231 protein-coding genes, 2 tRNA genes, 5 pseudogenes, 1 riboswitch and 5 other annotated features (2 of these 244 running past the window's edge) are annotated in these 230,686 nt (G+C 47.1%); of the genes and pseudogenes, 42 read left to right on the top strand and 196 right to left on the bottom strand.

What is annotated here, in order from left to right:
• The 9 genes from ruvB to nadB all read right to left on the bottom strand — a co-directional run.
• Positions 1–299: the beginning of a Holliday junction branch migration DNA helicase RuvB gene (gene ruvB / locus CXL14_RS10340; protein WP_003152685.1), read on the bottom strand. The gene continues 706 nt to the left of window position 1, outside the view; only the first 299 of its 1,005 coding nucleotides appear in the window; it begins with the start codon at positions 297–299; the stop codon falls past the left edge of the window.
• A gap of 10 nt (positions 300–309) precedes the next feature.
• Entirely contained in the window at positions 310–915 is a 606-nt protein-coding gene (gene ruvA, locus CXL14_RS10335) for a Holliday junction branch migration protein RuvA (protein WP_003152683.1), read from the bottom strand.
• Between the two features lie 134 nt (positions 916–1,049).
• On the bottom strand, positions 1,050–1,559 hold the full coding sequence (locus tag CXL14_RS10330; protein WP_014418534.1) for an intercompartmental signaling factor BofC: 510 nt from the start codon (positions 1,557–1,559) through the stop codon (positions 1,050–1,052).
• 130 nt (positions 1,560–1,689) lie between these two features.
• Positions 1,690–1,809, bottom strand: coding sequence for a hypothetical protein (locus tag CXL14_RS20655; RefSeq protein WP_373925908.1), 120 nt, complete (start codon positions 1,807–1,809; stop codon positions 1,690–1,692).
• Positions 1,810–1,941: 132 nt separating this feature from the next.
• A complete protein-coding gene (locus CXL14_RS10320) occupies positions 1,942–2,535 on the bottom strand; it encodes a YhcN/YlaJ family sporulation lipoprotein (protein ID WP_014721606.1) in 594 nt (197 codons plus the stop codon).
• Between the two features lie 147 nt (positions 2,536–2,682).
• A complete protein-coding gene (safA, locus tag CXL14_RS10315) occupies positions 2,683–3,873 on the bottom strand; it encodes a SafA/ExsA family spore coat assembly protein (protein ID WP_014418537.1) in 1,191 nt (396 codons plus the stop codon).
• A gap of 126 nt (positions 3,874–3,999) precedes the next feature.
• Positions 4,000–5,103: a quinolinate synthase NadA gene (gene nadA, locus CXL14_RS10310; protein WP_014418538.1), complete on the bottom strand. Its 1,104-nt coding sequence runs from the start codon at positions 5,101–5,103 to the stop codon at positions 4,000–4,002.
• A 1-nt stretch (position 5,104) separates the two neighbouring features.
• Positions 5,105–5,953, bottom strand: a complete 849-nt coding sequence (gene nadC / locus CXL14_RS10305; RefSeq protein ID WP_014721607.1) for a carboxylating nicotinate-nucleotide diphosphorylase — start codon at positions 5,951–5,953, stop codon at positions 5,105–5,107.
• Entirely contained in the window at positions 5,935–7,500 is a 1,566-nt protein-coding gene (gene nadB / locus CXL14_RS10300) for an L-aspartate oxidase (RefSeq protein ID WP_014418540.1), read from the bottom strand. The genes nadC and nadB overlap by 19 nt, the downstream gene beginning before the upstream one ends.
• Positions 7,501–7,606: 106 nt before the next feature.
• Between nadB and CXL14_RS10295 the strand changes: the two genes are divergently transcribed.
• Entirely contained in the window at positions 7,607–8,758 is a 1,152-nt protein-coding gene (locus CXL14_RS10295) for an IscS subfamily cysteine desulfurase (protein ID WP_101287785.1), read from the top strand.
• Positions 8,755–9,297, top strand: coding sequence for a transcription repressor NadR (locus tag CXL14_RS10290; RefSeq protein ID WP_014418541.1), 543 nt, complete (start codon positions 8,755–8,757; stop codon positions 9,295–9,297). The genes CXL14_RS10295 and CXL14_RS10290 overlap by 4 nt, the downstream gene beginning before the upstream one ends.
• Positions 9,298–9,322: 25 nt before the next feature.
• On the opposite strand, the gene pheA is transcribed toward CXL14_RS10290, so the two are convergent.
• The 20 genes from pheA to CXL14_RS10190 form a co-directional block, all read right to left on the bottom strand.
• Complete coding sequence (pheA, locus tag CXL14_RS10285) at positions 9,323–10,180, bottom strand: prephenate dehydratase (protein WP_014418542.1); 858 nt, start codon at positions 10,178–10,180, stop codon at positions 9,323–9,325.
• A 13-nt stretch (positions 10,181–10,193) separates the two neighbouring features.
• On the bottom strand, positions 10,194–10,637 hold the full coding sequence (gene thrR, locus CXL14_RS10280) for a transcriptional regulator ThrR (RefSeq protein ID WP_007408173.1): 444 nt from the start codon (positions 10,635–10,637) through the stop codon (positions 10,194–10,196).
• 53 nt (positions 10,638–10,690) lie between these two features.
• Positions 10,691–11,977 (bottom strand): GTPase ObgE, encoded by a 1,287-nt coding sequence (gene obgE / locus CXL14_RS10275; protein ID WP_007408172.1) that lies wholly within the window; start codon positions 11,975–11,977, stop codon positions 10,691–10,693.
• A 31-nt stretch (positions 11,978–12,008) separates the two neighbouring features.
• On the bottom strand, positions 12,009–12,587 hold the full coding sequence (locus CXL14_RS10270) for a sporulation initiation phosphotransferase B (RefSeq protein ID WP_014418543.1): 579 nt from the start codon (positions 12,585–12,587) through the stop codon (positions 12,009–12,011).
• 317 nt (positions 12,588–12,904) lie between these two features.
• Entirely contained in the window at positions 12,905–13,189 is a 285-nt protein-coding gene (gene rpmA / locus CXL14_RS10265) for a 50S ribosomal protein L27 (protein WP_003152662.1), read from the bottom strand.
• Between the two features lie 12 nt (positions 13,190–13,201).
• A complete protein-coding gene (locus CXL14_RS10260; protein ID WP_012118103.1) occupies positions 13,202–13,543 on the bottom strand; it encodes a ribosomal-processing cysteine protease Prp in 342 nt (113 codons plus the stop codon).
• A gap of 2 nt (positions 13,544–13,545) precedes the next feature.
• Complete coding sequence (rplU, locus tag CXL14_RS10255) at positions 13,546–13,854, bottom strand: 50S ribosomal protein L21 (RefSeq protein ID WP_003152660.1); 309 nt, start codon at positions 13,852–13,854, stop codon at positions 13,546–13,548.
• Positions 13,855–13,867: 13 nt separating this feature from the next.
• Positions 13,868–13,941, bottom strand: a sequence feature (ribosomal protein L21 leader region).
• 58 nt (positions 13,942–13,999) lie between these two features.
• Positions 14,000–14,866 (bottom strand): M50 family metallopeptidase, encoded by an 867-nt coding sequence (locus CXL14_RS10250; RefSeq protein ID WP_014418544.1) that lies wholly within the window; start codon positions 14,864–14,866, stop codon positions 14,000–14,002.
• A complete protein-coding gene (locus tag CXL14_RS10245) occupies positions 14,859–15,662 on the bottom strand; it encodes a M23 family metallopeptidase (protein ID WP_014418545.1) in 804 nt (267 codons plus the stop codon). Before CXL14_RS10245 ends, CXL14_RS10250 begins: the two co-directional genes overlap by 8 nt.
• Before the next feature lie 127 nt (positions 15,663–15,789).
• A complete protein-coding gene (gene minD / locus CXL14_RS10240) occupies positions 15,790–16,593 on the bottom strand; it encodes a septum site-determining protein MinD (protein ID WP_003152655.1) in 804 nt (267 codons plus the stop codon).
• A 2-nt stretch (positions 16,594–16,595) separates the two neighbouring features.
• Positions 16,596–17,276, bottom strand: a complete 681-nt coding sequence (minC, locus tag CXL14_RS10235) for a septum site-determining protein MinC (protein ID WP_003152653.1) — start codon at positions 17,274–17,276, stop codon at positions 16,596–16,598.
• Positions 17,277–17,329: 53 nt separating this feature from the next.
• Positions 17,330–17,848: a rod shape-determining protein MreD gene (mreD, locus tag CXL14_RS10230; protein WP_007408167.1), complete on the bottom strand. Its 519-nt coding sequence runs from the start codon at positions 17,846–17,848 to the stop codon at positions 17,330–17,332.
• The gene (gene mreC, locus CXL14_RS10225) at positions 17,845–18,708 is read right to left on the bottom strand and encodes a rod shape-determining protein MreC (RefSeq protein ID WP_007408166.1); all 864 of its coding nucleotides are present in this window, start codon (positions 18,706–18,708) and stop codon (positions 17,845–17,847) included. Before mreC ends, mreD begins: the two co-directional genes overlap by 4 nt.
• Before the next feature lie 30 nt (positions 18,709–18,738).
• Positions 18,739–19,752 (bottom strand): cell shape-determining protein MreB, encoded by a 1,014-nt coding sequence (mreB, locus tag CXL14_RS10220; protein WP_003152647.1) that lies wholly within the window; start codon positions 19,750–19,752, stop codon positions 18,739–18,741.
• 91 nt (positions 19,753–19,843) lie between these two features.
• Entirely contained in the window at positions 19,844–20,539 is a 696-nt protein-coding gene (radC, locus tag CXL14_RS10215; RefSeq protein WP_007408165.1) for a RadC family protein, read from the bottom strand.
• 31 nt (positions 20,540–20,570) lie between these two features.
• Positions 20,571–21,140 (bottom strand): Maf family protein, encoded by a 570-nt coding sequence (locus CXL14_RS10210; protein WP_012118105.1) that lies wholly within the window; start codon positions 21,138–21,140, stop codon positions 20,571–20,573.
• 140 nt (positions 21,141–21,280) lie between these two features.
• Complete coding sequence (locus tag CXL14_RS10205) at positions 21,281–22,282, bottom strand: SPOR domain-containing protein (RefSeq protein WP_014418547.1); 1,002 nt, start codon at positions 22,280–22,282, stop codon at positions 21,281–21,283.
• Positions 22,283–22,408: 126 nt separating this feature from the next.
• Positions 22,409–23,161, bottom strand: a complete 753-nt coding sequence (locus CXL14_RS10200) for a prepilin peptidase (protein WP_014418548.1) — start codon at positions 23,159–23,161, stop codon at positions 22,409–22,411.
• 139 nt (positions 23,162–23,300) lie between these two features.
• Positions 23,301–24,593, bottom strand: a complete 1,293-nt coding sequence (locus tag CXL14_RS10195; protein ID WP_014418549.1) for a bifunctional folylpolyglutamate synthase/dihydrofolate synthase — start codon at positions 24,591–24,593, stop codon at positions 23,301–23,303.
• Between the two features lie 58 nt (positions 24,594–24,651).
• Positions 24,652–27,294 (bottom strand): valine--tRNA ligase, encoded by a 2,643-nt coding sequence (locus tag CXL14_RS10190; RefSeq protein WP_014418550.1) that lies wholly within the window; start codon positions 27,292–27,294, stop codon positions 24,652–24,654.
• Between the two features lie 58 nt (positions 27,295–27,352).
• Positions 27,353–27,574 (bottom strand) — a binding site (T-box leader).
• Positions 27,575–27,746: 172 nt separating this feature from the next.
• On the opposite strand from CXL14_RS10190, the gene CXL14_RS10185 reads away from it, so the two are divergent.
• Positions 27,747–27,938 (top strand): hypothetical protein, encoded by a 192-nt coding sequence (locus tag CXL14_RS10185; RefSeq protein ID WP_003152639.1) that lies wholly within the window; start codon positions 27,747–27,749, stop codon positions 27,936–27,938.
• Between the two features lie 14 nt (positions 27,939–27,952).
• Here CXL14_RS10185 and ysxE read toward each other — a convergent pair whose 3' ends face one another.
• The 8 genes from ysxE to hemA form a co-directional block, all read right to left on the bottom strand.
• Positions 27,953–28,975 (bottom strand): spore coat protein YsxE, encoded by a 1,023-nt coding sequence (ysxE, locus tag CXL14_RS10180; protein WP_014418551.1) that lies wholly within the window; start codon positions 28,973–28,975, stop codon positions 27,953–27,955.
• A gap of 33 nt (positions 28,976–29,008) precedes the next feature.
• Entirely contained in the window at positions 29,009–30,934 is a 1,926-nt protein-coding gene (locus CXL14_RS10175) for a LysM peptidoglycan-binding domain-containing protein (RefSeq protein ID WP_032863550.1), read from the bottom strand.
• A gap of 132 nt (positions 30,935–31,066) precedes the next feature.
• A complete protein-coding gene (gene hemL, locus CXL14_RS10170; RefSeq protein WP_014418553.1) occupies positions 31,067–32,356 on the bottom strand; it encodes a glutamate-1-semialdehyde 2,1-aminomutase in 1,290 nt (429 codons plus the stop codon).
• Between the two features lie 28 nt (positions 32,357–32,384).
• The gene (hemB, locus tag CXL14_RS10165) at positions 32,385–33,359 is read right to left on the bottom strand and encodes a porphobilinogen synthase (RefSeq protein ID WP_015240312.1); all 975 of its coding nucleotides are present in this window, start codon (positions 33,357–33,359) and stop codon (positions 32,385–32,387) included.
• Positions 33,360–33,364: 5 nt separating this feature from the next.
• Entirely contained in the window at positions 33,365–34,144 is a 780-nt protein-coding gene (locus CXL14_RS10160; RefSeq protein WP_014418554.1) for a uroporphyrinogen-III synthase, read from the bottom strand.
• A complete protein-coding gene (gene hemC, locus CXL14_RS10155; protein ID WP_012118114.1) occupies positions 34,134–35,075 on the bottom strand; it encodes a hydroxymethylbilane synthase in 942 nt (313 codons plus the stop codon). Before hemC ends, CXL14_RS10160 begins: the two co-directional genes overlap by 11 nt.
• A 34-nt stretch (positions 35,076–35,109) precedes the next feature.
• On the bottom strand, positions 35,110–35,940 hold the full coding sequence (locus CXL14_RS10150) for a cytochrome c biogenesis protein (RefSeq protein ID WP_007408154.1): 831 nt from the start codon (positions 35,938–35,940) through the stop codon (positions 35,110–35,112).
• Positions 35,941–35,947: 7 nt separating this feature from the next.
• The gene (hemA, locus tag CXL14_RS10145) at positions 35,948–37,315 is read right to left on the bottom strand and encodes a glutamyl-tRNA reductase (protein ID WP_003152628.1); all 1,368 of its coding nucleotides are present in this window, start codon (positions 37,313–37,315) and stop codon (positions 35,948–35,950) included.
• 193 nt (positions 37,316–37,508) lie between these two features.
• Here hemA and CXL14_RS10140 point away from each other — a divergent pair, with 193 nt between their 5' ends.
• Complete coding sequence (locus CXL14_RS10140; protein WP_014418555.1) at positions 37,509–38,000, top strand: hypothetical protein; 492 nt, start codon at positions 37,509–37,511, stop codon at positions 37,998–38,000.
• A gap of 32 nt (positions 38,001–38,032) precedes the next feature.
• On the opposite strand, the gene yihA is transcribed toward CXL14_RS10140, so the two are convergent.
• The 13 genes from yihA to ilvB all read right to left on the bottom strand — a co-directional run bounded on the left by yihA (position 38,033) and on the right by ilvB (position 55,129).
• Positions 38,033–38,620, bottom strand: coding sequence for a ribosome biogenesis GTP-binding protein YihA/YsxC (gene yihA, locus CXL14_RS10135; protein WP_003152626.1), 588 nt, complete (start codon positions 38,618–38,620; stop codon positions 38,033–38,035).
• Complete coding sequence (lon, locus tag CXL14_RS10130) at positions 38,617–40,941, bottom strand: endopeptidase La (protein WP_014418556.1); 2,325 nt, start codon at positions 40,939–40,941, stop codon at positions 38,617–38,619. The genes yihA and lon overlap by 4 nt, the downstream gene beginning before the upstream one ends.
• 198 nt (positions 40,942–41,139) lie before the next feature.
• Complete coding sequence (lonB, locus tag CXL14_RS10125) at positions 41,140–42,798, bottom strand: ATP-dependent protease LonB (protein ID WP_014418557.1); 1,659 nt, start codon at positions 42,796–42,798, stop codon at positions 41,140–41,142.
• Positions 42,799–42,947: 149 nt separating this feature from the next.
• The gene (gene clpX, locus CXL14_RS10120) at positions 42,948–44,210 is read right to left on the bottom strand and encodes an ATP-dependent protease ATP-binding subunit ClpX (RefSeq protein ID WP_007408149.1); all 1,263 of its coding nucleotides are present in this window, start codon (positions 44,208–44,210) and stop codon (positions 42,948–42,950) included.
• Positions 44,211–44,481: 271 nt separating this feature from the next.
• Positions 44,482–45,756, bottom strand: a complete 1,275-nt coding sequence (gene tig, locus CXL14_RS10115; protein ID WP_003152618.1) for a trigger factor — start codon at positions 45,754–45,756, stop codon at positions 44,482–44,484.
• A gap of 216 nt (positions 45,757–45,972) precedes the next feature.
• On the bottom strand, positions 45,973–46,977 hold the full coding sequence (ddcA, locus tag CXL14_RS10110; protein ID WP_014418558.1) for a DNA damage checkpoint antagonist DdcA: 1,005 nt from the start codon (positions 46,975–46,977) through the stop codon (positions 45,973–45,975).
• Positions 46,978–47,094: 117 nt separating this feature from the next.
• Positions 47,095–47,694 carry a 3-isopropylmalate dehydratase small subunit gene (leuD, locus tag CXL14_RS10105; RefSeq protein ID WP_007408146.1) on the bottom strand — a complete coding sequence of 200 codons (600 nt, stop codon included), beginning with the start codon at positions 47,692–47,694 and terminating at the stop codon, positions 47,095–47,097.
• A gap of 15 nt (positions 47,695–47,709) precedes the next feature.
• Positions 47,710–49,128, bottom strand: coding sequence for a 3-isopropylmalate dehydratase large subunit (leuC, locus tag CXL14_RS10100; RefSeq protein WP_014418559.1), 1,419 nt, complete (start codon positions 49,126–49,128; stop codon positions 47,710–47,712).
• A gap of 49 nt (positions 49,129–49,177) precedes the next feature.
• Positions 49,178–50,275, bottom strand: a complete 1,098-nt coding sequence (leuB, locus tag CXL14_RS10095; protein ID WP_014418560.1) for a 3-isopropylmalate dehydrogenase — start codon at positions 50,273–50,275, stop codon at positions 49,178–49,180.
• A 20-nt stretch (positions 50,276–50,295) separates the two neighbouring features.
• Positions 50,296–51,852, bottom strand: a complete 1,557-nt coding sequence (locus tag CXL14_RS10090) for a 2-isopropylmalate synthase (RefSeq protein WP_021494398.1) — start codon at positions 51,850–51,852, stop codon at positions 50,296–50,298.
• Positions 51,839–52,867: a ketol-acid reductoisomerase gene (gene ilvC, locus CXL14_RS10085; RefSeq protein ID WP_014418562.1), complete on the bottom strand. Its 1,029-nt coding sequence runs from the start codon at positions 52,865–52,867 to the stop codon at positions 51,839–51,841. Before ilvC ends, CXL14_RS10090 begins: the two co-directional genes overlap by 14 nt.
• 22 nt (positions 52,868–52,889) lie before the next feature.
• Complete coding sequence (ilvN, locus tag CXL14_RS10080; protein ID WP_003152598.1) at positions 52,890–53,408, bottom strand: acetolactate synthase small subunit; 519 nt, start codon at positions 53,406–53,408, stop codon at positions 52,890–52,892.
• A complete protein-coding gene (gene ilvB, locus CXL14_RS10075; RefSeq protein ID WP_029973362.1) occupies positions 53,405–55,129 on the bottom strand; it encodes an acetolactate synthase large subunit in 1,725 nt (574 codons plus the stop codon). The genes ilvN and ilvB overlap by 4 nt, the downstream gene beginning before the upstream one ends.
• Before the next feature lie 119 nt (positions 55,130–55,248).
• Positions 55,249–55,500: a binding site (T-box leader), on the bottom strand.
• Between the two features lie 422 nt (positions 55,501–55,922).
• Between ilvB and CXL14_RS10070 the strand changes: the two genes are divergently transcribed.
• Positions 55,923–56,273: a hypothetical protein gene (locus CXL14_RS10070; protein WP_029973361.1), complete on the top strand. Its 351-nt coding sequence runs from the start codon at positions 55,923–55,925 to the stop codon at positions 56,271–56,273.
• Between the two features lie 39 nt (positions 56,274–56,312).
• Here CXL14_RS10070 and CXL14_RS10065 read toward each other — a convergent pair whose 3' ends face one another.
• The 14 genes from CXL14_RS10065 to sdhC all read right to left on the bottom strand — a co-directional run bounded on the left by CXL14_RS10065 (position 56,313) and on the right by sdhC (position 65,763).
• The gene (locus CXL14_RS10065; protein WP_007408136.1) at positions 56,313–56,498 is read right to left on the bottom strand and encodes a hypothetical protein; all 186 of its coding nucleotides are present in this window, start codon (positions 56,496–56,498) and stop codon (positions 56,313–56,315) included.
• 250 nt (positions 56,499–56,748) lie between these two features.
• Positions 56,749–56,822 (bottom strand) — tRNA-Arg (locus tag CXL14_RS10060).
• A gap of 124 nt (positions 56,823–56,946) precedes the next feature.
• A tRNA-Arg gene (locus CXL14_RS10055) sits at positions 56,947–57,020 on the bottom strand.
• A 113-nt stretch (positions 57,021–57,133) separates the two neighbouring features.
• Positions 57,134–57,643, bottom strand: a complete 510-nt coding sequence (locus CXL14_RS10050; RefSeq protein WP_095061331.1) for a YfcE family phosphodiesterase — start codon at positions 57,641–57,643, stop codon at positions 57,134–57,136.
• Positions 57,644–57,658: 15 nt separating this feature from the next.
• Complete coding sequence (locus CXL14_RS10045) at positions 57,659–58,255, bottom strand: XTP/dITP diphosphatase (protein ID WP_087920775.1); 597 nt, start codon at positions 58,253–58,255, stop codon at positions 57,659–57,661.
• A gap of 11 nt (positions 58,256–58,266) precedes the next feature.
• Entirely contained in the window at positions 58,267–59,004 is a 738-nt protein-coding gene (gene rph / locus CXL14_RS10040; protein WP_007612934.1) for a ribonuclease PH, read from the bottom strand.
• Between the two features lie 109 nt (positions 59,005–59,113).
• Entirely contained in the window at positions 59,114–60,199 is a 1,086-nt protein-coding gene (locus CXL14_RS10035) for a GerMN domain-containing protein (RefSeq protein ID WP_014418573.1), read from the bottom strand.
• Between the two features lie 105 nt (positions 60,200–60,304).
• On the bottom strand, positions 60,305–61,123 hold the full coding sequence (gene racE / locus CXL14_RS10030; protein ID WP_012118125.1) for a glutamate racemase: 819 nt from the start codon (positions 61,121–61,123) through the stop codon (positions 60,305–60,307).
• A gap of 7 nt (positions 61,124–61,130) precedes the next feature.
• Positions 61,131–61,571: a MarR family winged helix-turn-helix transcriptional regulator gene (locus CXL14_RS10025; RefSeq protein WP_014418574.1), complete on the bottom strand. Its 441-nt coding sequence runs from the start codon at positions 61,569–61,571 to the stop codon at positions 61,131–61,133.
• Positions 61,572–61,757: 186 nt separating this feature from the next.
• The gene (gene gerE, locus CXL14_RS10020; protein WP_003152579.1) at positions 61,758–61,982 is read right to left on the bottom strand and encodes a spore germination transcription factor GerE; all 225 of its coding nucleotides are present in this window, start codon (positions 61,980–61,982) and stop codon (positions 61,758–61,760) included.
• A gap of 120 nt (positions 61,983–62,102) precedes the next feature.
• A complete protein-coding gene (locus tag CXL14_RS10015) occupies positions 62,103–62,540 on the bottom strand; it encodes an acyl-CoA thioesterase (RefSeq protein ID WP_012118126.1) in 438 nt (145 codons plus the stop codon).
• Between the two features lie 59 nt (positions 62,541–62,599).
• Positions 62,600–63,358 carry a succinate dehydrogenase iron-sulfur subunit gene (sdhB, locus tag CXL14_RS10010; RefSeq protein ID WP_003152575.1) on the bottom strand — a complete coding sequence of 253 codons (759 nt, stop codon included), beginning with the start codon at positions 63,356–63,358 and terminating at the stop codon, positions 62,600–62,602.
• A 2-nt stretch (positions 63,359–63,360) separates the two neighbouring features.
• On the bottom strand, positions 63,361–65,121 hold the full coding sequence (gene sdhA, locus CXL14_RS10005; protein WP_003152573.1) for a succinate dehydrogenase flavoprotein subunit: 1,761 nt from the start codon (positions 65,119–65,121) through the stop codon (positions 63,361–63,363).
• 33 nt (positions 65,122–65,154) lie between these two features.
• The gene (gene sdhC / locus CXL14_RS10000) at positions 65,155–65,763 is read right to left on the bottom strand and encodes a succinate dehydrogenase cytochrome B558 (protein ID WP_003152571.1); all 609 of its coding nucleotides are present in this window, start codon (positions 65,761–65,763) and stop codon (positions 65,155–65,157) included.
• 296 nt (positions 65,764–66,059) lie between these two features.
• Between sdhC and CXL14_RS09995 the strand changes: the two genes are divergently transcribed.
• Positions 66,060–66,506 carry a YslB family protein gene (locus CXL14_RS09995; protein WP_007612940.1) on the top strand — a complete coding sequence of 149 codons (447 nt, stop codon included), beginning with the start codon at positions 66,060–66,062 and terminating at the stop codon, positions 66,504–66,506.
• Between the two features lie 46 nt (positions 66,507–66,552).
• Here CXL14_RS09995 and CXL14_RS09990 read toward each other — a convergent pair whose 3' ends face one another.
• From CXL14_RS09990 to CXL14_RS09945, 9 genes are all read right to left on the bottom strand, one after another.
• Entirely contained in the window at positions 66,553–67,782 is a 1,230-nt protein-coding gene (locus tag CXL14_RS09990; RefSeq protein ID WP_014418576.1) for an aspartate kinase, read from the bottom strand.
• Positions 67,783–67,907: 125 nt separating this feature from the next.
• Positions 67,908–68,087, bottom strand: a riboswitch (Lysine riboswitch).
• Between the two features lie 61 nt (positions 68,088–68,148).
• Entirely contained in the window at positions 68,149–69,921 is a 1,773-nt protein-coding gene (gene uvrC / locus CXL14_RS09980; RefSeq protein WP_017418307.1) for an excinuclease ABC subunit UvrC, read from the bottom strand.
• A 142-nt stretch (positions 69,922–70,063) separates the two neighbouring features.
• Complete coding sequence (gene trxA / locus CXL14_RS09975; RefSeq protein ID WP_003152560.1) at positions 70,064–70,378, bottom strand: thioredoxin; 315 nt, start codon at positions 70,376–70,378, stop codon at positions 70,064–70,066.
• Positions 70,379–70,531: 153 nt separating this feature from the next.
• Positions 70,532–72,022: an alpha-N-arabinofuranosidase gene (locus CXL14_RS09970; protein WP_014418579.1), complete on the bottom strand. Its 1,491-nt coding sequence runs from the start codon at positions 72,020–72,022 to the stop codon at positions 70,532–70,534.
• 213 nt (positions 72,023–72,235) lie between these two features.
• Positions 72,236–73,213, bottom strand: a complete 978-nt coding sequence (locus tag CXL14_RS09965; protein WP_014418580.1) for an electron transfer flavoprotein subunit alpha/FixB family protein — start codon at positions 73,211–73,213, stop codon at positions 72,236–72,238.
• Between the two features lie 31 nt (positions 73,214–73,244).
• Complete coding sequence (locus CXL14_RS09960; protein WP_007408121.1) at positions 73,245–74,018, bottom strand: electron transfer flavoprotein subunit beta/FixA family protein; 774 nt, start codon at positions 74,016–74,018, stop codon at positions 73,245–73,247.
• A gap of 13 nt (positions 74,019–74,031) precedes the next feature.
• Positions 74,032–74,811, bottom strand: coding sequence for an enoyl-CoA hydratase (locus tag CXL14_RS09955; RefSeq protein WP_014418582.1), 780 nt, complete (start codon positions 74,809–74,811; stop codon positions 74,032–74,034).
• A gap of 13 nt (positions 74,812–74,824) precedes the next feature.
• On the bottom strand, positions 74,825–75,409 hold the full coding sequence (locus tag CXL14_RS09950) for a fatty acid metabolism transcriptional regulator FadR (protein WP_007408119.1): 585 nt from the start codon (positions 75,407–75,409) through the stop codon (positions 74,825–74,827).
• Between the two features lie 88 nt (positions 75,410–75,497).
• Positions 75,498–77,186, bottom strand: coding sequence for an AMP-binding protein (locus CXL14_RS09945; RefSeq protein ID WP_014721631.1), 1,689 nt, complete (start codon positions 77,184–77,186; stop codon positions 75,498–75,500).
• A 105-nt stretch (positions 77,187–77,291) separates the two neighbouring features.
• Here CXL14_RS09945 and CXL14_RS09940 point away from each other — a divergent pair, with 105 nt between their 5' ends.
• Positions 77,292–77,726: a DUF2711 family protein gene (locus tag CXL14_RS09940; protein ID WP_014418584.1), complete on the top strand. Its 435-nt coding sequence runs from the start codon at positions 77,292–77,294 to the stop codon at positions 77,724–77,726.
• 138 nt (positions 77,727–77,864) lie between these two features.
• Here CXL14_RS09940 and CXL14_RS09935 read toward each other — a convergent pair whose 3' ends face one another.
• The 5 genes from CXL14_RS09935 to zapA all read right to left on the bottom strand — a co-directional run bounded on the left by CXL14_RS09935 (position 77,865) and on the right by zapA (position 83,280).
• On the bottom strand, positions 77,865–78,269 hold the full coding sequence (locus CXL14_RS09935) for a DUF350 domain-containing protein (RefSeq protein ID WP_003152541.1): 405 nt from the start codon (positions 78,267–78,269) through the stop codon (positions 77,865–77,867).
• A gap of 16 nt (positions 78,270–78,285) precedes the next feature.
• Complete coding sequence (locus tag CXL14_RS09930) at positions 78,286–80,643, bottom strand: endonuclease MutS2 (protein ID WP_014418585.1); 2,358 nt, start codon at positions 80,641–80,643, stop codon at positions 78,286–78,288.
• 20 nt (positions 80,644–80,663) lie between these two features.
• Positions 80,664–82,376 carry a DNA polymerase/3'-5' exonuclease PolX gene (gene polX, locus CXL14_RS09925; protein WP_007408115.1) on the bottom strand — a complete coding sequence of 571 codons (1,713 nt, stop codon included), beginning with the start codon at positions 82,374–82,376 and terminating at the stop codon, positions 80,664–80,666.
• A gap of 105 nt (positions 82,377–82,481) precedes the next feature.
• Positions 82,482–83,015 carry a CvpA family protein gene (locus tag CXL14_RS09920; protein WP_014418586.1) on the bottom strand — a complete coding sequence of 178 codons (534 nt, stop codon included), beginning with the start codon at positions 83,013–83,015 and terminating at the stop codon, positions 82,482–82,484.
• A gap of 7 nt (positions 83,016–83,022) precedes the next feature.
• Positions 83,023–83,280, bottom strand: a complete 258-nt coding sequence (zapA, locus tag CXL14_RS09915; protein ID WP_007408114.1) for a cell division protein ZapA — start codon at positions 83,278–83,280, stop codon at positions 83,023–83,025.
• A 133-nt stretch (positions 83,281–83,413) separates the two neighbouring features.
• On the opposite strand from zapA, the gene rnhC reads away from it, so the two are divergent.
• Complete coding sequence (gene rnhC / locus CXL14_RS09910) at positions 83,414–84,355, top strand: ribonuclease HIII (protein WP_014418587.1); 942 nt, start codon at positions 83,414–83,416, stop codon at positions 84,353–84,355.
• Positions 84,356–84,391: 36 nt separating this feature from the next.
• On the opposite strand, the gene pheT is transcribed toward rnhC, so the two are convergent.
• From pheT to CXL14_RS09895, 3 genes are all read right to left on the bottom strand, one after another.
• Complete coding sequence (pheT, locus tag CXL14_RS09905) at positions 84,392–86,806, bottom strand: phenylalanine--tRNA ligase subunit beta (RefSeq protein ID WP_012118137.1); 2,415 nt, start codon at positions 86,804–86,806, stop codon at positions 84,392–84,394.
• A 13-nt stretch (positions 86,807–86,819) separates the two neighbouring features.
• The gene (pheS, locus tag CXL14_RS09900; protein WP_003152530.1) at positions 86,820–87,854 is read right to left on the bottom strand and encodes a phenylalanine--tRNA ligase subunit alpha; all 1,035 of its coding nucleotides are present in this window, start codon (positions 87,852–87,854) and stop codon (positions 86,820–86,822) included.
• Positions 87,855–88,215: 361 nt separating this feature from the next.
• Positions 88,216–88,962, bottom strand: coding sequence for a TrmH family RNA methyltransferase (locus CXL14_RS09895; protein ID WP_007408111.1), 747 nt, complete (start codon positions 88,960–88,962; stop codon positions 88,216–88,218).
• A 120-nt stretch (positions 88,963–89,082) separates the two neighbouring features.
• On the opposite strand from CXL14_RS09895, the gene sspI reads away from it, so the two are divergent.
• From sspI to CXL14_RS09875, 4 genes are all read left to right on the top strand, one after another.
• Positions 89,083–89,298: a small acid-soluble spore protein SspI gene (gene sspI / locus CXL14_RS09890; protein WP_003152527.1), complete on the top strand. Its 216-nt coding sequence runs from the start codon at positions 89,083–89,085 to the stop codon at positions 89,296–89,298.
• A gap of 61 nt (positions 89,299–89,359) precedes the next feature.
• Positions 89,360–90,445, top strand: coding sequence for a CdaR family transcriptional regulator (locus tag CXL14_RS09885; RefSeq protein WP_014418589.1), 1,086 nt, complete (start codon positions 89,360–89,362; stop codon positions 90,443–90,445).
• A 99-nt stretch (positions 90,446–90,544) separates the two neighbouring features.
• The gene (gene glcD / locus CXL14_RS09880) at positions 90,545–91,957 is read left to right on the top strand and encodes a glycolate oxidase subunit GlcD (protein ID WP_014418590.1); all 1,413 of its coding nucleotides are present in this window, start codon (positions 90,545–90,547) and stop codon (positions 91,955–91,957) included.
• Positions 91,954–93,282, top strand: coding sequence for a (Fe-S)-binding protein (locus CXL14_RS09875; protein WP_014418591.1), 1,329 nt, complete (start codon positions 91,954–91,956; stop codon positions 93,280–93,282). Before glcD ends, CXL14_RS09875 begins: the two co-directional genes overlap by 4 nt.
• Positions 93,283–93,351: 69 nt before the next feature.
• Here the strand turns inward: CXL14_RS09875 and cstA are convergent, their stop codons facing one another.
• The 12 genes from cstA to CXL14_RS09815 all read right to left on the bottom strand — a co-directional run bounded on the left by cstA (position 93,352) and on the right by CXL14_RS09815 (position 108,136).
• Positions 93,352–95,148, bottom strand: coding sequence for a carbon starvation protein CstA (gene cstA / locus CXL14_RS09870; protein WP_014418592.1), 1,797 nt, complete (start codon positions 95,146–95,148; stop codon positions 93,352–93,354).
• A 110-nt stretch (positions 95,149–95,258) separates the two neighbouring features.
• Entirely contained in the window at positions 95,259–96,758 is a 1,500-nt protein-coding gene (gene arfA, locus CXL14_RS09865; protein ID WP_014418593.1) for an arabinosylfuranosidase ArfA, read from the bottom strand.
• 18 nt (positions 96,759–96,776) lie between these two features.
• Positions 96,777–97,604 carry an arabinooligosaccharides ABC transporter permease AraQ gene (locus CXL14_RS09860; RefSeq protein WP_007612991.1) on the bottom strand — a complete coding sequence of 276 codons (828 nt, stop codon included), beginning with the start codon at positions 97,602–97,604 and terminating at the stop codon, positions 96,777–96,779.
• Positions 97,605–97,622: 18 nt separating this feature from the next.
• On the bottom strand, positions 97,623–98,564 hold the full coding sequence (locus tag CXL14_RS09855; RefSeq protein WP_007408105.1) for an arabinooligosaccharides ABC transporter permease AraP: 942 nt from the start codon (positions 98,562–98,564) through the stop codon (positions 97,623–97,625).
• Between the two features lie 41 nt (positions 98,565–98,605).
• Positions 98,606–99,901 carry an arabinooligosaccharides ABC transporter substrate-binding protein AraN gene (locus tag CXL14_RS09850; protein WP_014418595.1) on the bottom strand — a complete coding sequence of 432 codons (1,296 nt, stop codon included), beginning with the start codon at positions 99,899–99,901 and terminating at the stop codon, positions 98,606–98,608.
• Between the two features lie 31 nt (positions 99,902–99,932).
• Complete coding sequence (locus tag CXL14_RS09845) at positions 99,933–101,117, bottom strand: sn-glycerol-1-phosphate dehydrogenase (RefSeq protein ID WP_014418596.1); 1,185 nt, start codon at positions 101,115–101,117, stop codon at positions 99,933–99,935.
• Positions 101,114–101,920 carry a sugar-phosphatase AraL gene (locus CXL14_RS09840; RefSeq protein WP_370530869.1) on the bottom strand — a complete coding sequence of 269 codons (807 nt, stop codon included), beginning with the start codon at positions 101,918–101,920 and terminating at the stop codon, positions 101,114–101,116. The genes CXL14_RS09845 and CXL14_RS09840 overlap by 4 nt, the downstream gene beginning before the upstream one ends.
• On the bottom strand, positions 101,898–102,587 hold the full coding sequence (gene araD / locus CXL14_RS09835) for an L-ribulose-5-phosphate 4-epimerase (protein WP_003152509.1): 690 nt from the start codon (positions 102,585–102,587) through the stop codon (positions 101,898–101,900). The genes CXL14_RS09840 and araD overlap by 23 nt, the downstream gene beginning before the upstream one ends.
• Positions 102,580–104,265: a ribulokinase gene (gene araB / locus CXL14_RS09830; protein WP_014418598.1), complete on the bottom strand. Its 1,686-nt coding sequence runs from the start codon at positions 104,263–104,265 to the stop codon at positions 102,580–102,582. Before araB ends, araD begins: the two co-directional genes overlap by 8 nt.
• A 1-nt stretch (position 104,266) precedes the next feature.
• Positions 104,267–105,760: an L-arabinose isomerase gene (araA, locus tag CXL14_RS09825; protein ID WP_022552845.1), complete on the bottom strand. Its 1,494-nt coding sequence runs from the start codon at positions 105,758–105,760 to the stop codon at positions 104,267–104,269.
• Positions 105,761–105,942: 182 nt separating this feature from the next.
• Positions 105,943–106,908 carry an arabinan endo-1,5-alpha-L-arabinosidase AbnA gene (locus tag CXL14_RS09820; protein WP_014418600.1) on the bottom strand — a complete coding sequence of 322 codons (966 nt, stop codon included), beginning with the start codon at positions 106,906–106,908 and terminating at the stop codon, positions 105,943–105,945.
• A 142-nt stretch (positions 106,909–107,050) separates the two neighbouring features.
• A complete protein-coding gene (locus tag CXL14_RS09815) occupies positions 107,051–108,136 on the bottom strand; it encodes a M42 family metallopeptidase (protein ID WP_007408096.1) in 1,086 nt (361 codons plus the stop codon).
• A gap of 183 nt (positions 108,137–108,319) precedes the next feature.
• Between CXL14_RS09815 and CXL14_RS09810 the strand changes: the two genes are divergently transcribed.
• Entirely contained in the window at positions 108,320–108,712 is a 393-nt protein-coding gene (locus CXL14_RS09810) for a hypothetical protein (protein WP_003152498.1), read from the top strand.
• Between the two features lie 13 nt (positions 108,713–108,725).
• On the opposite strand, the gene CXL14_RS09805 is transcribed toward CXL14_RS09810, so the two are convergent.
• From CXL14_RS09805 to CXL14_RS09770, 8 genes are all read right to left on the bottom strand, one after another.
• A complete protein-coding gene (locus CXL14_RS09805; protein ID WP_014418601.1) occupies positions 108,726–108,992 on the bottom strand; it encodes a DUF1294 domain-containing protein in 267 nt (88 codons plus the stop codon).
• Positions 108,993–109,049: 57 nt separating this feature from the next.
• On the bottom strand, positions 109,050–109,409 hold the full coding sequence (gene rplT, locus CXL14_RS09800) for a 50S ribosomal protein L20 (RefSeq protein ID WP_007613019.1): 360 nt from the start codon (positions 109,407–109,409) through the stop codon (positions 109,050–109,052).
• 31 nt (positions 109,410–109,440) lie between these two features.
• A complete protein-coding gene (gene rpmI, locus CXL14_RS09795; RefSeq protein WP_003152493.1) occupies positions 109,441–109,641 on the bottom strand; it encodes a 50S ribosomal protein L35 in 201 nt (66 codons plus the stop codon).
• A 12-nt stretch (positions 109,642–109,653) separates the two neighbouring features.
• Positions 109,654–110,175: a translation initiation factor IF-3 gene (infC, locus tag CXL14_RS09790; protein WP_071543361.1), complete on the bottom strand. Its 522-nt coding sequence runs from the start codon at positions 110,173–110,175 to the stop codon at positions 109,654–109,656.
• A gap of 58 nt (positions 110,176–110,233) precedes the next feature.
• Positions 110,234–110,364, bottom strand: a sequence feature (ribosomal protein L20 leader region).
• Between the two features lie 181 nt (positions 110,365–110,545).
• Entirely contained in the window at positions 110,546–111,229 is a 684-nt protein-coding gene (gene lrgB, locus CXL14_RS09785; RefSeq protein WP_003152487.1) for an antiholin-like protein LrgB, read from the bottom strand.
• A 12-nt stretch (positions 111,230–111,241) separates the two neighbouring features.
• The gene (gene lrgA, locus CXL14_RS09780; protein ID WP_007613022.1) at positions 111,242–111,679 is read right to left on the bottom strand and encodes an antiholin-like murein hydrolase modulator LrgA; all 438 of its coding nucleotides are present in this window, start codon (positions 111,677–111,679) and stop codon (positions 111,242–111,244) included.
• A 129-nt stretch (positions 111,680–111,808) separates the two neighbouring features.
• Positions 111,809–112,543, bottom strand: a complete 735-nt coding sequence (locus CXL14_RS09775) for a LytR/AlgR family response regulator transcription factor (protein WP_014418602.1) — start codon at positions 112,541–112,543, stop codon at positions 111,809–111,811.
• The gene (locus tag CXL14_RS09770) at positions 112,521–114,302 is read right to left on the bottom strand and encodes a sensor histidine kinase (protein WP_014418603.1); all 1,782 of its coding nucleotides are present in this window, start codon (positions 114,300–114,302) and stop codon (positions 112,521–112,523) included. The genes CXL14_RS09775 and CXL14_RS09770 overlap by 23 nt, the downstream gene beginning before the upstream one ends.
• A 186-nt stretch (positions 114,303–114,488) precedes the next feature.
• Between CXL14_RS09770 and CXL14_RS09765 the strand changes: the two genes are divergently transcribed.
• Positions 114,489–115,283: an HAD family hydrolase gene (locus CXL14_RS09765; RefSeq protein ID WP_014418604.1), complete on the top strand. Its 795-nt coding sequence runs from the start codon at positions 114,489–114,491 to the stop codon at positions 115,281–115,283.
• Between the two features lie 53 nt (positions 115,284–115,336).
• Here the strand turns inward: CXL14_RS09765 and thrS are convergent, their stop codons facing one another.
• The 9 genes from thrS to CXL14_RS09720 form a co-directional block, all read right to left on the bottom strand.
• Entirely contained in the window at positions 115,337–117,268 is a 1,932-nt protein-coding gene (gene thrS, locus CXL14_RS09760) for a threonine--tRNA ligase (RefSeq protein ID WP_014418605.1), read from the bottom strand.
• Between the two features lie 409 nt (positions 117,269–117,677).
• On the bottom strand, positions 117,678–118,508 hold the full coding sequence (gene ytxC, locus CXL14_RS09755) for a putative sporulation protein YtxC (RefSeq protein WP_014418606.1): 831 nt from the start codon (positions 118,506–118,508) through the stop codon (positions 117,678–117,680).
• Between the two features lie 65 nt (positions 118,509–118,573).
• Positions 118,574–119,215, bottom strand: a complete 642-nt coding sequence (locus CXL14_RS09750) for a TVP38/TMEM64 family protein (protein ID WP_014418607.1) — start codon at positions 119,213–119,215, stop codon at positions 118,574–118,576.
• A 31-nt stretch (positions 119,216–119,246) separates the two neighbouring features.
• Positions 119,247–120,182 carry a primosomal protein DnaI gene (dnaI, locus tag CXL14_RS09745; protein ID WP_012118157.1) on the bottom strand — a complete coding sequence of 312 codons (936 nt, stop codon included), beginning with the start codon at positions 120,180–120,182 and terminating at the stop codon, positions 119,247–119,249.
• 24 nt (positions 120,183–120,206) lie between these two features.
• On the bottom strand, positions 120,207–121,616 hold the full coding sequence (locus tag CXL14_RS09740) for a replicative helicase loading/DNA remodeling protein DnaB (protein WP_014418608.1): 1,410 nt from the start codon (positions 121,614–121,616) through the stop codon (positions 120,207–120,209).
• A gap of 111 nt (positions 121,617–121,727) precedes the next feature.
• Positions 121,728–122,186 (bottom strand): transcriptional regulator NrdR, encoded by a 459-nt coding sequence (nrdR, locus tag CXL14_RS09735; RefSeq protein ID WP_003152473.1) that lies wholly within the window; start codon positions 122,184–122,186, stop codon positions 121,728–121,730.
• A 248-nt stretch (positions 122,187–122,434) separates the two neighbouring features.
• Positions 122,435–122,815 (bottom strand): adenosylmethionine decarboxylase, encoded by a 381-nt coding sequence (speD, locus tag CXL14_RS09730; RefSeq protein ID WP_003152471.1) that lies wholly within the window; start codon positions 122,813–122,815, stop codon positions 122,435–122,437.
• A gap of 238 nt (positions 122,816–123,053) precedes the next feature.
• A complete protein-coding gene (locus CXL14_RS09725; RefSeq protein ID WP_014418609.1) occupies positions 123,054–124,076 on the bottom strand; it encodes a glyceraldehyde-3-phosphate dehydrogenase in 1,023 nt (340 codons plus the stop codon).
• 207 nt (positions 124,077–124,283) lie between these two features.
• Complete coding sequence (locus CXL14_RS09720) at positions 124,284–124,670, bottom strand: winged helix-turn-helix transcriptional regulator (protein WP_003152469.1); 387 nt, start codon at positions 124,668–124,670, stop codon at positions 124,284–124,286.
• 184 nt (positions 124,671–124,854) lie between these two features.
• On the opposite strand from CXL14_RS09720, the gene CXL14_RS09715 reads away from it, so the two are divergent.
• Together CXL14_RS09715 and CXL14_RS09710 are read left to right on the top strand one after the other, a co-directional pair.
• Complete coding sequence (locus tag CXL14_RS09715) at positions 124,855–126,054, top strand: MFS transporter (RefSeq protein ID WP_014305559.1); 1,200 nt, start codon at positions 124,855–124,857, stop codon at positions 126,052–126,054.
• A 58-nt stretch (positions 126,055–126,112) separates the two neighbouring features.
• Entirely contained in the window at positions 126,113–126,955 is an 843-nt protein-coding gene (locus tag CXL14_RS09710) for an aldo/keto reductase (RefSeq protein ID WP_014418610.1), read from the top strand.
• Between the two features lie 38 nt (positions 126,956–126,993).
• Here the strand turns inward: CXL14_RS09710 and coaE are convergent, their stop codons facing one another.
• The 16 genes and pseudogenes from coaE to CXL14_RS09635 all read right to left on the bottom strand — a co-directional run bounded on the left by coaE (position 126,994) and on the right by CXL14_RS09635 (position 142,790).
• Positions 126,994–127,587, bottom strand: coding sequence for a dephospho-CoA kinase (coaE, locus tag CXL14_RS09705; RefSeq protein ID WP_014418611.1), 594 nt, complete (start codon positions 127,585–127,587; stop codon positions 126,994–126,996).
• A gap of 15 nt (positions 127,588–127,602) precedes the next feature.
• The gene (gene ytaF / locus CXL14_RS09700) at positions 127,603–128,235 is read right to left on the bottom strand and encodes a sporulation membrane protein YtaF (protein ID WP_003152461.1); all 633 of its coding nucleotides are present in this window, start codon (positions 128,233–128,235) and stop codon (positions 127,603–127,605) included.
• A gap of 136 nt (positions 128,236–128,371) precedes the next feature.
• Complete coding sequence (gene mutM / locus CXL14_RS09695; protein WP_101287783.1) at positions 128,372–129,202, bottom strand: DNA-formamidopyrimidine glycosylase; 831 nt, start codon at positions 129,200–129,202, stop codon at positions 128,372–128,374.
• Positions 129,203–129,226: 24 nt separating this feature from the next.
• The gene (gene polA / locus CXL14_RS09690) at positions 129,227–131,866 is read right to left on the bottom strand and encodes a DNA polymerase I (RefSeq protein WP_014418613.1); all 2,640 of its coding nucleotides are present in this window, start codon (positions 131,864–131,866) and stop codon (positions 129,227–129,229) included.
• Between the two features lie 246 nt (positions 131,867–132,112).
• Positions 132,113–133,852: a two-component system histidine kinase PnpS gene (gene pnpS / locus CXL14_RS09685; RefSeq protein WP_014418614.1), complete on the bottom strand. Its 1,740-nt coding sequence runs from the start codon at positions 133,850–133,852 to the stop codon at positions 132,113–132,115.
• Entirely contained in the window at positions 133,845–134,564 is a 720-nt protein-coding gene (locus CXL14_RS09680) for a response regulator transcription factor (protein WP_014418615.1), read from the bottom strand. The genes pnpS and CXL14_RS09680 overlap by 8 nt, the downstream gene beginning before the upstream one ends.
• 215 nt (positions 134,565–134,779) lie before the next feature.
• Positions 134,780–135,718, bottom strand: coding sequence for a malate dehydrogenase (mdh, locus tag CXL14_RS09675; RefSeq protein ID WP_003152455.1), 939 nt, complete (start codon positions 135,716–135,718; stop codon positions 134,780–134,782).
• Between the two features lie 45 nt (positions 135,719–135,763).
• Positions 135,764–137,035: an NADP-dependent isocitrate dehydrogenase gene (gene icd / locus CXL14_RS09670; protein WP_014418616.1), complete on the bottom strand. Its 1,272-nt coding sequence runs from the start codon at positions 137,033–137,035 to the stop codon at positions 135,764–135,766.
• A gap of 160 nt (positions 137,036–137,195) precedes the next feature.
• Positions 137,196–138,314, bottom strand: coding sequence for a citrate synthase (gene citZ, locus CXL14_RS09665; RefSeq protein WP_003152453.1), 1,119 nt, complete (start codon positions 138,312–138,314; stop codon positions 137,196–137,198).
• 717 nt (positions 138,315–139,031) lie between these two features.
• Complete coding sequence (locus CXL14_RS20175; protein WP_017418344.1) at positions 139,032–139,184, bottom strand: hypothetical protein; 153 nt, start codon at positions 139,182–139,184, stop codon at positions 139,032–139,034.
• Positions 139,174–140,307 carry a Rap family tetratricopeptide repeat protein gene (locus CXL14_RS09660; RefSeq protein WP_014418617.1) on the bottom strand — a complete coding sequence of 378 codons (1,134 nt, stop codon included), beginning with the start codon at positions 140,305–140,307 and terminating at the stop codon, positions 139,174–139,176. The genes CXL14_RS20175 and CXL14_RS09660 overlap by 11 nt, the downstream gene beginning before the upstream one ends.
• A 292-nt stretch (positions 140,308–140,599) precedes the next feature.
• On the bottom strand, positions 140,600–141,037 hold the full coding sequence (locus CXL14_RS09655) for a hypothetical protein (protein ID WP_053284942.1): 438 nt from the start codon (positions 141,035–141,037) through the stop codon (positions 140,600–140,602).
• 156 nt (positions 141,038–141,193) lie between these two features.
• Positions 141,194–141,328 (bottom strand): annotated as a pseudogene (locus CXL14_RS09650) (peptidoglycan-binding domain-containing protein); the annotation flags it as partial.
• A 183-nt stretch (positions 141,329–141,511) separates the two neighbouring features.
• Complete coding sequence (locus CXL14_RS09645; protein ID WP_014418619.1) at positions 141,512–141,922, bottom strand: YjdF family protein; 411 nt, start codon at positions 141,920–141,922, stop codon at positions 141,512–141,514.
• 118 nt (positions 141,923–142,040) lie between these two features.
• Positions 142,041–142,207 (bottom strand): annotated as a pseudogene (locus tag CXL14_RS20650) (peptidoglycan-binding domain-containing protein); the annotation flags it as partial.
• A 118-nt stretch (positions 142,208–142,325) separates the two neighbouring features.
• Positions 142,326–142,790: a DUF441 domain-containing protein gene (locus tag CXL14_RS09635; protein ID WP_003152447.1), complete on the bottom strand. Its 465-nt coding sequence runs from the start codon at positions 142,788–142,790 to the stop codon at positions 142,326–142,328.
• A 97-nt stretch (positions 142,791–142,887) separates the two neighbouring features.
• Between CXL14_RS09635 and ytvI the strand changes: the two genes are divergently transcribed.
• The gene (gene ytvI, locus CXL14_RS09630) at positions 142,888–144,003 is read left to right on the top strand and encodes a sporulation integral membrane protein YtvI (RefSeq protein ID WP_022552837.1); all 1,116 of its coding nucleotides are present in this window, start codon (positions 142,888–142,890) and stop codon (positions 144,001–144,003) included.
• Positions 144,004–144,034: 31 nt separating this feature from the next.
• Here the strand turns inward: ytvI and CXL14_RS09625 are convergent, their stop codons facing one another.
• The 7 genes from CXL14_RS09625 to dnaE all read right to left on the bottom strand — a co-directional run bounded on the left by CXL14_RS09625 (position 144,035) and on the right by dnaE (position 154,351).
• Positions 144,035–144,418 (bottom strand): FxsA family protein, encoded by a 384-nt coding sequence (locus tag CXL14_RS09625; protein ID WP_012118168.1) that lies wholly within the window; start codon positions 144,416–144,418, stop codon positions 144,035–144,037.
• 111 nt (positions 144,419–144,529) lie between these two features.
• Entirely contained in the window at positions 144,530–146,287 is a 1,758-nt protein-coding gene (pyk, locus tag CXL14_RS09620) for a pyruvate kinase (RefSeq protein WP_007408069.1), read from the bottom strand.
• A gap of 39 nt (positions 146,288–146,326) precedes the next feature.
• Positions 146,327–147,286 carry a 6-phosphofructokinase gene (pfkA, locus tag CXL14_RS09615; RefSeq protein ID WP_007408068.1) on the bottom strand — a complete coding sequence of 320 codons (960 nt, stop codon included), beginning with the start codon at positions 147,284–147,286 and terminating at the stop codon, positions 146,327–146,329.
• Positions 147,287–147,477: 191 nt separating this feature from the next.
• A complete protein-coding gene (accA, locus tag CXL14_RS09610) occupies positions 147,478–148,455 on the bottom strand; it encodes an acetyl-CoA carboxylase carboxyl transferase subunit alpha (protein WP_014418621.1) in 978 nt (325 codons plus the stop codon).
• Entirely contained in the window at positions 148,440–149,312 is an 873-nt protein-coding gene (gene accD / locus CXL14_RS09605) for an acetyl-CoA carboxylase, carboxyltransferase subunit beta (RefSeq protein WP_014418622.1), read from the bottom strand. Before accD ends, accA begins: the two co-directional genes overlap by 16 nt.
• Before the next feature lie 328 nt (positions 149,313–149,640).
• Entirely contained in the window at positions 149,641–150,873 is a 1,233-nt protein-coding gene (locus CXL14_RS09600; protein ID WP_007613079.1) for an NADP-dependent malic enzyme, read from the bottom strand.
• A 139-nt stretch (positions 150,874–151,012) separates the two neighbouring features.
• Positions 151,013–154,351 carry a DNA polymerase III subunit alpha gene (gene dnaE, locus CXL14_RS09595; RefSeq protein ID WP_089072456.1) on the bottom strand — a complete coding sequence of 1,113 codons (3,339 nt, stop codon included), beginning with the start codon at positions 154,349–154,351 and terminating at the stop codon, positions 151,013–151,015.
• Positions 154,352–154,493: 142 nt separating this feature from the next.
• On the opposite strand from dnaE, the gene CXL14_RS09590 reads away from it, so the two are divergent.
• The 3 genes from CXL14_RS09590 to CXL14_RS09580 all read left to right on the top strand — a co-directional run bounded on the left by CXL14_RS09590 (position 154,494) and on the right by CXL14_RS09580 (position 155,632).
• Positions 154,494–154,835 carry a sporulation membrane protein YtrH gene (locus tag CXL14_RS09590; protein WP_003152438.1) on the top strand — a complete coding sequence of 114 codons (342 nt, stop codon included), beginning with the start codon at positions 154,494–154,496 and terminating at the stop codon, positions 154,833–154,835.
• A complete protein-coding gene (gene ytrI / locus CXL14_RS09585; RefSeq protein ID WP_007408062.1) occupies positions 154,832–155,335 on the top strand; it encodes a sporulation membrane protein YtrI in 504 nt (167 codons plus the stop codon). Before CXL14_RS09590 ends, ytrI begins: the two co-directional genes overlap by 4 nt.
• Positions 155,336–155,440: 105 nt before the next feature.
• Entirely contained in the window at positions 155,441–155,632 is a 192-nt protein-coding gene (locus tag CXL14_RS09580) for a YtzJ family protein (RefSeq protein WP_003152436.1), read from the top strand.
• A gap of 17 nt (positions 155,633–155,649) precedes the next feature.
• On the opposite strand, the gene CXL14_RS09575 is transcribed toward CXL14_RS09580, so the two are convergent.
• Positions 155,650–156,591, bottom strand: a complete 942-nt coding sequence (locus CXL14_RS09575; RefSeq protein WP_014418624.1) for a DHH family phosphoesterase — start codon at positions 156,589–156,591, stop codon at positions 155,650–155,652.
• Between the two features lie 116 nt (positions 156,592–156,707).
• On the opposite strand from CXL14_RS09575, the gene CXL14_RS09570 reads away from it, so the two are divergent.
• The gene (locus CXL14_RS09570; RefSeq protein ID WP_014418625.1) at positions 156,708–157,010 is read left to right on the top strand and encodes a YtpI family protein; all 303 of its coding nucleotides are present in this window, start codon (positions 156,708–156,710) and stop codon (positions 157,008–157,010) included.
• 28 nt (positions 157,011–157,038) lie between these two features.
• On the opposite strand, the gene CXL14_RS09565 is transcribed toward CXL14_RS09570, so the two are convergent.
• The 14 genes from CXL14_RS09565 to sppA form a co-directional block, all read right to left on the bottom strand.
• On the bottom strand, positions 157,039–158,355 hold the full coding sequence (locus tag CXL14_RS09565; RefSeq protein ID WP_007408058.1) for a CBS domain-containing protein: 1,317 nt from the start codon (positions 158,353–158,355) through the stop codon (positions 157,039–157,041).
• 138 nt (positions 158,356–158,493) lie between these two features.
• Entirely contained in the window at positions 158,494–159,180 is a 687-nt protein-coding gene (locus tag CXL14_RS09560; RefSeq protein WP_007408057.1) for a metal-dependent hydrolase, read from the bottom strand.
• 60 nt (positions 159,181–159,240) lie between these two features.
• Complete coding sequence (locus CXL14_RS09555) at positions 159,241–160,008, bottom strand: SDR family oxidoreductase (RefSeq protein WP_014418627.1); 768 nt, start codon at positions 160,006–160,008, stop codon at positions 159,241–159,243.
• Positions 160,009–160,144: 136 nt separating this feature from the next.
• Entirely contained in the window at positions 160,145–160,273 is a 129-nt protein-coding gene (locus tag CXL14_RS20535) for a hypothetical protein (RefSeq protein ID WP_007408056.1), read from the bottom strand.
• A gap of 73 nt (positions 160,274–160,346) precedes the next feature.
• The gene (gene argH, locus CXL14_RS09550; protein WP_007613085.1) at positions 160,347–161,723 is read right to left on the bottom strand and encodes an argininosuccinate lyase; all 1,377 of its coding nucleotides are present in this window, start codon (positions 161,721–161,723) and stop codon (positions 160,347–160,349) included.
• Entirely contained in the window at positions 161,720–162,931 is a 1,212-nt protein-coding gene (locus tag CXL14_RS09545) for an argininosuccinate synthase (protein WP_003152428.1), read from the bottom strand. The genes argH and CXL14_RS09545 overlap by 4 nt, the downstream gene beginning before the upstream one ends.
• A gap of 151 nt (positions 162,932–163,082) precedes the next feature.
• On the bottom strand, positions 163,083–163,595 hold the full coding sequence (locus CXL14_RS09540) for a MogA/MoaB family molybdenum cofactor biosynthesis protein (RefSeq protein ID WP_007408054.1): 513 nt from the start codon (positions 163,593–163,595) through the stop codon (positions 163,083–163,085).
• 99 nt (positions 163,596–163,694) lie between these two features.
• A complete protein-coding gene (locus CXL14_RS09535; RefSeq protein WP_007408053.1) occupies positions 163,695–164,882 on the bottom strand; it encodes an acetate kinase in 1,188 nt (395 codons plus the stop codon).
• Between the two features lie 310 nt (positions 164,883–165,192).
• On the bottom strand, positions 165,193–166,179 hold the full coding sequence (locus CXL14_RS09530) for a class I SAM-dependent methyltransferase (protein WP_101287781.1): 987 nt from the start codon (positions 166,177–166,179) through the stop codon (positions 165,193–165,195).
• Positions 166,180–166,240: 61 nt separating this feature from the next.
• Positions 166,241–166,744, bottom strand: coding sequence for a thiol peroxidase (gene tpx / locus CXL14_RS09525; RefSeq protein WP_007408050.1), 504 nt, complete (start codon positions 166,742–166,744; stop codon positions 166,241–166,243).
• Positions 166,745–166,859: 115 nt separating this feature from the next.
• The gene (gene ytfJ, locus CXL14_RS09520) at positions 166,860–167,300 is read right to left on the bottom strand and encodes a GerW family sporulation protein (RefSeq protein WP_003152423.1); all 441 of its coding nucleotides are present in this window, start codon (positions 167,298–167,300) and stop codon (positions 166,860–166,862) included.
• A 12-nt stretch (positions 167,301–167,312) separates the two neighbouring features.
• On the bottom strand, positions 167,313–168,002 hold the full coding sequence (locus CXL14_RS09515) for a DUF2953 domain-containing protein (RefSeq protein WP_032863542.1): 690 nt from the start codon (positions 168,000–168,002) through the stop codon (positions 167,313–167,315).
• Between the two features lie 77 nt (positions 168,003–168,079).
• Positions 168,080–168,571, bottom strand: a complete 492-nt coding sequence (locus tag CXL14_RS09510; protein WP_007408048.1) for an RDD family protein — start codon at positions 168,569–168,571, stop codon at positions 168,080–168,082.
• A 13-nt stretch (positions 168,572–168,584) separates the two neighbouring features.
• Positions 168,585–169,592 (bottom strand): signal peptide peptidase SppA, encoded by a 1,008-nt coding sequence (gene sppA, locus CXL14_RS09505; protein ID WP_003152419.1) that lies wholly within the window; start codon positions 169,590–169,592, stop codon positions 168,585–168,587.
• Between the two features lie 181 nt (positions 169,593–169,773).
• Here sppA and CXL14_RS09500 point away from each other — a divergent pair, with 181 nt between their 5' ends.
• On the top strand, positions 169,774–170,580 hold the full coding sequence (locus tag CXL14_RS09500; RefSeq protein ID WP_017418362.1) for an NAD kinase: 807 nt from the start codon (positions 169,774–169,776) through the stop codon (positions 170,578–170,580).
• 16 nt (positions 170,581–170,596) lie between these two features.
• Here CXL14_RS09500 and CXL14_RS09495 read toward each other — a convergent pair whose 3' ends face one another.
• The 5 genes from CXL14_RS09495 to CXL14_RS09475 form a co-directional block, all read right to left on the bottom strand.
• Entirely contained in the window at positions 170,597–172,192 is a 1,596-nt protein-coding gene (locus CXL14_RS09495) for an amidohydrolase (RefSeq protein WP_101287779.1), read from the bottom strand.
• 23 nt (positions 172,193–172,215) lie between these two features.
• Positions 172,216–173,802: an acyl-CoA synthetase MbcS gene (mbcS, locus tag CXL14_RS09490; protein WP_014418632.1), complete on the bottom strand. Its 1,587-nt coding sequence runs from the start codon at positions 173,800–173,802 to the stop codon at positions 172,216–172,218.
• A gap of 148 nt (positions 173,803–173,950) precedes the next feature.
• The gene (locus CXL14_RS09485) at positions 173,951–174,172 is read right to left on the bottom strand and encodes an alpha/beta-type small acid-soluble spore protein (protein ID WP_007408043.1); all 222 of its coding nucleotides are present in this window, start codon (positions 174,170–174,172) and stop codon (positions 173,951–173,953) included.
• Positions 174,173–174,252: 80 nt separating this feature from the next.
• Positions 174,253–175,458, bottom strand: coding sequence for a tRNA uracil 4-sulfurtransferase ThiI (gene thiI / locus CXL14_RS09480; protein ID WP_007408042.1), 1,206 nt, complete (start codon positions 175,456–175,458; stop codon positions 174,253–174,255).
• A 3-nt stretch (positions 175,459–175,461) separates the two neighbouring features.
• Positions 175,462–176,607: a cysteine desulfurase family protein gene (locus CXL14_RS09475; protein WP_032863539.1), complete on the bottom strand. Its 1,146-nt coding sequence runs from the start codon at positions 176,605–176,607 to the stop codon at positions 175,462–175,464.
• Positions 176,608–176,800: 193 nt separating this feature from the next.
• Here CXL14_RS09475 and brnQ point away from each other — a divergent pair, with 193 nt between their 5' ends.
• Complete coding sequence (brnQ, locus tag CXL14_RS09470) at positions 176,801–178,141, top strand: branched-chain amino acid transport system II carrier protein (RefSeq protein ID WP_012118184.1); 1,341 nt, start codon at positions 176,801–176,803, stop codon at positions 178,139–178,141.
• Between the two features lie 113 nt (positions 178,142–178,254).
• Here brnQ and ezrA read toward each other — a convergent pair whose 3' ends face one another.
• Entirely contained in the window at positions 178,255–179,946 is a 1,692-nt protein-coding gene (gene ezrA / locus CXL14_RS09465; RefSeq protein ID WP_014418634.1) for a septation ring formation regulator EzrA, read from the bottom strand.
• 195 nt (positions 179,947–180,141) lie between these two features.
• Here ezrA and hisJ point away from each other — a divergent pair, with 195 nt between their 5' ends.
• Positions 180,142–180,954 (top strand): histidinol-phosphatase HisJ, encoded by an 813-nt coding sequence (hisJ, locus tag CXL14_RS09460; protein ID WP_101287777.1) that lies wholly within the window; start codon positions 180,142–180,144, stop codon positions 180,952–180,954.
• Here hisJ and refZ read toward each other — a convergent pair.
• On the bottom strand, positions 180,944–181,567 hold the full coding sequence (gene refZ, locus CXL14_RS09455) for a forespore capture DNA-binding protein RefZ (protein ID WP_007408038.1): 624 nt from the start codon (positions 181,565–181,567) through the stop codon (positions 180,944–180,946). The genes hisJ and refZ overlap by 11 nt on opposite strands.
• Positions 181,568–181,692: 125 nt before the next feature.
• Between refZ and CXL14_RS09450 the strand changes: the two genes are divergently transcribed.
• A complete protein-coding gene (locus CXL14_RS09450; RefSeq protein WP_007408037.1) occupies positions 181,693–182,175 on the top strand; it encodes a GAF domain-containing protein in 483 nt (160 codons plus the stop codon).
• Between the two features lie 34 nt (positions 182,176–182,209).
• On the opposite strand, the gene CXL14_RS09445 is transcribed toward CXL14_RS09450, so the two are convergent.
• The gene (locus CXL14_RS09445; protein WP_014418636.1) at positions 182,210–183,958 is read right to left on the bottom strand and encodes a sensor domain-containing diguanylate cyclase; all 1,749 of its coding nucleotides are present in this window, start codon (positions 183,956–183,958) and stop codon (positions 182,210–182,212) included.
• Positions 183,959–184,248: 290 nt separating this feature from the next.
• On the opposite strand from CXL14_RS09445, the gene rpsD reads away from it, so the two are divergent.
• Positions 184,249–184,851 (top strand): 30S ribosomal protein S4, encoded by a 603-nt coding sequence (gene rpsD / locus CXL14_RS09435; RefSeq protein ID WP_003152406.1) that lies wholly within the window; start codon positions 184,249–184,251, stop codon positions 184,849–184,851.
• Positions 184,852–185,105: 254 nt separating this feature from the next.
• Positions 185,106–186,476 (top strand): aldehyde dehydrogenase, encoded by a 1,371-nt coding sequence (locus CXL14_RS09430; protein ID WP_101287775.1) that lies wholly within the window; start codon positions 185,106–185,108, stop codon positions 186,474–186,476.
• A 137-nt stretch (positions 186,477–186,613) separates the two neighbouring features.
• On the opposite strand, the gene CXL14_RS09425 is transcribed toward CXL14_RS09430, so the two are convergent.
• The 5 genes from CXL14_RS09425 to CXL14_RS09405 all read right to left on the bottom strand — a co-directional run bounded on the left by CXL14_RS09425 (position 186,614) and on the right by CXL14_RS09405 (position 190,115).
• Entirely contained in the window at positions 186,614–187,171 is a 558-nt protein-coding gene (locus tag CXL14_RS09425; RefSeq protein ID WP_014418638.1) for an SMI1/KNR4 family protein, read from the bottom strand.
• A gap of 18 nt (positions 187,172–187,189) precedes the next feature.
• Positions 187,190–187,735, bottom strand: a complete 546-nt coding sequence (locus CXL14_RS09420; protein WP_014721671.1) for an HNH endonuclease signature motif containing protein — start codon at positions 187,733–187,735, stop codon at positions 187,190–187,192.
• Between the two features lie 612 nt (positions 187,736–188,347).
• Positions 188,348–189,028: a hypothetical protein gene (locus tag CXL14_RS09410; protein WP_014418639.1), complete on the bottom strand. Its 681-nt coding sequence runs from the start codon at positions 189,026–189,028 to the stop codon at positions 188,348–188,350.
• Positions 189,029–189,051: 23 nt separating this feature from the next.
• Positions 189,052–189,228: a hypothetical protein gene (locus CXL14_RS20580; protein ID WP_017418372.1), complete on the bottom strand. Its 177-nt coding sequence runs from the start codon at positions 189,226–189,228 to the stop codon at positions 189,052–189,054.
• A 314-nt stretch (positions 189,229–189,542) separates the two neighbouring features.
• A complete protein-coding gene (locus CXL14_RS09405) occupies positions 189,543–190,115 on the bottom strand; it encodes a hypothetical protein (protein ID WP_017418373.1) in 573 nt (190 codons plus the stop codon).
• Positions 190,116–190,296: 181 nt separating this feature from the next.
• Here CXL14_RS09405 and CXL14_RS20645 point away from each other — a divergent pair, with 181 nt between their 5' ends.
• Both CXL14_RS20645 and CXL14_RS09395 read left to right on the top strand, forming a co-directional pair.
• Positions 190,297–190,407: a type II toxin-antitoxin system HicA family toxin gene (locus tag CXL14_RS20645; protein ID WP_101287773.1), complete on the top strand. Its 111-nt coding sequence runs from the start codon at positions 190,297–190,299 to the stop codon at positions 190,405–190,407.
• A gap of 84 nt (positions 190,408–190,491) precedes the next feature.
• Entirely contained in the window at positions 190,492–190,908 is a 417-nt protein-coding gene (locus CXL14_RS09395; RefSeq protein ID WP_014418641.1) for a type II toxin-antitoxin system HicB family antitoxin, read from the top strand.
• Between the two features lie 18 nt (positions 190,909–190,926).
• On the opposite strand, the pseudogene CXL14_RS09390 reads toward CXL14_RS09395, so the two are convergent.
• The 5 genes and pseudogenes from CXL14_RS09390 to hmpA all read right to left on the bottom strand — a co-directional run bounded on the left by CXL14_RS09390 (position 190,927) and on the right by hmpA (position 193,541).
• Positions 190,927–191,408 (bottom strand): annotated as a pseudogene (locus CXL14_RS09390) (sigma-70 family RNA polymerase sigma factor).
• Entirely contained in the window at positions 191,401–191,643 is a 243-nt protein-coding gene (locus CXL14_RS20640; protein ID WP_014418643.1) for an XtrA/YqaO family protein, read from the bottom strand. Before CXL14_RS20640 ends, CXL14_RS09390 begins: the two are co-directional and overlap by 8 nt.
• Before the next feature lie 159 nt (positions 191,644–191,802).
• Positions 191,803–191,973 (bottom strand): hypothetical protein, encoded by a 171-nt coding sequence (locus CXL14_RS20165; protein WP_014418644.1) that lies wholly within the window; start codon positions 191,971–191,973, stop codon positions 191,803–191,805.
• Positions 191,942–192,247, bottom strand: a pseudogene (locus CXL14_RS09380) (DnaB-like helicase C-terminal domain-containing protein); the annotation flags it as partial. The pseudogene CXL14_RS09380 and the gene CXL14_RS20165, both read right to left, overlap by 32 nt.
• A gap of 103 nt (positions 192,248–192,350) precedes the next feature.
• Positions 192,351–193,541 (bottom strand): NO-inducible flavohemoprotein, encoded by a 1,191-nt coding sequence (gene hmpA, locus CXL14_RS09375; RefSeq protein WP_014418645.1) that lies wholly within the window; start codon positions 193,539–193,541, stop codon positions 192,351–192,353.
• Between the two features lie 236 nt (positions 193,542–193,777).
• Between hmpA and CXL14_RS09370 the strand changes: the two genes are divergently transcribed.
• From CXL14_RS09370 to CXL14_RS20530, 3 genes are all read left to right on the top strand, one after another.
• Positions 193,778–194,005, top strand: coding sequence for a hypothetical protein (locus CXL14_RS09370; protein WP_007613133.1), 228 nt, complete (start codon positions 193,778–193,780; stop codon positions 194,003–194,005).
• Positions 194,006–194,175: 170 nt separating this feature from the next.
• Positions 194,176–194,685, top strand: a complete 510-nt coding sequence (locus tag CXL14_RS09365; RefSeq protein ID WP_014418646.1) for a type 1 glutamine amidotransferase domain-containing protein — start codon at positions 194,176–194,178, stop codon at positions 194,683–194,685.
• A 141-nt stretch (positions 194,686–194,826) separates the two neighbouring features.
• Positions 194,827–194,955: a hypothetical protein gene (locus CXL14_RS20530; protein WP_014721673.1), complete on the top strand. Its 129-nt coding sequence runs from the start codon at positions 194,827–194,829 to the stop codon at positions 194,953–194,955.
• A 15-nt stretch (positions 194,956–194,970) separates the two neighbouring features.
• Here the strand turns inward: CXL14_RS20530 and CXL14_RS09360 are convergent, their stop codons facing one another.
• From CXL14_RS09360 to CXL14_RS09350, 4 genes and pseudogenes are all read right to left on the bottom strand, one after another.
• On the bottom strand, positions 194,971–195,723 hold the full coding sequence (locus tag CXL14_RS09360) for an SGNH/GDSL hydrolase family protein (RefSeq protein ID WP_014418647.1): 753 nt from the start codon (positions 195,721–195,723) through the stop codon (positions 194,971–194,973).
• Positions 195,724–195,902: 179 nt separating this feature from the next.
• The gene (locus tag CXL14_RS20055; RefSeq protein WP_032863536.1) at positions 195,903–196,148 is read right to left on the bottom strand and encodes a hypothetical protein; all 246 of its coding nucleotides are present in this window, start codon (positions 196,146–196,148) and stop codon (positions 195,903–195,905) included.
• Positions 196,149–196,195: 47 nt separating this feature from the next.
• A pseudogene (locus CXL14_RS20635) lies at positions 196,196–196,246 on the bottom strand (hypothetical protein); the annotation flags it as partial.
• A gap of 160 nt (positions 196,247–196,406) precedes the next feature.
• The gene (locus CXL14_RS09350) at positions 196,407–197,276 is read right to left on the bottom strand and encodes a cation diffusion facilitator family transporter (RefSeq protein ID WP_014418648.1); all 870 of its coding nucleotides are present in this window, start codon (positions 197,274–197,276) and stop codon (positions 196,407–196,409) included.
• A 222-nt stretch (positions 197,277–197,498) separates the two neighbouring features.
• On the opposite strand from CXL14_RS09350, the gene CXL14_RS09345 reads away from it, so the two are divergent.
• The 3 genes from CXL14_RS09345 to CXL14_RS09335 all read left to right on the top strand — a co-directional run bounded on the left by CXL14_RS09345 (position 197,499) and on the right by CXL14_RS09335 (position 199,429).
• Positions 197,499–198,305, top strand: coding sequence for a TrmB family transcriptional regulator (locus tag CXL14_RS09345; protein ID WP_007408765.1), 807 nt, complete (start codon positions 197,499–197,501; stop codon positions 198,303–198,305).
• A 72-nt stretch (positions 198,306–198,377) separates the two neighbouring features.
• Entirely contained in the window at positions 198,378–199,109 is a 732-nt protein-coding gene (locus CXL14_RS09340) for an AzlC family ABC transporter permease (protein ID WP_014418649.1), read from the top strand.
• Positions 199,106–199,429 carry an AzlD domain-containing protein gene (locus CXL14_RS09335; protein ID WP_007408767.1) on the top strand — a complete coding sequence of 108 codons (324 nt, stop codon included), beginning with the start codon at positions 199,106–199,108 and terminating at the stop codon, positions 199,427–199,429. The genes CXL14_RS09340 and CXL14_RS09335 overlap by 4 nt, the downstream gene beginning before the upstream one ends.
• Before the next feature lie 40 nt (positions 199,430–199,469).
• On the opposite strand, the gene sr7p is transcribed toward CXL14_RS09335, so the two are convergent.
• The 3 genes from sr7p to acsA all read right to left on the bottom strand — a co-directional run bounded on the left by sr7p (position 199,470) and on the right by acsA (position 203,036).
• Positions 199,470–199,595, bottom strand: a complete 126-nt coding sequence (sr7p, locus tag CXL14_RS20525; protein WP_007408768.1) for a small protein SR7P — start codon at positions 199,593–199,595, stop codon at positions 199,470–199,472.
• Between the two features lie 119 nt (positions 199,596–199,714).
• The gene (gene tyrS / locus CXL14_RS09330) at positions 199,715–200,980 is read right to left on the bottom strand and encodes a tyrosine--tRNA ligase (protein ID WP_007613147.1); all 1,266 of its coding nucleotides are present in this window, start codon (positions 200,978–200,980) and stop codon (positions 199,715–199,717) included.
• 50 nt (positions 200,981–201,030) lie between these two features.
• Positions 201,031–201,264 (bottom strand) — a binding site (T-box leader).
• Positions 201,265–201,317: 53 nt separating this feature from the next.
• The gene (gene acsA / locus CXL14_RS09320) at positions 201,318–203,036 is read right to left on the bottom strand and encodes an acetate--CoA ligase (RefSeq protein ID WP_014418650.1); all 1,719 of its coding nucleotides are present in this window, start codon (positions 203,034–203,036) and stop codon (positions 201,318–201,320) included.
• Between the two features lie 158 nt (positions 203,037–203,194).
• Here acsA and CXL14_RS09315 point away from each other — a divergent pair, with 158 nt between their 5' ends.
• The 3 genes from CXL14_RS09315 to CXL14_RS09305 are packed head-to-tail and all read left to right on the top strand — an operon-like array spanning position 203,195 to position 205,659.
• Positions 203,195–203,827 (top strand): GNAT family N-acetyltransferase, encoded by a 633-nt coding sequence (locus CXL14_RS09315; protein WP_014418651.1) that lies wholly within the window; start codon positions 203,195–203,197, stop codon positions 203,825–203,827.
• Positions 203,828–203,851: 24 nt separating this feature from the next.
• Positions 203,852–204,496 (top strand): acetoin utilization AcuB family protein, encoded by a 645-nt coding sequence (locus tag CXL14_RS09310; RefSeq protein WP_014418652.1) that lies wholly within the window; start codon positions 203,852–203,854, stop codon positions 204,494–204,496.
• Positions 204,493–205,659, top strand: a complete 1,167-nt coding sequence (locus tag CXL14_RS09305) for an acetoin utilization protein AcuC (protein ID WP_014418653.1) — start codon at positions 204,493–204,495, stop codon at positions 205,657–205,659. Before CXL14_RS09310 ends, CXL14_RS09305 begins: the two co-directional genes overlap by 4 nt.
• Positions 205,660–205,668: 9 nt before the next feature.
• On the opposite strand, the gene motS is transcribed toward CXL14_RS09305, so the two are convergent.
• The 12 genes from motS to CXL14_RS09245 all read right to left on the bottom strand — a co-directional run bounded on the left by motS (position 205,669) and on the right by CXL14_RS09245 (position 217,282).
• Positions 205,669–206,358, bottom strand: a complete 690-nt coding sequence (gene motS, locus CXL14_RS09300) for a flagellar motor protein MotS (protein ID WP_003152387.1) — start codon at positions 206,356–206,358, stop codon at positions 205,669–205,671.
• On the bottom strand, positions 206,348–207,163 hold the full coding sequence (gene motP, locus CXL14_RS09295; RefSeq protein WP_007408775.1) for a flagellar motor protein MotP: 816 nt from the start codon (positions 207,161–207,163) through the stop codon (positions 206,348–206,350). Before motP ends, motS begins: the two co-directional genes overlap by 11 nt.
• A gap of 68 nt (positions 207,164–207,231) precedes the next feature.
• Entirely contained in the window at positions 207,232–208,236 is a 1,005-nt protein-coding gene (gene ccpA / locus CXL14_RS09290) for a catabolite control protein A (protein WP_003152385.1), read from the bottom strand.
• Between the two features lie 279 nt (positions 208,237–208,515).
• Positions 208,516–209,592: a bifunctional 3-deoxy-7-phosphoheptulonate synthase/chorismate mutase gene (locus CXL14_RS09285; protein ID WP_003152383.1), complete on the bottom strand. Its 1,077-nt coding sequence runs from the start codon at positions 209,590–209,592 to the stop codon at positions 208,516–208,518.
• Positions 209,593–209,827: 235 nt separating this feature from the next.
• Positions 209,828–210,154, bottom strand: coding sequence for a bacillithiol system redox-active protein YtxJ (ytxJ, locus tag CXL14_RS09280; protein ID WP_014418654.1), 327 nt, complete (start codon positions 210,152–210,154; stop codon positions 209,828–209,830).
• A 25-nt stretch (positions 210,155–210,179) separates the two neighbouring features.
• Positions 210,180–210,593, bottom strand: a complete 414-nt coding sequence (locus CXL14_RS09275) for a YtxH domain-containing protein (protein WP_003152380.1) — start codon at positions 210,591–210,593, stop codon at positions 210,180–210,182.
• A 32-nt stretch (positions 210,594–210,625) separates the two neighbouring features.
• Positions 210,626–211,048, bottom strand: coding sequence for a DUF948 domain-containing protein (locus tag CXL14_RS09270; RefSeq protein WP_014418655.1), 423 nt, complete (start codon positions 211,046–211,048; stop codon positions 210,626–210,628).
• Between the two features lie 155 nt (positions 211,049–211,203).
• Complete coding sequence (gene murC, locus CXL14_RS09265) at positions 211,204–212,502, bottom strand: UDP-N-acetylmuramate--L-alanine ligase (protein WP_014418656.1); 1,299 nt, start codon at positions 212,500–212,502, stop codon at positions 211,204–211,206.
• A gap of 240 nt (positions 212,503–212,742) precedes the next feature.
• Complete coding sequence (locus CXL14_RS09260; RefSeq protein WP_014418657.1) at positions 212,743–215,346, bottom strand: DNA translocase FtsK; 2,604 nt, start codon at positions 215,344–215,346, stop codon at positions 212,743–212,745.
• Between the two features lie 167 nt (positions 215,347–215,513).
• Positions 215,514–216,119 (bottom strand): YtpR family tRNA-binding protein, encoded by a 606-nt coding sequence (ytpR, locus tag CXL14_RS09255; protein WP_003152375.1) that lies wholly within the window; start codon positions 216,117–216,119, stop codon positions 215,514–215,516.
• A 14-nt stretch (positions 216,120–216,133) separates the two neighbouring features.
• The gene (locus CXL14_RS09250) at positions 216,134–216,943 is read right to left on the bottom strand and encodes a DUF1444 domain-containing protein (RefSeq protein ID WP_012118213.1); all 810 of its coding nucleotides are present in this window, start codon (positions 216,941–216,943) and stop codon (positions 216,134–216,136) included.
• A gap of 15 nt (positions 216,944–216,958) precedes the next feature.
• Positions 216,959–217,282 carry a thioredoxin family protein gene (locus tag CXL14_RS09245; protein ID WP_014418658.1) on the bottom strand — a complete coding sequence of 108 codons (324 nt, stop codon included), beginning with the start codon at positions 217,280–217,282 and terminating at the stop codon, positions 216,959–216,961.
• A gap of 197 nt (positions 217,283–217,479) precedes the next feature.
• Between CXL14_RS09245 and CXL14_RS09240 the strand changes: the two genes are divergently transcribed.
• Entirely contained in the window at positions 217,480–217,926 is a 447-nt protein-coding gene (locus CXL14_RS09240) for a YtoQ family protein (protein WP_014418659.1), read from the top strand.
• A gap of 230 nt (positions 217,927–218,156) precedes the next feature.
• Here the strand turns inward: CXL14_RS09240 and CXL14_RS09235 are convergent, their stop codons facing one another.
• The 3 genes from CXL14_RS09235 to CXL14_RS09225 all read right to left on the bottom strand — a co-directional run bounded on the left by CXL14_RS09235 (position 218,157) and on the right by CXL14_RS09225 (position 220,890).
• The gene (locus CXL14_RS09235) at positions 218,157–218,645 is read right to left on the bottom strand and encodes an HPP family protein (protein WP_026092269.1); all 489 of its coding nucleotides are present in this window, start codon (positions 218,643–218,645) and stop codon (positions 218,157–218,159) included.
• Between the two features lie 401 nt (positions 218,646–219,046).
• A complete protein-coding gene (locus CXL14_RS09230) occupies positions 219,047–219,628 on the bottom strand; it encodes a CGNR zinc finger domain-containing protein (protein ID WP_014418661.1) in 582 nt (193 codons plus the stop codon).
• Positions 219,629–219,816: 188 nt separating this feature from the next.
• Entirely contained in the window at positions 219,817–220,890 is a 1,074-nt protein-coding gene (locus CXL14_RS09225) for a M42 family metallopeptidase (protein ID WP_014418662.1), read from the bottom strand.
• 158 nt (positions 220,891–221,048) lie between these two features.
• Here CXL14_RS09225 and CXL14_RS09220 point away from each other — a divergent pair, with 158 nt between their 5' ends.
• Positions 221,049–221,366 carry a PepSY domain-containing protein gene (locus CXL14_RS09220; protein ID WP_003152366.1) on the top strand — a complete coding sequence of 106 codons (318 nt, stop codon included), beginning with the start codon at positions 221,049–221,051 and terminating at the stop codon, positions 221,364–221,366.
• A gap of 55 nt (positions 221,367–221,421) precedes the next feature.
• On the opposite strand, the gene CXL14_RS09215 is transcribed toward CXL14_RS09220, so the two are convergent.
• The 3 genes from CXL14_RS09215 to trmB form a co-directional block, all read right to left on the bottom strand.
• On the bottom strand, positions 221,422–223,119 hold the full coding sequence (locus tag CXL14_RS09215; protein ID WP_007408782.1) for an NAD-dependent malic enzyme: 1,698 nt from the start codon (positions 223,117–223,119) through the stop codon (positions 221,422–221,424).
• A gap of 78 nt (positions 223,120–223,197) precedes the next feature.
• Positions 223,198–224,043: a YtnP family quorum-quenching lactonase gene (locus CXL14_RS09210; RefSeq protein WP_032863531.1), complete on the bottom strand. Its 846-nt coding sequence runs from the start codon at positions 224,041–224,043 to the stop codon at positions 223,198–223,200.
• A gap of 58 nt (positions 224,044–224,101) precedes the next feature.
• On the bottom strand, positions 224,102–224,755 hold the full coding sequence (gene trmB / locus CXL14_RS09205; RefSeq protein WP_003152359.1) for a tRNA (guanosine(46)-N7)-methyltransferase TrmB: 654 nt from the start codon (positions 224,753–224,755) through the stop codon (positions 224,102–224,104).
• Between the two features lie 185 nt (positions 224,756–224,940).
• Between trmB and CXL14_RS09200 the strand changes: the two genes are divergently transcribed.
• Complete coding sequence (locus CXL14_RS09200; protein WP_003152357.1) at positions 224,941–225,219, top strand: YtzH-like family protein; 279 nt, start codon at positions 224,941–224,943, stop codon at positions 225,217–225,219.
• Here CXL14_RS09200 and CXL14_RS09195 read toward each other — a convergent pair whose 3' ends face one another.
• The 4 genes from CXL14_RS09195 to thpR form a co-directional block, all read right to left on the bottom strand.
• Positions 225,220–226,017, bottom strand: coding sequence for a phosphotransferase family protein (locus tag CXL14_RS09195; RefSeq protein ID WP_003152355.1), 798 nt, complete (start codon positions 226,015–226,017; stop codon positions 225,220–225,222). It lies immediately after the preceding gene.
• Between the two features lie 270 nt (positions 226,018–226,287).
• On the bottom strand, positions 226,288–227,217 hold the full coding sequence (locus tag CXL14_RS09190; protein ID WP_007408786.1) for a YegS/Rv2252/BmrU family lipid kinase: 930 nt from the start codon (positions 227,215–227,217) through the stop codon (positions 226,288–226,290).
• Positions 227,218–227,269: 52 nt separating this feature from the next.
• The gene (locus CXL14_RS09185; protein WP_101287771.1) at positions 227,270–228,202 is read right to left on the bottom strand and encodes a hypothetical protein; all 933 of its coding nucleotides are present in this window, start codon (positions 228,200–228,202) and stop codon (positions 227,270–227,272) included.
• Positions 228,203–228,228: 26 nt separating this feature from the next.
• On the bottom strand, positions 228,229–228,780 hold the full coding sequence (gene thpR, locus CXL14_RS09180; RefSeq protein ID WP_012118221.1) for an RNA 2',3'-cyclic phosphodiesterase: 552 nt from the start codon (positions 228,778–228,780) through the stop codon (positions 228,229–228,231).
• 128 nt (positions 228,781–228,908) lie between these two features.
• On the opposite strand from thpR, the gene cysK reads away from it, so the two are divergent.
• On the top strand, positions 228,909–229,841 hold the full coding sequence (gene cysK, locus CXL14_RS09175; protein ID WP_007408789.1) for a cysteine synthase A: 933 nt from the start codon (positions 228,909–228,911) through the stop codon (positions 229,839–229,841).
• A gap of 37 nt (positions 229,842–229,878) precedes the next feature.
• Here cysK and pepV read toward each other — a convergent pair whose 3' ends face one another.
• A protein-coding gene (pepV, locus tag CXL14_RS09170) for a dipeptidase PepV (RefSeq protein ID WP_014418667.1) crosses the window boundary here: on the bottom strand, positions 229,879–230,686 show its 3' portion. Its footprint extends 584 nt past the window's final position; 808 of the gene's 1,392 nt are visible here — the last part of the coding sequence; the start codon falls outside the window, past its right edge — the gene reads right to left on this strand; the stop codon is at positions 229,879–229,881.

Genomic DNA, 230,686 nt, shown 5'->3' with positions numbered 1-230,686 from the left:
GTCAAAATGGCTGCCAAATCTCCCGGTCTTTCGATGGCGGGACCTGACGTCGTCCGCATCTCCACACCCATCTCATTGGCCACGATAGACGCAAGCGTTGTTTTCCCGAGACCCGGAGGCCCGTATAAAAGAACATGGTCCAGCGTTTCCTGCCTCATTTTCGCCGCATCGATAAACACGCGCAGATTTTCTTTCACCTTCTTTTGGCCGATATACTGGGCGAGATTCTGCGGCCTGAGGCTTTGCTCGATTATTGATTCATGGCTGTCTGCTTCACTTGAAACGAGCCGTTCATCCATGAACATCACCTTACTTTAATAATTTTTGCAATGCTTTTTTCACATATTGATCTGTTGAAAGCGCCGTTTCCTCTTTTAAGTGAGGAAGCACTTTTTTAATTTCTTTTTCGGCGTAGCCGAGAACCCGGAGCGCTTCAAGCGCCTCGTCAAGCGCCGTTTCAGCCTCTTGTTTTTCAATGCGCGCTTCATGATTGAACAGGTTGTCAATCATTTCAGGCACGACGTCGGCCAGTTTGCCTTTCAAATCAAGAATAATCTGCCGCGCCGTTTTTTTGCCCACACCCGGAAATTTCACCAAAAAGGCTTCGTCTTCCTGTTCGATCGCTTCGATGACGGCTCCGGGATCACCGGAACCGAGGATGGCGAGCGCCCCTTTAGGCCCGATGCCGGTGACGTTCAGCAGCTTTGTGAAAAGCGCTTTTTCTTCCCGGGTTGAAAAACCGTACAAAGAAAAGGCGTCTTCTTTTATATGATGATACGTAAAAATGGTCTCTTGATTGCTTACCTTATAAATAAACGGATTCGGAGTGAAGACCTGATAGCCGATTCCGCCGTTTTCAATCACGATGTATTGGGGAGATACGTAATCAATCGTCCCCTTCACGAATTCAATCACACCTATTCACCTCTTTGACTGCTTATCATTGTAACACAAAAACAGCCAAAGTCTTATAGAAAAGTTAACGTATGTTCGCTTTGACACCTTCCATTCAGAAAAAAAAGACATGTGTCACATGTCTTGCGTCAAAGTCAGCCGCTGTAAGTCTTAATATGATCGATCACGCTCTCAAACTCCGCTTTTGTTCTGTACGGTATGCCGTGTTCCAAGTGCTTTTGCAATCGGCTTTCCAGCCTTTCTATATCAATCTGGAAGAAAGACTGAATCGGCTCGGCCAGCGATCCGGGACGGCCGTGAAAAGTGGAGATGACGCCTCCGTCCGTGACGCCGATATAACCGTTAATCTTACTGAGCGGAGAAATATCATCAACATGCTTACGGAAAAGGACGAAGCCTTTTTTCTGCTCAACGAGCGTCCAGCCGGCATATGCGGCCCAAAAATCCTCCATCGCTAAAACGGTTTCATCCGTATGTTCAATGCCGACATCACCGTCAAGATAGACCTTTTCCAGCTGGACATGCACCCGAAGCGGCCCGTAATGCTCGACCTCCGCCCCGTATGCGCCTTTTCCTCCGCAAATCAGGACTGCAGCTGATAAGATAAGCATAAACAATAGACGAGCACCGCAAATTCGTTTCACCAATAACACCTCTTTATTCAATCAAACTCTTGATGCTAGTTTGACCAAAGATGCCGGTGCTTAACCGTTTTCTTTCATTGTCTGTTTCAGCCGAAAAAAGCAGCTCTCTAAATGAGGGCTGCCCCGATGATTATGCCCGGCCGTCTGAAATCAGTTTCATTTGTCCGGGCGTCAGTTTGAGCCGGTATCCCCTTACGGTCAGATACACAGTTTTTGTTCCGCGGCTTTTGTCATGCTCCGTTTTTTTCATCCCGGCCCCTCCGTTACGTTTTATTACTTTTATGTTAACACCGCAATATAAAGAGCGTTTTAAGAATATGTAAAGAAATGATGAAGCTTTATCCATAAAAATACTGCCGGATGAAATCATCCGGCAGTCCGTTTAACGGCTGTTTCTGTTCATGTCTTGCAGCTTTGTAAAAGTAGCGTTGTCGGTAAACACTTGAATTGTACGGCCGTCCGCGAATTTTTTGGCCGCATGTTTGACATGTTTATCATCATTTTTCGTAAAAGGATGATTTGTTCTGACGGCAATGACGACTCTCGTGTCAGTCACGATGACCTGACTATCCTGTACGCCTTTTACTTTTTTCACGCGGTTTGCAACTTTTGCCGCCAACCTGATGTTTTCGGCGTTGTCATACCCATTATAAGACATTGCTGCCGGCGGCGTATTGACATTTCGGCCGTTATATGTGCCGTCCGTCGTTAACGGAACCCCGTCATTAGGGGCGTACTGGTCGGACACGTTTGTCGTATTATGACGGCCGTTTCGGTTTTCCATCATTTCAGAAACGGGTCCTTGATGGTCCATTCCGTACTGGCCTCTGCCGTTACCATTATCATTCGAATAATATCCGACCGGACGTGTTGACTGATTGTAGCGTCCGTCATTCATGGCATTATTTGCTCCGCATGCCGTTAAGCTTGCCGTCACGGCTAAAACGCCCGCGATCGTCATCAGTTTTTTACCCAATGGAAAAACCCCCCGTGGATTCATCGCTGTTTGAGCGTTTTCCGCTCATGTTTAGGATGTGCGGCGGGCGGCGGGTTTAAGCTTGTCAGTTATGTCCATTCCTCAGTTGGACATAAAAAAAGGAACGACATACATCGTCCCGAAACATTAATCTTCTTCTTCCTCCGGCCGTCCGAATACTTGATTTGGACTCGGCTGATTCGGCGCGACATTGGGATTTGCTCCGCCGTAAGGCATAAAATGTCCTGCGTTTGCACCCATATTCGGATACGGCTGCACAGGCATATTTGCGTGATGGTGATGTGAACCGTGGTGGTGATGATGGTGATGATGTGAATCATGGCAGCCGCAATCATCATCCTTATATTTTCCATCATGATGAGGGGCGTGTGCGTAATGTGACGAATATCCGCCGTAATACGGCATTTGACCGTAAGGAGCACCGCCGAAACCAGATGCAGAACCATCATAATGCTCTGCATTTTCATGGGCCTGGTTTTCATATTCACCGTAACCCGCTTGCGGCCCAAATCCCGGATGATGGAATCCGTACGGTAACGGCATCGGCATGACCGGAAAGCCTCCGAAACCTCCTCCAAAACCGCCGAAACCTCCGCCTACCGGGAAGCACGGATGGCATAATCCAGAACCCGGCAGCATCGGTGTCACCGGAACCGGACAAGGACAAGGCATGCACGGCATCGGGTAATGCATAAAAGGCGGTTCAACGGCCGGCATATTCGGAAACGGGACATTCGGAATGTTTGGCATGTTCGGCAGATGATAAGCGGCGTTTTCTTCTTCCATCTTTCCGGCTTCAGGCGCCTTTGGCATATTCGGGTAATTCGCGTTTTCCATGTTGATCATTTCCTCCTGTTGTGGAATGTTATTGTCATGCTCTTTTTCTTTCGGCTCGACAAAATGTGTCACCGGTTCCTCCGGCTTAGGAGGCGACCACGGCTGAAACAGCTGATTGGACGGGTAATATTGGTTCATATCAGCTTCCGGCAGCACATTTTCATGCTTTTCAGGGATTGGCGGCACATAAGGAATCGACGGCTTTGGTTCTTCCGGTATGGTGTCTTCAATGTCCACAACTGATTTCGGTTTTTCTTTGGCATATGGATGCTCATGCTTATGCGCAGACGTTCCGAAGCCGGCCTTAGGTTCTTTTCTGACCGGAACGGCTTCTGAAGGCACCTTTATCTTCATTCCAGGCATAATTAAGTCTGGATTGCTAAGCTGATGATTCAGTTTTTTTAACTCTTCAAGATCAACTCCGTATTTTTCAGCTATTTTCCAGAGCGAATCGCCTTTTTGAACGATATGAATTTTCAACGTTTTCCCCTCCTATGCACAAAACGTGAACGGTACATTTGTCATTACAATACGTTTCTTCACACTATATGCCGATGGACTGGGCATGATGATAAAAAATTTGGGAAGGAGGGGAAATTTTTATAACTACGTATGACTCAGCATTCTGTTCAAAGCACGAAGCGCTTCTGTCCGAACCGCTTCCGGAACTTTAATGACACCCTTCAGCTCGCCTTTTTCAAGCTGCTCAAGCGACCACAATAAATGCGGCAGATCGATTCTGTTCATTGTCAGACACGGACACATATCGGGATTCAATGATTCAATCTGTTTATCCGGATGCGATTGAATGAGGCGCTGAACAAGATTCATTTCCGTTCCGATCGCCCACTTGCTTCCCGGTTCAGCCTGTTCAATCGTATCAATAATGTATTTGGTAGACCCGCTGTCGTCACTGAGCGAGACCACTTCCCTCGAACATTCCGGATGAACGATAATGCGGATGCCGGAATCCCGCTGCCGCAGCTGAGAAATATTTTCCGCTGTGAACTTTTCGTGTACGGAGCAATGCCCTTTCCAAAGGATGACTTTAATGTTTTCCGGATGGTCAGTAAGCAATCGGTTCTGCCCCGGGTCCCATACAGCCATTTCTGTCAGCGGAATGCCGAGATCATAGGCTGTATTTCTGCCTAAATGCTGATCCGGCAAAAATAAAATTCTCTCTTTTTGTTTAAAAGCCCATTTCAGCACACTCCGGGCATTCGAAGAGGTGACGGTCGCTCCTCCGTGCCGTCCGACGAATGCTTTAATTTCCGCCGTCGAGTTAACATATGTTAACGGAATGATGGTGTTACCGTACAGTTCTTGAAGCTCTTGCCATGCTTTGTCCGTCTGCTGAATATCTGCCATATCAGCCATCGAGCATCCGGCGCGCATATCGGGCAAAATGACGGTTTGGTTATCATCAGTCAGCATATCAGCGGTTTCCGCCATAAAATGCACGCCGCAAAACACAATATATTCCGCCTCTTTATTTTTTTCTGCCACTTGAGCAAGCTGCAGGGAGTCACCTGCCGTATCGGCGAATTGTATTACTTCGTCTTTTTGATAGTGATGCCCCGGAATGAACAGGCGCTTTCCGAAATCCCGTTTAATGGCAGCGACCCGCTTCTCCATTTCTCCGGTGCTCATGTCTTTATAATGGCTCGGCATCATTTCGGCTGATGCAGTTAACACGTCAAAAATAGACATCTTAAAAATCCCCCTGTTCCGCAGCCTCAACATCCATGCTGATGTCGGCGCTTTTTACTGAATGAGTCAGAAATCCGAGTGAAATATATTGGACGCCCGTTCCTTTATAAGCGGGCAATGTGTCGAGCGTTATGCCTCCGGATGCTTCCGTTTTGATATGGCCCGGTGTCATGCCTGCAAAACGCCGGACGGACTCAGGCGGACAGTTGTCAAACATAATAACGTCTGCGCCCGCTTCTATTGCCTCGAGCAGCTGCTGTTCGGATTCGATTTCGACTTCCACCGCAAGCATCTGCCCCGCCGTTTTTCTTGCCCGCTCCATGGCCGCCTTTATCGATCCGCAGGCGGCAATATGATTATCTTTTATCATGATGCCGTCATATAAGCCGAAGCGATGATTAAAGCCGCCTCCGACCCGAACGGCGTATTTTTCCAGCATTCTGAGCCCGGGTGTCGTTTTTCTCGTATCACAAATCTTAATGGACGGATCATCAAGACGCCTTTTGGCCTCATCCGTCATTGTCGCAATGCCTGACATTCTTTGTAAGAGATTCAGAATGACCCGCTCCCCCGTAAGAAGAGCCGCCGCCTGGCCTTCCATTTCAGCGAGCACGTCTCCTTTTTTCATCCGTTCTCCGTCTTTTTTCAGGGAGCGGATGCGGATATCATCGTGTAAAAGCTTCCATCCTTCACGGATAACGGCTTCTCCGGCAAACACGCCATCTGTTTTTGCGATGATTCGCGCTTTACATTGCTGATCAGAAAAAATCGCTTGTGACGTCGCATCACCCGTTCCGATATCTTCCTGAAAAAAATGAGTCAGCATTTGTTTCAGCTGCAGAATGTCCATAGTTCCCCAATCCTTTCGTTTTTTCTGATAACTGTTCCAGATGTTGAATGAATGATTTGTTTTCCGTGCCACTCTTTCTCCGTCCCGGGAAAATCAGCGCGAAAATGAGCTCCCCTGCTTTCTTCCCGAATAAGGGCTGAGGTCACAACAAGTTGCGCAGTCTTCCATAGGCAGGATAGCTCGGCTTGTTCTATTGTGATTTCCTTCACATTTATATGACGCACAGATACGTTGTTAAGCCAGGATGCCAGCGCCTGCATGTTTTCTTTTTCCCTGACGATGCCCGCTCCGGTTGTCATTTTGGCTTGGAGCACATGAAGCGTTGTGTCCGGCACTTCTAAGATGACGTCAAATTTCTTCGGGGTTTTTTTATATCTTCCGTTTAACGGTGTTTGAATGATATGTTCAGCACATCGTTGCCCGCTTGCCAGCGCTTCCAGCAGTGAGTTGCTCGCAAGGCGGTTCGCCCCGTGCAAGCCTGTGCAGGCGGTCTCGCCTATAGCGTACAAATCAGGCACGGACGTTTTCCCCCATGTATCGGCTTTTACTCCGCCCATTAAAAAATGCATTCCGGGTGCTACGGGAATTCCGCTTTCAAGATCAACACCGGCTGTTTGACAAATTTCTGTTATGGTCGGAAAACGTTTCTTAAAATCGGCTATTCGGCTGCAATTTATAAAAACAGGATTTTCTCTCATCATTTCTTCATAAATCGCCCGTGAAACCACATCCCGGGGCGCCAAATCTTCTAGTGCGTGTCTGCCAGCCATGATCCTGCGCCCGAAGCGATCCGCTAAATATCCGCCTTCTCCTCTCACTGCTTCAGAAATCAGACCGTACACAGTCCCGTTTTTCACAAGGAGGGTCGGGTGGAACTGGGTGAACTCCATATCCGTGATCTCAGCTCCAGCGCGGAAGGCAAGAGCGATGCCGTCTCCCGTTATGGCGGAATCATTTGTGTGATATTGGTACAGACTGCCGCAGCCGCCTGATGCAAGCACTACACAATCCGCTCTTCTGTAAGAAACGGCGCCTGAAGCATCCTTTACGGCAACGCCTGCGCATCGCCCGTGTTCAATCAGCAGATCAACAACCGTCTCGTGTTCAATGATCCGAATGCCGTCCCTCAGCTGCTGAACCAGAAACTCAACCAACATCCGTCCGGTCGCATCTCCCCCGGCGTGCAGAATCCTCCTTTTGGAATGAGCGCCTTCCCTGCCGAGACAAAACGTTCCGTCCGACTTCGTATCAAAAGGGAAATGGCCTTCTATCAGCCTGTTTATCATGCTCTGTCCGCTTTTCAGCAAATGCCGCACGGCTGTCACGTCATTGTGTCCGCATCCCGCATACAGTGTATCGTTCACATGGGATTCTATCGAGTCATCTTTTGCGTATGAAACAGCAATCCCGCCTTGAGCATAATGCGAATTGCTGTTCGTTACGTTTCTCTTTGTGATGACGGTCACTTGGTATGACGGAGGAAATGAGGAAGCACAGGCAAGGGCCGCCGTCCCCGAACCAATGACGATAATTGTTTTTTCAGACATACATCACCCTCCTGTTATATTTACACCTGTCTTGACACCTATATTTACACAGCGATAAAATAAACTCAAGCTTTTTTTTAACATAAACGGATAGGAGACGGGCTGTATGATTTATCTTGATTACGCGGCGGGAGCGCCTTTAAGCAAAGAAGCCGCAAAAGTCTTTCAGCATCTCAGCACAGAGGTATACGGCAATGCAAGCAGCCTTCATGACGCCGGAGGAAGAGCGGCGGACGTGCTGGAATATTGCAGACATTCTGCAGGAAAATTGATCGGCGGAGCCGCAGACGGCATTTACTTTACAAGCGGCGGAACGGAAGCGAACATCCTGGCCGTCCAATCATTGCTGCACGGTCTGCCCGTTCACAAAAAACATTTTATTACGACCGCAATGGAACACCATTCGATCCATAATGCCGCGGCGTTTTTAGCTGACCGGGGAATTGATGTCACCATCATATATCCCGACGAAAACGGCCTTATAACCGAGGACATACTGGCGGCTCATATCCGTCCTGACACGGGGCTCGTTTCCATACAGCACGCCAATTCAGAAACCGGCCTCATCCAGCCTGTGGATCGCCTGGCCGCTTTTCTTCACCAGAGAAACATTTTGCTTCATTGCGATTGTGTTCAAAGTTTCGGCAAACTGCCGATTGATGCGGATCAGGCGGGAATCGACGCCCTTTCCGTCTCCGGTCATAAAGTATACGGCCCGAAAGGCACCGGGGCTGTTTACATTCGGCCCGGTGTCAGCTGGAACCCGGTTTATCCGCATACCGTGCATGAAAACGGGTTCAGGCCCGGTACGGTGAATGTGCCGGCCATCGGCGCTTTTACCGCTGCTGCGGAGTATGCAGTGAAACATATGGAGGAACACCGTGAGCATGCTGACAGGCTGAGGAATTATTTGTATGACCAAATTCGGCGTCAAGGCCTCCCCATTTCATTTTCAGAGGAAGAAACCGGCGGTGAATGCCTGCCCCACATTGTCGGGTGTTTTTTTCACTCCTTTGAAGGACAATATATTATGTTAGAATGTAATCGTAACGATATTTGCATCTCAACCGGGAGCGCATGTTCCGCCGGCAGCCACGGCCCTTCTTCAGCTATGAAGGCGCTGAGAAAAACCGAACGGGAAGCGCGGCAGTTTTTCCGAATCTCATTCGGAAACGAAACAACATGTGAACAGCTCGATATGCTGATACATACATTTACGGCGCTGTGGGAGCAAAAGAAAGGAGAATCAGCAATTTGACAGAAGGAACGAAGCTTACTGGGGAGAAAAGACGCGACATGCTGCTTCATTGGCTGAAAGAAGCCGGCTCGCCATTAACAGGAGGCGAATTGGCCAAAAAAGCAAATGTCTCAAGACAGGTGATCGTGCAGGACATATCACTCTTGAAAGCAAAAAACGAGCCGATCATCGCGACGAGCCAAGGCTACTTATACATCAGCATGAATGCCGGCGGCGAAAAAAATGCCGAACGGATTGTCGCCTGTCTGCACGGCCCGGAGCGGACGGAAGAAGAGCTTGAACTCATTGTCGATGAAGGCGTCACCATAAAGGACGTCATTATTGAACACCCCGTATACGGCGATTTAACCGCCGCCATAAGAGTCAGCACACGGAAAGAAGTCAAACAATTCATGGATCACATTAACTCGACAAATGCCGCTTACCTTTCACAGCTGACCGGAGGCGTGCACCTCCATACGTTAAGCGCCCCGACAAAAGAGCGGATTGACCAAGCCTGCCAAGCGCTGGACGACGCGGGTATTTTAATAAAAGATTAAAAAAAAGCCCCCTGAAGGGCTTTTTTTATATCGAATAGGATTGATATGTTCCCAGAAGCTTGACCCGGCAGCCGAGGGCTTCCATCTCTTGAACGGCACCGGGAATGAGAACCTGATCCATCGCCTGTTCAATATCAATAATAAAGAAATAGTTGCCGAGACCCGTTTTTGTCGGGCGCGATTCGATCTTTGATAAATTCAGGTTTCTCCATGAAAAAGCGGACAGCACCCTGTGCAGCGCACCTGATTGGTCATCTTGGGGAAGCGTTACCATCATCGTCGTTTTCGGCCGTGAAGACAGTTTCGCATTCACTTCGAATGAGACGTCTTTTTCAGGCGAAAGAATGACAAATCTCGTGTGGTTGTCCTGATAATCCTGAATATCCCGCTTCACGATGCTCAATCCGTATGTAGCGGCGGCCATTTCATTTGCAATCACGCCGATCGGAAGGTCCGAATGCTCACTGACATACTTGGCAGCCGCACCTGTTGACTTCGCATACTCATAAGGAACGGACGAAAAATGCCGGTGAAGAAATTTGTGGCATTGCGCAATCGCATGGGAATGAGAATAAATTTTCTCAAGCTTTTTCCACTCATTTTCTCTCGAAGGGTGAACGAGCAGATGCTGGTGAATCGGCAGCGTCATTTCCCCCACGATCGCAAGAGGCTGCTCATGAATCAAATAGTCAATCGTTAAGTTAACCGAACCCTCCAGCGCGTTTTCCAAAGGAACAAATGCAAGATCAACTTCTCCCGCAACCGCCGCATCCATGCATGCCGGTATTGTTTGATAAGGTACTTGTGTCACGCTGTTTTGAAAGCAGGAACTGACTGCTAGATGTGTAAATGTGGCTTCTGGCCCTAAATAACCGACTTTCATGTCTCTTCTCTCCTTACGCGCCTGACCCTAAGATCTCAACTTTTTCTATAAAATCAAATTTTCTCAGTTTATTCATTAACGTATGAATGTTTTCTTCCATTGCGGACGTACTGATTGAGAGCGTGACATTCGCCCTGCCCTGAAGCGGAATCGTCTGGTGAATGGAAAGCACGTTGCTTCCTGAGTCAGCCACCGCCTGCAAAAGCTGGGATAACGCGCCTGACCGATCCTCCAAATGAAAGAAAAGTGTGATTATTTGTTCTTTAACCATCGTGTAAAAAGGGAAAACCGCATCTCGGTATTTGTAAAAAGCGCTTCTGCTTAAATCAACTTTCTGCACGGCATCTGCAACCGATTCAGCCTTTTTTCTGTCGAGCAGCTTTTTGACTTCAAGGGTTTTCCGCATCGCATCAGGCAGAACGTCTTCACGCACTAAATAAAATGTCTCTTCTTTCACCTGCACCCCTCCCTTTTACATCAGAGAGCCTGCATTGCAAGCTCTCCGTTTTTTTAATCAATAAATTCAAATTCAAATTCCAGAAGCCGGATGATATCGCCGTCTTTAGCACCGCGTTCTCTGAGCGCTTCATCAACGCCCATACCGCGCATCTGTCTTGCAAAACGCTTGACGGATTCGTCACGGGAGAAGTCAGTCATTTTAAAGAGGCGTTCCAGGCTGTCACCTGAAAGCACAAACGCACCGTCCGGATCACGGGTAATGTTAAATGGAATTTCTTCATCTTCCATCGTGTACATCACGCGGTTTTCCGCCAGTTCTTCTTCATCATACAGCGGGAATTCAGGCGTTGTTTCCAGCTGGTTGGCGACTTCAAACAGAAGATCGCGGAGCCCTTCTCTCGTCACCGCGCTGATCGGGAAGACAGGGTGATCATCCTGAAGCTTTTCTTTAAACGCTTTAAGATTTTCAGCCGCCTCGGGCATGTCCATTTTATTCGCAACGATAATTTGCGGACGCTCCGTCAGCCGCAGATTATATTCACTGAGCTCCTGATTAATGGTCACATAATCCTCATACGGATCACGGCCTTCCATCGCTGACATGTCAATGACATGAACGATGACACGCGTCCGTTCGATATGGCGGAGAAATTGGTGGCCTAAGCCGACTCCTTCGTGCGCTCCTTCAATCAAACCGGGCAGATCCGCCATGACGAAGCTTCTTCCGTCATCCGTTTCCACCATGCCCAGATTCGGAACAAGCGTTGTAAAATGATAATCGGCAATTTTCGGCTTTGCCGATGAAACGACAGACAGAAGCGTAGATTTTCCGACGCTCGGGAAGCCGACGAGACCTACGTCTGCAAGCACTTTCAGTTCAAGCACGATATAGCGCTCTTTTCCGGGCTCTCCGTGCTCTGACAGCTGCGGTGCCGGGTTGGCCGGTGTCGCAAAGCGGGTATTTCCGCGTCCGCCGCGTCCGCCTTTTGCGATGACGGCGCGCTGCCCGTGCTCAGTCAGATCGGCAATGACCTGTTTTGTATCGTCATCCGTTACGACTGTGCCGGGCGGAACTTTAACAACCATATCGTCCGCATTTCTGCCGTGCTGGTTTTTAGACATGCCGTGCTCGCCGCGTATCGCTTTGAAATGCCGCTGGTACCGGAAGTCCATGAGCGTGCGCAGTCCTTCATCAACCTCAAAAACGACGTCGCCTCCATTACCTCCGTCACCGCCGGCAGGCCCGCCTTTCGGCACATATTTTTCACGGCGGAACGCAACCATTCCGTTACCGCCGTCGCCGCCTTTTACATATACTTTCACCTGATCTACAAACATAATATCCTCCGTTCTAAACCGTAAAAAACCGCTAGTTCATTCCAATTTCGGCCACACATTCATGGCCGGTCAGCTCAAATTGCATGACATCAAAGTCCTCATACCGGGATTTGCGAAATTCATCAAACACATCTGCATTTGCAATCGTTCCATGAAAATCGAGATATACAATAAGCTGTCTGTCAGGGTGATCCGTCTGCAGCGATACGGTCAGATGATTTTCACTTTCATTGTTTACCGCCAGACCGAACAGATGAAACAGTTTTCTCATCAGGTTCGACAGCTTTTGATCATATGCCGATAAATCTTTAATTTCTCCGAGCACTTCGTATTCGAGCCTCATATAACGGGACTTCCAATTAAATGTAAGAAAGTCAAACGCCAAGTGCGGGGTTTTCAGGTTTGAGAGCTTTGATTCGTGCTTTGCATCTATGACCATTTCGTCAATAATTTCAACGACCCTGTCATACTTCTGCAAACTTAAGTTTCCTTTTATCAGCTGCAGCTTATTCATCCAATCATGACGGAAATGGCCCATTAATTGGATCAGCTCATTGATCAGAGCCGCATCGCTTACAGGTTCTTCTTGTTTCTTCGATACATCCTTCATTTTCGCACTCCCAATCGTTTAATTTCTTTTTAGGAGTCTTGATAAGTGTGTACTATGAATTATAACAGAGAAGGCTTTGTTAAAAAAACACTTGTTTTTCCTGGTTCATCATGTTCCTTTTTCGGATCGCATACAATGCGGATGCCAGGCAGAAACATTTTTGGTATCACTGCTTGGGGAACATATCCAGTGGGTATGGGAAGCTGATGTCCTCATTCAAGGCGGGGTTCACTCACGCATCCTCTGCTTTTCATTCTTGATGTTACTCCGCTTACTGCAAAAAAAACTCCAGTCAACGACCGGAGTTTTTTGTGTCATTATTGAGCTACAGGATATACGCTCACTTTTTTGCGGTCACGGCCGAAACGTTCGAATTTAACAGTTCCGTCGATTTTAGCAAAAAGAGTGTCATCTCCTCCGCGGCCCACGTTTTCACCTGGGTAGATTTTCGTTCCGCGTTGACGGTAAAGGATAGATCCGCCTGTTACGAATTGACCGTCTGCACGTTTAGCGCCTAAACGTTTAGATTCAGAGTCACGTCCGTTCTTTGTAGAACCTACACCTTTTTTAGAAGCGAAAAACTGAAGATCTAATCTAAGCATGTAACTCACCTCCTATATTTGGTTTGCAGTCAACCGTAAGTGTTCACTGTAATCCCGCTCGATCGTTTCAAGAGAAACAATCATGCCTTCAATCAGCAGCTGCGCTTTTTGCAAAGCTTCCTGATCAGCGGCTTCAGGGAATTCAAAGTAGAAATAACCCCCGTCCTCGCCTATATCAAGAATCGGTTCGAGAGGAGCCAGCGCGATAACCGCATTGACCGCTCCGAAAACGACAGCCGTGACCCCGGCGCATACGAGATCTCGTCCATGTTCAGCAAAATCGGCATGTCCCGTCATTTCAAAGGACAAAATGCCCCCGTCATTCCGGGATCTTCGAATTGTTGCCTCAATCATGCTTACGCGTTGATTTTTTCGATTGTCAATTTAGTATAAGGCTGACGATGACCTTGTTTTTTATGAACATTTTTCTTTGGCTTGTAACGGAAAACAGTGATTTTTTTCGCACGGCCTTGTTTTTCAACTTTAGCTGTAACTGTCGCGCCTGCAACTGTTGGGTTGCCGACTTTCACGCTGTCTCCGCCAACAAACAATACGTCTTCAAACGTCACTGTTTCACCTGCTTCAGCAGCAAGTTTTTCGATGTAAACAGTTTGACCTTCTTCAACTTTGATTTGTTTTCCGCCTGTTTTAATGATTGCGTACATTCTCTGCACCTCCTATTAGACTAAGACTCGCCAGCAACAGGGGGCTTTAAAGCTCTTATCACCTGTCCCGAGCGGTTGTAGCATTGGTGCTACATCCATAACATTAAAAAATATATCAGAACCAAAAGGATATGTCAATCTATTTCTAGTAAGGCAGCAGCAGGTCTTCCATAGAGGAATCTGTCCGTTTATCGGCAAAATACGCATGAAGCACTTCATTTTCATCGAGCTGGCTGAGCTTTTCGCCAGCTTTTTCAACGATAATGGGGTGCTTGCATCCCCGTTTGAATTCGGCCATGACATGCTTCACTTTGGCATCGGCCGCGACCGTCAAAGGATGCAGCATGGTGACATCACGGTTTTTGCCGTAGTATCTCTCCAAAAGAAACCTCAGCTGAATATAATGCCGCTTCCGGTATTCATCCCATAAAGAAGCGGCGAGAAAGACGAACAGCACCCATGCGCTGACCTGAAGGGGGACGGCCAGCACAATCCAGCAGCAGAGCAAAAGCGCGGAAACGGCCGATGTCTGCAGGCTGAGGAGATGCGCTTTTTGAAAAGCCATTTGTTTAGAAAAGTATAAAAACACAAACTTTCCGCCGTCAAGCGGCCAGATCGGCAAAAGATTGATGAAAAGAATGGAGAGATTATAAAAGGTAAACATCTCAAATGTCTGCTCACTTGCAAAACCTGACATGAAAAAGAGCCAGGCTGCCGCCTGAAGCCACACATGCTGAAGCGGGCCCGCCAGGATGACCGCAAATTCCTCTTTAAGCGGCCGGTTTCCGTGCTCCTCCACCTCAACCGTCCCGCCGAAAGGGAGCAGAAAGATTCGTTTAATGCGCCACGAAAAAAACACAGCCAGAGCAGCATGCCCCAGCTCATGAACGGATACGACCAGCAAAAGACACAGCAGCGCTTTGATGTGCCCCGTCATAAGACCAAGCCCCATGATAATCCAAAGAAAAGGATGGACATGAACTTTGAAAAGGAGGCTGAGCCATTTATTCATCAAAAGTGATCACCTGGATCGGATCTATGAATTTATCGCCATCCTGGATCGCGAAATAGTACTGGCCTTTACTTTTATCGTTGAGCTTGATCGAACCGATCTTTTTCCCTTTATCGACAAAGTCATACAATGAAACGTTAACATCTTTTAGCCGGCCGTAAATGCTGCTGGTATTGTCGGCATGCTGCACCTTCACCGTCAGTCCTGTTTTTTTATCTTTGCTCACTTCCATAATGTAGCCTTCTTTTACGCTGTCAATGGCTTCGCTGGCGGTTTCGACGACGACGCCCTCTCCGTTATTTTGAAAGTCCTGCTGGATTTTCCCCGCGGCAGGAACGGCCATATCCTGACTGACCGCCACCTGACCGTCCTTCTTTTTCGTTCCCGGCGTAAGAAAAGCGAGCGGGTTTCCGAAGGAAGATACGAACCAATTGCTTACGGCAGCAAACTGAAATTCTTTTTGAAAGGTTTGTGCGATCGCCGGTTTGATCTGACTCAGCGGCTGTTTGTCGGTTTTATAGGCAATAGCGGAGATCAGTACGAGACAGGCGGCCAGCAGGCATTTTAAAATAATAGAATGAGCGCTGATCAATGGATGCCGTCCGTTAAATTCGGGCGGGTGTTCCGTTTGATATTCGTAGTCCGGTAGAAGCTTGTGCTTTTCCTGCTCCTTGACCGTCTGCCACGCGGGAAAATTCTGTGTTTGGGCGTTTTGAACGAAAGTAAGTTTTGATTCAGGCCGCTGTTTTCTTCTTTTGGCCAGTCTTTTTCTAATTTCATCAGCTCTGTGACTCATCGCCATCATCCTTTGCAATCGTTGGGTTTGTACATCCTATGTCTTGTCCATTGCAAATATGCGCTCTTGAAAAACAAAAAAGACCTGATAAGCTGGGCTTCATCAGATCTTTGTATTCTGGTATATATTATGAACGCACGCCGAAAAATGACTTGATTTTCGCCATCATCCCTTTTTGCTGCTCTTCAAGCACCTGCAAAGGAACGGATTCTCCTAAAATGCGCCGGGCGATATTGCGGTACGCAATGCTGGCGCGGTTTTTGGAATTCATGGCAATCGGTTCGCCGATATTTGAAGCCCTGATCACTTCATCATCGTCAGCAACGATTCCGAGGAGATCAATAGACAGATGATGAACAACTTCATCCACATCCATCGTGTCACCGTTTTTCACCAGGTGATTTCTGATGCGGTTCACGATAAGGCGCGGCGGTTCAATATCTTCCTGCTCCAAAAGTCCGATAATGCGGTCAGCGTCCCGCACCGCTGATATTTCCGGCGTCGTCACAACAATCGCCTTATCAGCTCCGGAGACGGCATTTTTATAGCCTTGTTCAATTCCGGCCGGACAATCAATAATGACATAATCAAATTCCTGCTTAAGCTCCTGCACAAGCGATTTGATCTGCTCAGGGACAACAGCCGTCTTGTCGCTTGTCTGGGCAGCCGGCATTAAATGAAGCAGATCATCAAAACGTTTGTCTTTGACAAGCGCCTGATGCGTCTTGCATCTGCCTTCAATTACATCTACTAAGTCGTAAATAATTCTGTTTTCAAGACCCATTACGACATCAAGGTTGCGCAGTCCGATATCTGTGTCTACCAAACAGACGCGCTTCCCTAAAATGGCTAAGGCGGTACCGAGGTTTGCCGATGTTGTTGTTTTACCTACTCCGCCTTTTCCCGAAGTTATTACGATAGCCTCACCCAATTTCACATTCCTCCCTCAAGCCTTGTTAGATCAGGTCTTAAATGAGCCAATTGCTGAAGGCGTTCAATGACCATATTTCCGTCAGTATCTAAATAAGCACATTCCATGTCGTTCCCTTTTTGAATGTGGTCTGGGGAGCGATTTAACACGTGATTGATCCTCAATTGTGTCGGCATCATTTCGGATGCGGCGATCACAGCCCGGTTATTTCCGTTATAACCCGCGTGGGCAATCCCTTTTAATGAACCGAGAACAAATATATTTCCTCCGGCTCTGATCGTACCGCCGGGATTCACATCTCCGATTAAAAGCAAATCTCCCGTCACGTGAAGCACCTGGCCCGAACGGACGATTTTGGAAACAGAAACAATTTCCTGCTCCTCTTTCATCCGCTGCGCTTCTTCTTTGGCGATGACTTCACTGTCAATTGAATGCACGACTAAATCTTTCTTTGACGCGATCAGATCAGTCAGCTGCTCTGCCTGTTCCTGATACAGATACCGATGCCCGAGTTTAATATGAACACTGATTTTTTGGCCTTTGCCATCAGTATATTGTTCAATCGACAGCATGTTTTGAAGACCATCGAGAAGCTCATCAAAAGAACATGCATCATCCAGATGCAATGTTAAGCCGTTTTTTGTTCCTTTTATTGTTACATATTGCTGCTTTTTGGTCTTCATCAATGTTCACCTCAACAACATACTCTTTTCGTCAAAAAAAGATAAAATCCTTTTTACTCATCTCTTAATTCTTTCTTCAGACTTATATAAAACAGCCTGAAGGGCAGGACTAATATAACGGCCCCCGCAATATTCAGCAAAGCAGTCGGCAAGAACCGCTGAATGACAAAATCGTTAAACGTCATTGTGCCGCTGCGGATTAACGTCTGAATGCCGTAGACGTAAAATTCAAGCACACATACGCTCAGCACCGCGACCAGAATGACCATCAGGGCGTTTGTCTGCAGCACTTTAAACGCTTTGGCCGCCAGATAGCATAAACCGGCAAAACCAAACATATAAACGCCTAAAACACCCGTATAATTGATGTCATAAAGAAATCCGAAAATCAAACCGTAGATCACCGCATGCTTTTGGTTGATATAAGCGGACATAAAAATCAGCGCAAGCAAAAGAAAATGCGGAACGACCTGCTGCTCGACGGAAACGAAAGGAAAACGCACCAGATCCGTATAGATGCTTTCCGCACAAAAGACCAAAATCATAATCAAAGGGAGAAGGAAACGTTTCACGATCCTTCCTCCCCTGTTGCTACGCTTCGGTTCACGACGATGACATGGTCAAGATCGTACAGGTCGGCAGCCGGTTTCACGTAAGCGATTTTCGTCAGGCCGTAAGCATCTGATTCTACATCGGTCACTTCCCCGACCGTCAGCCCTTGAGGAAATACGCCGCCCGTTCCAGATGTCTCCACGAGGTCGCCTTTTTTCACTTCACGTTTTTCATCCGGCTCAAGGATGGTCATTTTCAGGGTCTGTTTCTTTTTATCGTACCCTTCAATTAAACCGTAGCCTTTGCTTCCCTTTTTGCCGGAGATTTTGGTGGCCACTCTGTTATTGCGGTCAACATCGCTCAGCAGCTGAACGGCGGATGTGAAACTGTTGAGTCCGCTGCTTTTGATCTTCCCGACCAGCGCACCCTTTTCGTTCGTGACAGCCATGTCTTTGGCCACTTTCTGCTTCGTTCCCTTATTGATCATGATCTGCTTGTACCATTGATCAGGGTTTCTGGCGATAACGGTCGCTAAAATCGGATCATAGTCGGAAATTGATTTGACATGCCCGAGTTCATCACGCAGCTTCTTGTTTTCATCTTTGAGTTCTTGGAGCTTCGCTTCATATTGTGTCTGTCCGTCCAGCTTTTGTCTTAAGCGTTCGTTTTCCTTGTACGTGTTTTTCAGGTCTTTTATGTCCCCGAAGAACCCTGCAAAATATTCGGCAGGCGTGTGAAAAATGTTTTGAAATACTCCCGTCGTATCACCGATCAGCTTTTCAGGCCAGGTGGTATTACGGCCGTTCTTCAGCGAGAATCCAATCATAGCCACCAATATGATAATACACAGAAGTAATAGCATTAACCGTTTGTTCGGCATCGTGATACACCTCTTCTATTTAACTCCTGATTATCTTGTTTTTCCTTTGAAAAGATGGATGTGCTCCAGTGCTTTTCCAGTGCCGATCGCAACACAATCCAGCGGATCTTCAGCGATAAGAACAGGCATTTTCGTTTCGTCGCTGATGACTTTGTCGAGATTGCGGAGCAGGGCGCCTCCCCCTGTTAATACAATACCTCTGTCCATAATGTCAGCGGCCAGCTCAGGCGGTGTTTTTTCAAGCGTGCTCTTCACCGCGTCAACGATTGAGAGAACTGTATCACGCAGTGCATTTGCAATTTCCGTTCCCGTGATTTCGATCGTTTTCGGCAGACCTGTCAGAAGATCGCGGCCGCGGATTTCCATTGACGCATTTTCTTCACCGGTTTCTGCTGAACCGATTTCCATTTTAATAGCTTCCGCCGTACGGTCACCGATCATCAGATTATATGTTTTTCTGATATAGCTGATGATTGAGTCGTCCATTTCGTCACCGGCTACGCGGATTGACTGAGACGTAACAATGCCGCCTAAAGAAATGATCGCCACTTCAGTTGTTCCGCCGCCGATATCAACGACCATGCTGCCCGTCGGCTCCCATACCGGAAGATTCGCGCCGATTGCTGCCGCAAACGGTTCTTCAATCGGATAAGCGTCACGTGCGCCCGCTTGTCTTGTCGCGTCGATGACCGCCCGTTCTTCAACGGCCGTAATACCTGACGGCACACACACCATAACGTAAGGCTTTCTCGCAAACAATCCTTTATTTTTCACAGCCTGATTAATGTAGTATTTCATCATTGTCGCAGTTGTTTCATAGTCAGCGATAACGCCGTCTTTCATCGGACGGAGCGCAACCACGTTGCCCGGAGTTCTTCCGATCATGTTTTTCGCATCGTTACCGACCGCAACGATGGACTTCGTATCCGTTTGCAGAGCAACGACAGACGGCTCTCTCACTACGATTCCTTTACCTTTAACAAACACAAGCGTATTCGCGGTTCCCAAATCTATACCAAGGTCTCTTGTACCAATTCCGAACATATGTATGTATCTTCCTTTCTTAAAGCAAAAATACCCTAAAGGGAAAAACTCATAAAATCTATTATATCTTAAATCAACGAAAAAAAAAGTGTTACAAATATCCTTTTTCCTTTAAACTCACAAATTTTTTGTCACCAATGACCAAATGATCCAGCAGCTCGATGCCGATTAAATTTCCGCACTCAAAAAGCCGCCTGGTTACCTCTATATCTTCCCTGCTCGGTGTAGGATCTCCTGAAGGATGATTGTGAACGCAAATGAAGGACGCGGCGGATCGTTTGAAAGCTTCTTTAAACACCTCCCGCGGGTGGACAATAGATGAATTCAGACTTCCGATAAAAACGGTGCGTTTATGAATGACTTGATTTTTGGTATTTAAATATAAACAGACAAAATGCTCCTGGGATAAAAAGCGCATATCCTCCATCACATACTTCGCCCCGTCTTCCGGAGAGCGGATGACGCAATGCTCCCCGGCGGATGTCTTATGAATGCGGCTCCCCAGCTCAATTGCGGCAAGAATCTGAACGGCTTTCACCGTGCCGATTCCCGGAATGCTGGAAAGCTCCTGGGCAGAGGCGCCTTTTAACAGTCGCAGCCCGTCAAACGTCCGCAGCAGCCGGTGAGCGAGGTTCATGACGGACTCATGTTTCGTTCCCGTCCGCAGCAGGATGGCGAGCAATTCATTGTTAGAGAGATGTTCGGCTCCGAAGTGCAGAAGCCGCTCTCTCGGTTTTTCTTTTTCGGGGAAATCTCTTAATTTTAACGGCAGATCACGGATGATCAACCCCTCCTTGTTCCCCTTCCCGGTTTGAACATCAAGCTTTTATATTAAATTCTTTCAAGGCTCTCATTGTTTTAGCGACAGGAAGCCCGACGACAGAATAAAAATCACCGTCTATTTTTTTCACTAAAAGCGCGCCTTTTCCTTGGATGCCGTATGCACCTGCTTTATCCATCGGTTCTTTTGTTTCAATGTAGAGCTGTATGTCGTCTTCACTGAGCGGCCAAAACGTCACTTCCGTCGTGTCACAGAACGTTTCTTTCCGGTCATGCGTCTGAATGCTGACCGCCGTAATGACTTGATGGCTTCGGCCGGAAAGCCTCCGCAGCATGTGTGCCGCTTCTTCTCTGTCATGCGGTTTGCCGAGGCATTCGCCGTCTATGCACACCATCGTGTCAGCCCCGATAACGACTGCATCGGGATTTTCGGCCAATACAGCACCGGCTTTTTGCTCGGCCAAACATTGGACGTTTTCTTCCGGCGAAAGGTTTCGATTTAATTTTTCTTCTGTGCGGCTTGCAATAATGCTGTAAGGAATCTGAAGAAGATTAAGGAGTTCTTTTCTTCGCGGAGATTGTGATGCGAGTATTAAGCGTTTTGTCATGATTGTCATCCTTTCAGGGTTTGCTTAAGAAAAAAAGATACTTGTCTATCCTACCAAATCAAACGGGCAACCACAATTTCAGAAAAATAACTTTTTGATGACAAAATAAAAAATCCCGCCGGATGACGGGAAATGAGATACTATTTTACAACACTTAAAAGCTCTTTTTGGGCTTTCCAGCCGGATTCCGAACCCGACGTTTCCAGTTCTTTCAGCGCTTGAAGCACGGCCTCTTTCTGCTTTTTGTCAGCGGCGTCTGCGCTGGATGCCGCTTTTGCCGCTTCAGCCACTTCCGTTTTTGAAAGATCTTTGCCGGTAATCGCTTTGGCGGAGAGCTCAGATGCTTGTTTAAAAGAGTTTTCCAGTCCTGAATCGACAGCGAAGCTGAGCTCTTTTCCGCCCCAAGCCTCAAAATCATGGTCTATCAGTGTCTGACCCAATTGCTGTGATAAGCTTTTTTCCGCTGCAAGCCCGGCGATCACGTATGTGTATCCGTCTTCTTTTGCCAGTGAGACGGCCGAGTATCCTTTTTCAGTCAGCTGGTCAACAAGCGTTTGCGCTCCTTTTTCTGATGAAAATTTTCCGGCCTGCACCGCATATGTTTTATAGTTTCCCTCTGAAGATTCCGCATCTCCTGTGCCGGCTGTTTCAGATTTGTCTTTAGAAACATCTCCCGCTTTCGCCGTCTGCCCTTGTGAACCTTTGTCAGCTGATGTCGGAGCGGAGGCTTCTTTACTTCCCGACATATTTAAGGCGACAAGGCCGAGCCCGGTGCCTAAAACAGCCGCAACGGCAATTGTCGTGACCGCTTTTTTAACTGGAGAAGACGGCTGCTTTTTTTTCGGAAAATGAGGGCCTGTTTTTTTCTTCTGGTATGGCGGAACGACTTTCGGGTCATCTTCAAATACCTTAGAATTCTTCTCATGATCCCAATTGAAATCTTCTTCTTTCGGATCTTCATGGGATGCGGCGGTCTCCTGCTCCGCCTTTTTTGTTTCCTCCCAATTTGAAAATGTGACGGTTTTCTCCCCGCCTTCTTTCACATCTTCTTGTCCATACATCGTTTCTTCTTGTCCGTTAATGGTTACTTTAAGGGCATTGTTTTTTGCTTTGCTGTGCTTTTTGCTCTTCCTTTTTTTCAACGTCTCTTCCCCCTTGCATTCGTCTTGGCCGTACCTTGAACTGATCATGGTTCACACTTTAGCATAGGCGAAAAAAAAAAGAACAAGACTTTTGTCGTCTTGTCCAAAAAACGTTCGCCAAATTTTTTAAGCTCCGCCTGAAGCGAGCTTGATGTAAAACGAAAACAGCTCTTCTCCGTATAAATAACTCAAAGCGCTCCCGGCTGAGATGGCCGGCGCAAACGGAAATGGCTGCTTTTTACCAAGCCTGCCCCGGGCTGCGGCGCACATACCGTATACGGTTCCGATCATAACGGAAAGAAAGAATGCAATGAGCACGAGCTTCACGCCGAGCGGCAGGCCGATCACCCCAAACAGTTTCACATCACCTGCGCCGATGCCTCCTTTACTGACAAACATGATAAAAACAAGCAGAAAAAATCCGCAAACGGCTCCGGCAAACCCTGCATACCATGTATCCAGCGGAGAAAACATACGGCCGGCAATGAAAAGCGGAAGAAAAAACAGCAGAACCTTGTCAGGAATCAGCATATATTGCAGATCCGTCACGGTAACAATCATGAGCAGAGACAGAAATAACAGCGCGACTAACAGTTCTTTTGAGAAACCGAAATGAATGCCTGCAGCCGTGAATAAACACGCCGTCCAGCATTCCGCCGCCGGATACATAACCGACAGCTTCGCACGGCAGTTTCTGCATCTGCCTCTTTGCAGAATATAGGAAACGACGGGCACAAGCTCCCCCCAGGAGAGCGGCAAGCGGCAAAACGAACAGGCTGAACGCGGCGAAATAACCGAGATTCGAAGCGGGATACGGCACGCTGCTGTATAAAAAAAAGAACCGAAAATCAAGCCGAGAAAAAACAGAAACAAAAGCACTCAGACCACACCTTTACTATCAATCTGGCTCAGATTATAGCAAAGAAAAACACCATGACTGAAATGGCTGAAAATATATTTTCAGCATAAAAACACCCGGCAAAACCGGAAAAGGGTCTGCCGGGCATCCGAGGGGCTGTCAGATAAGCCGCTTTCTCATTTCTGAAATAAAATATAAGGAGCCGGTAATGATGATGACATCATCCGCCCCGTCTTTTTGTTCTATCCATTCTTTCACACTGTCTGGGTTCTCATCGAAGCTCTTAGCCGCAAGACTGCTTGCATTGTAAAGGGCTTCGGCGCTTGAAGCACGCGGAAAGTCAAATGATACAAAGTGAATAGAGTCCGCTTCGGTTTCAAGCTTTTTAATCATTTCCTGATACGGTTTGTCTTTTAATGCGCTGAATACGACATGAACGTTTTTATCGGAAAAGCGCTGCCTGATCGTTTCTGTCAGCGTTTCAACGCCCTCTTCGTTATGCGCGCCGTCCGCAAACACTAAAGGGCGGCTTTGAAGACGTTCAAACCGGCCCGGCCATGAAGCTTTTTCCAGACCGTTTCGCATTGCTTCTTCAGAAATGACTGCGGCTCCCAGACGATTCATCCATTCAGCGGCCAATATCGCCAATGCCGCATTCTGCCTTTGGTGAATGCCGATCAGCGACGTTTGAATGTTTTCATAGCATTTCGTTTCCGTTTCCAGCGAAAAGCTTTCACCGGACGGAAGCGCCGCTTCATTAAACAGTCTGCACGTTTTATATAGTGACTGATACGGAGCCTGCTTTTTTTCGGCTTCCGCTTCAATAACGCCGAGTGCTTCCGGCTGATTGACGCCCGTAATGACCGGAATGGAATTTTTAATGATACCGGCTTTCTGCCCGGCGATCTCCTCGATGGTATTGCCTAAAATGGCCATATGGTCATGTCCGATACTTGTAATGACGGACAGAAGCGGTTTCACAATATTGGTTGAATCAAATGTGCCGCCGAGCCCCGCTTCAAAAATGACAAAATCGATATCAGCCCGTTTCGCAAAATATAAAAATGCACACGCTGTAATGATTTCAAATTCTGTCACCGTTCCGGCATCGGTCTTATCAAGCTCATCGACTATCGGTTTTATGTCATTAACGAGCGTTCTCCATTCCTCATCAGAAATCGGCGTGCCGTTGACGCTGATACGCTCATTAAACGTAATAATGTAAGGCGATGTGAACGTGCCGACCGTATAACCGGCTTCTTGAAGCACGGAACGGATAAAAGCGACGGTCGATCCTTTGCCGTTTGTGCCCGCCACATGAATGGCGCGAATGTTCTTTTCCGGGTGTTCCAGTTTTTCCATCAGCTTTTCCATACGGAGAAGGCCCGGCTTAACGCCGAACTTGAGTCTGCCGTGAATCCAGCTGATCGCTTCTTTGTACGTATTAAACAATGAAATCCCCTCTTTTATACGACAAGGCGGTTTCTTAGGAAACCGCCCCGCTGTTTTATCAGCCTTTCAGCTCTGCAATCCGCTGCCGGACAGCTTCGCGTTTTGCCGTGTAGTCTTTCTCTTTTCCGCGTTCTTCTTCAATGACATGTTCAGGAGCTTTTTTAATGAATCCTTCGTTGCCGAGTTTTTTCTGAACGCGTTCGACTTCTTTTGTCAGCTTGTCGAATTCTTTTTGCAGACGGGCGATCTCCTCATCAATGTTAATCAGCCCTTCAAGCGGCAGAATGACTTCCGCTCCGGTGACGACCGCTGTCATCGCTTTGTCTGCCGCAGTGATATCCGTCCCGATTTTCAGCGTGCTCGGATTCGTAAAGCGTTCAACGTAAGAACGGTTCTTCTCAAGGCGGCCGGCAATGTCTTCCGTAGATGTTTTAATGTAAAGCTCAACCTGCTTGCTCATCGGCGTGTTGACTTCGCTCCGGATATTGCGGACAGAACGGATTAATTCGACGAGCAGTTTCATATCCGCCGCTGCCTCTTTATCCGTATGTTCCGGCACCGGAACCGGCCAAGAGCTGATCGTGATTGACTCGCCTTCATGAGGAAGGTGCTGCCAGATTTCTTCCGTTAAGAATGGCATAAACGGGTGAAGAAGACGCATCGTCTGGTCAAGCACGTATGCCAGAACAGAACGGGTTGTTTTCTTCGCCGCTTCATCTTCCCCGTACAGCGGAAGCTTCGCCATTTCGATATACCAGTCGCACACATCGTCCCAGATAAAGTTGTACAGGTGGCGTCCGACTTCACCGAATTCATAACGATCCGCAAGCTGTGTTACGTCTTCTATCGTTTCATTCAGTCTTGTGAGGATCCACTTATCAGCAACTGATTTTTCACCGGACAGATCAAGCTCGTCATACGTCATGCCGTCCATGTTCATTAATGCAAAACGGGAGGCGTTCCAAATTTTATTTGCGAAATTCCATGTGGATTCCACTTTTTCATAGCTGAAACGGAGATCCTGTCCCGGTGAACTTCCGGTTGCCAGGAAATAGCGCAGGGAATCCGCTCCGTACTTGTCGATGACATCCATCGGGTCCACGCCGTTCCCAAGGGATTTACTCATTTTTCTGCCCTGCTCGTCACGGATTAAGCCGTGAATCAGCACGTCTTTGAACGGACGCTCGCCGGTAAACTCAAGACCTTGGAAAATCATCCGGGATACCCAGAAGAAAATGATGTCATATCCCGTTACAAGAACATCGGTTGAGTAATACCGCTTAAAGTCTTCAGCGTTTTCATCAGGCCAGCCCATTGTAGAAAACGGCCAAAGCGCGGAGCTGAACCATGTATCAAGCACGTCTGAATCCTGTTCCCAATTTTCACTGTCCTCAGGCGCCTCAAGGCCGACGTACACTTCTTTTGTTTCTTTATGATACCAAGCCGGGATGCGGTGGCCCCACCACAGCTGACGGGAAATACACCAATCACGGATATTTTCCATCCAGTGCAGGTACGTTTTCTCGAACCGGTCAGGAACGAAGTGAACTTTCTCTTCTTTTGACTGAAGGTCAACCGCAGCATCGGCCAGCGGCTGCATTTTGACAAACCATTGTGTGGACAGGTACGGCTCAACAACGGCGCCGCTTCTTTCACTGTGGCCGACAGAATGCATATGGTCTTCGATTTTAAAGAGAACGCCGGATTCCTGAAGATCTTTGACGAGTTTTTTGCGGCATTCAAACCGGTCCATGCCGTTATATTGCAGCGCTTTTTCATTCATTGTTCCGTCTTCATTCATGACGAGAATCCGCTCTAAATTGTGGCGGTTTCCGAGTTCAAAGTCATTCGGGTCATGGGCAGGCGTGATTTTAACGGCGCCTGATCCGAATTCCATATCAACATAATCATCGCCGACGATCGGAATTTCGCGGTTTGTAATCGGCAGAATCACCGTTTTGCCGATTAAGTGCTTGTAGCGCTCATCTTCAGGATGAACCGCGACAGCCGTGTCGCCAAGCATCGTTTCCGGACGGGTGGTCGCGATTTCAATTGAGCCTGAACCGTCTGCTAACGGGTAGCGCAAATGATAAAACGCGCCCTGTACGTCTTTGTAAATCACTTCAATATCGGATAAAGCCGTTTTTGTGGCAGGGTCCCAGTTGATGATATATTCGCCTCTGTAAATCAAGCCTTTCTCGTACAGCTTGACGAATACTTCCCGCACGGCTTTATTCAGCCCTTCATCAAGAGTGAAACGTTCGCGCGAATAATCGAGTCCGAGTCCCATCTTGGCCCATTGGCTGCGGATGAAATCAGCATACTCTTCTTTCCACTTCCACGTTTCTTCTAAAAACTTTTCACGGCCGAGGTCATAACGGCTTGTGCCCTGTTCACGGAGTTTCGCTTCGACTTTTGCCTGAGTGGCGATGCCGGCGTGGTCCATGCCCGGAAGCCAGAGCACGTCATAGCCCTGCATGCGTTTCATACGCGTAACGATATCTTGCAGCGTCGTATCCCACGCATGTCCGAGGTGCAGCCTGCCCGTCACGTTCGGCGGCGGAATGACGACAGAATACGGCTGTTTCGTTTGATCGCCGCCCGCTTCAAAATATTTTCCTTTCAGCCAAAAATCATAGCGGCCTTTTTCAATCGCAGATGGATCATATTTTGTCGGCATTGTTTGTTCATTTGTATCCATGATAACCCTCCAGCATGTTTAGAAATGGCTGAGCAACTAAAAAAGAGCCTTCATCCTGATAAAGGACGAAAAGCTCTTTCGCGGTACCACCTTTTTTCATGAACAGATTTGTTCATGCACTTAAACGGATAACGGGTGCGGCCCGAATTTCTCTACTGTATGTTCAAGAAATTATGCTCCCGGGCGACCTTCCAATGAGACGGCATAAGAAGCCTTTCAGCACAGTAGCTTCTCTCTCTTCATGCGTCTTTCTTGTACTCTTCCCGTTCAAAGCAGGTGTATTTATATCAGCTCATGATCTTATTTATTATGTTCTTTATTATAGTAAAAGTGTTTTTGATTCGTCAATCATCTTTTCCAAAAACCGCTGCCGTCATACATAAATGGGCATGCACCCCGCCCTTTCCCTTACATACGATACATAGAAAGGCGAATGTGAGGAGGAATTGCCCGTGAGAAAAAAATTCAATTCTTATTCGCTCCCCCAGTGGGCCAGACAGGTCCGCCTTGTATCCGTGCAAGTCATTATCCCGATTACGATCTTTCAGGGGATCAGGACGATTTTCTTTCCGACGACTTTTGATGTCCTGCTGCTTGCCATCCTGCTGTTTTTAGCGTGCGCCCTGCATTTGGAATGGATATAAAAAAACGAGTCCCGTTATGAAGAGGACTCGTTTTCCGCTTTTATTTTTTTCTCCCGCTCAATCTGATGAACCTTCATGAGAAAAGGCTCAACATTTTTCATCTGCCAAAACGCTCTTAATAATTGCGTGCACTCTTCTTTTTCAGAGCCCCTTTGGCCGGTCTGATACCGTTTCAGCACTTTGTACATGGCGGACGGATAAGCCATATAGCTGAGAAACAGGCTGATTTCCGCTTCACGGAGCGGGAATGATTTGTGATACGTATAAAACCAGTCCAGACACTCCGGGCATGCTTTCGGATAGCTTCTGAACATTCTGGAGTAAAAGCCGAGCAGGTCGTTTTGCGGAGGGCCCAGCGCAGCTTTCTCGAAATTCGTGAAAAAGCCCGATCCCGCATCATTATACAGAAAGTGGCGGCTCGATAAGCTGCCGTGGTTGATCACCGCTCTCGTCTTGTCATGATCCTTTGCCGCGTCAAACCATTCTTCCAGACGTTCCAGAGCAAAATTGACGGCGGAAACCGTTTCTGTAAGATACGTAACAGCCTGCAGTTCAAAAGGTGAAAGGTACCACTCTTTTTCCGCCCGGTCGGCGAATTGTTCATAGACAAGCTTATCATTTTCCCAATCTCTTTTCGTTACTTCATAAAAGCCGCTGATATCTTCAGTCCGGATTTGGATGTCCCGCACAGTCGCGGAGTGGAGCTTCGCGACCTCTTTAAAAAGGTAAACATGTTTTTGATCCCGTTCTTCTTCCTGATCGTACTGAAGCCAAGGCATTAAATAATAAGAATTCTCCGTCTGTCTTCCCGCAAAAAAATCGCCGGCATACGTGCGGCAGATCGGCACAAACGAACGGTAGCCTTTCTCCTCAATCTCAATCATAAGATCCGTAAATTCACTGCTGCGGGCCGGCTTGAGCTGTTTCAAAGCAAAAATGCCGTAGTTTGAGTAGACCTTCCAAACATGCGGGCTGACAGGCTCAATATACTCTGCCGCCAGCCCGTATTCCTGAAGCACTGATTGGACTGCTTCCATTCCATTCACCACATTTTTACGGCCTCTTTGTGCTTACGCATGGCTGTTATTATATTCAGGTATATACAGAAGCTGACCTTCTTCAAGCTCGTCATCAAACGATAAAGCATTCGTTCTGATGAGCTGCTGGGATGTTATGTCATATCGTTCACACACCCGGTCGATAGTATCTTGCTGCTGTACGATACAAATTTTCATTCTTGAAAACTTTTCTTCTTCCCTTGTAAATAATTTTGTCAAGTAATGAGAGTTGTCATTTTCCTTCTGCTCGGTTCCCGGTGCCGCTTCTTCATTCTTTCTTTCAGACTTAAGCGGCTCAGGCGGTTCAGCTTGCGCCGGCTCCTCAGGCGGCAGTTTGGAAAACTGAAAAGACAAATCGAGAGGCTTCCCGGTTTCCTCCTCCGGCTGCGCCATCTTCCTTACCTCAATTTCAAACCCTTCTTCATCATGAGCCTCTTCTTCAAGCAGCTTAGGAGCGCTGTAAAACTCCTCTTCCTGCTGTTCCGGAACGAACTCGCGATAAACGGGCGCCTGCTCTTCTTGAAAAACCGCAGGCTCATCTTCGTCTTCTGCCGCCTCATGATCGCTCTGACGGAGAAGCGGCTCGGCCTCTGGCTGCTCTTCTTTTTGAAGGAAGGGCTGTTCCGCAATTTTTGGTTTTTCCGCATGCGGAGTCAGAGTGAACGCAGGGAAAACCGGCTCGTTATCATCTTTTGGCTCTTCCTGCACTTCTGCTGAATCATCCTCAAATACAGGTTCATTCCTCACAGCCGACATGATTGCAGGCTCCTCAGCTTCTTCCGGCTCTTCTTCGTGTTGAAAGGAAACGGGAGGAGGAGGCTCAGTAAAGGAAACAGGTTTCGGCACCTCTTCCTGCTCCCTCAGAATCGGGGCAGTCTCATGCTCTTCTTCTTCCCGCTCCCTCAGAATCGGGGCAGTCTCATGCTCTTCTTCTTCTTGCTCCCTCAGAATCGGGGCAGTCTCATGCTCTTCTTCTTCCTGCTCCCTCAGAATCGGGGCAGTCTCATGCTCTTCTTCTTTGTGTTCCCTCAGAATCGGGGCAGTTTCCTGCTCTTCTTCTTCCCGCTCCCTCAGAATCGGGGCTGCTTCCTGCTCTTCTTCTTCCCGCTCTCTCAGAATCGGGGCTGCTTCCTGCTCTTCTTCTTCCCGTTCCCTCAGAATCGGAGCAGTCTCCGGCTCTTCTTCTTCCCGCTCCCTCAGAATAGGGGCAGTCTCCGGCTCTTCTTCTTCCCGCTCCCTCAGAATAGGGGCAGTCTCCGGCTCTTCTTCCCGTTCCCTCAGAATCGGAGCAGTCTCCGGCTCTTCTTCCTCCTGCCTGAGTAAAGGCGGAGTTTCTTCCTCGTTCTTCTCGGTTTCTTGTGCTGCTTCTTCTGATACAGTCAAAGGTATTTCAGGCTCATGGCGTATCATTAATTCTGGTTCGTTTTCGTCCTCAGAATAATGTCCGGCAAGATTGATCATTTCTTCTCTGGCAAATTCAGGCGCCACGTACAAAGGGATCTCCGGCTCTTTTGGCTCGGATTCCTCAAGCAGCCCTTCAATTGCCAAATCAGCTTGAATGGTTAAGATCCTTGAATCCGTCAGCTGATAATCAAAGGCATCAATAAATACGAAAACATCATTGAGGTGGCTCACTTTATTTTTCGGAATCGTGATGTCCACCGGGAAACAATGAATGAGCTCGGCCGTGCCATCCTCCCTCGCCCTCACTTCCTCTACATGCCTCAGCTCCCTATCAAGCTCTTCAAAATGACTGCTGTGATCTATGTTGTACTCGCCAGTAAGTTCTAATGATCCTTTAATTGAGACATAATCATTTACTTCCTGCACCCTGATGTCAGGGTCTAATGAAATCGAAAGTAATTCAGAAACTTCCTGTCCTTTTTGGAAACAGATTGATTCTTCAACAGAAAATTGCAATCGGTGATTATGCGGCAAGTTCATATCCTCCTTTCATCTAATCCATACAATTAGATGTCACTAAAGGTGTATGCCGCAATCCGGGAAAATATGATAATGGAGGCATTGAAAAAAGCCGATACAAGTCTTGCTTGCATCGGCTTTTCGTTATCAGCGGCTGATCGCCTGGAACACTTTCTCAGCGGCTTGAATGGTTTTTTCAATATCCTCCATTGTATGCGCAGTGGAGAGAAACAATCCTTCAAATTGAGACGGCGGCAGAAATACGCCTGCGTCGGCCATCCCTTTATAATATTTGGCGAACAGCTTTAAATCAGAAGATTTGGCTGCTTCATAGTTAATGACAGGCTCATTTGTGAAAAAGAAGCCGATCATGGAACCCGCCCGGTTAAACGTGTGCGGAATGCCATGTGCTGCAGCTGCTTTTGAAATGCCTTCTTCAAGCATATCGCCTTTTTTCACAAATTCTTGGTAAGATTCAGGTGTGAGCTGCTGTAGCGTCTCAAGTCCCGCTGTCATGGCAAGCGGATTTCCTGACAATGTTCCCGCCTGGTAGATCGGACCGCTCGGCGCGATTCGTTCCATAATGTCAGCTTTTCCGCCATACGCACCGACAGGAAGACCGCCGCCGATGACTTTGCCGAGACACGTTAAGTCAGGCGTCACGCCGAAATACCCTTGCGCACAGTTATAATCCACGCGAAAACCGGTCATGACCTCGTCAAAAATGAGCAGCGCGCCATACTGTTCCGTAATGTCGCGAAGTCCTTGTAAAAAGCCTTCCTGCGGCGGAACAACGCCCATATTGCCTGCTACCGGTTCAACAATGACCCCGGCAATATCTTCACCGTACTCCCGGAATGCGAGTGCAACGCTTTCCAAGTCGTTGTATGGAACGGTAATCGTATTCATTGCTATTCCTTCCGGCACGCCCGGGCTGTCCGGCAGGCCGAGTGTCGCCACTCCGGATCCCGCTTTGATCAGCAGCGAATCGCCATGGCCGTGGTAACAGCCTTCGAATTTCAAAATTTTGTTGCGGCCGGTATATCCTCTTGCCAGACGCAGGGCGCTCATTGTCGCCTCTGTGCCGGAGCTGACCATCCGCACGATTTCAACAGACGGCACACGGTCAATGACCAATTTGGCCAGTTCGTTTTCCACCTCAGTAGATGCCCCGAAACTTGTCCCGTTCTCGGCTACTTTTTTCAGGCTTTCAACGACCCGGTCATTTGTGTGGCCCAAAATGAGCGGCCCCCAGCTCAGGACGTAGTCGATATATTCATTGCCGTCAATATCAAAAATTTTCGATCCTTTTCCGCGCTGCATAAAGATCGGGTCCATATCAACTGATTTAAACGCGCGCACCGGGCTGTTCACTCCGCCCGGCATCAGTTTCTGCGCTTCTTTAAAAGCGGCTTTTGATTTTTCATAGCTTCTCATCTGCCTCAGCTCCCGTCAAATGAAATCGTTACTCAGCAAGCCATTTTGCTGCGTCTTTTGCATGATACGTCATAATCAGATCGGCTCCTGCACGTTTCATGCTCGTTAAAATTTCCAGCACCATTTCTTTTTCTTTAATCCAGCCGTTTTGGGCTGCCGCTTTCACCATGGAATACTCCCCGCTCACATTATATGCGACCAGCGGCAGGTGATGGCGGTTTTTCACATCACGCATAATATCTAAGTATGACATAGACGGTTTGACGATTAAAAAGTCAGCGCCTTCTGCCGCGTCTGATTCAGCCTCACGGAGCGCTTCCAAGCGGTTGGCCGGATCCATCTGATATGTTTTTCGGTCTCCGAACTGCGGCGTGCTGTCAGCCGCGTCGCGGAACGGACCGTAAAATTCACTTGAATATTTCACGGCATAAGACATGATCGGAATATTCGTGAATCCTTCTTTGTCGAGCGCTTCTCTGATCACTGTGACAAAACCGTCCATCATATTTGAAGGAGCGATGATGTCAGCGCCTGCTTTGGCCTGGCTGACGGCTGTCTGCGCCAGCAGTTCAAGCGACTCGTCATTGAGGATTTCTCCGTCTTTCACGACGCCGCAATGGCCGTGATCCGTGTATTCACAGAGACACGTATCAGCGATTACGATCATTTCAGGATAATGCTTTTTAATTTCAGCAATCCCTTTCTGCACAATGCCGTGATCGTGAAAAGCCTGGGTTCCGCAGGCGTCTTTTTCTTCCGGCACGCCGAAAACGATGACTGACTTAATGCCGAGCGATATCAGCTCAGCCATTTCATCCTTTAACAAATCGAGTGATACATGATAAACCCCCGGCATGGAAGGAACTTCTTTTTTTCCTTCGAGTCCTTCAACGACAAATAACGGGTAAATAAAATCTGAGGGGTGAAGACGTGTTTCTTTTACTAAATCTCTCATCGCAGCGTTCGCGCGCAAACGGCGGTGTCTGTTAAATGTTTGATTCATCATTATCAATCCTTTCCCGACATGCTGCACATGACGTCCAGCATGCCTTCAATCGTATAGATGTCAGGCACATGGGATGAGATCCCGTATTCCAAGAGCGCTTTCTCTGTCAAAGGGCCGATGCTGATATAGCTCGCACCGCTGTTTTCCCACGCTTTTTCTCCGTCTCCGACCGCGTGCATAAACGTATGCACCGCCGATGAGCTGGTAAACGTAATAAAATCAAAATGAGAGCGGGATGCAGCCCGTCTCAGCTCGTCCATGCCTTTTTCATCCTGAATGGTATTGTATAACACCCATTCCCTTATTTGATAGCCAAGCGGCTCAAGCTCCGCTTTTATGACATCGCGTGATAAATTGCCCTTTATCACTGAAATGGGTTCGGCAGCTGATGCGTGCCGTTTTAAAGTATCAGCCAGACATTCCGCCACATACTCGTCAGGCATCGCATCCGTCCGGGCTCCCCGCTCTTTCAGGGCGCGCGCAGTCTTTTCACCGACGGCTGCGATTTTTTTCCGTCCCGAAAGCGCAAGACCGTGCCGATCAAGATAGGAAAAAAAGAACCGGACACCGTTTACGCTTGTAAACACAAGCCATCCCGGCTCAGAAAGGTCTTCCCGGAGACTGTCCGCACATTCATCCGGGAGCGCTTCCTGAAAAGCGATCAGCGAAGCGGAAACAGCCGTTCCGCCGAGCGCCTCCACTTTTTTTCGGAACGGTGCGGCCTGTCTTTTGTTCCGGGTGACAAGCACGGTCTTTCCTTGTAAAGGAAGGTCATTTGCCATCCTGATCGAGCTCCTGTTTCACGCTGTCGATTAATGCTTTGGCTCCTTTTTCAGACATCATCGCCGCACAGCGTTTCCCGATTTCTTCCGGATCATGTCCCGCCGCTGTTTCTTTATAAATCGTCTTTCCGTCCGGAGACGCGACAAGACCGACCAATTCAACCTCATCCCGGTCATTGACGGACGCATACCCGGCTATCGGCACTTGGCAGCCGCCTTCCATCGCGTGTAAGAAAGCCCGTTCGGCTGCCACCGTGCGCTGCGTATACTCATCGGTAAATTGCGCAAACAGCTTCAAAAGCTCCTCATCCGACTCTCTGCATTCAATGGCAAGAGCGCCTTGGCCGACCGCAGGCAGACAGCGGTCCGGTTCGAGAAATTCAGATACGACATCATCTTTCCAGCCCATTCTCGAAAGTCCCGCAGCCGCTAAAATAATAGCATCGTAATCTTCCGTTTCAAGCTTTTGAAGTCTCGTATCGATATTGCCTCTGATCCACTTAATTGTAAGATCAGGGCGTTCAGCAAGAATCTGGGCGCTTCTTCTTAAACTGCTGGTGCCGATGATGCCCCCTTCTTTTATGCCGTCCAGCTTTTGATGCCCCTTTGAAATCAGCGCATCACGCGGATCCTCACGTTTCGGTATGCAGCCTATGACAAGACCCTCAGGCAAAACGGCGGGCATGTCTTTCATGCTGTGAACCGCCATATCAATCTCCTGATGCAGCAGCGCCTGTTCAATCTCTTTGACAAACAAACCTTTGCCGCCCACTTTTGACAGTGTAACATCAAGGATGCGGTCGCCTTTTGTGACAATCTCCCGGATTTCAAAGTTATAGGAAGGGTTCAATTCCTTCAGTTTGTTAATCACCCATTTTGTCTGGGTCATAGCCAGTTTGCTCCGTCTGGAACCTACCTTAATCGTTCTCATTTTCTTTCCTCCCGAATCTGTTTGGGCGCGTGCGTTAACTGAACCAATGGAATTGCGACAGGCTTCCGAGCAGGAAGTAATTAATCATCAGCACGAGAAAACATGCTGAATTCCATAACGCCGCCACTTTTCCCTGCAGTTCCTTAATCATTCTGATATATAAATAGTAGCTGTATAAAAGCAGCACAATAAACGAACCGAGCACTTTTGAATCAAACCAGTACAGCGTTTCCAGCGACACATACGCCCAGATCACGCCTAATATCAGGCTCAACAGCAGCATCGGAACCCCGATGACATTTAAAACGTAAGCCATATAATCAAGTTTTGACAAATCTTCAATTCTCAACAGCCATTTTCCCCACTTTTTCTTCTTTAATAAAGAATATTGAAACTGATAAAGAAGCGAAAAGACAAAAGAAAGGGAAAAAGCGCCGTAAGACAGAATCGCCATTGTAATATGAATGACCAAAAGCTCTGAGACCAGCTGGCCGGAAAAAGCGGCCGAATGCTGATCCGTCGGTGAAAACGTATGGATCGCAATCATCGAGAAACCGATGACATTCGTGAAAAATACGATAAAATCAACGCGCAGAATCTGCGTGACCACAAGTGAGAGCGTGACAAGCACCCACGCATAAAAGTAAAGGGCCTCTGTAATATTCAAGACCGGAAATCTGCCCGTCTGCCACATGAAATAAGAAAGATAGACGGTTTGCAGAGTCCAGACAATAGAAAGCAACCAGAAGGCCATTTTCCCAGCCTTCCGGTTGTGTTGAAGAAAATCTATAAAGTAAAAAAGGACGCTTACTGCATAAATAACAATTGTCGCTTCATTAAGTCTTGCCATTGCTGTATCAATCATACAGCCCTCACTCACTTACAAGCGGACGTAAGCCCGTTTTTGCTTCTGCCTTTTGAAACGAATGAACCGTCTGGCGGTTATCCAGGCTTTTGTCCAGCTGGCGGCCGGCCTCTTCCTCAATATCGAATATCTGCATAAACAGCTTCAGCTTTTCATCTGAATCCGCTTCAGCCGCAAGCTCTTTCGCTTTCAGAATCGGATCGCGCAGCATTTGGTTAATGATGCTTTTCGTATGTTTGCTGAGAAGTTTTTTCTCTCTTACCGTCAGATGAGGCAGCTTGCGCTCAATGCTCTGCATCGTATCGGACTGGATGGACAGCGCCTTTTCACGCAGCGCCGAAATGACCGGCACGACGCCGAGCGTATTAAGCCACTGCTTAAACTCAACAATTGCCGCTTCAATAAACAGCTCGACTTTTTCAGCGGTTTCACGGCGTTCTTGTAAGTTAGCTTCAACGATTCCTTCAAGGTCATCAATATCGTACAGAAAAACACCTTCAAGATCGTTAAGCGCCGGATCGAGGTCTCGCGGCACAGCGATATCCACCATAAATAACGGACGGCCTTTCCGCTGTCTGCCCGCTCTCTCCATCATTTCTTTGGACACGACGAAATCACTTGCGCCTGTCGAACTGATTAAAATATCAGCTTCAGCAAGTGCATGTTCAAGCTGGTTTAAGCTGCGCGCTTCTCCGGAGAAACGGTCAGCAAGCGCTTTTGCCTTCAAAAACGTTCTGTTGATGACCGTTACTTTGCCGATGCCCTGACCGTGCAGGTTTTCTGCGGCGAGCTCGCCCATTTTTCCCGCACCGAGAATCAAAATGTGCTTATTTGACAATGAGCCGAAGATTTTTTTCGCGAGTTCAACGGCGGCGTAACTGACGGAAACGGCATTGGCGCCGATATCGGTTTCGGCATGCGTGCGTTTGCCGACGGTCACCGCCTGTTTAAACAGCTCATTGAAAATGGTGCCGATCGTCTTTTCTGCCTGCGCCGTTTTAAAGCTCGAGCGGACCTGGCCGAGTATTTGCGTTTCTCCGATGACCATGGAATCCAAGCCGCACGCCACACGGAATAAATGCTCGATCGCCGCGTCGCTCTCATAAAATTTCAGAAACGGAGACAGCTCTTCTTTCGGCAGCGAGAACCATTCGGATAAAAATGTCTTTATATAATAACGGCCGGTATGAAGCTGGTCGACCACCGCATATATTTCGGTGCGGTTGCAGGTTGACACGATAATGTTTTCAAGAACGCTTTTTTCTTCTTTTAAACGGAGCATCGCTTCTGCAAGCTCATCCGGCTGAAAACTTATTTTTTCACGTATTTCAATAGGGGCGGATTTATAATCTACTCCCACAACAAGAATATGCATCGCTTTCATGCACCCCCGTACATCGCAATTTATTTATAATTATTCTAACATAGAATTTATTATTTATAATAATTATAACATAGTTTCTTCGGGAAAATGTGAACAGATTTCAAAAATGTTATGCTATAGTATAAAAAGCTCGTTTCCACTTAATCATCATACTAAAAATCCTTTACTGCGGGTAGGTGACAGGATGAAAAAAACATCAATTTTATTACCGGGACTTATGCTTGCCGCTTCATTATTCGCATGGCTTCAGAGCGGACAGGTTCACCTGTTTGCGAATCAGGGGGAATGGCCGGTGCTCCTTATGCTCTTGGGCGCCGTGCTCTTGTATCAGGGCAAAAAGGAAGCGGCCGGGCCTCACGTCCTGATCGGCATGCTTCTTTTCGGCATAGGTTTACACTTTTTCGCCAAACCTGAGCTCTCATGGTGGCCGGGAGATTTTGAAATGATTCTCTTCGTCTTCGGATTCTCCTTATTTGCGGCAGCCAGAAAAGAATATGTATACGAAGCGGTTGCCATGATTGGTTTTTCCCTCTTTTTATACTTCTTTAAACAAATTACGGCATGGCTGGAGTCCGTCCATATTCCGACGGAACACTTCAAAACATACTGGCCGTATGTTTTCATCGGAATCAGCCTTTTATTATTGTTTATCAAGCGGAACAAAACTATACGATAAAACCCAAAACGCACTGCGTTTTGGGTTTTTCATTACCGGCTGATCATTTTTTTAATGGCTCCCCAGGCTTCATCTTTGCCTTTTTTCGTTTCAGAGGAAAATAAAATCAGCTCATCTTCAGGATCCATATCAAGCGTCTGTTTGACAACCTTTAAGTGCTTGTCCCATTTTCCTTTTGGAATCTTATCCGCTTTTGTCGCGATAACGATGACAGGAATGCCGTAATACTTCAGGAATTCATACATGTTCACGTCTTCAGCAGACGGCGCATGCCTGAGGTCGACAATCTGCACGCAGGCTTTCAGCTCTTCGCGGGTCGTCATATAGGTTTCAATCATTCTCCCCCATGCTTCCCGCTCGCTTTTGGAAACTTTCGCAAATCCGTACCCGGGAACGTCGACAAAATGCAATTCATCATTGATGATGTAAAAGTTTAAGGTCTGTGTTTTCCCCGGTTTTGATGACGTTCTGGCCAAGTTTTTCCGATTGATTAATGAATTGATAAAAGATGACTTTCCTACATTTGATCTTCCCGCCAGCGCGATTTCCGGAAGCCCCCCATCAGGGTACTGTTCGGGTTTGACCGCGCTGATCACGATTTCTGACTTTGTGACTTTCATTTCTTCTCTCCTACTAAGGCATGTTCCAAAACGTCATCCAGGTGAGAAACGAATATAAACTTCAGTCCCTCTCTGACGCTTTCTGGAATATCCTCTATATCTTTTTCGTTATCTTTAGGCGCAATAATAGTAGTCAGGCCCGCTCTGTGCGCGCCGAGCGCCTTTTCTTTCAGTCCGCCGATCGGAAGCACGCGGCCCCGCAGCGTGATTTCTCCCGTCATACCGACTTCGCGTTTTACCGCACGGTCCGTTAATGCTGAAACGAGCGCCGTGGCCATCGTAATTCCGGCAGAAGGGCCGTCTTTCGGCACCGCTCCTTCAGGGACATGAATATGAATGTCATACTTCTCATGGAATTTCGGGTCGATTCCGAACTGTTCCGCTTTCGAGCGGACATAACTGAAAGCGGCCTGCGCTGATTCCCGCATGACATCTCCAAGCTTCCCGGTCAGAATCAGCTTTCCTTTTCCCGGTGACAATGACACTTCGATTGACAGCGTATCTCCGCCGACCGTCGTATACGCGAGCCCCGTGACAACCCCGATTTGATCTTCGGTTTCCGCCTGTCCGTATCTGAATATCCGTTTTCCGAGATAGTCGGCCAGATTTTTCTCTGTAACGGTAATGCGTTTTCTCTCCTCAGACACAATGGCTTTCGCAGCCTTTCGGCAAATGGCGGCAATCTGGCGTTCAAGCGTTCTCACGCCGGCTTCCCTCGTATAGTAGCGGATGATGTCCGTAATCGCCTGGTCCCGAATCTGCAGGTTGCTCTTTGTGAGCCCGTGCTCTTTGATTTGTTTCGGAAGCAGGTGGTCCTTCACGATTTCCAGCTTTTCGTTTTCAGTGTAGCCTGACAGGCTGATAATCTCCATTCTGTCTCTGAGAGGTCCCGGTATGGAAGCAAGGTTATTCGCAGTCGCGATAAACAGCACTTTCGATAAATCGAACGTCTCTTCAATATAGTGGTCGCTGAATGTGCTGTTTTGTTCCGGATCCAGCACCTCAAGCATCGCCGAAGACGGATCGCCTCTGAAATCAGACGACATTTTGTCGATCTCATCCAGGAGAAAGACGGGATTTTGTTTACCGGCTTTTTTCATCCCCTGTATAATACGGCCCGGCATCGCTCCGACGTATGTACGCCGGTGCCCGCGGATTTCAGACTCATCGCGCACTCCGCCCAGTGAAATTCTCACAAAACGGCGCCCCATGCTCGTACTGATTGATTTTGCAAGAGATGTTTTACCGACTCCCGGAGGTCCGGCCAGACAAAGAATCGGCCCTTTCAGCGTTTTCGTCAGCTGTTTCACGGCCAAATACTCCAAAATCCGCTCTTTCACTTTCTCTAAGCCGTGATGCTCTTTATCTAAGATTTCCCCGGCTTTTTTAATGTCAAGTTTATCTTCTGTTTCATCCGACCACGGAAGGGCGATGAGCCAGTCAATATAGTTGCGGATAACAGAGCTTTCCGCTGAGCTTGACGGCACTTTTTCGTAACGGCTTAATTCCTTAAGCGCCGTTTCTTTGACACGCTCAGGCATGCCTGCTTCTTCTATCTTTTCCGTGAGCGACTGAACTTCGCCGGTTTTTCCTTCTTTGTCGCCAAGCTCCTTCTGAATGGCTTTCATCTGTTCACGCAAGTAGTATTCCTTTTGAGTGCGTTCCATCGAACGTTTGACGCGCTGACCGATTTTTTTCTCAATCTCCAGCACTTCTTTTTCATTATGAATGGAACGGATGACCTTATTCAGACGTTCTTTAATATCCGCCGTTTCTAAAATGTCCTGCTTGTCCTTTAATTTCAGCGGGAGATGAGAAGCGACGATATCCGCCATTCTGCCGGGCTCTTCAATATCAGTCACAGCCGCATACGTTTCTGCGGAGATTTTTTTAGAAATTTTTATGTACTGGTCAAAATGGTCCAGCAGCGTCCGCATAAGCGCTTCGTCTTCCACGTCTTTTGAATCATCCTCATGCATCAGCTGTATATCGACCGAAGTATAATCTTCGAGCTCGGCGTATTCAAGAATCTGCGCCCGCTGAATTCCTTCTACAAGCACTCTGATCGTACCGTTGGGCAGCTTCAGCATCTGTTTAATTTTTGTATAAGTGCCGACGGCGAAAATATCCTCTTCACCCGGTTCGTCTATCGAAATATCCTGCTGAGTGGCTAAAAAAATCATATGATCATGCATCATTGCCTGTTCAAGAGCCTGAACCGACTTGTCACGGCCTACATCTAAATGTAAAACCATTGTCGGGTATACCAATAAGCCTCTTAAAGGGAGGAGCGGGATGCTGCGTTTTGTATCTTCTGCCATGTGACTGACACCTCCGTGACTTTAGTATGAACCATTATAATACAACTTTTTCATCGTTGTACAATTCCGGGATCGGGCAAAATCGGCTTATCCGCCTGCCCTGTATATAAAACAGTCTCTTCGTAGTATACCCTTTCTTTCTGTTCTGAAAAAGGAAAAGATGTCCTCCATAAAAAAACCCCATTATAAAAATGGGGTTTATACGGATTCTTTATTCATTTGGATATCAAACGGTTTTTGTTCTGAAGGAGGGTCAACCAATATGACGTCAAGCACTTCCTGGAACGTTTTTACCGCTTTAATGGTGATTCCGTCTATTCGTTTCAGAATGGACTGCTGATTTTCATATGGGATAATGACCGTTTTTGCTCCGGCCTGTTTTGCGGCTTTAATTTTCGGAATGACGCCGCCGATCGGTTTGACAAGCCCCGTCAGGCTGATTTCTCCCGTCATCGCCACCGTATGGTCGATCGGGATGCGGTGAATCGCGGAAAAAATCCCCGCGGCCATCGCGATACCTGCTGAAGGTCCGTCAATCGGGCCTCCGCCCGGAAAATTGACGTGAATGTCATAGTCTGAAGGTTTGATGCCCATTGTGCGCAGAACCGTCAGAACATTTTCCACAGATCCCTTCGCCATGCTTTTGCGGCGGATCGACTTCGATTGGCTGCCGATGCTTTCTTCCTCTGCAATTCCCGTGATATTCAGGCTTCCTTTGTCCTGCGCAGGTGTGACATTCACTTCAATTTCCAGCAATGCGCCGCTGTTCGGCCCGTAGACAGCAAGTCCGTTCACGATGCCGACTTGCGGTTCATCGGCGATTTTCTGCTCATTTTTAGGTGTAAGCTGACTGGAATGAACAACCCATTCTATATCTTCTGTCGTAATTTCTTGTCTGTCCTCAGTCACCGCCATGCCGGCGGCGATCTGGATCATATTGACGGCTTCACGTCCGTTTCTCGTATATGCGGTCAGCACACTGAGAGCTTCGTCAGAAATCTCTTTCTGAATTTTGTCGGCTGCTTTTTTCGCAACGATTTTAAGTTCATCCTTTTCCAGCTCGCGGAAAAATACTTCAAGACAGCGCGAACGGATGGCCGGCGGAATTTCATTCGGCATTCTCGTTGTCGCTCCGATCAAACGGAAATCTGCCGGAAGCCCATTTTGAAAAATATCATGAATGTGATTCGGTATTTGCGTATTTTCTTCACTGTAATACGCACTGTCTAAAAATACTTTTCGATCTTCAAGCACCTTCAGCATTTTATTCATCTGAATCGGATGAAGCTCGCCGATTTCATCAATAAACAATACCCCGCCGTGAGCATGGGTCACAGCCCCCTGTTTCGGCTGCGGAATGCCTGCTTGGCCCATCGCTCCCGCTCCCTGATAAATCGGATCATGCACTGAACCGATAAGCGGATCGGCAATCCCCCGTTCATCAAACCGCGCGGTCGTCGCATCAAGTTCAACAAATACAGCCTGCTTTTGAAACGGTGACTGTTTATGTTTTTTCGCTTCTTCCAATACCAGCCGCGCCGCAGCCGTTTTACCGACTCCCGGAGGACCGTAAATAATGACGTGCTGCGGGTTCGGTCCGCAAAGTGCTGCTTTTAACGCTTTAATTCCGTCTTCCTGGCCGACAATGTCTTGAAAGCTTTTCGGCCGCACCTTTTCTGATAAAGGTTCTGATAAACTGATGGCGCGCATTTTGCGCAGCTGTTCCATTTCTTTTTTTGATTCTTTATCTATCGTCACTTTTTGTGTACGCTGGTTTTTGAGCAGATTCCAAAAGTATAATCCGATGACTATCCCGAAAAACAGCTGTACAAATAATGCGATCCCTGTCCAACTCATGCTGGTCCCTCCTGAAAAAACGATTTATGTATCCAATTCATTCCTCTGTCCGCTAGTATCTCCCAGCAAAGCCCGGAATAAACATTTTCAGAAGGGTCAGGACAAGAAAAAAACCTCCTGATCAATTCGGGTCAGGAGGTTTTGTCATGTTATGCTGATGTTTTATCTTGGCCGACAACTGTGCCGTCTTTTAATACAAGACGCGGTGCTTCACCGTCTGCGACTGTCGCTCCGGTAATGACACATTTTTCAATATCATCGCGGGACGGCAGATCAAACATGACGTCAAGCATGATGCCTTCAATGATAGAACGCAGGCCGCGTGCGCCTGTTTTACGCTCGATCGCTTTTTTCGCAATTTCAGATAATGCCTCGTCTTCAAATTCAAGCTCGACATCATCAAGTTCTAACATTTTCTTGTATTGTTTGACGAGTGCGTTTTTCGGTTTAGTCAGAATTTCAACCAGTGCCGTTTCGTCAAGCTGCTCAAGGCTTGCAATGACAGGAAGACGGCCGATGAATTCAGGAATCAGCCCGAAACGGAGCAAGTCTTCCGGAAGAACTTTAGAAAGCAGTTCTTCTTTTTCCAGGTCTGCCGCTTTATTATCTGAGCCGAAGCCGATGACTTTTTGTCCGAGACGGCGTTTGATGATTTGTTCAATGCCGTCAAATGCACCGCCGCAAATGAACAGAATGTTCGTCGTATCGATCTGGATGAATTCCTGATGAGGATGTTTGCGTCCTCCTTGAGGCGGCACGCTTGCAACCGTTCCTTCAAGAATTTTCAGCAGCGCCTGCTGAACGCCTTCGCCTGATACGTCGCGTGTAATGGACGGATTTTCAGATTTTCGCGCTACTTTATCGATTTCATCGATATAAATAATGCCTTTTTCTGCTTTTTCCACATCATAGTCTGCTGCCTGAATCAGCTTGAGGAGGATGTTCTCTACGTCCTCACCGACATATCCGGCTTCAGTCAGAGATGTAGCGTCCGCGATCGCAAACGGCACGTTCAGAATACGCGCAAGCGTCTGGGCAAGAAGTGTTTTCCCGCTTCCAGTCGGCCCGATTAAAGAAATATTACTTTTAGAAAGCTCGACATCATCCACTTTACTGTTGGAATTGATGCGTTTGTAATGGTTGTATACCGCAACCGCAAGTGATTTCTTCGCCTGATCCTGTCCGATGACATATTCATTCAGAATCTCACGGATTTCCTGCGGCTTCGGAACGTCTTTAAATTCGACTTCTTCTTCCGTACCAAGCTCTTCCTCTACGATTTCTGTACAGAGCTCGATACATTCGTCGCATATATATACACCCGGTCCTGCAACCAGCTTACGAACCTGATCTTGCGTTTTTCCGCAGAACGAGCATTTCAATTGTCCTTTTTCCTCGTTGAATTTAAACATTCTTTCACCCCTTAATCTTGTCTCACTTTTTCTTTTACCTGAAGGGCAAAAGAAAACGGTTCTTGCTACGATCGAGTATGTATTGCATTTTACCATACTTTCCAGTAAGACGGTAACAATGTGTTTCGCACTTGCACATTCTATATGTATGACGAAAAACAGCCCGGCAATGACTATCTTGCCCCAAGAAAAAGAGTTATATCATAATTGTACAAAACAAGGCACGAATTAATCGCGCCCTGTTTTATTATGTCTATTATTATGAACCATATTAACGGTTTTCTACAAGAAAATCAATTGCTTTTCGAACTTTTAAATCTTCTTTCATCGCGTCAGTTGAACCGATTGCCTGCTTGATGTTTTCAACCGGCATGTTGTAAGCTTCAGCCATTTTAGTCAGCTCAGCTTCAACTTCTTCGTCCGTTACTTCAAGGTTTTCTGCTTGAGCGATCGCTTCAAGAGTCAGGTTTGATTTTACGCGTTTTGCGGCATCTTCTTTCATTTGCTCTTTTAACGCGTTTTCGTCTTGGCCTGAGAATTGAGTGTAAAGCTCAAGGTTCATGCCTTGCATTTGCAGACGCTGTTCGAATTCTTTCAGCATGCGGTCAAGCTCAGTGTCGATCATCGCTTGAGGAACATCAGCTTCAGCGTTTTCAGATGCTTTCAGAACAAGCTCTTCACGCAATTTAGCGTCAGCTTCGTTTTCTTTTGCTTCTTCAAGGCGTTTTTTTGTTTTCTCAGTTAATTCAGCAAGCGTTTCAACTTCTTCGTCAATGTCTTTTGCGAATTCGTCGTTAAGCTCAGGAAGCTCTTTCGCTTTGATTTCATGAATTTTCACTTTGAAAACAGCTGGTTTTCCGGCAAGCTCTTCAGCGTGGTACTCTTCAGGGAATGTTACTTCAACATCCTTTTCAGCGCCTGCTTCAAGGCCTGTTAACTGCTCTTCGAAGCCCGGGATGAATGAACCTGATCCTACTTCAAGTGAGTAGTTCTCAGCTTTTCCGCCTTCAAACGCTTCGCCGTCAACGAAACCTTCGAAGTCAAGAACGACTGTATCGCCGTTTTCAACAGCGCCTTCTTCTTTCACGACAAGCTCAGCCTGACGCTCTTGAAGCGCTTTAAGTTCGTTTTGCACATCTTCGTCAGTAACGGCAGTGTCATCTTTTTCGATTCCTAAGCCTTTGTAGTCGCCAAGTTTCACTTCCGGTTTTACAGTCACTTTTGCAGTGAAAATCAAGCTTTCGCCTTTTTCGATTTTTTCAACATCGATTTCAGGGCGGTCTACAGGCTCAATGCCGGCTTCTTCAACCGCTTTAGGGTATTCTACAGGAAGTAAAATATCTAAAGCATCCTGGTAAAGAGCTTCAACGCCGAAACGCTGTTCGAATAAACCGCGGGGAACTTTCCCTTTGCGGAATCCAGGAATAGAAACCTGTTTTACTACTTTTTTAAATGCATCATCAAGAGCTGTTTTGAACGTATCCGCATCAACCTCAACCGTTAATACGCCTTCGTTGCCTTCTTGTTTTTCCCATTTTACAGACATGTGTTTCCCTCCAAAAATCTATTCAGGTTGTGTCGGTCTTCCATTCTAAAGCAATCCGCGGCTTTGTCAAAGAAAAAACCGCTTTGAATCAGAATCATTATGTAATGAACTGGCAGCCTGTCCAACCGTAATTCTCATTTCAGTTAAACCGCTATACATAAATACAACCACTATATTATAACATAACGCCTACCGCTTTCAACTATATGGCGTGATTTACAAATAAGAAATTTCTTCAATATCCTTAATCATCGTGCAGGCTTCTTCGAGTTCGCGGCTGTCAAACTCGTACATCATATGAAGTTCCTCCGGCTCAATGTCAATGCCGTGCATCTCGTAACCGACCTTATGAAGCGCCGCCGCCCATAAATCTGCGTTCAAAAACTTCGGCATAAAAGGGTGCAGGACGTACAGATGCCTTCTCCACAGCTCCTCGACGGCAGCGTATAATGTAGGGTTTTCATTGCCTAGCGTTTCATCAAGCACCCGGAGAACGCGATGCAAAATCGGAGCCGCATCAGGCTGAACCGTTTCACCCGGAACCGCGGTCATTGAATCGCCGAATTTTGTAATATGGACCGGCTTGCTGTAGTCATGCTCCGCCATCAGCGTCAAAATTATCGTCTTGATAAGCGGATGCGCGGCCGGATCTTGAAGAATTGTTTTTAAGAGACCCGTGTATTTTGCAATATTGCGGTCTTTAAGAGAATGAATCAGATTCATTTGTTCAGCGGGGCTGTTCAGCACTTTTTCCGCATCAAGAATGTCCTCGTATTCCTCCTCCCATGCTTCATCCTGCTGGTCGGGATCGGTCATTTTGCGGCTGAATTCGAGCAGCCGGTAGAATTGCTCCGCACTTTCTGCGGGCAGCTGATTTTCTTCCAGCACAGCTTCAATTGTGCTTTTGACTTCTTCATATTGTTTCAGCTGAATTAAAATGGTCATGTACACCTGCAGTACGGTAAAATAATGGCCGTACCCTTCATTCAGCATTTTCTCGCAAACTTGTTTTGCTTCTTCCAATTCCCCGAGTTCCAGAAAACAAATCGCCATGCCTAAATGTACGTCGGACTCGGTATCACCGTGGCTTACCGCCTCTGAGAACAGTTCGAGGGCCTCCTGATACTGTTTATCCTTCATGGCGGCCATCCCTTTATCAACCAAGCGTTCTTTCAGACGGGGGAAAGGAATGATATCAGCTTTTTTCTTGTCATGCGTCATACTTTATTTCCTTTCAGGCGCTATTTTGTTCAAGTGTATCAACACACGTCAGGAAACACAAGAAAGGATGGTGCGCACGGTAAAAAAAGCCGCCGGACAGATGCCGGGCGGCTTTTTTCAGGCTTGAAGCCATGAACTTCTTTTCGATTCAAACTGCTGAATGTCGTCCTCCAGCAGAAGCGTTAATGAAATTTCATCATAACCGTTAATCAGCATTTCCTTCCAGTGCGGATCGACTTCAAATGAAATCTCTTTTCCTTCACTGTCGTGAATGAGCTGGTTTTCCAAATCAACCGTCATATTAAGAGACTGATTTTCATATTGACCGGCGAGTTTTTTCCACTGATCATACGGCATACGGATGGGAAGCATACCGTTTTTAAAACAGTTTTGATGAAAAATATCGGCAAATGACGGAGCAATGATGATTTTGAAGCCGTAATCATCCAGCGCCCAAGGAGCGTGCTCACGGGATGATCCGCAGCCGAAATTCTCTCCGGCAATTAATATGGACGCGCCTTCATAGACTTTGCGGTTTAATTCAAATTCAGGATCAGGCTCACCGTTCTCAAGGTATCTCCAATCAAAAAACGCGAATCTGCCGTATCCGGTTCTTTCAATTCTTTTCAAAAACTGTTTCGGAATAATCTGGTCCGTATCGACGTTGATCCGGTTTAAGACGGCCGCTTTTCCCGTATGCGTTTTTAAAGGTTCCATCTTTTCGCGCACTCCTTACACAACTGTTTTTTCTTGATAAAACTTTCTTACATCGACGAAATGCCCGTGAATGGCTGCCATTGCCGCCATCGCCGGACTGACAAGGTGTGTTCTCGCGCCTTTTCCCTGTCTGCCTTCGAAGTTGCGGTTGGAGGTGGAAGCGCATCGTTCCCCTTCAGGCACGACATCATTGTTCATACTGAGGCACATGCTGCAGCCTGATTCTCTCCATTCAAATCCGGCCTCGAGAAACACGCGGTGCAGCCCTTCTTCCTCGGCCTGCTGTTTCACGCTTTGAGAACCCGGCACCACAATGGCCCTGACGCTGTCAGCGACTTTTCGGCCTTTGATCATATCCGCAGCCTGGCGAAGATCGGTCATCCGCGAATTTGTACAGGAGCCGATAAACACATGCTCGACTTTAATATCTTCAATTTTTTGATTCGGTGCGATTCCCATGTATTCGTACGCGCGGATGGCTTCTTTTTTACCGTCTTCAGAATCAATGGTTTCCGGCGCCGGTATTTGGGCATCGACCGGAAGAACCATGCCGGGATTGACGCCCCATGTTACCATTGGAGAAATCTCGCTGCCGTCTAACACGATGGAATGATCGTATACGGCGCCCGGATCGGTTTGTAACGCTTTCCATTCTGCGGCGGCTTTTTCAAATTCCTCGCCTTTTGGCGCGTATTTACGGTTTTTACAATATTCAATCGTCGTGTCATCTGGAGCGATCAGTCCCGCCCGTGCTCCCGCTTCTATTGACATATTGCAGACCGTCATGCGTTCGTCCATAGACATGTTTCTGAATACTTCCCCGGTGTATTCAATGACATATCCGGTACCGAATTTCACCCCGTATTTTCCGATGACCGACAAGATGACATCCTTCGCGGTCACTCCTTTTTGGAGCGTTCCGTCAACGCGGATTTCAAGCGTTTTCGGCCGCTGCTGCCATAATGTCTGTGTGGAAAGAACATGTTCCACCTCACTTGTGCCGATACCGAAGGCAAGCGCTCCGAACGCGCCGTGAGTCGATGTATGGCTGTCTCCGCAAACGATCGTTTTTCCCGGAAGTGTCAGACCAAGCTCAGGCCCGACCACGTGAACGATTCCCTGGTCTGCGCTGTGAAGATCCGCAAGACGGACGCCGAACTCCTCACAATTCCGTTCAAGCGCGGTTACTTGGCGCTTTGCGACTTCATCTTTAATGTCAAAACGGTTGACGGTCGGAATATTGTGGTCCATCGTCGCGAATGTGTTCTGCGGCCGTCTGACCTTTCTCCCCTTCTGCCTTAACCCTTCAAACGCCTGAGGAGACGTCACCTCATGAATTAGGTGCAGATCAATATAGAGAAGGTCGGGTTTTCCTTCACCGCTTTTTACAACATGCCGATCCCAAATCTTTTCGATGATTGTTCGAGGCATCATCTTTGTTTCCTCCCTCTACCTATGAACTAAGACCGCTTTCTTTAAAGCGTCACACTATAGATTTTGTATTCGAGCCGGCTAATGCGGCTTTTACTTTTTCAGTAATGTCATGCGTTCCGGCATATTGGCCGTCCCGGGCGATATCACGTGTACGGCTGCCGTCTGCAAGCACCTTTGCGACCGCCTTTTCCACCGCCTGAGCTTCGTTTTCAAGTCCGAAAGATGTTCTCAAAAGCATCGCCGCTGATAAAATCGCCGCAAACGGATTGGCCATCCCTTTACCGGCGATGTCAGGCGCAGATCCATGCACGGGTTCAAACAAGTGAAGACCTGAACTTGATAAACTGGCTGACGGCAGCATGCCGAGCGAGCCTGTCAGCATGGAGGCTTCATCGCTTAAAATATCGCCGAACATATTCTCAGTTACGATGACGTCAAACTGGCTCGGAGCATAGATGAGCTGCATCGCGGCATTATCGACAAGCATATGTTCAAGCGTCACATCAGGAAATTCTTTTGCGATTTCATCCGCTGTTTCCCGCCATAGCCTGCTTGAAGAAAGCACATTCGCCTTATCGACGGACGTCACTTTTCCTTTTCTGCCGGCAGCCATCTTAAAGGCTTCTCTTACAACGCGTTCGATTTCTTCTTTCTTATAAAAAAGGGTATCGACCGCTTCCTTTTCTCCCGCTTCATTGACATACTGTCTGCTCGGTTCTCCGAAGTAGAGGCCGCCCGTCAGTTCCCTGACGATTACAAAGTCGACGCCGCTGATATATTCTTTTTTCAGCGGAGACGCCTCAGACAGGCTTTCAAATACGGTCACGGGACGCAGATTGGCAAACAGGCCGAGTTTTTTTCTGATGCCAAGCAGGCCTTTTTCCGGTCTGAGCTCTGGAGGATTTTGGTCCCATTTCGGCCCGCCGACTGCCCCGAGCAGGATGGCGTCGGATCTTTCACAAAGAGCCACCGTCTCCTCAGGAAGGGGGTTTTGATGGGCGTCAATAGCCGCTCCCCCGATCAGCCCGTTTTCAAATTCAAATTCATGTCCGAATTGTTCGGCAACGCTTTTCAATACATCTGCCGCTGATTCCGCCACTTCCGGTCCGATTCCGTCACCGGGCAGCAAAGCAATGCGTTTTTTCAAATCAAACGTTCTCCTTTCTATTACGAGCCGACCGCAGTCTGTCTCTTTAATCCGTCTAAATTGCAATCCAGCACCAACTGCCGGTTCACGGCGTTCAGATAAGCTTTAGCAGAAGCTTCCAGAACATCCTGCGCGATTCCCCGCCCTGATGTTTCTTTTCCGTTCACGGTCACTCTGACAAAAACTTGAGCCAGCGCGTCTTCGCCTTTCCGGTTGGATTGGATGCGGTAGTCTGTCAGTTCAATATTTTTATCGATGCAGCGCCCGAGCGTATTATAAACGGCTTCTACGCTGCCCGCCCCCGTTGCCGCCTCTTGAATCAGCTGTTCGTTTTCCTGATTTTTTAAAGAGACTGTTGCAGTCGGCACCTGAGACGTCCCGTAATGCACTTGCAGAGACAAAAATTCATAGCCGATTTTTTTGTCCGTCACTTTTTCTTCTAAAATAAGAGAAATCAAGTCATCATCGGTGATTTCTTTTTTCTTTTCGGTCAGTTCTTTAAACATCGTAAAAAATTTATTGATTTCCTCACTATCAAACTGGAATCCAAGCGCATTCAGGCGGTCTTTGAACGCATGGCGTCCGGAATGCTTTCCGAGTACGAGCGCATCAGCAGTCACGCCGACAAGTTCCGGTGAAATGATTTCATATGTTGATTTTTCTTTCAGGAAACCGTCTTGGTGAATGCCGGACTCATGTGCGAAAGCGTTATCTCCGACGATTGCTTTATTGCGGGGAACGGCCATGCCCGTCAGTTTGCTGACAAGATCACTCGTCCGCTTCAATTCATGAAGATTGAGGGATGAATCGGCTTGATGCGCGTCATTTCTGACATGAAGCGCAACGGCGATTTCCTCTAGCGCGGCGTTCCCGGCTCTTTCTCCTATGCCGTTAATGGCGCATTCAATTTGATCTGCGCCGTTCTCAATTGCCGAAAGTGAGTTGGCAACCGCCATTCCGAGATCATCGTGGCAATGGGCTGAAAGCTTTACCCGGCCGATATTCGGAACGTGTTCCTTCATATATTTAAAGATGTTTCCGTATTCAGCCGGCGTCAGGTAACCTACAGTGTCCGGCAGGTTGATGACGCTCGCGCCGGCATCAATCACTTTTTCTACGATTTCAGCCAGAAACGGAAGTTCGGTGCGGCATGCGTCTTCTGCTGACCATTGAACGATCGGAAAGCGTTCTTTTGCATACTTCACCATTTCAACCGCTTTTTCCTTAACCTCTTCCCGCGTCATTTTCAGCTTATGCTTCAGATGAATGTCAGAGGTGGCGATAAAGATGTGAATCCGCGGGCTGGCCCCGTCTTTCAGCGCTTCCCAGGCTGCGTCGATGTCACCTTTGACAGATCGGGCAAGCCCTGTTACCGAACAATTTTTAATCGTTCTTGCGATTTCCTGCACGGCTAAAAAATCACCTCGGGATGAAGCGGGAAATCCCGCTTCAATAATGTCCACCCCGAGTCTTTCAAGCTGCTTGGCTATCGCCAGTTTCTCCCGGGAATTGAGGTTGACCCCGGGGGATTGTTCACCGTCACGAAGGGTCGTGTCGAAAACATTAATTTTGCGCAACGGAGACCACCGCTTCCTTCTTTTTGCCTTGTTTGACAAACGGCATCATTTCACGAAGCTGTCTGCCGACCTTTTCAATCTGATGCTCGTTTTCACTTGCATTGATCGCATTGAAACGAGGACGGTTCACTTGGTTTTCCACGATCCATTCTTTTGCGAATGTACCGTTTTGAATATCCGTTAATACTTGTTTCATCGATTCTTTTACCTTCGCATCGACTACGCGCGGTCCTGATACAAAGTCTCCCCATTGAGCCGTATCGGAGATAGAGTATCTCATGCCCGCCAATCCTTCTTCATACATCAAGTCTACGATCAACTTCAGTTCGTGCAGACACTCGAAGTATGCGAGTTCAGGCTGGTAGCCGGCTTCTGTCAGCGTTTCAAAACCCGCTTTGACAAGCGCTGTTAAACCTCCGCACAGAACAGCCTGCTCACCGAACAAATCCGTTTCCGTTTCTTCCTTAAATGTTGTTTCAAGAACGCCCGCACGCGCTCCGCCGATTCCTTTTGCATAAGCAAGAGCCGTATCTTTCGCTTCGCCTGATACATCCTGGTAGATGGCAAACAATGCCGGTACGCCCGCGCCTTGTTCATATGTTCTTCTGACAAGGTGTCCAGGTCCTTTAGGGGCGACAAGGAATACATCCACATCAGCAGGAGGCACGATCTGATGGAAATGGACGTTAAATCCGTGTGCGAATACCAATGACTTGCCCGCCGTCAATTCATCTTTGATTTCAGATTCATATACTTTTTGCTGCTGTTCATCCGGAAGAAGAACCATAATGATATCAGCCTGGGCAGCCGCTTCTCTTACCGAAAAGACTTTATGACCGTCTTCTTGGGCCTGTGTAAATGATTTGCCTTGTCTGACGCCGACAATGACATCAATTCCGCTTTCTTTTAAGTTCAGCGCGTGTGCATGACCTTGTGAACCGTAACCGATAATCGCTACTTTTTTACCTGCCAATACGTTCTCTTTGATATCACCGTTATAATATACTTTTACCATTTTAATCTCTCCCTTTTTTGTGTTATACAATTGAAATTGTTTTATTGGATGACGCCTTCTGCTGGGTTCCCCTCGCAAAAGCCGTTGTGCCCGTTCTCGCGATTTCTTTAATTCCGTAAGGTTTGAGAAGCTCTATGAGCGCTTCGATTTTATTAGATTCGCCGGTAACCTGAACGACGATGCTGTCTCTTGAGACATCAACGACGGAAGCTCTGAACGGCTCAATGATTCCATTGATTTCCGTTCTGGCCGACGGTGCGGAAACAACTTTGATTAATGCCAGCTCACGCTGTACAATTGATTGGTTTGTAATATCCGTCACTTTCAGGACGTCAATTTGTTTGTTAAGCTGCTTTGTCAGCTGCTCTACGTCATTTTCGCCTTCCACATGGACGACAAATGTAATCCTTGAAACACCGCTTGTTTCCGTGTGGCCTACAGTGATGCTTTCGATATTATAGTGTCTTTTTGTAAACAGGCCGGTGATCCGGTTTAATACTCCCGAGCGGTTGACCACCGTTAATGTGATAATGCGTTTCAAGGTTTCACCCCCACCATTTCATGAAGTCCTTTACCCGGCGCAATCATCGGGAATACTTTCTCGCTTTTGGCGACCCGGACGTCAATAACGGCCGGTTCTTTTGATGAAAGCGCCTTTTTAAGCTCTTCTTCCGCCTCTTCTTCCGATGAAATCCGGACGCCTTTAATGCCGTAGGCTTCTGACAATTTGACAAAGTCAGGCTGCGCCGAGAATTTGGATTCAGAGTAGCGTTCTTCATAGAAGATTTCCTGCCACTGTCTGACCATGCCCAGACATTCGTTGTTCAAGATAACCACTTTGACAGGAAGATTCAGCTGCCGGATGACATCTAATTCCTGAAGGGTCATCTGAAAACCGCCGTCTCCGAGGATGGCAACGACCGTGGCGTTACGATCGGCCAGCTGCGCTCCGATAGCCGCCGGAAGGCCGAAGCCCATTGTGCCGAGCCCCCCCGAGGTCACCCACTTATCAGCCTTTCGGAAAGGATAAAACTGAGCCGCCCACATCTGGTGCTGGCCGACATCCGTCGCCACAATCGCCTCTCCGTTTGTGAATTGGTGAATATACTCAATCAGCTTTTGGGGTTTCAAGCCCTCTTCTCTGTTGTCTGTATACCAAAGCGGATATTCTTCTTGCCATTCTGAAAGCTGCTGTTTCCATTCCTCTGTTTGTCCCTGTTTTCCGTTTTGCTTCAATAATTCCTGAAGGACGATTTTACTGTCGCCGACCACCGGAATCTGCGTTTCGATAATTTTTCCGATTTCAGCAGGATCAATATCGATATGCGCTACTTTGGCCGATTTTGCAAAATGCTTCAGATTTCCGGTCACGCGATCATCGAACCGCGCTCCGATGCTGATCAACAAGTCACAGTGGTAAAGCGCCATATTCGCTGTGTATGTGCCGTGCATCCCCGCCATTCCCAGAAAAAGAGGATGGTCTGCCGGGAAACCGCCCAGACCGAGAAGCGTGTGGGCTACCGGTATTTGCTGCTGTTCGGCATAATTTTTTAAATCTTCTGAAGCTTTACCGTGCAAAACACCCGCTCCGGCTAAAATAACCGGCTTTTTCGCACTGCTGACAGCTTCCACGAGCTTTCGGATCTGCAGATAGTTAGGCTCTTTTACCGGCTGATAACCCGGAAGGCTGATCTCGTGATCATATCTGAACTCTCCTTCAAATGCTGCGACATCCTTCGGTATATCAATTAATACCGGGCCCGGTCTTCCCGTCGTGGCGATATGGAAAGCCTCTTTAATCACACGGGGGAGATCTTCCGGACGGCGGACTTGGTAGCTGTGTTTCGTAATCGGCATCGTAATTCCTAAAATGTCGGCTTCCTGGAAAGCGTCGCTGCCGATGACCGAAGTGGCCACCTGCCCGGTAAATACTACGAGCGGCAGTGAATCAATCATCGCATCCGCAAGACCGGTAACTAAATTTGTCGCGCCGGGTCCTGAGGTTGCAATCACAACCCCCGGCTTTCCGGAGATTCGCGCATACCCTTCTGCCGCGTGAATCGCGCCTTGCTCGTGGCGGGGCAGGATGTGGACCAGCCCTGATTGATACAGTTTATCGTAAATCGGAAGGACGGCTCCCCCCGGATAGCCGAAGATCATCTCGACATTTTCTTTCTTTAATGATTCAATCAGCATCAGAGCCCCGTTCATTGTTTTTGTACAATCGGCAGACAAAGAATCCGCCTGTACATTTGTGCCCATTTTCAGTTCCTCCTTTTCAATGTTCCCTTCTAAAATCCAATTCATAAAACGCAGCGCCGGCTGACGCAAATAAAAAAGCCTTCCCACCCACATTCAGCCAAGCATTTCATGCGATAGCCAAAAGGGGCGAAAAGGCTTTGCTCTCCGCGGTACCACCCTTGTTTACGGTCATATGCAGACCGTCTCATGGATAATGATTATCCGTTTTGATAACGAGTAAACATTGCGTTCACTCGGCCGAGTCCTACTCTTTACATTTCAGACCGGCACTCTGAGGGGAGTTCACTTTGATTTGTTTTACCGGCTCTCAGCGTTACCGGCTCTCTGTGAAAAACTTCAGCAAAGCTACTTATCCTCTTCTGCGCTTTTTATTATGGCAGCTCTTTTATTAAAAAAGAACCTTCATTTGTTTGTTTTTTCAGTGTTTTATGATTTTTCTTTTTAGCGTGAATCATTTATTTATTTTTGTTTGAACTCATATTACGCCCGTTTGCAGACAGTGTCAACAGCATTTTTATAATTATTAGACAATTTAGATTAATCAATCTACTTTGTATACGCTTTCATTACTGGTACAAAGGGATCTGTAAATATTAAAAGTTTTTATCATTTTTTTATTAATCTCTCAAGATTACATGAAATTTTTCCGTTCATATACGAATATGTCACATTTTATTACACGATTTTTCTCTGTCCTTCCGGCATGCTTGTCAGATATTCCGTTCGATTGAACAGGCTCTTTATACAGACATACGCATACACTGTTCTTATCTCGTAAGAAATGAGTGATGTCATGAATAAGATGTTATCAGGCATGCAGGGCCTGCCTCCCGGATTTCCGCCTTTACCGGTCTTACCGCCGCAGTCTTATTATCCTCCGGCCCCGATGCATACAGCACCATATCAAGGTGACCCTTCTTTTCAGCAGGGATTCCCGTCATCCGGATACGGACAGCAGACCCCGCAAAGCACGCTGTCATTCGCCGGACAGCAATTCGTCCCATACCCTTATACATCCGGGTACTACGGCCAATCCTTCAGTGACGTCGGCGGAAGCCTCGGCGCCGGGGCACATCCCGGCGCGCTCGGGGGCGGTTTCAGCGGCCATGCCGGGGGCTTCAGCGCTCCGAGCGGATTCAGATGATACAAAAACCGGTCTCACACGGCCGGTTTCTTTTCTTATTCACAGAGTATAACGGTCATTCCATTGATTCATTTCCTGCTCCGTATAGTAATCAGCCCTTGAAACCTCAACAATGATTAAACCGCATTGAGTGATTAAAAATTGCTTCAGTTCCTCAAACAGCTCGTCTTTTCCGCAAAAGATCGTTTCTATATTGTGATTTTTATATGCAAATGCGTACTTCAAAAGCTAATTCCTCCTGCTGTCTTTCTATCAATTATTGACAAAACGCATGATAGAAATTAGATAATTTATCACTCAAGGGCGCCTTAAGTATCTTTATACATATATTTATTACGGTAAATATTACATTAAGTTTCATTTATATTAAAATTACTTTACAATTTTCATCAAATACGGAACTTTTGTTTCGTAAAATTAAAAATAAAATACAAAAAAACCTCAAACCCATTGTCAGGGCTTGAGGTTTTTTATACGTCCCAGGAGAGATTCGAACTCCCGACCGACGGCTTAGAAGGCCGTTGCTCTATCCGGCTGAGCTACTGGGACATGAAAATCAAATTGTTCTGCTGATCATTTTACCATGATATCAGCGAATTGACAATATAGTCATCCGATAAAAAAGGCCAGCGGCATCAGTTTTCAATCTGATGTCACCAGCTCTTTTTTTGTACGTCCCAGGAGAGATTCGAACTCCCGACCGACGGCTTAGAAGGCCGTTGCTCTATCCAGCTGAGCTACTGGGACAGCTTTTGCTTTATGTATCAGCGACAAGATTTATTATATACAGGTTCAAATCATAAGTCAATATTTTTTTAAAAACTTTTGATGGGGAAGAATGAAATCTCCCCCATCACTTGTTAAAAACTGATTGTATGCCCCAAGTCCTTCAATTCCCGACCCGTTTCGTCGTAAAATGTCACGGCGCCTTCTCTTTCTGTAAGAGTAAGAATGGCATAGCTTTTCACATTGCGGACTCTCGGAAGACGGATGCTGCCCGGATTAATCAAAAGCTTGCCCCGAAGCTCTTCACTCCCAGCAATATGTGAATGGCCGAAGCAGACGATATCCGCCCCAAGCTCTTCCGCCCGGTAAAAAACAGTTAAAAGTGACTGTTTAATGCCGTGAAGATGCCCGTGAACGGCCAGAATTTTCTTTGAACCGGCGTCCAGAAGGAGTTCATCCTGAAACCCGCCGCCAAAGTCGCAATTGCCTTTTACCGTGTGATACGGCGTAAGCGCCGGATGTGCGGCGTCAAGCTCTGAATCACCGCAATGAATCATCAGATCCGCTTCGTCTTCGTGCCGCTTTGCAATCGTCTCCAGCTCATCTTCAAGGCCGTGACTGTCACTTATTATCAGCACTTTCATTGCATACGCTCCCCCTTATGAATCAAGCAGCTTTGACAGTTTCTTGAGCGCCTCAGCCCTGTGGCTGATTTTGTTTTTCTCAGCGCTTGTCAGCTGGGCCATGGTTTTATCTTTATCTTTTACAATAAAAATGGGATCATAGCCGAACCCGTTATCCCCCTCGGGTCCTTCCGCAATATACCCTTCAACATGACCTTCGACCGTTTTTGTTTCCTGCCCCGGCATGCTGACGGCAAGGGCGCAGCGGAAACGGGCCGTGCGCTGCTCTTTTTCGATGCCTTTTAATTCTGACAGCACCTTGTCCATATTCGCCTTATCATCTTTTGCTTCTCCGGCATAACGGGCTGAATAAACGCCCGGTCTGCCTCCAAGGTTGTCCACCGATAAACCGGAGTCGTCTGCAATGACCATTTTGTTTACGGCTTTTGCCACGGCTTCCGCTTTTAAGATGGCGTTTTCTTCAAAGGTATGTCCGGTTTCCTCAATTTCTTCCGTAAATCCGATTTCCGCCAAAGAAGAGACGCTGTAGCCTTTCGGTTCGAGTATTTCCTTGAATTCTTTCACTTTTCCCTGATTGTGTGTCGCAATAATGGCTTCTTTCACGGTGATCAGGCCTCTCTTTCTTATTTCAGTTCAGGCAATGTTTCTCCCAGCACTTCTTTTTGCTTTTGAATAAGCGTCTGGATTCCTTTTTCGGCAAGGCTTAACAGTCCGTTTAAATCTTCACGGGAGAATGTGGCTTCTTCGCCCGTCCCTTGAAGCTCTACAAAACGTCCGCTTCCCGTCATGATAATATTCATGTCGACTTCAGCCGCCGAATCCTCTTCATAATTCAGATCCAAAAGAAGGCCTTCTTCTTTATCCATCCCGACAGAAATGGCCGCGAGATAATCTGTCACAGGAGAGGTTTTGATAACGCCGCTTTTTACGAGTTTGCCGATCGCAATGGCCATTGCCAAGAAGGCGCCCGTAATGGAAGCCGTTCTTGTTCCGCCGTCAGCTTGAATGACGTCACAGTCGATCCAAATCGTGCGTTCGCCGAGCTTCTCCAAATCAACGACGGCCCGGAGCGCGCGCCCGATCAGTCGCTGAATTTCCATCGTTCTGCCGGAGACCTTTCCTTTTGAAGATTCTCTTATCGTTCTTTGATTCGTCGCGCGGGGAAGCATGCTGTATTCCGCTGTGATCCAGCCTTTTCCTCCGCCGCGTAAAAATGGCGGCACCCGGTCTTCCACAGATGCATTACAGATGACCTTCGTATTTCCCGCTGTAATTAAAACAGAGCCTTCCGGGTGAGTGATAAAATCCAAATCAAATGTGATAGGGCGCAGCTCATCGTGCTGTCTTCCGTCGTGTCTCATATTTTACCTCCGATTATATGTACATAAACCTTTTGTTCCGGATTGTGAATAAAGAAAGAGGCAGCCGGAACGCTAACCTCTTTTTTACTAGTATATCAAAAATCGCAAATTAAAAACTACCCGTATTCACTTGTGACGGCCTCGAAACAGGTTTTGAAAGGGATTCTCCTTTTTCATTCACCAGTTCTGATTTTCCATTTACTTTTATAGAAACACTTTTGATCGACGGCTGTTCGGTTAACGTGAGAACGATGCTGTCCAGTACGCCCGATGATACCATTTTTGTTTTTTCGTCGGCGCTTCCGTAAATAGAGCTGTTAAAGTCCAGTGTAACCTGGCCGTCTTTCACTTTCGGCTTGCTGAGAAGCTTAACATCGTTATTAAAGTCCGTCAAAAGCCCGCTTGCTTTGCCCGGTCCGTCAGCGAGCTGTTCAACGGCAGCGGTGATGTCATTTGTTTCCGAATTGTCAATCCGCTTTGTGACAGGCACGTAGTATTCGCTTGTCTCTGTTTCCGCCAGATAATATACAGTCAGCGGATGGGTGTCTGTCAGATCATTCACTCCGGCCGTTTCAATATTAATCCCGTCTTTTCTGCTTAAGTCGCCCGTAATCGGCGTGCCGCCCACAGGCATTTCTTTCAGCTCGTGCCCGTTGATTCTGATTTTGACTTTATCTATTGAGCTGAATTGGGTAAGCGTCCATGTAATCGATTGCAGGATTTTTTGTTCGTCTTCTTTTTTATAGTTTTTAAATTCCTTCGAAAAATCAGCGACGGCAGTGCCGTCTTTTTTAATATCAACATTTACCGTCGTATCCGCAGGGAGCACCGCTCTGAAGCCGTTCGGCAGGATTTCTGACACAGGCCCTCCCTGAACCAAATACTCAAGGGCCTGCTTTGCGGTTCCCTCACTGTTCGGAAGAGGCAGTGTCTGTGCTGCGACATAGCCGTTTTTATCAATCAGATACAGCTCTCGCATGACTGTATTGGCCGGCTGGTCGGCTTTAGAAGTGCCGTTTTTCTCTGACTGCTTTGGTTTTGCCTGAATTCCGGCTTCATCCTTTACATATGAAATGTCTTGAGGCGGGTCAATTTCCCCGGCTGTTTTATCGGATTGAAACAAACCGCATCCAGATAACACAAAAGCCGAAGTAAGACATGTTGCAGCAATGACTGCAGGTCCTTTTTTCAGCATACTTTTCCCTCCTAAGGCTGTTTGTACTATGATGTATACGAGCCCTGTCCGGGAAATAGACCGGGAAGCGCAAAAAAACCCGCCGTAACAAGCGGGTTTTTTGATTTATTTTCTGACCGGCTCTTGAAGGGAGATGCACTCGACATGGCCGATTTCGTGGCCGAACCAGTCTTCGGCAATTTTTGCGAAGCCGTTCCGCTCTCCCGTTGTAAGAAATTGATGCTCCGGTGCATGTTTCGATTGGTTTAACAAACCTTTATAAGACAAGATGGTGCTCACTTCTCTCGCCGTCTCGTCTCCGGAGGAAATGATTTTCACATGCTCCCCCATATAGTTCTGAATCGGATCTTTTAAAATCGGATAATGCGTACATCCTAAAATCAAGGTGTCAATTGATGTACCTTTTAAAGGCTCAAGCGATGCTTCAACCGCTTCCTCCGCTGATTCCTGAAGAAACCGTCCGCTTTCCACAAACGGCACGAGCAGCGGACAAGCCGTGTTCTCAACTTGAAGTTCTGCGTTTAACCCGAGCAGCGCCTGCTCATACGCTCTGCTTTTAATGGTATTGACCGTGCCGATGACGCCGATATGCTGGTTTTTCGTGACCTTTATCGCCGTTCTCGCACCCGGCTGAATGACGCCGACAACCGGAATATCCGTTTTGCGCTGAATATCCTCCAAGGCAATGGCCGTGGCCGTATTGCAGGCGATCACGAGCATTTTGATATGGTGGTTTTCCAGCAGGTAATCGGTCATTTCCCACGTGTATTGAAGAACTTCTTCTTCAGGACGCGGGCCGTACGGGCAGCGTTTTGTATCTCCCACATAGATGATATTTTCCTTCGGTAGCTGTCTCATGATTTCCTTAGCAACGGTTAACCCGCCAACCCCGGAATCAATGACTCCTATCGGCTGTTCCAACAAAATCGCCTCATTTTCTTTTCATTTCATGCTGCAGTTTCAATAATGATTTTTCGAAAGCGGCTGTTTCTTCTTCGGAAAATGTCGCAAACATATCCCGCAAATAAGCCTGTCTTTTCAAAATCACTTCTTGGATAATGCGCTCTCCTTCAGCGAGAAGATGAATTCTGACGACCCGTCTGTCAGCCGGGTCTTTGACCCGCTCGACAAGCTTATTTTTTTCCATGCGGTCTATCAGATCCGTCGTCGTGCTGCAAGCCAAATACATTTTGGCTGATAATTCGCCTATTGTCATATCCCCCAATTCATAAAGCCATTGAAGCCCCACGAATTGCGGCGGTGTAATTGCATATTGGTTAAGGATTTCTCTTCCTTTTTGTTTAATGATCGCAGCGATATGGCGGAGTGATTTTTCGATATCCGCAACATGCTCTACAGATTTTGATGTCATTTGTCCATCCCTCACTCAAGGATCTTTCTGGGCTATGCGCTCCGTGTCTATTTTCCTTCTTTTTTTAAGAAAATGCAAGACTGACGGAGAAAAAGGAAAAACCGGGATTTTCACCGCATGCCCATCAGCCCGGGCGCCAACGCAAATAACCGGCTCCTTCTCGAAAAGAAGGAAAACCGGCAAGAATCAGAGCTCTAGCTCACCCATTCTAAGAAGCTCGACAACAGCTTGCGAACGCCCTTTCACACCTAACTTCTGCATGGCATTTGAAATGTGATTCCGTACAGTTTTTTCACTGATAAATAGCTCGCTTGCAATTTCCTTTGTTGTCTTGTCTTGAACGAGCAATTCGAATACTTCTCTTTCTCTTTTGGTCAGCAGCGGCTTTGATTGAAAATCTTTCTCCTTCAAGTATTGTAACCCTCCTTGCTAAGGTGAGAGCGAATCTGAAACGAATGGGTTTATATAGTCAAGATATCATATGTAAAGGGCGCTTCGGAGGTGACGTCTCTTAGAGAAATAGTTATCCGTTCAGGCGAGCAGAATGCCTTTCTCCCGCTCCGTCCAGCTGACCGCTTTGCCGCTTTTCTTCGACACTTGAACCATAACGACGGAACCTGTAAAGCACGGCAGGCCCGACTCATTTTCTCCAAGGTAATGAAGGGTGACGGACGCATTTCCGGCAGCGCTTGCTTTCACATAAATCCGCAGATTTTCATACGGCATCACCTGACGCATATAGTCGCACTGCTGGCTTGCGACGACCGTCATCGTTTCCGAGTTTTGCGCCGTTATGCCCCGCTGTTTAAAATAAGCGATCCGTGCTTCTTCAAAATAGATGAAAGGGGTTACATTATTCATATGGCCGAACATATCCGTTTCTGAAAAACGAACCGATACTTCAGTAAAGAAAGAAAACGACTGTCTCCATTCTTCAAACGGAATATCAATATATTGCGGTTGTTTCATCATCTTCAGCTCCTTATAAAAAAACCTCTCCCGTACGGAAGAGGCTCTTTTTCTCTTTCTTATACTCTGTCGCTTCCGAAGAAATTACGGAATGCTTGTAAATTGGTATCTCTGTTCAAAGCGGCGATTGAAGTCGTAAGCGGAATGCCTTTCGGGCAGGATTGCACACAGTTTTGTGAATTCCCGCAATCTCCAAGGCCGCCGTCTGTCATTAACGCTTCTAAACGTTCTGCTTTGTTCATCGCGCCCGTCGGATGGGCGTTAAACAGACGCACTTGCGACATCGGGGCAGGCCCCATGAATTTCGACTTGCTGTTGACGTTCGGGCAGGCTTCGAGGCAGACGCCGCATGTCATGCATTTAGACAATTCATATGCCCACTGGCGGCGTTTTTCCGGCATTCTCGGCCCCGGCCCCAAATCGTAAGTTCCGTCAATCGGCACCCATGCTTTCACTTTTTTCAGTGAATCAAACATTCTGCTGCGGTCAACCTGAAGGTCACGGACAACCGGGAATGTTTTCATCGGCTTCAGACGGATCGGCTGTTCCAGCTTATCAATCAGCGCCGTACATGACTGGCGCGGTCTCCCGTTGATGACCATGGAGCAGGCGCCGCATACTTCTTCAAGACAGTTCATGTCCCATGCGACCGGAGTGGTTTTCTCTCCTTTTGCATTCACGGGATTTCTGCGGATTTCCATCAGGGCAGAAATCACGTTCAGATTCGGGCGGTAATTGATTTCGAATTCTTCATCGTATGGCGCGCTTTCGGGCGTATCCTGACGTGTAATGATAAACCGTATCTTTTTCTCACTCATGATTATTTCGCCACCTTCTTCTTCGAGTAGTCGCGTTTACGGGGCGCAATCAGTGATACATCGACATCCTGATATTCAAATTCCGGAGCTTCAAACGGACCGGCATGTTTAGCCATCGTCGTTTTGAGCCACTCATCGTCATTTCTTTCAGGGAAATCCGGTTTATAGTGCGCTCCCCGGCTTTCATTTCGGTTATATGCGCCGAGCGTGATGACTCTGGCAAGCTGAAGCATATTGGAGAACTGGCGGGTGAACATCGCCCCTTGGTTGCTCCATTTTGTCGTATCGTTGATATTGATTTTCTTAAAGCGTTCCATCAGCTCTTGGATCTTGTCATCCGTTTTCAAAAGCTTGTCGTTGTGGCGGACCACCGTGACGTTGGCCGTCATCCACTCTCCGAGCTCACGGTGAAGCACGTAGGCATTTTCGTCGCCGTCCATCTTCATAATATCGGCCCATTTTTCTTCTTCTTTTTTCACATAGGAATCAAATAATGAAGAAGACAGGTCTTCCGCTGATGTTTCAAGTCCGGAAACATATTTCACCGCATTCGGTCCGGCCACCATTCCTCCGTAGATGGCGGAAAGCAGAGAGTTCGCCCCTAAACGGTTTCCTCCGTGCATTGAATAATCACATTCACCCGCTGCGAACAGTCCGCGGATGCTTGTCATCTGATCATAATCAACCCACAGTCCGCCCATTGAATAGTGAACGGCAGGGAAAATTTTCATCGGAAGCTTGCGCGGGTCATCGCCCATGAATTTTTCATAGATTTCGATAATGCCGCCAAGCTTAACGTCAAGCTCTTTCGGATCTTTGTGCGACAGATCGAGATACACCATGTTTTCTCCGTTGATGCCGAGTTTCTGATTCACACACACGTCAAAGATTTCACGTGTCGCAATATCCCGCGGCACGAGGTTTCCGTAAGCCGGATATTTTTCCTCAAGGAAGTACCAAGGTTTTCCGTCTTTGTACGTCCAGACTCTTCCGCCCTCGCCGCGTGCCGATTCACTCATCAGACGCAGTTTATCGTCCCCCGGGATTGCTGTCGGGTGAATTTGGATAAATTCGCCGTTTGCATAATAAGCGCCCTGCTGATAAACGATTGATGCGGCAGATCCCGTGTTGATCATGCTGTTTGTTGATTTTCCGAATACGATTCCGGGTCCTCCCGTCGCCATAATAACGGCGTCAGAACGGAATGACTCGATTTGCATATTGGTCAGATTTTGGGCTACGATACCGCGGCACGTGCGCTCATCGTCAAGAACGGCGCCGAGGAATTCCCAGCCTTCGTATTTTGTGACGAGACCCGCCACTTCATATCTGCGCACCTGCTCGTCCAGTGCGTAAAGAAGCTGCTGACCCGTCGTCGCTCCCGCGTATGCGGTTCTGTGATGCTGTGTACCCCCGAAACGGCGGAAGTCCAAAAGCCCTTCCGGCGTTCTGTTAAACATAACCCCCATGCGGTCCAATAAGTGGATAATGGACGGCGCCGCTTCACACATCGCTTTTACAGGAGGCTGGTTTGCCAAAAAGTCGCCTCCGTATACCGTGTCATCAAAATGCTCAAACGGAGAGTCTCCTTCCCCTTTTGTGTTGACAGCTCCGTTTATCCCGCCCTGCGCGCAGACCGAGTGAGAGCGTTTGACCGGAACGATGGAAAACAATTTAACGGCCGTGCCTGATTCCGCTGCTTTAATTGTCGCCATGAGGCCGGCAAGACCCCCGCCGACTACGATAATGCTTGATTGACTCATGATAGCCCCTCTCCCTCTAGTAATCTAGTTCTCTTACACAAACGCAAAAATCGCTTTTAAACCTACGTATGAAAGCGCTAAAAATATAATCAGCGTCACGTAAGTCGAAATTCTTTGAGAACGCGGCGTGACCGTGATCCCCCATGTGACCGCAAAAGACCATAAGCCGTTTGAAAAGTGAAAAATGACCGATAAAACGCCTACAATGTAAAAGCCGAGCATAAACGGCGAGCTCAGAATATTCGCCATCATATCGAAGTTGACTTCAGCGCCCATCTGCGCGGCAATCCGCGTCTGCCACACATGCCAGCTGACGAAAATAAGGGTGAGAATACCAGTGACACGCTGAAGCACAAACATCCAGTTTCTGAAATAACTGTAGTGGCCAGCGTTGTTTTTCGCAGTAAATGCTATGTACACACCGTAAACCGCATGATAAATTAAAGGTAAGAAAATAATAAAAATTTCTAACGCATACCTGAACGGCAGACTGTCCATAAAGCCGGCCGCCTTGTTAAACGCATCCGCTCCCCTTGCGGCAAATTGGTTGACGACTAAATGCTGGATCAAAAAGATGCCGACCGGAATAACACCGAGCAAGGAATGCAATCTTCGAAAATAAAACTCTCTGTTCCCAGACATTACTTTACCCCCTGTTTGATTTAAGTGCGAAATGTACTAAAATCTCTGCCCCCACTTCGTTTCAATTGTAAGCACTTTATTAAAATTTATTGACAATTTCATTTTACTCCTCCCTCAAAAGGGCGTCAAGAAAACGTGTACATAAATTATAATTTTCGGAATTGATTATCTGGAGGGAAAATTTTATTTTCCTGCGATATCTTTCTCACATTTTTTCGCTTGTTTTATAGGATCATCCTGTAATCCTCCCCCCTGTTTAAGCTATAATAAACGAAGGAGAGAGGGGAATACATAATATGAAGAATAATTATGAAGCAGCTTTAGAACCTTTAACTGAACTCGACGTCAGCGCATACGGCTACGAATTAATCCGGGAAATCGTGCTTCCGGATATCCTCGGCCCGGAACATTCATCGATGATGTATTGGGCGGGAAAACGCCTCGCCCGCAAATTTCCTCTTCAATCGTGGGAAGAAATCCCCGCCTTTTTTGAAAAAGCCGGCTGGGGAACTTTGACAAACGCAGGATCAAAAAAACAAGAACTGGAATTTGAACTGGAAGGACCGCTCGTATCCAGCAGGCTCAAACATCAGAAAGAGCCTTGTTTTCAGCTTGAAGCCGGTTTTATAGCCGAACAGATTCAATTGATGAACGATCAGATTGCAGAATCTTATGAACAGGTAAAAAAGAGAGCGGATAAAGTCGTCCTGACCGTAAAATGGGATATGAAGGACCCTGTATAATTGAAAAAAGGCGGTGACTCCAAGTCCCGCCTTTTTGCCTGCCCGTTTATACGGCAGACGGCTGTTTAGAAAGCTCAAACGCATCATGAAGCGCTTCGACCGCTTTCACCATATCATTTTCGCTGACAACCGCTGATACTTTTATTTCAGATGTGCTCACCATTTTGACTTGTACATTTTTTTCCGCCAGTACGGCAAACATGTCCGCGGCGACGCCGGGATTTGAAACCATGCCCGACCCGACAATAGAGACTTTCGCCAGTTTTCTTTCGGTTTCAATTTTTTCATAGTCAAGCGCGTTTTTATATTCTTCAAGCACGGCGACCGTTTGCGCGGCATCTTCCGTTTTCACTGAGAAAGAAATATCCGCTTCCCCATCGTCCGACTGTGTCTGAATAATAATGTCAACGTTGATGTTTCGTTTTGCCAGCGCGGTGAAGATTGTTGAAAGTGTTGTCAGTCCGCTTGCAAGACCCGTAACGGACACCCTTGTGATCTGGTCTTCAAATGCAATTCCTCTGACGATTAAATTCTGCTCCATTGATGATTCCTCCTCAATTAATGTTCCCGCTTCATGCTCTGTGCTTGACCGCACTTCCAAAGGCACTTGGTAGTTTTTCGCGAACTCAACCGCCCGCGGGTGAAGAACACCCGCTCCTAGATTTGCAAGCTCCAGCATTTCATCATAAGAAATTCCCGCCAGTTTTCTCGCTGACCGGACATACCGCGGATCTGTCGTAAATACGCCCGGAACATCTGTATAAATGTCGCATTTATCCGCTTCCAGCGCTGCTGCAAGAGCGACCGCCGTCGTATCGGAACCGCCCCGTCCGAGCGTCGTGATGCCGCCGTCTTCCGTTACACCCTGAAAACCGGCAACGACTGTGATTTTGCCTTCTGCAAGCTGCGAACGAATCGCCGTAATATCAATATCCGTAATTCTCGCATTACCGTGAACGGCTTCCGTGCGGACACCCGCCTGCCAGCCCGTATAAGAGACGGCGCCATATCCTTTTTCCTGAAGCGCCATGGCCAAAAGGGAAATCGTGACCTGCTCTCCCGTTGACAAAAGCATATCCATCTCGCGTCTGCTTGGTTCAGATGTGATTTCAGCCGCGAGGTTAACGAGCGCGTCGGTTGATTTTCCCATTGCCGAAACGACGACTACGATATCATGGCCTTTTTGCTTTTCAGCAATGGCGCGATTTGCAGCATTTTGAATTTTTTCGGCAGAGCCGACGGAAGTGCCTCCGAATTTTTGTACGATAAGACCCATACTAGACCACCCTTTACATTTTGGTTCGTGCGGGTGAGGAGAAAAGAGCGTTTTGTCCACAATAAAAAAAGCAATGAGAGGAATAGCTCTCATTGCTTTTTCATATCATTACGATTGATTATGAACAACGAGATAGCCCTCCAAGAAAATGAATTCTTGACAGCCTTACATTTATTTAATGCAAGGCCAGCGAATCACACCGATGGGATGTGATACACTTCGGCGACGCTCCCCTTTCAGCCTTTTTCGCAGAATCCATCATTCTCCAAAGGCTTACTATTGAAGTTCGCACCTCTATCTTCACCATATAACACGATCTTATGAAATTAGTTCACATTCTAGCAGATTTTTCAGAAAAGCACAATACTATTTTTTCAATTTTTCAAACAGCAGCTGGGCCGCCGCGGCCGGCACACCGGCTTTTTTGATATCGTCAAGGCTTGCTTCCTTCATCTTTTTGACAGATCCGAAATGTTTTAAGAGCATTTTTTTGCGTTTTTCGCCGATTCCGGGGATATCATCCAGAACGGATTGAAAGACGCTTTTTCCCCGGATCTGTCTGTGAAAGCTGATCGCAAAACGGTGAACTTCGTCCTGAATACGCTGAAGCAGGTAAAACTCTTGGCTGTTCCGCTCCAGAAACACCGGTTCAAGCGGGTCGCCGATCAAAAGGTTCGATGTTCGGTGTTTATCATCTTTCGCCAATCCCGCTACCGGGACATCAAGGCCGAGCTCATTCTCGAGCACGTCGCGCGCCGCGTTAATCTGCCCTTTTCCGCCGTCAATGATGATTAAATCCGGCAGCGGAAGATTTTCGCGGAGCACCCTCGTGTACCTTCTTCTGACGACTTCCCTCATTGAGCCGTAATCATCCGGCCCTGTTACGGTTTTAATTTTATATTTGCGGTATTCCTTTTTATTCGGTTTTCCGTCAATAAAGACAATCATGGCCGATACGGGGTTTGTGCCTTGAATATTGGAGTTGTCAAACGCTTCAATCCGATGCGGCGTGTAAATATTCAGCGCTTCGCCGAGCCGTTCGGCTGCACCGATCGACCGTTCCTCATCCCGCTCGATTAACGAGAATTTTTCCCGCAGAGCAATTTTCGCATTTTTGTGCGCAAGCAAAAGCAGCTCTTTTTTCGGGCCTTTTTTCGGCTGATGCACGGCGGTTTCCAACAGCTCGCTGATCATGTCCCTGTCAACGCTGTCAGGCACCAGAATTTCCTTAGGCAGAAAGTGATTGTTTTTGGAATAGAACTGGCCGATGAAGGTCAGGAATTCTTCATCCGCTTCCTGATACATCGGAAACATGCTGACGTCGCGTTCGATCAGTTTTCCTTGGCGAATGAAAAAGACTTGGACGCACATCCAGCCTTTATCGTAGGCATATGCAAACACATCGCGGTCCAGAAGGTCATTCATGGTCATTTTTTGCTTCTCCATCGTCGATTCGATGTGAACAAGCTGGTCGCGGAATTCTTTAGCCCGTTCAAATTCAAGCTTTTCCGCCGCTTCTGCCATTTTCGCTTCGAGCTCTTTTTTGATTTCGTTATGCCCTCCCTTTAAAAAACGGGTGATGTCTTCAACAATCTCGCGGTTTGTCTCCTCAGATATATCCTTTACACATGGGGCGAGGCATTGTCCGAGATGATAATAAAGACAGACGCGGTCCGGAAGCTTTGAGCATTTCCTGAGCGGGTAAAGGCGGTCCAACAGTTTTTTCGTTTCCCGCGCCGCCTGCACATTCGGATACGGGCCGAAATAGCGTCCTTTGTCTTTTTTGACATTCCGGGTGACAATCAGCCGCGGATGGCGTTCATGGGTGATTTTAATAAAGGGATAGGTTTTATCATCTTTCAGCATGACATTGTATTTCGGATCGTATTTTTTAATCAGATTCATTTCCAAAATAAGCGCTTCAAGATTGGAGGAAGTCACGATATATTCAAAGTCCTCAATCTCCGTCACAAGCCGTTGGGTTTTTGCGTCGTGAGAACCGGTGAAATAAGATCGCACCCTGTTTTTCAAGACTTTCGCTTTCCCCACGTAGATGACTGTTTTTTGACGGTCTTTCATTAAATAACAGCCCGGCTGATCGGGAAGGAGGGCCAGCTTTTCTTTCAGTTGTTTATTCATACGTTACCCTTCCTTACATTCATTTCTCGTGTCCATTCAGTGTATCACGAACATTTGTTTTTCTCCATTTTCAGCTTTTGGAAGATCAAAAAAGGCGATTCCCTTTCAAAGGAATCGCCCTGCCGTAACGGAAGCTTTCGGCTTACAGATGTTTGTTTACAAGCTCTTCAAGAGCTTCTTTCGGTTTGAAACCGACAGATGTTTCAACGACTTCTCCGTCTTTTAACACGAGAAGTGTCGGGATGCTCATGACGCCGTATTTACCGGCAGTTTCTTGGTTTTCATCCACGTCGATTTTGACGATTTTCAGTTTGTCTCCCATTTCTTGATCAAGCTCTTCAAGAACGGGCGCGATCATTTTACAAGGTCCGCACCAAGGAGCCCAGAAATCAGCCAATACGACACCTTCACTTGTTTCAGCTGAGAACGATTGATCAGTTGCTTTTACGATAGCCATTTTGTTATTCCTCCAATTGTCAAATGATGATTTTTAGTATAGCATCTCCCATTCGTTCATGCTAATTTAATGCTTATATTATTTTCTCCCGATCCCGCCGGAAATAATCTTATTTATACAGTGTATTATAACCGGGCGGCGGGCGTTCAAAACTTAAGATGGACCCGCAGGCAGCGTGATTAATACAATCGCCATCGGAGGAAGCTCCGCCTCAAGTTTTCCGCTCTTTTGAGTAAACCCGGAAAACGGCTTCGGTTTGACGTTTTCCGGACTGCTGAATGTATTATGGGCATTCATTTTTTCCGCGTGCAGAATCGTTCCCGAAGGCTTCCCTGTCTTTTTCATGCCCCGCAGTTCAATCTTCACATCAGCTTTTTGCAGATGATCGATATTGCAAATGCTGATATGTATGTCTCCGTTTTGCTGTTTGGACGCTGAAATGCTGACTTGCGGGAGCCGGCCGTCATTCCATTCGTACCCGGCTGCTTTTGTTTCTGTCGCCAAAAAAGAAGCGTCCTGATGCACTTTAAACATATCAAACACATGATACGTCGGCGTCAACAGCATTTCTTTCCCTTTTGTCAGGATCATTGCCTGAAGCACGTTGACGGTTTGCGCGATATTGGCCATCTGTACGCGGTCTGCGTGCTGATGAAAAATATGAAAATGCGTGGCGGCGACAAGGGCGTCGCGGATCGTATTCTGCTGATACAGAAAGCCCGGATTCGTGCCCGGCTCAGGATCAAGCCACGTGCCCCATTCATCAATGATCAGCCCGACTCTTTTTTCGGGATCGTACTGATCCATGATGGCACTGTGCCTTGTGATCAATTCATCCATATGCGCCGCTTTTTTCATCGTGGTGAACCATTCATCTTCCGTAAACTCCGTCGCTGATCCTTTCCCCTTCCAGAAGTCGCCCGGTATTGTGTAATAATGCAGGCTCAGCCCGTCCATGAGATCAGCGGCTTTTTTCATTAAAGTTTCAGTCCAGCGGTAATCGTCGACATTCGCGCCGCCGGCAATTTTATAGATTTCATTGCCGCTGTAATTACGGACATAGGTTTGAAAGTTTCTGTAAAGGTCGGCATAATAGTCAGGATGCATGTTTCCGCCGCAGCCCCAGTTCTCATTTCCTATTCCGAAATATTTCAGCTTCCACGGTTTTTCCCGCCCGTTTTCTTTTCTCCAGTCGGACATCGGCGTGCCCGCTTCAAACGTCATGTATTCAATCCAATCAGCCATTTCTTTAACCGTTCCGCTGCCGACGTTTCCGGCGATGTACGGTTCGCAGCCGAGCAGTTCACAAAGCATCATAAACTCGTGCGTGCCGAATTCATTGGAATCAATCGTCCCGCCCCAATGGGTATTCAGCATGGTTTTGCGTTTCCCTACGCCGTTTGCCCAATGGTATTCATCAGCAAAACAGCCGCCCGGCCATCTGAGGACGGGAATCTGAAGCTGTTTGAGGGCGGCGGCAACATCCGTCCTGACCCCGCCGGTATTCGGAATATCGGAATCTTTTCCGACCCAGATGCCCTCATATATGCCTCTTCCCAGGTGTTCCGCGAAATGTCCGTATATGTTTTTATTAATGGTTCCCCGTGTGATATCAGTTTGAATGACTGCCGTATTGTGAGACAAACTTGATCATTCCTTTCCCTTAATAAGAATGAAAGCACTACAGCCGATCTATGTATCTGGAATGCATGCTGAATGGATAAGTTTGTAAGCGCTTTACAAAAGCTTATTACATTGGTTCGTACATGTCAATCTATTGTTTTATTAATCTATAATTTGTACGAACCAATTAACACAAATCAAAACCCTCTGACAAATTAAGCCAGAGGGTTTTGATTATGAATGAATATTGGCATTTTTAAATTCCTGGGTCAGAAGCGGAACCACTTCGAACAAATCGCCGACAATTCCGTAGTCCGCTATTTTAAATATTTCCGCTTCCGGGTCTTTGTTAATGGCAACAATGACCTTACTGTTTGACATGCCCGCCAAGTGCTGAATCGCTCCGGAAATGCCGCAGGCGATATACAAATCCGGCGTGACGACTTTTCCCGTCTGGCCGATTTGAAGAGAATAATCGCAATAGTCCGCGTCACACGCGCCGCGTGAAGCGCCCACCGCTGCTCCGAGCACCTCGGCAAGTTCTTTTAACGGTTCAAACCCATCTTTGCTTTTTACACCGCGGCCGCCTGCTACGATAATTTTCGCTTCTGATAAATCCACGCCGTCCGCCGTTTTTTTGACTACTTCTTCAATGACTGTCCGCAAATCTGCCGGAGGCGCCGCAAGCTCTTCAATATCACCCGTCCGGTTCGCTTCTTTTTCTAATGCCTGAATATTATTCGGCCGAATTGTCGCCAAAATGAAAGGATCGGTTGAAATCACCTGTTCAAAGGCTTTTCCCGAATAAATCGGTCTTGTAAAAACGATGTTGTCTCCGGTAACGCTTACATCCGTGCTGTCTGAAATCAGCCCCGTTTCAAACCGGGCCGCAAGCTTAGGCGACAAATCTTTTCCCATAGAAGTGTGGCCGAAAATGACCGCATCAGGCTTTTCATTTTCGATCAAATCCCCGAGAACCGCGGCATATCCGTCCGCCGTATACTGAGAAAGCCCCGGCGCATCGGCCGTAAATACTTTGTCGGCGCCGTACTGAATGAGTTCTGATGCTGCATCAGCCGCGCCTTTTCCCATCAGCACGCCGATGACATCTCCTCCGCCGGAAATGGTTTTGCCTGCGGCTATGGCTTCAAAGGTGACGTTCCGTAAGGCGCCGTCACGAATTTCTCCGAGTACGATCACTTTTTTTCCCATTCTGACATCCCCCAGTTTCTTTAATATCGGTTTATACGACTTTGGCTTCTTTTCTCAGCAGTGACACAAGCTCTTTCGCCTGCTCAGCGGCTTCTCCTTCGATCAGTCTGCCCGCTTCTTTTTGCGGCGGCAGAAAACGTTCGATCGTTTTGAGCTTCGGTGCGGCATCATCTTCATCAATATCGAGATCATCGAGCTCAAGTTCTTCCAGCGGTTTTTTCTTCGCCTTCATAATGCCCGGAAGCGACGGATAGCGCGGCTCGTTTAAGCCTTGCTGTGCCGTGATGACTAAAGGAAGTGAGGTTTTAATGATTTCGGTATCCCCTTCGTTGTCTTTCTCTGCCACAGCTTCATCGCCGCTGATTGTCAGTTTTGTAATCGTTGTGACGCAAGGAATGTTCAGCAGTTCGGCAAGCCTTGGAGCCACTTGGCCGGAACCGCCGTCAATCGCGACATTTCCTCCGAGAATCAGATCATATTCCCGATCCTTGAAATAATGATATAAGATAGTTGAAATGGAGTATTGGTCAGGATCGCTCAGATCATCTTCAATATTGATTAACACCGCCTGGTCACAGCCCATCGCAAGGGCGGTTCTCAGTTCTTTCTCCGCATCTTCTCCGCCGACGGTTACAGCGGTAACGGTTCCGCCGTGCTCTTCTTTCAGCTGAATGGCTTCTTCAATGGCGTATTCATCATACGGATTAATGATAAATTCGGCTCCGTCCTCCTGAATCTTTCCTGCTTCAATGACGATTTTCTCTTCTGTGTCAAACGTCCGTTTCATCAGTACAAATAGATTCATAATCTTATCCCCTTTATCTTCGCCCACCGAATTGAGGCTTTCTTTTTTCGAGAAATGCCTGAATGCCTTCTTTTGCGTCATCTGATGCAAATGCTTCCCCAAAGCGCTTTGCTTCAAGCTTTAAGCCGCCGTCATAAGAATAGATCTTGTTTGAATAAAGGAGCTCAAGCAGAGAAGCCATCGACTGCGGGCTTTTTTCCGCAAACTTGCCCGCGAGCGTTTTCGCTTTTTGCAGCAGCTCTTCCTCATGTTCGGCGCCTATCGTGACAAGGCCGAGGCTGAGCGCTTCTTCTCCGGTCACAGGTTCTGAAGTGCCGATCATTTCAAGCGCTTTCGCCGTACCGACGTACCGGGGAAGCCGCTGCGTCCCGGCAAAGCCCGGAATAATGCCGAGATTCAGCTCGGGCAGGCCGAGCTTTGCATCCAATGTAGCGATTCTGATATGGCAGGCCATGGCTAGCTCAAGACCGCCGCCGAACGCAGCGCCGTGAATCGCTGCGATAACGGGCTTCGGAAACCCTTCAATTCTTTCCATCAGCTGCTGGCCTTTATCCGCCATGGCAGAAGATTGCTCAAGATTTTCAAGCGACGTAAATTCCTTTATATCGGCGCCCGCCGAGAAAAATTTTCCCTCACCGCGAATAATGATACTTCTGACGCTGTCATCTGTTTCACACCGGTCGAACAGACCGGACAACTCATCTAAAACCGCACCGGACAGCGCGTTGGCCGGCTGATGATTAATGGTGATCACCGCAACAGATTGTTCTACCGCCATCGAAAGGCTGTTCATCCGTCAACCCCCTTTAGTTTTGATGAATCCCTGACACCAACAGCTCCAATACCTTGTCTGACAAATCCGGAAGATCATATTTCTGATCGTTCATCACCCATGTTGTCACTGTTTCATCTATCGTCCCGAATATCATCTGCCGGGCGAGGCGGACGTCGAGATTGTCTTTCCATTCCCCCGACTTGATTCCTTCGGTCAAAATGGTGTCCAGCATGTTTAAATAACCTTTTAAAATATCATTGATTTTCAGGCGCAGCTTGATATTCGACTGTCTGAGCTCAAGCTGGGTCACAATCGCGAGGTGGCGGTCATTGCCGAGCAGTGTGAAATGCTGCTTAATAACGAGGGCGAGTTTTTCTTTTGCCGTCGTTTTTTCTTTCACTTCTTCTTCCATGCGTTCAATGAACTGGCCCATCTTTTCTTTAAAAAGAGAAATGAGTATATCCTCTTTGTTTTTGAAATATAAATAGATGGTGCCGTCCGCAACGCCGGCCTGCTTGGCGATTTTGGACACCTGTGATTGGTGATAGCCGTTTTCCGCTATGACTTCTACTGCTGCATCAATAATCTGCATATACTTTGGCCGTTTTTGGTTCAATGTCATCGTTCCTTCCTCCGATAAATGAATGACTATTCATTCATAACTTCATGATAAAAAGGAATCCGGATTTTGTCAAGTTTTTCTTTTAAGGCACCTTGTTTTCACGGGAAGCATCTTCCTCTTCGACTAAACGCCTTCTTAATATTTTTCCGACGGCCGTTTTCGGAAGCTCTTTTCTGAATTCGTAAAGCTTCGGGACTTTGTACGGCGCAAGCCGCTCTCTTGCAAACGCATCAAGCTCATCGGCATCTGCCTCGGCGCCTTTTTTCAAAACGATAAATGCTTTCACCGTTTCCCCCCTGTAGGAATCAGGAACGCCCGCTACGACGATTTCCTGAACGGCTTCATGCTCATACAGCGCCTCTTCCACCTCCCGGGGGTAAATGTTGTATCCGCCGGCAATGATGATGTCTTTTTTCCTGTCGGCGATGTAGAAAAATCCTTCCTCATCCATATATCCCATATCTCCGGTAAACAGCCAGCCGTCTCTGATGACACGCGCCGTCTCCTCCTGCTTATTCCAGTATCCTTTCATGACCTGAGGACCTTTTACGATCAGCTCGCCGTGTTCATACGGCCCCGCAAGCCCGCCTTTTTCTTCTGAATAGATTCCGGCGTCGGTATTGGGCCAGGGACAGCCGATGCTGCCGGGTTTATTTTTTCCCCAAATGAAGTTTGAATGGGTAACCGGTGATGCTTCGGATAATCCGTAGCCTTCCACAAGCTTTCCTCCGGTCACTTTTTCAAATTTCTGTTTGACCTCAACCGGAAGCGCCGCTGAACCGCTCGGACAGCTTTCAATGGAGGACAAATCATACTTATTCAGCTCCGGGTGATGCAACAGCCCGATGTAAATCGTCGGCGCCCCTGGAAAAACCGTCGGCTTCAGCCTGTCGATTGTTTTCAGGGTATCCAAAGGATTGAATTTGGGAAGAAGGATCATTTCACATCCCTGCATAATGGAAAAATTGAGCACGGCGGTCAATCCGTACACATGAAAAAAAGGCACGATGCCGAGCACCTTTTCGGCTCCCTTTTTCATTTTGTACATCCAGGCGGCGCACATTTCTGTATTGGCCTGAATGTTCCGGTGTGTGAGCATGACGCCTTTCGGGTAGCCGGTTGTTCCGCCCGTGTATTGAAGCACGGCGATGTCATGCGCAGGGTCAATATCAAATGGCTCCGCTTCCTCCGCTCTTTCGTTTTTTAAAATATCCGCTAATTTGTGAATTTGTTCGCAGCCGTCATAATCAATATGCACCTGTTGTTTTTGCGTGAGCGTATACAGCATATTTTTCGGGAACGGCAAAAAGTCTTTTATACTCGTTGTAATAATGCGTTCGACGATTGATAACGTTTTCATTTTTATCACCTTCGGAAACAGCATATCGAGGGTGATGATCACGCGCGGCGCACTGTCTTTCAGCTGATACTCAAGCTCGTGTTCCGTGTAGAGAGGATTGGTCTGAACGACAATGCCGCCGGCAAACAATACGCCGTAAAAAGCGATGACCGACTGCGGACAATTGGGCAGCATAATGGCGGCTCTGTCACCTTTTTTCAGGCCTGTTTTGCGTAAAAAAGCGGCCAGCTTTAACGAATCTGTGAGAACGTCTTGGAATGTGAGTTTTTTTCCGAGAAAATAAATGGCGGTGTGGTTCGGGAATTGAGCTGCGGAGTTTGTCAGATTGGATGGCAGGGTTTGATCAGTAAATTCAAGCTCATGCGGAATCTCTTCGGGATATTGAGAAAGCCATGGCTTTTCAGACTGCATAATACCTCTCCCTTCTGTTTTCCTATACACTATTATTATAGCAGAAGGGTGATTGGAATTGGAAAGCGTTTCATGTGAAATTTCGAGTCTCAGGAGGTGTTGAGTTTGCTGGAAACGCTGCATTTTGAAGAGGGAGTTCCTATCCTGCGCCAGCTGCCGAAGCCGTTTACGTCGGCCGCCTTTTTGCTTCATCCCGATCTGTACTTGCCGAGCGATGATGTCACTTCACCATTTTTAATTCCGGGACTTTTGGATGTGTTCCGTTCAAAAGGCATAAAGCGCTGCACTTATTATGAGCCGGTCGAAGAGAAAGGCATATTTTCACTCAATCAAACGGCGGCTTCGGATGTATGCGGACTGCTGCGGGCTGACATGATCATTGCCGACGAAAAACGGCGCGCCGCTTTTATGAGCATATATGATTCTTTTACGACACTCTTTCTCATGGAAGATCAAGACATGCCATCTGTCATCCGCGCCATGAGTCGGGAAGCCGTCATTTGCTCCGATACGGCCTGCATAAACTGGTATTCTCAATAAAAAAGGCCGCCGATTTTAGTTCGGCAGCCTTTTTTCAGTATTAAGATGTCATGACCAGATAAATAAGTCCGATGAACAGAAAAATTCCCGCTGCCGACAGCAGCACTTTCGCAAGCTTCTCCATTTTTCCCCGTCCCCTTAAATCCCGGCGGCCACCACAAATGACAGGCCGACTGAGATGACAAATGAAATAAAGCCGACAGCTCTGTTATCTTTTTCAATTTCTTTATCAATTTTAAACCGGGGCGTCAGAAATTCAAAGATAAAATAGCTGATTAAAAGCATAATAAATCCATATACGCCCCAGCCGATCATTTGCAAAAGCGAATTATGCTGGGCGATGCTGTGCTGAAAGACATTTGCGATACCGAGAATTTTCCCTCCGGTCGCCATTGCCACCGCAAGATTGCCTTTTTGGATTTCCACCCAGTTTTTATAGGATGTCACCAATTCAAACACGGTCAGAAAAATGACGAGACACAAGACGGCTACACTGTAATAAGCCGCGATTTCAACAAGCTCATTTTCCCAAAAAGCATTCATGACGTTTACTCCCTTTTTATTTTAGTTCGACAATCGTTACGCCTGATCCTCCTTCTCCCGCTTCCCCGAACCGCGAGCTTTTCACGCTGCGGTGGTTTTTCAGAAGATCCTGCACCCCTTTTCGGAGGGCGCCCGTGCCTTTTCCGTGAATGATGGACACTCTCGGATAGCCGGCAAGCACCGCGTCATCTAAATATTTTTCGACGCGGCTGAGGGCGTTTTCGTAACGCTCTCCCCTGAGGTCAAGTTCAAGCGATACGTGATAATCCTTCCCTTTTACGGCGGTGATTGCTTTTTCTTTTTTCGGTTCAGGAGCCGATTTGAGAAACTCAAGATCTTTTTCCTTCACCTTCATTTTGAGGATGCCGATTTGAACGTTCCATTCTTTCTCGCCGGTTTTTTCAAGCAGCGCCCCTTTTTGTCCGAATGTGAGCACCTTTACTTCGTCGCCCGGCTTCAGCTCGCGTTTTTTCTCTGTTTTTCTTTCCGGCTGCTTTGATTTTTCAAAAGCCGGCATCGCGTCTCCGAGGCGTTTTTTGGCGTCAATCAGCTCGTGTTCCTTAAAGGATCTGTGTTCTTGCTTGATGGACCGGAGTTCGCGGATAATCTGTTCGGCTTCATTTGCGGCGGCTTCCAGTTTTTCCGCAGCTTTCTGCTCGGCTTCTTCCATCATTTTATCTTTTTGGGCGTTCAGCTCAATGATTTGCTGCTGAAGCTCTTTGTGCAGTTTTTCTGCTTCTTTTCTGATTGATTCGGTTTCAGAAAGCTCTTCATCCGCTCTTTTTTTGCTATTTTCAAGCGATGCGATCATCAGATCGACTTCGTTATGTTCGGCGGTCATTTCTGACTTCGCCTGGCCGATGATATGCTCCGGAAGCCCAAGGCGTCTTGAGATTTCAAATGCGTTGCTTCGGCCCGGCACTCCGATCAGAAGCTTATAGGTAGGCGAAAGCGTTTCAATGTCAAATTCAACGCTGGCATTCATGACGCCTTGTCTGTTATATCCGTATGCTTTCAGTTCCGGATAATGGGTTGTCGCAAGCACTCTGGCGTTTGTCCGGTGAACTTCGTCAAGGATGCTCATGGCAAGCGCCGCCCCTTCCTGCGGATCTGTTCCGGCACCGAGTTCATCAAACAGCACAAGACTGTTTTCAGACACGTCTTTTAAAATATTGACGATATTGACCATGTGGGATGAGAACGTACTCAGACTTTGTTCGATCGACTGTTCATCGCCGATATCGGCAAACACATTGTCAAATACGGCTGCTTCCGATCCCTCATCAGCCGGTATGTGTAATCCTGCCTGCGCCATAATCGTCAGCAGCCCGAGTGTTTTTAACGTAACGGTTTTACCGCCCGTATTCGGCCCCGTGATAACGATCGTTGAATAATCTCCGCCCAGTTCAATATCGTTGGCCACGACTTGATCTTGGGGCAGCAGCGGATGGCGCGCTTTTTTCAGCCGGATAAAGCCGTCTCCGTTCATAAGTGGTTTTGTCGCCTTCATCGCTTTTGCGTATCTCGCTTTGGCGAAAATGAAATCCAGTGTCTGCAGCACTTCCACATTTTGAGCGATTTCTTGTGTGTGTTCAGCCGTATGCTCCGTCAGCATTCGAAGAATCCGTTCGATTTCCTGTTTTTCTTTTACTTTCGCCTGCTGAAGCGAGTTGTTCATATCTACGATCGCCTGCGGTTCAATAAACAGTGTCGCACCGGATGAAGATGTATCGTGGACAATTCCGCCGTAGCTTGATCTGTATTCCTGTTTGACCGGGATGACAAAGCGGTCATTCCGAATCGTAACGATGGTGTCAGACAGCATTTTAGAAGCGGAAGATGAACGCAGCATCGATTCAAGCCGGTCTCTGACTCTTGATTCAAGCGTCCTGAGCTGCGTGCGGATTCCCCTTAAAGCGGGTGACGCATGATCAAGCACTTCACCATGGTCATCAATGCAGGAGTTAATCTCCCTTTCCAAATCGCCTAATGTAATCAGCTCTTCTGCATGGGCCTGTATCAGCGGAATGCCGACGCCGTCTTCTGTCATTTGGCTGATAAAATGCTTCATTTGTTTAACGGCATACAGCAGCCCGGACAATTCGGTGAATTCCGCCGGTGTCAGCACACTGCCGATTTCCGCCCGCCGTAAAGCGGATCTTATGTCGGTCAGTCCGCCGAACGGAGCATGGCCTCTCAAGCGCATGACCGCGGATGCTTCTTCAACTTCATCCAGCTGTTTTTGGATGTCTGAGAGATCCGTCAAAGGTTTCAGCTGCAGAAGCTTCTCCCGGCCGAGCGATGAGACGGCATGTGCGGTAATCTGTTCTTTTACTTTATGAAATTCAAGTGATGATAACACTTTTTGCTGCACGGTTTTGTGATCCTCCTTACTTAATCATTGCGCGTCAGAAATGCTTTGACCTCGTGTAGCGGCCGGGCGTTTAACACATGTTTTGTCTCCGTCCAGCCTTTGCGCGCAGCGGTCACGCCCGTTTTCATATCATCGAGCATCTCGATATTATGGGCATCGGTATTAATGACCAAAGTCACACCTTTTTCATTTGCTTTGATCAGATGCTCAGTCCGCAAATCGAGGCGCGCGGGGTTTGCATTCAGTTCAAGCGCCGTATTTGTTTTGGCGGCGAGTTCAATCAGCATGTCGATGTCGACTTCATAGCCGGCCCGTCTGCCGATCAGGCGTCCCGTCGGGTGGGCGATAATGTCCACGTGCTTATTCGTCAGCGCCTGTTCAAGCCGTTTCATAATGACATGCTCCGGCTGGCTGAAGCTTGAATGAATAGATGCGATGACAAGATCCATTTCAGACAGAACACTGTCATCATAATCAAGCGAACCGTCGGGGAGAATGTCCATTTCTACGCCTTTAAAAATATGAAAATTTTCAAATTCAGCGTTTAACGCGTCAATTTCTTCCGCCTGTTTTTTGAGCCGCTCGGCCGTTAACCCGTTGGCTACCTTTAAATATTGGGAATGGTCGGTGATCGCCATGTACTGATAGCCTTTTGCCATACATGCTTCTGCCATTTCCCTGATGGAAAAAGCGCCGTCACTCCAGGCTGAGTGCATGTGGAGATCGCCTTTTATCGCTTTATGCTCCACAAGGTCCGTTTCTTCCCGGTACGTGTCGACCTCCTGCCCGCTTTCTCTGAGCTCAGGAGGAATAAACGGCAGACCGAAGTGGGCGTAAAACGCTTCTTCGCTCGGGAATGTTTTGACGTCTCCCGTTTCTATAGTTTCTACTCCGTATTCACTGATCCGTTCACCGCGCTCTTTCGCCAGCTGGCGCATTTTAATGTTGTGATCTTTAGAACCGGTAAAATGATGCAGTGTGGTGGCAAACTGTTCCTCTGTCACAAGCCGGAAATCCACACTCGTCTCATATTCAAAGGTCAGGATGACTGATACTTTTGTATCCCCGCTCGCTATCACGTCTTTTACGTTCGGGAGAGAAAGAAGCTGTTCTCTGACAGCCTCCGGATGATCTGTAGCGATAATGTAATCCAGATCTTTTACGGTTTCCCGCGCTCTTCTGAGACTGCCGGCCCGGGAATATTTCTGAATATCCGTCAGCCGGGCCAAATGTTCTTCAATTACTGAAGCAATGCTGAGCGCATAGCCGATCGGAAACCGTTCCGGCTGTTTTCCGGCTTCTCCGAGAGCCTGGAGGATTTTCTCCTCCGTTTTTTTGCCGAAACCGGCGAGCCCCTGAACTTTTTGCTGCTCGCACGCTTCTTTCAGCGATTCCGCGTCATGAACGCCCAGTTCCTGATACAGCTTGGCGATTTTTTTGCCGCCGAGGCCCGGAAGCTTCAAAAGAGGAACCAAGCCTTCCGGAACTTCTTTCTGCAATTGGAGAAGCGTGCCGGACACACCTTCCTGCATATATTCACGAATGACGCCGTAGGTGCCTTTTCCGATTCCGGATAAAGACATCATGTCGTCGATTTCCGACAGGCTGCGGTCATCCTGCTCAAGCGCCGCTGCCGCTTTTCGGAAGGCTGATATTTTAAACGGGTTGTCCCCTTTCAGTTCCATATAGACCGCAATCGTTTCAAGCAGCCTGATGATATCTTTTTTATGCATACTGTTAACCCCCAGTCGTTTCCTGCTTTTCATCATACAAATTTTTCTCCTCCGGCACAACTGACGCAGAGCTTGAAAAAAACTTCTCCGGTCAAGAGAAGTTTTTTATGCCCCGTACTGGGCCCACAGTTCTTGCAGGAGCCCTGACAGATACGGCGTATGATGTGTGATGATATTTGCAAGCGTCGATTGTGCGAGCATATCCTGAAGCGCGCTTACCGGCAGTACGGATGCGACGTATAACAGGATAAACGCAAATAAATAGACTTCCAGAAACCCAAGCACCCCGCCCAGCAGTTTGTTGATCTGTTTAATGACCGGAATGCCGGCGATGATATTAAGCGCCGCTCCGATAATCCGGAGCAGAATCTTTGCGATGATAAACAAAATGACAAACGCGATCGCGTTGTAATAAGCCGTCTCTACGTTTCCTTTAATAAAAGACAGAGCCGCCTGCCCGCCGGAAAAATCAGGCGCGGGTATAAAGCTCAGATGCGGGGCCAGGCTTTTGTAAAAAAGCGCCGCAAACGCAATCGAGAGGATGAAACTCGTTAAATATATAAATTGGAGGATAAATCCTCTTTTTAATCCAAGCAATGTGCCCATTAAGAGCAAAACTAAGATGATGATATCTATCATATGGTGTTCATTCCTTTTCTTTAAGCTGCCGCTCCAGTATTTCATATTTTTCTTGCAGTTTCATATAATCATGCACGACATTGACCGCAGTCAATACAGCGAGCTTATTTATATCAAGATATGGATTTTTCTCGTTGATTTCTCTCATTTTATCATCAACCACTCCGGCCACATGGCGCATGTGCGCTTTGCTTTCTTCCCCGATAATGGTGAAGTGCTGGCCGTAAATGTTTACTGTCGTTTTGGTTTTTTTGCCGTCAGACAACGTTTCTCCTCCATTCCGCGAGAATCCTAGTTCCTATCATACCACGATTATCGTTTGAATGGAAAGACGAGCCTCGGGCTGTTATGATACACTGGTATATACAGTGAAAAGTGCCAAAAAAGGAGATTATATCGTGTCCCATTCTATTATAAAAGTATCCGCTTCCGCTATGGAACAAATGAAACAATCCTATGCCGGCTCCCTTACTCCCGCCGTTCCGCAGGGCGCCGTCTTCCAGGCCAAGCCTCCGGGCTGTACCATTACAGCCTACCGCTCGGGCAAGGTTCTCTTTCAAGGAAAAAACGCCGGCACAGAAGCGGCCCGCTGGGGAACGGCTGAGACGCCGAAAGCAAAGAAAACCGTCAAAAAAGCGGCCGACCCGCTTTACGCTCCCCCGGCGGGCATTGCCTCCATGTCAGTGATCGGCTCTGATGAAGTCGGAACAGGCGATTACTTCGGGCCGATAACGGTTGCCTGCGCCTACGCCGACAAAACAAAGCTCTCTTTAATGAGAGAACTCGGTGTGAAGGATTCGAAGGATTTAAAAGATCCGCAGATTATTGAAATCGCCAAACTGTTAATTAAAACCATTCCTTACAGCCTGCTTGTGTTAAAAAACGAAAAATACAATCAGATGCAGGAAAAAGGCATGAGCCAAGGAAAAATGAAGGCGCTCCTTCATAATCAGGCGATTTCCAATCTGCTGAGAAAAATGAACGGCGTTAAACCGGAAGCGATTCTGATTGACCAATTCGCAGAGCCCGGCATTTATTTTAAGCATCTTTCCGGACGGGATATCGTAAAAGAAAAAACGTTTTTCAGCACGAAAGCGGAAAGCATACATCTTTCCGTCGCCGCAGCCTCTATCATTGCGCGATATTCTTTCTTAATTGAAATGGATAAGCTTTCGCGTGAGGCTGGGATGACGATTCCAAAAGGCGCGGGGCCGCACGTCGATGAAGCTGCCGCCAAGCTGATCATCAATAAGGGAGAAGGTGCGCTCAGAACGTTCACCAAACTTCATTTTGCCAATACGCAAAAAGCGAAACGCCTTGTTGAACGGAAGCGGTCATAGTAAAAAAGCTTGCAGAGTGATCTGCAAGCTTTTTCTTTATCCTCTTAATACGGCCTGATACGTTTCTTCCAGCGCTTTCAGCACGTTTTCATGTACTTTTGTCACTTCTTCTTCTGTCAATGTTTGTTCAGGGTTAACATATTGGAGCGAGAAGGCGACGGATTTTTTGCCTTCTTCCATATGCTCACCTTCGTACACATCAAATACGGTGACTTCTTTCAGCAGCGCGCCGCCGGCTTCTTTGATAACGGCTTCGAGCTGTCCGCTTGTAACGGTTTTATCTGCCACAAGCGCAATGTCGCGCGTGACGGACGGGTACTTCGGAATCGGCGTATACACGACAGGTTCTGTTTCCTCGGTCAGAAGCGCGTGCAGATCAAGCTCGAACACATACGTTTCTTTGATATCCAGCTCTTTTTCCATTGCCGGATGCACCTGGCCGATAAATCCGGCAAGCGAACCGTTCAATAGAATGTTTGCCGTCCGGCCGGGATGCATGTTTTTGCGTTCTGACTGGACAAATTCAACCCGGTCTGACACATTCAATTGATGCAGCAGGCCTTCAACGATTCCTTTGGCGACGAAGAAATCAACCGGCTTTTTCTCACCCTGCCATAAATTTTTGCGCCACAATCCGGTTACAGCTCCGGCAACCCGTTCTTTTTCAACCGGTTTTGTGTTTTCTTCTTTCGTCAGAAATACAGAACCCGTTTCATATAAAGCAACGGAATCAGTCTGTCTGGCCAGATTGTATGAAACGGCTTCAAGAAGATTCGGCACGAGGCTGTGTCTGAGAATGCTTCTTTCTTCGCTCATCGGCAGAGCAAGCATCGTGTTGAATGATTTTTCGATCGCAAAAGCGGCCGCTTTTTTATCATTCGTTAATGAATAAGTGGTCGCTTGTGAAAGACCCGCTCCTTCAAGGAAACGTCTCACTTTCCGGCGTTTTGCCTGGTACGGTGTCAAGCCGCCTGTCGTGCCGGCCGTTTCCGGAAGCGTGGACGGAATATTGTCATACCCGTACAATCTCGCCGCTTCTTCAATCAGGTCTTCTTCTATTCTAATATCTCCGCGGCGCGACGGGACCGTTACGACGAGAACGTCTTCAGCTTCACCGACTGCAAACCCGAGGCGCTTGTAAATGCTGATGATTTCTTCTTTAGCGATTGTCATGCCGAGCACGGCGTTCACTTTTTCAACAGACACGTGAATATTGTTTGCTTCGATTTTCAGATGGTTTTCTTCAACCGTGCCTGAGAGCACTTCTCCGCCGGCATATGCCTGAATGAGACTGCAGGCCCGTTCAGCCGCCAGCAGAACGCGTGCCGGATCAATGCCTTTTTCATATCTGGCGCTCGCTTCGCTTCTCAGCCCGAGGTCTCTCGACGCTTTGCGGACGGTCTGTCCGTCGAAATAAGCGGCTTCCAGTAAAATCGCAGTGGTGTCTTCACGGACTTCAGACTCAGCTCCGCCCATGACTCCCGCAACGGCTTGCGCTTTTTTTCCGTTTGTGATGACCAAATGGCTGCTTGACAGCTTGCGCTCTTGCTCATCCAGCGTCACGATGGTTTCATTTTCCGCCGCTTTTCTGACGACGACCTCTTTTGAACCGAACCGGTCGTAATCGAAAGCGTGAAGCGGCTGTCCGTACTCAAGGAGGACGAAGTTTGTAATGTCCACGACGTTATTATGCGGGCGGATGCCTGCATTCATCAGCTTCGTCTGCATCCAAAGCGGTGACGGGCCGATTTTGACGTTTTTAATGATTTTTGCGGCATAATGCGGATTGGCCTGCGTATCTTCAACCTTAACGGAAACAGCATCCGCCGCTTTTTCTGCCGCTTTTTCATATGAAGCCTCCGGAAGCTTTACCTCTGCGCCGAGAATAGCCGCAACTTCATAAGCCACGCCAAGCATGTTCATCGCGTCGGCGCGGTTCGGCGTTAAGCCCAATTCTAAAATCGCATCATCAAGCTGAAGGGCCGCCATTGCGTCAGCTCCCGTTTCAGCATCATTCGGAAAAACGAAAATGCCTTCCGCATATTCTTTCGCCACGAGCTTGCTTTCAATGCCGAGCTCCTGAAGGGAACAGATCATGCCGTGAGACGCTTCGCCGCGCAGCTTGGCTTTTTTAATTTTGAAATTGCCGGGAAGCACGGCTCCGACCGTTGCAACGGCAACCTTCTGTCCTTTATCAACATTCGGGGCGCCGCAGATAATCTGCACGGGTTCCTCCGCACCGATATCAACAAGGCATTTGTTGAGTTTGTCGGCATTCGGGTGCTGTTCACGCTCAAGCACGTGTCCGATGACAACGCCTTTTACGCCCTCCCCTTTATACTCGATACCCTCAACTTCAATACCGGCTCTCGTAATTTTTTCTGCAAGCACGGCCGGGTCGATTCCCTGCAAGTCAACGTAATCTTCTAACCATTTATAAGAAACAAACATGTGTATCCTCCTCTTACGCCTGTTTAAACTGCGAAATGAATCTGACATCATTGGTATAGAAATGGCGGATATCTTCAATGCCGTATTTCAGCATCGCGATACGTTCCACACCCATTCCGAAAGCAAAACCCTGGTATTCCTCAGGATTGAATCCGGCCATCTTCAACACGTTCGGGTGAACCATGCCGGCGCCGAGAATTTCGATCCAGCCTGTTTTTTTGCAGACGGAGCAACCTTGTCCGCCGCACTTAAAGCAGGTCACATCCACCTCGACAGAAGGCTCTGTGAATGGGAAAAAGCTCGGACGGAGCCTGATTTCACGATCTTGGCCGAACATTTTTTTGGCGACCAATTCAAGCGTGCCTTTCAGGTCGCTCATGCTGATTTTGCGGTCGACGACGAGACCCTCAATCTGCATGAACTGATGGGAATGTGTCGCGTCATCGTTGTCGCGGCGATACACTTTACCGGGACAAATGATTTTGACGGGGCCTTTTCCTTTATGCTTTTCCATCGTGCGCGTCTGCACCGGTGACGTCTGCGTTCTCATCAGCATTTCTTCTGTAATGTAAAAGCTGTCCTGCATGTCGCGGGCCGGATGTTCCTTCGGCAGGTTCAGCGCCTCAAAGTTGTAATAATCCGTTTCCACTTCAGGGCCTTCTTCGACGGTATATCCCATTCCGATAAATAAATCTTCAATTTCTTCAATAACGACCGTCAGCGGATGGCGTCCGCCGATGTTTACCTGACTGCCCGGCAATGTGACGTCAATCGTCTGGCTGCTGAGTTTTTTATTCATCTCTTCTTGTTCAAGCTGTTCATTTTTCGCCGTAATGGCTGCTGCAATGCGCTCTCTCACTTCATTGGCGAGCGCTCCCATTTTCGGGCGCTCTTCGGCGGACAGTTTGCCCATGCCGCGGAGAACTTCTGTAATCGGCCCTTTTTTTCCGAGATATTGCACCCGAATGTCGTTAACTTCTTTTAATGAACCCGCCGCTTCTACTTTTTCTGCAGCTTCCAGTTCGAGCTGTTTAAGCTTCTCTTCCATCATGCATCCTCCTTTTATGTAAACCAAACCGTTCTATGCCTTTTTCAGAAAACAAAAAAACCCGCCCCTTGAGAGAAGGGACGAGTTGTGGCCGCGGTACCACCCTTTTTAAGGCAGACTTCATCTGCCGACAGCTTCATTGACATAACGGAAACGATCGTTCCGGTTCACCTTTACGCGCGTTTGGCGCGGTCCCGGTGACAACTCGAGAGGTGAAAATCAATTTTTGTGCTGCGATAAAAATGCTCTCAGTCAGCGGCATTTTCTCCCTGGAAGGCAGTGTGTGCAAAAATTGACGTCCTCTGTCACGGTTTTTACATTATTGCTATCTATTATAGTGAAATCCAAGGCTTTTCGCAACCTATCCTCTGAGATGATAAACGAGGATGGCGGCCGCTACCGCCACATTCAGCGATTCCGCCTGTCCGTACAGCGGAACGTACAAGTTGAGATCCGTTTTTTGCAGAAGGCCGGCGTCCACTCCCGCCCCCTCGTTCCCGACGATTAACGCGAACGATTCTTCAGGCTTCACGCTTTGATAAGCCGCACCGTTTTCAAGCGCCGTGCCGTAGATCGCGACGCCTTGTGATTTCAGCTCAGCGGTAAACTCATCAAGCGGACGTTTCAAAATGGGAATATGAAAATGAGAACCTTGTGCTGAACGCAGCGTTTTTCCGTTGTACGGGTCTGCTGTTCCCTCACCAAGGACAACGGCGTCGATCCCCGCCGCATCTGCCGTTCTGATCATTGTTCCTAAATTCCCCGGGTCCTGCACGGCATCAATCAGAAGCAGCCGCTTCAGCTGATCAGGCTGCTTATCCGGCATATGGCAGACCGCGGCGATCCGCTGCGGCGTTTCCGTTTCCGTCACGGCTGAAAACGCGTCTTCGCTCAGCACGTAGCACGGGATACTCATGTCCAGATCGGCCGGGATGGCGCTCTCATCGTTTACGAGAATTTCTTTTACCGTTCCCTTTGATTTGAGCGCTTCTTCTGCCAGATGCTCTCCTTCTATCAGAAATGTATTCGTTTTAAGTCTCTCTTTTTTTGTGTGAAGTTTTTTCCAATCCTTCACTTTTTGGTTTTTTGCAGAGTCGATTCGTTTCACTTTATGTCTGTGCTCTCCTTTTTTCATGCATGTTGTTATTATATCTTAAGAACAGCACATAATAAACCGCGTGCGCGGTAAGAATATGCGTATCACATTCAGGAAAAAGGAGCGGTTGTAATGGATCTTAATTTACGCAACGCCGTTATTGCCAATGTAACCGGCAATAACCAGGATCAGCTGGAGCATACTATCGTTGACGCCATCCAAAGCGGTGAAGAAAAAATGCTTCCGGGCCTCGGCGTCTTATTCGAAGTTCTTTGGCAGCATGCGTCGGACTCAGAAAAAAATGAAATGCTCAAAACACTTGAAGGCGGATTAAAACCTGCGCAATAAGCATGAACCGGGTGATGGCACACCCGGTTTTTTTTGTATAATAATGGCGAGGGGGATCGCCATGCAGTTACAGCCGGAACTGGCAAAGAAGTTGATTGCCGAAGTCAAACATATGTACAGCCGCGAAGTGATTATTGCCGATACAAAAGGAATGATCATCGCGGGCACCAACGAGGCGCGCGCCGGATGGTTTCATGAAGGCGCACTGATCTGCGCGCGCGAAAAACGGAATGTCATCATTACGAAAGAAGATGAAAAACGGCTCGAGGGCGTAAAAGCAGGACTGAACCTCCCCGTTTTTTCAGGTCATGAAGTGATCGGAGTATTCGGTCTGACAGGAGACCCTGACGATATCCTTCCTTTCGGAGAATTGCTCAGAAAAATGACGGAGCTGTTTATTAAAGAAACGCGCCATATGGAAGAAGCGCAGTGGCGTGCGAGAATGCTTGAATCCTTTATGGTTGATTGGCTGCAGCTGAAAGAATGGTCTCCGGGCTTTTTAGAAAAAGCAAAGCTCATCGGCGCAGACCTTCACGCATACCGCCGGATCATACTCATTCAAGGCCGTTATGAGCAATATAAAGCGGAGGAGCTCGGGCGGCTCTGGCAGTACGAATGCCCTGAAGACCTGTTTGTCCGCTGGGGAAATGAACGCATTCTCATTAATCATGAAGCAAATTCGGCTTCCAAAACACAGCTCATTAAAAAGATCGGCGCCGTTTTCGGGCAGCCTGTCACCGCCGGCATCGGACGGATCGTTCCGGGAGAGCGCCTCACGGAATCATACGAACAGGCGGATAAAGCACTTTCAGCCGGTATCGGTGACAAGCAGGCCGTCTTTGAAGAAGATTTAAAACTGGATATGTGTCTTGCCGATATCACACCCCGCACGAGGTCGGAATTTTCACGGCGGGTTCTCGAGCATGTACTGGACCGGGAAGAACTTCTGGATACGCTGCGCGCCTTTTTCGACCGGCAATTATCGTTAAAGCGCACCGCCGACGACATGCATATTCATATCAATACATTGCGCTACCGTCTTTCCAAACTGGAATCACTGACAAATATGAAACTTGACCGCCCCGAAGACATAACGGCTTTTTATTTGGCGCTGCGCTTTTTAGATCAACATACAAAAATCACGTAATCATATCATCATTTTTCATATGTTTCTCCATAGTGTGCGGAATCGTTTTTCTTTACAATTAAATGAAAACGCTTTTCTTATCAGGGAGGTTGGGAGAACATGATTTCACGAGAGGCAAAAGAAGCGTTCATCCGGACGGTCGGGAAGGAGAATTATGATGATTCGGCGGCGGGCCGTCTTGTGTATTCTTATGATGCGGCTCCTCAGCTGCAAGCCATGCCGGATGCGGTAATCGCCCCCCGCAGCGCGGATGACGTGTCGCGTATACTAACGATTTGCAGCAGGCATGACATTCCGATCGTGCCGAGGGGTTCAGGCACAAACTTATGCGGCGGCACATGTCCGTCTGAAGGCGGGCTTGTGCTTTTATTCAAACATATGAACCGCATTCTAGAAATCGATGAAGAAAATTTGACGGCAACCGTCCAGCCGGGCGTAATCACGCAAGATATGATCCGTGCGGTTGAACAAAAAGGTTTATTTTATCCGCCTGATCCGAGCAGCATGAAAATATCGACGATCGGCGGGAATATTAATGAAAATTCCGGCGGGCTGCGCGGTTTGAAGTACGGCGTCACCCGGGATTATGTCCTCGGCCTTGAAGCCGTCTTGGCTTCAGGCGATATCATCCGCACAGGAGGAAAGCTGACAAAGGATGTCGCCGGTTATGATCTGACCCGGCTTTTCGTCGGATCAGAAGGGACGCTCGGCGTTGTGACGGAAGCGACTTTAAAGCTGGTTCCGAAGCCGGAAACGAAAAAAACGCTGCTTGCACTCTATGAACATATTGAAGCGGCTGCGGAATCGGTTTCTGCCATCATCGCTGAAAAAATCATTCCGGCGACACTCGAATTTCTGGATCAGCCGACACTGCAGGTCATTGAAGATTACGCCAAGATCGGGCTTCCGACCGACGCAAAAGCGGTGCTGCTGATCGAACAGGACGGTGACATCGAAACGGTCAGACGAGATATGGAAAAAATCGAAGCCATCTGTAAAAACGGAGCAGCCGTATCCGTCCAAACGGCTGAAACCGAGGAAGAGGCATTCTCGCTTACAGAGGCCAGAAGGTCGGCATTATCAGCCCTTGCCCGGCTGAAACCGACAACGATTCTGGAAGATGCGACCGTGCCGAGATCACAAATTGCCAGCATGGTCAAAGCCATTAACGAGATTGCAGAAACATACGGCTTGTCCATCTGCACATTCGGTCATGCCGGAGACGGCAACCTCCATCCGACGTGCACCACCGATATCCGAAATACAGAGGAGATGGAACGTGTCGAAAAAGCTTTTGCCGCCATTTTTGAAAAAGCGATTGAACTGGGCGGGACGATAACGGGTGAACACGGGGTCGGCATCGTAAAAGCGCCGTATTTAGAAATGAAGCTGAAAACAGAAGGCATCACCGCCATGAAAGCGATCAAACAAGCGCTTGATCCCCAAAATCTGCTGAATCCGGGAAAAATATTCGCCAATTCATCAAGGAAACGCGTGGTGGTGATGAAATGACAACGGCTAGAGAGCAGCAACAAATTCAAACAGAATTCAAAAACCGCATGGATGAAGGTGAATTGCTGAACTGTATGCGCTGCGGCTTCTGCCTTCCTTCCTGTCCGACCTATATCGAATCGGGATTTCAAGAATCCCATTCGCCGCGCGGCCGGATCGCCCTGATGAAAGCCGTCACTGACGGACTGATCGAGCCGGATGAAGATGTCGAGCGCTCACTTTCGCTGTGTCTCGGGTGCCGGGCATGCGAGCCCGTTTGTCCGGCAGGGGTCAATTACGGACAGCTGCTTGAAGAAGCGAGGGATATCATTCATCAAAATAAAAAACATAAGCCGGGCGTGCGCCTCTTGCGGAAAGCCGCCTTCACCGGGCTTTTCCCTCATCAAAACCGCATGCAGACAGCCGTGAATCTTCTCGGAATATACCAAAGATCGGGACTGCAGACCGCCGTCAGAAAAACCGGTATGCTGCGCGTTTTGCCTGAACATCTGCGCACAATGGAACAAGTGCTCCCGCCCGCCCCGAAACGGAAAGACATGAAGGAAAGGCCGCGTTTTCTTCCTGCCGCGGGTCCCGTCCAAAAACGGGCCGCTTTTTTCTCGGGCTGCTTAATGGATACGATGTTTTTAGCGACAAATCATGCGACAACGGCGCTTTTACAGGCGGCCGGGTGTGAAATCGCGGTTCCGGACGGCCAGGCGTGCTGCGGCGCGCTTCACGGGCACAGCGGAGAAAAAGAGATGGGAAAAGAACTGGCCAAGCGGAATATCGCGGCTTTTGAAGCGCTTGACGCTGATTATATCATTACAAACGCCGGCGGATGCGGCGCCTTTCTTCAGGAATATCCGCATTTACTGAAAGATGAACCTGGATGGGCGGAACGTGCCGAACAATTCGTCCGGAAGCTCAAAGACTTTTCATCCGTACTGGTTGATCTGAAGTTCCATCAAAAAAACCTGCGGGCACAGTCTCCTCATATCGTCACATATCAGGACTCCTGCCATCTCCGCAATGTGATGCATACGTCAGAGGAACCGCGCACGCTTTTGAAAAGCATTAAAGGGGCTGAGTACAGAGAAATGGAAAAGGCCGACAGCTGCTGCGGGTCGGCGGGAATTTATAATATAACAGAGTCAGAAATGTCTATGAAAATATTAGACAGCAAGATGAAAGCCGCCGGAAAAACGGAGGCGGCCGTCATCGTGACAGCCAATCCCGGATGCCTTTTGCAAATGCAGCTCGGCATTTTGCGCGAAGGATTAACAGGCCGTGTCCGCGCGGTTCATTTGGCGGATTACCTTTTGGAAGCGGCGGATTTGTCATAAGATGAAAGCAGAGAGACCGATCGGCTCTCTGCTTTTTTATGATGCTGCAATGTTCGGACGGCCGCGGATTTATCCGGGTATTGAAGCTTCCAGTCTGGCACTCGGATCACGCCATACATTCGCCCATTTTTTCACAGCCGCAATGATAATCACAAGCCCGAGAATGAGCATGATAATGGATAAAACGCCATTCAGCACGTTGTATCCCGCCGCTTCGGGGTTCAAATACACATACCGCACCATCCAATAACCCGCATAGTTGACGGTCACGTACAAATAAGCGAGAGGAATCAGGCATGTCAGCATATAGAGCCGCTTATCCGCTATTTTTAATACGACGGTCGCACCGATAATTAAGCCGACAGACGCCATAAGCTGATTGGATACGCCGAACAGCGCCCAAATGGAGCTGATATCGCCCGAATACAGAAGATAGCCCCACAGCAGGCAGGCGAGCGCGCTTGAGAAAATCGAGCCCGGCAGCCAGTCTGTTTTTTTCAGCGGCTTATAGACCTCTCCGAAAAACTCTTGAATCAAGTACCGGGCGACACGGGTTCCCGCATCAATCGCCGTTAAAATAAACACCGCTTCAAACATAATGACGAATTGAAAAAAGTATGAAGCCAAATGACTGAAAAACGGAATCTCCGTAAAGATATACGTCATTCCGACGGCAAGCGTAACGGCTCCGCCCGTTCTTCCTTCCAGACTGAGCCCGATTTCTTTGCTCAATTCAGGCAAATGGACGACATTCATCCCGAGGGTGCGGAATATTTCAGGCGTGCTGTTAATGGCAAAATAGTCGGCGGGCTCAAGAGCGGCAGCTGCAATGAGCGCCATAATTCCGACGAGACATTCCACAAGCATCGCTCCGAAAGCAACCGGCTTTATATCACTCCATTTATCCAGCATTTTCGGCGTTGTGCCGGAACCGACAAATGCATGAAAGCCTGAAATGGCGCCGCAGGCAATCGTTATTGAAATAAACGGCCAGACAGGACCCGCGATCACCGGCCCTCCGCCGTGAATAAACTCCGTTACGGCCGGGAATTTAATGGCGGGATTGACGAAAAAGACGCCTGCAATCAAAGCGGCAAAAACCCCGATTTTCATAAAACTGCTTAAATAGTCACGCGGAGCCAGTAAAAGCCAAACCGGAAGCGCCGCGGCGAAAAACGCATAGACAGGAAGCGCCACTGCAAGCGTTTTCGCATCCAGTGTCAGCATGTCCCCGAGAGCCGTTGCCTGCAGCCGCGGCCCGATGACAACACCGGCCATTAACAAAAGAAACCCGACAGTTGATGCGAGTTTGAGATTGCCTGTTTTTTTATAGTAGAGGCCGACCCCCATCGCGATCGGAATCGTAATCCCCACCGCAAACGTTCCCCACGGGTTTTTCTCAAGCGCGTGCAGCACAACCATGGACAGCCCCGCCATCGTGATCGTAATGATAAACAGCATCGAGAGACCCGTGCAAAAACCCGCCACCGGGCCGAGCTCTTCTTTGGCAACTTCAGAAAGCGTTTTCCCGTTTTTCCGCATTGATGCAAACAATACGACAATATCGTGCACGGCTCCTCCGATCACCGCCCCGATTAACAGCCATAAAAGCCCGGGCAGATAGCCGAACTGAGCTGCCAGAATCGGTCCGACAAGCGGGCCGGCAGCGGCGATTGCCGCGAAGTGGTGGCCGAATGACACCCACTTATTCGTCGGCACATAATCTTTCCCATCCTCAAGCACATGGGCCGGAGTCGGTGTCTGATCATTGATTTTTAATACTTTGACCATCATAAAGGTACCGTAAAGCCGATAGGCGATCGCCAAAATACATATAGACGCTATGACGATTGTAATCGCATTCATTTAATCCCAGCCCCTTTTCTCTTTTTCTAAATATTATCACAATTATCAGATAACAGGAGATGATTTTTGCGTGAAAAAAAGCCGGCAGCGCAGCCCGGCTTTTCGGAACATTATTTTCCTGATAAACGGATGACATTCCAGGACAGCGGAGTAAAATGAGCCGTTATCCCTTCAGCATTTGCCGAAGACGTTCCGTTGGAGTGCGGAATGACTTCTTTTCTGTTTTTTTGATTGGTCGCTTTCATATCCTGATGCTCCAGCACGATATGCTCAATGATGCGGTAATCTTCAAACCCTCTCAGCTTTATCTCCGTTTCCATCAGTTCCTTGCTTTTGTTGACGGCAAAAATGGTCAGTGCTTCATCCTCTTCGCGGTAAACGGCCGCGGCATCAACATACGGCACATCCGTAAAGTCCGCTGAGTCGTATTTCGGGGAGGTGATCAGCAGCTTCATCGAAGACCCTCTCCCGTAGACTGAGGCGTGCATGTAAGGGTAAAAGATCGGCTGCCTCCATGCTTCTCCGCCTTTTTCAGTCATGATAGGCGCAATTACGTTGACAAGCTGGGCAAGACAGGCGATCTTCAGTCTGTCCGCATGCTGCAGCATCGTAATCAGCAGTGAACCGATCAACAGCGCATCTTCTAAATTGTAGATGTCTTCAAGAATCGGCCGGGCCGTAATCCATGGCTCCACTTTTTTATCCGCTTCATTTGAGTGATACCACACATTCCATTCATCTAAAGAAAGGTGAATCGTTTTTTTGCTGCGTTTTTTCGCTTTCATATAATCACATACGGCTGTGACGGATTTAATAAAATGGTCTAAATCCATCGACTTCGCCAAGTAGTTCTCAAGATCATTTTCATGGTTGCCGTAATACGTATGCAGTGAGATGTAATCCACATGCTCGTACGTATGCTCAAGCACCTCGGCCTCCCACTCGATGAAGGACGGCATGCCGCTGTTTGAGCTTCCGCAAGCCACCAATTCGATCGTCGGGTCCGTCCATTTCATCACCTTTGCCGTTTCAGCGGCGAGCCGTCCGTATTCATGCGCCGTTTTATGACCGATCTGCCAAGGGCCGTCCATCTCATTTCCTAAGCACCATGTTTTGATGCCGTAAGGTTTTTCATATCCGTGCGATTTTCGTAAGTCGCTCCAGTATGACCCTTCAGGATGGTTGCAGTATTCGACGAGGTTCCGGGCGGCATCGATCCCTCTCGTCCCGAGATTAACCGCCATATTCACTTCGGCGTTCACTTTTTTCGCCCACGTTAAAAATTCATTCGTCCCCACTTCGTTCGTTTCTGTCGTCTGCCATGCCAAATCAAGCCTCCGCGGGCGGTCCTTCACCGGCCCGACGCCGTCTTCCCAATTGTAGCCCGAGAGAAAATTCCCTCCCGGATAGCGGATGAACGGCACTTGCAATTCCTTGATTAACTCCTGCACGTCTGTTCTGAAGCCGTCCTTGTCGGCTTTCGGGTGTCCGGGCTCATAAATGCCTTCATACACCGCCCGGCCCATATGTTCTATAAATGATCCGTACATCCGTTTGTCCACTTCACCGATGATATATTCTTTATCTGCTGTAATCCCCGCTTTTTTCATTATATTTCCTCCCTCTCTCTATCCCTTCACTCCGCCTACTGTGAGGCCGGAAATGAAGTATTTTTGGAAAAACAAGAATATGATGATCACCGGCAGTATCGCAAAAACGGACCCGGAAATCAGCATGTCATAGTTGTTTCCGTACGGACTCAGCAGCCCTGAAAGTCCGATTGGAAGCGTAAACATTTCTTTCGACCGAAGCACGATCAGCGGCCATAAAAAGTTATTCCAGCTGTTTAAAGATTGAAGAATGATCATTGCCCCGAATGCCGGTTTCATGAGCGGCGCCATAATTCTGAAAAAAATGCCGAATTCGGTGCAGCCGTCCATTCTTGCTGAATCAAGCAAATCCTTCGGAAGTCCGAGCGCATATTGCCGGAAAAAGAACACGGCGACAGGCGACACAATAAACGGCAGAATCACCCCCGTATAAGAATCGATCAAATGAAGACCCACCGTCAATTTGAACAACGGAAGCATCATCACTTCAAGAGGCACCATCATAATGATCAGCACAAGAACGAAAATAATATTTCTGCCTTTAAATTCGTAGACACCGAGTCCGTAGCCGATCAAAGAGGAAAAAAACAGCGTGAGAACCGTGGTGAGAACGCCGAGCAGCAGGCTGTTAAAAAACCATTTGAAATAAATGCTCCCCCCGTTGAACAAATACGTATAGTTATCAAGGCTCATCACATCCGGATCAAGACGCAGATTCAGCCCGATGCGCATCAGCTCAGATGACGGCTTTAATGAACCGAGCAATAGGCAGATCATCGGAAAGATATACAACAGGCTCAGCATGATAAAAAACAAGGTAAACGCGACTCTGTACACGGAAAACATGTAATTGTTACGCAACGCTTATCCCTCCCCTTTAAACGAACCGGACAGTTTCAGTGAAACAAGGCTGACTAGTAAGATGACAAGCAAAAGGACAATTCCGATTGCGGCCCCGTACCCCATTTCGTTGTATGCAAGCCCCTGCTGATATAAATAACCGACAAGTGTGAGGCCGATATTGCCCGGGGAATTATTCTGCCAAAGCACATAGCTTTCCTCAAACATTCTGAAACCGCCGATAATACTGATCGTTAACACATAAACGGACACCGGCTTTAAAAATGGAAGGGTAATATGCCGGAACTTTTTCCACGTACTCGCCCCGTCAATTTCAGCCGCTTCATACAATTCTTTCGGCACGTTTTGCAATCCGGCCAGAAAGTAAAGAATGTTAATGCCCATCCACCTCCATGACGCAAGCAGCACCATTAAAAACATGCCGGTACCTTTGTTGTTGAGCCAGTTTTGGGGTGATGCGCCAAGCTTCATCATCAGCTCGTTTGCAAGCGACGTATTCATTTCTCCGAACATCAGACGGAAAATAATCCCCGCTACGATCGTCGATGTTAGAGCCGGTACAAACAGAGCCGATTTAAATACATTTCTGAACCTGACGAGCTTCGAATTCAGAATCACCGCCAAAAGAAGCGGCACCGGAATCAGCACGATCAGCGTCCAGAAGGTATATTCCAATGTGTTAAATAATGCCGTATAAAAGGTTGGATTAAGAAGAGCGGTATAATTGGAAAACCCGACAAATGTAATTTCTCCCGGCAGTATCCGCTGAAAGCTCATGATAAACACGCTGATGATCGGATACAAAAAGAAAACGAGAAACGAAATGATAAATGGCGCCGTAAAAAGATAAGGCGCCGCTTTTTTTGAATACAGCACATTACGCCGGCGCGGCTTCTTCCGGACTGCAGAAACGGTTTGTGCTGTCTCTGTCTTTACAGGTCTCATAAAAGCTCCCCCGCTTTCACTGTTAAATAGGACGGCTTCTCCTATTTCTCTAATTGCTCTGCCGCCTCGTCCAAGGCTTCCTTAGGTGTTTTTTCCTGCGTCTTCAGCGCATCGAACAGCACCTGTCTGACAACGAGATCAGCCGCTTTAGAGAAGTCTTCATGCAGATAAATCGGATTGATCTCATCTTTTATTTCAAGGAGCGAGGAAAAAATTGACGTACCGTTCCGGAAGAAATCCGTGTACTTGTTTTTCTCCTTCAATTCTTTTGAATCCCACACGTCCCAGCGGAGCGGGTCAAAGCCGAGCACCGTCCAAAGCTTTATGTTCCCTTCCTTTGAACCTTTCGCAAAACCGAGAAATTCTTTCGCGAGCTTCAGATGTTCAGCCTGCTTCGGCACGACGGTGGCTGTTCCGCCTAAACCCGCTGATCTGTCACCGCCTTCTTTCCAGGCCGGCATAGGGTAAATCGCCATTTTTCCTTTTAAATCAGGCATATAATCGATAAACCGTCCCATGTACCAAATGGGCATCAGCACTGAGGCTGCCCCGCCCTGATTCATAAAACCGTAGTATTCTTCGCTGTGATGGCCGCCGCCGGGAGCCGGCAGAAGGGTTTTATCATTTACCATGTCCTTTACATAATTCAGTGTGTCTGTATTCGTCTTGCTGTTCAGAATCAATTTTCCGTTTTTGCTGTAGTAGCCTGACCCTTGCTGCGAAATCATGGATAGGAATGTGGCGGAGTCGTTTGTTTCAACCGTTCCCATCGGTTTCCCAGATGCTTCACGCACTTTTTTCCCTGCCCGCCGGTAATCTTCCCATGTCTTAATGGAGGCGGGATCAACGCCCGCTTTTTTCATAATATCCATGTTGTAAAACATGACGGTCGTCCCCACATGTGTATCAAGGCCGTACAATTTTCCGTTTTTGCTGTACAAGGCCAGACGCGCTTCCACAAACTTATCGCGGTCTTTTTCAATCAGCGGCGTCAGATCGGCAAGCGGGATATCCTTCCCCTTCAGAAAGTTCGAGAACCGGCTTAATTCCACGTCGGCTATATCGGGAAGCCCCTCACCCGCGATCAGCGAAACCGATAAATTATCATGCATTTGTCCATAAGGATAAACGACGGTATTCAGCTTGATTTTGCGCTCCGGAAATTTCTGATTCCATTCTTTGACCATTTCCTGATAAAACTGTTCGTGCAGGCCGTTAAACGTCCAAAACGTCAGCTCCGTTTCTCCCGGCCGGCCGGCAGTCCGTTCTTGTGAACAGCCGGCGGTAAACAAGAAGAGCATCATCAGCACCAAACATACAGCGGTCGTTTTTTTCATGTCATTACCCCTTCCACTTTAGGCCGTGCGGCTATTGATGCAAATGATGTGCAAAGAGCGCTGCATTTTCATTTATGATAGTTAAACCGGTATAACGGTCTCTCAGTGTGTGCGCATGCTTAAGCGCATCGCTGACAAGGTCCTGTTTTACACCGATCTCATCGAAACAGGCGGGACCCCCCGCAGATGTGAGCCACCCGGCAATTGTTTTGCCGTCGGGAAGCCCTTCATATGCAGATTGAATCGCCTCGCGAAAGTGCGGCGGCAGTTCGGCAAGCTTTTCGTGACAAGCCAGTTCTTTGTAAACATCACTCAGCACCGCGCACGCACAGCCGACCTTCGCACCGTGGAGAATCGGAGGCTGTTTTGCCTTCAGCATTTCCATCTCAATCCAATGCGAGATGTGATGTTCTCCTCCTGAGGCGGGGCGGGAGTGGTCAAGCGCAAGCATGACAAGACCCGAAACGATCAGCGCTTCCATCAGTATCTGAATGCCGGCCTCCGTTCCCATGGCAATGTCAGCGCGGTGATCAATGCACTGCCAAAGCGCGTCTTTCACAAGCTTCGCCCCGGCTTCTGAGTACGGCTCACCCGCTAGCCTGCGGGAAATCTCCCAATCTGCCAGCGATGTTATTTTTCCGAGCATGTCTCCGAAGCCCGCGGCTGTCATTGAACGGGGCGCTTCTTTTAATACATTCGTATCCGCAAATAAGGCGATCGGCGCTTTCGTTTGAATCGTCGTTTTGATTCCGTTTAATATGAGCGGCGCTCCCGCCGATGTAAAACCGTCGACTGACGGAGCGGTGGGGAATGAGATAAACGGCAATCCGCGCTGGCAGGCGGCAAACCGTGTAATGTCGTGAATCGTTCCTGAACCGGCCGCAATGATGACATCCGTCTCTTCCGCGAGATTGATCAGCGTATAGACCAATGTCCTCTCATCAGCCGCGGCGGTCCCGGCTTCATGCTCCGGAATGATGACTTTTGACGCTTTGATCCCGCCTGCCCTCAATTCGTCCGCAAGCAGACGTCCCGCCGCCTCGTACGTGTTCCGGTCACAGACGATGACCGGATGATTCCAGCATTTTTTTTGCAGAAATGTGAGAAGCTCTTCTTTTGCATTCGACCCGATCACGATATCTTCTATTTGAATCGGTGAGCGGCTGGCCCCTTCCTTGTCAAACTCGGATTGAATGTCCTCAGGAGAACGTTTCATAAAAGGATTCCCTCCTTCGCTAATTCTGTCAGGTCTTTAATAGAATCAAGGACGATGTCAGGTTCATATAGACGGGGCTCCCCAAGTTTGGCCGCCCCCGTCAGAACCAATACGCTTTTCATTCCGTACAGCCTGCCCATTGCGATATCAGATTCGAGGCTGTCTCCGATAATGGCGCATTCCTCAGGGGGAAGTCCGAGCGCTTCACATGCCGCCTCAGCCATCAGCCAAGACGGTTTGCCGATGACAAGCTCCGTTTTTGCTCCGGCGGATGCTTCAATGGCCCCGATCATTCCCGCGACGTCCATGGCATGGCCGCCTTCATTCGGAAAGGAGCGGTCCCGGTTCGTGGCGATGATACGCGCGCCGGAGGAAGCCGCCTTAAAAGCGAGATTCAGATCCTCATAGGTGACGGTTTCATGCAGGGAGATGACAAGCCAGTCTGCCGCCTGCGGGTTTTGCGCCAAGGCGACACCCGCTAAAGCGAGTTCATCAGTCAGCCCTTTCTCTCCTAACACCCACACCTTTGACAAAGGATAATGCTTCTTTAAAAATGATGCCGTCACACTGGAGGACAGCACGATGCTCCGTTCATCCGTGCGGATACCGGCACCCAGCAGTTTCTTTCGGCACATTGCTCTTGATAGATTGCCGCGGTTGCTTAAAAAGACAACGGCTTTGCCCAGTGACTGAAGGGTATGAACGGCTTCTTTTGCGCCGTCAATCAGCTCCCGCCCCCTGAATACGGTTCCGTCTAAATCAATCAGAAACCCGGCTGCGTCAAGTTTGGCCATAATAAGCATTCGCCCCGTGTTTTCTGTAAAAATGCTTATCATGCAGCACTCTGTCGATCGGACTGAGCTGTTTGTTCAGCATAAGCGAATGGTAGGCCATTTCCGCTACCGTTTCGAGCACAACGGCGTTATGCAGGGCATTCAGCGCGTCCGTTCCCCAGCAGAACGGGCCGTGGCTGTGGACGAGGACACCCGGATTTTGTTCATACGGTTCGTTTTGAAAGGTTTCGGCTATGACTTTGCCTGTATGATATTCATAATCTTTCACAATTTCTTCTTCATACATTTCCCTCGTACAGGGTATAGCGCTTTCAAAGTAATCCGCGTGAGTCGTTCCGAGAGCGGGTATGTCTCTTCCGGACTGTGCCCAGCTCGTCGCCCAGCGGGAATGAGTATGAACGATTCCGCCGATAGCCGGAAACGCTTTATACAGATAAAGATGGGTCGGCGTGTCAGAAGACGGTTTCAGCGAGCCTTCGAGAATGTCTCCGTCCTCATTCAGGACGACCAGTTTGTCAGCGGTCAGCTCACTGTAATCGACACCGCTCGGTTTAATGACGATTCTCCCGCTCTCTCTGTCAATGCCGCTGACATTCCCCCATGTAAACGTGACAAGGTTATGTTCCTCAAGCTTCAGATTGGCGGCGAGCACTTCTTCTTTTAACGCTTCAAGCATGGCGGCTCCCTCCTTTTGCAAAATCACGGTTTTTAATGGCTTTCAGGCGTTTCATGACATTGTTTTCTTTGCCGAAGTAGTGTACGAGCTCTTTATATTCCGCATATAAATTGTCATAAATCTCAGCTCTTTCCGGGTTCGGGGCATAAAAGCCGTCTTTTAATTTCCCCATATGCGCGCATGCTTCAGCAATATTGGAGAATCCCCCGTTTTCCCGTCCCGCGGCGAGCGCTCCGAAAATCGCGGAGCCCAGTGCAGGCGCCTGCGGAGACCCGGATAATTTAATATCCATATTTGTGACGTCTGCATAAATCTGCATGACAAACGGATTTTTTTCGGCGATTCCTCCGGCTGCGTAAAGCTCTTCGACCGGAACGCCGTTTTCCCGGAACGTTTCGATAATCATCCTCGTTCCGAACGCCGTCGCTTCAATCAATGCCCTGTAGATTTCTTCCGGCTTCGTGTGCAGCGTCATACCAAGCATCATGCCCGTCAAATCGGCGTCCACCAAGGTTGACCGGTTTCCGTTCCACCAGTCAAGCGCGAGAAGGCCGCTTTCCCCTGGAACAAGTTCAGCTGCTTTTTTGCTGAGCAGCTCGTGAATGTCTATGTGTTTATCCTCAGCTTCCTTCTCATAGTCTCTCGGAACACACGTTTTGACGAACCATTCAAAGTGGTCGCCGACACAGGACTGCCCCGCTTCATATCCCGCATATCCGGGCAAGATGCCGTTATTGACGACCCCGCACATACCGGGGACGATATGTTCTTCCTCGCCGAGCAGCACATGGCAGGTAGACGTTCCCATGATCATCAGCATTTTCCCCGGCTCTGTAATACCGACCGCGGGCACTGACACGTGAGCGTCGACATTGGCGACGGCAACGGCCGTCCCCGGCAGAAGCCCGGTCAGCTCCGCCATTTTTTCGGTCAAACCTCCTGCTTTTTCCCCGACTGAATAAATGGTACCGCCTAATTTATCCTTTGTAATCGTTTTCATTAACGGGTTGAGCTTTTCGAAAAAATGATCCGGCGGATACCCCGTCTCCTCATTCCAGATTGCTTTGTAGCCGGCCGTGCAGTTGCTTCGCTTCAATGAACCGCACAATTGATAGACGATCCAGTCTGCCGCTTCCACAATCCGATCTGCCGCCTCGTATATATGCGGCGCTTCTTCCGCGATTTGCATGATTTTCGGGATCATCCATTCAGAAGAAATTTTACCGCCGTATCTTTTAAGGAATGTTTCTTTTGTGTCTTCGGCAATCGTGTTCAAACGGTCTGCATGTTTTTGAGCCGCATGATGCTTCCACAGCTTCACATAACTGTGGGGCTCCCGTTCAAATTCCGGCAGCATACAAAGCGGCTGCCCCGCGCCGTCTATCGGCAAAATCGTGCAGGCGGTAAAATCAATTCCTATGCCGATCACGTCTTTTGGATCAGCGCCCGCCTGCTCAAGCAGGTTCGGAATCGCCGTTTCCAGAACTTCGATATAATCGGCAGGATGCTGAAGCGCCCAGTCCCGAGGGAGTTTTTCACCCGTCTTCGGCAGCGTGCGGTCGATGACGGCATGAGTGTATTCTTTTACCGCAGACGCGATTTCTTCGCCCGTGCGGACATTGACAAGCACCGCCCGGCCGGACAATGTGCCGAAATCAACACCAATCGTATACGCCATATCAATTCCCTCCCAGCCGGTATAATACGTCATTCCATTTCAGCTCTTTTTTCAGCTCATGTATTTCGGTATTGCGGGAAATAAAGATGCTTTCAATGCCTGCCATCTCAGCCCAGTCAAGCATCTGTTCAGCCGTAAGCCGGAAGGACATACAGGTATGGTGGGCGCCTCCCGCCAAAATCCATGCTTCCGCAGCTGTTTTCAGCGATGGCTCCGGCTTCCACAGCACCCGCGCCACAGGGAGATTCGGCATATCATGATCAATTTCCCTGCCTTCCGCTTCATTCAGAATGAGACGGAATCGCCCGCCGATATCAATGATGCTGGCGATGATGGCTGAACCGCCGATTCCGTTAAAGACCAACCGGGCCGGATCTTCCTTCCCTCCGATTGAGAGAGGATGAACTTCGATTTTCGGCTGATCAAGGGCGATCGTCGGACATACTTCAAGCATATGTGATCCGAGAATCATCGCACGCCCCGGTTCAAAATGGTACGTATAATCTTCCATGAAGGAGGTTTGTTCTCCGTCCGCCATTATTTTCATCATTCGCACAAGGGCAGCCGTTTTCCAATCGCCTTCGCCGGCAAATCCGTACCCTTTTTCCATGAGACGCTGAACGGCAAGTCCCGGAAGCTGCTTCATTCCGTGCAAAACTTCAAAGGAGGTCGAAAACGCTGTATATCCGCCCCGTTCGAGAAAGGCCGTTAATCCGAGTTCAATTTTCGCCTGTTCTTTAATGGAAGCAACTTTTGCTTCATCCCGTTTTGTTTCGTCGCTGATGACATACAATTTGTCGTATTCCTCATAAAGCGCCTCAATTTCTGCGTCGGTGACGTTGTTCATCACCTCGGTAAGATCGCCGATTCCGTACCCGTCAACTTGCCAGCCGAATTGGATGTGGGCGCCGACTTTGTCTCCGTCAGTAACCGCCACATTCCGCATATTGTCGCCGAACCGGGCTACTTTAATATTCCTGCTTTCATTCCAAGCGGCAGCAGTGTTCATCCATTGCGAAATGTCATGTTTGACTTCCTCATCATCCCAATAGCCTGCGATGACTTTTCTCGTCTGCCCCATTCTTGACTGGATATATCCGTATTCCCGGTCTCCGTGAGCGGATTGGTTGCTGTTCATAAAATCCATATCAATCGTTTCCCATGGGATGTCGCGATGATACTGGGTATGCAGATGAAGCATCGGCTTTTGAAAAGCGGAAAGACCTTCAATCCACATTTTCGCAGGGGAAAATGTATGCATCCACGTCACGACCCCCGCACAGTTTTCTTGATACTGCGCTTCCCGCAAAACCTCTCTGATTGTTTCAGATGACGTGACAACCGGTTTATGCCTGATCTTGTATCTTGATGACACCCCGCTGAGGCCGTCACATATTCCCTTTGCGTGTTTATCGACAAGCTGCAGCGTTTCCTCTCCGTATAAGTGCTGGCTTCCCGTTACAAACCAAAATTCATATTCTTTGTTCTGAAGCACATTCATTTCCCCTTCCCATCAAAATAAAGCGCTTGCATTTTAAAAAGTATACGTACGAATATAAACCACAAAACTTTTATCCTTTTATTTGTACGAACAACTTTATTATAGTTAAGGAGGAATCAACCTGTCAATCTTTTATTGCAAGTAAAAAAGCCGGACACACATGCCCGGCTGATCAATTAATAGGAAGGCCAGCCTGAACTCCAGTCGATATCATTGATGAGCATCTTCGGAATTCCGCTGTTTTCGGCATCATACGCATGACGCACTAAAATATTCCCGTTCACAATGTCTTGACCGCCCGGGCCTTTCCAGCGGTCATTGCCGGAGTCAAGAATCGTCCCTCCGCCTTCTGACATGCTTTTCCCGCTTTTATCGAGATATGGGCCCGTGATGCTTTTGGATCTTCCATAAGCGATTTTGTACGTACTATTCACGCCTGAACAGCATTTATCAAACGACACCATTAAGTAATAGTAGCCGTTCTGGTAGGTGATGGCCGGCGCTTCCAAAGCTCCGCCGTTATTCGGTCTGGCAGCGATGGAATAAAGTGATCCCGTCGGTTTCATTGTATTTTTATCAAGCTTTGTCAGCTTAATGCCGCTCCAAAAAGAACCGAAGGCAAGCCAAGGGTTTCCGTCTTTATCAATTGTCAGCTCCGGATCAATTGCATTGTAGTTATCGGCGCTTGTTGAACGGATGACGAGCCCTTCGTCCTTCCAGTTTCCCGAACTGAGGCTTGCAGATGATGCAAGACCGATCGCGGAGGTATTTTTGCCGAATGAAGAAACGGCATAATACAGCCAATACTTTCCGTTATAATATTGAACATCGGGGGCCCATTGATTCAGCCCGTAATTCGGCACATAATTGCCCCACCATGACAGCGGGGAAGTAAAGATTGATTTCTGAACGGTCCATACGCCGCCGCTGCCCGCCTTTAAGACGCGAATCCCCCTCTCCCCTTCCAAACCGGTTCCGAAAGCGTACCACGTGTTTCCTTCCTTCGCCATTGTCGGATCGTGAAGCAATTCATTTGATGCCCCCCAAAACGCGGCAGATGCCGGAGATGAAGACATCAGCAGCAGCCCGGCTGTAACGGCTGCGCACGAAAAGCGGATCATGCGTCTGAATCTGTTTTTCATTTGTAAACCCTCCCCTTTTTTAAAGCGCTTTCAAAAACATGTTGTCAGATTTTTCTATGTCTTCTCTTATTGTAGACGCAGGGCTCATATTTGTACAGACAAAAAAAAGAATCTGCTTAAAAAAGCAGATTCTTCCGTATCTTTATTGGTAAGTAATACGGTCAACTGTTTCCCGGTCTAATTTTTTAATCACTTCTGTAATCAATTTTACCGTATTCTCATAATCATCCCGATGCAAAATAGCGGCATGAGTGTGAATGTAACGCGTCGCGATCGTAATGGACAGCGCCGGCACTCCGTTTGCGGTTAAATGAATGGAACCTGAATCCGTGCCCCCTCCGGCAATGGAATCGAATTGATACGGAATTCCCGCTTCTTCCGCCGTGTTCACGACAAGGTCGCGCAGCCCTTTGTGAGATACCATTGACGCGTCATACAGAATAATTTGCGGCCCTTCGCCGATTTTGCTTTGCGCCTCTTTTTCAGAAATTCCCGGTGTATCTCCGGCAATTCCGACATCCACACCGAACGCGATATCAGGCTGGATCGTATGTGCCGCTGTTTTCGCCCCGCGCAGCCCGACTTCTTCTTGAACCGTTCCGACCCCGTATACTTCATTGGGGTGATCACTGTTTTTCAGATTTTTTAATACATCGATGGCAATCGCACAGCCGATACGGTTGTCCCATGCTTTCGCCAATAAATGCTTTTCATTGTTCATCACTGTAAATTCAAAATACGGCACAATCTGGTCACCCGGAAGAACGCCCCATTCCATTGCTTCTTCACGGCTAGACGCCCCGATATCGATGAACATCTCTTTAATATCGGCGGCTTTTTTTCTGGCGTCAGGAGGCAGAATGTGAGGCGGTTTCGAACCGATGATCCCCGTGATGTCCCCTTTTTTTGTCACGACGGTGACGCGCTGGGCCAGCATGACCTGAGACCACCAGCCGCCGACGGTTTGAAAGCGGAGAAAGCCTTTATCAGTGATTTGCGTCACCATAAAACCGACTTCGTCTAAATGCCCTGAGATCATGATTTTCGGACCGTTTTCTTTGCCGGTTTTTTTGGCGATCAAGCTTCCCAGCCGGTCTGTTGTGACGTCATCGGCAAATGGTTCTATGTATGATTTCATCACTTGTCTTACTTCTCTCTCATTTCCCGGTATCCCTTTTGCATCCGTTAACGCTTTCAGCATGGTGAGCGTTTCATCTAATTTTGTCATCAATAAACCTCCTTTTTTTCACTACCCTTCTTATTATACAAAACCAATGCTGAAGCATACGATTAATTCGCCTGAAAAACGGGTAAATGTTTTTATCTATTTCTTTTAAAAAAATGAAACCTTTTGTTTTGTTTTTCGTATTACATCAGATCATGACAAAGGTGAGGAGGTGCCTTCACACATATGGCCATTACAGTATTGAGGATTGTCTTGCTTGCACTTCTTATTTATTTTATTTACATGTGCGTCAAATTTTACGCAAACCCGAAAAGAAGGCTCAGACTGGCACAATCAAAAGAGAATTTTTATTTTATTGACGAACAGAAAAACACGCGAAAAAATCTCCAGCTTACTTATAAAGGAGTGCTCTTTGAAGGAGAAAAGCATATCCCTTCCAAAGATCATCCGCTGTTTATTCATACGATATTTGTATGGACCGAAAATCCGGAAAAGCTGAACCGCTTTTCTGCAGGTGATTTTGAAGAAGTCGAAAAAAAGGTATTGGAGCGGTATCCGAATTGCAAGATTGATTGGGACCAGCCCATCAAAAAAGCGAAAAAAGCAGGCGAGCGATAAGCTCTCCTGCTTTTTATGTTTTATACATCAAATACATCAGCACAAGGGCGGCTTCAGTGAGAAAAAGCAGCGGCACCCCGTATAAAAAGGATTTGTGTTTCGTCTTATGCCTGAAGGTGCACATGCCGATCCATACGCCGAGTGAGCCGAACATGGCGGCTGTGAGCCATATTCGTTTCTCTGATATTCTCCACCTGTGCGCCTTTGCTCTTCTTTTATCAGCGCCCATGATCCAAAAGCCGTATCCGTTTATCAATACGGCGTAAATGAAGAGAGCCATTGATTGTCACCCTTTACGTAAAAAAACCGCTCCCGGAAAGAGAGCGGCTTTTTCAACTTACTTGTCTAACTGAGCTTTAGCAGCATCAGCAAGCTGATTGAAAGCAGTAAGATCGTTTACAGCAAGATCAGCAAGCATTTTGCGGTTTACTTCGATGCCTGAAAGCTTAAGACCGTGCATTAAACGGCTGTAAGAAAGACCGTTCATACGTGCAGCAGCGTTGATACGAGTGATCCAAAGCTTACGGAAATCACGTTTTTTCTGACGGCGGTCACGGAATGCATAGTTTCCTGATTTCATGACCTGCTGGTTTGCTACTTTGTATAATCTATGTTTTGAACCGAAATAACCTTTTGCTAATTTAAGAACCTTTTTACGACGCTGACGCGACACAGTTCCGCCTTTTACTCTTGGCATTATATTTCCCTCCTAATTGTTCCTTGTCCGATTACTTGATGTTGGCAAGCTGTTGTTTGATGCGTTTGAAGTCTCCTGCGCTTACAATAGCACCCTTGCGAAGCTTACGCTTTTGCTTTTGGGATTTGTTGGCGAATAAGTGACTTGTATATGCATGAGAACGTTTTAACTTCCCAGAACCTGTCTTTTTAAAACGTTTAGCAGATCCGCGGTGAGTTTTCATTTTTGGCATGGGATTTCCTCCTTATTGCTTTTCGTTTTTCGGCGCGAGCATTAAGAACATGCTGCGGCCGTCCATTTTTGGTTTTGTTTCGACTGTCGCAACTTCCGCACATGCTTCAGAGAAACGGTCCAATACGCGCTGGCCGATTTCTTTATGAGTGATTGCGCGCCCTTTAAAGCGGATAGAAGCTTTCACTTTATCGCCTTTTTCAAGGAATTTAATCGCATTGCGCAATTTCGTGTTAAAGTCATGCTCATCGATCGTCGGACTTAATCTAACTTCTTTTAAGTTAATGATTTTTTGATTTTTGCGTGCTTCTTTGTCCTTTTTCTGCTGCTCGAATCTGAACTTACCGTAGTCCATGATGCGGCAGACAGGCGGTTTTGCATTTGCTGCAACTAACACAAGGTCAAGATTTGCGCGGCCGGCGATTTCAAGTGCTTCCTGACGGGACTTGATGCCGAGCTGATCGCCATTTTGTCCGATCAGACGAACTTCACGTGCACGGATACCCTCATTAACCAATTGATCTTTGCTAATAATGAGCCACCTCCATAGTTTCTTCGAATTGATTCACAACGCTTTTTGACTGCATTCTGCAGGCAAACAAAAAGTGCGGGCATGACAACACACCCACACTACGAACATCTGCATAAATAAAAATGTACGGTCAACCTGCCAACTACATGAATGTGTCAATCAGGTGAGAAGCGGGTGCCTCTGCTTGTGATTTATATTCAATTCAATAACTATTCTACACAATACCGGATCATTAGTCAAGAATGACTTCTCCGGATCAACTTTTTCATTTTAACACGATGCCGGGGCGAGCGCAAGGAAAAATGTGAAATTTCGTTCTTTGCCGCCCGCGGACGCGCCAACACAATAAAAAACCCGGGTCTATGACCCGGGCTTATCCTCCGATGAGCTGAACGAATACCGGAATGACCAGCACCGTCACCACTCCCACGACGACAACCGCGATACTTGCCATTGCCGCTTCTACTTCCCCCATCTCAATGCCGACCGCAACACCGAGTGCGTGTCCTGATGTGCCGAGAGCCAGTCCTTTAGAGATTGGGTGCTTTACTTTAAACAGTTTTAAGAATAGAGCGCCCAGAGCATAGACGATAACGGCGTTGAAAATAACGGCGAAAGCGGTGATGTCGGTGATGCCGCCGATCCCTTTTGACAGCGGAAGGGCAATTGCCGTTGTCGCCGCCTGCGGAAGCATGCTTTTCATAACGGCCGCGTCAAGATGAATGCCTTTTGCGATCAAATAGACAATCGTGACTGAGCAGATAGAGCCGACAATAATGGAAGACATGATCTGCCACCAGTATTTTTTCAGCTTGGCACGCTGTTTGTATAAAGGGATGGCAAAAGCGATCGTCGCGGGCTCCAGGAAGAATTTAATAATGTCTCCTCCGCTTTTATAATCTTCATATGAAAAACCGCCGAGCTTCAGAAAAAGGATTCCAAGCACCATCGCGACAAACAGCGGGGTGAAGAGGAAAAAGCCTCTCGTTTTTTTAAATAAATACGTGCCGATGCCAAAGGCCGCAAGTGAAACGACAATACCGAAATATGGACTCATCCGATTTCCCTCCTAATGCTGCACAAGTTCTTTTTCCTGATTGGAACGGCGCACCGTTTGTTTTTCAGGAGCAGTCTTCTGACGTTTTTGGCTGACAGACAAGATCAGCTGAGAAAAAAGGCCCGTGGCCCCTAACAGAATGATGGTGGCGAGTAAGATGACGAGTGCGATCTGCACGCCGTACTGCTGCATGACGCCAAGTGAATTCATCACGGAGATGCCCGACGGGACAAATAAAAATCCGATCAGTGACGTTAATGATGTTCCCAGCGTTTCTACTTGTTCAAGCTTAATCACTTTCAGACATAAGAGGACAAATAATAACACCAAACCTACTACGGAAGCGGGTATAGGAATGGGGACAATCGCTGCAATCCCATTAGATATGAGCATAATTACGGCAAAAATAAATGCTTGTGTCAGAAATCCGTACACTTTTTTCGCACTCATTTTCTTCACCTCTTTCTCTTTGTTAGGTCCATTATAAAAGAGAAATCGATTTTTAAAGCGCTTTCATAACAAACGGCTGAATATTCATTCTGAAATGCAAAAAACGGCTGCTGAAATGCAAAAGCCGCCTCATATAATATGAAGCAGCTTTTTTAAGTCCTTGGCATATGTACGGCTGACGGGAATTTTAGAGCCGTCTTTTAAGATAAGATTGTACGTCGAATTAAACCACGGATGAATTTCCGTAATATGCTCCGTATTCACGATGAACGCGCGGTGCACTCTCAAGAAACCCGTATCAGGCAGTTTTTTCTCAATGACCGCCAAAGTTTCATGAACGGAATAAGAAGCGGCAAACGTTTTGACAGAAACGTGTCCGTCCTCCATGCCGGCGAAAATAATGTCCTTCGTATCTAAAATGACAATAGATTCACCGGCTGATACAGCCAGTTTATGCGCTCCGGCTGCGGACGGCTGCTCTGAGACGGCTCCTGCCCTGTCCTGCTTCACTCTTTTAAACTTTCTGATTGTCTGGCGCACTCTTTCTTCATCAAAAGGCTTCGTTAAATAATCGAGCGCGTCGACTTCAAAGGCTTTTAAAGCAAATTGGTCATACGCCGTCGCAAAAACGACGGCCGGCGGATTTTTCATGTTTTTCAGCCGTTTGGCAATGTCAAATCCGTTTTCTCCTGACAAATCAACGTCCAAAAACAGCAGATCCGGTTTTTGATCCATCATACTGTCAAAAGCGGATTCAATATTTTCAGCTTCGTTTATGTCACTTACTTCATTCGTCCGTTTCAGCAAATAAGCTAATTCATCTCTTGCCAGCATTTCATCATCAACGATTAACACCTTCAGCATGTTCTTCTCCTTTAGTCATCAGTTTCAAAGGCAGCTCAAATGATACCTCCGTACCTTTGCCGGCCTCACTTTCCAATCGCAGGGCTGCCTTGGGGCCGAACAGCCCGATCAGCCGCTGATTTAAATTGTAAAGCGCGGTTCCCGTCCCTTCTTTAGACGGGAGCGGACGGTTTCCGAGCACGGACAGCAATTCAGGATCAATTCCCCTCCCGTTATCTCCAACCCGCATTAAAACCGACTGACCGGCGGATACCACGCTGACATTGACGGCACAGCTGTCCTGCTTTCTTGAAAATGCATGGCGGAGCGCATTTTCGACGAGGATCTGCAGCACAAAAGGAGGAATTTCGATGTCCTCCAAACCGCGTTCGATTTCAAGGCTGATTTTATATTTCCCGGGAAAACGGGCCTGCTCCAATGATAAATATGCCTGCAGATGGTTCAGTTCTTTAGAAAGCGGGATGAGCAGCTGCCTTGCCCCCTGCAGATTGGAACGGAAATAGACGCTGAGCTGCAGCAGAAGCTTTCGGGTTTTTTCCACATCCGTACGGCAAAGAGCAGAAATCGTATTGATCGCATTAAACAGAAAATGCGGATTGACCTGTGCTTGAAGCGCTTTTATTTCTGCGTCTTTCAGCAATTTGCTCTGCAGTTCCGCCTCGCCGAGTTCAAGCTGGGTGGAAAACAGCATGGCGAGTCCTTCTGCAAGCTCTTCTTCAACCCGGCTTAATCCTGACGGGCTTTTAAAGTACATTTTCAGCGTCCCGATCGTTTTGCCGTTTGACGTCAGCGGCAATACGATCGCCGCATGCAGCGGACAGGGATCGTGCGTGCATTCAATTTCTGCCTTTGATGTCGCTTTCATAATATGACCCGTTTTAATGACGCGTTTTGACAATCCGGTGATCAGGCTTTCAGACGGAATATGATGGTCGGCACCCGCGCCGACGTGCGCCAAAATCTTTTCGTTATCCGTAAGCGATACCGCGTCCGTTCCTGTTTGCCTGTGGATGATGGCGGCGACGCTTTTGCATGAGCTTTCATTCAGCCCCTGGCGGAAAAACGGAAGCGTCTGATCGGCAATCATCAGCACCCTGTGGGTTTCAAGGGCTCTCGCCCGTTCTTCCTTCCGGATAATCGACTGAATGATCGAAAGAAAAATAAAAGTCCCTGACCCGTTTACCAATATCATCGGGATGCCGATGATGCTCACAAGCGTCCAAGCATCAGAAAACGGCTTGGCCATCAAGAGGATGAGCAGCATTTGCAGCGATTCCATTCCGAGTCCGACAAGCGCGGCCACCCGCGGTGTCGGCATCGCATAGCGTTTTCTGAAATACCGTCCGATCCAGCCGGACAAAATGCCCGCTAAAACGGATGAGACGGCACAGCTGACTGCGGTCGCGCCGCCGAGTGATAAACGATGCAGGCCGGCCAGTATGCCGACGCCGATCCCCACATACGGGCCGCCTAAGAGTCCGCCGATTTCAACGCCCATAATTCTTGTATTGGCAATTGAACCGGACGGATTAATTTGAAACACCCAGTCATTATTCATGATTGTATTCCGCTGAATTTCTATTCCCGTATAGTTGCTGATGATACTGAACAGCGAGAAAATTGAAATCAGCACCGCTTTGCCTTTATAGCTCTCAGGCTGCTGGAGCGCCTGTCTGAACAATCTGGTATGAGCCAGAACAAATCCCAATATGACGATAATTCCGACTCTTTCCAGCATCATGATGATCAAATGCAGCATACTTTTCACCTGTTCTTTCAAATTTTATTTTATCACGTTTTAGAGCCTGAGACAGAATCTGACACAAACCTGCCTGTTTTTTTCAAATCATCTGAAAACAAATCTTTCACAGTCTATATATCTATTGTAGAATAAACGGGAGCCTTGCGGCAGAGAGTTTCAGAATATAACAAAGAGGAGAAGATCATGAAAGCCGTATTTTTTGATTTGGACGATACACTGTTATGGGATGAAAAAAGCGTCAGAACAACATTCAGGGAAACATGTTTACAAGCGGAAAAAAAATATGGCCTTGACCCGCATACATTTGAAGAGGCGGTTCGGAAAGCGGCACGGGAATTGTATATGTCATACGAAACCTATCCTTATACGGTCATGATCGGCATTAATCCGTTTGAAGGATTGTGGGCGAATTTTTCCGAGCCGGTCAGCGAAGGGTTTAAACAGCTGAATCGGATTGCGCCGGAATACAGACGAAACGCCTGGACGAACGGCTTAAAAAGCGTCGGTATAGACGATGCGGCTTACGGCGAATATTTGGCGGAGTTTTTCGCGGCGGAACGCAGACAGCGTCCGTACGTGTATGATGAAACGTTTGCGGTGCTTGATAAGCTGAAAGGTGTTTATGAATTGCTTCTGCTGACAAACGGCGACCCCAGCCTGCAGAAAGAAAAACTCGCCGGCGTTCCTGAGCTCGCGCCTTATTTTAATGAAATCGTCATCTCAGGCGCTTTCGGAAAAGGGAAACCCGACGCCTCCATATTCGAACATTGCCTCGGCCTCCTGAACCTGAAAAAAGAAGACGCCATTATGGTCGGAGATAACCTCAATACTGATATATTGGGAGCGAAACGGGCAGGCATTACGACAGTCTGGGTAAACCGGACGCAAAAGAAAAATGATACGGACATTGCACCTGATTACGTGATCAGCGATCTTCACGAGCTGTTTGCGATTATAGAGAAACAAAAAGAAAGATAATGTTATACGCAAAAAAACCCCATTCGAATGAACGGGGTTTTTTGTATTTCCGGTTATTTTTTCGCTTCGGCTACAGCCTTTTTCACAAAATCGTCCAATGAGACGGTTTCTGATTTCTGCTCGCCGTATTTCCGGACGTTTACCGCGCCGTTTTCCGCTTCTTGGTCACCGACCACAAGCATGTACGGGATTTTTTGCATTTGCGCTTCACGGATTTTATAGCCGATTTTTTCGTCCCGGCTGTCAAGCTCGACACGCAGACCTTCACGCTGCAGGCGCTCCTGCACTTTTTTCGCATAATCAAGATGCACGGACGGTGATACAGGAATGACTTGGAACTGCACCGGCGCAAGCCATGTCGGAAGGGCGCCTTTGTGCTCTTCGATTAAGAAAGCAACGAAACGCTCCATCGTTGACACGACGCCGCGGTGAATAACGACAGGGCGGTGCTGTTTGCCGTCTTCTCCGACGTAAGTGAGATCAAAGCGTTCCGGAAGAAGGAAGTCAAGCTGTACAGTTGACAATGTCTCTTCTTTGCCGATCGCCGTTTTCACCTGCACGTCAAGCTTAGGGCCGTAAAACGCCGCTTCGCCTTCCGCTTCATAATAGTCGTGCCCCATCTCATCCATTGCCGCCTTCAGCATGGACTGCGCTTTGTTCCACATCTCATCATCATCAAAATATTTTTCCGTATCTTCAGGATCGCGGTAAGACAGGCGGAATGTGTAATCATTCAGGCCGAAGTCTTCGTATACGTCTTGAATCAAACGGACCGTGCGGATGAATTCTTCTTTAATCTGATCAGGGCGGACGAAAATGTGCGCGTCATTTAACGTCATGCCGCGTACGCGCTGAAGACCTGAAAGCGCCCCGGACATTTCATAACGATGCATCGTTCCCAGCTCGGCGATGCGGATCGGAAGCTCGCGGTAGCTGTGAATGTCCTGCTTGTAAATCATCATATGGTGAGGACAGTTCATCGGACGGAGCACGAGTGTTTCATTGTCCATTTCCATCGGCGGGAACATCGTATCCTGATAATGATCCCAGTGGCCCGATGTTTCATACAGGTCTTTGCTTCCGAGAACAGGCGTATAGACGTGCTCATAACCGAGGCTCAGCTCTTTATCCACAATGTAGCGCTCGATCACGCGGCGGATGGTTGCGCCTTTCGGCAGCCAGAGCGGCAGGCCTTGTCCGACTTTTTGAGAGTTGGCGAACAATTTTAATTCTTTGCCCAGTTTTCGGTGGTCGCGCTCTTTCGCTTCTTCAAGCATCCGCAAATGCTCTTTCAGGTCATCCTTTTTAAAGAAGGCCGTGCCGTAAACGCGCTGAAGCATTTGGTTTTTGCTGTCGCCGCGCCAGTATGCGCCCGCAAGGCTCAGCAGCTTAAATTCTTTAATTTTGCCTGTAGACGGCACGTGCACGCCGCGGCACAGGTCAAAAAATTCGCCCTGCTCATAAATGGAGACCGTTTCGTCTTCCGGGATGGCATCCAGCAGTTCAAGCTTCAGATTATCGCCGATTTCCGCAAACATGGCTTTTGCTTCATCACGGCTCACTTCTTTTCGGATAATCGGCAGATTTTCACCGACGATGCGTTTCATTTCTTTTTCAATCTTCGGAAGGTCATCCGGCGTCAGCGCCTGCTCCATTTCAACGTCATAATAGAACCCGTTTTCAATGACGGGGCCGACACCGAATTTCACATCTTTATAAATGCGTTTAATCGCCTGGGCCAATAAATGCGCCGTGCTGTGCCGCATGATGTTCAAGCCTTCTTCTGTGCCTTCTGTAATGATTTCTACGGCACCATCCTCTTGAATCGGCGTTCTTAAATCAATTTCCTGTCCGTTCAGTTTTCCGGCTAAAGACTTTTTCTTTAATCCCGGACTGATGGATGCCGCGATATCTTCTGTTGTTGTTCCTTTCGGAAATTCCTTTACCGCTCCGTCCGGAAATGTGATGTTGATCATATCTGACATCTTCGTCACTCCTTTTTTTATGCAAATCAAAAACCCCGCCCCCTATGAAAGGGACGAGGTTAAATAAACGGAATCGTGGTTCCACCCTTTTTTCCGCACGGCCGATTGTTTCGGCACCTGCGGCTCTAAACTCTGTAACGGGAGTTCCCGTCAGCTATTACTGACGCTTCTTCCGGCGTTCACAGCTGAAGTTCAAAGGCGGTAAAGTCAATGATCCATAGCTGGAAAGCTTTCAGCCTGGGCTCTCCTCTCTTATAAAGCCGGTATCAATGCTTCATGTCCTTATCAATACGTGTAGCAATCATTAATCTTTTATGTATTATAAAATGTCTGCGAGAAAAATGCAACTCGGTTTTCCGTCTGATTTCGCAAAGACAGCCCTGCCGTTTACACAAGGCCGTCCGTACGGCTATCCTTCCGTCTTCTCGGCTGCAAACGCGCCCAGCGGAAAAAGGCGCACCCTTTCCTGAAACACGTTTTGAATCGTTCTGGACATCATATGCTCCGGTTTGTCCGTATACAGTTCTACCGTCTCAGGCGCAATGGAGATCAGCGGCGCAAGGAGATGGGAATCTATATACATCGGGTGCTCCCGCACAAACCGTCTGTCTATGTATTTTTTCTGTTCCCGTTCTGACAAATAGCGCAGCTCCCACAGCGTAAAAGCCCGGTCATGTACGATGCGGACTTTCTTCATCCGCGGCGGATTGGATGTCACATAATCTCTCAGAGACTGGATAAAGTTTTGATATTCCTGTTCCATCCGATATTCATCTATCGCAGCCTCCGCGTATTCTCTGAGCCGCTCATAATACCTGCCGAGCCGGAACGTCTGAAACGAACGCACGGAAAAAACACCCGCATCAAGTGAAATCGTCCGGAGCGCATCTGAAATAAACTGTGTGCGCGGCTCTTTCTTCGGCTCGAACGGATGATCCTCAAGCTCTCCTTCCATAATGCTGTGTGCAAGCTGAAGGATTTGCTGCTGTTCATCCTGATCGGTGAAGCAGTATGCGTCCTCAATAAGCGAAAGCATATGCTCGTCTTCTTTGCATTCCAAAAAAAACCTGACAAGTATCGGCTCAATAAAGCGCTGAACGCAAAAAGCCGTTTCAGACCTTGCGATTCCGACTTTTTTTATGCCTTCACGGACAATAAAATGTCTCCGGTCGTCCGATTGCTGAATGAGATGTAAAAAAGCGGCGGTATCGTGGTCATCTTCAAAGATCACTTCAAGCATATTTGTCCCCCCTTACGGCATCTGTTACAAGTATATGGGGGATGTTTTTAAAATAGACGTAAAGGTTAGCTTTCACCGCCGAACAAATGGCGCACCTTCTTTTTAAATATAACGGGAAGCGATAAAAATACGATGTAAAGACACATCACGCCGAGTACGGTCAGCACATTGCCGGACATAAAGCTCGCGCCGAGCACATTCAGGACGATCGTCCCCGGAATAATGCCCGCTGCGGTCGCCAAAAAATACGTCATCGGCCTGACTTTCGATAGGCCTGCGGCATAGCTGATCACATCAAAGTTAACAGGCAGAATGCGCAGGATAAAAATATAAAAGAAGCCATTGGTTTTCATCTGCTTTTGAATGGCTTCCATTTTTCCATGACGGCTTTTCTCATTAAAGGCAAACAGCCCCGCCGCAAAAAAAGACGCGGCGGCAGCGCCCATTGAGCCCGCCAGCGTATACACGGTGCCGAAAAACGGGCCGAACGCCAATCCTCCGGCGACGGAAACGATTGATACGGGAAACAGCACAAAAGGCCTGACGATGGAAATTCCGATAAACACAAGCGGCGCAAAAACACCGAACGATAATACCCACAGCCGGATCTCCTTAGGCGACAGATTCAGATATTTGCGGTTTGCCCACAGTAAAAGGCCCGCTCCCGCCGCAGCCGCAGCCCAAGTGACAGCCTTCTTATTCCTCATTCCCTCAAATCCTTCCCATTGGACGCCGGCATCATGAACGGCGGCGGTTTTCCCCGTCAAGACGGACGGGCGAAGCCAAATATAAAATCCGCTCCATCAGTCTTGCCGCTTTTACTTCTTCCTTTTCTCCCCGCTGTGAATACGTAAAATGATGCTTCAGCTCGTCTGGTGAAAAATTAGACGAGAAGAAAGTGGGAAGCTGCTGGCTCATTCTGTGCTGAAGCACGGTGCCGATGACTTCATCCCTGACCCAGCTTGTCATTGACTCCGCTCCGATATCATCAAGCATCAGTACGGGCGTCGTTTTCACCATATTCAGTTTCGCCTCCAACGACTGATCCTGGAGCGAGTTTTTCAGCTCTCTGACAAATTCGGGAACATATACGATCATTGATGAATACTCTTTTTCCGCCAGCTCGTTGGCAATGGCGGCTAAAATAAATGTCTTTCCGATTCCGAATTTTCCGTACAGATACAGCCCTTTGCCTTTTCCCGTTTCATTATAGCTCTTCAGAAAATCCGTCACATGCTGGAAGATGCCGACTCTGCTCGGATCGGTAATGTCGATCTGCTGAAACGTCGCGCCGAGAAGATCCTGCTGGATATACATGCTCTTCATCAGGGACTTTTGCCTTTTCTGGCGGTCGAGCTTTCTCTTTTCCGGACATTCGTAATATTCAATATCAATGGAACGCCCGTTGATCACAAGCTTCGGATGATAGCCTTCAAGCAGGCTGTTCGTCCGGCTGTCTTTCGAGCAGAAGGCGCACTGTTTGCTTTGCTGAACGAATTCGTACAGTTTATTTAACCCTCTGTCAATCATGCTTTGATTGATTACATCTTTCTGTTCCTTCAAAAAAGCCTGGACGTCTTCGTCGGCCATGACTTGCTGCTGCATTCGTTCCAGGCGTTTTTGAAAGTCAGGTCTTTTCGTCACGCCTTCTAAGGATCGGCTGATCGGTTCCATTCAATATCACCCCGCTTCTCTGTCTCAATAGGCAGAGTATTTTTTCAGTTTTTTCATTTCTTCCATCATTTTTTTCTTCTGTTCTTCAAGATCCTGCGCGGAAAGAGCCGGCTGTTCTTGTTTCTTCCCGGTTTCTTCTTCTTTCATCCAATCAGGACGCTTTTCTTCCCGGACGGTTTTTTTGCCGCGCGCCGCGCCGTTTGTTTTGCCGTCCGCCCAATCAAGATATTGCCTGTGCTCTTCTATTGCGAGCTTCATTGCTTCCCGTACCGTTTTGACTTTCTTTCTGGCCCAGTGGGCGGCGATTTTTTGGATATAGTTTTTGGACAGCTTCATATCCGTTTTCAGCATGACATAATAAATCAGCACATTGGTGACGCCGGGCTCAAGCTTTTGTTCGAACATAATATCGGCGATAATCTGCAAGTCGGCTTTTGACGGCTCGGTCCCATCCGCAATGTCCTGAAGAAGCTTTCTCGGTGATATGGTCTCAAGCTGTGCGATGAGTTCGCCGTTCAATGAATCGTCTTTTTCCGTCCGGTTTTCTCTCAAGGTGACAGGCTGTGTTTTATCAATCAGTTCCGGAAGCTTCCCGCTTCTTTCAATTTGATACCAGTCGCTGGCCGCTTTCCTCAGCGCTTCGGCCGTTATCGTATCCTGTTCATTAATTGCGGTCATGACGACGTGCTGCATGGAGATAGGATCTATTCCGTATAAATATGAAAGCTTTTTAATGCTCTCCCGCACGTCCTGCGTGATTGATTTGCGCGGTATCATCGTTTCTGACAGTCCCGCCATGAAAAGCTCAAAATCAAACACTTCCTCCGTCACCGTATAGGAGGGCGCTTGTCCGACAGACGCCGTCTCATAGTCCTCGGGTAGCTTCATCGCCTCTTCCATATCAGGCGTCATTTTCCATTCACTCGGCTGAAAAGAGGCAAAGGCGTGATTAAACGGACGGGTAATTTCCCTTGCGTCCGCGCCGACGGAAGGGTGCGTGTAAAATTGTCTCAGCTGCTGGTATTTCGTTTTACCGACTCTGTTATAAAGAAAGACATTCAGCATGCCGTCTTCAAAAAAATCATTCGGTCTGAGCGGGGGCAGCAGCTCATAAATAAACATCCGCTCTTTTTGCTCGGACTCCCGGATATACACTTTCAGCAGCCCGATTCCTTCAAGCTTTCCCTGTTCATGATGAATCTTTTTTAAATTTGACTGCATCATGCCCATCAGCTGCCTGTGCGTGGATTCCGCTCCCCACAAGCGGTTCTGCTCAAGCTCCCCCCATAAGGTCATATAAAGGGAGAATGCAAAAGAACCGATCAGCGGCTGGTACAGATGTGTCAAAACCTGTCTGTCGACATCCTGAAGAAGCGAACGGCTTTTGACCGTATAAGGATCTACAGGCAATACGTCATTCCAATAGTCAGCCATGATTCTCAAACCTTCCGATATGTTTCTACTCTCATTTTACACCGTTTCTGCGATCTATCAAATGCCAATTTTGCTCATGAGAAAAGAGCCAGACACAATCTCTTAGCTCTCTCAGCGTTCTTTCTTTATTAAATCTTTCAATTCATCGATAAACACGTTTATATCCTTAAACTGCCGGTAGACGGAGGCAAAGCGGACATAAGACACCTCATCGATTTTCGCCAGACGGTCCATTACCATTTCTCCGACAAGTTCGCTTTTGACTTCAGATACACCTTGGTTTCTCAGCTCTTTTTCAATGTCAAAGCACATGTCTTCCAATGTTTTTAAAGGAACGGGCCTTTTTTCACAAGCTTTAATTAACCCGCGCAGCATTTTTTCACGGCTGAATTCTTCCCGGACGCCTTCTTTTTTCACGACGATCAGAGGCATCTCTTCAAACTTCTCAAATGTAGTGAAGCGGTAATGGCAGGCTTCGCATTCCCGCCTTCTGCGGATTGATTTCCCTTCGTCCGCAGGCCGTGAATCAAGTACGCGGGAACCGTTATGCTGGCATGAAGGACATTTCAAATTGGATCAGCTCCCATCTGTTTCGTTGCTGTAATGCGGTTCGCAAGCTTCCGGTAAATGCCCGCCAACGTTTCTAGGATGAGCCTATTTGTTGGGAGAGCCGATAGACCGGCCTTATCTTTTCTATTTTACAAAAAAAATGCTTAAAGAAAAAGCAATGCTGTTTTTTTACATTAGAAAAGGAGCATCAGCTTCAAAGCGCGTAATGGCTTTTTCAGCTTAGCTCCCTTGTGTTTGCGTTTTGAAAATTACAGTACTTTCGCTTGTGCCTGTTTAATCTGTACAGGCCCCATTCCTCTCGGTATTTCAATGTTTTCTCTTGTATCTGCATGTAATGCGTCCGCAATGTAATCCGCAGCCACATTAGGATCCAGGTCTCCACAAGTATAAACATCAATGCTTGCATATCCGTGTTCAGGAAAACTGTGAATCGTTAAATGTGACTCAGAGATAATAACGACTCCGCTTACGCCTTGCGGTGCAAATTTGTGAAATGCGACCTCGCGCACCTCAGCTCCTGATTTCAAAGCAGCATTTACAAACGTTTTTTCAATAAAATCCATGTCATTGAGCTTATCAAAATCGCATCCCCACAGCTCGGAGATGACGTGACGCCCCATTGTTTCCATAATCATGGACCCCCCTTAACAAGAATTAAAAAAGTGAATTTCCGAGAACTGACCCGGCCATTTACCACGGGGGAAAGTTAGTCCGGAGAGGTCCTAACCCTTTAAGTAATTCCGAAGCAGTCACGAGCAAGAAGTTCACGAAAGATAGTATACTGTGTTTAAGTTTATTTTGCAAGGTGTGTTTTTTGCGAATATGCCGTTAAGGGTGTTTTTCTAACAAATGTCCATGATCTTTAGTCTACACAGCTGACGGGTGTTTCATTCGCGCGGCGACGTGACGGATAAGATCAACGACCCGGCAGGAATATCCCCATTCATTGTCATACCAGGCGAGCACCTTTACTTTTCGGTCTTCCATCACTATCGTTGTCAGTCCGTCGATGATCGCAGAGTGTGAATTCGTATTATAATCCGAAGAAACGAGCGGCTCATCCGAATAATCAAGAATTCCGTACATCGACGTTTTTGCGGCTCTTTGGAAAGCGGCGTTCACTTGCTCGGCCGACACATCTGTTTTCAGATCGCAGACAAGGTCCACTAATGACACATTCGGAACGGGAACACGCAAAGCGAGACCGTGAAGTTTTCCTTTCAAATGAGGCAGCACGAGCGACAGCGCTTTGGCGGCGCCTGTAGAAGTCGGAATGATGGATTCTCCGCACGCTCTCGCCCTCCGCAGATCTTTATGCGGATTGTCGATATTTTTTTGATCATTCGTGTAAGCGTGAACAGTCGTCATCAGGCCGCTTTCAATCCCGAATTCCTGATCAAGCACTTTGACGACCGGCGCAAGACAGTTTGTCGTGCAGGATGCATTTGAAATAATGACATGTTCATCGGGATTGAATTGCTCTTCATTTACTCCCATGACAATGGTAACGTCTTCATTTTTGCCCGGAGCCGTTAAAATAACTTTTTTCGCCCCTGCTTCAATATGGCTCATTGCTTTTTCTTTTGAATTAAATTTCCCCGTTGCCTCTACGACGATGTCTATTCCGCATTCTTTCCACGGAAGCTCTCTCGGGTCCCGGCGATTGAACAGCATAATATGTTTTCCGTTGACGATCAGGCTGTCGTCGGAGGTCTCAACTTCTTGATCGTATTTGCCGTGAATTGTGTCATACTTTATCAAATGAGCAAGCGTTTCCGGGGGATAGCTTGCATTAATGGCTGTTATTTGAATTTGATCATCTTCCATTGCTTTTCTGAACACCATTCTTCCGATTCTTCCAAACCCGTTGATTGCTACTTTTACCTTCATGCTCAGGTCACCCCTTTTTAATATGCCACTCTAATTTAATTTTATTTATATATAGTATAACACATTAAAAGAAATCCGCCAGTACAACTTGATAAAAATCCACCCTTATACCGATCAATATGTTGTTCAATCGGTTTTTTTGCATATAAAATGATCTTTCTTCCATAAAAAAAGCAGGATCAGCGTCTCAGGCTGCCTGCTTTTTTCTTATATTTGTCCCGGTTCTTTGAATTTGTCATTTAAAATGCTGTCCTCTAAAACGGAAGACACCTCGCCGTACCGTTTCGCGATATGCATCGCGCCCCAGTCGCACAGCGCGTTTAAAATTCTTTCCAGACTGTGTCCGTATTCACTCAGCTCGTATTCCACTTTCGGCGGCACCTGATTGTACACGATCCGGTTGATGACGCCGTCAGCTTCCAGCTCCCGCAATTGCTGTGTCAGCATCTTCTGGGTGATGTCCGGCATAAGCCGCTTCAATTCGCTTGTCCGTTTTTTCCCGCGCATGAGGTGGCAGAGGATCACACACTTCCATTTTCCTCCGATCACCTCAAGCGCCGCTTCTACGGATATATTGTATTTTTTCTTCAGCAAACGGTAATTCCTCCTCATCTATAGGAACTAAAAAGTGCCTATGGCACTTAAAAGTACGTTCTTTTCAATGACACTTCTATCGATCATAATGACATTTGCCGGCTGAAAAGGAATGTACTCTTATACTTATATCGTTTACCCGGCATCATTTCAACCATACATTATCGTTCAAGGAGGAAAACAGATGTCTTCACATCGCCAAAGCTATTTACCAGCGCTGCTGGCATTAGCCGTCAGCGCTTTTGCGATCGGCACAACCGAATTTATCAGCGTCGGGCTGCTGCCGCTTATATCTCAAGATCTGCATATACCTGTGACAACGGCGGGGCTTACCGTTTCCATGTATGCTCTGGGCGTGACATTCGGCGCGCCGGTTTTAACATCTCTCACATCCGGCATGTCACGGAAAACGCTGCTGCTCTGGGTGATGTTAATTTTTATCGCCGGAAATACACTCGCGGCAAGTGCGTCCTCAATCGGCGTCTTACTGGCGGCACGGGTTATTTCGGCGTTTTCCCACGGCATTTTCATGTCAATCGGGGCAACAATCGCCGCCAATATCGTGCCGGAGCATAAAAGAGCAAGCGCGATTTCCATTATGTTTACGGGGCTGACGGTGGCTACGGTGACCGGCGTTCCGTTCGGCACCTATCTCGGCCAGCAATTCGGATGGAGAATCGCATTTGCCGTCATTGTGGCGGTAGGAATCATCGCATTCCTCACAAACGCGCTTCTCGTTCCGTCGCATTTGCGCAAAGGGACGAAAACCGCATTTTCCGAGCAGGTCAAACTCGTCACAAACGGGCGGTTATTGCTTTTATTTATTATTACGGCGTTAGGCTACGGCGGAACGTTTGTCGTGTTTACGTATTTATCTCCGCTTCTTCAGGAGGTAACCGGTTTTCAGAAAGAAACCGTCGCGGCCATCCTGCTCATTTACGGAATTGCGATTGCCATCGGAAACATGATTGGCGGCCGTTTATCAAACCGAAATCCGCTGAAAGCCTTGTTTTATATGTTCATTGTCCAGGCTGCTGTGCTGTTTGTTCTGACTTTTACCGCGCCGTTTAAAACAGCCGGGCTGATCACCATTATTTTCATGGGGCTGTTGGCGTTTATGAATGTGCCGGGGCTTCAGGTATATGTCGTGATGCTGAGTGAACGTTTTGCGCCAAGCGCCGTTGATACAGCATCAGCCTTAAATATCGCGGCATTCAATGCCGGAATCGCGATCGGCTCGTTTGCCGGCGGAATCATTACAGACTCAATCGGAATCATTCATACCGCTTGGATCGGGGCGCTGATGGTGCTCAGCGCGGTCGTATTAACCGGATGGAGCAGGAAGCTTGAAAAGCGGGATCGCACTGCCCTTGAAAGGAGGTGAGTTTTTCTTCAGCGCATTTTGATTGTTTCAACAGACAACTAATAGGAGGAATATATACATGACAACACATTTACAAGCAAAATCAACATTGCATAACGGAGTAGAGATGCCTTGGTTCGGCATCGGAGTTTTCAAAGTAGAGGAAGGCGCGGAACTCGTCAACGCGGTGAAAACGGCATTGGTGCACGGCTATCGCAGCGTTGATACCGCCGCGATTTACGGAAATGAAGAAGGTGTCGGCGAAGGCATCCGCCAAGGGCTGCAAGAAGCGGGATTAAAACGTGAAGACATTTTTGTCACGTCAAAAGTATGGAATCCCGATTTAGGATATGAAGAAACGTTAAAAGCGTTTGACACAAGCTTAGAAAAACTCGGTTTAGATTATTTGGATTTATATTTGATCCATTGGCCTGTCGAAGGAAAGTACATCGATGCGTGGCGGGCGCTCGAAACCCTTTACCGGGATGGACGCATTAAGGCGATCGGGGTCAGCAATTTCCAAATTCACCATCTGAAACATCTCATGAAAGAAACGGAAATCAAGCCGATGATCAACCAGGTGGAGTACCACCCGCGTCTGACACAGAAAGAACTGCTTGCTTTCTGTACTGAACAAGGCATTCAGCTAGAAGCGTGGTCGCCATTGATGCAAGGGCAGCTGCTTGATCACCCCGTCTTACAAGAGATCGCAAAGAAGTACGGCAAATCAGCCGCTCAAGTGATTTTGCGCTGGGATTTGCAAAACGGTGTTATCACCATTCCGAAATCAACTAAAAAACACCGTATTGAAGAAAATGCAAATGTCTTTGATTTCGAACTGTCAGCTGACGATATGAAGCGGATTGATGATCTGAACGAAAATCTCCGTGTCGGTCCTGACCCTGACAATTTTGATTTTTAACCAGAAAAACACCGTTCGGCTTTCCGAACGGTGTTTGTTTATGCCCAGCCGCTCAATATTTCCTCAAGCTGGTGCTTTGTATGTTCAAGACTGCCGCTGTTATCAATGACGGCGTCAGCTTTTTTTGTTTTGTCCGCTAAAGGCATTTGCGACGTTATCCGGCTCATCGCTTCTTCTTCTGTAAGGGAATTCCGCTCCATCAGCCGTTTGAGCTGAATGTCTGCCGGTACGGTGACGACGAGCACCTTGCCGACAAGATAATCAAGCCCGCTTTCATACAAAAGCGGTATATCCAAAACGACGAACTGCTCTTTTCGCGCAACGGCTTCATCCCGCTGTTTCAGCATTTCCGCACGCACCGCCGGATGAACGATCTGATTCAGCTTCAGACGCTTCTGTTCGTCAGTAAAAACGATAGAACCGAGTTTTTTTCTGTCAATATCGCCATTTTCCAGCAGGATGTCTTTTCCGAATGCCTCCACAATTTGTCCGTAAGCCGGCATTCCTTTTTCCACCGCCTGTTTTGCGATGACATCCGCATCAATGACTGTTATTTTTTTGTCGATCAGCATACGCGCTACCGTGCTTTTGCCGCTTGCGATGCCTCCCGTTAAACCGATGACCAAGCTCAAAAAGCCCACTCCTTCTTACATTTTCCAAATCCCGATGATAATCAGCAGGACTCCCGGCAAAAATGTCATTTTATCTATCCAATTCCATCTTGAGAGCAAATGCCCCGCGTTTATGCCGAGTGAAACAAACAGCGAGCTCATCAGCCCGACAGTCACGCTCATCATAACCGGAGAAAAGCCGAGAATGGCCGCTCCCAGCCCGGCGCCAAACGCGTCAATGGATAAGGCGATACCGAGCAGAAGCGCCTCGACTCCGTTAATGGTTCCGGATTGATCAATATCGGCGCTGGTCGGTTTTTTCAAAATGTGAATCACGATGCCGAGCGATTTCACTTCAAGATTAAGTAGCGTTTTTTCATGCAATAAGTAATCCGGCTCTTTAGCCGGTTTAAAAAATTGCCAGATGACCCATGCCCCGATTCCGATTAAGATCAGCCCGCCCAGTTTTTCCGTGACGGATACGGGAAAAATCTTTGTCAGAAAATGGCCGATCAGCATGGATATAAACATCACAGAGGCTGAACAGCAAGCGATCACGGCAATCGCTTTGAACGGGATTTTCATTTTTCTCAAACCATACGTAAACCCGACTGAAAAACTGTCCAAGCTGACAGCAAAAGCCAAAAGCAGCAAAGAAACAATCTCCATATCCGTTTCTCCCTTTCTCTTGATCGGCAATTGTGACATATGCCTATTGGGTGAATCACAATATATATATGGAGAAAGGTCATCAACTGTGTTAGAAAAAATTCATTCTGCTGCCGCCTGCTTGAACAGCTTCAGTTTATGATTTTTTTTGGCAGCGGGCGCAAAAATGCGTCCCTCTTCCGCCGACCACGATTTTAGAAATCATCGTGCCGCACGACTTGCACGGCTCATCCTTTTTGCCGTATACGTAATGTTTGAGCTGAAACATTCCGATTTCCCCTTGAGAATTGATATAAGACCGGACGGTGCTCCCGCCCGCGTCAATCGCTTCCTGAAGGGTGTCTTTAATTTCTGTATGAAGCGTTTTTATCTGCCCGTCTGACAGACTGTTCGCTTTTGTCTCAGGATGAATCCGCGCCCGGAATAAAGCTTCATCGACATAAATATTGCCGAGGCCGACGACCGCTTTTTGGTCGAGCAGGGCTGTTTTCACCGCGCGGTTCGTTTTTGCAAGCCGCTCTTTTAAATAAGCAGCGGTAAATGCTTCATCATCGGGTTCGGGCCCGAGCTGTGAAAGCGGTAATGCATTCTGTTCCTCTCCCGGCGCAAACAAATGCATCGTGCCGAATTTCCGGACATCCCGGTAGCGGAGCTGTGTTCCGTCCGTCATGTGAAACACGACGTGCACATGTTTATCGTCAGGCTCATCGGCCTGATGAAGACCGTATTTCCCCTCCATCCGAAGGTGGGACACCATGACATAATGATCCAGATGGAAAAGCAAAAACTTTCCTCTTCTTCCGATGGATCGGATCGTTTCTCCTGCAATCTGCCGCGCGAATTCCTCCGGCTCGGCGGGTTTTTTGATGATATTCGGCCATCTGATATGCGCCGATTCAATCGTTTTCCCCTTCACAAGACCGGTCAGAGTGCGCCGGACCGTTTCAACTTCTGGTAATTCCGGCACAATCATCACTTCCTTTTTCTCTGTTTATTTTGCATCGTACCAAGACGGCCCTGAAGCATAATCCGCCTTCAGAGGCACGTCTAATGCCAAAGCATGCTCCATCACTTCAGGAACCAGCTTCTCTAATATTTCAATTTCTTCCTTAGGCGCTTCAAAAATCAATTCATCGTGCACCTGAAGCAGCAATCGTGCCTTCAGGTTTTTCTCTTTCAGCTCAGCTGCCATGTCAATCATGGCTTTTTTAATAATATCGGCGGCGCTTCCCTGAATCGGCGTATTCATGGCCGTCCGTTCCGCAAAGCTCCGCAGGTTGAAGTTGCGGCTGGTCAGCTCAGGAATATAGCGGCGGCGCTGCATAAGTGTCGTGACATATCCTTTTTGCTTCGCTTCCTGCACCGACTCTTCCATATATGCCTTGACGCCCGGGAAGCTCTCCAAATAGCGGTCAATAAAAGCGCCCGCTTCTTTCCGGGTGATGCCGAGGTTTTGCGACAGCCCGTAATCACTGATGCCGTAAACAATGCCGAAATTGACGGCCTTTGCCTGGCGGCGCATCGCTTGTGTCACTTCATCTTCACTGACATGAAACACGTCCATGGCGGTTTTTGTGTGAATGTCCATGTCATTCGTAAACGCTTCGATCAGATTTTCATCTTTTGAAATATGCGCAAGCACCCTTAATTCAATTTGTGAATAATCGGCGGCGAAAATAAGCCAGTCCGGTTCGGACGGTACGAAAGCCTGACGGATTTTCCGCCCTTCCTCCAGCCGGATCGGAATATTTTGCAGGTTCGGATCCGTTGAGCTGAGGCGTCCGGTTTGAGTCAACGCCTGATTGAACCGTGTATGCACCTTATGAGAATCCTTGCGCGTGACTTTCAGCAGCCCTTCTATATAAGTCGATTGAAGCTTGCCGATTTGTCTGTATTGCAGAATGTAAGCGACGATATCATGTTTGTCTGCGAGCTTTTCCAGGACATCGGCTGAAGTGGAATAGCCTGTTTTTGTTTTCTTTACTGGCGGCAGGCCGAGCTTTTCAAACAGAATGACGCCGAGCTGTTTTGGTGAATTGATGTTAAACGGCTCACCGGCGATGTCATGGATTTTTTCTTCATATTCCTTCAGCTTCGCCTTAAGCTCTTCGCCCATTCGCTTCAGTCTTTCAACATCCACTTTGACGCCCATTGATTCCATTTCTCCGAGAATAAGCGCAAGCGGAAGTTCGAGATCTTCATATAATTCAAGCTGATTATTTTCTTCCAGCGCGTGCAGCAGTTTGTCACGGAGGCTGTTAACGGCAGACGCTTTCCGCGCGAGATGATCGGCAAGCTCTTTTTCAGCCGGAACGGCGCGCTTTGCGCCTTTTCCGTATACCGCTTCATCTTTTGAAACGATATTCAGCCCGTATTCTTTCGCTACGCTCGCGACATCGTCGTACGAGTTGCCCGGGTTTATAATGTAGGCAGCAAGAAGCGCGTCAAATTCCGTTCCCTTCAGCTCAATTCCCTGCCAGCGCAAAGCGACGACGGAACGTTTGCTGTCGAACACCCACTTTTTCATCGATTCATCTTCAGCCCAAGATTTAAACGCTTCAGACTGAATGGCGATTTCTTTCGGAATATAATAAAGACCTGTTTCATTCACGATGGAAAAGCCGAGGATCGGTTCTTCGTGATAGTTATCACCGATTTGTTCGACGACCAAAGCGGACGGCGAAACGAGCATATCTTCGGTGATTTCTTCTGCCGTTTCGACATTGATGTCTTCAAAATTTTCTTCCGCCGTTTCCCCGCTTTCTTCACCGAGCCGCTCAAGAAGCGTATTAAAACCGAGGTCTTTAAAAATGGCAACAACTTGTTCACGGTCAAACCCTTGGTAATCTAAATCTTCGGGCTTGACTTCAATCGGCGCATTTGTCATAATCGTCGCCAGTTCTTTGCTCATCAGGGCTTGTTCCTTGTATTCTTCAAGCTTTTCTTTTAATTTTTTTCCGCTGACTTCATCAATGGAATCAAGCAGTTTCTCAACCGAATGGAACTGCTTTAAGAGCTTAATCGCGGTTTTTTCTCCGACGCCGGGGACGCCCGGTATGTTATCGGATGAATCCCCCATTAATCCCTTCATATCAATGATTTGCAAAGGGGTCAGACCGTACTTTTCTTGCACGTGCTCCGGCGTGTAATCCTCCACGTCGGTAATGCCTTTTCTCGTAATGGCAACGGTCGTTTTCCCGGTTGCAAGCTGGGTTAAGTCCTTGTCCCCCGAAACTACCTTTACTTCGAAGCCGTCTTTTTCAGCAGATACGGCAAGCGTGCCGATAATATCGTCCGCTTCATATTCAGGAAGCTCATAGCGGCTGATGTTATAGGCATCAAGGAGCTCGCGGATGAACGGCATCTGTTCTGAAAGCTCCGGCGGCGTTTTTTGTCTTCCGCCTTTATATTCTTTAAACGTGCTGTGGCGGAAAGTGGTTTTTCCCGCATCAAAAGCCACCAGCATGTGGGTCGGCTTTTCATCTTCCAGCATCTTCATTAAAATCATCGCAAACCCGTATACGGCATTTGTATGGATGCCTTTTTCATTGCTTAAAAGCGGCAATGCAAAAAACGCCCGGTACGCCAGACTGTTTCCGTCGACAAGCACTAATTTTTTTCGTTCCGTCATTCAATATCCTCCTAAGAGCAAAAGCTCGTCATTCCTCTATTTTTTAATCTCACAGCTTCTCTTATTTTAACAAAGTTCAATTTGAAAGGAAAATGAGCGAACCCCGTGAAAACGCAAAAAAGGACGGGAACAAGAAAATACGTTCCCGCCGTCAAAATTGGCTCCTTGGATGAAGGGGTTCTGTTACATCCTAACAAGATAGGTTTAACAGGTCATGAAGAAATTGTTAATCCTTTGTAAAGCTGATCACGCTTCCGGCTGCCGCTTCAGCGTCACGGTAAATACAGTCCCCTGTCCCGGCTCGCTTGTGACCTCGATTTTACCTTCATGGGCTTCTATTAAGTGCTTCACGATGGCGAGGCCGAGCCCGGTTCCTCCCGAGTTACGGCTTCTGTCTTTATCCACGCGGTAGAATCTCTCAAATATCCGCGGGATCTCTTCCTTCTGAATGCCGATTCCCGTATCGGACACTTTGATATCGACAACGGTTTCTTTCACATGTACCGAAATCCCCACCGTCCCTTTTTCAGGCGTGTAGGTCAGGGCATTGTTCGCCAGATTCAAAAATACCTGCTTCAGCCTGTGCGCATCACCCGTCACAAAAATCGGCTCTTCCGGGAGATCGAGCTGAAAGCTGATGCCTTTTTCCGCAGCCTTATGCCGCAAAAGCGCCTCAATTTCATGCAGAATTTTTGCGGCGTCAAAGGACTCTACGCGCATCGTAAAGTTTTGCTGCTCCATCTTGGATAAATCCAGTAAATCCTGCACGAGAGATTGGAGCCGCTCACTTTCTTTCAGAATGATAGACAGAAAGTCTGAAAGCGCCTTTTCATCTTTCATCGCTCCGTCTAACAGTGTTTCCGTAAATCCTTTAATCGAGGTGATCGGTGTTTTCAGTTCATGGGAGACATTGGCGACGAAGTCCTTTCTCATCTGCTCCAATTTTTTAATTTCCGTCATATCGTGAAAGACGAGGACGATGCCCTTCCATTCATCGTCAGGGCCCATGATCGGAACGCCGTCAACTTCAAAGTAGCGCCGCTCAATATTGATGGGAAGTCTGAGCAGCTGGCATTTTTTCGTCTCCGTCATAAAAATGTCTTCGACAAGCCGAATGATCTCCTCATGTTCAAACGCATCATGGTAAAGGCGCCGAAGCAGACGTTCAGGCTTTGTATGAAACTGCTTCGTGTATGACCTGTTCACGAGATTGATAAAACCTCGCCCGTCTATTAAAATCAAACCGGATCCGATATTTTCAATGACGGTTAACAGACGATCGCGCTGCATATCCTGCGTTCTCGTCATTTCCATTAAATCGACCGCCAGGCTGTTCATCGCACGCCCGAGACGGTCCGACCGCCTTGCGTAACCGCTGTAGGAGCGGGCGTCATAATTCCCTTTGGACAGCTCCGTCGCCACCTTTGTCGCGGCGTCGATGGATTTTTTGTAACGGGACGTCATGTTTGTATAAAAGAAAACGATAATGATAAAAGCGGTACAAAGACTTGCTGCCAGCATGCCCCACATTTCTCCGGCAACGCTTGAACCGCCGTTGATCTCAGAGGAAACGAGTACATACCCCGCAATTTTCCCGGCGTCATTTTTTACGGCAGTGCCGCGGATGACTTTGCTTTTCGACTGTACGGCTTCCTCACTTTTATTGTGAGAAATGAACTCCTTTACGGCTGAATCATCAGCATGACTGCCGGAATGATATACGGCGTCACCCTTCTCGTTGAGCACGGCGACGTTTATACCGAGGGTGCGGCCGGCATCACGGATTACCGTTTCATTGCTTTTATTGCCAATTCGGCCGGTGTCAAGAAGGCCCGCTATGTATACCGATTCCTTTTTCAGCTGATCCGCCGTTCTTTCTTCAGCGGATGAAGAAATAAGCTGCTGTAAAAAAAGGCCGAGAACACTGAAAACCAATATGATACATACAACGAGTAAAGCGAACAGACGCACACGGACTTTATTCATTCATTTTTGGCTCCTCCAGTTTATACCCCAAACCTCTGATTGTTTTAATATAGATGGGTTTTTTGGTATTTGATTCGATTTTGTCGCGCAGATGGCTGATATGAACGTCAACAATCCGGGTATCCCCGGCAAAATCATAGTTCCAGACCGCGCTCAGCAGAAGATCTCTCGTCAGCACTCTTCCCTTATGTTTTCCCAAATACAGAAGCAGTTCAAATTCTTTAGGCGTCAGTTCCAGCTGTTCTGACTTAAAGTACGCTTCGTAATGCTCCGGAAGAATTTTCAGCTCGCCGATGAGGATCTGCCCGTCCTTTTCCTCTTCTCTGCCTTGTGACAGCGAAGAAATGTCAGCCCTTCTTAAAATGGCTTTCACCCGCGCAGTGACTTCCCGCGGACTGAACGGCTTTGTCATGTAATCATCCGCTCCGAGCTCCAGTCCCAGCACTTTATCAAACTCCTCATCTTTTGCTGTCAGCATCAAGATCGGAACCATCATTTTCTGCTGTCTGAGCTGTTTACAGACGTCGATTCCGTCCACTTTCGGCAGCATGACATCCAGTACGATTAAATCCGGATTTTCATTCTCTGCCTGCTCCAGAGCCTCTTCGCCGTCTGATGCGGTGATGACATCATAGCCGGACCGTTCCAGATTATACTGTAAAAGAGTAACGATAGATTGTTCATCATCTACAACTAAAATTTTTTTGTTCATGCTGCGCCCTCCGCTGTCTATTTTCCCCGACATCCAATTTTCTCTATTTTATGTGCTGCATATCACTTTATGATTTCATTTTATCCAATACTGCCCGTTCAGACAATTCGCCTTTTTGATCATTTTCAGAGAAAGGATCGCTCAGGGAAAAAGAAAACGCTTTCATTAATTGTAAAAAGAGGAAGGCTTCTGATTCGGAAGCCTTCCCTTTTTTCTTATGACAATACTTTCATCACGTTTTTGACAGATTCAACTGATTTACTCAGCTGCGCTTTTTCATAGTCTGTCAGTTCAAGCTCGATGATTTGCTCTAGGCCGTTTCCTCCGATAATCGTCGGTACGCCTAAGTAAATGCCTTCATGACCGTATTCGCCTTCTAAGTAAGCGATGGTCGGAAGCACGCGGCGCTGATCTTTCAAAATGGCTTCTACCATTTCAGTCAGTGATGCAGCAGGCGCATAGTAGGCGCTTCCGTTGCCGAGAAGGTTGACGATTTCCCCGCCGCCTTTTCTTGTGCGTTCTACAATCGCATCAAGACGGTCTTTCGGGATAAGCGTTTCAAGCGGAATGCCGCCCGCATAGGAATAACGGACGAGAGGAACCATGTCGTCACCGTGTCCGCCAAGAACAAAACCGGTCACATCTTTTACAGACAGGTTTAATTCTTCAGCGACGAATGTTCTGAATCGCGCAGTGTCAAGCACTCCGGATTGTCCGATGACGCGTTCTTTCGGGAAGCCTGATTCTTTGTACACCGCATATGTCATCGCATCAACAGGGTTTGTCAATACAACGATAATGCAGTCAGGAGAATATTTCACGATCTCACGTGTGACGCTTCTCATGATTTTTTCGTTTGTAGATACGAGATCATCACGGCTCATGCCTGGTTTTCTCGCAATTCCGGCTGTGATGACGACGATATCAGAACCGGCTGTGTCCTCGTAGTTGGACGTGCCTGTGATTTTCGCGTCAAATCCTTGAACCGGACTTGCTTCGAGCATGTCTAGCGCTTTTCCTTTTGTCGGGTTTTCTAATTGCGGAATATCAACGAGCACAACGTCTGCAAGCTCTTTTTGAGCTGTAAGAAAGGCTGTTGTCGCTCCCGTAAATCCTGCTCCGATAACAGAAACTTTACTGCGTGTTTTTCCCATGATTCTCTTCTCCTTTTTTGGCTTCATTAGAAGTCTGCTTTAGGTTCAGTCCATGTTTTTGATTAGCTCTTCACCAAACTCTGAACATTTCACTTCAGTTGCACCGTCCATTAATCTAGCAAAATCGTACGTTACTACTTTTGAAGCAATCGTTTTTTCCATAGATTTAATGATCAAGTCAGCAGCCTCATTCCAGTTCAGGTGTTCAAGAAGAAGCACTCCTGAAAGGATGACGGATGACGGGTTGACTTTGTCAAGGCCGGCATATTTAGGAGCCGTTCCGTGAGTCGCTTCGAAAATCGCATGGCCTGTTTCATAGTTGATGTTCGCTCCCGGCGCGATTCCGATTCCGCCTACCTGAGCGGCAAGCGCATCAGAGATATAGTCTCCGTTTAAGTTCATAGTCGCCACGACGTCGAATTCGCTCGGACGGGTCAAGATCTGCTGAAGGAAAATATCAGCGATGCTGTCTTTGACGATGATTTTTCCTGCCGCTTCCGCGTCGCTCTGCGCTTTATCAGCCGCTTCTTTTCCGTCTTTTTCGACAATGCGGTCATATTCAGCCCAAGTGAATACTTTATCTCCGTATTCTCTTTCGGCAAGCTCGTAGCCCCAGTTTTTAAATGCCCCTTCAGTGAACTTCATGATGTTTCCTTTGTGGACAAGCGTGACAGACTTACGGCCGTTTTCGATCGCATACTCAATGGCAGCTCTGACTAAGCGGCTTGTGCCTTCTTCAGAAACAGGTTTGATGCCGATTCCTGACGTTTCAGGGAAACGGATTTTGTTAACACCCATTTCATTTTGCAGGAAGCTGATCAGCTTTTCAACCTCTTCAGAACCTTTCGCATACTCAATTCCGGCGTAAATATCTTCCGTATTCTCGCGGAAAATGACCATATCCGTATCTTCAGGACGTTTGACCGGAGAAGGCACTCCCGTGAAATATCTGACAGGGCGCAGGCACGTAAACAAATCAAGCTCCTGTCTCAGCGCCACGTTCAGAGAACGGATACCGCCGCCGACCGGTGTCGTCAGAGGACCTTTGATGGCGATGAAGTACTCTCTGATGTCTTCCAGCGTTTTGGCAGGAAGCCACTCACCTGTTTTATTATAAGCCTTTTCACCGGCATAAACTTCTTTCCACGTGATTTTTTTCTCGCCTTTATATGCTTTTTCAACAGCGGCTTCCAATACTTTAGAAGCGGCGTTCCAAATATCAGGGCCTGTGCCGTCGCCTTCAATAAACGGGATAATCGGATTATTTGGTACGTTTAATACTCCATTAGAGACTGTAATTTTTTCACCTTGTGACACAATATTACCTCCCAGTATGTAATTCATATTTAGAAAACATTTTATTTTTCTTGTATAGAAAATAAAATGACTTTTCTCAAGATTCTATCAAAATTGTAAACCAATCCGGGCTTGATTAACAAGAGGCTAACGACATGAAAATCACCAGCCTCCCGTTTGATCAGGCTCTTTCATCAATCGGAACAAAAGTCTGCTTATCCGGACCCGTGTAATCAGCGCGCGGGCGGATGAGGCGGTTGTTATCGTACTGTTCAAGAATATGGGCGATCCATCCTGACATTCTGCTGACCGCAAAGATCGGCGTGAACAGATCGTGATCAATGCCGAGACTGTGGTATACAGATGCGGAATAGAAATCAACGTTAGGCGGGAGTTTTTTCTCCGACGTTACGATTTCTTCGACACGGATTGACATCTCGTACCATTTGCTTTCACCCGTCAGATTCGTCAGGCGTTTGCTCATTTCTTTTAAGTGTTTGGCGCGCGGGTCTCCATGCTTATACACACGGTGTCCGAACCCCATTACTTTTTCCTTTTTCTCCATTTTGCTGCGGATATAAGGCTCGGCGTTTTCCACTTCGCCGATTTCTGTCAGCATTTTCATGACGGCTTCATTGGCTCCGCCGTGAAGCGGTCCTTTTAAAGCGCCGATGGCGGCAGTGATGCCTGAGTAAATATCAGATAAGGTGGCGACACATACTCTCGCCGTAAATGTTGATGCATTCAGCTCGTGATCCGCATGAAGAATGAGCGCTTTGTTAAACGCTTCCACTTCGATCGGAGAAGGCTCTTCACCGTTTAAGGTGTAAAGGAAGTTCTCCGCGATTCCATACTCTTCCTTCGGTTCAACAGGATCAAGTCCTTTGCGGATTCTTGAGAAAGCGGCGACAATGCCCGGCACTTTCGCCTGCAGACGGATGGCTTTTCTGTAGTTCGCTTCCGGATTCATGACATCGGCTTCACTGTCAGTCAGACCGAGTAATGAAATCGCCGTCCGGAGCGCAGCCATTGGATGTACGTTATTGAGGGGATAGGATTTGAAGTGCTCAATGATTTCTTGTGGAACGGCAGCTTCTTTCGCAAGCTGTTTTTTCAGTTCAGCAAGTTCCGTTTTATTCGGCAGGCGCAGATGCCACAGCAAATAAATGATTTCTTCAAAACTTGCATTCTCTGTCAAGTCGTCAATATCGTACCCTACATATGTAAGGGTATCGTCGATAATAGAGCTTACAGATGATGTTGTTGCTACAACCCCTTCAAGACCGCGTGTTGCTGTCATATTCAACCTCTCCTTTTCAATCAAAATTCCCCTTTAAAGAGTATATAAAACATACGGCTTACTTAAAATGAGTCATGCAAACAATCCCTTTCCCCTTTAAGAAAATGCTTACATTTCAATGGTTGCGATTACATAACCAGTATGCTTATAGAGGAACATAACAAATTCTTATAAGCTTATTTAAGTTTAAGCCTATTCTTATTATAAACAATAATCTGATTAATTTGTAGACTTTTAACTAAAAATGTTTTAAAAGCCTTATATATCAAGGCTTTTCGTTGATAAATTTAATCGTTTGCTTTCAGGCGCTTTGTAAAACCATGTATTCTCATGTTTTCATTTGGGGGAGTTTTGGAGGAGACTTTAAAAGGACAGGCGCGACAACTTCACCGCAAGTTTAACCCCCTTCTTTACCGGAGAAGGGGGTTAATTTGTTTACTCGACTGAATCAATGTTCGGATCAGCTTCAGAAATCCATGTCTTGGTTTTAGTTGGCTCAAATTTTCTTATATATATCTTTGTTGTTACTTCGTATTTCGCTTTTGTGTATATAACGATCCTTTTGTATTTTTATGCGGACTTCAAACGAATATCACCCTTGTAACATAACCTGTTACCATGCTTGTAATGCAGCAGCCGCAGCCCCGCCTAAAAAGAGAAAAATCGAAAATGCATGACAAAAAAAGATGCAGCCCTAAAAAGGCCACATCTTTTAAATCATGTTTGCAGTCGCGCAGCTAGTTGTATTACCTCATTATCAGTTTTGGCTGCATTATGATGAAGATGAGTCGTGTTTCCTACAAAAGCAATTACACCGAACGTAATAGCGAAAGCAGAGACAGAGAAACAAATTGCTTTTTTAATATTCATACAAACAATCCCCCCGCTGTATTTGAAGTTGAGACTCCACCATCTTATCATAAAAAATTGTAGCCATTTCAAAGTCCTTCATTCCTTTGAAAAAGTTTGCTGTTAAAAGTGTCAACTCTTCGACATACGAATACATATGAATATTTTCAAGCTTACTTAAAATTTCTACAAGGCTGTCTTTGTTAATCGGTTCAGCAAATAAAACATATAAAAACTCTGTTAATAAGCAAAACAAATTGTCGTCATATTTTACTGCTGTTTTTAAACCTTCTTTTAAAGCTTGGCCTGCCGCGGCTGTTTTCTTTTGCTTAAATAATACTATGGAAAGTGAATAATATGAATGGGGCAGAGTTCTCAATTTCATTTCTTCACCAATCACAATTGCTTGTCTCAAATACGCTTCGGCCTTTTCTTCTTGTCCCATGTAGTGATAACTTTCACCCAAATTATAAAGAGCAGAGGAAATCAACCTTTTATGACCAAATTCTTGCGAAAGCTTCAAGGCTTCCTCAAGATGCTGTAATCCTTTTTCGTAATGTTTAAAATCAAGATAATTACCCACAATTACAAATAAACTTTGAATTTTTCGGACGGTATAAAGCGGGTTTCGATCATAAATTTCTAACGCTTTTAGAATATGATGCATGGATACGTGCGTTTGTTTCATATTATAATAAGCCTCTGCCAACTTAAAATGAAACTCAGCTTGTTCTATTTCATCAGAGACATGATGAATTTCCATCTCTGCTTTACGATAAAAATTAATTGCTTCTACATACTGCTTCTGATCAAATTCGTACATTCCGCGAAAAAAATGTGAGTAATATTTTAAGAGGCCGGTAAGTGTTTTTTGTGGTTTCTCAATCTTCTCAAGTAGTTCTGTGGTGGTTGGCCTATCAGTCCTATACTTTATTTCTGGGTTTAAATAATCTAGCATAAGTTGATGACGAAAAGTCATGAGAGAGTAATAAATAAGTAAATATTCGTCTTCTTCCATTTCTTTTATTTCGTGTTCCACTTCGGCTTTTAAAATTTCCGCGTCTGGCACACTAAATTGACGAATCATCTTGTACCACTCGTTAATTTTAACGCCTACATGTGAAGACGGTAATACCTGGTCCATGCATTCATTCCCCTCCTCCTCTTTTGATTTATTTTCCACTAATTTCTTATTTTCTGTAAACGAAAAAATACCGCAATTTTCCTAATTAACCGAAAATAACAAAAAATGATAGCGATTTTGGAAATAGAACATCCATGATAATAAAGCACTTGTATACACCCCTTGCGGGTGCTGAACTTACGATTTTCGTCAATTGTATTTATGCTATAAAGAGAAACTAGAAGTCTATTTTTTGCCTTAAAAAGGAGTACAGAAATTATCTTCTGTACTCCTTTAAAATCTAAATAAGAAATCAATCTTGAGATAAATAAATCCAATTTATATCGTCAAATTCTTTGATAACATAATCTGATCCTATACTACGTAAAATTCTATTAAAGAAAATGATGTCATCTTCATCATCGTAATTATATAAATCCTTTTGAACATATTCTTTAATAATTAAATTCGTTAAATTTGTATGATTAACAAATTCAGAAAAGTAAGATCTTATAAAAATTGAATTATCTTCATTTAATTTTTCATCATTAACAATTGAAATCTTAAAAACATTTAAAATCGCATTAATATCTTCTTCGTCCATATAACATAATGGTTCTAATTTTTTGTCTTCTTCTGTAAATGGCTTTCGAGTATCTTCAATTATTACGTAAGATAAAATGTTACCATCTTTCAGCACACGAAAAACTTCTAAATCACGTAATTTTAAAGCTCTATTAAGTGATAGCATTCTTTCCCCCTAATCAAATATTAAAACCCAAATACTAACCTTAGATTCTTTAGTAATCTACCTCCTGTTACACCTATTTAAAGCTGCTATTGTTATCACATATGCAGGGTTCAATAATATATCAATCCAACTATATTTAGAAATTTTTTTCGTTCTTTATCTAATTTTCCCTATTTCTTTAACGCTGATTTTCATCTTTGTCTTTGGCCCATGAATGCCGTCAGCAGTCACGCCGTACATGGACTGGAATCGTTTGACTGCATTTGCTGATTTCGGTCCGTAAATATCTTCATCAAGCCGTTCACAATTGAAACTGACTCATTTACTGATGTAAGTGAATTTAAATAAATTGCAGAAAAACCCTCCTCATCTCGAGAAGGGCTCTGACTTATACTTCTTTTTCTCTAAATCATTCCGAAGAAACTAACTGATGCCGCTCAACTTTTAATCGGAAGGCTTCATCGGGTTCTCCGACTATTTGCCCCTATGCTTTTCTTTTGCTTTTTGTTTTCTGATTAAATATTTTTGTTCCTTTATTTTTTCTCTTTGTTTTTTATTCAGTTGTTTTCTCTTTTCTTTTCTTGCTTCAAGCTCCTGTTTTATCGCTTTTTGTGCCTTAGTTGATATCCCGATATTTTTCATCTCTTTAGAAGCTTGTCGTTGCAATCTTTTTGGGTTTAATTTCTTAGATTTTGCTTTAACACAAACCCCTTCTTGTTCAGTGTGGGAGAGAGTCTGTAAAAGTTGATTATTAACAAAATGCATTATTTCTGAATCCTTTGGCTCTTGTCCAAACAAATGACGAATTGCTCTTAATTTTCCATCATTCACAACTTCAATGACTCCTACCCAAAACTGACCATCGTAGTAAACCGTTAATTTCATAACGATTCCCTCCTCCTAAATTTACTGAAGAATGATGGACATCCCGAGGAGGGGAAGGTTACTGACATTTTAAATCATGCATCCGGACTACCAACCGAATTGTGTTTTTTCATTCTCATTATAAATTTAACAAACTTTCAAATTGAAGGAAAGGGCCTCCGCTTATTTTAAGTTTTGCTTTGGTATCAGGCCCATAAATTCCATCAGCCTTTCAATCCATTCATCAATTGGAATTACTGCAATCGCTGTTTTCGCTCCATGTGCGCCGTCAATCCCGAAGTTCTTTGTTACATGGTAAGCCACTTCATTCATCGGAATAATGTAAATGGCATTTGTCTGACTTACAAAATGCGCAAGTGCAATTCTCCCGCAAAAAAAAGCAGCTTTACGCCGCTTTTTTACTCTACGAAGTGAATATTTTAACGATTTGCATGGCCAAGTAGGCGATTCCGGCGCCGATTAACGGGCCGACGGCGACGCCTCCGAAAAGCGCGACGGCAAGTATCGTGCCGATGACCAGCGCCGTTGTAATATGAGGGTCGTTTTCCAATAAGGTGAGACCGTTTTTGGCGATTAAGGCAACCGCGATCCCGGCACCGAGAGCGATCCACGCGTAATATGATTTCATCGCTTCTCCGAGCTGTTTAAAACCGATATCACCTGTGGCAATCGGCACTAAAACGGCGATTGTAATGACGGTGACCCCCCAGTTGATGCCTTTTGACTGAATAACCGGAAATAGTTTCTGATCAAGACCGACAGCTTTTATCACAATGAGAAAGCCGACGGCAAAAAGCAATGACTGATTTTTGGCTACCAATGCGATGGCCAGCAATAATAGTAAAAATAAATTCGCCTGTGTAAACATCCTGAAAGCACCCTCTTTCATCATATCTGTATTCATATCCTTTTTTTTGAAGAATAAACTAATGTAATAGGACGTGCCGACCGAGAGGAGGATCGATGTGAACCCGCACTATGCAACTGTTTTTTTCCGCGCGCTGTTTGTACTCGCTGCGGCCGGCGGCGCTTTAGCGGCCGGTTACGCCTCATTTCCGTTAACTTATCCGTTTCTGATCGCCCTTATTCTGTCATCGGCGATCATTCCCGTAGTTGACTGGCTGGACAAACTGACGGGGCTGCCCCGGTCAGTCAATACTGTCATTGTCCTGGTCTTCTTTTTGCTTATTCTTCTTGGCGCGGCGACATTTCTCGTTGCGGAAATCATTTCGGGAACCGCCTATCTGGCCAAAACGCTCCCTCCCCATATTAGCGCCTTTATGACGTATTGCGAAGAGCTGTTCACTTCCCGCATTCAGCCATTGTACCACGAGCTGACCGTCTTATTTAACGGACTGGAAACCAATCAGCAGGCATCCATCGTGACGCATATTCAGACCCTCGGTGATACAGCCGCTAAAAATGCGGGGCTGATGCTTTCACATCTTTTGGAGCTGGTGCCGAAATGGATTGCCTTCCTTCCCAATACAGCTGCCGTCTTCATTTTCGCAATGCTGGCGACTTTTTTTATGACAAAGGACTGGCATAAGTTGAAGGCGCTGCTTTATTCTATTCTTCCGGAACGGGTTTCAGCAAACGCCAAGGCCGTATCGGGAGAGCTGAAAAAAGCGATGGCAGGTTTCATTAAGGCGCAGGCCGTGCTCATCCTTTTCACGATGATCATTGTCTTTATCGGACTTTTTCTTTTAGGGATTGAGCATGCGGCAACCATCGCCTTTTTTATCGGCCTGGTGGACCTTCTCCCGTATCTCGGCGCCGGGTCGGTCTTTGTTCCCTGGATTATGTATTTGGCCATTGCCGGTCAGCTTCCTCAAGCGATCGGTCTCGGTATTTTATATATTGTGGTTCTCATTCAGCGCCAGCTGACGGAGCCGAAAATTTTAAGCAAGTCAATCGGACTTGATCCGCTTGCGACCTTAATCGCCCTGTTTGCCGGCTTTAAACTGTTCGGAATTTTAGGACTGGCTGCGGGGCCCGCGCTGCTCGTTTTCATTCAAGCCTTTATCACAACGGGCGCTTTAAAAGAAATATGGGCCTATATTACTGTTCAGTCCAAATAAAAACAGCAGCCCTGTAAGAAGGCTGCCGTTTTTATTTGATAATGATCCGCTTATTTTTTGACATTCCTCTCAGCCATTTGAACAAAAGCGGCTTCATGCGGTTCCGAGTGAACGGAATCAGAAGACAGGCCCCTGCAATATCGGACAGAAAACCCGGAAGCATCAAAAGCAGGCCTCCGAAAAAGACGCATATTCCGTCAAGAAGCGCTTCCCCCGGCATTTTGCCGTGCTGCAGGTCGCGCATCACCCGATGATACACATCGGTTCCCTGTCTTTTTGCCACCAAGGCGCCTAACACGCCTGTCAAAATGATGAGAAGGAAGGTCGGAAAAATACCGAGCCATTTTCCCGCCAGCAAAAACAAGCCGATTTCAATTGCCGGACACACGATAAACAGTAAGAATAACACTCTCATTTTTCTGCCCTCCCGCCCTTCTAAAAGCGCGTCACCGCCCGCATGGGAATAGGAAAATCAGCCTAAAGACAAAAGAGAAGGGAGAACCCCCCCTCTCTTTTTTAAAGCTGTTTAAAGAACGCTTGCGCGGCCTTCATACACAGCGCCGCGGGCAGCGTCAACTGTGATAACCTGTCCTTCTGTTAAAACTGAAGTTGCGTTCTCCAGACCGACGATAACCGGAATGCCCAAGCTTAAACCGACAACGGCTGCATGGCTTGTCAGACCGCCTTCTTCAGTGATGAGCGCTGATGCTTTTTCAAGTGAAGCGATCATGTCGCGGTCAGTGCTTGAAGCAACCAATACTGCGCCGTCTGTCATTTTTTGTTCAGCTTCTTTCGCATTTTTTGCAACAACGACCGGACCGAATGCAGATTTGCGTCCGATGCCTTGCCCTTTCGCGATAACGCTGCCGACAGTGTGGACTTTCATCAGATTCGTCGTGCCTGATTCACCGACAGAACCTGCTGTAATGACAATCAGATCACCGCGTTTCACGATGCCGCTGTCAAGTGATTTTTGAACCGCATCTTCAAGCATTTCATCGGTTGAATTCGCGTTTTGGCCGCTTGCCGGGAATACACCGAATACAAGGCCGAGTTTGCGTGATACAGACTCATTAACCGTAACGGCTACAATCGGAGCCTGCGGACGGTATTTCGCGATCATACGCGCCGTATGGCCGCTTTCTGTAGGGGTAACGATAGCTGCCGCACTCAGATTGATCGCCGTGTGCGCAACTGATTGGCCGATCGCATCGGTAATCGTCATGCCGACCTGATCTCTGCGTTTAGACAGAATTTCTTTGTAGTTCAGAGATTCTTCCGTGCGTGTGGCGATGTTAAACATTGTTTGAACCGCCTCGACAGGATATTGTCCCGCAGCCGTCTCACCGGAAAGCATGATAGCGTCTGTGCCGTCGAAAATGGCGTTGGCAACGTCACTTGCTTCAGCGCGTGTCGGACGAGGGTTGCGCTGCATGCTGTCAAGCATTTGAGTCGCAGTAATAACCGGTTTGCCGAGCGCGTTGCATTTTTTGATCATTTCTTTTTGCACGAGCGGCACTTCTTCGGCCGGAATCTCTACGCCGAGGTCTCCGCGCGCTACCATTAAGCCGTCAGATACTTCCAGGATCGCATCCAGGTTGTCCACGCCTTCCTGGTTCTCGATCTTAGGAATGATTTGAATGTCAGAGGCGTTATGCTCCTCAAGCAGTTCGCGGATTTCCAGGACATCCGTAGAACGGCGTACAAATGACGCAGCGATGAAATCAACGCCTTGCTCGATACCGAATACGATGTCTTTGGCGTCTTTTTCAGTAATTCCGGGAAGGTTGACGCTGACGCCGGGAACGTTTACGCCTTTTTTATTTTTCAGCGTGCCGCTGTTTAAGATTTTTGTTTTGATTTCGTGTTTTTCCGGATTTGATTCCAGCACTTCCAATCCGATTAAACCGTCATCCAACAGGATGATAGACCCTGCTGACACGTCGTCTGCCAGGCCTTCATAAGAAACTGAGAATTTTTCAAGCGTTCCCAGCACCTGTTTCGTAGAAACGATAATTTCATTTCCCGCCTGAAGCTCAAGCGCGCCGTTTTCCATATCGTGCGTGCGGATTTCCGGACCTTTCGTATCGAGGAGAATCCCCACGTTTTTGCCGAGCTTTTTGCTTGCTTCTCTGATGTTTTTGATTCTTGCGCCGTGCTCTTCGAAATCACCGTGTGAAAAATTCAGACGAGCAACGTTCATACCCGCTTCCATCAATTTTGTCAGCATTTCTACACTTTCACTGGCCGGACCGATTGTACAAACGATTTTTGTTTTTTTCAACTCGTTCACTTCCTTCTGAAATCTTCAGCTTCTTCCGCCTTAAATAGACAGTTCTTTTGAAAGCTGATACATGTTTGGTTCAACAGTATGTTTTGATTCTAAAATTTCTATAATATCATGGTCTACAAGCTTGTTGTTTTGTATACCTACGCAGCGTCCGCCTTTTCCTTTAAGCAGAAGCTCAACCGCGTAAGCGCCGAGGCGGCTTGCAAGAACCCGGTCAGAAGCGCTTGGAGATCCGCCGCGCTGGATGTGCCCTAAAACGGATACCCGTGTTTCAAGGTTCGTTTCTTCTTCGATGCGTTTTCCGAATTCAACCCCGCTGCCTACCCCTTCTGCAACGATGATGATACTGTGTTTTTTGCCGCGGTCGTGCCCTCTCTTCAAACGGCCGATAATTTCCTGCATATCGTAGTCCGCTTCAGGAATTAAAATTGATTCCGCTCCGCCTGCAAGACCTGCCCATAAAGCAATGTCGCCCGCATGGCGCCCCATCACTTCAATAACGTATGTACGCTCATGAGACGTAGCGGTGTCACGGATTTTATCAATCGCATCAATTACGGTATTTAGCGCCGTATCAAATCCGATCGTAAAATCAGTTCCCGGGATGTCATTATCTATCGTACCCGGTACACCCACACACGGAAACCCGTGTTCCGTTAATTTTTTCGCACCCATGTATGAACCGTCTCCGCCGATGACGACAAGACCTTCAATGCCGAGTTTCTTTAAATTTTCGATTCCTTTTTCACGGCCTTCAACTGTTTTGAATTCAGGACATCTGGCCGTGTACAGCTTTGTTCCGCCGCGGTGGATGATGTCACCGACCGAACCAAGCTCCAGTTTCTCTATTTTTCCGCTGATTAATCCTGAATAACCGTTATAAATTCCGTACACTTCGACGTCGTGGTAGATAGCTTTCCGCACAACCGCGCGCACCGCAGCGTTCATACCCGGGGAATCCCCGCCGCTCGTTAAAACTCCTATACGCTTCATTTCCTATTCACCTCAGCAACATATATATGTTAAACATATCATGATCATTGCCCTAAAACAATGAAAAGGGACGCCTGAGCTCCCATGAAACCTTACCTATTATACAATTAAATAAATTGTTTTTAAATAAAATTTAAGGAATATCACAAAAATCACAAAAAATAAACGTGAGCCATAGGCTTCACGTCTATTCAGTTTACCCCGATATATTGATCTTCAACCGAAACTTTCCCGATTGCTTTATATTTTTCATAGCGCTGTGAGATCAATTCTTCGGCGTTCATTTGAAGAAGAGATTTTAACGTTTCTTTAAGAATACCGTCAATGTAGCCCGCCTGCTGCTTGATATCATGGTGAGCTCCGCCCTTCACTTCTTTAATCATATCATCAATAATTCCTAATTCTAATAAATCGGGCGCAGTAATCTTCATGGTTTCGGCCGCTTTTTTCGCAAGGCTGGAGTCTTTCCACAAAATGGACGCGGCTCCTTCAGGAGAAATAACGGAATACGTCGAGTTCTCAAGCATCAGCATGCGGTTGCCCACACCTAATGCAAGCGCGCCTCCGCTGCCGCCTTCCCCGATGACGATACAAACGACAGGCACTGTCAGGCCGGCCATCTCGAACAGGTTCTTGGCGATGGCTTCACTTTGTCCCCGTTCCTCCGCCGCTTTACCCGGGTACGCTCCCTTCGTGTCGATGAAGCAGATAATCGGGCGGTTGAACTTATCCGCCTGCTTCATGAGACGAAGCGCTTTGCGGTAGCCCTCAGGGTGAGGCATCCCGAAATTGCGGACGAGGTTTTCTTTCGTGTCTTTTCCGCGCTGATGTCCGATGACGGTGACCGGCATGCCGTGATATTTGGCGACTCCGCCGACAATCGCAGCATCGTCTCCGTATGTTCTGTCTCCGTGGCACTCAAAAAAGTCGGTAAACAGGTATTGAATGTAATCAAGCGTCGTCGGCCGGTCGGGAAGGCGTGCGATCTGCACTCTGTCCCACGGCTTCAGGTTTTTATAAATCTCATCCTGGAGCTTGCTTAGCCGGTCTTCAAGCCTTGCGATTTCAGCGCTTAAATCCATCTCCGAATCTTGGGTGAATTTTTTCAGTTCGGCGATTTTCGTCTGCAGTTCAATCACTGGTTTTTCAAATTCTAATCTTGCAGCCACTCATGCTCACCTCCTGTTTGGTGCATGTCCAGCAGAAATGCGAGTTTGTCTTTCATGTCGTTTCGGTGAATCACCGCATCAAGCTGGCCGTGCTTTAATAAAAATTCCGCCGTCTGGAAATCTTCCGGCAGTTTTTCCCCGATCGTCTGTTCAATAATACGTCTTCCGGCAAATCCGATCAAGGCGCCCGGTTCAGCGAAATTATAATCACCGAGAGACGCGAAACTGGCCGATACGCCGCCTGTCGTCGGATGGGTCATGACAGAAATAATCAGTCCCTGCTCCTCACTGAACAGTTTTAATGCAGAGCTTGTCTTGGCCATTTGCATAAGGCTTAAGACCCCCTCCTGCATACGTGCGCCGCCGGAAGCGGTAAAGATGATAAACGGGACTTTTTCCTCTTTTGCTTTTTCAATTGCAAGCGTGATTTTTTCGCCGACAACCGAACCCATGCTGCCCATTCGGAATGTTGAATCCATGATCGCGATCACGGCCGGGAATCCGCCGATGGTTCCTTTTCCGGTAACCACCGCTTCATTCAGCGATGTTTTCTCACGGTCTTTTTCGATTTTTTCTAAGTATCCCGGGAAACCGAGCGGGTTTTCAGATATCATTCCCTGGTTGAATTCTTCGAATGAATCTTCATCCAGGAGGCTTTCAATGCGCTGCTTTGCATTCATCGGGAAATGGTGCCCGCAGTTCATGCAGACGCGCAGGTTTTTATCTAACTCTTTTGTGAGCATGATTTTTTTACATTTGGGGCACTTTGTCATAATGCCTTCCGGAACATCATGTTTTGCCTGCTCAGACGGCACGGAAGCATATTTTTTCTTTTTTATGAATATATCCTTTAACAAATGATTACCTCCCTTTTGTGAAGGGTTCTCTTCACTGCATGTCTTCCGATTAGATAGACTTAATAATAACTTTACCGAAACTATTGTACTTTTTTTGTCAAACGGTGTCATCCTCCATTCGACATTTTTTGCTGCAAAACAGACGGAAACGGACGGATTTCATACCGTAAAAAGCGTTGTTCAGCCTTATCTGTCAGCGTTTTCAAAAGAAATAAGGATTCTGCTGAAATTTTTTTAAGACCTGCCCTTAAAAAAATGCCAGCAGTCCGTATATTGAACAGCAGCGCGTTGTTTTTTTCCAACGCGCTGCCATTTCATTTTTGTGTTATTATTCGCCGATGACTGTGAGCTGTCTTGTTTTTTCAGCCACTTCCTCAGGATCGACCGTAATTCTGGCGACGCCCGTTTCCATCGCTGCTTTCGCAACAGCTTTCGCAACGGCAGGAGCCACACGTTTGTCAAATGGAGCCGGGATGACATAATCAGCGCTTAATTCTTCCTCTGAAACGAGGGAAGCAATCGCTTCAACCGCAGCAATTTTCATTTCTTCGTTGATGTGAGTCGCGCGAACGTCAAGCGCGCCGCGGAAAATTCCAGGGAATGCCAGAACGTTGTTGACCTGGTTCGGGAAATCAGAACGGCCTGTTCCGATTACGCTTGCGCCGGCTGCGCGCGCGTCTTCAGGCATGATTTCCGGATTCGGGTTGGCCATTGCGAAGATAATCGGATCTTTCGCCATGCTTTCCACCATTTCTTTCGTCAGCGCGCCTTCGACTGATACGCCGATAAAGACGTCTGCATCTTTAATGACATCCTGCAGCGAACCGTCGTTGCGGTCTTGGTTTGTAAACTTCGCCACTTCGTTTTTCACTGCGTTCATGCCGGCCGGACGCCCTTCGTAAATCGCCCCTTTAGAGTCGCACATTACGATGTCGCGTACGCCGAAATGGTAAAGAAGCTTGATGATCGCGATGCCTGCCGCTCCCGCTCCGTTTGCCACAACTTTAATGGATGACATGGATTTTCCTGATAATTTCAGCGCGTTTACAAGTCCGGCAACGGTTACGATGGCAGTGCCGTGCTGATCATCGTGGAAAACCGGAATGTTTGTTTCTTTTTTCAGGCGCTCTTCGATAATGAAGCAGTTCGGCGCCGCAATATCTTCAAGGTTGACACCGCCGAATGTCGGTGCAAGCAGCTTCACAGTGTCAATGATTTTGTCCACATCGTTTGTGTCAAGCGCGATCGGGAATGCATCCACGCCCGCGAAACTTTTGAACAGCACCGCTTTCCCTTCCATGACCGGAAGAGAAGCTTCAGGCCCGATATTACCGAGACCGAGAACGGCTGATCCGTCTGTTACGACTGCTACCATGTTCCCCTTCATTGTATAATCATATACTTTATTTTTATCGTCATAAATCTCTTTACAAGGCTCAGCTACTCCGGGAGAGTAGGCAAGGCTTAAGTCGTCCGCGTTTCTGACTTCTACCTTTGCTTTTGATTCCAGCTTTCCTTGATTTACTTTGTGTAAATGTAACGCTTCTTCTCTTAATGACATTCTAAACACTCCTTTTAAGTACTTTGTTACATATTCTGCCGCATAGACTGGTACAATCGCTGGAGGTGAAAAATTTCAGAATCTTTAAATAAGATAGCACAATTGTTTCAATTGTATAACAAAACGATTATTGTTACCACTATTTTAACACGACGTTTTCGCGGCCCAGCAGCTCTTTTAAACGGTATAACGCCTGATGGTCCGCCTGAATATGAAAAGTATCCGGCAGCCTGATCGTCTGCTTGTCTTTTTCATAATAAAGATAAACGCCGGTTTCCCCTTTATGCTCCAGTAAAATACGCTTCATCTTTTCCAAAAACTCCTGATTGTGCCGGCTGCCTTCGATTTTGATGTAAACAGACGGCGCTCTGTCTGCCTCCGTCTGCTCAAGAAGAGAGGCGGATGACATGATGAATTGTGTCTTCTCCTGACGCTCTTCCATTTTCCCGGCGGCGAATAAAAGCGCGCCTTCTTCTAACAGCGGAGACAGCCTTCTATATTGGTCAGGAAACACGACGGCTTCCATTTCTCCCGTTTCATCGCTTAATGTGAGAAACGCCATATGCTGACCTGTCTTTGTCCGAATCGTTTTGATGCCCGCGAGCAAAGCGCCGATTGACAGCTGCCCCTTCGGCATCTGCCGCGCTGCTGTGATCGCTTGCGCCCCCCGTTTTTTCAGGAGATCCCTGAAAGCAGACAAAGGATGGCTTGAGAAATAAACACCGAGAGCTTCTTTTTCGAACCGAAGCTTGTCCACGAGCGGAAATTCCTCAGCCTCTACATATTTTGGCTTAATGGAGAACGATTCTTCCAAAAACAATCCCATTTGGTCATCGTCTGCACGAAAAAGTTCAGCGTGCTCTAAAGCCACATCAACGGAGGCCAGCAAGGCTGCGCGATTTTGATTGAATTCGTCCATGGCGCCAGAAAATATAAGGGCTTCGATGGTTTTCCGATTCACGCTTTTTGCAGGTACGCGAAAGCAGAAATCGAAAAGATCCTCGAACGGTTTATGTGTTCTTGCTTTATAAATATCTTTCACTGCCGAGACGCCTACGTTTTTAACGGCCCGCAAACTGTATCTGACGGCTCCGTTTTCCGGCGCAAACGGAAAACCGCTTTTGTTTATTGACGGCGGAAGGACTTGAATCCCGCTCCCCTTCGCTTCATGCAGATATTGCGATATTTTGTCCTCATTGCCGATGACGCTCGTCAACAGCCCGCACATAAAATATAACGGATAATGGGCTTTTAAATAGGCGAGCTGATAGCCGATCATGCTGTATGCGACAGCATGGCTTCTGTTGAATCCGTAGTTAGCGAATTTTACAATCAGATCGTAGACCTCGTTTGCAGTGACTACAGAATACTCCTTTTTTAAGCACCCTTCAACAAAATGGCTTCGCTCTCTGTCCAGAATGTCCTTTTGCTTTTTGCTGACAGCCCGTCTGAGCAGATCCGCTTCACCTAATGAAAACCCTGCCATGCGCGAAGCGATCATCATTATCTGTTCTTGATAGACGATGACGCCGTAAGTGTCACTGAGAATATTTCTTACGTCCTCGTGCGGCACTTCCACACGCGCCCGCCCGTGCTTCCGGTCGATAAATAACGGAATATTTTCCATCGGTCCCGGCCTGTAAAGCGCGTTAACCGCGACAATGTCTTCCAGTCTTGACGGCTTCAGGCGTTTCAGCACGTTTCTCATTCCTGATGATTCCAGCTGGAAAATACCCGTCGTATCACCGTTTGACAATAGCGAGAACGTTTTTTCATCCTGATAAGAAATCTCGGAAAAATCAATTTTCGTATTCGTCTCTTTTTCAATCATCATTTTAATGGATTCAATAAGCGTCAGGTTGCGCAAACCTAAAAAGTCCATTTTTAAAAGACCGAGATCTTCCAAGTGATCCATCGCATACTGCGTTAAATACACGCCTTCATGCCCTTCTTGAAGAGGGACAACTTCAGAAAGCGGCTCTTTACTGAGAACGACCCCCGCCGCGTGTGTTGACGTGTGCCGCGGAAGACCTTCAATTTTCCTTGCGATCTGAAACACTTTATGAAGAACGGCGGATTCGGACAGCCGCCTGTTCAGCTGAGCGGACTGCCGCCTCGCCTCCTCAAGCGTCATTCCCGGTTTTGACGGAATCAGGCGGGCAAGCTGGTCGGCTTCTTTCGGGCTGATTCCGAACACTCTCCCAGTATCCCTTAACGCCGCCTTGGCGGCCAATGTCCCGAAGGTGATAATCTGGGCGACGTGCATGGCCCCGTACTTATTTTGTACATACTGAATGACCTCATCCCTTCTCGTATCAGGGAAATCGATATCAATATCCGGCATGCTGATCCGCTCGGGATTAAGAAACCTCTCAAACAGCAGAGAATGTTTAAGCGGATCCACGTCGGTAATGAAAAGGGAGTAAGCGACAAGCGAGCCTGCCGCGGACCCCCTTCCCGGGCCTGTCACAATGCCCTTTTCATGCGCGTACTTCATAAAGTCCCATACGATGAGAAAATAATCACTGAATTTCATGCGCCTGATGACGTCCAGCTCATATTCAAGCCGGCGGACAGCGCGCTCATCAGGAGTCCCGAAACGGAGGCGCAGCCCCTCATGACAGATCTCCGCCAAATAGTCATCGGCTGATTTGCCGTCCGGCGCCGGAAAAGACGGAAGCTGTGTCTGTCCGAGGCTGACATCGACCCGGCATTGCCGGGCGATACGCGCGGCTGCTTCAATCGCTTCCGGATGCCGCGTGTAAAACTCTGCCATTTCTTCAGGCGTCCTCAAGTATAAGTCCGGCAGATTCCCGCTCTGATCCTCCCATTTCTCTCCGGCTTTAATAGCGCACAGACAGCGGTACGCATCTTGATCTTCTTTCTTGATATAACGGACATCCCCCGCAGCGCAGACAGCGATTTCCGTTTCGGCTGACAGGCGGAGAATCTCTTCTGATAACGTCTCATGTCCTTTAAACGGCTGGTACCCTAAATAAAAACGGCCGTCTCCGAACAGCTCCCGGAAACCTTCGGCAGCCCGGACCGCTTCTTCAAACTTCCCGGCTTGAAGCAGGCTTTCAATGTACCCGTTTTCACCGGGCGTAATGGCGATCAGCCCCTCATGATAGCTCTTCATCCATTTTCGCTTCATACCGCCCTTTGCCATGGATTGCAGCGCACTTGAGATTTTCACCAGGTTCTGATATCCGGTGTTTGTCTCTGCTAAAAGAATGAGCGGGTGTGCTTCAAGCTCCGTATCGTCCGTGTATATAGAAGCCGTCAGACCGATAATCGGCTTAATTCCGTTTGATTTGCATGCTTTATAAAACTCAATGGCGCCGTACATCACATTTTCGTCCGTCAGCGCCAATGATGAATATCCGAGTTCCTTCGCTTGTGCAACAAGCTCTTTTACAGAAGCGGCGCTGTTTAACAGGCTGTAGCCGCTATGTACTTGCAGGTGAACAAAAGACAATGCCGCCACTCCTTTCCCATACGTTCATTTTGCCTTTCTACATTATAAGACGGGTTTTCTTAAGAAACAAATGTTCTTTTTTGACTCATCATCATACTTGTCCGTTTCGCTCAATATGATAGAAAAGTGAGGTGGTGTATATATGGATCAGGAAGCCGGATTTATGGCGAATTTCATCAGCAGTTATTTTATCGCCCTCGGTGTGTTGCTCGGCGGCGCGCTGATCGGCGGCCTCGGAGCTTATTTATCAGGCGAGCCTCCGCTGACGGCGATCACAAAATTGGCGAACAGGCTGAAGATCTGGGCGCTTGTCGCGGCCATCGGGGGAACATTTGACGCGGTATACAGTTTCGAGCGGGGGCTGTTTGAAGGCAACACGCGCGACATCTTCAAACAGCTTCTTTTAATTATTTCAGCAATGGGCGGCGCGCAGACCGGCTGGCTGATTATTTCATGGCTGACCCAGGAGAATATGTCATCATGAGAATTCCCGAGTATTATAAAAAACCGGGATGGCAGCGTTTTTTTGCGGGAATGATGTGCGGAGCCATCGTCAGCTGGCTGTTCTTTCTGTTTACATACGGAACGTTTCAGGAAGAACAGGTGACGTTAATTGAAAAGCAGCGGGAGCACGCGCGGGATTTAAAAAACCAAATCTCCATCTATCAGAAAGATCTTCATAAATTAAATGAGGATAATAAGCAAAGGCTGCTCATCCAAAGTGTTGATGTGAAGCTGATCAATGGGGAAAAATACAGAATCGCCCAGCCTGACAAGATGAAATTTGAGGAACAAGTGAAAGATAATATTTCTGAAGTCATCACAAAGGATATTGAAAGCGTGTATAAAACAAAGGAGCTTTTAAAACGGACGATCGAAAACAAAATATACACCATAAATGAGAAGGAATTTAAAGCTGAAGTAAAGGAACTGACGATTTATACGAGATTGTCTGTCGAAATTCATATTTCTTTTGCGACGTAATTATGTCATTTTTAAAAATTTTCCATAGATCTGTCGCTTTTTTCTCCGCTTTTTTATAAACTGTAGATGAGACATTTTCAATGATTCTGAAGGGAGGAAGGGAAAATGGAGGTTTTTAGTGAACGACGCTTGGCAAAAGATCATGCAGCCCGAATCAGACAAGGCTATTCCGCATATGCAGAAACAGACACACTCGCTTCCCTCATAAAAAAAGAACTCCAAATCTGTAATCTCCGCGTCTACGAAGACCTGACTGAATTCGGCTGCTGGTTCATCCCCGTGACAGATGAACACTAAGAAAGAGGGTCTCCCCTCTACTTGTGTTCGTTACATATCTCTTCCAGATCAGCAAGAATCTGATCGGTTTCATCCCAGCTGAAGATGGATGCGCCGGCCGCAAGCGGATGTCCGCCGCCATTGTATTTCCGGGCAATTCCGTTGATGACCGGACCTTTTGAACGGAACCGGACTCTGATTTGATCGTCTTCTTCTACGAAAAACACCCAAGCGCGGATACCCGAAATATTTCCGAGTGTTCCGACAAGCTGCGACGCTTCAGAAGCGGTGGTTCCATATGTCTCCAAAATGTCTTTTTTAATGAAAACGGAAGCGACGCCGTTTTCAGACAGTGACACATTTTGATAAATAAAGCCGTTAAGCTTCACCACATTTAATTTTGTTTCATACAATTGATTGAACAGCTCTGACGATGAAAATGGGAACTCAATGAGCTCTCCCGCGTATTTTAATGTCTTTTTTGTGGTGTTCGGGAATAAGAAGCGCCCCGTATCACCGACGATACCCGCGTAGATCAGCTCAGCTGCTTTCGTATTCAGTTTCCAGCCGTGCTGCTTTCCTTCCAGGTACAGCTCATAGATCATTTCGCTTACGGAGCTTGCATTCGTATCGACCCATAACAGATCGCCATACGGATCTTCATTTGGATGGTGGTCTATTTTCATGAGCTTCGCGCCGGAATGGTAGCGCTGATCGTCGACCCTGCCTTGGTTTGCGGTGTCGCACACGATGACAAGAGCATCTTTATAGGTTTCGTCATCCACCTCATCGAGGGAATATAAAAAAGACAAGGACGGCTCAGGCTGTCCGACGGCAAAAATATTTTTTTCGGGATACGTTTCCCGCAGGATTTCCGTAAGGCCGCACTGTGAACCGTAGGCGTCCGGGTCAGGCCTCACATGTCTATGTAAGATAATGGTGTCATATAATGATATGGTTCTGATCAGTTCGGATTTCATCGTTTTCTCCTTTTCGTTTTTATTCATTTAATCATACTCTTTATCCATGGAAAAGGAAAATCTTTCAGTAACGGTATAAACGGTTTTGCAAACTCATATAATGGAGGATTTCATTTATGCTGGTTTTTGTTTTTCTCATCGGGCTTTCTGCCTGCTTTTACGTGTATTACAAAGTAAAAGGAATCCAGACGAAACGGGCGCTGGAGAAGGAATGTTTTTCGGCTAAATCAAGTATGGCATTAGGTGCGCTGGTGCTTTTGTACGGAGTAAACCAAATGATTCTGTTTCACTCCGTCCTGACCCTGGTCATCGGCGGCGTCTTCATTTTAATCGGAGCAGGCAGCGCATGGGCCGGGTATAGAGCCTATAAGCATTATGAGCCCATCCATGCAAAGGAAGCGGAGAGGGACCACGCATAATGAATGCAAAGGGACCCGGGTGCGTCCCTTAACTTCTCTCCATCAGCTGCACCATGAGCATCGCTTTTGAGACGATGCCGCTTTGGCTTGACACTTCCACTTCCATTTTCCCGAATTTCCGGCCCGCCTCTAAAATGCGCGGTTTCACTTCAATGACCGACTCCATCTGTACGGGCTTCAAGAAGAAAATCGTAATGCTTTCAATGACCAGCTCGCCGCGTTTGCGGGAGCGTAAAAATCGGCTGGCGGCCTGGGTTAAAATCGTCGTAAACACCCCGTAAGAAATCGTGCCGAGCTGATTGGTCATTTGCGGCGTGACTTCATATTGATAAACGGCCGGCGTTTTGTCATCTTCCTCTTCTTTAAATCCCCTTGAAACAATATCATCCAGCTTTTCACCGACCTGAGGCTGCTTTTGAACCATTTGAAGCGCTTTTAAGACATCCTGGCGGCTGATCATTCCGATCAGTTTGTGATGCCCGTCTGTCACCGGAAGCACTTCAATTCCTTCCCAAACCATCATTTGAGCCGCTGAGGCGACAGATGTTTTCCCGATCACCGTGACAGGGTTTTTGGTCATTACTTTTTCAATCGGAACTGACCGGTCATGCCCCGCGATATCTTTCGATGTGAGGATTCCGTGGATTTTCATCTGCTGATCGATAACCGGGAAGCGGCCGTGTCCGGTTTCATAGTTCTTTTCATACCATTTCTCCAGCTTATCCTTAGGGGACAGCGTCACTGTCCGATCTGCGGGCGTCAAAATGTCTTCCACGAGCACAATCTCTTTTTTTATGAGCTGATCATAGATCGCCCGGTTGATCATCGCGGCTACCGTAAAGGTATCGTAGCTCGTGGAGAGAATCGGAAGCTCAAGCATATCAGCCAGCTCGATAATGCTGTCGTCGGTGTTAAACCCTCCTGTTACCAAAACAGCTGCGCCCGCCTCAAGCGCCTGGCGGTGGGCGTTGATTCGGTTCCCGACGATTAACAGGTTCCCCGCCGCTGTGTAACGCATCATCGCGTCAAGCTCCATCGCGCCGATCACAAACTTATTCAACGTTTTATGCAGACCGGCTTTTCCGCCGAGCACCTGGCCGTCTATCACATTGACGACCTCGGCGTATGTCAGCTTTTCAATATTTTCTTTTTTCTTCTGTTCAATCCGGATGGTCCCCACACGTTCAATAGTGGAAACGAATCCTTTGTTTTCGGCTTCCTTAATGGCTCTGTAAGCCGTTCCTTCACTGACTTTCATTTCTTTCGCAATTCTTCTGACCGAAATTTTTTCACCGACAGGAAGCGAATCTATGTATGATAGGATTTGTTCATGCTTTGTTGCCAAGCGTTTCACCTCTAAGGACAGTCTTCTGCTTTTATTATAAGGGTACGGGGGATTCATTCGCAATGAGACGCCCGAAAAAAGGCGGCATCACAAAAAGACCTTCTGAATGCTTGATTCAGAAGGTCTTTGACACATATGTCAGGCAAGCTCAATGGTCTCGCCGACCGCCATGACTTTGCCGACGCCTCCGGGCAGACTTTCGGCGAAAGCGTCAGGGTCCTGTTCAATGACAGGAAATGTATTGTAATGAACGGGAACGACCTGTTTCGCTCTCAGCCATTCAGCCGCGAGTTTTGCATCTTCAGGGCCCATGGTGAAGTTATCACCGATCGGCAGAAACGCCAGGTCAATGTGATTCAGTTCCCCGATCAGTTTCATATCTGAGAACAGCGCCGTGTCTCCGGCGTGGAAAATCGTTTTGCCGTCAATCGTCAATAAAATCCCGGCAGGCATCCCCGTGTACGTAATGGTTTTGTTTTCTTCATCAGTGACCGCCGATCCGTGGAATGCCTGTGTCAGTTTCACTTTGCCGAAATCAAATTGGCGCGCCCCGCCGATATGCATCGGGTGGACCTTTAAACCTTTAAAGCCGAGATAAACGGCCAGCTCGTTCGGCGCAATGACGAGCGCATCGTTTTGTTTAGCGATCTGCTCTGTATCTCCGACATGGTCATTGTGTCCGTGAGTAAGCAGGATGACATCCGCTTTCACTTCTTCCGGTTTCAAATTCGTCAGACTGTTTCCGGTCAGAAACGGATCAAAAATAATGTTATGGGTTTTCGTTTCCACTTGAATGACAGAATGTCCGTGATAAGTCACTTTCATCGTTTTCACCTCATAAAAAATTAATATTTATCAAGTTCCCTTTTTGACAAACGAAAAAACTTACAGGGATTGATGCCTGTTAATCACATTCAGCCCGCCTGTTGCTTCAATGACCGTTCCGGTTACAAGATCGGAATCTTCCTCACATAAAAAGGCGATGATTCTCGCAATGTCCTCTCCGGTTCCGGACCTGCCGATCGGCGTCTTTTCTTTGCCGATTTTCCGTCTTGCTTCCTCTATAGACGCTTCTTTCATATCTCCTACAATATCACCCGGGCAGACCATATTGGCCGTAATGCCTGATTCAGCTTCTTCAATCGCAATGGTTTTCGTTAACGAAGCCAATCCGACTTTAGCCGCTCCGAAAGCGGAACGGTGAAGCCAGCCGGGGGCATGGTCCGCTCCTTGAAAACCGTATGTAATAATCCGGCCAAACCGCTGCTGTCTCATGACCGGGATAACCGCTTTAAACAGATGGAAAACGGCGCTTAAATTCCCTTCAAGCATGTCATACCATTCGTCATCGGAGTAATCGGCAAGCTTTTTGCGCTCAAATATGTACGGCCCGGCATTGTTAATCAGTATGTCAATCCTTCCAAACCGCTGAAGGGCTACATCGGCGATCCGCATGAGATCTTCTTTCCGGGTTACATCGCCCTTAACGAATTGCAATCTGTCATGGCACCCGGGATAATCCGCCTTCAGACAGGCGACCGCTTCTTCGTCTTGTCTGTAATTCACTGTGACAGAAAAGCCTTTTTCCAGAAGCATTTCAGTCACTTTTCGGCCCAATCCCTTTGTACCGGCAGTGATTAGAGCATGTCGCACATTGAATACCCTCCCCAGGCAACGTTGCCGCTTCAATAAAATCAAGACGTTTCTCCCTCTACTTTACTATAAACAAACGGCAATATCACTTTTTTGCACTTCGTCGCACGAAAAAAAAGCCGTCTTTACAGACAGCTTAATTTTCTGAAGGAGCAGAGGCTTCCTCCATGCCGACATAACCGCTTTCGTATGCCTCTGAGATGAGCCTGGCCGTTTCTTCACTTTCTTTTTCATCATAGATGTAACGGTCTTGTTCTTTGCGCATTCCTTCTACCTCCCATCTTTATAGATGTAGGGTGTCTGATATAACGGGAAAATATGAAGGAAATTTCAGCAAATTAAATGCCGGCGCAGGCTTTTGCTTTTACGAGCGCCTGTTCTACCTGCTGAAAACCCGTTCCGCCGGCGCTCATTCTTTTTTCAACCGCATGATGCGGATCGAGCACGGTATAGATATCTTCTTCAAAGAGACTGCTGGCTTGAAGGAATTCTTCAAATGCCATATCACTTAAATAGATTCCTTTTTCAATGCAGCTGTACACAAGCTTGCCGACCACTTCATGCGCTTCTCTGAACGGCATGCCTTTTTTAGCTAAATAATCGGCAAGTTCCGTCGCGTTTGAAAAATCTTGTTTTGTCGCTTGTTTCATGATGTCTTTGTTTACTTTCATCGTTTCAATCATGCCCGTGAAAATCTGAAGGCTTCCTTCAACGGTTTTCACCGTGTCAAACATGCCTTCTTTATCTTCCTGCAGGTCTTTGTTGTAAGCGAGCGGGAGCCCTTTCATAATCGTGAAAAGCCCCATCATATCACCGTATACGCGTCCGGTTTTACCGCGGATCAGCTCCGCCATGTCGGGGTTTTTCTTCTGCGGCATCATGCTGCTTCCCGTCGCATACGTATCATCCAGTTCAATGAATCTGAATTCCTGCGAGCACCATAGAATGATTTCTTCTGATAAACGCGAAAGGTGCATCATCAGCATGCTGCTGCCGCTTAAAAACTCGAGAATAAAATCTCTGTCACTGACTCCGTCAAGACTGTTCTCATAAATGGAGTCAAAACCGAGCAGCTCCGCCGAATAGTTACGGTCTATCGGAAACGTAGTTCCGGCAAGCGCCCCGCATCCGAGCGGCGATATGTTAATCCGCTTCATAGCATCGCGAAAACGCTCTTTATCCCGTTCAAGCATCCAAAAATAAGCAAGCAGATGGTGGGCGAAAGAAATCGGCTGAGCCCGCTGTAAATGGGTGTACCCCGGCAGAATGGTCTCGACATTGGCCTCCGCTTTTTCGATCAGCGCTTTTTGGAACTGTTCAATCAGTACGATGATATGTGAGACATGATCTTTCAAATACAAATGCATGTCGGTCGCCACCTGGTCATTCCGGCTTCTGCCGGTATGGAGCTTGCCGCCTAGCGGTCCGATTTCTTCGATCAGCATTTTTTCAATATTCAAATGGATATCTTCATAATCAACAGAGAATTCAAGCGTCCCTTCCTCTGCTTTTTGCAGGAGGATCTGCAGCCCCTGTCGGATGGCGCCTTCTTCTTCTTCCGTCAGAATGCCGCATTTTTTCAGCATTGCCGCATGAGCGAGAGACCCTGTAATATCCTCTTTGACTAAGTTTTGGTCGAATGTGATGGATGCGCCGAACTCATCGACCCACTTTTCCGGTGTTTTTTGAAAACGGCCTCCCCAAAGCTTCTTCATGCTTCAATCTGCTCCTTCTTTTTCACAATGCTGTTTACTTTTGTCGGCAGCCCCCAAAGCTCAATGAAACCGATTGCCGCGTGATGGTCAAACGCATCGTCTTTTGTATATGTCGCAAGTTTTTCATCGTAGAGTGAATATTCCGACTTACGTCCTTCTACAATGGCATGGCCTTTAAACAGCTTGACGCGCACGACGCCGGTGACGTGTTTTTGAGTTTCTTTCAAGAATGCAAGCAGCGCGTCTTTTAACGGCGAGAACCATAAACCGTTATAGATGATTTCAGACAGTTTTTGTTCAATTGCCGGTTTGAAATGGGCCACTTCTTTCACTAAAGTCAGATCCTCAAGCTCTTTGTGAGCCGTAATCAAAGTCATCGCGCCCGGGCACTCATAAACTTCACGGGACTTAATGCCGACCAGGCGGTTTTCCACATGGTCAATCCGGCCGATGCCGTGTTTTCCGGCAGTCTCGTTCAGCTTGAGAATTAAATCAGCGAGCGGGTAGGTTACGCCGTCGATTGAAACCGGAACACCGGCTTCAAATGCGATTTCGATGATTTCCGGAACGTCCGGCGTGTTTTCAAGAGATGCTGTCAGGTCATATGCCCCTTCAGGCGGCGCCGCCCACGGGTCTTCTAATATACCGCATTCATTGGCGCGTCCCCATAGGTTCTGATCGATGGAATAAGGGCTGTCAAGATTGATCGGAATCGGAATGCCCCGGCTTGCGGCATATTCAATTTCTTCTTCACGCGACCATTGCCACTCACGGACCGGAGCAATGACCTCCAGATCAGGATTTAATGATTTGATGGATACTTCGAAACGAACCTGATCGTTGCCTTTTCCCGTGCAGCCGTGCGCTACGGCCACCGCGTTTTCCTTTTCCGCGACTTCAACGAGTTTTTTCGCGATTAACGGACGGGATAATGCAGATACGAGCGGATACTTGCCTTCATACATTGTATGGGCCTGCATAGAAATAAGCGCGTACTCCCGTGCGAATTCTTCTTTCGCATCAATCACATAGGAATTTACGGCGCCTACTTCCAGCGCTTTTTGCTGAACGAATGCCAAATCCTTTCCTTCCCCTACATCTAAGCAGCAGGCAACAACATCGTATCCCTGTTCTTGCAGCCATTTTATCGCTACAGAAGTATCAAGACCTCCTGAGTATGCCAATACAACCTTTTTTTGTTCTGCCATGTTAAAAGCTCCCTTTGTATAAAAATTAGTTTTAATTAATAAAAATGCATTTTGTATGTATACACTGTAACAAGTAAATTCTGTTTTTTCAAGCCTTTTATAAAAAAAACCCCACCCAATTTTTTGAGCGGAGCAGAGCCTTTTTATACATTTATAAATCTTTTCGGATTTCCCGGAGCACATGGGGCAGTTCAGGAATAATCAGTTTACTCATCGCAAGCTTTACGGCGCCTGAGGAGCCGGGCGTGCAGAAGACTGCGGTATTTTGGATCACACCCGCTGCCGCTCTGGACAAAATGGCGGCGGAACCGATGTCCTCCGTATAGCTCAGCATGCGGAACAGCTCGCCGAATCCCGGGAGTTCTTTTGAAAACAGCGGCGTGACCGCTTCAATTGTGACATCCCTTTCGGCAATGCCCGTCCCTCCGTTTAACAGCACCGCATCTGTATATTCATCCATACAGCCGGATAAAACGGCTTTCTGCAATTCATCTTTTTCATCTTTAACAATGTCATAAGCGACCGTTTCAAATCCCGCTTCCCTGAGGAAGTCCATCATGACGCGCCCGCTTTTGTCGGTTTCTTTCGTTCTCGTGTCGCTGACTGTAATCACCTTGCAGCGCACCGCTGACGGGGCTTCTTGTTTATGTTCATGCACACTCATTGCTTCACCTCATCGTTTATGTAATAAACATATCGTAACGTTTGATTCTGGGGCATTCAATAAAAAAGCACACCCTAAAGGATGTGCTTTTTTCGATCATTACTGTGCAAGGCGGACAACGTCGCGTGCGATCATGACCTCTTCGTCAGTCGGAATGATCATGACTTTGACAGGAGAGTGAGGGTAGCTGATAAACGCTTCCTCGCCGCGCACGTTGTTCAGCGCAGGATCCCAATATACACCCATGAATTCTAAGCCGCGAAGCACGCGTTCTCTGACTTCAACGCTGTTTTCACCGATACCCGCAGTGAAAATAATCGCGTCAACGCCGCTCATTCTCGCAGCGTAAGAACCGATGTATTTATGGATTCTGCTTGCAAACACTTCAAGAGCCGTTTCCGCTCTTTCGTTTCCTTCTTTTGAAGCTTCCACGATATCGCGAAGGTCGCTGGAGAAACCGGATACGCCAAGCAGTCCGCTCTTTTTATTTAATGTATTTAATACTTCATCTGCCGTCTGATCCGTTTTTTCCATAATGTACGGAATCAATGCAGGGTCGATGTTTCCTGAACGTGTTCCCATCGCGACACCCGCAAGCGGTGTGAAGCCCATTGACGTATCAATGGATTTTCCGCCTTCTACGGCCGCGATACTTGCGCCGTTACCGAGGTGGCAGGAAATCAGACGCAAATCTTCAAGCGGGCGGCCGAGAAGCTCAGCTGCGCGCTGTGTCACGTATTTATGAGAAGTGCCGTGGAAACCGTATTTGCGGATGCCGTATTTCTCGTAGTATTCGTACGGTAGGCTGTACAGGTAAGATTGTTCAGGCATCGTTTGGTGGAACGCCGTATCAAACACTGCAACCGCAGGCACATTCGGAAGCACTTCTTTAAAGGCTTTAATGCCGACGATGTTAGCCGGGTTGTGAAGCGGCGCAAGTTCTGAAATCTCTTCAATCTCACGGATTGTTTCATCCGTAAGCAAAACAGAATCGCTGAATTTTTCTCCGCCGTGAACCACACGGTGGCCGATTCCGTCAATTTCATTTAAATCCTTTATAATACCGAATTCAGTCAGCTTGTGAAGCAGCATCTTCACCGCAACCGCATGATCCGGAATATCTGTCACTTCTGTATTTTTTTCGCCGTTAACAGAGATTGTGAAAACGCTGTCGGCGATACCGATCCGTTCTACTAAACCTTTTGTTAGCACCTTTTCTGAAGGCATTTCGAATAACTGAAATTTTAAAGATGAGCTTCCTGCGTTAATTGCAATAATTTTAGACATAAATGACGCTCCTATCAAAATTCTTCTTCGTTTGTTCGTTCTTTTTTCCCAGACCATAATTGCAGTCCAAAAAATATCTGACTTTTCCATTTAAACATTGTCAACTCAGCATTTCAAGTCAACATCCATATTGGTACCGCTTACAATATGAAGTCGATATTTTCTGATAAATTTTATTTGTGCCAAATGGACGGTACCGCCTTACGGAATGTTATTTTCTTTCCTTAATTTGTGTTATCGTCCTGATTTCCATTCATTTTAAAAAGCAAAAGCAGCGCGGGATTTTGCATCTCACACTGCTTTTTCGCCATTATTTTTCTTTTTGAATCCATTGATCCAATTTTGCCATCATCTCCCGCATCGCCTGCTGGTTCGCAAAGGAAGGAAGATTCGCCAAAAGCGCTTGTTTCGGCGGCTTTGCATCTTCGCCTTTTTTCCGCAAGATTAAAATGCTCTTTGCCTGCGCTTCGTCTTTAAACATAGTAGCCGGCAGCTGAAGAAGGGCGTTGATATACACTTTTTCCGCAAAAAACCGCTTCAGTTTATCGCTTTGCGCGCTGTCAAACAGATGGTTCGGAATCATAAAAAATAAGTATCCGCCCGGTTTTGTATGTTTGACGCTCTGCTCAATAAATAAGTGGTGGGCAAATGAGTGGCCTTCATCCGCTTTCAGCTCATACGCTTCAGCGCCTTCGTCATTCGGATAGTAGCCGACCGGCAAATCGCAGATGACCGCATCGGCCGGTTCGATAAATAACGGCTGAAGACTGTCCTGGCAGAACAGCTCCATTTCTTTTTCCTGCAGATTCGCCTGCGCATATGCGATCTTCAGAAGGACATCGTCGATTTCAATGCCGAAACTTTTTCCCGCTTTGTCAGAAAGCTGGTTTGCCGCGGTCAGCAGAAGATTTCCGGTGCCGCAGGCGGGGTCCAGCAATGTCAGGCCTTTTCGGCCGCCCGTAAATTTATTCACGAGGTAACTGATGAAAAGGCCGATCGTATCAGGCGTCATCTGTCTGTTCGGATGGGACTTATCTTTGAGCCCTTTTAAAATGGCGAGCTGGAACGCCTTGCGGATCCATTCATGCTCCCATTTTCGGAAGTCTGCTTTCGCGAGCAGGCTGTTAAGCTCGCCGGTTTGCTTTTCCTGAAGCGGAAGCTGGTCGGCCTTTTCAAGAAAATACATCTCTCCCGCTTCCGCAAGCCCCTCAATATAAGAAATCTGAAGGCCTTCTGCTATCACTTGGGCGGCTTCATCTAAAAGTTCATAAATCTGACCGACATGGTCGTGTTGCATGCTGTTTCCTCCTTGCCATGAAAAGAGCTCCGCGGCAGCACCCGGAGCTCTTTTTCTCTCTTTACTTAATTAACGCTTTTGCAGCTTCGATAGGCTTTTCATAATTCGGGTGGTTTGTCGCTTCGCTTACGTATTCCGCGTAAACGACTTTTCCGTCCTGATCAAGGACGAATACGGAACGCGCCAAAAGACGAAGTTCTTTGATATAAACACCGAATGCTTCACCAAATGACATCTCTTTATGATCCGATAATGTTTCAACTTTATCAATTCCGTTCGCTCCGCACCAGCGCGCTTGTGCAAACGGAAGGTCGGCGCTGATTGTATAAACGTTCACATCACCGAGTTTTGCGGCTTCTTCGTTGAAGCGGCGTGTCTGCGCGTCACATACGCCTGTGTCGATGGAAGGAATAACGGATATGATCGTTACTTTCCCTTTCATATCTGCTAATGTCTTCTCTTCTAATCCGTTTGTCAAAACCGTGAAGTCAGGAGCTTGGTCACCCGGTTTCACTTCTTGTCCGATCAGCGTCACGGCTCCGCCTTTAAATGTAATTTCAGCCATTCTGATTCCTCCCTTTATCTATGTATAGCTCTATCATAGTCGAGTTTTATGCAAACTGCAAAGGTTATGCCGCATCGTAAAAAAAGCTAACTGCGGGCGGCAGTTAACTTTTCTGTTATAAATCAATATCCGTTCTTTTTTGGTTCCGGCCTTTTTCATTCTTTTTAAACATATGCTGGATGCGTTCAATCGTTTGAGGCGCGGAGTCTAACAGTTTATCAATCAGATGGGTGTTTTCATCCAAATGAAGCATACGCACGCCGTTTGTCCCGACAATCAGAAACGCAATCGGCGTAATGGATACTCCGCCGCCGCTTCCGCCGCCGAACGGGAGCTTCTGCTCTTTTCTTTCATCATCATCGGTTCTTTTTTCAGCCGGCTTTCCTCCAAACTCGCTTCCGCCCGCCGCAAATCCGAATCCGACCTTTGAAACCGTTAAGATTACGCTGCCGTCAGGCGTTTCAACAGGATCGCCGATGATTGTATTCACGTCAATCATTTCTTTTAAATTTTCCATAGCGGTTTTCATTAAACCTTGAATGGGATGGTCTGCCATATGCGCTCCTCCTTAAACTGATGAATCATTCTTTGAAGCAACCGGAACCGGCTGTTTCTTTCGTATGATAGAAAGTCCGTTCCGCCCGTATTTGAGCAATTTGAAAGCTGCACCTATAAGATGTCCAAAACGAAAAAAGAATATACACTGCAAATGCGTCTTGGATGCAGGCACTTGAAAAGACGGAATGACTTCGCACACCGGTTTATGTATGAAACGCAGATGATCATACAGCATCGCCGTAAGGCCTCCCTTTACGGCCCACAATCCGCCGGCGGCGATTCCCGTAACGGCGGCGTCCTTTATTCCGATAACCGTCACCCATTCGAACTTCGTAATACGGACTCCCGCAAGAAATGAGGCGCCGATTTGGCGCATCTGAAAGACTTGGTGCAGAATCATTTCTATTCTGTGAATGCTCTGTTTGACATCTTCATATGTGATTTTTTTCTTCTCTTTTTTCTGACCTTTCATTTCTGATTTCGTGTCCTGTTTGACATCAATTGACGCGTCTTCGCTGTTTACTTTAATGACGGGCAGCGTTTTTTTAATACGGATCAGCCCGTATAAGGCCGAGATTTTAAACGTCAGTTTGTCGTTATCTTTATCGTGAAGATATTCGAAAGTCAGGTGGATTTTCATCCTCATGAGCAGCCAGGCCAAAATGAGAATGAGAATAACAGCTGCTGCGGCATATCCCATAAGCTTCACTTCCTTAGCAGCATTATCGCCAAAACCCAAAAAAATAAACCCGGACGTTTATTCCGGGTTTACTGCTTTTATTTGCGGTACAGCGCTTCGTGAATCACCGTTGTGTCGGCGATCAGATCATGAATGCCCTGCTTTTTGGGCGTAAACGCAATGACGATATAGAGAATCCAGATTTTATCGATATAACGCCCCACCGCTTCTCTGAAAATGACGGTGCTCCAAGTCAGCGGCTTTCCGGGCGTCAAAGAAGTGACCTTTAACCCGAAGACCATCTTGCCGAGTGTCTGATGAAACCATTTCGTCATGAACACAAAATAGGCGAGGTAGACGATCAGGGTTGTGACGGAATAAGCTGAGATTGTAAACATTCCGCTTGTTGCCGGGAGCTTCATCAGCGTGAAAATCGGTGAAACGATGAGATGGTTTAGCCCCCAGACCACCAGCCAATCAAGAAGAAACGCCCAAAACCTGATCCAAAAGCCCGCATATGCCTGCTCGGGCGCCCTCTGTTGTTCGGCTTCCTCTTCTTTGCCGTGAAAGCCTTCGTAAGTCGCGTCCATTCTTTCTTCCCCCCTACTTTGCATAGAGATACATCATCCGCGGCGAACCGGATTGCGAAATGAGTTCTTTCATATTCAGAAAATCAATTTCGCTTTTAAACATTTTCGCTGCGCTCATGGAAAAGAGCGAGCCTAATCCGAATCCTTCCTCGTATGTGATGACTGAAGCGTTTTTCATATTTTTATGGTCCTTTTTCATCGCGCTGATCGTGTCATCGTAAAAACCGAGCTCATCAACGAGGCCGATTTTTTTCGCTTGTCTGCCGTCGTAAACACGGCCGTCGGCAATTTTTTTCACATCCGCTTTTGACATGTGCCGGCCTTTTGAAATGACATTGACAAATCCTTCATAAGAATCGTTGACCATTGTCTGCATGATTTTTCTTTCTTCCTTCGTCATGTCGCGGGTCGGGGACATGATGTCTTTATGCGCGCCGCTTTTAATGGTTTCAAACTTGATGCCGAGTTCATCGGCGAGCTTGGAATAATTGACGCTTTCCATGATGACGCCCAGTGAACCCGTGAGCGTTTCCGGTGAAGCATAGATTTTATCGGCGGCCGTTGAAATATAGTAGCCTCCCGATGCCGCCATGGAGCCCATGGATACATAAATCGGTTTCTTCGTTTCTTTCTTTAGTTCTTCCAGTTTTTTATGTATTTCCGCGCTTTCGTACACGCCTCCGCCAGGGGAATTGATTTTCAGCACAATTCCTTTGACGCTTTTGTCTTCTTTCGCACGCTCAACCTGTTTTAAAAATGATCTGTGATCATACCCGCCTGAGCTGAGCAGGCCAGCGGACCCGCCGTTATCCTCAATCGTGCCGTCCACTTCAAGCACGGCGATTTTACTGCCGGGGCTGCCCTTATCCAGCGTCACTTCCTCTGTGTCATCTGTCAGTGATGCAAAGTCAGACCCTGTATCTCCGATATTCTTCAGCACCCCGACGGTCACACTTGCAATGACTGATACGCCGAAAATGCCGAGCGCGATGACGAGCGCAATCCATCTTTTTGCATTCATTTGTTCTCCTCCTTTTCTGTCAATATTCGTACGTTCCCCCGTAAAAAAAGATTCATTTTTTTCATGAAGCGCTTTCCCTTAACGGATAAACAGGAAACATGTTACACTATTGCCACAGGTATTTTAACACAATACCTGCTGGGAGAAAAACGTAAATATGACAGCAAAGGGGAATGGGGATATGACCGATCTTCGCCGCAATGTTTATTTTTTTCACAAACAAAACAACGAAACAAAAGAACAAGTCAGCTCTTTGAAGCAGCTTGCTGAATCGCACGGTTTTACAGTTGCGGCACAACCGGAGGATGCCGGAATTATCGCCAGCATCGGCAGCGACGGCTCATTTCTGCAAGCCGTCAGAAAAACCGGATTCCGTGATGACTGCCTGTATGTCGGCATCGCTAAAAAAGGGAAAGCCCATTTGTACTGTGATTTTCACAGCGATGAGCCTGAAAAAATGGCGGCCAGCATGACCGCGGAACAGCTTGAGGTCAGAAAATACCCGCTCATTCACGTAACGGTGGACGGCAGCAATCATTTTCACTGTTTAAACGAGGTTTCCATCCGTTCAAGCATTATTAAAACGTTTGTGATGGATGTGTTAATTGATGATCTTCATTTTGAGACGTTCAGAGGAGACGGGATGATCATTTCCACCCCGACGGGCAGCACCGCCTACAATAAATCTGTTTCAGGCGCCGTTGTTGATCCTTTGATTTCCTGCATGCAGGTATCCGAACTGGCGTCGTTGAACAACAACACATACCGTACACTCGGATCTCCGTTTATTTTAAGCTCAGACCGGAAGCTGACACTGCAGGTGGTGCAGGACGGCAATGAGCATCCGATTATCGGGCTTGATAATGAAGCGCTCAGCACGCGGAATGTCAAAAAGGTTGAGATTAGACTATCCGATAAAAAAATCAAAACGGTGAAACTGAAAGACAACTCTTTCTGGGAAAAAGTAAAACGATCATTTTTATCATAAAAAAAGAGGACGGGCATCACTGCCTGTCCTCTTTTTCATATACGATACGGCCGCCGACGACGGTTTTGACCGCTTCCAGTTCATGAAGCTTTTTCGGGTCCGTCATGAACGGATCACCGCTGAGTACGGTAAAGTCGGCATCATAGCCGGGGGCGATCCGTCCGCGGCTATGTTCTTTATGGATGATGGCCGCGCTTCCCTCCGTGTAAAGCTGAATGGCTTCGTACACGGTCAGGCACTCTTTTTCATAATAGGCCGGACCTTCCGGGTGCTGCTTGCTTGTACGGAGCACAGCCGATTGAATGCCCAGAAGCGGATCGGCCGGCTCAATCGGGGCATCTGAACCTCCGGCGCACAGCAGCCCTTTTGACAGCAGTGTTTTCCAGGCGAAAGCCGTTTTCATCCGCTCTTCTCCGAGCCGGTCAATCACCCACGGAAAATCACTGGCCACAAAATGCGGCTGAAGATCAAGTCCGATCGGCAGCCGGGCGGCTCTTTCAATCAATCCGTCATCTAATACTTGCGCATGAATGAGCCTGTCTAGCTGTCCGGGCTTTGCCGGGTATCTTTCGATAACATCCAGCACCTTTTCAAATGCAAGGTCGCCAATCGCGTGCACAGCGATCTCCATCCCTTTCTCTCTCGCTTTATAAACAAGAGCGGCAAGGGTTTCGTCATTATGCACCTGAACGCCGGAAACTGACGGATCATCGTGATAAGGCTTTTTCAATAGAGCGGTTCTGCCTCCGAGCGCGCCGTCAGCAAAAATTTTCATCGCTCCGTATTCCAGATAAGGTCCGGTCGATTTATCCAGAGCGCTCCAGCTGTCGACGGCTTCGTGATGAACGAGCAGATGGGCGCGAAAAGGATAAAGGCCGCTGCCGGTTAACGACTCGTACGCGGCAACGGGAACGGACGCGTCTCCGTAGTATGCCAGATCTTCTGAATGCCCGCCGGTCAGGCCTTTTGACCAGCAGTCCGTAATCGCCGTTTGAAGCGCGCGTTTGACATAGTGAAGTGAGACGGGCGGCAGGGCCTGTGTCACAAGCTCTTGGGCTTTATCCAGCAGAAGGCCTGTCGGACCGGTTCCGTCCCGGACGATAATCCCGCCGTTTGGATCAGGTGTTTCGTTTGTAATTCCCGCCGCGCGCAATGCGGCCGAATTAATCGCCGCGGCGTGCCGGCATACCCGCTTCAGCAGGACGGGGCGGTCGGGAAAGAGCAGGTCAAGGTCATGCTTCGTGACGTAAACCGGCCGTTCAAACAGATTTTCATCCCAGCCTTCGCCGATCAGCCATTCGCCATCTTCCAATTCACGCTCTGCTTCTTTTGCAGCCCGCAGTATCGCTTCTTTTGACGTCAGCTGCGACAAATCGAGGCGAAGCTGTTTTTCCCCGTGCCCGATTAAATGCATATGACTGTCCGTAAACCCCGGGAACATGACAGCTCCATGTAAATCGATTTCCTCCGTATCAGGCGAACCGTATGTTCCTTGGAGTTCCCGGAAGCTGCCCGTCTGCCTGACGACGCCTTCTTCGGTATAAACGGCTTCAGTGACATGATTCTTGTCCAGCATTGTATAGATGGTGCCGCCGTGCCAAATCGCTTTCATCCCCGCTCACCCTTTATCCTGTATTATGCTTTTTTATCAGCCTTCAGCCGTTCTTCACGCTGTCTCAGCTCCACACGTCTGATTTTTGCGGACGCCGTTTTCGGCAGGCTTTCGACAAACTCAATTTCTCTCGGATATTTGTAAGGCGCCGTAATCGTTTTTACGTGGTTTTGCAGTTCTTTGACAAGTTCGTCACTGCGCTTTTCATCGTCTTGTAAAACGACATAAGCTTTTACGATTGAACCTCTGATTTCATCCGGGCTCGCCACGACGGCACATTCTTTCACTTCCGGATGCTTCACGAGCGCATCCTCTACTTCAAAAGGCCCGATTGTATATCCGGAGCTGACGATGATGTCATCATTGCGGCTTTCAAACCAAAAGTAGCCGTCCTCGTCTTTTTTCGCGCGGTCTCCTGTAAGAAAGTAATCTCCGCGAATCTGCTTTTTCGTTCTTTCGGGATCTTTATAATATTCCTTGAATAAGGCCGGTGTGCTCAAATGCACGGCGATATCGCCCGTTTCGCCAGTTTCGCATATTTCGCCTTTATCGTTTATAATCTCCACTTGATTTCCAGGGGTCGGTTTGCCCATGCTTCCCGGCTTAATATCCATGTCCTTCAGGACGCCGACTAACAGGGTGCTCTCCGTTTGGCCGTATCCGTCTCTCACTTTAATGCCGAAATGCTTCCGGAATACGTCAATGACTTCCCGGTTTAATGGCTCACCAGCAGAAACTGCGCTGTGAAGGGCAGAAAGATCATATTTGTCCAACTCCTCCACTTTTGCCATCAGGCGGTATTCCGTCGGGGTACAGCAGAAGACATTTACTTGATGGCGCTCCAGCAGCTCTAAATACGTCTTGGCGTTGAATCTGCCGTGATAAATGACTCCTGTCGCGCCGCTTCCCAGAATTGCGAGCAGCGGGCTCCACACCCATTTCTGCCAGCCGGGCGCCGCGGTGGCCCACACTGTATCGTCTTCAGAAATATCCAGCCATGCACCGGCTGATGTTTTTAAATGGGCAAAGGCCCAGCCGTGTGTATGTACAACGCCTTTAGGCTGGCCGGTCGTGCCTGAAGTATAGGACAAAAACGCCATGTCTTCTCTTGTTGTATCAGCTGTTTGAAAACTGTCTCCGTCCGCTTCAATCGTTAGGAGGTTTTTCCAGCCGGCATCATTTTCACCGATTGACAATGTCACCAGCTGCCCGGTATTCACCTCGTCAAACGCGTTTATAAATGAAGGATAAACGATAGCGCCTTTCACTTCGGCGTGTTTGATCCGGTATTCAAGGTCTTTGGCGCGCAGCATTTCCGAGCAAGGAATGACGACCATCCCCGCTTTTAAGATCGCTAAATAAACGGCATACGCTTCAAGCACTCTCGGAACCATGACAATCAGCTTATCGCCTTTTTCAAATCCGAGACCTTTCAGGCGGGCTCCGATTTTATTCGTTTCTTCCATCAATTTTTCATACGTCCAGACTTTCTTGCCGCCTGTTTGATCTTCCCAAATAAGCGCGTTCTTCTCTTTGGAACGGCTGAACTTTTCGATTTCATTTACAAGGTTATAGTTCTTTGGGGCGATTAAATCTTCTCGTTTTAACACGAACAACTCCTCACTTTCTTTCCCCATTATACATAAACATAGGCCATTACAATAAAAATATGCATAAATTGCTTCCCGCCTTCTATCTATACTCATGAAAAAAGAGCGGGGAATTCCCCGCTCTCTTAGCCATTATGTGAAGTTGTGATTAAAACTGCTGCTGGCTGCTTCCGCCCATGCTTTGCTGAGCAAAAGAGACAAGACGTTTTGTGATTTCTCCACCGACAGAACCGTTGGCGCGAGAAGTTGTTTCCGGTCCAAGGTTTACACCGAATTCAGAAGCGATTTCATACTTCATTTGGTCGATAGCTTGAGCAGCGCCTGGCACTAAAAGCTGGTTGCTGTTTCCGCTGTTTGATTGTTGTGACATGTGTATCACCTCCTTGTGAGTATAGAATGTGATAAAACACATGTCTTCATTCAAAAAAACTTTGGTAATTGTATACAGTTTTAAAACAGGCCGGCAAACTTATCGTGAGCTTCCTGCTCTGAGTAAACAGTGATGGTTTCGATGCCGGCAGCCGCCTCAGCAATCAGCGGTTCAAAATCAACGAAGCTTTCGAAGTGCTCGATTTTTTCTTTTTTCGGGCGTGTTTTCGGACTTGGCGGCGTAAAGATGGTGCAGCAGTCCTCAAACGGCTGAATGCTTGTTTCATAAGTGCCGATTTCTTTTGATTTCTCGATGATTTCTGTTTTGTCCATTCCGATTAAAGGGCGCAAAATCGGCGTTGCCGTCACGGCATTGATCGCATACATGCTTTCAAGCGTCTGGCTCGCTACCTGCCCTAGGCTTTCTCCCGTAATGATCGCGAGCGCTTTCCGTTCTTCTCTGATTCTGTCCGCGATTTGCAGCATAAGACGCCGCGTCGCCGTCATCGTATAGTTCTCCGGGATTTGTTTTTGGATGAGTTCCTGCGTCTTTGTAAACGGCACGATATGAAGTGTCATACTGCCGCCGAACTTCGCGAGGCATCCCGCGAGATCCATGACTTTCTGCTTCGCCCGTTCACTCGTATACGGCGGACTGAAGAAATGTACGGCTTCAACTGATAATCCCCGTTTCATCGCGTAAAAACCGGCGACCGGACTGTCAAAACCGCCGGAAAGCATCAGCATCGCTTTACCCGCGGAACCGACAGGAAGGCCTCCGGCGCCTTTTTCGTTACGAATGGTCAGGAATGTCGCTTCCTCCCTGATTTCAATCCGAAGCGGAATATCGGGATGTTTCACATCGACGGTTAATCCATCCGTGTTTTTCAAAATATGGCCGCCGATTTCAGCGTTCATCGCATTCGTATCTAATTCAAACTGTTTGTAAGCCCGTTTCGTCTCGACCTTAAACGTATTCCCCGGTTTATATTCGCCTTCTATCGCGGCTAAAGCCGTTTTTTTAATGTCTTCCAGCTTGCTTTCGCATTTAATTGCGAGACTAAAGCTTTGAATGCCGAATATATTCTTTAATAAGGAACAAATTTCCTCCGGGTTTTCTCCATTAAGTGTAATTGACATCCGGTCCCGGTTTGAAAAGTATTTTACTTTTTTATAATCCTTTAATACCAGGCGGATATTCTGTTTTAATCTTTCAATAAAACTGCGTCTGTTTTTTCCTTTTGTGGATATTTCACCAAAACGGATTAAAATATGATCGTAATTCATATGCTACCTCATCATTTTTTTTAGTTTTTGAACAGCCGGCGCCAGCGCGGCCATAAACGGCTCCGTGATGTCAGCCGTATGGCTGAAGTTCAGGCTGACTCTGATGCTGCTTGATGCAATCTGTTCGCCTTTATTCATTTGCAGAAGCACACGGCTCGGTTTGTGCTCTCTTGCCGAACATGCCGCGGTTGTGGAGACATATATTCCTTTTTCCTCAAGCATGTGCAGCAGCACTTCCGCCTTCACGCCCGGCACGGAAAAATTAATGATATGCGGCGCGCTGTTTTCGGCGGGGGTGTTGATGACGACCCCGTCCGTCCCGCTCAGCCTTTCCATGAGCGCATTCTTGGCAGCCTCCACGGAAGAAAGCCGCTCGTTCATGTCACGCGCGGAAAGATTGATCGCTTTCGCAAGGGAAACGGCGCCTGCCGTGTGTTCCGTTCCGGCACGGACGCCTTTTTGCTGCGAGCCTCCCGTTATAAGCGGAATGAGCCGCGTTCCTTTTTTGACGATAAGCGCTCCGGTCCCTTTTAGGCCGTGAAACTTATGCCCTGAAACGGTGCAAAGGTCAATGCCCGCTTCTTCTATAGACAGAGGAACTTTATGAATGCCCTGCACATGATCAACATGAAACAGAATATTCCGGTGCTGCTTCAAAAACCCGCCGATTTCTTTTACGGGCTGAATGGAGCCGACTTCGTTATTGACATGCATGATGCTGACGATTATCGTATCCGGCCTGATAGCCGATTTGACGTCTTTCAAAGAAACGAAGCCGTTTTGATCGGCCGGAAGATATGTGACTTCAAAGCCGAACAGCTCTGTCAGCTGATCAAGCGTCTCCGTCACAGAAGGATGCTCAATCGCCGAAGCAATAATATGTCTTCCTTTACTCATGTTTGCCCAGGCTGCTCCCTTTAACGCATCGTTATTCGCTTCAGTCGCGCCTGATGTAAATACAATATCATAATTTTTTAAACGCAAGGTTTTTTTTATTTGCTGAGCGGCCGCTTCAAGGAGCTGTTCCGTCTCAGTTCCTAACTGGTGCAGAGACGAAGGATTGCCGAAATACCGGCTGCTCGTCTGTTTGTACACATCCAATACCTCTTCATACGGCTCGGTCGTTGAGCTGTTGTCTAAATATATCATTTTTTTTACTCCTTTAATGAAAACGGTACATCGTATGATATTTATGCTACCATAACAAAAGTAAATATAAATTCGCAATAAATCGAGTATTGACTTATCTGTACATTGCCATATAATAAGTAATGTTCGTTTTGTTATATTATCTGACAATTAATTGACAGAATATTTCAACATAGTATTTAGGAGGATTTTTATGAAACACTCACTACCTGTCAAAGATACCGTTATTATCGGTTTCATGCTTTTCGCACTTTTTTTCGGGGCAGGAAATATGATATATCCGCCGGAGCTCGGGCAAGCGGCGGGGCATAATGTCTGGAAAGCGATGGGCGGTTTCTTACTGACCGGCGTAGGTCTGCCGCTTTTGGGTATTATCGCCATCGCATTAACGGGCAAAGACGCGAAAGGGCTTGCCGATAAAGCTCATCCGGTATTCGGGACTATTTTCACCGTTGTGCTTTATTTATCAATCGGGCCGCTTTTCGCGATTCCGAGAACCGGAACCGTTTCATATGAAATCGGTGCAGTTCCGTTTTTAAGCGGCATTCCGGAAAGATTATCTTTATTTGTTTTCACGTTGATCTTTTTTTCTATTACGTATTATTTAGCTCTTAATCCTTCCAAAATCGTGGACAGAGTCGGAAAGATTTTGACTCCTATTAAATTCGGTATTATTCTAATCATCGTCGTAAAAGCCATTGTCACTCCGATGGGCGGGCTGGGCGCCGTACATCAGGCATATTCCGGAACGCCGGTGTTCAAAGGATTTTTGGAAGGCTATAAAACAATGGACGCGCTCGCCTCAATCGTCTTCGGCGTCGTTGTCGTCAACGCTGTTAAAAGCAGGGGCGTCACCCAGCGTAAAGCGCTCGCCGCCGCTTGTATTAAAGCGGGTCTGATTGCAGCGGCAGGTTTGACATTCATTTATTTATCTTTGGCCTATTTGGGAGCGACAAGCACGGACGCTGTAGGGCCGCTCGGCGAAGGCGCAAAGATTTTATCAGCTTCATCTGATTACCTGTTCGGTTCACTGGGAAACATCGTTCTCGGCTCTGCCATCACCGTTGCGTGTTTAACGACAAGCATCGGGCTTGTCACATCTTGCGGCGAATATTTTTCAAAATTGATTCCCGCTTTATCATACAAAATGGTGGTTACGATTGTCACGCTGTTCAGTCTGGCGATTTCAAATTTCGGACTTGCTGAGATTATTGCATTTTCAGTTCCTATTTTATCAGCCATTTACCCGCTGGCGATTGTCATTATCGTCCTTTCCTTTATTGATAAAATCTTTAAGGAAAGACGGGAAGTCTATATCGCCTGCCTGATCGGAACGGGGCTGTTCAGTATCCTGGACGGCTTGAAGGCAGCCGGCATTCCGCTCGGATCATTAGATTCATTCTTAAACGCAAATCTTCCGCTTTACAGCATGGGAATCGGCTGGGTGCTCCCGGGCATTGCCGGAGCGATCATCGGCTGCATTATCACGTTTTTTACCAGCCCGCCCATCGAATTAAATAAAGCAAAATCGTAACATTCAGCGCTTGCGGCTTGACGTATATCAGCCGCAGGCGCTTTTTATATTCCGTGAGAAACTAAAAAACTGCACCTCTGATTTCCATCAGGGTGCAGTTTTTGCTTATGCGTCTATGAAGCAGATTGATCAGCTTTAATTTTTTTCACGGCACCGGGAGCTGCTTTTTCAACAGCATCTGCCGCCATCTCATAAGCTTCATTATAGCTGAAAGCGTAAAACAGCCGTTCCGCTTCTTTCAGCTGTTCGGATAAAATATGATTCTGGCTTCGGAAGCGGTTGCCGTACTGGATGATCCGCTCTATCAGCTTCACCTGAATCACAAGATCTTCCGCCTCTTCGCTGACTTCCTCAACCACCTTTTCGGCTTCGGTCAGATGTTTGGCGGCTTCCTCCATGTTTAACGGCAGCTCTTCCAATTGGCTGACGGTTTCTTCTATATGATGATTTGCCGCCTCGAGCTTGTCCTTGACTTGTTCAGGAATTCCCGGCACGTTGCTTTTTTGCAGCATTCGGGCCGTGTCAGAAATGGTTTTCCGAAGATGCATCAGCGTTTCCCGCGCCTGCAGTTCTTCTTTTCTGAGCGCCTGCAGATTTTCACGGTATTCGGCATGTTCTTTCTGAGCCTCTTCCATCTGCTTTTCAATGGCCTCGACTTCTTCAATCAGCAGCGAGTAAGCGACATGCTCACCGTCAAGCTTTTCTCTCGCCTGCTCAAGGAGCCGGCCGATCGTTTCCAGCTGTTTTTCGAAGGCATGCTGTCTGCCGATTTCACCCGCCGTCAGCTGATAGCTTTCCTTGACGAGCTCCGTTTCGGTTTTTGTGCGGTCTTTTTCTTCCTCAAGCTTCTCATACGCGATGATCAGCTCAGGCATTTTGCTTAATACGGACTGTCCGGCTTCCACTTCGCCTTCCAGCTGGTCATACATCGATTGAATGGTTTCATCAATCAGCTGAAGAATGGCGGACGCTTCGTCAACATCCAATTCTTCCAAAAGCGCGTTTTCGGCCCGTTTCAATTGATTTGTGAGTGTATCCAGCTCTTTTTCGATTTGAATATGCTCCAATTTGTAGCCTTTTTCCGTCATTTCCCGGTAGCCGTCTTTCAGCTTGGCAATTTGGTTCGGCACGGTCTGTTTACAGTCCGCAAGCAGTTTCGGAACGTCATCTATGTATGTCTGAAGCTGATCCAGTCTGCGGTCCTGTTCAAGCAGCACTTTTCTCGCTTTGATGTAATTGCCGCTTTCCGTCTCTTCTTCGAACTCTTTTATGCCGCTCCAGATTTCGTCGAGATCCGTCTCCAGGCTGTTATAAAGCTCTCCGTAGAGATGGCTGTACGCCAGAAGGTTTTTCCGCGCTTTTGAATACCGCTCACGCACCTGTTCAATCTCTCCGCGGCTTTTTTCCTCGCTCGTCACAAGGTCGCTGATCTCACGCAGTATGCCTTCTATATTTGATTCGGCTGCAGTGAGGAGGTCGTCGATGTGGACAAGCACCTGATTCGCTTTTTTAAAGCGGTATTTGTCGGCGTTCTCTTCGGCATCATAAAGGAGCTCTTCTACTTTCGGCAGATGGGCTGTGACAATTTCATCCCACTCCTCGCGCCATCTTTCAAAGAACTCTTCCGTCTCTCCGGTCATTTTCAGATGTTTGATCTTGGACATTTCTTCCACTATCGAACGGTTTAAAATTTCAATCTTCCATGACTCCAGCCGGTCAATTTCCGTATAAATTTTTTTCCTGAAAAAGTAGCCCGCCGCAAAGAGCGCGAGCAGTATAACCAATAATCCGATGACTAACTCCATAATGAGCCCCCTTGTTGTTCTCTTAATCTGTCAGGGTGTTTTATGTATTCAGAAAGATTTCAATATATGTATTGAGAAAATCTGTCGTTTTCATTGTTATTATGATACCATGTAACCAACATTTTTTGACCAGAAATCAAAAACTTTTTGCATAATTTCGGCAGGATTCTGCAATTTTTTAATGGAGTGACACAAATGGAAAAACGAGACGCTCATATCCACACGCCTTTTTGCCCTCACGGCTCGAAGGATGCGCTGAAACAATATGTCGAAAAGGCCCTGGAAAGAGGCTTTGACTCGATCACATTTACAGAGCACGCCCCCCTTCCTCCGTCATTTCAAGATCCCGTACCGTTTCAGGACAGCGCGATGGATCTCAGACAGATGGAGGTTTATTTGGAGCGGCTGTCACAGCTGAAAAAGGAATACGATGGACAAATCAGCATTCTGACTGGGCTAGAAACCGATTTTATCACAGGGTATGAAGAGGAAACCGCGGCGTTTCTGAACACGTACGGCCCCTCACTGGATGACGGCATTTTATCCGTTCATTTTTTGAAGACCGGCCCGTCTTATATATGCCTCGATTTTGACGAGCACGCCTTTCAGCAGCTTGCCGACCGCTTCGGAAGCGTTGAAGCCGTATATGAACAATACTATGAAACTGTGTATTCTTCCATTGTAACACCGCTCGGCCCCTTTAAGCCAAAACGGGTCGGCCATATCACGCTCGTCAAAAAATTCGCGCGCCTTTTCCCTTACAGCATGTCACCTCAAATAAGAGAGCTTGCGGCCCGCTGTCTTGACGCCGCGAAAGAACACGGAATGGAGCTGGATGTGAATACATCCGGGCTCAGAAAGAAGTTTGCCGGGGAAGTATACATGGAGGATTGGATGGCTGAGACGGCGAAGCAAAAAAAAATCCCGCTCATATTCGGGTCGGACGCCCATCAAGCGGAAGATGTCGGCAGTTCCTATGAAACGTACAAAAGCATCATTACTTCATAAGCGCCGCATCAGGCCGTCGGAACACGCTTTCGATCCAGATCTTCACCTCTTCAAAATACCTTTTATAAAAGTACGGTTCATGAGGCTGCATATAGAGCACCTCGGTAATGTATTGAGGCTGAAGATACGGCATCATCAAGAGGGATTTCAATTGCAGAATAAAATGCGGCACGGGCAGCGTCAGCCGTCTGTGGCGTGACTGCCCTTCTTCAATCACCAGCTGGAAAATATATTTTTCTTTCATTAAGTAAGTAGACATAATTTCCCTGATAAGCACGGAATCAATCGTTACTTCCCGATATACAAACCGCGTTAATTGACGGTTATCGTGCTGATAGGATAAAATATCGAAAATCACCCGCAGGATGCGTTCCTGCGCGTCTTCACCGTTCATACTGACGGCGGCTTTTTCCAGCGCTTCAGTATAGCCTTCGTAAAACTCGGAAACTAAATGTTCCATTAATCCGCCTTTCCCTTTAAAATAGTAGGAGATGTGCGCAACATTTACATCAGCTGACTTTGCGATTTCACGGACGGACGTGCCGGAATAACCTTTTTGGTTAAACAGCTGGACAGCGGCGTTAATAATTTTGTCTTTGGTGCTTACTTTCATACGGCTCACCCCTTTATGTGTAACAATTCAAGCAGAAAGGCGCCGTTCCTGTAAGAACTTCTCGACAAATGCCGGCAGAACGGCCGGAACTTTGTTTGATATTATAGAAAAAGTGAGGGTTTTCCATGTTTCATGTCGAAAAACAATCCGGAGATAAAGAAAAAAGTTATCAGCTTCTGCTTAAACAGCTCGAAGCCATGACAGAAGATGAAACGGATGCGATCGCAAATTACGCGAATGCGTCAGCGCTTTTATACCATTCATTACATGAAGTCAACTGGGCGGGGTTTTACTTCGCTAAAGAGGGCGAGCTCGTGCTCGGACCGTTTCAAGGACTTCCTGCCTGTGTGCGCATTCCGTTCGGCAGAGGCGTATGCGGCACTGCCTACTCTAATGGCGACGTGCAGCGGATTGCCGATGTGAATGCGTTCCCGGGACACATCGCCTGTGACGCGGCTTCCCAGTCAGAAATCGTTCTCCCGATCCGCGTAAACGGTGAAGTGATCGGTGTGCTGGACATTGACAGCCCCGTGAAAAACCGTTTTGATGAAACGGACGAAACCTATTTAGCAAAGTTCGTTGAAACGCTTGAAAAACGATTAGGATAAAAAAAGGAGCCCGGCCGGCAGGCCGGCTCCTTTTTTATGTCGTCGTGCTGTTTTGATGGATGATCAGCCGGTTTTTGCCGTTCCGTTTGGCGATATAAAGCGCCTCATCCGCTTGCTGAACGAGCAATTTCAACGGCATCGGGCCGGACTTTGACCAGCAGGAAACGCCGCAGGAAATCGTCACGCGCGGCTCGGTGTTTTCCCGGATGGCGCGAACCAGCCTTTTAGCGATGCGTTCTCCGGATGACACGTTGATATTCGGCAGATAGACAGCCAGCTCCTCGCCCCCCCACCTTGCAGCGACATCATGCTCACGAATATGGTTCTTCATAACGGAGGCCACCTGAATCAGGATCGAATCTCCCGTTTGATGACCGTATGTATCATTAATATTTTTGAAATTATCGATATCAACGAGGATGAATACACCCCGTTTATGAATTTTCATGCTGTATTGAATTTTCTCATCCAAATAGGTTCTTGAATACAGCTCCGTCAGCTGGTCTGTCTGAACAAGATGCTCAAGCCTGTCGCGCAGCATGGAGTTCGTGACCGCCAATGTCGCATGGTGAATGAGCGCTTGAAAAAGCTTATACATTTCAAACGTAAAAGCATACAAATCCTTTTTCAATAAAATCGCGAACCCGAAGACGGTGTCATTTTCGATCATCGGCACCGCCATCAGCGAGCCGTAGCCGTTTTCGCCGAATACAGTCTTTCCGCTGCCGATAAACACGCCCTTTTCTCCCTCGAACAGCTTTTCTTTCACAATGCTGATATAAGGGTTCGCACGTTCTGTCTTAAAAAAAGCGGTATGTCCCGGAAGCAGATTTTGCGTCTCAAAATGATCAATATGAAAAAAAGCCACTTCTTCCGCATGAAACGATTGGGTCATAATGGCGGCGAGCTCCCTCATCGTATCAGTGAGTCTGAGGCGCTGATTCAGCTGGCGCGATGTTTCATTAATGAGCTCCAGATTCGCAATGCTTTTTTTCGATTGCTCATAGAGCTGCGCATTTTCAAATGCTTTTCCCGCTGCGCCCGCAAGCAGCAGCATTTCACTGAGAGTACTGCACGAAAGAACGGCATCCTGCAGCCCCTCCGTCTTCAGAACCCCGTAAGTCCCCTGCTGGCCTTTGATCGGCAGATAAGCAGATGACCTGCCTTTTCTGAGCAGTCTCCCCGATAAATAAACCTTCAGGGCAGACGGATCGGCATCTTTTCCTTCCATATGTAATTCTTTTGCGGGAAGCTGTCTGTCCGTATCCTGATCCTGCGTGATAAACAGTGAAAAACGGAAAGACCGGAAAGCCGTACTCAAACTTGCCTGCAGTTTTTCCAAAACCTCATTTTGGTCCAAAAGCGAATGGAACATTTCTGTCATTCTGTGAATTTTCCGCTGATGCTTCGTTTTGTCAAACAGCCCGCTTTGTCTCACAGATTGATTAATAAACTGAGTAACGATCTCAGGCAATGATTCCGGGATCGGCAGCCCGCCTTCCGAGCACAGATAAAAGGATCTGCCGGACGTCTGATTCCTGATCATAAAACGGCCGTCGCTCTCTTTCAGCGGAGCATAATGCGGTTCATCTTCTGTTTTTATGGTGAAACGTGTTGATTCTGCCGGTGAAAGGGTCAATGAAAGAGATGTAAAGCAGGATTCTAGAGCTGAGGCCAGCCATAACAGCGAGTCGGATAATGAGACGGATTCAGATTTCGTTAAGAAAAAAGAAAGCATTTTCTGATGAAAGGCCGTCACTTCATCAATTGTTTGTTTTTTCATTTTTATCACCTAAACATGTACTACTCATTTTTGTACATTATATCATAAACCGGCACTCTTCATGGAGAAATGGTTGACGGCGGCGGGGAAAAATCATATAATGTTCTTTGTGTGAAATATTGCAGCCTTTTTGTTCAGCTTCTGTGTTTGCATTTTGTTCCTTAGCTGTAAGGTGTATCGTGTAACTCTCTGCTGCTGGAGCGAGGATACATGAAAACAAAATGTGCACGGTCGGATCGAACAGACGGTTTTTATTTTCCACAAAATAAAACCAAAGGAGGAGTCACATTATGGCTCGCTATACAGGTCCATCTTGGAAACTGTCTCGCCGTTTAGGAATCTCTCTTAGCGGTACAGGTAAAGAATTAGAAAAACGCCCTTACGCACCAGGTCCCCACGGTCCGGGACAGCGTAAAAAACTATCAGAATACGGTTTGCAATTGCAAGAAAAGCAAAAACTTCGTCACATGTACGGTGTAAACGAACGTCAATTCCGCACATTGTTTGACAAAGCTGCAAAAATGACTGGTAAACACGGCGAAAACTTCATGATTCTTTTAGATGCACGTCTTGATAACGTTGTGTACAAGCTCGGTCTTGCGCGCACTCGCCGTCAAGCACGCCAATTAGTTAACCACGGTCACATCCTTGTTGACGGAAGCCGCGTTGACATTCCGTCTTACCAAGTAAAACCTGGTCAAACAATCGGTGTTCGCGAAAAATCAAGAAACCTTTCTATCATCAAAGAATCTGTAGAAGTAAACAACTTCGTTCCTGAGTACCTTACTTTCGACGCTGAAAAGCTTGAAGGTACATTCACTCGTCTTCCAGAGCGCTCTGAGCTTGCTCCGGAAATTAACGAAGCGCTTATCGTTGAGTTCTACTCCCGTTAAGTAAAACGCTCTTTAAAGAGCATTGGATTAAACCCCGGACATGTTGTAATGACAATGTTTCCGGGGTTTTTCTTTTGGGCTGTCAGAATAATGGACAGATGCTCCCTCTCTTTATTAAAAAAAGCCCCTGTCCGGGGCTTTTTTTATGTGCCTACTGGCTTTTCAGCTACATGTACATTAGAAACCCCCATTTGACAAGCAGAAGAAATTTTCCACATAATAAATCACCATACCTTACAAAAAGGAGAGACGAAATGAACAGCATCCCCTCTATCGTCAGCAAGCACAAAGCCTATTTTGCGGCGGGGCATACGAGACAGCTAGAATCGAGACTGAACATGCTGCAAAAGCTGAAACAAGCCATCAAAACACAAGAAGCCGATATAACAGCCGCTCTCTATCAGGATCTCCACAAATCCGAACAGGAGTCGTACACAACAGAAATCGGAATTGTACTGGAGGAAATCAGTTTTGTGATGAAGCGGCTTGGGAAATGGATCAAACCGAAACGAGCCAAAACGCCTCTGACTCACCTAGGCTCCAAGAGCATCATCATCCCTGAGCCGTATGGAACCGTTTTGGTGATTGCGCCTTGGAACTATCCCTTGCAGCTGGCGCTTTCACCCTTGATTGGAGCCATTGCGGCCGGAAACACAGTCGTTCTTAAACCGTCAGAATATACGCCGGCGGTTTCCGCTGTTCTTTCCAAACTCATCAGCAGCGTTTTTCCGAGTGACTATGTCGCTATGGCGGAGGGCGGACCCGACGTCAGCACTGTGTTATTACAGCAGCCCTTTGACTATATTTTCTTCACCGGAAGCGTTGCCGTGGGAAAAATCGTCATGGAGGCCGCCGCCAAACAATTAATTCCCGTTACCTTGGAGCTCGGCGGCAAAAGTCCCTGCATTGTCCATAAGGATGCTGATATACAGCTTGCCGCCAAACGCATCGTCTTCGGGAAATTTACAAATGCAGGGCAAACCTGCATCGCACCGGATTATTTATTTGTCCACCAAGATATCAAAACGAAGCTCACAGAAGAAATGAAGCGTGCGATCAGCGAATTTTACGGCCCTCAGCCTGAACAAAATCCGCAGTACGGCAAAATCGTCAGTGAACGCCACTATCAGCGGCTGCTCAGCTTTCTGAATGATGGCGTCCCGCTTACAGGCGGACAATTTAATCCTGATCACCACAAAATAGCGCCGACGATTCTAGATCAAGTGAAGGATGACTCTCCAGTGATGCAGGAGGAGATTTTCGGGCCAATTCTTCCGCTCTTTACATACCGTGATATCGGGGAAGTCATTGAGAAAGTCCAATCGCGCCCAAAGCCGCTCGCCCTGTATCTCTTCACCACAAACAAAGGAATCGAGCGAACTGTTTTAGAGAACCTGTCGTTTGGCGGCGGCTGTGTCAATGATACGTTAATGCATGTTGCGACACCGTATTTGCCATTCGGCGGCGTCGGGGAAAGCGGCATCGGCAGCTATCACGGATTTGACAGCTTTAACACGTTTACGCACAAAAAAAGCGTCGTCAAACAAACGAACCGCTTCGACTTCGCTTTCCGTTATCCTTCTTCCAAAAACGGGCTGCGAATGATTAGGAAAATACTTAAATAAAAAAGCGCAGAGTATCTGCGCTTTTTATAAATCCTCTATACACCAATTAATCGGTTCGTCTCTTAAATTAAACCTATTTTTAAAAGTTCAAATCGAAGTCTAATAGTAAAAATGAACCAACCCAACTGTAGGAAAGGTTAATCCTCATCACCCTGGTGAGTCCTATAATAATTCTCAGCAGTGTAGATATTCCATTCCCAAAAACTTGATCCCTGAGATAAAATATACCTATCTAAAAATATCTCAAAATTAAGTTGCATTGGTTCATACTCGACAAATCCGTGGAACCATAAATAGTTTGGATCTGTGGATATTTTGGTTTTGTCAATTAACAAATAACATCCGTCTAACAGATGTGCGACGGGAATAAACTGAGGCTTTAAAAAACCATTTTGCATATACTTTTCAATCTCTTCTAAATTAAGAATATGCAACCCCCCACCTACATTCTCACCGTAAATCAACAAATCAAATATTCTGGCTCCGTTATGCAATTTTAAAAAGGTTTTATAATCTTCAGGAAGTGAGACTTTTATTTTCTTCTCAAAACTCTCAATCTCCAGATCTGTTGCACCTTTAGAAAAAGTACATTCTGTTTCTAAAAGAGTTCCTTCATTCCCTAAAATTTTTAAGCGGCCTTTTTCATCAATTAATTCTTTTAGACCTTGGAGCGTTTTTTCAACAAAAACTGCCATTGAGCCACCTCTTACTTATTAATATTTATCCCTCCAAGGATTTAATAGATTTTGGTGCATATCACGAGGGAGAGGATACAAATTATTAAAGTTATTTTTTCCCCCATACTTTAGCGGAAGCACATGGTGAATATCGAATGAACTCCAATTCCACTTCGGATCACCGTATGTGTCGATGTACTTCTTTATATAGTTACCTCGATCCGTTCTGCTATCCCATTTAGCTCTTTTATCGACAGGTACAGCCGGGAAATTTGCTTTAGCCGGTAAGGGCATTGTTTTTTTGCTGTGAGTATTTATTATCTCTGGATACAGCATTGCTATTTTATTCGCAAGAGCAGGAGCCAATGTTCCAGTTGAAGTATCAGGAAGTGAACCTTTCCAGCCGGCTATCGAAGTATGTTGGGACATAAAAAACTTTGTCTTTTTAGGATAATACGACTTTGAATATGATTTACCTGCTTTAATATCCTTCCCTAAAAATTCTCTATTATGGAGAAAAACCCTTCCATATTTTCCGCTATAAGTGTTACTTTCATATAATCGTTTTTTCCTTCTCCCCACCGCTTCTTTCCGGGTTCCTCCTGTTGTGGCACTTTAAACAGATCGTTTTATGATTATCAAGATCAAATGCCCCGCTTGGATCATCTCTTAATGTGATGAGATTGTGGACCGTATTTGTCTCCTATTAATCCACGACGACGTCACTCACAACACAAATAGCCGTCCCTAATTAGAACGGCTTTTTTTACCCGCTTCCAGCGTGCTGTATTATAGATTTTGTCTAACTCATCACGTTGCCTTGCCATGCTTATTCCTTTTCTGATTTACCTGAACAGACTACACACGATAAACAGAAGAACGTGAGCGAAATAAACCATGACGTCTCAAATGGGTGCGCATAAATTGTTTCCATGCTCTATCTCCTTTACTCAACATAATAAAAGCTTCTGTGGATAGCGGTTTGGGTGTTGGCATCCTTTCAGCCGCACACCTTAGATTCTTTCCTAATTCCTCAAAGGCTTAATTAATTGTTTTCATGTAATCCCTCCAATCATATTCTTTCTAAACTGCCCCCCGTCCTCAGACTGTTAACCGCCATTCGTATTTCCGAGATTTATTGGAAGCAGTTTGCAGAGAATATAAAAAAGCAGGCTTAAACACCTGCTTTCCCAGTTAGCTATTAGGCAAGTCGATTTTTGTTGGGCTACTTGTCCAAGGTTTACCCATCGGCTTTTTATGTGCTTTATCTTCAAAAAATTGAGTTGTAGTATATTGATACCATGAGTTAGTCATTGCACCTTTTTCATACAAATCATATTTGTAATAAGCATCAGGGATTCGTTCTTTGGTCCAGTAAGCAAACAAGACACCTGCAGCCTTAGCACCCCATCCAAGCCCAGGAATTGTTCCAAATAAAGATCCCACTAAGGTGACTGCATTTTTAGACTCTTTTGTATGACCAGACACCGTTCCAACATACTTATATCCTGCCTTTGGTTTCGCGGCCATTGTTGTGAATGTATCTGTCGCTGATGAATTTTGAGTGCCATTTGCTATCTCTGCTTTCTTTTCATCAAAATCATAGTTCAAACCTTTTTGTACTTCACCGTCCACTTTAACAGTATGATCTTTTGCATTAAGCACAGCTTTGTGTTTCTCACCTTGTTTAGCGTATTGAATCTCCACTAGTTTGCCGTCATCCTTAATTACTTCACTTGTGATTTTAAAATCCTTATTTAACTGTTCATAGGAAGGTGCTTGAATGCTTTCAGCAAACGCAGAACTTGTTGGTAAAACTGTACCTGAAGCGATTGACGCAGCCAAAACCCCGGCCAAAAATTTTTTCCTTTTCACTTACTAATCCCCCTTAACGCACCCTAAGAATCAGCCCGACTGACTAACTGTTTGACTTTATACGCGATAACAGCAAGATAAATTACGATAATACAAATCAACGCACCTGTTCCAAAATTAGTTTGCGAAAATAAGTAAACACTTACCCCACCGAAAATAATGTACATAATAATGTCAAAGATAATTTTCTTATTAGTCATTTTGATTTCTCCAATCTGCATAATTCCGGGTGCTTGTTTTTAAGTACACCCACATTTTATAAAATATGAAATATTTTTTCTACTTGCAACTTTCTAACAATTTGTTTTTTTCTTGTACTAGCTGTAAAGATAATGATTTATTAAAAACATGTTAACACATTATTAGAGGCGGAAAAATGGTAGAGCATAATAAATGATTCTTATTAACTACATGGAAACAAAATCAGTAAATATCAACGACTGATTTACCGGAAGCAGTTTACAGAGAATATAAAAAAGCACCATCCCGTAGAATGATGCCAACTGTCCAATGCCTATCCTTTAGATTCTTCTTTAGATTCTTTTTTAGATTCTTTTTTAAACTCTTCCATTACTTCGTCTAATAACAACTTAAAACCCCGCTGCTGTTCATAATATCTCTTACTTTTAGTTGTGAGCCACCCCCACGTCCCAAACATTATAAGAGTCATAATAATACTAAAATAAAATATTGGCGAAACTAGTTGCATTCCAATTTCAATAATAGTATTAAGGATGTCTCCAGGATTTATCTTATTTTCTTTATCCTTTTGTAACATAGTGTTGGAAAAACTATTAGTAGTATTGAAATAGAAAGTGAACATAACAACAAAGACACTAAGCACTGCGGCAAGAGCTGATGTAAGTAATGTAAAAGGAATAGTTGTAAGAGAGCTTAGATCATTTGAAACATTGAGATTCGAATCTAATCTATTAACCATCAGTTTCAATTGCTCTTCACTGTGATCTCTTTTTAATGCTTCTTTAACAACTTGCTGAATGGTCAGATTTTCTTTATAGGGTTTCCCGTATCTTTTTTCTAGGTATTTCGATATTTCTTTCGCTTCCATCAACGAATGGTTTTGCATATTATCACCTCAATCCCTTTTATCGGCAAAAGAGCATGACAATGAAACCATTTACGAAATTTGTCGAACGAAAGTTCTTTTCATAAATTAGTCTCAAGTAAGACAAAAATGCTTTTTTTATAAAATAAGTATCGACACGTATAAATAATATGTCTCTTAATATATATGAAGGGAGGGAAACATGAAGTCTTCAAGAGATATCATAAAGATACTTACAAAAGATGGGTGGTATTTAAAGCGGGTTGTTGGTAGTCATCACCACTTTAACATCCAACCAAACCGGGCACGGTAACAGTCCCACATCCAAAAAAGACTTCAAACCCAGCACACTAAATTCTATACTTAAACAACCCCCTTGTAAGGAGGTTTTATATATATGGCAAAGTATTTATTTCCGGCGATTTTTGATGCAGGAGAAAACGGAAGCGACGGCTACACAATTACCTTTCCCGATTTACCCGGCTGCATTTCAGAAGGCGAGAACGTGGATGATGCTATGATCATGGCAAAAGATGCGCTCGAAGGCTTTCTATATGGCATGGAAGAAGACGGCGAAGACATCCCTTCCCCCTCCGCTCCAAAATATATCAAAGTGCCGGCAACCGGTTTTGTTGTTATGGTAAGCGCCTGGACAGATATTGTCCGTGATGAAATGGAAAACAAAGCGGTGAAAAAGACACTTACTGTACCTAAATGGCTGGCGGAAGCAGCAGAAAAAGAAGGTGTAAACTTTTCGCAGCTTCTTCAATTTGCATTACGTGAGCGGCTTGGCATTAATAAAAGATCATCATAAAAAAGACAGCCTGTTAAGCTAAACAAAAAGGCTGTCATTTGCTCTATTTTTCATTTTTAAGAGGGATCGTTCAATATTCTTTTGGACGGTTCCTTTTTTTATATTGAGTAAAGCAGCTATTTCTTCATAAACATATTTTGCACAGCGTGCATGATAAAAATATCTTTCTCGGGGTCTGTCAGTACAGATAAAGATCGCTATTCTTTCCCTGTTCCAATCGCTTGCCTCTCCATCAGGGTCCTGAACGATTGCATATTCTTCCGGCAGCGCATCAATTAAACGCGGATCAGAAAGGATCGTCCTTTTATACGCATCCCTGCGATCAGCACCACGGCGGGCGCCGGGTTGTCTTCCGTTCTGCAGCCATTCGATTGTATTCAATGTCGCTTATCATGCCGCCAATAATCTTTTTATCGCTGTTTTGTTCAGCGGTTAAGAGACTGTCAGCAACCTCCGATAACTGCCGGTACATCTTTCAATGCGCTTTTATATTCAATGATTAAATCTTACATATGTTTCCTCCTGTTTAATTCCCCTTAAATAAGCCGCTTCCGGAAAACAAAAAAACGGACACCAATCAGAGCACAGTAATTCTGTACAATGATCAGTGTCCGCAGGCTTTCCGTCTTGGACTTGTATCCAATTAAACAATTCTCCTTCGTCCCATTTAACGCGGGTGATCTTGCCATGATTTGTAATTATCTTTGTTTCCCTGTATGTGGGGAGCGGAGCCATCCTTGCAGCTCCATTGGATAGAATAACCGCAAAGTAACCGTACTGTGTCGTGTCTATGACAAGTTTATCTCTTTATATGATCTAAACTGATTAATCTCATACTGTTTCCTCCTTTAAATCCGTTGTTCGTATACCAACAAATAAGCGTTCATCCCGTCTTTAAATTTCTCTTGTAAATAAAAATTCAGCACCTCTTCCGAATCCTGCAGCCGCACCGTTTTTTTTCTCGCACACCAAAAATTCGATCAGCAGGATAAGTGAGTAATAATTGTTTCGGAGCGCTGCTTCATACCAATCTCTAATCGTCAAAACGCCGCTCCAAGTTGACAAAAAGCCCGTACTCTTTGATGAACACGAGTGAAACAGTTCCGACCGGGCCGTTTCGCTGCTTGCCTATTTGATCTCAATAAATTTTTGCTCTCACTTTCCTTGTCGTAATAATCATCCCGATAAAGAACCCCAATGACATCCGCGTCCTGTTCAATGTGTCCCGATTCTCTTATGTCTGACATCATCGGTCGTTTATCCTGCCGCTGTTCAACGCCCCGTGAGAAAGCTGACTGAGAGCAATCACGCTAATATCCAACTCTCGGCTCATGTGTTTTTAACATGCGGCGGCACTTAATTCAATCGTTCCTTGCAAGAGAATAAAAAAGCACCCAATCCGGGTGCTTCATACATTAAAATCATCGTCCTTCCTTCTTCCATCACACCATACTCAGCTGGGGTTCGAATAATTCATAGTGAATGGATTCCGGCGGTGTATTGAATTCAGAAATCAGCTTTTTCATTTCTTTAATGAACGACGGTGATCCGCACAGGTAAAAATCAGCATCTTTATCTGTCATCACTTCTTCTAACAGCTGTTTGTCAATCCGGCCTTCCCGAAAACGAATGTTTTCTGAACGGTCTTGTTCGGACGGCTCGCTGTAAATAAAGAGGGTGTCAACGGATGAGTGTTCCGCGGCTTCTTCTGCTTCATGCCGCAACGCATGATACTCTCCGCTCCTTGCCGCATGGATAAAGAGAACGTTTCGCTGCGGCTGGGTTTTGGCAACCGTCTTTAACATGCTGATCATCGGGGTAATTCCGACACCGGCACTGATGAGAACCAGATTCTTTTTAGAATCAGGGTCTAATACGAAATCCCCGGCCGGAGCGCTGATCTCAATTGAATCCTTTTCGTGTAATTGGTCATGCAGATATGAGGAAACAACCCCTTCTTTTTTCACGGAAATCCGGTAATAATCCTCACCGGACACGTCGGATAAGCTGTACTGGCGGATATGCGTATATCCCGTGTCCGGAATGTATACTTTTACACTGATATACTGCCCCGCTTTGAATTCGGGGAGAACTTGTCCGTCTTCCGGTTTTAAATAAAACGACGTTATCTCCTTGCTTTCTTTTACCTTTTTATCAATTGTAAACGCCTTATAGTCTTTCCAGCCGCCTTTTTGCGTTTCCGCTTGTTCGTACATGTCCTTCTCAATTCCGATAAAAGCGTCTGCAATGACGCCGTATGCTTTTTCCCATGCCTGAATGACCTCAGGAGCGGCCCCGTCTTTTAGCACATCCTTTATCGCGATTAACAAGTACTTTCCAACGATTGGGTAATGCTCGGGCTTAACACCGATACTCCGGTGCTTATGGCTGATTTGTTTGACGACGGGGACTATGTTTTCCAGCCGGTCAATATTGGCTGCGGCCGCGATCACAGCATTCGACAAGGCCGTACGCTGTGTTTTTTTCTTTTGATTTGTCTGATTAAAGATATTCAGCAGCTCAGGGTGATGCTGAAACAGCAGGTCATAAAACCGGCCTGTGATTTCTTCACCATGCTCTTCTAAGACCGGCACTGTGCTTTTAATGGTTTCAATCGTTTTTTCATCGAGCATTCTGAAATCCCCCTAAAGATGTATGCATCTCGATTGACCTGAGAAAAGAATCGTTTTTGAATTCTTTTTTATAGATTTCCCCGCTCAAAAAGGGTTAGCCATTCCAATTTGAGGCGGATTCAGGAAAAATCAGAAAAACGAAATTGCATATGAAAAATTGTGGACTTGCCATGGGGTACTTGTCCGATGCAAAATCCTCCTTGTCAGCATTTAATAAAGTACGGGAGGTGAGATGAATGGGTAAAAAATCGAAAGTGTATTACTGTGACCCTAAGTATATTGTGACTGACAAGTATACTGACAAAGAAGTGGTTTACGTCCATCCCATCAAACACATTAACAGAGAGCATATCCGTTATGTTCCCCGCCACGTTTATCAGGAAGAAACAATTCACGAAGTCATTGATCCGGGAGATCCGGGGAAATGCGGGTGTAAAAAGAATAAAAAAAGACACAAAAAGTAATTGGTTCGATTTCTTGCCTTATCTCAGGTTAAACACGTAAGTTTCAGCAGACCTCCGTACCTTTTGGCTCCTCTTTTTCAGAGGGGTCTTTTTTTCACAAGCAAATACGTTGTGAGGCGGCAATCCGCCTGATATTCTTGTCATATACAAATTCACAGGGGGCATGATGTATGAGCAAAAAAATCGCAGTTCTGATGACAGATCAATTTGAGGATATTGAATATACAAGCCCGGCGGAAGCATTTAAAGAAGCGGGCCACAGTGTGGTGACAATAGATTTGGAAGCAGGGAAAGAAGTGACGGGCAAGCACGGTGAGAAAGTAAAGATCGATCAAGCGATCTCAGACGCAGACGCCAAGGAATTCGATGCGTTATTGATTCCCGGAGGCTTTTCACCGGATCTTCTGCGCGGAGATGACCGCCCGGGTGAATTCACTAAAGCATTCGTGGAAGATCAGAAACCTGTTTTCGCGATCTGCCACGGCCCGCAGCTGCTGATTGATACCGACCTTCTTAAAGGAAAAGATATCACGGGATTCCGCAGCATCCGCAAAGACTTAATCAATGCCGGCGCAAATTATAAAGATGAAGAAGTCGTCGTGAGCCATAACATCGTAACGAGCAGAACACCTGACGATTTGGAAGCCTTTAATCGTGAATCATTGAACCTGCTGAAATAAGAGAAAAAAGCACAGACCCGTTCAGTCTGTGCTTTTTTTATGGATTTATAAAGAAACACCAATAGTTAGACCTATTCTCTTCCCCATCCATAATAAGTAAAATTAAGAGTGGGTTTTTCGACACTCGACAGGAGGTTCGCTATGTGGATGATCATTTTGCTGCTTATCATTTTAATCGGTTTTACCGGTAATATCATCTCGCTTTTGAGAGCGCAAAGACACGCATCTCAAAGAATAATTGAGCTTTTAGAAAAGCAAAGCCGAAAATAATCTGTTAGCGCTGTGTTACCCATAATAGTAATAATAATTCCGGCAGATTTCCTGAAATATGATTTGATGCCCTTTCTCGTTCGGATGAAGACCTTCTGACATGCACATGCTGCGGAAAGCGGGATTATACGGGTCGATGAGATCTGTATCAAACAGGTCGGCATACGGTACAGAGAGGAGTGTGCAGGCTTCTTTTTGGGCTTTCACATAGTCAGCCAGCTTCAGGCCCAGTTTATTTTTATCAGTATCACGGCGGACGATTTTTCCTTTTGATATTTTTGCTTGTCTCGTTGGGGTCACCACAATGATGCTCGCGCCTTTATTTCCGCTCCGCAGCTGCTGGATCACTTGGCAGAAGCCTCCGTAAAATGTGGTGATATCCTTTTCATCTGTGCCGATGGGAATGTGGTTGCACCAATCATCATCTGTTCCCTGGACAATGATGACATCATGTCCCTTTGTTTTAAGCGCCTGCTGATAAATGTTACCGCTTCCGTTGTTGCTCATGTTAACGCCGCTGACAGACAGATTGGTTATTTCAGCGTTTGTCCGGTCTTTCAGAATGTCACCAAAGCCGTATTCCGCACGCAGCCCCCGGGCGACGCTGTCACCTAAGATCGCGATTTTTGAAGCCTTCCGCAGCCTGCTTATGCTGATGAAGTCAATGCTGATATGCCCGCTGTCCGTGATATGCAAAAGCTTGCTGCTTATGTTTGGCAAAGAGACTGTCTTTCCTTCAGAGTTATAAAAATCCTCATTCAGCTTCATTCGGCGTCATCCCTTCCTTTTTATCCTCCGGCATCTTTTTTGACATAAAAAACGGACACGAACAAACAGCGCCATGTTGTCAGTTCAGTGTCCGCAGATGATGATACCGGATCTTTTATGCAGTTCTCTTGCCATTATAGCAGATCCCCGTTACTTGTAATAGAGTCTGCAGTCAGCATTTAAAACAGCGTTTGCGGGTACGTTTTTGATGAGACCGTCTGCTGCGGGAACGGTGTGTCCGGCGATGCGTCCGTCTTCTGCTGCGGGAACGGTGTGTCCGGTGATGCGTCCGTCTTCTGCTGCGGGAGCGGTGTGTCCGGTGATGGCTCCGTCTTCTGCTGCGGGAACGGTGTGTCCGGTGATGCGTCCGTCTTCTGCTGCGGGAACGGTGTGTCCGTTTTCTGCTGCGGGAACGGCGCGAACATTTTTTAGAAACCGGTTCTTGGTATAAATACTCCCCTAAACCTTCTCTTTCCGCAACGGCAACTCCATGTTCAATTTCTTTAACAGAAATAGCGTTCAATTCTGTTCACCTCCCTTTTTCTTTACAACATAACGTATGAAATGAACCCCTCACGTGTATAAGCTTCTCTCTCATATGAGCGAGAAATAGTCATTTATACAACAAAAAGACCCGTGGGAACGGGCCTTTTGCCGGGAACAAACGCAAACATAAGATCGATTTATTTCTTCCTCTCGCTCTCCGGCTCGGGGTGAATCATTACCTGTGCTTGTTTGAATTCATTCGTAATATCCCTTTCAATGCGGTCACACAGGTCGTGCACGTCTTTAATCGTCACGTGAGAGGCTACGACCAGGTGAAAATCAATATACTCCTGCGGGCCGGAGCGTCTTGTACGAAAATCGTGAATTTCAATAAATTCCTGTTGAAATGTTTCAATAATCTTTAAAATTGTTTTTTCTTCCTCTTCCGACAAACGGGTATCAATCAGCGGCGGGAATGCTTCTTTCATTAACTTAAACGCTTCATATATGATATACACCGCCAGCACCATACCTATAATGGGATCAAGTATGTACCACTCCGTTACGGTAACGACCAAAAGGCTTGCCGCTACGCCTAATGATGTGTACACGTCAGTCAGTAAATGCAGGGCATTTGATTTCATTGCCACGGAATTAACCTTTTCGGCTTCTCTTTTTACGAACTTCGAAACGATCAAATTAATGAGAGCCCCCGCAAGCATCACAACAATGCCCAATACGGGCAGATGAACCGGCGCCGGGTTGACCAGTTTTTGAACGCATTCATATATCATCCAAATCCCTGCCGCAAAAATCAGAATCGTCTCGATAGTCCCCGACAGATTCTCGACTTTTCCATGACCGTACGGATGCCCTGTATCAGCCGGCTTTTTTGAAATCCTGACGGAGATAAAGGCAATGAAGGCGGCGATCAAATCTAAAAAAGAATGAATGGCTTCAGAAAGTATCGCGACAGATCCGGTTATTATCCCCACCACTATTTTGAGCATGACGACCAGGGAATTGCTTATAACCGATAAAAAAGCGATTTTAGAGGTGTTTTCCACCGTGATCCTCCTCTTTTTAACTTCTTGAATTTATCATATCAAACGGCATTCGTGTGGGTCTACGGCAACGTTTTTCACAAAAGCCATACATGTAACTGGCCATAAACTAAGTTGGAAAGCGACAAAACAGGTGCAACTTTCTTTCAGCACTCAAGTCCCATTGACAAGATATAACCGCTTACATTATAGTAGTTTCATGAATAACCACTACGGAGGATGTTTATGGAGGATGTTCTGAAAGAATTACAGAAATTTGGTTTTTCTCAATATGAATGTAAAGCATATATCGGCTTGTTGAAACACTCGCCTGTTACCGGATATGAAATCAGCAAAAGGTCAGGCGTTCCCCGCTCAATGATCTATGAGGTATTGGGGAAATTAGTTGATAAAGGCGCTGTCCATATTGTGCCGTCTGATCCGGTTACATATGCCCCGCTGGCCGGAAAGGAATTAATCGACCGGCTCCGGCACGATTTCGAGAGCTCATTCGGCTACCTTGAGGAAAAGTTATTGGCTCTGGAAAGCGAGCAGGAGATGAATGTCATCCGCCGCATCAGCACGAATGATCATGTCATCAATGAGATGAAGGATATGATTGAAAAAGCCGAGGAAGAGTTGTGGCTGTCTGTCTGGGAACAGCAGATTCCCTTTATTCAAGAAGCCGCTAACAAACGCGCCGCCGAACAATTGCCCGTCTTTTCGATTGTGTTCGGCCCTCCGGAAGTGAAGCTCGGAAATACGACAAATCATAATATGTCTCCTGAAGTGGCGGAGAAACGGATGGGCGGGAGATTAACGATAGCTGCCCGCGATAATAAAGAAGTCTTAATCGCCAATTTTTCCCCGCAGACGAATGCCTGGGCCATTAAATCAGAAGATCCCGCTCTCGTTCTCGTGGCCATGGAATATATGAGGCACGATCTGATGTTCGCGGAGCTTGTGAAAGAAGTAGGGGCTGAGAAAGTTGAAGGCCTGATGAAACAAAACCATTCGTTATTTCATGTCGTCACCGGAAATCGGTTCATATAAATGTGAACCGTATTTTCTTTGATTTTTTCATTAGTCGTTATCATTATAATCTCTATGAAAGGAGTATAAAAAATGATTAACACAGAAGTGCAAAAAACCGCCGTTTCCCGGGAAATGAACGATACGTTTTTACAGGGGGTGCGGGATTGTGTGCCTACGCTGCTGGGCTATATGAGCATCGGTTTTGCTTTCGGCATCGTTGGCGTTGCCTCTCATCTAAGCATTCTTGAAATTTGTTTGTTATCTTTGTGTGTCTATGCCGGCGCCGCCCAATTTATTATTTGCTCGCTCCTTGTTTCCGGGAGTCCGATTTCCGCCATTATTTTAACGACGTTTATCGTCAATCTGCGGCACCTTCTGCTGAGCCTGACCATCGCGCCGTATTTCACGAAATACTCTTTGGCGAAAAATATCGGCTTCGGGGCTTTGCTTACTGACGAATCTTTCGGGGTAGCGGTGAACAAAGCGGCTCAGAACGGCAGGTTATACGATAAGTGGATGAACGGTCTCAATATAACCGCTTACGTGTGCTGGGTTATTTCCTGCGTAATGGGCGGGCTTCTCGGACAATGGATATCTGATCCTTACGCGCTCGGCCTGGACTTTGCTTTGCCCGCTATGTTTGCGGCGCTGCTTGTGCTGCAATTGCAGTCGTCCGCTTCGGAAAAGCTGAAGCACAGCCTCTCCTTAATTCTCTATATGATCATTTTTATGGTCTTGTTATCGTATTTCGTCCCGTCACACATCGCGGTTATCGCCTCAACCGTGATTGTGGCAACGATCGGGGTGGTGACGGACAAATGAGCATCAGCACACAAATGATCTGGATTATACTCGGCTGCATGATTGTTACACTTGTGCCGCGCATTGTTCCGTTTATATTTGTCCGGAACATTCAGATGCCTGAGTTGGCTTTAAAATGGCTCTCCTTTATTCCGCTTTGTATTTTGACGGCTCTGGTAACGGAAAGCATGATTGTGAAAACAAACAGCGCTTTGACCTTTGATTGGAAAGCAATGATCGTTCTCATCCCGACATTGCTTTGCGCGATGCGGACAAAAAGCTTATCCATCACGGTCATCACAGGAGTCGTGCTGATGGCCGCCGTCAGGCTGATATGGTGACAATCAAAAGCCTCCATTCCGCAGAATGGAGGCTTTCCCTTTATGATGTCGGATTTTCTTCTTCCGTCTCTGATTCCTCGGCTTTGGCTTCGGCATTTATGCTTTGCTGCTGTTCCCAATGATCCCGCTGCAATCTTTCTTTTGCGATGGTAAACATGAAATTCACGGCGCAGCACCCCTTCCCTGTTTTGCTTATACTATGTACTGTACTCATTTCCCCGTGCAGTATTCACAAAACATAAAAAAGCAGCCTGCCGCATTGAGCGGCCGGACTGCTTTTTATTTTCAGTACGTGATCAGGAAGTATTTTTTCTTTCCGCGGCGCAGTACGGTAAATTGATCTTCAATGCGGTCTTCCGCAGTCAGAAGATGCCCGATGTCCGTCTGGCGCTCGCCGTTAATGTAAACAGCTCCGTTTTGAATGTCTTCGCGGGCCTGCCGTTTTGAAGGCGACAATTTAGATTCCACAAGCACGTCTACTAAAGACAGTTCTTCAGAGCGGTCTTTTTCAAACGAAGGTACATCTTTAAATCCTACCTTGACGTCTTGAGCGGAAAGCTCTTTAATATTGCCGCTGAATAGCGCCTGGGAGATATGAACGGCCTGCTCAAGCGCTTCGCGGCCGTGTACAAGAACAGTCACCTCTTCGGCGAGACGTTTCTGCGCTTCTCTTTTCTCAGGAGCCGTCTCCGTTTTTTCAGCATAAGCTTCAATTTCCTCTTTTGACAAGAAAGTAAAGTATTTTAAGTATTTGACGACGTCGCGGTCATCTGTATTGATCCAGAACTGGTAGAATTCGTACGGCGATGTTTTTTCTTTATCAAGCCAAATGGCGCCGCCTTCCGTTTTGCCGAATTTCGTGCCGTCAGCTTTTGTGACGAGCGGAATGGTAAGACCGAAAGCTTTCGCCCCTTCTTCTTCTGATTTTCTGATCAGTTCAAGACCGGCCGTGATGTTGCCCCACTGGTCACTGCCTCCGATTTGGAGTTTGCAGTTCTTTTCTCTGTACAGATTCAGAAAATCGTAGGATTGCAGGATCATGTAGCTGAATTCTGTGTAAGAAATTCCGGTTTCAATTCTTGAGCTTACAGTATCTTTCGCAAGCATGTAGTTAATTCCGAAGTTCTTTCCGACGTCACGGAGAAATTCAATAATGCTCAGCTTTCCGATCCAATCAAAGTTGTTCGCTATGACAGCGGGGTTTTCTCCGGCCTCGAAATCTAAAAATCGGGAAAGCTGATTTTTAATTTTTTGCGACCATTCGACAACGATATCCTGAGTATTTAACGTACGCTCCGCTTTTTTGCCGCTCGGATCGCCGATCAGTCCCGTCGCGCCGCCTACAAGCGCAATCGGATGGTGGCCTGCAAGCTGGAAACGGCGCAGTGTCAATATCGGCAGAAGGTGTCCGATGTGCAGGCTGTCAGCCGTCGGGTCAAACCCTGAGTATAAACGGATTTTTTCTTCGTTCAGCTGTTTATTCAGTCCTTCTTCATCCGTCATTTGCTGGATTAAGCCGCGGAATGATAAATCCTCTAATAAGTTAGTCATTTTGTCTGCTCCTTTGTTTATGAAAATAAAAAACGCCCCTTCGTTTAAAACGAAGGGACGATATAATCGCGGTACCACCCTACTAATAAAAACATAAAAAAAGCTTTTATCACTCTTTTTGATAACGGACCGTGTCCGCTCTTTCACTACTGAAAGCCTTGGAATGGCTTTGTTCGCAAAAGCGGTTCATGAGTGTATTCGGCATATCTTATGTGCTGATTTTCACCGGCCATCAGCTCTCTTGAACAATCAGATACCCTACTTGTCTCAATCAAAACCTTTTCGTATGAAGCTTACTCATTTTTAACATAAATAAGATACGATGTCAACGCCGTCTTTAATCTTCCATTGTGGACAGGTCGCCTGCCGGCAGGTTCAGCTCCCATGCCTTCAGCACACGTCTCATGATTTTTCCGCTCCGTGTTTTTGGAAGTTTATCTTTGAATTCAATTTCCCGCGGTGCGGCATGCGCGGCAAGCCCCTGTTTTACAAAGAGGCGAATGTCCTCCTTCAGCTGATCGGATGGCTCATGCCCTTCTCTGAGCGCGATAAACGCTTTAATAATTTCTCCCCGGACAGGGTCCGGCTTTCCGATAACGCCGGCTTCGGCAATCGCCGGATGTTCAACAAGTTTGCTTTCGACTTCAAACGGGCCGACGCGCTCGCCGGATGTCATGATGACATCATCGACTCTGCCTTGGAACCAGAAATAACCGTCTTCATCCATATAAGCAGAATCTCCGGAAACATACCAGCCGCCCGGCATGAAATAAGAATCATATTTCTCTTTGTTATTCCAAATGGAATCCATCATCGACGGCCAGCCCTTTTTAATGGCGAGATTTCCCATTCGGTACGGCGGAAGCTCATTTCCCTGATTGTCAACGATCGCCGCTTCCACTCCCGGAATCGGTTTCCCCATTGAACCCGGCTTGATCTCCATGCAAGGATAATTGCAGATGAGCTGACCGCCCGTTTCTGTCATCCACCATGTGTCGTGGATGCGCTTGCCGAATACTTTATGTCCCCACTTGATGACCTCGGGGTTCAAAGGTTCTCCGACACTCAGGACGTGACGAAGTGAAGTAAGGTCAAATTTGGATGCCATTTCATCCCCGGCGCCCATAAGCATTCTGAAAGCCGTCGGAGCGCTGTACCAGACGCTGACACCGAGCTTCTCAATCGTGCCGTACCAGTTTTCCGGACTGAATCTGCCGCCGACGATCACATTCGCCGCTCCGTTCAGCCACGGCGCAAATATCCCGTACACCGTCCCGGTCACCCAGCCCGGGTCCGCAGTGCACCAGTAAATATCGTCTTCTTTAAGATCAAGCACCCACTTGCCGGTCTGGTATTGCTGAATCATGGCTTCATGAACGTGGAGCACACCTTTGGGCGTTCCGGTAGATCCTGATGTGTAGTGAAGCAGGTAGCCGTCTCTTCTGTCCATCCATTCAATATCAAGTCTCGTGCTTTCTCCCTCAGCCGCTTTATCATAATGGATGATTTTATCTCCCGCTTCTTTGCTGCCGCCGACAATGAAAATATGCTCGAGGTCGGGCAGGCTGTCCGCCGGAATCCGTTCGGCCAGTTCAGGTGTCGTCACGACAACCTTTGCCTGGCTGTTCAAAAGGCGGTCTTTGACGGCGCCTTCCATAAACGCTTCAAATAAAGGACCGGCGATCGCACCGATTTTAATTGCGCCGAGCATGATAAAGTAAAGCTCCGGCGAACGCGGCATGAAAATAAAAACGCGGTCCCCTTTTTCCACGTTTCCATACCGTCTCAGTACATTTCCCGCCCGGTTCGATTCCTCCATCATTTCTTTAAATGTGTATTTTTCATCCCGGTTTGCGTCCTTGTAATACAGCGCTACTTTGTTTTTTCGAAATGATTCGGCATGACGGTCAATTGCTTCATACGCCGCATTCAGCTTCCCCGTCTGATGCCAGGAAAACTCCGCTTCGACCTCTTTCCAATCGAAGCTGCGGTACGTTTCCTCATAATTTCGCAGATGATAATTCCCCTTTTCCGCCGGCAACGCTTTCAAATTCATGCAACATCCCCCTTTGCTTATCTATAGACTAATTATAGTAGATGTTCACAGTTTTCTCAATTTTTAAAATATAAATTACAACACTATTGAAAACGCTTTATATTTTGTTATGCTTAAGAGAGATGTGTTTTTATTAAGAACCGACAGGCGGTGAATCAGTGAAACATCATAAAACGTACCATTCTTCATTAATTCAGACAGCAGCCGGCCCTCTTTTAGTAGAAGGGCCCGTTCCTCCAGATGACCTAGCACAGTATGAGTTTCATGAAGGCCTGACAGCCTTTCGCCTTCCTCATGAACAGCACAAAGCGTTAATCGAGATCGCCGGGCTTCCTGAAGGTCGGATCATTATCGCCAGGGACGGACAGACGATTATCGGCTATGTGACGTATTTATATCCTGATCCGCTTGAACGGTGGTCTGACGGAAATATGGAAGACCTCCTTGAACTCGGGGCGATCGAGGTCGCTCCCGGCTACAGGGGCTGTTCTGTCGGAAAAACGCTGCTGACAGTCAGCATGATGGATGAACAGATGGAACGGTACATCATCATGACGACGGAATATTACTGGCATTGGGATTTAAAAGGAATGAAAAAAGATGTGTGGGAATACAGAAAGATCATGGAAAAGATGATGAATGCCGGGGGTCTTGTCTGGTTCGCAACGGATGAACCGGAAATCAGCTCTCACCCGGCCAATTGTCTGATGGCCCGCATCGGCAGGCACGTCAGTCAGGAGTCAATTGAACAGTTCGACAGGCTTCGTTTTTATCAGCGATTTATGTATTGACTGACATACAAAGGGGATAAAAAGATGATTGCAGAACAAATCATGAAACGGGACGTCATCACCGTCTCAAAACACGACTCCATTGAAACAGCCGTCCGTAAAATGAAGGCATATCATATCCGCCATCTCCCTGTCATCGACGACGAGCTGCACGTCACCGGTATTGTCACAGATAGAGACATTAAACAGGCCGGCCCCGGCAGCTTTGAACAAAAGGAACGCGGCGCGTTTCTGACAAACAAAGTGGAGACCATTATGAAGCGGAATGTCATCTGCGCCCATCCGCTTGACTTTGTAGAAGAAATATCCGCTTCCTTTTATGAGCACGGCATCGGCTGTCTGCCGATTACGGTAAACCATAAGCTGACGGGCATTTTAACGAAAACCGACGTGCTCCGGACTTTCGTCAGCCTGACAGGCGCGGCCCAGCCGGGATCACAGGTGGAAATCCTGGTGACGGATATGACAAAAAGCCTTGCTGATCTCAGCTGCATGTGCCGTGATCTTCAGCTGCAAATCCTGAGTGTGCTCGTCTATCCCCATGATTCCGCCGGGTCGAACATTCTCGTCTTCCGGGTGAAGACGATGAATCCGCTCCCTTTTATCCGTGCCGTTCAAGAAGCCGGATACAATGTCTTATGGCCGAAACATTTGAGGGATCAGCCATGAGAGACAGCGTTTTTGTTTACTCGCCTTCTTATCAGACGTATCAATTTCATCAGGAACATCCGTTCAATCAGCGCCGCGTGCTTTTAACATACGATCTGCTTCAGGCGGCGGATGCGTTTGACGAAGGAGATATCGTCACACCGCGCACGGCCGCTAAAGAAGAGTTGGCTCTCGTTCATACGGAGGATTATATACAGGCGGTGGAACTAGCGGGTGCGGGCCGGCTCCCTGCCGCGGAAGGAGAAAGCTACGGTCTCGGAACGGAAGACACTCCCGTTTTTGCCGGCATGCATGATGCCGCGTCACTTCTGGTGGGCGGCACCTTAACGGCGGCTGATTATGTCATGACGGGACAAGCTAGGCACGCCTGCAATTTAGGAGGCGGCCTTCACCACGGCTTCCGCGGCAGGGCCTCAGGCTTTTGTATCTATAATGACAGCGCCGTGGCCATCCAATACATCCAGAAGAACTACGGGGCAAAAGTGCTATACATTGATACAGACGCTCATCACGGCGACGGCGTTCAATTTACGTTTTACGACAGGTCTGATGTCTGCACTGTATCTTTTCACGAGACCGGGCGTTATTTATTTCCCGGGACGGGACAGGTACTGGAAAAAGGAAGCGGGCAAGGCTACGGCTATTCTTTTAACATTCCGCTGGACGCTTTCACAGAGGACGATTCCTTTCTTCACGCTTACAAAACGGCCGCCTCAGAAATCGCGGCTTTTTTTAAACCGGATGTGATTCTTACCCAAAACGGTGCGGACGCCCATTATTACGACCCGTTGACACACCTGTCCAATACAATCTCCATTTATCAGGAGATCCCGCGGCTCGCTCATTCATTAGCCCATCAATATTGCAGCGGCAGATGGATCGCGGTCGGCGGCGGCGGATACGATATTTGGAGAGTCGTCCCGAGAGCATGGAGCCGCATTTGGCTTGAGATGAAAGGGATTGATCCCGGGGAACGCATACCGCAGAAATGGATTGATAAATGGCAGAAGCACTCCCCCTGCACGTTGCCCGCTTTTTGGAGTGATCCTGAACAATTATATCCTCCGATTCCCCGCAAAGAAGAAATTTCAGAAAAAAATGCCCAAACCGTGGAAAAAGCACTTTTTGCCATCCGGTCTGAGCAGCGGTATAAGACAAAATAAAAAACGACCTTATGAGGAGGTCGTTTTTTTGATCACAATTTCTACACGGCGGTTTTCTTTCATATGTCCGGGACTTTTGTTGTCCTTCACAGGTTTCGTATCCGCATACCCGGCAGAGATAAACCGTTTGGCGGAAAAGTCTTCATTCGCGGTAAAATACCGGATCACACTCGCCGCTCTTGCAGACGACAGCTCCCAGTTCGACGGAAATTGATAGGTGGAAATCCGGCGGCTGTCCGTATGGCCTTCTACCTGTATGTCATTCGGAATTGTTTTTAAAAGCACCGCGATCTGATGCAGAACCGGCTCGGCGTTTTTCAGCACATCCGCTTTTCCTGTCTGAAACAGAACGGCCTCCTGCAGCACCAGAACCACTCCGCGCTCATCGCGCTTCGCCGTCAATTTCGAACTCAAATGATGCGCTTTTATGTATGTCTTCACGTTTTGTAACAGCAAATCCTGTTCTTTATTTTCGTTTGCTTTGTCTGATGACGCCGGTTCACCCCCGCTGCCGTTTGTATGAATCGATGAAACGGCAGATTGAAATTTTTCCGCGTCTATTTGCGACATCGAAAAAAGCAATATAAAGAACACGAGAATGAGCGTGATCAAGTCAGCGAACGTCACCATCCATCTTGGTGAACCGCCGGAATGTTCCGGTTTGTTTCTTCTTTCAAAACGCTCTTTTCTAAGCTTCATGGACAGCGCCCTTTTTCTTGTTCGCAGGCTGTCCTTTACGCCAGTCTTCTCTTGAGCTGAAGACGACAAGCTGACTTTCGAGGTTGCGGGGATTTTTGCCCGATTGGATGCCGACAACCCCTTCGATCATGACCTGTTTGATGAAAATTTCACTTTCCGTTTTTTCTTCAAGCTTTGCCGCGATTGGGATAAATACCAAGTTGGCAAGCAGCGCTCCGTACAGCGTCGTCAATAGCGCAACGGCCATGTTCGGTCCGAGGGTATGCGGGTCATTTAAGTTTTTAAGCATGAGAACGAGTCCGACGAGCGTCCCGATCATTCCCCAGGCAGGTGCGAAATCACCGGCTTTTTCAAAAACGCGTCTTCCTTTTCTGTGTCTTTCTTCCATCGCGGCGATCTCAGAATCCATCACCAGCCGGATCGTTTCCTCGTCCCAGCCGTCAATCGCAAGCAAAAGCCCTTTTTTTAAAAACGGATCCTTGATCTCACGCGCCTGGTCATCCAGAGACAGCAGCCCCTGCCTGCGCGCCTGCTCCGAAAGGCTGACAAATACTCTGACAAGCTCTTTCACATTGTCATCCTGACGGGAGAATACCTGTTTCAGAACAGAAGGGGTTTTCTTTAAATCCCTCGGCGGAAAACTGATAAAGATCGCCGCAGCAAGGCCGCCTGTGACGATTAAAAAAGAAGTCAGATCTAAAAATGAACTGATTCCCGCCAGTCCCGTCCCTGACAGAATACCGATTGCGACAATAATACAGCCTAACATAAAGCCAACGGGCGTCAGATAATCAAAACGTTTCATATCTTCTCCTTACTCAAGTAAAAAAGCAAGATTCCACCCCTCAGAGTGAAGCTTGCTTTTCCGTTTTTTTATGACTTGGTTGATTGTCTTAATTCGATGCGGTGAGGCAATTCGACGATATGCTCTTCAACCGGCTCTTTGTTCATCAGTTTTGTCAAAAGTCTCATCGCCACGGCGCCGATATCGTACGTAGGCTGCACGACTGTTGAAAGCTGAGGGCGGACCATCAGGCTCAATCTCGTATTGTCAAAACCGATAATATCAAGATCATCAGGAATCGAAAGACCTTGATCTTGGGCCGCATGGATAATGCCGAGGGCCATTTCATCCGTCGCAGAAAGAATCGCCGTCGGTTTCCGGTCAAGGCCCATCAAGCTTTGAAGCGCCTCCATACCGGAATCATAGGTGTAATCGCCTTCCGCTACGAATTGCTCGTTAAACGGAATCGCCGCTTCTTCAAGCGCCCGTTTGTACCCTTGCAGTTTTTTCGAACGGTTGATCGGCTCTTGCATCGGTCCGGAGACGAATGCGATATCGCGATGCCCTTTATCAATGAAAAGCTTAACGGCATCATAAATCGCCTGTTCATAATCAATGGCGACAGAAGGCGTCTCGCCCTGTTCTTCCACTGATGCCGCCAAGACGATCGGCACAGGAGAGCGCTTAAATTCTTCGACATGCTCGTCCGTAATGTTGCCGCCCATAAATACGATACCGTCCACTTGTTTGCCGAGCATCGTATTTAACAGATGCAGTTCTTTCTCAAGATTTTGGTCCGAGTTGCTTAAAATAATATTATATTTGTACATCGTCGCGATATCTTCAATTCCACGCGCAAGTTCCGAGTAGAAAATGCTTGAGATATCAGGGATGATGACGCCGACCGTTGTCGTTTTTTTGCTTGCAAGCCCTCTTGCCACCGCGTTCGGGCGGTAGCCGAGCCGGTCAATGGCTTCCAATACTTTTTTTCTGGTCGTCGGTTTTACATTCGGGTTGCCGTTCACGACGCGGGAAACAGTTGCCATACTGACATTTGCTTCTCTGGCCACATCGTATATCGTAATGTTGCTCACTGAAACCACTCCTTTTACTGGATACACTTATCCTTATCTATAGCATAAACACTTTATGTAAAGAAATGTCGTACGATTTCGCATTCTGTCGTTTATGATTGTAAGCGTAAGTCAGTAGTGTACATTATTTTTCATTATTCATCAAATTTAAATATCTCTCATGAAATTATACACGTTTTTCCCAGTGATGAAAACGTTCACTTTCATTTTATAATTAAATAAAATGAAGATACGAAAAAAAAGCCGCGCGAGGCGGCCTTTAAAGAGCGGAACGTTGTATTATGCTTTTACTTTCAGCATTGGCTTTAATTCGTTCAGCCATTTCTCGAATTCAGGTATATCCATCTGCTGCGCAGAGTCTGAAAGGGCAACGGAAGGATCAGGGTGAACTTCGGCCATCACGCCGTCAGCGCCGATCGCAAGCGCCGCTTTTGCTGTCGGAAGCAGGAGATCGCGGCGGCCTGTTGAGTGTGTGACGTCAACAAACACCGGCAAGTGAGTTTCCTGTTTCAAAATCGGCACGGCAGAAATGTCGAGTGTGTTTCTCGTTGCCGTTTCGTACGTTCTGATTCCGCGCTCACAAAGAATGATTTGGTCGTTTCCTTGTGACATGATGTATTCAGCTGCATTGATGAACTCTGAAATTGTTGCGGCAAGACCGCGTTTTAACAATACCGGCTTTTTAACGGAACCGGCCGCTTTCAGCAATTCAAAGTTTTGCATGTTCCGCGCGCCGATCTGAATGACGTCAATGTAATCAATCGCTTGCTCAATGTGGGCGGGCGTTACGATTTCACTGATCACCGCGAGGTCATATTCATCAGCGACGCGTTTAAGAATTTGCAGGCCTTCTACACCGAGACCTTGGAAATCATACGGACTTGTGCGGGGTTTAAACGCGCCCCCGCGCAGGATTTTAATGCCTTGTTTTTTCGCTGCGGCCGCTACTTCGGCAACCTGCTCATAGCTTTCTACGGCACAAGGTCCGACGATGAATCTCTGATCGCCGTCACCGATTTTTTCACCTTTAATATCAACGATCGTATCTTCTGCTTTTTTCTTCCGGGAGACGAGCAACGCTTTGCTGTGATCCTCTTCTTGAAGTTCAAGTCCGGCTTTGAAAATTTCTTTGAAAATATGCTGGATCGTTGAGTTTTCAAATGGGCCGTCATTACTTTCAATAATGCGGTTAAGCATTGTACGCTCTCTGACAGGGTCAAATCGGTTGACACCCTGTGCTTCCTTTGCTTTACCGATTTCTTTTACAACGGCTCCGCGTTCATTGATTAATTTAAGGATTTCTAAGTTTAGTGCGTCTGCCTGCTGTCTTAGGCTCTCTAATTCCTTGTTGCTCATCTTTTTCATCCCTTCTATGCTATGTTTTATTTTAATGGTTAACATGCATCTTACTACAGTTATGCGAAAATAGGAATATGAAATAATAAATTTTTTCGCATTTTACTTTATCACCAAAACGCTTTTAAGCTTTTATGCGTTGAAGTAACGTATATTGATATCCTACATGATCCGGCTGAAATGATCAATAGTTTTTTTCAAAAAAAAACCGCCGGTATCAACCGGCGGCCAGCAATTATGAGAGGTGCTGCTCTATTGCGTTTTTTGTGATTTGTGAATGAGACGCGTGCCATTTCACTTCGCCGTTTGTAATGACGAATACTTGCGGGCTTTCATGTTTCACGCCGTATGTCTCGGCGATATAGTTTGAAAGCGGCCGGCTGTCCTGCACCTGCAGGTAATAAGAAGGCACTTCCGAATGCTCCGATGCAAAGGCGTCAAACTCTTGAAACGCGGCTTGGCTGATCGGGCAGGTTGTGCTGTGTTTCAAAAACACGAGCGTGTTTTCTTTCTCAGCGGCATTTTTGAACTCTTCTTCAGACGATATCAGCTGTTTTGTCATGTCGGTTATCTCTCCTTATTGAGGATCAGCGATTTGCCTGACCGGCTTTTTCTCCGGCGTCTTCCGCTTCGGCCTTGATGCTTTGGGCCGTGTCCTGCATTTCGCTTCTCGTCTCTTCGGCTTTCTCGGTTAGTGTGCTCTTAGAACGGTCTTTTAAATCCTTCACTTTATTCATAATCTGGCCTGACTGATCAGCTACCAGCTGGGTGATATTAGATGTTTTGTCTTTGGCGATGCTGACATATTGAGAGCCTTTTTCTTTCGCGTCGGCCGTCATTCTGTCCGTCTTATCCTTTAACGCAGAAGCCTGACTGCCGAGATCGTCGCGCAGCTCCTTACCTGATTTAGGCGCCAGAAACAACGCCGTTGTCGCGCCGATAATTCCCCCGATCAGCGTTCCGATTAAAAAATCCTTACTATTGATTCCATCTTTGCTCATTATGATTCCTCCTTAGTGGATTTTTCTTATGATTAAAGCGATGTTTTTTTCTTTTGCTTCCACTTGTCCCATATTTCCATAGCGGCCTGGCTCCAGGTGACAACCTGACTGATCTTATCCTGATTCTCTCTTACAGAGGCCGTAACGGAACCTGCTGCCTGCTTTATGGATGTATTAAACTGCTGGACGGAAGTTCCCACTTCCTGGACAGCATGGACAACCGTATTTAATTTCTCTGATTTTTCCTGAATGTCTTCCGCGAGACGGTTTGTCTTATGTAACAGCTCGGTTGTCTCTGCGGTAATGCCTTTCATCTGCCCTTCAAGGCCGCCTAAAGTCGAGGCAACGTTTGTTAAGGTCATCTGCACGGACTTTAATGTTTTGGACAGATAGATGACGAGGATGAGAAATGCAACGGCAATGAGTGCGACGCTTAAGTAAAGAATGATGATCATCTAATACCTCCTTATTGCAGGATATAGTGGTATATACCCAATTCTTAAAATGATAAACATATATGAAAGATCTGTATGTATACTATTTCTCCGTTTCTCGGTAAATCCCTTTGCAGCACGCACAAAAAAGCAGTGAGAGCCCCACTGCTTTTTCGTTACGCTATGACGTTTTCATAGGCTCTCATATATTTTTGAATGTCTCCGGCGCCCATGAAGATCAGCACTGCGCCTTCATGCGCTTTTAACACGGTTGTGTCATTTTCTTCAATGAGTTCTGCGTTATCGATTTTTTCCTGAAGATCCGTGATCGTGAGCTTGCCGACGTTCTCGCGGGCAGAGCCGAAAATGTCACACAAATACACGCGGTCGGCCGCGCTTAAGCTTTCTGCGAATTCATCCAGGAATGATTGCGTCCGTGTAAACGTATGCGGCTGAAATACCGCGATGATTTCACGTTCGGGATATTTTTGGCGCGCCGCCTCAATCGTGACTTTGATTTCAGTCGGATGGTGGGCGTAGTCGTCGATCAGTACCTGGCTGCCGATCACTTTTTCATTGAATCTGCGTTTGACGCCGCCGAATGATTCAAGTCCGAGCTTAATCATGTTCACGTCTATCTCTTCATAGTGGCAGAGCGCAATGACCGCTAAGGAATTGAGGACATTGTGATGGCCGTATGCCGGGATGTAGAACGTATCGTAAAACGTATTGCGGACAAAGACGTCAAATGTCGTGCCTTCCGTATTTTTTACGATGTTTCTCGCTTGAAAATCATTTTCTTCTCCCGTGCCGTAATACACGACAGGCACATTGGCGTGAATTTTCGGCAGGTACTCGTCATCACCGCAGGCAATGATGCCTTTGTTGACTTGAAGCGCCATGTTTTGGAAAGCATCAAACACATCGTCAATGTTGGCGAAATAATCAGGGTGGTCAAAATCAATATTCGTCATAATCGCATAATCAGGCTGATAGCTTAAGAAATGACGGCGGTACTCGCAGGCTTCAAATACAAAGTATTCGCTGCTTTCATTTCCTCTGCCCGTTCCGTCCCCGATAAGAAACGAAGTCGGCTTCGCCTGCTGCATCACGTGTGCCAAGAGGCCCGTTGTGGACGTCTTGCCGTGTGCGCCCGTTACCGCGACACTTGTATATTTTTTCATATATTCAGCTAAAAATTTATGATATCTGATGACAGGAATCCCTTCAGCGAGCGCCTTTGCGATTTCCGGATGAGAATCAGGGAATGCGTTTCCGGCGATTACCGTTAAGCCGGGTTTGATGTTATCGGTGCTGAACGGATAGATCGGGATATTTCTTTTTTCAAGGGCAGCCTGAGTGAAAATCTGCTTCTCGATATCCGATCCCTGCACCTGATACCCTGTATCATGCAGGATTTGAGCAAGCGGACTCATACCTGTCCCTTTTATTCCAACAAAATGATAAACAGTCATAATCGTACCTCCAACAAACGTCTATCTGTTCCCCAGTATATGACGTTCATTTCATTTTGCGACCGCCGCGGGCAAAAAGCCCGCACAGCGGCGCTTCCATTTATTTTTACGTTATCGTCAGTATCTGTAACTTTCTTTTTGATTAAACCTGCCGCATGATATTTCAGCGCGTGACAGTGATGCAGTTTTGATGGTCCATCCACTATCATACCATGTTTGTGAGAAAAATGAACGATATTCTTATTCTTGAGCAATGTCAGCGGCCGTAATCAGCACTTCACGGGGTTTGCTGCCCTTCGCTTCTGAGATCATGCCTTCGGCTTCCATCATGTCAATCAGCCTCGCGGCGCGGTTATAACCGATTCTGAACCTTCTTTGAAGGCTTGAGGTGCTGGCGCTGTTTTGCTCCACGACGAATTGGCACGCCTCAGGAAACAGTTCGTCTTCTTCCTTGAGGGCGCTTCCCTGCCTGATCAGTTCTTCCTGTTCAAACAAATAAGAAGGCGGCAGCTGCTTTCTGACATGAGAGACGACGCGGTCAATCTCTCTGTCGGATACAAAGTTGCCCTGCAGGCGCACCGGTTTTCCGGTACCGTTTTCCCAGTACAGCATGTCGCCCTTTCCGAGCAGCTTTTCCGCTCCCGCCATGTCGATGATCGTTCTGGAATCTACCTGGCTTGAGACGGAGAATGCAATCCTCGTCGGTATGTTTGCCTTAATCATTCCGGTAATGACATCGACAGACGGACGCTGTGTCGCGACAAGCAGATGAATGCCGCAGGCTCTCGCTTTCTGCGCGATTCTGGCAATGCTTTCTTCCACATCGTTCGGCGCGACCATCATTAAATCGGCAAGCTCATCAATAACCACTACGAGGTACGGGAGCTTTTCGCCTGTCTTATGATCGGCGGTTAATTCATTAAAGCGGCCGATATCTCTCACACCCGAATGGGCAAACAGTTCATATCGCCGTTCCATCTCTTCCACAACCCATTTTAACGCGGCGGTCGCGGCTTTGGCGTCCGTGATGACGGGGCTGACCAAATGCGGAATTTGGTTATAAGGCGCAAGCTCGACCATTTTCGGATCAATCAGAAGCATTTTGACATCACTCGGATCCGCCTTATAAAGCAGACTGACCAAAATGGTATTGATGCAGACGCTTTTTCCCGATCCTGTCGCACCCGCTATCAACCCGTGCGGCATCTTTTTCAAATCAATGACGACCGGGTTTCCGGAAATATCGACACCGAGCGCGGCTGTAAGCGGAGACGGATTCGTCCTGAAAGCGGCGCTTCTGATCATCTGTCTTAAATCGACGACTTTGCTTACGCGGTTCGGAACTTCAATGCCGATCGTGTTTTTACCGGGGATCGGCGCCTCAATCCGAATATCCTTGGCAGACAGGCTCAGTTTAATATCATCTGCTAAGTTTGTAATTTTGTTTACTTTCACTCCGGGCTCAGGATGCACTTCAAAACGTGTGACGGACGGGCCTTGTGTGACATGAACGACTTGGGCGCGCACATTAAAGTTTTTCAGTGTAACGTTTAAAAGCTCGCGCTGTTCTTCAATCCACGATTGGTCGTCATGTCTTTGCGCCGGCGGTACGTCCAGAAGCGACAGATTCGGAAAGACATAGCTCGCTCCGCCCTCTGGCGTCTTCGTCTGCTTGTGTTTATCGCTTTTAAGCATCATGACGTTAAACGGTACATTGCGCTCTTTCGGCCGCTCCGCTTTTTTCACAGTCTGAGGCTGTCCGGGATGCTCCGTTTTTTCTTCGGCAGGCCGGGACGGGGCATCGGCCGTCTCGATGCTTGCAGGTTCAGGCTCGGGGTCTGAATGCCGCTCTGCTTCATTGTACTCAGGCTGAGAGTCTGCTTCCTGTTCCGCTTCGGTTTCAGCTGATTCAGGCTTGTCTTCAGACTGCGGCTGAACTTCCTCATCGTATCCGGGTTCTGTGTATGTATACACCGGTTCTTCTGCGGTTTCAAAAGGCGGTGCTTTTTCCGGCTCAGGCTCCTGGTATTCCTCCTGCGGCGCCGCTTGTTCCTCTGTATTGTCAGCCGTTCGGGATGCTTCATACTCAGGCTCTATTATAGGGTGCGGGCGGGTTTGTTCATGCTCCTGTTCTTCTGTAAAGCCGGCAGACTCCGCGCTTTCCGTGTGCTCCCGCTCTTCAGTCTGCTGCGGTTCTGGTGTTGCAAACACTTGCTCTTTTGCATTCTCAGCCTCGGTGTGAAGCTCCTCTTTTTTAACGGCCGGGATTTCTTCCGTTTCTTGTTTCGCAAACGGGTCTGGCCGGTCATTCGTCTGTTTTGTTATGCCGGATGTTGTGAAGACGGGCTCTTTTTCCGTTTCCTGACCGGATTTTGGCGGAACAAATTGCTCCTCTGACAGCAATGTTACGTTCTCTTCACGCCGCTTTTCGGAAATAGGCGCTTTTTTTATGCTGTGCTGAGATTGAAAGCCGTAAACCGGTGAAGGAATGGATGACGGTTTAAAGGGTTTTTTCACCGTATCAGGCTCTTTATGTGTATGCTGTTTCCGCTCGGTTTGCTCCTGCCCGGCGGCATAACCCCGGGACGGCTGGCGGCGTTCGTGCCTTTCCCGCTGTCTTTGGTTTTGCTCCGTTCGCTTATAGCCGTCCGGAACGACGGGGAAGCGGAAATTCCCTTTCGGATATTCGTAATATATTTTAGGATCTTCCATGCGCGTTAATTTGCCTTCTGGCTGATCCGGTATCTGCTGTTTCGGGATTTGGGCATGCGTGTTCGGTTCACGTTCATGCTCTTCTTCTTTTTCACCTAAAAATAAGTCAAAAAATTTATTCAGCCAACTCATGTTTAATCACTCTCTAACTCCCTTTTTAGTAGTCTGGGACGATATTTAGTATACCATTGCCGGGCGGCTCAGAAAAGATTAAGCTTCTAACTAAAGAAAGCCGTTAAGCAGGCCTGCTTAACGGCTTTCTCTCACATCATTCGATTCTGTGCGCTTATTTATGGGAGTTAGAATTGAAATGCTTCGCCGGCCTCGCGGCTGTCTTCAAGAACAAGAATCCCTTTTTCCGCCGGCGCATCCGGCAAAGCGAGTTCTTTCGCGGAGCAGATCATGCCGCTTGACGGAACGCCTCTTAATTCAGCGTCTTTAATCACAAGTCCGCTCGGCATTACCGCGCCGACTTTAGCGACGACGACTTTTTGTCCTTTGTCCACATTCGGCGCGCCGCAAACGATTTGAAGGGTTTCCTCTCCCACATTCACTTGGCAGATATTCAGTTTATCCGCATTCGGATGTTTTTCTTTCGATTCAACGTGACCGACAACAAATTTCGGAGAAAGGTCAACCGTCAGCGTTTCTGAAACGCCGTTTCTGTTCAGTATTTCATTCACATCCTGAACGAATGTCTCAGACAAAGCGACGGGGCCGTTGTCCTCAATCTGTAAGTAAGAAGACACGTTAAAAATGTTAAAGCCCGTCGTTTCTTTTGTTTCTTTGTTAAAGATTCTGACGACATCGCCTTCTCTTTCATAGCCGATTTCTTCGCGTGCCGCATCTTTAAGAGAGATCAGAAGCGTATCTCCCACACCTTCTTTATTGTAAAAAGCGTTCATAAGAAAAATCCTTTCTAATCCTTTTTCGGCCGGCTTTTCGCCATGATAAACACAGGTTCCAGTCTGCCTTCATTATACAGAAATGAAAGGGCCGTAATCGGCACCGTGCCGCTTGCAAAGAAGCTCATGGACATTTGCCCTAAAATATCATAACCCGATTCATTTCGAATGTCAGCAAGTATTAATACATCCTGGTGCGGGACGGAAATCGCCAATTCGCCTTCAGCGGCCTGCTTGTATTCATGAAGAATCGAATCATTGAGAATCCGGCTGGCGTCATAGCCGTCATTCGCCCTGAAAAAATAAAAATAATTGTCCGCAACCGTATCCTGTTTCACAACCGAAGGAAGAGAGCGGAGATTAAATGACGCCGTCTCCCTGATCCGTTCTTTTGTCCAGTTTTCTTTCTCGAGCATACGGCTGTCAATTAAGCGGTACGTCTTACCGAGGTCAAGCGCGTAGTAGATTCTCGTTTCGGCCGTATGGTCATCATACACGAGCGGAATGCCGTCGCTCGTTTGATCGGGAAATGATGTGGAGCGGATGACCGGATAGATTCCGGCTTCCTTTCCGGACATCTCCTGTCCGCTGCCTTCCATCGCCTCCATAGCTTCTGACACATAGTAGACGATTTCGTCGATCGCTTCTTCTTTTTTCGTCTCCCACTTCGCAATGATCGGCGGGAGTTCCAATGTGATGCCTTTTTTGGTCGTTTGATCCTCAACACGGAGGGTGTCTTTTTCTCTGTCAAAAAAGAAGGATCGGTTCTCGTGCTGCAGGCGCTGTTTTAATAAATCCGCCAGCTTCCTTGACGTCATTTTCAAAGCCCGTGGCCTCCTTTATGCTTTAGCAAGGGAATCGGTTAAAAATTGCTCAATTTCTTCTTTTGTTTTACGGTCTTTGCTGACGAAGCGGTTCACTTCTTTTCCTCCGTTAAACACAATAAAGCTCGGAATGCCGTAAATTTCCCATTCCGCGCATGTATCAATAAATTGATCGCGGTCTACGTAGTAATAAGTGAATTCAGGAAAGTCCGCTTCCAGCTCAGGGAGAAACGGCTCCACAAAGCGGCAGTCCGGGCACCAATCCGCTGAAAACATAAATACCGCCCAATCGTCTTGTACCGCTTTTTGCAATTCTTCCGTGCTTTCAATCTTTTTCATTGTCATTCCTCCATCTGGATTATGAGTTTTTTATATGCTGATGTTTGTCCAATTGGATCATACCAGACTGTTTACGGCAAGACCAATTATATGCAATATCATTATCATATTTCATTTGCATTATCAAGCAAGTTTCGTTTACCATTTTGCTTGTAGCCGTACGAAAATCTGAATATGTACATAAGGAGGGGCAAAAGATGCAGTTTGTCGTGTATTTAGCGGGTGAAATCCACAGTGATTGGCGGGATGAGATCAAACAAAAAGCAACAGCGCTGGACCTGCCGATTACGTTTGTCGGCCCGATGGAAAACCATGAACGCTCAGACAATATCGGAGAAGAGATTATGGGCGTGCAGCCCGATTCTGTTTTAAAAGACGCCAGAGCTTCTGATATCAACAATTTCCGTACAGAGGTGCTGATGGAAAAAGCCGATTTTGTGATCGCCCTGTTTGGCGAGAAATATAAACAGTGGAATACCGCGATGGATGCTTCTTATGCCATCGCAAAAGGAAAGCCGCTCATTCTCATCCGTCCGAAAGAACTTCATCATCCGCTGAAAGAGCTTTCCGGAAAAGCCAATATCACGGTCGAAACCGTCAATCAAGCGATGAAAGCACTCTCTTATTTATTTGAAACAGAATAAGCAGGCCGCCTTTATGCGGTCCTGCTTACCTATTTACAATAGAATGGTATCAAATCTTACTATTCAGACTCTTTTCTCGAAACCCAAAAGAATTTGTCCGCAATCAATGATTCCCACACCCACTTCATTCATAAATGATTTTATTCAACCTCAAACTATTTTCTTTATATGTAAGGAAGGAGAGCGAAATCTGCGCAATAACGGATACATATGCGTATCGCCAAAATTGATTAAAACCAAAAAGTGGGATACTGCCGATTATTTCGCAAGTTATTAATAATAACTGCTGCCGCAACAATAATTACAGATCCCACAAAAACCGGAAAAGCTAAATAGCTCCAAGCATACGCCCCTTGAATAACTACAATAGGGTCCGCTCCAGCAGGTGGATGAGTAGTCTTTGTAACCGCCATAAAAAATATAGCTAGCCCCACTCCTAAAGCCAATGTCCAGGGATGAGAACCAAGAAGATTATATATAACAAGTCCAGTCAATGTCGAGATGAAGTGTCCGCCAATAATATTTCTAGGTTGTGATAAAGGGGCATTCCACGCTCCGAAAGCCAGTACACAACTTGCCCCAAAAGGCGCCATCAGCCACAGAGATCCAGTTTTATAGGTTATCAATGACAAGATTAAAATTGTTATAAAACCACCTAATAAGCCTGTTGAAGCATCTTTAACATTTACTTTTAAAGGACTTTTTCCTCCTCCTTTCATTTTTTTGAAATAATATCCTTTTTTACTTTGTGGATTTTCTGCTGTTTGCTCAATCTTCAATATAACCCCTCCTTTTCACTAAGTTTAAATCAACTTAACTAACCTGTAAATAACATTTTTAGAGGTTATAATTTAAAGGTTACAATCCATCCCTCTTCATGGATCATTCTTCTCTTCAAAAGTGATCCTTTAAACGTTCATTTGGTTTTAGCTGCGAATGAGTTGTTTTATGAAATCATATTTTTGTTTTTCTTATGAATTGTTTTCAAAAAAGACAAACAGCCTTACTCAAAAAAATATGAGATAAGGCTGTTCATTAATTTTTATTTATATATGATGATTCGACATTAAAATAAAGTGCAAGATTTATTCCGACCACAATGTAATAGAGGAAATTCGTTTTATGTTTTCTTAAGGTGACGGGAAACCTTTTCTCTGTTGCCGCATATCTTCATTGAACACCATTTTCTTCTTCCGGTGTTATCAAGGAATAATAAGACACATTCTTCATTAGCACATCGCTTCATTAACTTGATCTTTTTTGTATATATAAGCGATAAACCTTCATAAGCGATGAGCGATATAATTGCATCATCAATTTTCCCAATCGGAATACGGGCAAGTTTAGCATCGAGAATCTTATATGAAAATGGAGCCGATTCAATCTTTTTTTCTAAAAAAGTGATAAAAGATTCTCCAGGTTCTTCACCATCTGCAATTTTCTCGAAATTTTCTCTTAGTATTGATCGAAACTTTAGTATTTTCTCAACCATCACAGCGGACAATTCATCTTGTGCATTTTTTAAAGTTAATTGACTGAAAAAAGGGGTTCCTTTCCCCATTAACCTTAACCATTCCAAAAGATCCTCTTTTGACTTTATTAAATTATGACGTTTACCGTAACTCACCACCTCAGTATTAATCAGATCAAGAGGAAGATAGTTAGAGACAAGAGGAAATTTTATGTTTGTCTTTTTTGTCATAAACATACCTCCTTGCAGAACAAATAAAAAATGAAAATGTCACTCGACTTTGTGAAATCGCTACTCATCTCAATGCTTGAATTGGAACAATTTTGATAATAATATTGAGAAGCAATATGTGTTACCTGGCATCATGTAAAAACAGCAGTCAATAAGTATTCAAAAGGACTTATTGACTGCTTATTTTTTTACACATTTTCTCTGATCGTTTCGACCGTCTGTTTGTCACTCGCCATGACCAGCTTAATGAGCATTTCTTTCGCCGCGGCATAATCATCGACATGGATGATAGCGGCATTTGTATGAATGTATCTTGAACAAATGCCGATGACGGCAGACGGAACCCCGCTGTTTGATATGTGGACCCGTCCGGCATCCGTTCCCCCGCCTGAAGCGAAATATTGATAAGGGATATTGTGCGTTTCCGCCATATCAAGGACGAACTCTCTCATCCCGCGGTGCATGACCGTCGTTCTGTCGAGAATGCGGAGCAGCACCCCCTCGCCGAGACGGCCGAACAGCTCCTTATCGCCGCTCATATCATTTGCCGGGCTGGCATCAAGCGCGAAAAAGAGATCAGGCTGAATCATGTTGGCCGCTGTCTGCGCCCCTCTCAAGCCGACTTCCTCCTGAACGGTGGCCCCGGCGTACAGATTGTTCGGCAGGTCTTTTCCTTGCAGCTCTTTTAATAATTCAATGCTTAACCCGCAGCCGTAGCGGTTATCCCACGCTTTGGACAATATTTTCTTCTCGTTGGCCATCGGGGTGAACGGGCAGACCGGCACGACCTGCTGTCCCGGTCTGATCCCCATTTTGACCGCGTCCTCTCTGTCATCGGCACCGATATCAATCATCATATTTTTGATCTCCATCGGCTTTGCGCGCTGGGCATCTGTTAAAATGTGGGGCGGGATGCTTGAGATGACGCCGATAATCGGTCCGTTATCCGTCTGCACCTCGACGCGCTGGGCAAGCAGCACCTGGCTCCACCAGCCGCCTAGCGTCTGAAATCTCAGCATGCCGTTATCCGTAATCTGCGTTACCATAAACCCGACTTCATCCATATGGCCGGCTACCATAACGGTCGGCGCATCTTCAGCGCCGCGCCTTACTCCGAAAACACTTCCGAGTCTGTCCTGCACGATGTCATCCGCATATTTCGCAAGCTCCCGTTTCATAAAGGAGCGGACCTGATGTTCATTTCCCGGTGCGCCGGGAAGCTGCGTCAGCGTCCGGAAAAGCGTTTTCGTTTCCTCATTCATATTTTCCCCTCATTTCTATGTAATGCTTTTATTTTATTAGAAAAACAACCGTTTTCCAAGCGCTCAGATTGAATGGGCTGTAAAACCGCCGCTTTACTTAACACCGTCTGGCATCTTCTGTATAATAAAAACTACGACATAAATGGAGGTGCTTCATATTGAAATTACGTCATTTTCTCTTAGGTGCAGGAGTCGGATTATGCGCTGCCATCGCAGTGAAAAAGTATGCGATGAAACCTTATATCTCTTCAGAAAAAGCGCTCCGTATCGTGAAAGCGGCTTTTAAACAGCGCGGGCCGATAGACGGATCATGGATTTACACAGAGCCCGAGCCCTACCAGGTAAACGGAGAAACCATCCAAGTATACAAAACCGGCGTGACACGTTCGGCATTCGGCGAACTGGAGCAATATGAAGTTATGGTCAATGCAAAAACAGGCCAGATTGTCGATGTCATTGATTCTGTCGCCTCATAATTCGGACAAGCAAAAAATAAAGCCCAAAACCATCAGCGTTTTGGGCTTTATTCGGTTACATCGGCCGAATTCGTTTATATACGGGGTGCCACATCGCGTCCTGCACCGCTTGGATCAGATCCTCGGGTTCCGTTTCCGCTACACCGTCCTGAATGGCTGCTTTCGCTACGGCTACCGCCACGGTTGCCGATACCGTCCTGAGATCCTCCACTTTCGGAAGCATCGGCGCACCGGGCTTGCCGACGTCCACCATACCGGCGATGGCATTCGCGCAGGCAACGAACATATTGTCCGTAATGAGCCTTGCTTTCGTCACAATCGTTCCGAGCCCGAGTCCCGGGAATACGAGCGCGTTATTCGCCTGTCCGATATGGTAGGTAACGCCGTTATACGCAACAGGCGGGAATGGACTTCCCGTAGTGACAAGCGCGCGGCCTTCCGTCCATTTAATTAAATCTTCAGGTTTTGCTTCTGATAATGTCGTCGGGTTTGACATCGGCAAAATAGCGGGCCGTTTGACATGCGAGGCCATTTCTTTGACGATTTCTTCCGTAAATGCGCCTGATACGGTGGATGTGCCGATCAGAATCGTCGGCTTGGCCTGACGCACCGTCTCCGCCAGATCAATTGATCCGCCTTCACCGCTGCGGCCGTACTCTTTCACTTCATCAGCAGGGCGAGCGTACGGAACCTGAAAATCACGCAAGTCCTTCATATCATCCGTTAACAATCCGTTTCTGTCGATACACCAAAAATGGCTGTAGGATTCTTCTTCGCTTAATCCGTCATGCACCATGGCTTCACGCAGTTGCTCAGCAATTCCGATCCCGGCCGTTCCCGCGCCGAAGACGACGACTTTATGCTCTTTTAAAGGCACTTTTGATGCTTTCGCACACGCTAAAACAGCTGCAAGCGATACCGCGCCCGTTCCTTGAATGTCATCGTTAAACGTACAGACTTTATCTTTATACCGTTTTAATATGCCGCGGGCGTTAGCCGTACCGAAATCCTCCCAATGAAGCAGCGCATTCGGGAATGTTTCCCGGGCAAGCGAGACATACTCATCAATAAAGCGGTCATATTTCTCGCCGCGTACTCTTGAATGCTGGTTTCCGACGTAAAGCGGGTCATTTAAGAGGCTTTCCTGATTTGTCCCCGCGTCCAATACGACCGCAAGCACTCGTGACGGATCAATTCCGGCCGCCGCCGTATACACCGCGAGTTTTCCGACAGAAATGGCGATGCCGCCGACGCCCCAGTCACCGATTCCCAGAATGCCCTCCGCATCTGTGGCAACGATTAAGTCAATGTTTTCATTTTTTCCGAACTGCTGAAATGCGGCGCGCATTCCCTCAGGATCATCTATTGACAAATACAGACCGCGGGGTTTTCTGTACTCGTGGCTGTAACGCTGGATCGCGGTGCCGACGGTCGGCGTATATACGATCGGCAGCATTTCGCCTAAATGATCATTTAACAGCCTGTAAAATAACGTTTCATTCCGGTCATGGAGAGCGGTCAAGTAGACATTTTTGCTCAGCTCATCAGGCTGCGAACTGAATTGTTCGTAGGCCCGCCTCGCCTGCTCTTCGATTGTCAATACTTTCGGCGGCAGAAATCCCTCGAGCCCGAGTTCCTTTCTTTCCTCCTGTGTAAAGGCCACCCCTTTATTTAAAAAAGGCGTAGAAAGCACTTCTAATCCGCGCAGAGTTGTTTTGATTTCTCCATCTTTCGTCACTTGAAATTGATTCACCTGTCTCTTCCTTTCAAAGCAATTTGTCTTAGGTTTGCTTTTATTCCCGAAATTCATACAGGTAAATCATCGATCCGCTTATTTTTTCTCCCGTTTGACAGATGCAGCCACTTCGCCGTCTTCGCCCCATTTTACCGCTCTGTAAATCGCGTCGTGATAGAAAATCAGCCAGGCGTCTTTTTCTGCCGCGAACGTCTGCCATTTCTGCTTTTGCGGAATGGAGGTCATCGGATAATCATCATAGGCCAGCACCCATAACGGATTTTTATGCGCGTTCGTCGGCATCAGGTCGGCAAAATGCACAGCCGTCTCCCCTCCGTCTTCTAAGACGATAACGCTGTGGCCGTCGCTGTGGCCGCCGGTGTGGTGCATCGTAATGCCTTCTGTCAGCTGATACTCGTTCTCAAAGGTTTCGACCTGATCTTGTACCGCCTCCCAATTTTCTCTCCAATATGTATTTTTCGATCTGATATTAGGATTTCTCATTTCGCGCCACTCTGTCGCAGAAGTGATAATGCGGGCATTCGGGAAAACAGAGACAAGCTCCTCTCCGCTGTACTCCGTCAGGCCGCTTGCATGGTCAAAATGAAGATGGGTCATCGCGGCAATATGAATGTCCTCACAGGAAAGCCCGAGTTCACGAAGAGATTGTTTCAGATTGGATTCCTGTGTTACGCCGTAATTCCTTTTTTGTTTATCAGAGAATTTCCCTCTGCCGATACCCGCGTCAACCAATATATTCAGGCCGTTTGTTCTGATGAGGATCGGGTCTGTTCTTAATTCAATCTGGTTTTTGTCATTTACGGGGTATTTTCTCGACCATAAAGGCTTCGGGACAACGCCGAACATCGCTCCGCCGTCCATATGCGTTACACCGCCGTCCAGCCATGTTAATGAAATATTCCCAATATTCAATGTCTCCATCTTGATCCCTCCTGATGTAATGGTAGCAAATGGCGGCATAAAAAAACAGACTCCCGCATCAGAGTCTGTCTTTTGTTCTCCATTCAACTTCGGCCCGGTAAATCGGCTGGCCGAGCGCGGAGAATTTTTCTTCGTATTCTGTCATAATATTGCCCTTCGGATCGCTGTTGTGCAGATCAAGGCTGACTTCCGTCAGAAGCAGGCCGTATTCGGAAAAGCTTTTCAGAGAGTATTCGAATAAACCGCGGTTATCGGTTTTAAAATGAATCTCACCTGTTTCGCCCATCACTTCTTCGTATTTTTTCAAGAACGTTTTAAATGTTAAACGGCGCTTTTCGTGACGGTTTTTCGGCCACGGGTCAGAAAAGTTTAAATATACGCGCTTGATTTCTCCCCGTTCAAATACGTCATTCAGTGTTTCCGCGTCTATATTTAACAAACGGACATTGTGAGCCCCGCTGTCCTTAACTTTTTGGACGGCAGTGACGATGACGCTTTTAAACAGCTCAATCCCAATATAGTTGATATCCGGATTCTGCTTGGCCATTCCTGAAATGAACTGCCCTTTTCCCGTACCGACTTCAATATGGATCGGGTTGTCATTGCCAAAGACCGTGTTCCACCGCCCTTTATACTGGGCCGGATCACTGATGGCGATGTCAGCGTTTTCTGCCAGAAAATCATTCGCCCAAGGTTTATGGCGCATTCTCATATGATTGACACCTCTATCTATAATTTCGAGTAACAACATATCATGAAACATAAAGAGCCGCAAGCGCCTTTTAAAGGCGCCGGCTGCATAAAAAAAGAGGCTCCCCGGTCCGGAACACTCATGTGATGCATAAAACCGCACCGCTTTGCACAATGTATGACACAGAAAGGATGTGTATATGAATCATGGGCTTAACAAGCGAACATCAGGTCCGGTTATTAAAGGACATATTGGCCGACCATCAATTGGATTGCTGCGGCACGGTTGCCGAGTATGAACAGCTGGAGCGCGTCATCAAATCACTGATGGCCAACACCGGGCTTGATTCAAATATAAAAAACGTGCTCGAGGATGTCTACCGCTACAGCCAGTCCGGCATCACGGCCGATTCCATCGACACGCATATTCAGGAGCACCAAAACCATTTGTCCCAATGGGTGGAGCAGATGGATTCGTACTCCTGACTACTTGACAATCCGCTTCATCAGGGCATGAAGCTCTTCCATGGCATCATGATACGCTTTGTCGTTTCCTTTTGATTTGTGCCAGGCGATGAAGGTGATGGTCTCCGATAACATGTACCACGCCATCCGCAGCCGAAGCCCTTCCGTGAGCTTCATGCCGTACATCCCAAGCCAGCTGTCCCACGCTGGCTCTTCGACGTAATGATACAATAAAGGGCCGAGATCCATGGCCGGATCGGCTATCATGGCGCCGTCCCAATCTATTAAATACAGCTGGTTGTCTTCAGACAGAAGCCAGTTATTATGATTCACATCACAATGGCAAACGACTTTTTCACCGAATTGCACCTGATCCACATGAGCTTCCAAATAAGCAAGGCCTTCCTGAATAAGCGGCGAAAATTGCCGCACGGCAAAGACGGCCTGCTTCAGCTGCGACAAAAGGGCGCCCGGATCAAGCGGTTCTTTTCCCAATCTTTTCAGCATGTCGAGCAAAGCTTTTGATGTGTGGATTTTGCGGAGCAGCTCAGCCACCGGGCGTCCGCTCATATCCTTTGCCTTCAGCTCCCTGCCCGCCATCCAATGCTGAGCCGTAATGACGTCCCCGTTTTCCATCCGTTTCGTCCAAACCAGCTTCGGAACAATGCCTTCGGCGGATAACACGGCTAAAAAGGGCGAGCTATTACGTTTTAAAAAAAGCTGTTGGCCGTTATGTTTCGCATAATATGCATCTCCTGTAGCTCCTCCGGCGGGGAAGATCTCCCAATCGCTACCTAGTAATTGTCCCAACCAGTTCATATCAATGTTCAACCCATCATTTCTTAAAATATTTTAGAATAGGCCTCCAGCCTTTCACTATTGGCGGAGCGGCCTGTCATAAACAATTTCATGAGAATAAAAAAGACAGCTATTGAGAGTCTCATATGCTAATCAATAGCCGTCCTATAAATTTTAGCGCTACAGCACAAACTTCGTCAAGCAAAACTAGCAAGAACACCTGTGAATTCTGAAGATTTATGCCGCGAACCGCTCTTTGCCGTGAAACATGTGACGGGTTTCATTTGTTTATTATGTTTTTATTTTCAACGGCGTACCGCCCGGCATAAGCCGAAACGGCGTCGTTCCGATCAGCTCGCCGTCAGCGTGAAACGGAATTTTCCCATCTGTTTCAAAAACGAATTCCTTCCCCTTTATCATCGTCACTCCGTCCATTTTGATATGCCGGCCGAAGCTCATCGCCCATAAAAAACGATACAGCGAGAAAAAGGACAGGTTTTCTGCGATGACAATATCAAAATGGTTTTGACGGGGATTTGCTGAAGGCGCCGCTTTCATGCCGCCTCCGTAATAAGGGTGATTAGCCGCAATGACAAACCAGACATTGCGGAATTCACGCCTCTGGCCGTCTGCCGTGCAAACAAATCTGAACGGCTGAAACCCCGAGGCCGTATGTAAATGCGCGAGCGGGTAAATCACAAAACCGAGACGCAAAAACCGAAGAACGCGCGATAACGGAAAATTCGCGGCTGCTTTCAAAACTGAGGCATCGAAGCCGACAGACAGGTGGTTAATAAAATAAAGTGATTGCGCTTTGTCATGAAAAAAGTTGATGTTTCCCGCAAAAAATTTCCGTGTGAGCGGGCGGTGCAGACTTTTGATTTCTTGGAGGAGCGCCGACTTCTTAATACCGAGCCCTTTCGAAAAGTCATTGTACGAACCGGCAGGCACAAAGGTCAGCTCAATCTGATCCGTTCCTTTCAGTCCGTTAATGACTTCATGCATCGTCCCGTCACCGCCGATGACGAACAGCCGCTTAAGCTTATGATCCTGCATCATTGAAATCTGTCTCGCCAGCACCTCCGCATGTCCGGGATGCCCGGTCAAAAAAGAGCGGTGGCTGACCCCGCGCCTGGTCAGCTCTTTTTGAACTGATTTCCAGACACGCCGGCCCCGCCCGCCTCCTGAGACCGGATTAATAATAAAAAACCATTGACTCATCGTTTGTTTTCACCTGCTTCATAGATGAAGAGACAGCCGGCAAACGTCCGTTTTAATCAAGCCATTCCTGTCTCCGGCTTGAATCGCTCAAGCCGTAAGACAAAAGAGCCTTCGCCGCCTTCAGCTGGTGGTGCTTGATCGGCGCCGTATTTTTCTGCTGCTTTTCCAGCCACTCTGCGGCAGTCCGTTTATGAGCTATTTCCAGCCCGTACGGCGGCTCCGGGTAATCAATATAAGACGTTCTGCTGAGCAAAAGCTTCCGCACGGGAATGTCGGCCTGCTTTTCTTTTACGATTTGCGAAACGACCGAGCCCGTCCGGTGCAGGCTGAGAGACGGATTCAATACTTGGCGCGTGCTGCCGGAGCCTCTTTCTTCCCAAAAACGGTGTTTTGATCCGATATATACGCTGTCCTCTTCCGCTTCCATAAAAGCGGCGCAGAAAATCTCCAGCGGCGAGATGATGATCATGCTCAGTTCGACGGACGCCTGCTGAATTTGGAGAACCGGATGATACATCACAAAATAGGAATCGGGCAGCTTTTGAGCCAGCATTTTTAACATCCTGTCCCTTTTGACCGCCTGCGAAAGCTCAGACTTTTGAGAAAGCGTGGAGCTCGCCCATTTTAATTGAAAGTCATACAGCTGATCTTTGAAAAAAGGCGCGAGCTCAGACTTTTGAGACGGAAGATTCCCGAACAGCGCCTCTTCTCCCTCCGGCTCATCAAACCATTGGTGCCTCTTTTCATTTATATCGGCCGTATTTTCTTCTTTTCTCTTTTTCAAGGAAAATTTTTTCCTGGCCGGCGCTTGATCGGTTTCCCCGCCTGCAGCCGTTTCCGTTTCTTTTTCTTCCGTCATCCGGTCAAACGCTTCAAGAAGCGCCTCCCAGCGTTCTTTCTTCAGCCGAATAAACTGGTTCATATAATGATATGGATCAAGTTCATATCTGGATATGCAGTCGTGAATTTTGATGATCTGTGCCATGTGATTTCTCCACTCCGAATATTTGTTTATGTCAATTGAAACTGTGCGATTTCTTCGTATTTAGGCGACCGGTCAAGATGGGTCTGAAACAGGGAAAACCGGCTGACGGCACTTTGCACCCTGCCGCTTTCAAACGGCACATCGTCAGGAAACGGCCGGTCTCCCGCCCACTTCCGCGCCATCGTCATATGAGGGTGATACGGCCGTTTTTCCACTTGAAAACCGGCTTTCAAAACAGCCTGTTTTGTTTTTTCCCGCAAATCAAAGAGCAGTTCATTCCGTTCGGGCTCAAGGTGAAGCACTCTCGGCTGTCTGCGGTCGCCGAAAATATCCAGATGCTGAAACTGTACGGTAAACGGCTGCGCTGCCGACGCTGCATCTGCGAGCAGAGACGATAATTTCGCAAGCCGTTCTTCATCCGCGGCTCCTAGAAAAATGAGCGTAATATGATAGTCATGCGGATGCACCCATTTTTTGAATGATAACGCCGGCTCCTTTTTGGCTGCTTCCCAAATCGGTTCAGCAATGTCAGCCGGAATCGGAATGCCGATAAAATAATGCGGCAATGAAGCTTTCATACGAGGATCTCCCCCTCTTTGGTTATGGTGTTATTATAAAACGGATAAGCGGAGAGGAGAACCCTGTCCGCTCATTATGATAGGATATTATGTACTGAACGTTTTATACAGAAAGGAATGAGCCGGCCTTGAAAATCGTAAACAGCACGGCGGAGCTGATCGGCGGCACACCGATCGTAAAGCTCAATCGCCTTCAGCCAGAACATGCAGCACAGGTCTATTTAAAATTAGAATCGTTTAACCCGAGCGGCAGTGTCAAAGACAGAGCGGCTTACAATATGATCATTGAAGCGGAAAACAGCGGGCATTTAAAACCCGGCTCTGTCATCATTGAACCGACAAGCGGCAACACAGGCATCGGCCTGGCGATGAACGCGGCGGCGCGCGGCTACAAGGCAATCCTCGTCATGCCTGACACGATGACGAAAGAACGCATCAACCTCCTGAAAGCGTACGGCGCGGAGGTTGTGTTAACACCGGGGGCGGAAAGAATGCCCGGCAGCATCAAAAAAGCGAAAGAACTCGCCGAACAGATCCCGGGAAGTTTTATCCCGATGCAATTCGATAACGGCGCTAATCCAGATGCCCACCGAAAAACGACCGCCATTGAAATCTATCAGGCCGTTCAGCAGCTCAACAGACCGCTCGGTGCTTTTGTGGCAACGGCGGGAACGGGCGGAACCATTACCGGAACCGGAGAAACGCTGAAGGAGCTTTTCCCGGATATGATTGTTCATGTGGCCGAGCCCGCGGGATCTCCCGTCCTGTCTGGCGGAAAACCCGGCGCTCATAAGCTTGTCGGGACAAGCCCCGGATTTATTCCCGGCATACTGAATCAGGACGTTTACGATGAAATCATGAAAATATCTGATGAAGATGCTTATACGACAACACGTCGTCTGGCCCGGGAAGAAGGTATACTCGTCGGCCCGTCTTCAGGCGCCGCCTGCTTCGCCGCCATTGAAACCGCAAAACGCCTCCCTTCCGAACAGATCGTCATCTGTATGACGGCCGATACGGGGGAACGTTATTTATCAACGGATTTATGGTCATTTGAATGATAAAAAGGGATGCCGCTTTCGGCGTCCCTTTTTATTATCACTTGGCAAGCTCATAAATGGCTTCGGCGTATAAAGCGGTTGACCGGAGAAGGTCATCGATTTCAATGTACTCATCCTTTTGATGCGCGCTGTCAGGCCGGCCGGGGAACAGCGGCCCGAACGCGACGCCCGCCGAAAGGGATCTCGCATACGTTCCTCCGCCGATTGAAATCAGATCCGCTTTCTTTCCCGTCTGTCCTTCGTAAACCTTTTGAAGCGTCTTTACGAGCGGATGATCGGCAGAAACGTGGTGCGGTTTGCTGTCTTTAAATTCTTCAAGCCTGAATTCTTCAGCAGACGTAAAAGCATCACGGATGACTTTGCTGTCTGAAGTGACGGGATAACGGATGTTGATGCCGAGTTCTCCTTCCTCACCCTTTCTGTATGTAAAGGTGCCGACATTCAATGTAAGCTCTCCGCTGATGTCATCCCTGCAATCAATTTTCAGTTTTTTGCCTCGTGTATCATTTGAAAAATAGTCACTGACGGTTTTGACAAAGTGCTTTCCGGCTCCATCCAGCTCCGTTCCGTTAAGGCATTCAGCAAGCTTTAAGCCGGCATTGACACCATTATCCGGTTCCATCGCATGGCATGATTTTCCGTATACCCGAAGCGTCAGTTTTCCATTTTCCGAAACTGCTTCACCTTGTGTTTTTGACTGCTCAAGCCATTTGCTGAAATATGCGTGCACGGCATCAAGACCGTTCCCTTCAATAACCGCTTCAGCCGCATCCGGCACCATGTTCAAGCGCAGTCCTGAACGGAAGGACAGAAGCCCGTTTTTTGCGTCTTTATCAGAAGCGCTT

Origin of the sequence: Bacillus sp. SJ-10, from assembly GCF_002843505.1 — a bacterium.
GTDB lineage: Bacteria > Bacillota > Bacilli > Bacillales > Bacillaceae > Bacillus > Bacillus velezensis.
Note: the sequence above shows the minus strand (reverse complement) of the source record. Positions and strands in the feature narration are given on the sequence as shown.

Bases quoted from the DNA above. Each gene is read 5' to 3' on its own strand.
- rpsD (WP_003152406.1), top strand. From the start codon at position 184,249: ATGGCTCGCTATACAGGTCCATCTTGGAAACTGTCTCGCCGTTTAGGA.
- CXL14_RS10260 (WP_012118103.1), bottom strand. From the start codon at position 13,543: ATGATTGAGGCAACAATTCGAAGATCCCGGAATGACGGGGGCATTTTG.
- CXL14_RS09860 (WP_007612991.1), bottom strand. From the start codon at position 97,604: ATGTTTTCCGTGTACAGAGTCGCGTTTACCTTGTTTTTTATCATGCTG.
- CXL14_RS09540 (WP_007408054.1), bottom strand. From the start codon at position 163,595: ATGAGTGTGCATGAACATAAACAAGAAGCCCCGTCAGCGGTGCGCTGC.
- CXL14_RS09405 (WP_017418373.1), bottom strand. From the start codon at position 190,115: ATGCAAAACCATTCGTTGATGGAAGCGAAAGAAATATCGAAATACCTA.
- motP (WP_007408775.1), bottom strand. From the start codon at position 207,163: ATGAAACGTTTTGATTATCTGACGCCCGTTGGCTTTATGTTAGGCTGT.
- CXL14_RS10050 (WP_095061331.1), bottom strand. From the start codon at position 57,643: ATGAAAGTGCTGATAATAAGTGACAGTCACGGCCTTGAAGATGAGCTG.
- tyrS (WP_007613147.1), bottom strand. From the start codon at position 200,980: ATGACTAACTTATTAGAGGATTTATCATTCCGCGGCTTAATCCAGCAA.
- CXL14_RS09820 (WP_014418600.1), bottom strand. From the start codon at position 106,908: ATGAAAAACAGATTCAGACGCATGATCCGCTTTTCGTGCGCAGCCGTT.
- CXL14_RS09275 (WP_003152380.1), bottom strand. From the start codon at position 210,593: ATGAGCAAAGATGGAATCAATAGTAAGGATTTTTTAATCGGAACGCTG.
- CXL14_RS09260 (WP_014418657.1), bottom strand. From the start codon at position 215,346: ATGAGTTGGCTGAATAAATTTTTTGACTTATTTTTAGGTGAAAAAGAA.
- CXL14_RS09775 (WP_014418602.1), bottom strand. From the start codon at position 112,543: ATGCTGAAGGTGTTAATCGTTGATGATGAAATGCTGGCAAGAGATGAA.
- CXL14_RS20530 (WP_014721673.1), top strand. From the start codon at position 194,827: ATGTGGATGATCATTTTGCTGCTTATCATTTTAATCGGTTTTACCGGT.
- brnQ (WP_012118184.1), top strand. From the start codon at position 176,801: ATGAAACACTCACTACCTGTCAAAGATACCGTTATTATCGGTTTCATG.
- CXL14_RS09430 (WP_101287775.1), top strand. From the start codon at position 185,106: ATGAACAGCATCCCCTCTATCGTCAGCAAGCACAAAGCCTATTTTGCG.
- thiI (WP_007408042.1), bottom strand. From the start codon at position 175,458: ATGAATTACGATCATATTTTAATCCGTTTTGGTGAAATATCCACAAAA.
- CXL14_RS20535 (WP_007408056.1), bottom strand. From the start codon at position 160,273: ATGCGCAAAGAACAAGACCGTTACATCTATGATGAAAAAGAAAGTGAA.
- tig (WP_003152618.1), bottom strand. From the start codon at position 45,756: ATGTCTGTAAAATGGGAAAAACAAGAAGGCAACGAAGGCGTATTAACG.
- pheT (WP_012118137.1), bottom strand. From the start codon at position 86,806: ATGTTTGTTTCTTATAAATGGTTAGAAGATTACGTTGACTTGCAGGGA.
- CXL14_RS09475 (WP_032863539.1), bottom strand. From the start codon at position 176,607: ATGATATATTTAGACAACAGCTCAACGACCGAGCCGTATGAAGAGGTA.
- hmpA (WP_014418645.1), bottom strand. From the start codon at position 193,541: ATGCTCGATGAAAAAACGATTGAAACCATTAAAAGCACAGTGCCGGTC.
- rplT (WP_007613019.1), bottom strand. From the start codon at position 109,409: ATGCCAAGAGTAAAAGGCGGAACTGTGTCGCGTCAGCGTCGTAAAAAG.
- CXL14_RS09580 (WP_003152436.1), top strand. From the start codon at position 155,441: ATGGAGGTTTTTAGTGAACGACGCTTGGCAAAAGATCATGCAGCCCGA.
- CXL14_RS09270 (WP_014418655.1), bottom strand. From the start codon at position 211,048: ATGATCATCATTCTTTACTTAAGCGTCGCACTCATTGCCGTTGCATTT.
- citZ (WP_003152453.1), bottom strand. From the start codon at position 138,314: ATGACAGCAACACGCGGTCTTGAAGGGGTTGTAGCAACAACATCATCT.
- CXL14_RS09200 (WP_003152357.1), top strand. From the start codon at position 224,941: ATGGGCTTAACAAGCGAACATCAGGTCCGGTTATTAAAGGACATATTG.
- clpX (WP_007408149.1), bottom strand. From the start codon at position 44,210: ATGTTTAAATTCAACGAGGAAAAAGGACAATTGAAATGCTCGTTCTGC.
- acsA (WP_014418650.1), bottom strand. From the start codon at position 203,036: ATGAATTTGAAAGCGTTGCCGGCGGAAAAGGGGAATTATCATCTGCGA.
- hemA (WP_003152628.1), bottom strand. From the start codon at position 37,315: ATGCATATTCTTGTTGTGGGAGTAGATTATAAATCCGCCCCTATTGAA.
- CXL14_RS20580 (WP_017418372.1), bottom strand. From the start codon at position 189,228: ATGACTAATAAGAAAATTATCTTTGACATTATTATGTACATTATTTTC.
- CXL14_RS09495 (WP_101287779.1), bottom strand. From the start codon at position 172,192: ATGAAAGCGATTTGGCACGGCGGCACCATCTATACAATGCTGGACAAG.
- rplU (WP_003152660.1), bottom strand. From the start codon at position 13,854: ATGTACGCAATCATTAAAACAGGCGGAAAACAAATCAAAGTTGAAGAA.
- CXL14_RS09425 (WP_014418638.1), bottom strand. From the start codon at position 187,171: ATGGCAGTTTTTGTTGAAAAAACGCTCCAAGGTCTAAAAGAATTAATT.
- rph (WP_007612934.1), bottom strand. From the start codon at position 59,004: ATGAGACACGACGGAAGACAGCACGATGAGCTGCGCCCTATCACATTT.
- CXL14_RS10025 (WP_014418574.1), bottom strand. From the start codon at position 61,571: ATGACATCAAAATCTGTAGAGCATGTTGCGGATATCGAAAAATCACTC.
- speD (WP_003152471.1), bottom strand. From the start codon at position 122,815: ATGGAAACAATGGGGCGTCACGTCATCTCCGAGCTGTGGGGATGCGAT.
- CXL14_RS20640 (WP_014418643.1), bottom strand. From the start codon at position 191,643: ATGGCTCCGCTCCCCACATACAGGGAAACAAAGATAATTACAAATCAT.
- CXL14_RS09545 (WP_003152428.1), bottom strand. From the start codon at position 162,931: ATGGCAGAACAAAAAAAGGTTGTATTGGCATACTCAGGAGGTCTTGAT.
- CXL14_RS09515 (WP_032863542.1), bottom strand. From the start codon at position 168,002: ATGGGATATGCCGCAGCAGCTGTTATTCTCATTCTCATTTTGGCCTGG.
- polX (WP_007408115.1), bottom strand. From the start codon at position 82,376: ATGCATAAAAAAGATATCATCAGGCTGCTTGAAACGATTGCGGTCTAT.
- CXL14_RS09450 (WP_007408037.1), top strand. From the start codon at position 181,693: ATGTTTCATGTCGAAAAACAATCCGGAGATAAAGAAAAAAGTTATCAG.
- hisJ (WP_101287777.1), top strand. From the start codon at position 180,142: ATGGAAAAACGAGACGCTCATATCCACACGCCTTTTTGCCCTCACGGC.
- pfkA (WP_007408068.1), bottom strand. From the start codon at position 147,286: ATGAAGCGTATAGGAGTTTTAACGAGCGGCGGGGATTCCCCGGGTATG.
- CXL14_RS09715 (WP_014305559.1), top strand. From the start codon at position 124,855: ATGTCTTCACATCGCCAAAGCTATTTACCAGCGCTGCTGGCATTAGCC.
- CXL14_RS09740 (WP_014418608.1), bottom strand. From the start codon at position 121,616: ATGGCTGACTATTGGAATGACGTATTGCCTGTAGATCCTTATACGGTC.
- ytxC (WP_014418606.1), bottom strand. From the start codon at position 118,508: ATGCTTGAAGTGATCTTTGAAGATGACCACGATACCGCCGCTTTTTTA.
- CXL14_RS20175 (WP_017418344.1), bottom strand. From the start codon at position 139,184: ATGAATATTAAAAAAGCAATTTGTTTCTCTGTCTCTGCTTTCGCTATT.
- ysxE (WP_014418551.1), bottom strand. From the start codon at position 28,975: ATGGAAGCAGTCCAATCAGTGCTTCAGGAATACGGGCTGGCGGCAGAG.
- dnaI (WP_012118157.1), bottom strand. From the start codon at position 120,182: ATGGAACCGATCAGCCGATCCTTAGAAGGCGTGACGAAAAGACCTGAC.
- CXL14_RS09285 (WP_003152383.1), bottom strand. From the start codon at position 209,592: ATGAGCAACAAGGAATTAGAGAGCCTAAGACAGCAGGCAGACGCACTA.
- CXL14_RS09530 (WP_101287781.1), bottom strand. From the start codon at position 166,179: ATGCAACACGACCATGTCGGTCAGATTTATGAACTTTTAGATGAAGCC.
- CXL14_RS09190 (WP_007408786.1), bottom strand. From the start codon at position 227,217: ATGAGTCAATGGTTTTTTATTATTAATCCGGTCTCAGGAGGCGGGCGG.
- CXL14_RS10150 (WP_007408154.1), bottom strand. From the start codon at position 35,940: ATGATTGATACAGCAATGGCAAGACTTAATGAAGCGACAATTGTTATT.
- CXL14_RS09240 (WP_014418659.1), top strand. From the start codon at position 217,480: ATGCAGTTTGTCGTGTATTTAGCGGGTGAAATCCACAGTGATTGGCGG.
- CXL14_RS09750 (WP_014418607.1), bottom strand. From the start codon at position 119,215: ATGAGGAATAAGAAGGCTGTCACTTGGGCTGCGGCTGCGGCGGGAGCG.
- nadC (WP_014721607.1), bottom strand. From the start codon at position 5,953: ATGGACATTCTGCAGCTGAAACAAATGCTGACTCATTTTTTTCAGGAA.
- CXL14_RS10070 (WP_029973361.1), top strand. From the start codon at position 55,923: ATGAATAAGATGTTATCAGGCATGCAGGGCCTGCCTCCCGGATTTCCG.
- CXL14_RS09535 (WP_007408053.1), bottom strand. From the start codon at position 164,882: ATGTCTAAAATTATTGCAATTAACGCAGGAAGCTCATCTTTAAAATTT.
- CXL14_RS09230 (WP_014418661.1), bottom strand. From the start codon at position 219,628: ATGACAAAAAAGACAAACATAAAATTTCCTCTTGTCTCTAACTATCTT.
- araD (WP_003152509.1), bottom strand. From the start codon at position 102,587: ATGCTTGAAGCGTTAAAAGAAGAAGTGCTCGCCGCCAATCTGAAGCTT.
- rpmA (WP_003152662.1), bottom strand. From the start codon at position 13,189: ATGCTTAGATTAGATCTTCAGTTTTTCGCTTCTAAAAAAGGTGTAGGT.
- mreC (WP_007408166.1), bottom strand. From the start codon at position 18,708: ATGCCGAACAAACGGTTAATGCTATTACTTCTGTGTATTATCATATTG.
- CXL14_RS09570 (WP_014418625.1), top strand. From the start codon at position 156,708: ATGCTGGTTTTTGTTTTTCTCATCGGGCTTTCTGCCTGCTTTTACGTG.
- CXL14_RS09845 (WP_014418596.1), bottom strand. From the start codon at position 101,117: ATGAAACGTTCTCCTGAGGACATTCAATCCGAGTTTGACAAGGAAGGG.
- ytpR (WP_003152375.1), bottom strand. From the start codon at position 216,119: ATGAACGCTTTTTACAATAAAGAAGGTGTGGGAGATACGCTTCTGATC.
- CXL14_RS09680 (WP_014418615.1), bottom strand. From the start codon at position 134,564: ATGAACAAAAAAATTTTAGTTGTAGATGATGAACAATCTATCGTTACT.
- CXL14_RS09655 (WP_053284942.1), bottom strand. From the start codon at position 141,037: ATGCTATCACTTAATAGAGCTTTAAAATTACGTGATTTAGAAGTTTTT.
- lonB (WP_014418557.1), bottom strand. From the start codon at position 42,798: ATGAGTTGGACAGGGATCGCATTATTTGTACAGCTGTTTTTCGGGATA.
- CXL14_RS09990 (WP_014418576.1), bottom strand. From the start codon at position 67,782: ATGGGTCTTATCGTACAAAAATTCGGAGGCACTTCCGTCGGCTCTGCC.
- trxA (WP_003152560.1), bottom strand. From the start codon at position 70,378: ATGGCTATCGTAAAAGCAACTGATCAATCGTTCTCAGCTGAAACAAGT.
- CXL14_RS09885 (WP_014418589.1), top strand. From the start codon at position 89,360: ATGCAGTTACAGCCGGAACTGGCAAAGAAGTTGATTGCCGAAGTCAAA.
- ddcA (WP_014418558.1), bottom strand. From the start codon at position 46,977: ATGACGCATGACAAGAAAAAAGCTGATATCATTCCTTTCCCCCGTCTG.
- mdh (WP_003152455.1), bottom strand. From the start codon at position 135,718: ATGGGAAAAACACGCAGTAAAGTTTCTGTTATCGGAGCAGGATTTACG.
- motS (WP_003152387.1), bottom strand. From the start codon at position 206,358: ATGAAGCTTAGAAAAGAGCGTTTTGAAAGAAGAAACAAACCGGAACAT.
- CXL14_RS09370 (WP_007613133.1), top strand. From the start codon at position 193,778: ATGGGTAAAAAATCGAAAGTGTATTACTGTGACCCTAAGTATATTGTG.
- mreB (WP_003152647.1), bottom strand. From the start codon at position 19,752: ATGTTCGGAATTGGTACAAGAGACCTTGGTATAGATTTGGGAACCGCG.
- arfA (WP_014418593.1), bottom strand. From the start codon at position 96,758: ATGAAAAAAGCGGGGATTACAGCAGATAAAGAATATATCATCGGTGAA.
- nadB (WP_014418540.1), bottom strand. From the start codon at position 7,500: ATGTCTGAAAAAACAATTATCGTCATTGGTTCGGGGACGGCGGCCCTT.
- CXL14_RS10190 (WP_014418550.1), bottom strand. From the start codon at position 27,294: ATGGATACAAATGAACAAACAATGCCGACAAAATATGATCCATCTGCG.
- CXL14_RS09725 (WP_014418609.1), bottom strand. From the start codon at position 124,076: ATGAAGGTAAAAGTAGCAATCAACGGGTTTGGAAGAATCGGAAGAATG.
- CXL14_RS09945 (WP_014721631.1), bottom strand. From the start codon at position 77,186: ATGCAGTCTGAAAAGCCATGGCTTTCTCAATATCCCGAAGAGATTCCG.
- CXL14_RS09810 (WP_003152498.1), top strand. From the start codon at position 108,320: ATGGCCATTACAGTATTGAGGATTGTCTTGCTTGCACTTCTTATTTAT.
- ytaF (WP_003152461.1), bottom strand. From the start codon at position 128,235: ATGGAGATTGTTTCTTTGCTGCTTTTGGCTTTTGCTGTCAGCTTGGAC.
- CXL14_RS09225 (WP_014418662.1), bottom strand. From the start codon at position 220,890: ATGAATGAGGAAACGAAAACGCTTTTCCGGACGCTGACGCAGCTTCCC.
- trmB (WP_003152359.1), bottom strand. From the start codon at position 224,755: ATGAGAATGCGCCATAAACCTTGGGCGAATGATTTTCTGGCAGAAAAC.
- CXL14_RS09815 (WP_007408096.1), bottom strand. From the start codon at position 108,136: ATGACAAAATTAGATGAAACGCTCACCATGCTGAAAGCGTTAACGGAT.
- CXL14_RS09340 (WP_014418649.1), top strand. From the start codon at position 198,378: ATGATTAACACAGAAGTGCAAAAAACCGCCGTTTCCCGGGAAATGAAC.
- ytrI (WP_007408062.1), top strand. From the start codon at position 154,832: ATGAGAATTCCCGAGTATTATAAAAAACCGGGATGGCAGCGTTTTTTT.
- CXL14_RS09855 (WP_007408105.1), bottom strand. From the start codon at position 98,564: ATGAGACCTGTAAAGACAGAGACAGCACAAACCGTTTCTGCAGTCCGG.
- CXL14_RS20655 (WP_373925908.1), bottom strand. From the start codon at position 1,809: ATGAAAAAAACGGAGCATGACAAAAGCCGCGGAACAAAAACTGTGTAT.
- CXL14_RS09185 (WP_101287771.1), bottom strand. From the start codon at position 228,202: ATGGCACAGATCATCAAAATTCACGACTGCATATCCAGATATGAACTT.
- CXL14_RS09245 (WP_014418658.1), bottom strand. From the start codon at position 217,282: ATGAAAAAGATTGAAAGCACGGAAGAATTGCAAAAAGCGGTACAAGAC.
- sppA (WP_003152419.1), bottom strand. From the start codon at position 169,592: ATGAATGCAAAAAGATGGATTGCGCTCGTCATCGCGCTCGGCATTTTC.
- thrS (WP_014418605.1), bottom strand. From the start codon at position 117,268: ATGTCAGATATGATCAACATCACATTTCCGGACGGAGCGGTAAAGGAA.
- CXL14_RS09955 (WP_014418582.1), bottom strand. From the start codon at position 74,811: ATGAACAGCCTTTCGATGGCGGTAGAACAATCTGTTGCGGTGATCACC.
- ilvB (WP_029973362.1), bottom strand. From the start codon at position 55,129: ATGGGCACAAATGTACAGGCGGATTCTTTGTCTGCCGATTGTACAAAA.
- CXL14_RS09840 (WP_370530869.1), bottom strand. From the start codon at position 101,920: ATGCTTATTATGGCCAAACTTGACGCAGCCGGGTTTCTGATTGATTTA.
- CXL14_RS09710 (WP_014418610.1), top strand. From the start codon at position 126,113: ATGACAACACATTTACAAGCAAAATCAACATTGCATAACGGAGTAGAG.
- CXL14_RS09660 (WP_014418617.1), bottom strand. From the start codon at position 140,307: ATGGACCAGGTATTACCGTCTTCACATGTAGGCGTTAAAATTAACGAG.
- ytxJ (WP_014418654.1), bottom strand. From the start codon at position 210,154: ATGACAAAACAGCTGATATCGTCTGAAGAAGAGTTCAAAAATGCCGCT.
- CXL14_RS09600 (WP_007613079.1), bottom strand. From the start codon at position 150,873: ATGTCATTAAGAGAAGAAGCGTTACATTTACACAAAGTAAATCAAGGA.
- CXL14_RS10295 (WP_101287785.1), top strand. From the start codon at position 7,607: ATGATTTATCTTGATTACGCGGCGGGAGCGCCTTTAAGCAAAGAAGCC.
- lrgA (WP_007613022.1), bottom strand. From the start codon at position 111,679: ATGAGTGCGAAAAAAGTGTACGGATTTCTGACACAAGCATTTATTTTT.
- sdhB (WP_003152575.1), bottom strand. From the start codon at position 63,358: ATGAGTGAGAAAAAGATACGGTTTATCATTACACGTCAGGATACGCCC.
- CXL14_RS10140 (WP_014418555.1), top strand. From the start codon at position 37,509: ATGAAAAAAACATCAATTTTATTACCGGGACTTATGCTTGCCGCTTCA.
- CXL14_RS09770 (WP_014418603.1), bottom strand. From the start codon at position 114,302: ATGCTGCATTTGATCATCATGATGCTGGAAAGAGTCGGAATTATCGTC.
- obgE (WP_007408172.1), bottom strand. From the start codon at position 11,977: ATGTTTGTAGATCAGGTGAAAGTATATGTAAAAGGCGGCGACGGCGGT.
- CXL14_RS09575 (WP_014418624.1), bottom strand. From the start codon at position 156,591: ATGAAATCCGAACTGATCAGAACCATATCATTATATGACACCATTATC.
- CXL14_RS09395 (WP_014418641.1), top strand. From the start codon at position 190,492: ATGGCAAAGTATTTATTTCCGGCGATTTTTGATGCAGGAGAAAACGGA.
- CXL14_RS09560 (WP_007408057.1), bottom strand. From the start codon at position 159,180: ATGAAAGTGACTTATCACGGACATTCTGTCATTCAAGTGGAAACGAAA.
- murC (WP_014418656.1), bottom strand. From the start codon at position 212,502: ATGACTGTTTATCATTTTGTTGGAATAAAAGGGACAGGTATGAGTCCG.
- CXL14_RS10035 (WP_014418573.1), bottom strand. From the start codon at position 60,199: ATGCTGAAAAAAGGACCTGCAGTCATTGCTGCAACATGTCTTACTTCG.
- pnpS (WP_014418614.1), bottom strand. From the start codon at position 133,852: ATGAATAAAGTCCGTGTGCGTCTGTTCGCTTTACTCGTTGTATGTATC.
- CXL14_RS09360 (WP_014418647.1), bottom strand. From the start codon at position 195,723: ATGAAGCTGAATGAGGATTTTTATAACTCTGAAGGAAAGACAGTCTCT.
- CXL14_RS10015 (WP_012118126.1), bottom strand. From the start codon at position 62,540: ATGAAACAACCGCAATATATTGATATTCCGTTTGAAGAATGGAGACAG.
- lon (WP_014418556.1), bottom strand. From the start codon at position 40,941: ATGGCAGAAGATACAAAACGCAGCATCCCGCTCCTCCCTTTAAGAGGC.
- CXL14_RS10245 (WP_014418545.1), bottom strand. From the start codon at position 15,662: ATGAGTCACAGAGCTGATGAAATTAGAAAAAGACTGGCCAAAAGAAGA.
- CXL14_RS09805 (WP_014418601.1), bottom strand. From the start codon at position 108,992: ATGGCTCTCTTCATTTACGCCGTATTGATAAACGGATACGGCTTTTGG.
- CXL14_RS09335 (WP_007408767.1), top strand. From the start codon at position 199,106: ATGAGCATCAGCACACAAATGATCTGGATTATACTCGGCTGCATGATT.
- rpmI (WP_003152493.1), bottom strand. From the start codon at position 109,641: ATGCCAAAAATGAAAACTCACCGCGGATCTGCTAAACGTTTTAAAAAG.
- CXL14_RS20055 (WP_032863536.1), bottom strand. From the start codon at position 196,148: ATGTTCGCGCCGTTCCCGCAGCAGAAAACGGACACACCGTTCCCGCAG.
- CXL14_RS09445 (WP_014418636.1), bottom strand. From the start codon at position 183,958: ATGAAAAAACAAACAATTGATGAAGTGACGGCCTTTCATCAGAAAATG.
- CXL14_RS09625 (WP_012118168.1), bottom strand. From the start codon at position 144,418: ATGAGAGTGTTATTCTTACTGTTTATCGTGTGTCCGGCAATTGAAATC.
- CXL14_RS09365 (WP_014418646.1), top strand. From the start codon at position 194,176: ATGAGCAAAAAAATCGCAGTTCTGATGACAGATCAATTTGAGGATATT.
- leuD (WP_007408146.1), bottom strand. From the start codon at position 47,694: ATGGAACCTTTAAAAACGCATACGGGAAAAGCGGCCGTCTTAAACCGG.
- yihA (WP_003152626.1), bottom strand. From the start codon at position 38,620: ATGAAAGTCACAAAGTCAGAAATCGTGATCAGCGCGGTCAAACCCGAA.
- ytfJ (WP_003152423.1), bottom strand. From the start codon at position 167,300: ATGGCAGACCATCCCATTCAAGGTTTAATGAAAACCGCTATGGAAAAT.
- CXL14_RS10210 (WP_012118105.1), bottom strand. From the start codon at position 21,140: ATGACAAAACGCTTAATACTCGCATCACAATCTCCGCGAAGAAAAGAA.
- CXL14_RS09590 (WP_003152438.1), top strand. From the start codon at position 154,494: ATGGATCAGGAAGCCGGATTTATGGCGAATTTCATCAGCAGTTATTTT.
- CXL14_RS09210 (WP_032863531.1), bottom strand. From the start codon at position 224,043: ATGGAGACATTGAATATTGGGAATATTTCATTAACATGGCTGGACGGC.
- CXL14_RS10160 (WP_014418554.1), bottom strand. From the start codon at position 34,144: ATGGCAAATGACCTTCCTTTACAAGGAAAGACCGTGCTTGTCACCCGG.
- lrgB (WP_003152487.1), bottom strand. From the start codon at position 111,229: ATGAGTCCATATTTCGGTATTGTCGTTTCACTTGCGGCCTTTGGCATC.
- CXL14_RS09960 (WP_007408121.1), bottom strand. From the start codon at position 74,018: ATGAATCTATTTGTACTGATGAAACGGACGTTTGACACAGAAGAGAAA.
- ilvC (WP_014418562.1), bottom strand. From the start codon at position 52,867: ATGGTAAAAGTATATTATAACGGTGATATCAAAGAGAACGTATTGGCA.
- pheS (WP_003152530.1), bottom strand. From the start codon at position 87,854: ATGGAAGAGAAGCTTAAACAGCTCGAACTGGAAGCTGCAGAAAAAGTA.
- minC (WP_003152653.1), bottom strand. From the start codon at position 17,276: ATGAAGACCAAAAAGCAGCAATATGTAACAATAAAAGGAACAAAAAAC.
- hemC (WP_012118114.1), bottom strand. From the start codon at position 35,075: ATGAGAACGATTAAGGTAGGTTCCAGACGGAGCAAACTGGCTATGACC.
- CXL14_RS09920 (WP_014418586.1), bottom strand. From the start codon at position 83,015: ATGATAGATATCATCATCTTAGTTTTGCTCTTAATGGGCACATTGCTT.
- ezrA (WP_014418634.1), bottom strand. From the start codon at position 179,946: ATGGAGTTAGTCATCGGATTATTGGTTATACTGCTCGCGCTCTTTGCG.
- sdhC (WP_003152571.1), bottom strand. From the start codon at position 65,763: ATGTCTGGGAACAGAGAGTTTTATTTTCGAAGATTGCATTCCTTGCTC.
- hemL (WP_014418553.1), bottom strand. From the start codon at position 32,356: ATGAGAAGCTATGAAAAATCAAAAGCCGCTTTTAAAGAAGCGCAGAAA.
- cstA (WP_014418592.1), bottom strand. From the start codon at position 95,148: ATGAATGCGATTACAATCGTCATAGCGTCTATATGTATTTTGGCGATC.
- CXL14_RS09305 (WP_014418653.1), top strand. From the start codon at position 204,493: ATGAGAGACAGCGTTTTTGTTTACTCGCCTTCTTATCAGACGTATCAA.
- leuC (WP_014418559.1), bottom strand. From the start codon at position 49,128: ATGATGCCTCGAACAATCATCGAAAAGATTTGGGATCGGCATGTTGTA.
- CXL14_RS09995 (WP_007612940.1), top strand. From the start codon at position 66,060: ATGAAGAATAATTATGAAGCAGCTTTAGAACCTTTAACTGAACTCGAC.
- pheA (WP_014418542.1), bottom strand. From the start codon at position 10,180: ATGAAAGTCGGTTATTTAGGGCCAGAAGCCACATTTACACATCTAGCA.
- CXL14_RS09485 (WP_007408043.1), bottom strand. From the start codon at position 174,172: ATGTCACAACAATCAAACAGCGGAAACAGCAACCAGCTTTTAGTGCCA.
- CXL14_RS10250 (WP_014418544.1), bottom strand. From the start codon at position 14,866: ATGAATAAATGGCTCAGCCTCCTTTTCAAAGTTCATGTCCATCCTTTT.
- glcD (WP_014418590.1), top strand. From the start codon at position 90,545: ATGATTTCACGAGAGGCAAAAGAAGCGTTCATCCGGACGGTCGGGAAG.
- araB (WP_014418598.1), bottom strand. From the start codon at position 104,265: ATGGCGTATACGATTGGTGTTGATTTCGGCACATTGTCCGGCCGGGCG.
- refZ (WP_007408038.1), bottom strand. From the start codon at position 181,567: ATGAAAGTAAGCACCAAAGACAAAATTATTAACGCCGCTGTCCAGCTG.
- CXL14_RS09510 (WP_007408048.1), bottom strand. From the start codon at position 168,571: ATGGACGCGACTTACGAAGGCTTTCACGGCAAAGAAGAGGAAGCCGAA.
- argH (WP_007613085.1), bottom strand. From the start codon at position 161,723: ATGAAGAAGCTTTGGGGAGGCCGTTTTCAAAAAACACCGGAAAAGTGG.
- tpx (WP_007408050.1), bottom strand. From the start codon at position 166,744: ATGGCTGAAATTACATTTAAAGGCGGAGCCGTGACGCTGATCGGACAA.
- CXL14_RS09310 (WP_014418652.1), top strand. From the start codon at position 203,852: ATGATTGCAGAACAAATCATGAAACGGGACGTCATCACCGTCTCAAAA.
- CXL14_RS09935 (WP_003152541.1), bottom strand. From the start codon at position 78,269: ATGAATGCTTTTTGGGAAAATGAGCTTGTTGAAATCGCGGCTTATTAC.
- CXL14_RS20645 (WP_101287773.1), top strand. From the start codon at position 190,297: ATGAAGTCTTCAAGAGATATCATAAAGATACTTACAAAAGATGGGTGG.
- hemB (WP_015240312.1), bottom strand. From the start codon at position 33,359: ATGAATCAAACATTTAACAGACACCGCCGTTTGCGCGCGAACGCTGCG.
- CXL14_RS09500 (WP_017418362.1), top strand. From the start codon at position 169,774: ATGACCGATCTTCGCCGCAATGTTTATTTTTTTCACAAACAAAACAAC.
- CXL14_RS09645 (WP_014418619.1), bottom strand. From the start codon at position 141,922: ATGAAATTAACGGTTTACTACGATGGTCAGTTTTGGGTAGGAGTCATT.
- CXL14_RS09235 (WP_026092269.1), bottom strand. From the start codon at position 218,645: ATGAAAGGAGGAGGAAAAAGTCCTTTAAAAGTAAATGTTAAAGATGCT.
- CXL14_RS09635 (WP_003152447.1), bottom strand. From the start codon at position 142,790: ATGTTTACACAGGCGAATTTATTTTTACTATTATTGCTGGCCATCGCA.
- CXL14_RS09765 (WP_014418604.1), top strand. From the start codon at position 114,489: ATGAAAGCCGTATTTTTTGATTTGGACGATACACTGTTATGGGATGAA.
- polA (WP_014418613.1), bottom strand. From the start codon at position 131,866: ATGACGGAACGAAAAAAATTAGTGCTTGTCGACGGAAACAGTCTGGCG.
- CXL14_RS09345 (WP_007408765.1), top strand. From the start codon at position 197,499: ATGGAGGATGTTCTGAAAGAATTACAGAAATTTGGTTTTTCTCAATAT.
- CXL14_RS09195 (WP_003152355.1), bottom strand. From the start codon at position 226,017: ATGAACTGGTTGGGACAATTACTAGGTAGCGATTGGGAGATCTTCCCC.
- nadA (WP_014418538.1), bottom strand. From the start codon at position 5,103: ATGTCTATTTTTGACGTGTTAACTGCATCAGCCGAAATGATGCCGAGC.
- uvrC (WP_017418307.1), bottom strand. From the start codon at position 69,921: ATGAATAAACAACTGAAAGAAAAGCTGGCCCTCCTTCCCGATCAGCCG.
- CXL14_RS09965 (WP_014418580.1), bottom strand. From the start codon at position 73,213: ATGGGAAAAAAAGTGATCGTACTCGGAGAAATTCGTGACGGCGCCTTA.
- CXL14_RS09875 (WP_014418591.1), top strand. From the start codon at position 91,954: ATGACAACGGCTAGAGAGCAGCAACAAATTCAAACAGAATTCAAAAAC.
- CXL14_RS09850 (WP_014418595.1), bottom strand. From the start codon at position 99,901: ATGAAAAAAACGACCGCTGTATGTTTGGTGCTGATGATGCTCTTCTTG.
- sspI (WP_003152527.1), top strand. From the start codon at position 89,083: ATGGATCTTAATTTACGCAACGCCGTTATTGCCAATGTAACCGGCAAT.
- sdhA (WP_003152573.1), bottom strand. From the start codon at position 65,121: ATGAGTCAATCAAGCATTATCGTAGTCGGCGGGGGTCTTGCCGGCCTC.
- thpR (WP_012118221.1), bottom strand. From the start codon at position 228,780: ATGAAAGCTTCATTGCCGCATTATTTTATCGGCATTCCGATTCCGGCT.
- CXL14_RS10270 (WP_014418543.1), bottom strand. From the start codon at position 12,587: ATGAAGGATGTATCGAAGAAACAAGAAGAACCTGTAAGCGATGCGGCT.